Source organism: Halobacillus sp. SY10 (genome assembly GCF_045401165.1).
Lineage (GTDB): Bacteria > Bacillota > Bacilli > Bacillales > Halobacillaceae > Halobacillus > Halobacillus aidingensis.
Genome location: NZ_CP174345.1, coordinates 728,358 through 959,043, shown reverse-complemented (window position 1 = coordinate 959,043; position 230,686 = coordinate 728,358). Strand labels below are relative to the sequence as shown.

The following is a 230,686-nucleotide window of genomic DNA, read 5'->3' as shown; positions in this document are numbered from 1 at the left end:
CCGACTGACGATGGACGACCTCTTCCTTCTCCGCACCACCCCAGTAAAGTCCACCTGTAAAAATTCCCGCTTTCATTTTCACATGACGCCCGAGCTTCAAATTATCCAGAACAGACATATGTTCAAATAAAGCGATATTCTGAAATGCACGTGCAATGCCAAGAGAAGTCCTTTTATACGGTTTCATCCCTAGAATTTCTTTTCCGTTAAAACGGATGGAGCCTGCTGTCGGTTTGTACAGTCCGCTTATACAGTTCAGCATACTCGTCTTCCCTGCTCCATTCGGACCAATCAACGAAAAGATCTCACCCTTTTCCAGGTGATAGGACACATCATCTAAAGCTTTCACACCACCGAACTGCAACGATACATTTTCGACCTCTAGGATAGGCAAAAGTGAGGATCCCCCTTTTTATGTAAGCGTTATCATCGTTATAAAAGTATTATATAACCTAAAGAAGAGAAGTCAACATAGTTTTTGTAATTTTATGAATATTAAGTATATTGTTAGATTATGTAAAACTTCCTTGCATTTGATTTACCAAGGTTGGAATCGGTCCCTAGTTCTACCATCCTTCATACAAAATTTTTCAAATGATTTTACAATCCCCCTCCCCTACTTAATGGCTTCCTTCGTTCTAATTGGAAGAAGAATACAAAAAACTCTTGATTTTTTCTATCTGTCTATATACAATAATAATTGTCGAAAAACATACGGGGCATTAGCTCAGCTGGGAGAGCGCTTCGCTGGCAGCGAAGAGGTCAGCGGTTCGAGCCCGCTATGCTCCACTACTTTGAGCCACCATTTCCACTACATGAAATGGTGGCTTTTTCTATCCTCACTTTTCATAAACAAAAGAACGCTTCTCTTATAAAATATGTCACTGGCTATTGAAATTCACTTTTACCGTCCGATAAATGTATAGGAACGTTGCTGTTAAGGAACAGCAACGATTTTACATAAGAATCGGAGGTACACCATGTTAAGAAAAAGAAAAAAGAGTAAACAAGGATCCTTTTGGAATCGAACCTTGCAGAGGCAGATTTTGATCCCATTCCTCACTTTGATTACCGCCGCTGGCATCATCATTGGTTATGCGAGCTATACATTCGGCGTTTCCATTACGACCGATGAACTGACCGATAATGTGGAGAAACAAATGAACTCATTAAATGATTCATTCGAATTGTTTTTCCAATCTCAAGAAGACATCGTCAATCATTATTCTCAGGAACAAGCATTCATCAATTATGCTTCTGAAGAAGACCGCGTCATCCGGCGTATGGATGACATCCGCTCTTCCAACGAAATCATTAAAAATGCCTATATGGGCGTCGAAGAATCTGGGGAGACAATTACTGATTCCACATTGACTTTACCATCTGAGTTCGACCCTAGAGAACGCCCTTGGTATAAAGATGCGGTCGCAAACGAAGGCGGTCTTATATGGACAGATCCCTATATGGATACAAATACCAACGAAACGATTATGAGTGTAGCCCGCGCGGTTATGGATGGCAATGAAGTGATGGGCGTATTCTCCATCGACCTTAATATGAACTCGCTTCTTAATCTTGTGGAAGGTGTGAAGATCGCAGATACCGGTTACGCAGCGATTTTTGATGAAAGTGGTACATTTCTTTCCCATCCAGATCCAGATCTTGTAGGTACAGATGTTTCTGAGGAAAGCTACTATCTGAACATTATGGAACAAGAGCAACCTTCAGGTGTCATTACATACGAATATGATGGAAGAGATAAGACATTAGGTTACTCGATCAACGAAACGACTGGTTGGATTATCGTCGGAACAGTAGATAAAGCAGAACTCGAAGAAAAAGGAGCCGCAGTTCTTCTACCGATTGCCATCACCGTTTTAGCCATTTTGATCCTATCCGTGATCGTTTCAGTGCTGATAGCTCGTCGGATTCGCCGGCCAATTACTGATTTACAAAAAAATATGAAGCGTGTCGAAGAAGGCGACTTAACGGTTGACCTCATCCAACACAGAGACGATGAAATTGGACAATTGTCAGCTTCCACACACGAAATGAAAGAAAGCATCAAAAGAATCATCGAACAATTGCAAGAAGCAACAGAAGCTGTTTCTGAACAAAGTAGGGGATTGAAACAATCCGCTGATGAAGTTCGCGAAGGAAGTGAACAAATTGCTTCCACAATGGAAGAACTTTCGGCTGGTTCAGAATCACAAGCGCATAGTTCCTCTCGTTTGTCTGAAATGATGGATTCGTTCGTAAACGAAATCAAGGAAGCCCGCCATAATGGAGAGAACGTTGCAGACTCTTCTCAACAAGTTTTATCCATGACGAATGATGGCAGTGAGATGATGCGGCATTCGGTAAATCAGATGCAGAACATCGACCAGATTGTCAAAGATGCCGTTGAAAAAGTACGTGGTCTAGATCAACAATCCCAAGAAATCTCTAAACTTGTACAAGTGATCCAAGATATTGCAGAGCAAACCAATCTACTATCTTTAAACGCTGCTATTGAAGCTGCTCGTGCTGGAGAACATGGAAAAGGCTTTGCCGTGGTCGCAGACGAAGTACGTAAATTAGCCGAGCAGGTAACCAATTCAGTAGAAGATATCACAGGAATTGTCACAGGCATTCAAAATGAGTCAACGAATGTCGTCACAACACTAAAGCATGGATATGAAGAAGTTGATCAAGGTACAAAACAAATGAAGGTAACTGGAGAAACCTTTGATAAGATTGAAGAATCTGTAACAGATATGGTAGCCAAAAGTCGTGAAATATCCGACAAACTTAAGAAAATTTCTGAGGATAGCTATGAAATGAACGCTTCTATTGAAGAGGTGGCCTCTGTTTCACAAGAATCTGCAGCAGGTGTGGAACAAGTGACAGCCGCTGCCCAACAATCCAACAGCTCTGTGGAAGAGGTTTCTCATAGTGCAGATGAATTATCTTCTCTTTCCAAACAATTAAATGAACAAATTCGCCAGTTTAAAGTAAAAGAGTAAACAAAAAATCCTCCCGTGTACCGGGAGGATTTCTTAAATTATGAAGCTTTTGTAGCCTTTGCAGCTTGAGATCCAGATGTCGTCATTAATGTTGCAACAATCAAGACAATAACCGCCACAGGCACAGCAACGACTACACTGTTCACTTCGAACGGCTGCCCTAGTACGATTTCCCATGTCAATGTTGCCACCACACCAGCGATCATGGACGATACACCACCGGCCGCATTGACGCGCTTCCAGAAGAATACGGCCAGTACAGCAGGAGTCAAGCCAGCGCCATAAACTGTATAAGCATACATTTGCACACTTAATACGGTTGGGAAATAACTGATAATTACAAAGGCAAAGACACCCAAGGCCACAATGAATATTCTTGTCATAGCAAGAAGCTTTTTGTCAGAAGCATCTTTATTCACATATTTACCATAAAGGTCATAAGTCAAGTTCGTAGCTGCAGACAGCAAGTAAGAGTTCCCTGTCGTAATGATGAAGGAAGCTGCTGCTGCAAGCAAAATACCACCGATAGCGACCGGCATCGCTACTGTAGTAGCCATCAATGCCATTCCTGGATCGATGTCCGGGAATAAGGAGCGGGAAGCGAAGGCGATTAATGAAATGGATGGTGAAATGACGATCATCGCAATCAGCCAGCCCATTTGCGCACGCTTCGCAGATTTATCTCCTTTGGAAGATGCAAGACGCTGATACATGTTTTGGTCACCAAGTAATAAGAACAAAGAAGGCATCAGATAACCGATCATTTGAATCGTTGTCAAACCACCGGTAGCACTCATGTGGGACTCGGGAACATTAGCGACGATTTCGCTCCATCCGCCTGCAACCATAATGATTGTAGGGACAGTAATGATCAAACCTCCCACCATCAAAAATCCGCTGATGGCGTCCGTTTGAGAAACCGAACGAAGTCCACCGATCATTGCAAGGAAGATGATCATGGCAGCACCAATCATCGTACCTGCTTGAACAGTCATACCTGTTGTCAAATTAAGAATAAATCCAAAGCCTTTCATCTGATAAGAGACGATACCGACATAAGCAAGAATGATAATAACACTCGCAATGTTACGGGATGTACGCCCATATTTCGACTCTAAAATACCGGCAACGGTGAATTTCCCGTGTTCGCGGATTTTAGGTGCGACGACATAAAGAATGATAATACCGACTAACGTTGGGAGCATCATCATCAAAGAAGGAAGAATCCCGTATGAGAAAGCCATAGACGTTTCCCCACCTGAAATACTTCCGCTTCCTGTCCATGTAGCCAGAAGCGTTCCCATCAATACAAAAGGTCCTAGACTTTTACCGGCTAATACGAAATCTTCACTGCCGGCTACTTTTTTCGACATGAATATACCAATGCCGACCATTAATATTCCATAGATTGCTATAAACCATAACAAAGTTGGATCTTGTTGCAGTTCCATAACTACTAAATCATCTCCTGATGTTTTTTGTTGGCTGGTTCTTGTTGAGCTGTTCTAATAAAAACATCGGCCGATGATGTGAAATCGCTCTTTGAACACAACGATAATAAAACTAACATAGATTTTAATTTTGTGAAAATGGCAATTAAAGAAGTGAAAAAGGGCTATTCCATGCATTTTTAGAGGATTCCATTTTTTCACATACCTTTATGAAAGCGATAACCACAACCTTTCCAAGAATTGCTTTATTCTTACGAAATTTCTGTTAAATAAGCAATTATCCGACAGAATTTTGTAGTAAAATTAGTTCTAAATACCTAATTAAAAAACTGGAATACTACGTTATCGAATAGAAAAAAGGATACCCGCCCCCCTTCTACTTTTAAAACCTACTAAATATTTAAATCAGAGAGTTTTGATATTATGAATACTTTTATCAACGACTTAGATGAGTTTCTCAGCACGCCGATCATATAGGTCTCCAGCGCTCCACGGAAGCATTCATTCCCCATCTTCAAGTGCATGAAGATATAAGAAACCCCAAAGTTTAAAAGCGAATAGGGAGTTATAGTTTATTATGTTAAAAAAGCTGGCACCCTTTATAGGTACCAGCTTTTTCATTCTGCTATATTAATGTCATATTAAGGGGTGAAAGCCTTCACACGGTTTTGGATGACATTTTTTAATAATTGTTTCCCTTCCCCTGTACCAATAGACTCCGGATGGAATTGTACCCCTTCAATAGGGAATTCGAGGTGACGGATGCCCATCAATTCCCCTTCGACTGTTGAAGCCGTTACTTCAAAACACTCCGGTAAATCTGAGAGCTCTACGATCAGCGAATGATAGCGCATCGCCTCCATCGGGTTCCTTACCCCTTCGTAAATCCCTTTTCCATCATGGAAAATGCGTGATGATTTTCCGTGCATCAGTTTCTCCGAGCGCACGACACTTCCACCGAACACTTGAGCAATGGCCTGATGACCAAGACAAACACCAAAAATGGGAATGTCTCCTTTAAAACGGTCGATGACTTCCAGGGTCATCGGTGTTTCATCTGGAGAACACGGGCCGGGCGAGAGAAAAATCAAATCCGGGCTCAGCTCTGTAATTTCATCTATCCCTACTTCATCATTTCTCTTCACTATGACTTCTTCTCCAAGCTCTCCAAGATACTGGACGAGATTGTAGGTGAAAGAGTCATAGTGGTCGATCATATAGATCACTCTGCTCCACTCCTCTCAGCCTCTTTCAAACTTACTGAACGAGTGCTCTGATTTCTTTGGTGAAATGTTTGAGAGCTTCGTCCATTCTACCTTTTTCAATATTTTCAAGCTCTGCTTCTATTAAACGAATGATTTTACTTCCAATGATGACGCCGTCTGCGTGATTTCTTACAAGTTGGACATGATCATTCGTTGAGATACCGAATCCGACAGCGACTGGAACTTGACTGTACTGTCTCACTTTTTCAATGAATGCCAAAGCTTCGGCAGACATTTCTTTTCGCTCTCCTGTTACTCCAAGTGAAGAAACACAATATAGAAAACCTTTCGCATGTTCCGCAATCTGCTTGATTCTTTGATCTGAGTTAGGCGCCACAAGGGAAATGAATTCGATACCTTTTTCTTCTGACCGGTTGCGAATTTCCTCACTTTCTTCAAATGGCAAGTCAGGTATAAGAAGCCCCTCTACTCCATTTTCTCCTAAGAGTTGAAAGAATTCCTCATGACCGATTTGAAGGACAGGGTTATAATAAGTGAAAATCACAACTGGAATTTCAAGTCCATGCTCTCTTAACTTCGGAACAAGCTCAATGGCTTTACGTAAAGACATCCCTGACTTCAATGCACGTTGCGCTGCTCGTTGTATGGTCGGTCCGTCCGCAAGTGGATCCGAATAAGGGACGCCCAATTCTAAAACGTCCGCACCTTCTTCCTGCAAACGTAAAGCGAATTGAATCGTCAGCTCCGGACTTGGATCCCCGGCTACAATGAATGGGATAAACAGGTCTTCCGTTTTCTTTAGTTTCCCTTGAAATGATGTCTTCGTCAGCATGTCAAACCTCCTCCTGGAAATGTTCCATTAATGTTGCCATGTCTTTATCTCCACGACCGGAAAGATTGATTAAAATCGTTTCATTTTGGCTCATTTGAGGTGCTTCTTTAAATGCCTGAGCAAGGGCGTGGGCACTTTCAATCGCCGGAATGATTCCCTCCATCTGTGTCAGAAGCTTCAATGCATCAAGCGCTTCTTTATCTGTGATGGCTTCATAGCGTACTTGTTTCGTCTGGAATAAATGAGCATGCTCCGGACCAATTCCAGGGTAGTCGAGACCTGCAGAAATGGAATAAGGTTCGGTAATTTGTCCATTCTCATCTTGCATGAGATAGGTCATCGATCCGTGAATCACACCAGGGGTTCCTTTTGAAAGCGTTGCTGCATGTTCAGGTGTATCCATCCCTTTCCCGGCAGCCTCTACCCCTATCAATTCACTCGTGTCTCCAAGGAATGGATAAAAGATTCCCATAGCGTTGCTTCCACCACCTACACAGGCAAAAATACGATCCGGAAGCTCTTTCTCCACCTCTAAAAACTGGCGTTTAGATTCGTCCCCAATAATCCGCTGAAAATCCCGAACCATACGTGGATATGGATGAGGGCCTACGACAGAACCTATTAAATAGAAGTGGTCTTCACAGTTGGCGACCCAATAGCGAATCGCTTCATTTGTCGCATCCTTGAGAGTTCCGTTTCCACTAGAAACCGAAACGACCTCCGCGCCGAGCAGCTTCATCCGGAAAACGTTCAACTCCTGTCTGCGGATATCTTCTTCTCCCATAAACACGATACACTGAAGTCCAAATTTAGCGGCAACCGTAGCTGATGCGACGCAATGCTGTCCCGCTCCTGTCTCCGCAATAATTTTCTCTTTCCCCATCCTTTTAGCCAGCAAAGCCTGACCAATCGCATTGTTAAGCTTGTGTGCCCCTGTATGATTCAAGTCTTCACGTTTCAAATAAATTTTTGCTCCTCCAAGGTGGCCGGTCAATTTGTCTGCATAAGACAAAGAAGTGGGACGGCCTGCGTACTCTTTTAATACATGATGGTACTCCTCTAAAAAGGCCGGATCCGCCATCGCTTGATCAAGCGCTTCTTCCAGCTCCTGCAACGGCCCCATCAGGGTTTCCGGTACATATTTACCGCCAAAATCACCGTAGCGTCCTTTTAAATCAGGAAATACTTGCAACATTTTGCTCCACCTCTTTCATGATTGCTTGAATTTTTCCAATGTCTTTACCGTCCTCAATTTCAATGCCACTGGATAGGTCGATGCCGTCCGGTCGATAATGCAACAACTCTGTAACGTTTTCTGGTTTAATCCCACCTGCAATCAAGCACGGAACACCCTGGTCAAATGATTCTTTCTGATAGGTCGGCACAGACTCCCAGTCGAAGCGTACCCCGGTTCCACCTGAAACACCATCCACTTTGCTGTCTACAATGTATCCATCAGCAACCCCACGGAACACTTCCATTTGTTTAATGCCATCCGATTGATGGTGAACCACTTTCCAGACCGGCAGACCGAACGCTTCTTTGATTCTCAACAACTGAGATACCGTCTCATTTCCATGCAGTTGAATAACATCTAATGGGACAAAATGAAGAATCTCTTCGATTTCCTCAATCGTGGGCTCGATGAAAACCCCGACGATTTTTTGTCTAGGTCGGATTTTTTTCACCCAGCGTCCGACATATTCCGGTCGGACATATCGTTTTGTTCTCCTGACAAATACGAAACCAAGATGGGATGCTTGGGAGGAAGATGTTTTGGCTACATCTGATAAAGATCTGTTCCCACATAATTTTACAATCGGTTCTTTCATCGAACATTCACTCCTTCCAACAACTGACGGACCGCTTCTTTGATGTCTTTCTGGCGCATAAGAGACTCTCCGACTAGTACACCCTCAGCCCCGTAACCAGCTACTTTCTGTAGATCATCATGGGAAGAGATGCCACTTTCTGAAACCAACAAACACTCCTTGGGTGCAAGTTTCGCCATGCGCTCGGTTTGTGAAAGTTTCGTTTCAAACGTATGGAGATTTCGATTATTGATGCCAAGGATTTTCGGTGTAAACTCATTCAGTACTTTTGTTAATGTTTCTTCACTGTGTACTTCAACAAGTACTTCCAATCCAAGTTCGTAGGCTTGAAGATAAAGTTCATGCAACTTCTCCGCTTCCAATGCTTCGCCGATTAACAGAATAGCATCAGCTCCGATGTACGCACTCTCAGCTACTTGTAATGAGTCGATTATAAAGTCTTTACGTAATACAGGAACATCCACCACTTTTTTGATGTTCGTCAAATAATCACGGTGCCCTTGGAAAAAATGTTGATCGGTAAGAACCGAAATGGCTTGCACACCTGCTGCATTATAGTCATGGGCGATGCGGACAGGATTGAAGTCCTCACGTATGATTCCCTTGGATGGAGATGCTTTTTTCACCTCTGCAATCACACCTGCTGCAAATGGTGCGTTCTTCAGAGATTCATAGAGAGAATGATGAGGGAATGACTGCTCTTCTGGTAAATATAATTTTTCGATTTCTTGTTGTTTTACAGCTAAGATGGTTTCAAGCATACTGACGATTCTCCTTTTCATTAACAATCGATTCATAGTACTTGCTTGTGACGCCTTCACTGATCGCCTTTTGAACAAGGTGCACGCCTTCTTGAAGGTCTGCTGCTTTTCCTGCCACGTAAAGCCCAGCCGCCGCATTCAATGTGACAATGGAAGCAGCACTTTCATTTGAACGACCATACAAGACATCCTTAATGATCCTGGCACTTTCTTCTGTTTTAGAAATACGAATGTCTGACAGATTCCCTAAAGGAAGCCCGAAATCTTCAGGTGAAACAGTAAAACGAGTGATTTCCCCATTTTTCAATTCAACGAGATCGCTTTTCCCTGTGACCGTGATCTCATCCAGCCCATCTCTTCCTGTTGCTAAGAGCACGTGGGTGGAGCCTAGTTTCTTCAGTGTCTCTGCCATTTTCTCTGCATAATTCGTATCATAAATGCCGATTAGCTGCCTTTTTGCATTCGCGGGGTTGGACATAGGTCCGAGTAAATTGAAAATGGTACGAAAGCCAAGCTCCTGCCGTGCAGGTCCTGCATGTTTCATAGCTTTATGGTAAAGAGGCGCAAACATGAATGTCATTCCTTTTTGTGATAGTGCCTGCGCTCCTTGTTCTGGAGTTGTGTCAATCGGAACACCTAACTTCTCCAAAACATCGGCACTTCCACTTTTTGAAGAAACTTTGCGATTCCCGTGCTTCGCGACTTTCACGCCCATGCTCGCAAGAACGATGGAAACAGCTGTTGAAATATTAAAGGTAGAAGCACCATCGCCCCCGGTGCCGCATGTATCTACAATGGACGGATCATTCGTATCCATTTTCGTCATGTTTTCACGCATCGCTCGAACGAAACCGGTCATTTCTTCAACGGTTTCTCCTCGGTAACGCATCACACTGAGCATGCTCATCAACTGGCCCGTTGTCGCTTCACCTTTCATAATCCTATCCATCGTTTCAAAAGCTTCCTGTTCCGTCATTTCCTCTCCTGCGACAACTTTACTTAATGTATCTTTCATCTCGTCTCCACTCCTTCTCCACTCTTCTCAAATATCTTCTCAGCTAATTGAATCGTCTTCTTCAATGCACTCGCCTTGCTCAATGTTTCTTGATACTCTGCTTCAGGGTCAGAATCAGCAACGATCCCTGCCCCTGCCTGGATATATAAATCTTTTCCTGTTCTTGTCATCGTTCGGATGGTAATGCAGGAGTCAATGTTTCCATCAAAGCCTAAATATAAAATCCCTCCACCGTAGAGGTTCCGAGGAGTAGGTTCAAGCTCTCTCAAAATCTGCATGGCTCGGACTTTTGGTGCTCCTGATAATGTTCCAGCCGGGAAGGAGGAAATCAAGGCGTCAATAGGAGAAACACTCTCCTTCAATCGACCGGTCACTTTACTGATGATGTGCATGACTTTCGAAAAACGTCCGATGGTCATATATTCACTTACCTGTACGGTTCCATATTCAGCTACGCGGCCAATATCATTCCGTGCTAGATCCACGAGCATGCGGTGTTCCGCTAACTCTTTCTCATCCTGCAAGAGTTCTTCAGCAAGAGCGTCATCTTCTTCTTTGGTTCGTCCTCTTTTCCTCGTTCCAGCTATGGGATGGATTTCAAGGTTACGGTCACGCACCTCAAGGAGTCGTTCAGGAGAACTTCCGATGACTTCCACTTCATCCATTTTCAAATAAAACATATATGGAGAAGGGTTCACTCTCCGTAACACCCGGTAAAGTTCAAAGCCGCTTCGGTCCGTTACTGTATGAAAACGTTGAGATAATACCGCTTGAAAAATATCTCCGGCATGGATATACTCTTTGATTTTTCCCACATCAGTTTTGAATTTTTCTGGTTCATAATTGCTGTCTAACTGGAAGGATTCATTATCCGTTTCATTTTCAATCAGCATTAAATCAGGAAGTGTGTGGGCCTTCTGCAGCTGGTTTGTAATGGATTTGATCCGCTTTTTCGTTTCAGAATAAATTTCTTCTAGTGGGCGATCCGATTCTTTTCTAGCAAAGGATAGAATCGTCGTTTCTTTTGTCTTATGATGGTAAGCAATTAACGTCTTGCAGAAAAGCAGATGATAATTAGCCAGATTCAACTCATCCGTCATGGCTCTCTCTACAGGCTCATAATCTGAAATGGCATCATAGCTGATATATCCGACCCCTCCTCCTTTAAACGGAAGGTCGATGGGAGGCTGTTTCACATCAAGCTTTGCAAGTACTTTCTCATAAGCAGACTTGAAGTCTTCAGAATACGTGATCTCATTCTGGTCAAAGTCCTTGATTTGGAACTGCTGCTTATCCTCTTTGATTTGAACCATAGGATCAAGACCAAGGAAGGAATAATTCGACCATGGCGATTCAGGATCCTGGCTTTCCAACATGTACACAGCTTCATGATTCAGTGCATGAAACATGTGAATCGGTGTTAACGTATCCGTATAAAACGATTGTGTAATTGGGATGGTCTGATGCTCTTCAGCATCGCTTTGAAATGTTTCAAAAGTGGTCATAAAGGCTCACCTCTCCATTAAAATCATGGAGAATGAGACGTTGAGGGATGAAAACGAGTGGATAGAAAAGGGGTGAAAATTGGCCAGGCAATCCGTCGGCTCCTTACGTCCGAAGATTCCTCGCTCACTCAGCTCAGCTCATCCTATGCCTCAACTCAACTCATTCTCTACTCAACTTGCTTATTTCGACTTTGTAATAAAGCCACTTTTTAAATATCTTTCCAATAGTCTATAAAATTCAGATAATAAAGTCAACCAGTCTGTTCCAATAATTCTTAAGCCATGAATCTCAGTGGAATTCCAAATAAGCTTCGTATTCTTGAAGACTCAGTTTCGAGACTTTTGTAGAGTGGATGGGGCTGCGGGGAATGGCTCGCTTTCCGCGGGAGCGCGGTGAGCACATTCCGTGCAGCCTTAAGGGCAGCCTTGCCTAGTTGAAATAATGAATGACAATTCCTGGCCATGGATACGGGGTCAGGGAAACGACGATTTGCGGTGTTTTGGATCAGTCAGTAGAAAAACACACACGTTCGTGTCTCCATTCGCTTTTCATGCGGACGTTTCCCTGACCCTGTTCCCACACCTTATTCGTGCAGAATCTATGGTTAAAACGACTCTATAACGGCGTGGGTGAGCAGGTCTTTCATTACCGAACTTGGCAGGTTACTACTAGAGCGATTTCGAGAACCTCATATGGTAAAGGGGCGAAGGGAAACGGTGAGACTCCTGTGGGAAGTGCGTGGTAGATGAGACCCCGCAGAGCGTTAGCTCGAGGAGGCTCATCACTCGCCCACGGAAAGCGAACCTTTTCCCGTAGCCCCTAGAATCCCACAAACATCTCGAAATCAAGTCTTCCACAATCCTGCCATATAGTGAAATAACTTCCTTCAGGTCATTTTCAGAGACCTTTAGTAACAATTATGATGAAAAAGAGGAAAATAGAAATTTTTTAATGTTCATTTGAACGAAACAACGAAAACTTACGTCTTATAGTCAGGGAACGAAATGAGGGATGTTTATGGATTCGGATCTCATCAGGAGAGCACAAGATGGTAATGAACAGGCGCTTGCTGAACTCCTAAAAAAACACTATAGCTTCATCGTTAAATATGTATGGAAAATGAGCGGGGATGAACAATTGGCTTATGATGTGACACAGGACGTACTAATCAAGGCTATCCAGAAAATCAACCAGTTTAATCATCGATCCAAGTTTTCTACTTGGCTGATCCAAATGGCTACACACACATACTTGGACTACAAACGAAAGCAAAAAAAGAAAAAGGAACTGGATGAGAAACTGCGAAAAGAATTTCCCCACTCCCCTGTTTCTTTTCCGAGTGATTGGCATGAAGTCCAGGAGGCCTTATGGAAACTTGAGGACGAACATCGAATCCCACTCGTCTTGAAGCATTATTACGGCTATGACTATAAAGATATTGCAAAAATGACCAAGGTGAAAGTAGGGACAGTGAAATCCAGGGTCCATTATGGGCTGGAGAATTTACGAAAGGAGCTGAGAACGGATGACAGATGAAAAGACACCAAAAAAACTGGAAGAAAGGCTTCAGGAAGCAGCCCGGCACACAGAAGAACAAATGGAACTAACTGAACCTTCCCTCTCCTACTTCGAGAATCTTATCGAAGAACAGACAGCCCTCTGGTACCGGCGACTGTGGTTTGAATTGACTTGTTTATGGGGGATGGCGTTCATTTTTATTTCTTTCCTTATTTTCAGCTTTTTCTATGTCCCTCTTTTGTTTGTTTTTGCACAAATCACTTCAATTATCATTTTAATCCGCTACTTCTATAAAGAACGCTATGAAATGGTGGAGATGCGACAATGAAACATTACGGACCTGAAGAAATGCCTATATGGGGATGGCTTCTCGTTGTTCTCATTCTCATGACACAAAGTTCTATTCTTTTTATTAAAGCTAGAAAGATCGGAAAAGCACCATGGTTGTGGGGAATCGTAGGGCTGATTCAATTCCCTGTACCAAGCATCATCTTTTTCATCTTATGGAAAACAGTTTGGAAGAGAAAAAAAACGGTGACGAAATCATAAAATTTTCTAAAGGCAGAACAAAGACCTTATAAGGAGGTGATGTCATGTTACTCACTCAAAATGTTTTGGATATCATTAACGAGAATATAGCGATCATCGCTCCCCTGCTCATCATCCAACTGGTTTTAATGATTACAGCTCTTGTAAGTTTATTTCGTGCAGAGACTACAAATGGCCCAAAATGGATGTGGGCGCTTATCATCTTATTCATCAACACGATCGGCCCCATCGCTTATTTTATTTTCGGAAGGAGTCATGAGTCTTGATTCAACTGAAAAATTTAACGAAAACATTTGATAAACAATATGCAGTGAAGAACATCACATTCAATTTGCCATCAGGGAAATGCGTCGCTTTGCTCGGCCCCAATGGTGCAGGGAAAACCACCACATTAAAAATGATCGCAGGGCTCATGCACCCCACCTCCGGCCAAGTGGAACTCGCGAATGGAGTAAAAGGAGATATTCGCAAATACATCGGTTACTTGCCTCAACATCCGCAGTTTCACAGTTGGATGACTGGTATGGAATTCCTTCACTACGTCGCCCGTCTTTCCCATATCCCTAAGCATGAATCTCAAAAACTAGCGGAACAGTTGCTGGATCGTGTCGGGATCGCGGATGCCAAGAATCGAAAAATATCGAAGTACTCCGGCGGGATGAAGCAAAGACTCGGGATTGCACAAGCCATGATCCACAAGCCGAGCGTTCTCCTGCTTGATGAACCGGTCTCCGCCTTAGATCCAATTGGCCGGAGAGATGTACTAAACTTGATGGAAGAGTTGAAGCAAGAAACTACGTTGCTTTATTCTACACATATCTTAGGTGATGCGGAGGAGGCCAGTGATGAAATCCTCCTCATGCACAAAGGAGCTATTGTAGAATCAGGCTCTCTTCAAGACGTCAAAGAACGACATCAGGTAGATAAGATCACTCTACGTTTTGACGGAAACATGAAAGCATACAAAGAAAAAATGGAGGAGTTCCCATTCGTCACCCATACAGATATCCAAAAGCAAAAGATCCATGTTTATGTACAAAATGTGCCTGAAGCTCGAGATGTTCTTTTAGAGCTTGTATCTAAGGAACAATGGCCGCTTCTTTTCTTTGAAGTAGGACAGACGACACTTGAGGATCTATTCATGAAGGTGGTGAACGAGCATGCAATGGCTGACCATCTATAAAAAGGAATGCCTGGAGTCCGCCAGAAATTACAAGTGGGTTTGGGTTCCTCTTGTCTTTATTCTTTTTTGTATCATGGATCCTTTGACAACTTATTACCTCCCTCAAATACTTGAATCTACCGGAGGGCTCCCCGACGGCGCGACCTTTGATATCCCGACTCCGCCGGCGGCCAATGTATTCATGATGAGCATCTCACAAATCAACACACTCGGTGTGCTCGTCATAGCCCTGATTACGATGGGAACAATCGCCGGAGAACGGAAATCAGGGGTGGCCGAGTTGATCCTAGTAAAGCCGGTATCCTATACCGCCTATGTGACTGCCAAATGGGCAGCCCATGTTACGCTTGTTCTTCTTTCTATTTTCGTCGGCTTAATTGCAAGCTGGTATTATGTTCAACTTCTTTTTGGTGACGTATCTTTCATTCACGCATTGAGTACAGCTGGCTTTTACGGCCTGTATATTATCTTCGTCATCAGCATAAGCCTCTTCATGAACACATGGACGAAAACCCCAGGCCTTGTTTTGTTTTTAACGATTAGTATCATCATGATATTAAATTTGGTCACAAGTGTTTTTTCTCACCTTTTGGAATGGAGTCCAACAAACATTACTTCCTATCTCCCTTCCTTACTAAGAACCGGAGAAGTCGGGCAAGACCTTTGGTTAGCAAGTCTATTTACCATTGTTACGATTGTTCTCCTCCTTTTCGGAGCCATTCAAACACTAAAACGAAAAGAGATTGTATAGCCAAAACATACTAGACCAGGTCATCCAAATTATGGATGACCTGGTCTGGTTATTTTTTAGTAATCAAACGTGTGATTTGTTCTTCTTGGTAATAGGGTATAGACTGTTAGCATCTATTGCATATGAAGTTGTTAAAGGAGAGATTTTCATGAAGCCAACTGCATTGATCACAGGAGCCTCGGGTGGTATTGGATACGAACTTGCCCGTCTATTCGCTAAATCAGGGTATCACTTGATTGTCGTTGCACGATCCGAAGACAAGCTTCACCAGTTAAAAGAGGAACTGGACGGTCATCCGATTACGATCATTCCTCAGGATTTATCAGAACCTGGAGCAGCTGAAGTTGTGTATAGTAAGGTGAAAGAACTCGGCCTCCATGTTACTGTTCTTGTAAATAACGCTGGTTTTGGTTTGAATGGACTTTTTGAGGACCTCCCTCTACTAGACCAACAGAAAATGTTGCACGTGAACATCAATGCCCTAACTGAACTGACTCACCTGTTTTTACCTGAAATCAAAGCGGCTCGCTTCCGCTCCATCCCTAAAGGGGTATTGAATGTAGCAAGCACGGCTGCCTTCCAACCTGGTCCAAAAATGGCCGTGTACTATGCTTCCAAAGCTTACGTCCTTTCTCTTTCAGAAGCCCTTGTCGAGGAGATGAAAGATACAAGTGTGACGGTTACCACCTTATGCCCGGGCGCAACAGACACCAATTTCTTCAAAACAGCGAAAGCAGAGCACACGAAACTTGTAAACAGTACGATGTCTCCTGAATCGGTAGCCAAGTCAGGATTCCTCGGCTTTGTGAAAGGAAAACGTGTGGTTATTCCCGGCGTGATGAACCAGGGATTGGCCTATGCCTCCAAATTCATCCCACGCTCATTCGCAGCGAAATTAGCTCATTATGTCGATAGCTAAGGAGAGGTCATACAAGTTTATTTGCGACCATTCTCTTTTTCTCCTCTACCCCATCCTATATAATAGAAATTACTGGTAAACACTTTTAAGGGGGCTGTACATGAAGAGATTAATCCTATGGTTTTCGTTCTGTCTATGTATCGGTGCCGTCGCAGGAGCTTATTTGTATGTACAAACCCAGGGGGTATCTACAGCTCAGGGTGTCACAGGAACAGTGAATGCGGAAGAACTGAGAGCCTATGAGAAAGATGGAAAAAATCCTTTTGGAGGAGAGATTTCAGGGCCGGAGTTGACAGACAAGGAATACCAGGAATACATTCATGGCATGTCACATCAAAAAGTGAAAGCAGATGAAAAATGGACGTTTTTTGAAATCCACTCCCTTCGCATTTCTTGGCTGCTCGAACATTTGGAAACGAATGACTTGACTCATAAGCATGTCTATAAACAAATTTTAATGAAATGGGCCGATGAGGATTTTTCAAATGCTGTAGCTGACCATAATACGATTTGGGAAATGCAACGTGGCACAATTGGAAAAGCCAAGCGCCTCCTCACTCCTGAGGAAGAAGCCGAATATATAAAAGAAAACAACTGACCCGATATCATCGAGTCAGTTGTTTTTTACATTTCTTCAGCCGATTTCCTGAATCCATAAAAGGAGCGGTACCCTTGATGAGCATAGTAACCCTCGGACTTTGTTGATGCTAACATTTCCACACGTGTACTTGGATAGCATTCGTGAGCGGTTTGAATCAATTTATCCGCAATCCCCTGATTTCTAAAACTTTCTTTCACCAGCAGATCGCATACATACAAAGTGATGGACCCATCTGTCAGTCCTCGGAGGAAACCGACGAGTTCACCATCCACCACCGCAACCAAAGCTGGTTCTGAATTCAGCCAGGAGCATAACGTTTCCTCACCACGTTCCACAAGGCCGCTCCATCCTTCTTCTTCATTTAGTTGCTGGACAGCGTCAAAATCTTTTTCAAGAAACGTACGAATTTGAATAGCTTCCATGTCATCCTACCTTTCACTGTGATTAAGATTTTCCCCTTTGAGCCGTCACCCAGTCTGTTGATTCTATTTTTCTACTCTATTATTACGTTTGATTCCCTTAAACGTTTCAAGTTATATAAGAAAATCTGACTATTTTTCAAATAACCTTTAATGTCTTCCTACATCCGTGTTGGTATACCCAACAATAAATCTAACGGGTGGGATTGAAAACAAATCAGAATTTTTAAGAATCAGATAGAGGAAAGTATGGTAAAATGTGAACGGAAGTTTTTCTTTTTATGTTCAAGGAGTGGAAAACATGTGGAAAAGAATTCTACTGTTCGCGACATTGATCTTTCTCGCCGCTTGTTCCTCGCAAAATTTATCGCTTGAGGATTTGAAAACGGCTTATCCGGAGACGTTCGCTCAGCCGGTAGGTTCCTTATCGGATGAGAAAAAGGAGAAGCTTGGTCTTCCTGAAGATGTCCCTTTCGAAGTCACTCATGTTGAGTCAAATGTGGAAGACGAGAGAGTAGAGGTCCTCTACCAATCGGATGGTTCAGAGAAAGCTGTGGTGCACACCCTGTATGAACCAGGGAACATTCTCCAAGAATCTGAACTGCAGGTCCCATTAAACTCTGGGGCTGTAGCTGGTGTCCAGGAAAAGGAGGACCATATTTTTGTGGAATGGTATGATGGGGATCTCGATGTCATCTATCAGCTCGAATACTTTGGTCCTGAAGAGGAACGTGCAGAAAAAGCAATGAATGTTGCAAACGCTATATAAAATCCTATAATCTTTTATACAAGGATTTCTAAAAAAGAGCTGTCACGTGTATGGTGACGGCTCTTTTGATTAATTTATAGTTTTTCTAGTTTTTTAAAGTTCCGACTGATTGGTCTCGGAGCTTTAAGTCGGTCGAAAAAGATCATATAATTGTTTTTCTTCTCATCGACCTCTTCAATGGAACCTTCACCGAAAACAGGATGCTTGACCCGGGTTCCTTTTTCGAAAAATTCACCAGAAGGCTCTTTCTCAAGACGATGCGAAGCACGTATATATTCTTTTGCCTCTTCAATAAGAGACTCATCCAACTCTCCGACCCGGTCATATAAACGATCTTCGACTTCAAAGATAAATCGGGAAGGGTATTTCTTCTGTCCTCCATTTTGAAAGCCTTCAGATTCAGTCAAATAGAGTTCCCTTTCCGCTCTCGTTACAGCTACATAGGCAAGCCTTCGCTCTTCTTCCAGCCCTCTCTCTTTCCGCTGCCTTAATGCACGGACATTCGGGAGAACACTTTCTGTCATTCCTATAACAAATACATAAGGATACTCAAGGCCCTTCGCTGTATGAATCGTCATGAGTTTGACAGATGCCACCTCGTCAGCCCTGTCGTCGTCTGTGTAGAGGGAGATCATTTGTAAGTATTCATCCAAATAAATGTCTTCCCCAAGCGTTTGTTCATATTGGACAATGGAATGAAGAAGCTCAGCCATATTATCCAATCTCTCCTGGTCACCGTCTTCCCTCCGGTAGGCTTCATAGCCCGTCACCTGCATAGCCTCTTGAAGCAGTTCCGATACTTTTCTCTTGCCTCTAATTTTCTTCAAATACTCGACCGCTTCGATAAAAGTTCGTGCTCCTGTACGCCTCAGCTGATCATGGTCTACATATTTTTTCAAGGTTTCATATAAGGAAAGCCCATCCTCCTCTGCTTTCTCCCTGAGAAAACTCATCCGCTTCTTGCCAATTTGTCGTTTAGGAACATTTATGATGCGACTGAAAGACAAATCATCCTGAAATGCAATCATCCTCAAGTGAGCGAGCGCATCCTTGATTTCTAACCGGTCAAAGAATTTGAAGCCTCCAAATATTTTATATTCAATATTCTCAGCAATAAGTTCCTGTTCTACAAAACGGGATAAGTAATTCGCTCGATATAAAATGGCCACATCGCTCAAGCTCGCCTTCTTTTCTGCCACGACCTGTTTAATCTTACTCACAATCCATTTAGCTTCCTGAATCTCATCTTTTCCATGATAATGAACCACCTTCACACCAGGTGGATTGACAGGAAGCATGTCCTTATCTACCCTGAAATAATTGTTCTGGATCAAAGCATTTCCCAAGGAGAGAATTTCCGGTGTCGAACGGTAATTCTCTTTCAAAAAAATGGTCTGAGCATCAGGGAAGTAACTCTCAAAATCCACCATATACTTAGGATCGGCTCCACGCCATTCATAAATGGTTTGATCAGGATCACCCACAACAAATAAATTCCCCTGTTTTTCAGCAAGCATTTTAACAAGTTCGAATTGTTTCAAACTGCTGTCCTGAAATTCATCGACCTGGATATAATAAAGTCGATCCTTCCATTTTTCCAGTACTTCTTTATTCTGATCAAAAAGAGTAAAGACAAAGTTGAGTAAATCATCAAAATCCAGCCCATACACTCGCTTTTGCTTCTTGAGATATTGTTGAATAATCTGACTGTCAAGATCTCCCGAATCATCCACAGAAGGCATTTCTCCACGTAAAATCATTTGTTGTACATAATGTGTGTTCCCTTTAAGAATTCCAATCTTATCGAGAATCCTTTTGAACGTTTTATCATTCAGTTTTAACCCCATATCTTCAAAGATCTCTCTTAGGAGAATCTTCTGATCTTCCACGTCCAAAATGACAAAATTCTTCGGGTAAAAAAGCCGGTGGATATCTTCACGTAAGACACGGACACAAAAACCGTGGTAGGTGGTTATAAAACCTGTGTCCTGCTCCCCTCCGATCAACTTTTTTACTCGTCGCCTCATTTCATGAGCCGCTTTATTCGTAAAAGTTACAGATAGAATATTTGCCGGATCGATCCCCAGCTCATTCACGATGAAGGCATAGCGGTGAGTTAAGGCACGGGTCTTCCCGGAACCTGCACCGGCGATGACACGGACGTACCCTTCTGTAGATACGACCGCTTCTTGTTGTGATGGATTTAGTCCGTCCAGTAGCTCTTCCATATCGATCACCTTCCAAGAACATTTGTTTGTATTATAGCACATTAGACAGCAGGCAGTCTGTGTTCTTTGCTTGAATGAAAGATGAGGATAATAGAAATCCCCTGAACAGAAAATATGCCTCAGGGGAAATGTGGATGGGGTGGTTTACTGAATCACATCAAAAGATGATAAATAAAGAAGGAACACTAAAAATCGTTACTGTTTTGTGTGGAAATTATCTAAATAAGGATCGTATTCAGGAAAGTCAACCTTCTCGGAATGTGTATTTTCTCAGGGGGAAAAAACGAACGGGAGTGGTAGTTGAGCTTAAAAAGATCATGTTTATGACCTTCTTCAGATAAAATCAGGGCATGTCCCCTTGCTTTCATACATGTCATAGCTAAGGGCGGAATACAGGGTGACTTCAGAATTGCTCTTCTACAACGAAGTGAAAAATGAAAGTCCCCATTTCAATTCCTTCATGCTTCCTTAGGCAGATACTTAGAAATATAATGAAGGCCATGATTCGTAAAACCATAAGGACCGGGCCTGCAGTTCCCATGGAGAGGGTATTTTCCACTTCTATTCGAACCTCGGCTTCAACCCCGTTTCCAAGAAATATTTCGTCGCTTGCTGCACATTCATAAATGTGCGGACCCCATCTAATTGAATATGGTTTTGCGCAAATTGCACCACTACCTGTGGACGCATTCCAGCAAGGACAACTTCAATGCCCAACAACCTAAGACTCATCATAAGGTTTTTCAAAAGGACCGCCCATTCTTCATCAATTGAAGTAATCCCCGAAAACTGGATGGCAAGTCGGCTCACATTCTGTTCCTGACATAAAACAGGTACTCTTGCCAATAAAATATCGCGCTGTTCCTCTCTCAAGATTGGCTGCAATGGTAGGAGGGCATATCCTTTAGCAATGGTTACAATATTCGCTGTCATTTCTTCAATCATATGGATTAATTCTTTCTCTCTCTTTGACTGCTCCGTCATATCGAATATACGGATGAGAACAAAACTCTCCCCTTCATGAGTGAAGCGTTTAGTGTAAAAGTGCAGCACCATGTCCCTTCCCTGCCAATGAAAATCCATACCTTCAAAACCGATGTCTTTTTTCTCTTGGATGGACTTGGAAAGGAGCTTCTTTTCTGGTGCTAAATCCGGATACAGATGATTAAGTTTCTCGCCAACGATCCGTTCTTCCTCTAATTGAAACATCTTTACGTAGGCAGGATTTACGTATGTGATTGTGTATTCTTCATCACTAATCAATACACCTTCATCCAAAAGGTCCATTGCATTCCGTAACAGCATGATTATCCCCCCAGTACAAATCTCTTACTTTTATTATGATGATATACAAAAGAAATGCAAGGTAATTCAACATTATTGTCTAAATATTATGAATAAATAACAATCCCCTTCTATATCTTCAACTTAATGGCAGGATTCTTGAAGACTCAGTTTTGAGATGTTTCGGGGTTCGTTGTTGTGTTGAGCGTCAGGGGTGGTGGGGAAGCAACTCGCTTTCCTGTGGGGTGCGCCGAGCTTCCTCGGACTACGTCCTGCGGGATCTCGCCTATCTCCTTCTCCCACGGGAGTCTCGCAGCTTCCCAACCACCCCATACCATGAAAGTGAGAAACGAACCCATTTACTGTGGGAGGGTGCCTTCCACTATCCTGGTTTATAAGCAAAAAGCACCCTATAACAAGCTTTTCGCATGCAGAATAGTGTGTTTAGGAGTTCATTCCTCTCCAATAACCATGTGCATAAAAGCAGCTAATTCCGAAAGTGGTTTCGAGATAGTTAAATGGCAAAGGGGCGGAGGGGAATGGCGAGACTCCTATCTTAAGTGTGGAGGCGCCTCGATCAGCGGCGTATGGACTGGACTGAGCTGGCGGAGATAAAGGAAACACGAAGAACGTAGGGATTCGATGTTGACTTATCGTACAGAAGCGAGGGAAGTCTCACTAGCCGCTAGGCGCCGGAACCGGATACCTAAGAGGAAAAAAGTGCATGGTGAGACCCCGCAGAGCGAAGCTTGAGGAGGCTCACCGCGCTCCCGCGGAAAGCGAGCTATTCCCCGCAGCCCTCATCCACTCAACAAAAGCCTCGAAACTGAGTCTTCCACAATCTGGAGCTTTTGTAGATGAAAAAGAAGAAGTGCGTCAACGGTTCAGTTTCTGAGCCGCTGACGCACTTCTTCTTAAGCTTTTTCCATTTTGTCACATTTAGATAAAATAGCTACATGTTTAAGGTTACCAATGGAATCGAATTCTATTTCAACATAATCTCCTGGTTTTACAAAGCTAAGCCTTTCTCTGAGTACAGAAAGTTCATTCTTAAATTCGGATTCTTCGACCAAAATCGCATAAGCCCCTTCGTATCGATCCAGTTTATATTGGTTCACCGATTCAATCCCCTTCTGTTTTAGTATCAGGCACCTTGAAAAAAATTATGTGCCATTTCACCATTTCCTTTTATGGTATAAGTCCTCTTATTACAGAGCATTCCCTTCATTAATCATGACTAAACATGTCGAAATTAGAGTTCTAGACAACGTTCATCTGCCGTGGTAAAATGAAACTAACAAACGTTAGTTAGTGAAAGGAGAGAGCTGAATGACAAAAGAAACTATTATTGAAGAGAGTCTCAAGCTCTTTGCCAATTTTGGATATGAGAATACGACCCTTGCCAATATTGCGGAAGCTGTTGGAATAAAGAAGCCTTCTCTTTATAACCATTTTGATAATAAAGAAGATATCTTTCTTCATGTTCTTTATGACGTGGGAGAAAGAGAAAAGAGTCATTTGATGAATCAATCAGGATCCATTCACCAGGACTCAGTGGCTGATCATCTTCATGAGATCTATCGTGTCTACCTGGAACATATGGCTCATTCAACAGAAGGTATGTTTTTCAAGCGTGTAACCTTTTTTCCGCCCGAAGAATTCGCAGATGAAATTAAGAAAGTTTTCTTAATGGTGGAAGACTGTATGACTGAGATTATCCGCCCGGTATTTGAACGTGGGATAGAGAAGGAAATTATCCGCCCTCTTTCTACAAATACGCTGACTTCTGCATTTTATACGTTGATTGACGGTTTGTTTCTGGAAGAAAATTTTTATGACCGGGATGTTTTTGAAAAAAGACAGGAAGCAAGTTGGCAAATCTTCTGGCTTGGCATTAAAAACCCGGAGCATTAGGGAGGTATGAAACGATGGCATGGATTTATTTATTCTTTGGTGCTTTTTTCGAAATCGGATGGGCTGTTGGTTTGAAATTGTCAGAGGGCTTCACGGATCCCCTCTTTTCAACTATTACCGTCATTTGTATAGTTATCAGCTTCACTTTTTTCACCAAAGCATTAAAAGTGATTGATATTGGAACAGGTTATGCGATATTTACAGGGATTGGCGCAGCAGGTACAGCTTTAATCGGGATGATCTTTCTTGGCGACGGAGGCGGTGCTGGGAAAGTCTTTTTTATTGTGCTTCTAATTACAGGCATTATTGGTTTGAAAATGTCTGAGACCACTTCAGAACAGGTACAACAGGAGGGATAAGCATGGCATGGGTATTTTTAATGATGGCTGGAGTAGGAGAAATGACGGCCATGTTTTTCTTGAAGCTGTCGGATGGCTTTCAAAAACGCAAACCGGCGTTCATGGCTATACTTGCAGGTGCAGCGAGCTTCTATTTCCTTTCTTTATCTTTAAAAGATCTTCCAATCGGAACGGCTTATGGGATATGGACAGGAATTGGGTCGGCAGGTACCGTTTTGCTGGGCATCTTTTTCTTTAAAGAAAAAGCGAATCGAAAACGTCTGTTGTTCATTACTTGTATCGTTGCCGGAGTTATCGGTTTAAAAATGGTCTCTTAGACGAAGGATAGGCTTGTAATGTTATTTTCGAAAGCTTACAATGGAATAAGCAACAATCTACAATATTCGACAAAACCTGCTTTTTTCTGTCGTTTGTAGTGATGGAGGAAATATAATGAGAAGAATTTTACTTGCCATTCTTATGATTATTGTCATCGGTTTCAGTTACGTAGGCTATACAAGTATGGATACGGATGCGAATCCTTCCATTCCTAAAGAAACAGAGAGTTATTGAATTTCAATGATTTAAACCCCTTCGCTCCCGCGAAGGGGTTTTGTTTTTGTATAAAAGATGGCGTCCAATGAAAAAGATTATTTCTTAGGAAGATCCACTTCTAAGTCCTCTCCCCATTTCTCTTCTAAATATTGATCGCGCCCTGAGTTCCCACGGTAAAAATCGTATCTTAAAGTATTTTTCTTGTAATAATCTTGATGGTATTCCTCTGCTTTGTAAAACTCTTCTGCTTCCAGGATCGGGGTAACTAATTCATTCTGAAAGCGACCGGAATTTTGGAGTTCTTGTTTGGATTGTTCAGCGCTTTCCCGCTGTTCAGGTGTGTGATAGAAAATGGCGGTCGTATATTGGTACCCTCGATCCACAAACTGACCTTCGTCATCGGTCGGGTTGATTTGTCTCCAGAAGACATCGAGAATCTGTTCATAGGAAATCAGGTCTGGATCGTAATAGACTTGGACAGATTCGATATGGCCCGTTCCCCCGGAAGCTACTTCATCGTAAGAAGGATTTTCTGTTTCCCCTCCCGTATAACCGGATACGACACTATGGACGCCTTTCAGTTTTTCAAATGGAGGCTCCATACACCAAAAGCATCCACCCGAAAGAGTCGCCACCTCGTACCCTTCAGGTATCTCATTTGCTGTCACAGCTTCACTATCATAATTTCGTTTTGTTAAATAGGCATATGCTTCCGGGATGGCAAGAACAGCAACTAATGAAAGTACGGCTATAATCATGACCCATTTCGTCCGCTTCTTCACCCTCTTCACCCCTTTTTGCTGTTTAACTCAGAATAACACGCCTATACGTGCCAATTGAAATTCTAACACTCTCCTTTATTCGTCATCTTCCAGAGTTAAGCCATCGACATGTTTCCGATCCATTACTTTTTTTATCTTCCTATATTCCTTGGATTTGAAAATAATATCAAAATCATAATCCTCTGGGTATAATTCATCGGCTGAAATGTGGAGTTTCAAGCGCTTTTGATTGTATTCTTTCTTTTCCCCTTTGATTTGGACGACGTAATTGCCTAAAGCATCCGGCCCTTTATAGACAATACCCATTTCTTCTTCTGCTGGAATCCACACATTATCCCCCATTTGAAAACCTGCTTTCTCTTTTTTCTGAGCTTTGCGTTTTTGCCTGTACCTATTGATCGCCACTTGCTTGGCATAGGACGGATTTTTCAAAAGCTTATCATCTTTCGTAAAGCTCCCTTTTTGCTTGTATGTGATGTCATAAGCATGATTGAGGATTTCCGGATGCAGTCCTAATTTATAGGCGATATCAAACGCCTGACTTTTCCCAGCTGTTCCTATTTGCAGCTGGTACGTAGGCTTAAGGGTTTCCAAATCGAAGGCCATCGCTCCATTAATGAACCCTTCTTTCTCCATGGCATAGGTTTTCATTTCACTATAGTGAGTGGTCGCCAAAATGGTCGAGCCTTTGTTGGCGAGTTGATCCAGAATCGCAGTCGCTAATCCCATCCCTTCTCCAGGGTCTGTTCCTGAACCGATTTCGTCCAGAAGAAGTAAGGAATGATCATTAGCGTGTTGCAAAATATGAATCAAGTTCGTCAGTCTTGAACTGAAGGTGCTCAAATTCTCTTCAATACTTTGCCCATCTCCAATATCAACAAAAACGTGTTGGAAAAGAGGTAACCTTGTGCCGGGCTGTGCAGAAATCGGCAGACCACATTGGGCCATCAAACAAAACAAGCCGACCGTTTTTAACGTTACCGTCTTCCCTCCTGTATTCGGCCCAGTAATGAGCAGGGCTTGATCATCCACACCCATATGGAGATTCAGCGGAACGGCTTTTTCCCCTAGTAGAGGATGACGACCCTCCTTGACCTCAATTTCCCCTTGTGAAAACGCCGGGGAATAACCATCAATCGCTTTGCTGTATTTCGCTTTAGCAAAAAGAACATCATACTGGTGCATCGTTTCCATAGCGATATTCAATTCATATTCCTTTTCCAGAACAGAGGCAGTTAACGCATAGAGGATCCGTTCCACCTCCTGCTCTTCCTGCATTTTCAAGAGCTGGACCTGCTCTTGAAGGGAAGTCACTTCATTCGGTTCTATGAATAACGTCGCTCCAGAAGAAGATTGGTCAAGGATGACACCTTTCACTTTGGACCTGTTTTCTCTTTTGACAGGAAGGGTCAGACGTCCCCCTTTATCCACTGGCCTAGCTTCTTGGAGAAGAGAGCTATACTTTTTAGCTGAACTTTCCATTCTGGTCTTCATATCACTGTGAGTTTTATCTATTTTCCTTCGAAGCTTTCCCAGCTCTTTCGTTGCAGACTCATCTATTTGCCCATGGCGTATTTTCCCATAAATCTCTTCTTCCAATTGGGATAAATCCGCGATAGAGTCAACATATAAAGAGATGGTCGGCGCAAGAATCTGCTTATCATTCATAAACCTTTTCAATTTTGTACAATGCTCCAGAAAAGAAACAAGGGAACCAAATTGCTGCGGACGGATATAGATTCCTTTGTTCCCTTGATCAATCATAGCCTGAATGTCACCAAGGGTATGAATGGGTACATGACTGTGACTATCTATAATGGCTCTTGCCTCTTTGACTTCCTCATGCATTCTTTCCAACCTCTTTTGGTCATTGGATGGCTGCAGGCTCAGAATCGTTTCTTTCCCTTGATCTGTATGAGCGAAATCACTAACCCTTGTTAAAATAGTGTTCAAGCCTAAACTTTCATATGTTTGTTGATTCAATGTTTTTCCTCCTTATTTCAACTGGTGATCATTTAAATAAAAAAGTCCGCAACAAGCTGAAGATAGCTCGCTGCGGACTCCGTAGGGACACATATAGAATGTAGTTCCACGAATGTACGAAAAAAAAGCTATGACTGAATAAGCCAGTCATAGCTTTTAGGATCGTTTTATCCGGCTATGCTTATGCTTGTTCTTAACTGTTCCAGAAAAAAAGGTATAACAAACCAAGCATGCTTTCGCACACTTTTTTCAGGACGTATCCAGTTCATGGATTAGTTAAGAACAACCACACTCATAAATCATTTCTCCTTCACGGGTTAAAAGTTACATTCGTGAAACCATCACCTGTGTTCCCTAATAATATATGACAGGTACTCCATACTGTCAACTACTGAAAATGGTTCTCAAATGATTGATATCCATAGAATCGGTTCTGGCAGCCAACGATCGTTTCATGATTCTCAAGGCATTTTCATTATCTTCTTTATACTCAGAAGCTGTCCCATCTTCCGGCACCCAAAGGTTGTATTCCCTCATATAGGCATCGTTCGCTGTGAAAATAACGCAGATATCACCAGCAATTCCAGTCAAAATTAGGTTTTTCACTTCTAAATGGTCTAAGAGAATACTTAACTGTGTACCAAAAAATCCCGAATGCTTCGGTTTAATAATAAAATAATCGTCTTCAGCAGGCTCCATTTGTTCCACGACAGGTTTTCCTATTCCTTTTTTACACTCTTCCAACAAATCAGAAGCGTTATCCTGCCAAAGCCCGAAGTTGTCGTTCACATAAATCACCGGTACTCCTTGCTTCTTCACCTCTTTCTTGAAGTTGTGTAAGCGCTCGGCTACAGGGAGACTGTTTTCAAGTAGGTTCTCTCCACCATCAAAGTCCATTTTATTGATCATATCAATGATAATCATTGCTGTATCCTGCTTCATAATTGGACAATCACTCTCCTTCGAACCGCTCAGGACCTGCTGGAATTTGGCGCTTATGTGCGGTTTTCTTGTGAAGTTCTTTCAAATTCTTTTCGTCTTTGGGGTCGATTTTTTCCCCTCTCAAATAAGCATCAATCGTATCATAAGACATTCCCAGTTCTTCCTCATCTGTCTGCCCTTCCCAAAGTTCAGCACTCGGTTTTTTATGAACGATAGAGTCCGTGACCTTAAGCGCCTTGGCCATTTCTCTTACTTCTTCTTTTCTTAAATTGATCAGAGGAACGAGGTCGACTCCTCCATCTCCGTATTTCGTAAAATATCCCGTATAATCTTCCGCTGCATTATCTGTCCCCACGACAAGATAATTATAGTTGTTCCCTACAGCATAAAGCGTACTCATACGGAGACGCGCTTGAAGATTCGCCCCACCAAGCTGTGACTTTTCGTCATTCCAATCACCTTTTTCATTTAACTGGTTCTTAATCGTGTCGTAAGTCGTTTGATAAGTATCGGTCAATTCAATACCGACATAATCAAGATCCGCACCTTCTACGACATCCAGAGCATCGGTTTGGTCTTCAACACCTTGGTTAATCGGTAGGATTACTCCTAAAGAATTTTCAGGGAAGGCACGTTTAATCAAATACGAAACAACTGCGGAATCAATCCCTCCACTGATTCCGACCAAAAGCCCGTCAGCCCCTGCTTCTTTTGTCTTCGTACGCAGCCAATCAGTCAAATACTCGATTCTCTCTTCCATGTTCATAAACTCCCTTCATTTTACAATCTAAAGATTGCTTTCCTTTAAAAGGGAGAACATAAACCTAAAGCTCGCATATAGGATACTTATTACACAAAAGAGTTATTAAAGTATTTGGCAGGATTCTTGAAGACTCTATTTCGAGACTTTTCGGGGTTCGTTTTCCGTGTGGAGCGTCAGGGGTGGTTGGGAAGCCACTCGCTTTCCTGCGGGGATGACGGCAAGCCATTCCCGCGGGAGTCTCGCAGCTTCCCAACCACCCCATTCGATGAATGTGAGAAACGAACCCCATTACTGTGTCGGGGGTCTTCCACTATCCTTGTGTTATATGCATAAAGCGCTACATAACAAGGTTTCCGCACCCAGAATAGAGTGCCTGCAAGTTCGTATCCTCCATTAAATCTGTGCATAAAAGCAGCTTATCCTGGAAGTGGTTTCGAGACACTTATATGGCAAAGGGGCGGAGGGAAACGGTGAGACTCCTATGGGACGTGCGGGACAGGTGAGACCCCGGAAGGCGTAGCGAGGCCACTGAAAAAGTCCTTTTTTATAGAGATATGGAAACGTTTCGTCCGAATGGGAGAAATGTTTCCATATTTTTTGTACACTGAAGACAGAAGACACTACATAAAAGTGAGGGATTTATATTGCTTGAACGCCAGATGACGATGAACGTGAGTGGATATTCGAATTTATATGATTTGATTGTTCCTGAAGATCATTTCCTTCGTCAGGTTAATGGACTTATGGATTTCACTTTCATCTATGAGAATTTAAAAGATAAATACTGTCATGATAACGGACGCAATGCCGTTCATCCGATTCGCATGTTCAAATATTTGTTCCTCAAAACGACCTATCAGTTATCTGACAAAGATCTGGTGGCCCGTGCCCGTGTTGATATGTCATTTAAATACTTCCTTGAACTCGCTCCTGAGGATGACGTCATTGACTCCAGCACATTGGCTCACTTCAGAAAACAGCGGGTGAATGATGACGACTTCCTGGATTTTCTTATAGATAAAACAGTCCAGGTTGCCTATGAAAATAAGGTTCTTCAGTCCTCCACACTTATCGTGGATTCTACTCATACGAAGTCCAAATATAATCATGTGACCCCGCAGGAAGTATTACGTTCCCGTTCCAAGAACCTGCGCAAAGCTGTCTATGCCCATGATGAATCCATGAAAAAGAAAATGCCATCCAAGCCCAAAGAGGATACGGTAGAGGCAGAAATCGAATACACCCAAAAGGTGATGGAGGTCGTTGAAAGTCAATCATCATTAAGTTCTTATCCAAAAGTCCAAGAGTCTCTCAATTTATTGAAAGAAACCGTTGAAGATGATCTCGAACACCTTCAATTATCCCAAGATCCAGATGCCAAAGTTGGTCACAAATCGGCCGACTCCTCATTTTTTGGGTATAAGACACACCTAGGCATGAGTGAAGAAAGAATTATCACAGCCGCAACGACAACAACCGGTGAAAAGAGTGATGGGAAATACCTTCAATCTCTAATTGAAAAGAGTAAAAAATCAGGGATGGACGTGGACACAGTCATCGGGGATGCCGCTTATTCAGAGAAGAAGAATTTGATCTATGCGAACGACCATGAGGTTACTTTAATTTCTAGACTGAACTCTTCCATTACGCACGGAACACGGAAGAAAGACCAAACGTTCGAATTCAATAAGGATGCCGGGATGTATGTTTGTCCAGCTGGCCATATGGCGACCCACAAACGAAAAGACAGCCGAAAAGCGAGCGGAAATAAAAGTGAACGTATTCGGTATTTCTTTGACATCGATCAATGTAAAACCTGCCCTTTAAGAGAAGGGTGTTACCAGGACGGCGCGAAGAGCAAAACCTATACAGTTACGATTCAATCCCACCAACACCAGGAACAGGCCGAATTTCAAGAAACGGAGGCATTTAAAGAACAGGCCAGACAGAGGTACAAAATTGAAGCGAAGAATAGTGAATTGAAGCACCGGCACGGGTATGACATTGCGTCATCTTCGGGCCTCAAAGGCATGGAATTACAAGCCGCAATGGCGATATTCACCGTCAATATAAAGAGAATATTGAAACTGATGGAGAAATAAGAGGGACAAGCCCCTCTCTCCTTTTGAAAAAACAGCGATTTTCGGAAACGAACCCTCCGAAAATCGCTGTTTTTTCTTGAATCATAGAATACACTACAGTTTTTCAGTGGCCTCGGCGTAGCCTGAGGAGGCTCACCGCCCGCCCCATGGAAAGCGAACCTTTTCCCGCAGCCCCTAAACTCACACAAAAGTCTCGAAACTAAGTCTTCCAGAAAAGGGAGCGATAGCTAATATTAAATGATGGGTAGAGGGAAGCTTATAAACAAATGACTTTTCATTTATTCTGATTTAAGCAATAATGTAGGTTAGTGATCCTCTTGAAGGAGTGAAAGAAATGATCGAACAAGAAAAACATGTACTCGTTATTTTCCCGCATCCCGACGATGAAGCTTTCGGAGTTTCCGGGACCATTTCATCTTATATAAAACAAGGGACCCCCCTTACCTATGCGTGTCTCACGCTCGGAGAGATGGGGCGCAACCTTGGAAAACCTACGTTCGCAACGAGAGAGTCCCTGCCTGAAATCAGAAGGAAAGAATTGATTAAAGCTTCGGAAGCGATGGGCATTGAAGACCTTCGCATGATGGGACTGAGAGATAAGACGCTTGAATTTGAAGATGATGGTGAAATGAAAGCTATGGTCCGCCATTTAGTTGATGAACTTCAACCCTCTTTGGTCATCAGTTTTTATCCTGGATTTGCCGTCCATCCCGATCATGAAGCTACTGCGCGGGCAGTAGTAAGGGCTTTGAGGGAAATCGATGAAAAAGATCGACCAAAGTTTCACGCTGTGGCTTTTGCTAATGATACGGAAGAGAACTTAGGCCAGCCTGATGTCATCAATGACATCCGCTCCGTTCAAAACGAAAAATTAGCAGCGATGCGCGCCCATATCTCACAAACCGCACGAATGCTTGAAATGCTCGAAGAGGGCATCAAGGTCAATGACCCCGAAGCATTAAAATGGGTGACAGACGAACGTTTTTACACGTATGATTGGAATAACGACAATGTCGAGTAGAGGGCAGCTTTAAAAAGCTCCCCTCTTTTTTTGTTAAATCATTAAGTATTGTCACAAGATAGTCTAAAATCAAGCAAGAATGTCAAAGCTTTAGATGATATCCTGATTGTAGGTGTTCACTTTCAAAACTCCAATACACAGATAAAGGAGATACCTAATGAAAAAAGTATTCTTATTCATTATTTTATTACTTGTGGTGAGTGCTTGTTCCGCAAACAATAACGAGCAGGATTCCTCATCAGCGGAGGAAAGTAACAAAGCAGCTGAAGTTCCTGAAGTACAAGTAGAATTTGAGCATGAACCACTTCCTGTAAACAAAGAAACGACCATTCAAGCATCTGTCACCCAAGGCGGAGAACCTGTCCCGGATGCAGAATATGTAAAATTCGAAATTTGGAACAGTGAAGATGGACAGGATTCATCTGAAACGTTCGAAGCAAATCATACAGAAAGCGGAGTGTACACGATTACTCATAGCTTTTCTAAAGAAGGTACGTATCAGGTGATTGCTCATACTCAGGTAGATGACCTTCATACGATGCCTCAGAACGAGGTGGCCGTTGGGCAGCAAGCTGAAGCCAGTGGACACGAACATGGAGATAGTAGCGGAAAGTTCATGGTCCACTTGATGACAGAGCAAACCTTTAAAGCTGGAGAAGCTTCGACACTGACTACACATATCAACCACATGGAAGAACCTTTTTCTGAAGCGCTTGTGCGCTACGAAATCAGCTCGGATCAAATGGAAAAACACTTTTATATCGATGCTGAAGAAAAGGAACCCGGGGAGTACACAGCCAATTATACGTTCCCTGAACCTGGTTCCTACACCATCAATATTCATTATGAGAAACCAGCCGAGGACATTCACGGACACCAGAAAGAGAACATCGAAGTTATTCAGTAAATAACAAAAAAGCCCGGAGCATACCGATATGCGCCGGGCTTTTCTATTGAGTCATTATACTTCTGTGTTTTGAAGCTTCTTCTTCTTCGCCATTTTCTCACGTTCGTTCTTGTTCAAGTACTTTTTACGAAGACGAACATTTTCAGGCGTTACTTCACAATATTCATCATCATCAAGATACTCAATGGCTTCTTCTAGCGTCATTTGGCGAGTTTTCTTGATTGTGTTTGTTGTATCTTTGTTCGCTGAACGGATATTGGTCAAGTGTTTCTCTTTCGTAATGTTAACGGTAAGATCGTTCTCACGGTTATGCTCACCGACAATCATTCCTTCGTACACTTCTGTACCAGGTTCAACGAAAATGGTTCCACGGTCTTCAAGGTTCATGATTCCATAAGTGGATGCTTTCCCTTTATCAAGAGAAACCAGAACACCTTCTCGACGTCCGCCGACTTGACCTTTTACAAGTGGCGCATAGCCATCAAAGGTATGGTTCAAAATTCCATAACCGCGTGTCTGCGTCATGAACTCTGTCGAATAACCAATCAAACCACGAGATGGTACGAGGAACTCGAGACGTACTTGGCCATTACCATCGTTGACCATGTCCTGCATTTCACCTTTACGGTAACCAATGGATTCCATAACCGCACCTTGGTATTCTGCAGGTGTATCAATTTGAACACGTTCTACCGGTTCACACGTTTGACCATCGATTTCTTTCAGGATAACTTTCGGCTTGGATAGTTGAAGCTCGTATCCTTCACGACGCATATTTTCCACTAGGATGGAAAGGTGAAGCTCACCACGTCCTGAAACCGTAAAGGCATCTGGTGAATCTGTAGGATCGACACGCAAGCTGACATCTGTCTCAAGCTGTGTCATCAAACGTTCTTCAATTTGACGGGACGTTACATATTTTCCTTCTCGACCAGCAAACGGACTGTTGTTGACAAGGAATGTCATTTGTAGAGTCGGTTCGTCAATACGAGGGATTTCCATCGCATTCTGGTGATCAGGCAGACAGACAGTTTCTCCGACGTTAATATCTTCCAAGCCAGCCAGGGCAATAATATCTCCCGCTTTTGCTTCTTCAATTTCAACACGTTTCAAACCGATGAAACCGAACAACTTGGAAACACGGAAGTTCTTCACTGATCCATCCTTCTTCATCAAGGATACTTGCTGACCTACTTTGATCGAGCCATTGAAGACACGCCCAACTCCGATACGGCCAAGATAATCATTGTAATCAAGCAACGTGACTTGGAATTGTAATGGTTCTTCTTTTGTATCTACAGGAGCTGGGATGTTGTTCATGATCAACTTGAAAATTGGATCCATTGTTTCCTGCTGGTCCTCTGGTTCATCTCCAGAAGTTCCGTTTAATGCAGAAGCATAAACGACAGGGAATTCCAACTGCTCATCATCAGCGCCAAGCTCAATGAACAGATCAAGAACTTCATCGACAACCTCATCCGGGCGAGCATTCGGGCGGTCGATTTTATTCAATACGACAACAGGTGTCAATTTTTGTTCCAATGCTTTTTTCAACACAAAACGTGTTTGAGGCATACAGCCTTCATAAGCATCAACAACAAGAAGTACACCGTCAACCATCTTGAGAATACGTTCCACTTCACCGCCGAAGTCAGCGTGACCCGGGGTATCTAGAATATTTATACGCGCATCATTATAATTGATGGCGGTATTTTTAGCTAAAATCGTGATTCCGCGTTCTTTTTCCAAATCATTAGAGTCCATGGCGCGCTCATCGACATGCTCGTTATCACGGAAAGTTCCGGAATAGTGAAGCATTTGGTCGACCAATGTTGTTTTTCCGTGGTCAACGTGCGCGATGATCGCTATATTACGAATATCATCTCTGTGTTGCATGAAGCACACACCTCTTTCGTATCACAAATTATTCAACCCTTCTATTATAACACAGTTCTATTTCCTAAGATACCAGATTTACCTACTGTTAACATCATAGGCCTAAGTTTATCTTTTTCAAAAGGCCAGAAGCTCCACTGTTACATTCCTACACTTCAAACCTGACCCCCCATTTATTCCCCGGTGTACCGGGTACAACATAGAGGTGATTGCGTAAATGGTACTGGAAAGAGTACAATATAGGGCAGTTCGTACCTGGTACCAATATGTGCGATTAACGCCCTGGGTATTCAGTAATTTAGGAAATTAGGTGTAGAAATGAAGACGAAACGTATGGGGGATTGGCTTGAGGTCATCATCCCTGATCAGTGGGACGGATTTACGGTCGAAAAAATTCTAAAAAAAGAATGGAATGTCCCAAGAAAGTTGATGCATAGTTTCCGTTCCAACAAAGAAGTGACTTTAAACAACGAAAGCCCTCATTGGAAGACAGCTAAAGTCAAAAGTGGTGACATTTTACGTGTCCGGCTTTTCCGACCGCAACCACTTGAAGTGACCCCGACTTATATGGATATTGATGTCATTTACGAAGATGATCATATGCTGGTCGTCAATAAACCCGCAGGTGTGTTCACACATCCGAATACACCGCACGAACATGACACACTTGTAAATGGAGTCGCCTTTTATTTTCAAATGAATGGCATTGAGTCCACGCCAAAATATGTCCACCGCCTGGACCGGGATACGTCGGGGGCCATCCTTTTTGCCAAGCATGATCTTGCTATTGCCATGCTGGGAAAAGAGTTGCAGAAGCGGAAAATTAAAAGAACGTATTTAGCATGGGCTCACGGAAAGCTGAAGCCGCGTCGTGGAAAAATCGAACAACCAATCGGAAAAGACCGTCATCATCCTGTAAGAAGACGCGTCTCACAAGGTGGCCAACATGCAGAAACTCATTACGAAGTTCTTTCATATCATTCCACCCCCGATGCTTCCCTTGTGAAATTACAGTTACAAACCGGCAGAACCCATCAAATCCGCGTTCATCTCAGTCATATCGGACACCCGCTCCTAGGGGACGAAATGTACGGAGGAAAAGGAAGCATCAATTACAAACAGGCTCTTCATGCTGCGAAGCTTACGTTGATTCACCCTTTCACCGAAAAGGAAATCCAGTGTCTTGCGATGCCAACAAAAGATTCACCATTATTTACAGATGAGCAAGTGAGATCCTTAGACCAATCCTCCTCATCATAAGAGAAGCCGCTCCTGTAAGGAGCGGCTTCTTTTCATTTGATTGAATCATAGAGTTCGTCATATTTTGCAGCACAGGATAGATCAAGTTCTGTAAGTCCCTTCGCATTCCAGGAGGTCAGCTTAAGGGTAACCATTTTATAGTCGATGCTGATGAATGGATGGTGCTGGATGTCTTCTGAATACTCCGCAATATGATTGACGAACTGGACGCCCGTCAGAAATTCACCAAACCGGTACCGCTTAACAATGAACTTTCCATCCGTAAGCTTCCAACCGTCTAACTGGGAAACTCGGCGTTCCTTTTCTTCTTGTGGGATCAACTTTTCTTCCATCGTTCACTCCTCCTTTTGATCAAACCAAGTCCATGAATGACTCAAGGTCAGAAAGGCACAACTTCAACGCATGCACCCAGAAATCTTTCTTTTCTAAATCTACATCCAAATGTTTCTTAGCAAGCTCCTCCACGGTCATCCTCCCTGTATCCTGCAGCAAGGCAATATAGCGGTCTTCAAACGTTGGTCCGACTTCAAGGGCTTTCGCGTAGATTCCCATGCTGAACAGATAACCAAAGGTGTATGGGAAGTTATAGAAAGGGACATCTGTAATGTGGAAATGCAACTTGGAAGCCCAGAATGTCGGATCATATTCGTCTAAAGTTTGTACGTAGGCTTCTTTTTGAGCATCTGTCATCAATTCGTTCAGCCTTTCCGTTGAAACGACCCCTAGCTTGCGTTCTTCATAGAAACGCGTTTCAAACAAGAACCTTGCATGGATATTCATGAAAAAGGCTACACTACGCTGAACTTTATCCTCCAAAAGCACAAGTTTTTCAGCTTCCGTAGCGGCCTCTTTAACGGCCGCATCTGCAACAATCATCTCCGCAAACGTCGAGGCCGTTTCAGCAACGTTCATCGCATACCCTTGATTCAACTCAGGTAATTCATCCATCACATGCTGATGATAGGCATGACCAAGTTCATGTGCCAGTGTCGCTACACTGGAAGGACTGCCTGAATACGTCATGAAAATTCTCGTTTCCCCGCTGTCGGGGAAGCTTGTGCAAAACCCACCTGGTTGTTTTCCGGGACGGTCCTCCGCTTCAATCCACCTTTTCTCAAAAGCCATTTCAGCAAAATCCGCCATTTTGGGACTGAACTTCCTGAATTGCTGGATGATAAACTCCGCCCCTTCTTGAAAGCTCATTTTCTGATCGGCCTCTCCAATCGGTGCTTCTACATCGTAAAAGCTCAACTGTTCAAGCCCCAACTTTTCCGCTTTCTTTTTCATATAGGGAACGTAATGCTTTTTGTATTCCGTAATCGTCTCCCACATGGCATCCAACGTCTTCTGGCTCATCCGATTGTAGTCGAGCGGTTCTTTCAATACATTTTCCCAATGGCGGTGCTTATAGGTCTGGAGCCTGAAACCTGACAAGTGATTCAACGTCTCTGTGAACAGATCCGAAACTTCTCCCCATGTCTCCTGTAGTTTATCAAACGCTTCCTTTCTCACCGAACGGTCCGGGTTATCCAATTGATTAGATGCTTGTCCCACAGATAACTTTTCCCCATTCATCTCAATGGATAACTTCGCCACAAGGGCATCGTACATTTGTCCCCATGCATGATAACCATCCACGCCTAAGTCATTGATGAGAGATTCTTTTCCGACTTCTAATTTGTCCTTTGCAAGAGAACGTCTCTCATTCAAAACAAAAGAAATCGTTTTAAAAGGAGCCTGATTCAATAAGGATTTCCAAACATCATCATCCACCTGAACAAACACCTGGTCCATTTCAGTTAATGCATTACCTAAACGTGCACCCAGTTCACTTCTTTTCGATTGCCATATACTCGCTTTTTTATCATGAACATTTTGTGCACTTAAACAGCTTACAAAAGCGCCAAATTCACTTAATTGCTTTGTCACCATTTGCACAATTTCTACAATCTTGTTGAGATCCTCTGTTTGGTCTGTATTTTTGGGAGGTGTAAACATACGAATGAATGCTTCCAAATCATCCATCAGGTGTTCGGTTTTCCTCACATACTCTTTCATCTCTTCCGAATCACTACCTCCTTGGAAAATGGAGTCTAAATCCCAAGTCATTTCATATGTTCCCATTATGACTTCCCCTCTCTTTTATGTAGATTATTCCATCAAGAAAACCTCTTCCATTATATCAGAATTTTCAAACCTCCTCTTATATCGCCTTTTTTCCACTGCCCTCGTATTTTGTCAAATTTGGTTGAAATGTTTTTGATATGTTATTGTAATAAAAATGAAACCTTTCTGACTATTCAATCGTCTTACTAAGTAGAATGTTTTAAAACTAGTCCGCTCCGTTTTTATTACCAGTCATTCGAAAGGGGATCACAATTATGAAAAAAAGAATTGAATACGATGCTACAGAAATCGCAAGTGTTGCAGGAGGATCGACTCTTCTAACCCTCCTCCTCTATCTGACCATCTATATATTATAATCACGCAAAAAGCTCCCTTATTATGGGAGCTTTTTTATTTCCCTTTTCTTCATATAAGCTCCCTTCGAGGAAGCTCGGCGCTCCCCCACAAGAAAGCGAGTAGCTTCCCAGCCACCCCTGCCTCTGAATACGGAAAACAAATCCCTGTTATCTCCAAACTGAGTCTTCAAGAATCCTGCCATATTGTTGAATAACTTTGCTTTATGTTTAAACTTTATGGTTAGTTTTCTAGGGAAATTCTCATTATAATAGAAAATAGTCGATTAAAATAAGGAGGGTTCCTTTTGTTTCAAGACCATCACGGTTATCAGCGAATGCTGCAGCCAGACCAAATCACATTCGGCTTGACCATTCCCATCGAAAACTATGACCAGTCCCCTCCAGAGATGAAGAACCAAATTCAAATGGCACAACTAGCTGAAGATTTAAATTTTCATTCTCTTTGGTTCCAGGACGTGCTATTAGAAGACCCTACATTTGAAGACCCAGCAACAGGGCAGATTTTTGACAGTTTGATTTATTTAACCTACGTGGGGGCCCATACGCAAAGAATCAATTTAGGTACAGCAGCCCTTGTTTTGCCGCTTCGCCATCCGTTAAGGACAGCAAAAGAAGTGGCGAGTATTGAAAAACTTTTCCCTGAAAGACTGATGTTCGGAATTTCATCCGGAGATCGAAGGAAGGACTTTGAAGGGTTGAATATACCCATTATGGAGCGAAGTGAATGGTTCAGGGAAGCATTCCATTTCTTCAATGAAGCGATTTACAATGAATTCCCTGAGGTTCGCTCTTCTTTTGGCACCATGAATCGTTCAAATATCGTACCAAAGCCTGAAAAGCGGATCCCGACTTTTATGACAGGCTATTGTCAACAGACACTGGATTGGGTTGCTGAATATGGAGATGGATGGATGTTTTACCCACAACGTCCAGCTCAACAGAAGGAAACTATCTTTCAGTACAGGGAGAAAGTGAAGCATTTCCATGGCGAATCTGCATTCCGTCCCTTCTTTATGCCACTTCCTTTGCAGCTCGAAGAAAATCCAGATGCTCCTACTGAAAAAATACCTGCCGGATATAAAGTTGGAAGAAATGGGCTGAAAGATCTGATAGAGCAGTATCGTTCCATCGGCGTTAATCATTTAATGTTCGGACTTTCCAAAAACAAAAGACCAGTGAAGGAAGTGGTCCAGGAGCTTGGGGAAGAAGTCCTCCCTCCATTTAAAATAAAATGATAACAAAAGGAAGGAGATATTGATTTGCCTAAACCGGAAATTTTGCTCGTAGGAACTTTTCACATGTCCATGAACCCCGAAATGGTCAATGATCAACAAGAGGAAATTCGCGAAATCGTTCATTCACTAAGAAAATTCAAGCCGACTAAAATCGCCGTTGAAAAACCTTTCTTAATAGAGGAAGAAATGGAGCGTAAATATAAAGCCTTTAGAAATAATACCCTTACGCCCACTTACGATGAAGTCGAACAATTTGCTTTTCGGCTTGCCAATGAAATGGACTTGCCATCCGTTTATCCGATAGACGAAATGGTGGATATGTCCCGGCCGTCACTAAACCAGGTCTTTAAATGGGCCAAAGAACACCAGTCTTCTTTGTTCAAAGAAATCATGGAAATTCAAAACAAACTCAAGTCGATGGAAAACAATAAAACCATAAGGAATATCTTACATTACCTCAATGATCCAGACTATAGTAAAGAGCTTCAGAGGATCTATATGAAGTTGGCACGTGTCGGGGACAGGCAACATCAAGTCGGTGTTCAATGGCTAAAGCAGTGGCATCATCGTGATTTGGCGATATCCGCAAACATCTCAAGAATCGCAGAAAAAGGCGACCGCATCCTCGTTTTCATCGGCGGGGACCACCTTCACCTTCTACAACAATTCTTAACAGATAGCGGAGATTTTAAGGTTTTGTCTGCCAAACCGTACCTACCTCAATAATGTTCATTGCTAATTCAAACAATAAAGAGGTTTTCCCCAATTTGGGAAAACCTCTTTTTTTATTAATCTCGATCTGGTTTATCTTCCAGGGCTTCAAGAGCCGAGCGTTTTTTCTTCTTCTTGCGATTTTTCCAACGTTTAATATGAATCGTACTCGGTTCATAATCATCAGATTCTCGAATATCTGTGTTGGAGGCTTTCATGAACGACCATGCAAGTAAGAACATAATCACAATCAGCGGGAATCCACCGACGATACTTGCTGTCTGCAAAGTATCCAATCCTCCGAGGAACATAAGCGCAAGCGGCATTAAGCACAAGGCGAAGGCCCAGAACAAACGGTTCCAACGTAAAGGTTCTCCTTCCACATTCTTCTGTACGACTGAAGCAAGAATGTAAGAAGAGGAATCGAAAGTCGTTGCAAGGAAAATGATCGCTAGAATGGTAAAGATTAATACCATGAATTTCGCTAACGGAAGTTGGTTGATGATTTCAATAATGGTCGCAGGGGCGCCATTCGCATCCATAAATGCAATAGCATCAAACTGACCTGTTAACTGCATGTACAGACCGAAGTTCCCCATGATCCCGAAGAAAAGCACACAACCGATCGTGCCGTAAACCATTGTTCCAAGTACCATTTGACGGATGGTCCGCCCTCTGGAAATACGTGCAACAAACAAACCGACAAACGGAGCATACACAAGCCACCAAGCCCAGTAAAAAATAGTCCAATACTCTGGGAAGCTTGTTTTTTCAAATTGACCCAAGTTTCCAAACGGCTCCATCCAAGTCGCCATCTTGAAGAAATTATCCGCCAGTATCCCCAACGCGTTGAATGTGGTCTCACTGATGAATCGAGTCGGTCCAAATATGAAGATAAAGGCCAGCAAAAAGATCGACAGCCACAAGTTCACATCACTGAGCACTTTAATCCCTCGTTTAAGCCCTGAATACGAGCTAATCGCGAAGATCAATGTACACAATAACATAATGACTGTTTTAAGACCTAAATTTGCCGGGATACCAGTCAAACTATTAATCCCTTGAGCAATCATTGGTGTACCGAGAGCAAGCGTCGTTCCTGCCCCTCCCAAAAGTCCGAACATGAATAACACATCAATGATGTTTCCAAGAGGACCGTCAACAGAATCACCTAATACAGGTCGGACAGCCTCACTAACTTTAAGTACAGGTTTTTTTCGAACGTAGTAGAAATAAGCAATCGGGAGGGCCGGCAATGTGTAAATCGCCCAAGCGATCGGGCCCCAGTGGAACATTCCATAGGCTGATGCCCATTGGATCGCCTCTTTGGATCCAGGTTCTACGCCAAACGGCGGTCCTTGGTAATAATACGCCCATTCAATAACTGCCCAGTATAAAATACTGGAACCGATCCCGGCGGCAAATAGCATCGCTGCCCACGAGAACGTATTGAACTCAGGCTTTTCCCCTTCATCCCCTAGTTTAATCGATCCATTTTTACTAAAAGCAACATAAACAAGGAAAGCGAAAATAACAAAGCCCATAATCATATAAAGGACACCAAAGTTTTCCGTCATGAACGTATTTGCTTGTGATACAACCTCTTTACCGGCTTCTGGGAAGATGATCAGTGGTAACGTGACACCGAGCAACAACACAAGAGCGCCGATAAACGTTGGCCAATCAATTAATTTTGTTTTCAAATGACATACATCCTTTCCACTTCATGATTTAGTTTGTTCTGCATGAGGTAATTCATTCAACTTTGGGAGGTTATGTACCGGAGAAAAACACGAGCTTCATTCTAACAAGTGTAAATACAGAAGGCAAATGGGGATGTATGGTTTATACCCTATCCAGGAAAAAAGTAACGCGATTTTTGTCGTTGTTTGACAAAAGGAAAGAAAAGATGGAAAGTAAAAAGAAATATATTCTGGAGATGAGGTGGGAGAATCGTGTCTGAACAGAAGAAAAAGTGGGAGGATCGCTTAAATCCTTTATACTTCCCACTCTTCACAGCCATTCCAGTGGAAGGTTGGCTTACACTCAAGCCTTCCCCCTTTTCCGACGTTGATATTACGTTATATATCATCGGTGTGCTCTTTTTAGTTTTTGCAGGAACCGTCGAAACAAACAGTGAAGAAGGAAAACACAGAGCCCTCGGTTACATTTACTTAGTGTCCGCGTTGCTATTCGGGAGTATCGGGCTGTTCAAATGGCTCACTTAATTTTTATATAAAAAACAACCAGGGAAGAATCATAGGAACCAATATGATTATCGTTACAATTAACCAAGCGCTTGGATTATCACTAGTTAGTTGTTTGCGATAAGACATTCCCCACGCTAAAAATAACAAAGCCGTCATCATAATACTTCGTAAATGAAATTCTCCATCTTTATTGTTCATGAAAATATATACAGCACCTTCGGCTACAATCAGAATTCCGACGATGATATTAAAAATATGCGTAAACCATTTATTCATGGATTAGGTACCTCCTTAGCATTCTCTATTATCTTTATCCTTTCCAAGTATATTACAACCTCATCCATAAGGAAAAGAACAAAACAATTCACTCTCTTCTCCCCACTTTATTCAACAAAATGGCAGGTTTGTGGAAGATTCAGTTTCGAGACTCTTGTGTGTGCGTTTAGGGGCTCCGGGAAACAGTTCGCTTTCCATGGGGCGGGCGGTGAGCCTCCTCGGACTTCGTCCTGTGGGGTCTCACCTGTCCCACACGTCCCATAGGAGTCTCACCGTTTCCCTCCGCCCCTTTACCATGTAAGTGTCTCGAAACCGCTACTCGGAAACTCTGATTGTATGCTCAAGTGGATGAGAGCTTGATGTAGAGCGCTTTATACTTCTGAAAGCGGGGTAGTGGAAAGCCATCTAACTTGGTAAAGGGGTTCGTTTCTCACATCCATTGAATGGTGTGGTTGGGAAGCTGCGAGACTCCCGCGGGAATGGATTGGCTGGCGAGACCCCGCAGAGCGAAGCTGATGACGTACAATAGTCTGTGTAAACAAGTTTTAGGCATAAAAAAACAAGGTAGGGTATCCTTAATGTTAATCACCACAAAAAACATTGAAAGGATGTGCCCTACCTATGTCTATAAGTATAGACTACGAAGCATTCATAAAGCAATTAGAACCGATGTTAAAAGAAATGATTAAGGCTCAAGCGGAAGTGTTGATGAGAGAAGAGATGAAAAATTTCTTTGAAGTCGAACACCCTGAGTTGAAGAACAGTAAAAACGGCTCCTATGAACGTATATTGGATACGAGATATGGAAGAATTGATGATCTTTCCGTGCCTCGTGATCGTAATGGGGCGTTCAGAACACAACTCTTCGATCCCTACCAAAGGCGTGAAAAATGGTTAGGGGAAACCATTATTGAGATGTACAGTAAAGGAACAAGTACTCGGGAAATCGGCAGGTTTATCGAAAGAATACTCGGTAACTCCTATTCAGCTGCCACGATTAGTAATATCACAGAAGTTGTCATCGAGGAAATGGAGAAGTGGCATCAGCGCCCTCTTGAAAAGCGGTATTCCGTCCTTTACTTGGATGGGACTTACGTTAAGCTCAGGAGAGGTGACGTAGAAAGTGAAGTTGTGTATGTGGTGGTCGGCATTACAGAGACCGGAATCAAAGAAATCATAAGCTTTCGGGTAGGTGGAAAAGAAAGTTCCAATGGCTGGCGGGAAGTTCTTCTTGATCTCTATAACCGAGGGATCGAAGAAGTCTTATTAGGTGTGTTTGACGGCCTTCCTGGTCTGGAAGAAGCTATGAAGGAAATCTATCCTAAAGCTGATGTTCAACGCTGTGTGGTCCATAAGATCCGTAACACTCTTCACTCTGTCCGCTCAACAGATAAAAAAGAGCTCACCAAAGACTTAAAGGACGTTTATAAATCGGATACGAAAGATGAAGCGCATGAACATTTCCATTCCTTTAAACAAAAATGGGGGAAGAAGTATCCCAAAGTAATTAAAAGTTGGGAAGAAGACCTAGGTGTCTTACTCACTTTTATGGGCTATCCCCGCCTTATTCGAAGAATGATCTATACTACAAACACGATTGAAAGAACCATCAAAGAAGTGAAAAAGCGTACTCATAAAATGAACAGTTTACCAAGTGAAAGAGCCCTAGAGAAAATTGTTTACCTCGTGGCCAGGGACTTCAATGAAAAATGGAGTCAAAGAGGGATAACAGAATTCGTCTCTGTTTCCGGGGAGTTGGATGAAATGTTTGAGGAAAAGTACGGCCCCTCAGCTAACAAGTAAATTTAATGATTAACAAAGGAGCCCCAATTCGATTTACACAGACTTCTTGACACTACCGCGAAGCTCGAGGAGGCTTGCCGTCATCCCCGCCGGAAAGCGAGTAGCTTCCCAGCCACCCCTGGCTCCCATTATGGCAAACGAAACCCGAAAACATCCCGAAACTGAGTCTTCCACAATGGGGAGCTATTGTGGAGGTTGGAGAAATGAAAAAAGCCAGTTGGAACGGCCGTTCCAACTGGCTAGAGTGTTTCGATTAATCCCTTAAGATCCTTAGTCATTTCATACATTGTCCCACTTTCACGAAGGATTTTCCAATAACCTTGGTAGAAATACACTTCCAATAAGGTATTACCTTCGCACGTAAGCTTAAGTGCCCCTTCCACATCTGAGGTTGCAGATGATTCCTGCATAGGCGGGCTGTTCTTCATTTCTTCTAGGAACCTGCGGACTGCCTTTTCCTGCTCCAGTTTGTATGCTTTTCTTTCTGTTTCTAAATCGTAGTAGGTAATCGTGACAGGTCTTTCATATTCACTCCAATGATAGGGTGTAATATCATCTTGGGTGAAGGCTATTGGATTGAAAAAATACCTTTGATCGACGTATATGTAGGTACAAAACACGACAATTATAAGTCCACCAAATATGATTAGTTTTTTTCCCATTCTTCCACCTCTTCACAAGTTCCATCCAAGTGCTTCTACATTTTATACGAATAAAAAGAGGGGAAGGTTTCATTTCACCCAAAATACTTCCTGTTTTTTCAAAAAGAAAAAAGGCGGAATCCGTTTTCCGCCTTTTTCTCTCTTATAGTTTCGGATAACCTAAAACTGTTTTCACTTCTAAATATTCTTCGATACCATAATCGCCCCATTCTCTTCCTATACCTGACTGTTTATATCCACCAAATGGTGCGGCGAAATCTGCTTCCGCATCATTGATTTTCACTCGACCCGCTCGGATGCTGGATGCAACCTTGGCTAGTGTCTGTTCATCTTCACCGAAGACATAACCTGCAAGTCCATATTTAATATCATTAGAAATTTGGATGGCTTCTTCAATCGTGTCATAGGTAAGCACGCAGGTGACTGGACCGAATATCTCTTCTTGTGCGATGACCATATCGTTATTCACATCTGTGAATACTGTAGGTTTGGCATAATAGCCTTTATCTAATCCATCAGGCTTCCCTGTTCCTCCTACCAGAAGAGTGGCTCCTTCTTCTTGTCCTTTTTCAATATAAGATTGAACGGTGTCCCATTGCTTTTGTGAAACCAATGGACCGATATGATTATCTCCTTGTGGATCCCCAACAGGGAATTCAGGGAGCACTTTTTTAATGGCCTCTTCAAAAGAATCTTTCATTGAGGAAGGCACCAATACTCTTGTGGCAGCTGAACAAACCTGCCCACTGTTAGTTGCGATGTGACTGACAGCCGCTCTAGCCGCTTTTTCAACATCAGCGTCTTCAAGCACGACTAACGGAGATTTTCCTCCCAGTTCCAGGGCGACATTAGCAATGCGTTCAGACGCGTTTTGCATAATTTTTTGACCTACAGCACCAGAACCTGTAAATGATACAAAGTCGATATCTGGATGTGAACTGATGCCATCACCGATAACGGAACCTGATCCATTCACTAAGTTGAAAGCACCTTTAGGTACGCCGACCTTATCAAATATTTCAGTTAAAATGATGGCCGCAAAAGGTGTCAATTCTGCTGGTTTCGCAATCACGGGGCTTCCCGCAGCAAAAGCACTGGCGATTTTTGTTGATATTTGGTTTGTCGGAAAATTCCATGGGGTGATCAAGCCACTGACGCCGACTGAATCCTTCATGACCGTATGGCCTCCGCGATCTTCAATGAATGAAAAATCTCTTAATGATTCTGCCGCTTGTGAAAAATGATTATATCCCATCATGTAATGTACGTTTTCTGAGATGGTTTTTGGTGAACCCAACTCTTCCGTAATCGTCTCAATAATTTCTTCTTTCCGGTTCTCATATTCAGCAGCTATGTCTTCTAGCATTTTTATTCTTTCTTCTTTAGAGGTTTGAGAGAAAGATGGAAAAGCATCACGGGCCGCCTGGACCGCTTTATCCAAATCCTCTTTCGTTCCAAGACTAATGGTACCGATCACTTCTTCTGTTGCAGGGTTGATCACGTCTTCTGTTTCATTTCCTGTAGATTCTACCCATTCACCGTTTATATAATGCTTTAAATAGTTACGCATTTTCATTTCTCCTTTATAGAAAGAAAATTTTATTATACTTGCTACATGGAGAATGTATCCGAATTCTCCCATTTCGAAACATGATCCAACTTTCCAAACGGCTTTCACTCGACTATAATGGGAAGAATAAAAAGGAAGGATGAGTGTTGATGACTTCGACCAACCAACAAATTCAACATTACTTAACCAAGAATGAAGATAAAGCCCGCTTGCTCGTCAGTTGTCCCGATAAGCCAGGAATCGTTTCCAGCATCTCAACATTCCTCTACGAACACGGGGCAAACATTGTGGAATCGAATCAATTTACGACAGATCATGAAGAAGGAACCTTTTTCCTACGCATCGTATTTGCTGCAGAAAATATGAAGTCCATAGAAAAAACAATGAAAGCAGACTTCCATTCCCTTGCAGAACAATTCGAAATGACCTGGCGAATGACTTTCCTACACGAATTGAAACGCACGGCTGTTTTTGTATCCAAGGAACTCCATTGCCTGCGTGAGCTCTTATACGAATGGGAGAGCGGTGACCTCGTGACGGACATTTCGCTTGTCATCAGTAACCATGAATCAGCGAGAGAAATTGTCGAGTCTTTTGGCATCCCTTTTTATTACATTCCTGCAAATAAAGAGATTCGAGAAGAGGTAGAAGAGAAACAGTTGGATTTGTTAGAAGAATACAATATCGATTTAATTATCTTAGCCAGGTACATGCAAATCCTCACTCCTAAGTTTGTAGACAGGCATCCATCCAAGATTATTAACATTCACCATTCCTTCTTGCCCGCATTCATTGGTGCCAACCCGCACAAACGGGCCTACAAACGTGGGGTGAAGCTGATTGGTGCCACCTCCCATTATGTTACAGACGACCTTGACGAAGGACCGATCATTGAACAAGATGTTATTAGAGTAGACCATAGGAACAGTGTAAATGATCTAAAGAAGAAAGGACGCCTAATCGAACGCAGTGTCCTAAACAGAGCCGTCAAATGGGCCCTTGAAGATCGTGTCATCGTTCATAAAAATAAAACCATCGTTTTATAATGGTTTACCTAAAAAAGGACCTGACTGGTTACGTCAGGTCCTTTCTTCTGAGAGAGAAATGGATAGGCAAGTCACCTGTTTTCCCACATAAAATGGTATAACCATTTTAAACGGGGGGATAGGAATGATTCACATCGTAAAAACAGGTGAAACGTTAGCACAAATTTCAAGAGATTATCGTACGCCGTTAAGAGATATCCTGGCAGCAAACCAAATCGCAAACCCAAATATGATTTTTCCCGGGCAACAAATCAATATCCCAGGTTTTCCGAACCCAGATACAATTCCTTATAGGATTGATGTATCCACTACCAAAAGACGATTACGTTTATATAACAATGGTTCACTGGAAAAGGAATTTCCGATTGCTGTGGGGCGCATGCTCTCAGCGACTCCTTTCGGAAACTTCTTTATCATTAACAAAGCTCCCAATCCAGGTGGGCCTTATGGAACGATGTGGATGAGTTTATCCAAACAGCATTATGGCATTCATGGGACCAACAATCCTTCCTCTATCGGAAAGGCAGTCTCCAAAGGTTGTATCCGCATGTTTAATAAAGACGTAGAAGAGTTAGCAAGGACCATCCCGTTGGGTACTCCGGTTACCATTCAACCTTAAGTGGAATAAAAAAGGCGATGGATCTCCACCGCCTTTTTCACTCCAACTCCGCTCGACTTGTCACCTTTACTCCTTTTAAAGCTTGTGTAGCAAGTCGATCTGCCTCTCCGTTATCTTTCCTCGAAATCACTTCAAAGAAAGGGGTAATACCCATCTGCTTTAATTTTTCATCAATACGGTCCGCCCAACTATTTAAAGTCTCTTCCATCGTGGGCCATTCATCATTCAGTTGATTGATTACAACTTGAGAGTCTCCTACGAACCGAATGGGAATATGATGAACCCCCATAAAATCCAATTCCTGAATGGCTAAATGTAAGGCCGCATACTCTGCCTCATTATTTGTACCTAACTCATCAACGAGAGCATTCATGCGAAGACGCATAGCTTTCCTATTTTGAGTGTAATAAATGACACAACCAAGGCCTGCCTTACGCTCCTTTATTTCGTAACCGCCATCAAAATAAACGGTAATATCATGAGGTTCTGTTTCCAGATCATCCAAATATTTTTGTAAATCCTTCCGCTTCCATGTTGTATCATAGTCGTCGATAAAGGTAATTGATTTGGCCCGCCCCGTCTTTTCCAAGTCCTCTGTTATTAACAAAGCTTGCCCGATCGTCATCTCTTCTGACCTAAAAAAAGCTTCTGTTTTCTTTGGGGTTTTATATGTAACTTCCAGTCTGATTTTCACCCACACACCACCCTCCTTAAGAGTTTTCCCGTGTCTTTATTATGGTCTAAACATCTAAGATTATTTTAGTCGAGTCGTTTATAAAACCCTGTCGCTCTTCCCTCAAACCCAAAGGAATGATAGATCTCATGAGCCTTCTTTCTTTCTGCTCTATTTCCACTATTCAACATGATCGTTTTAGCCCCTTTAGTGAGAGCCCATTCCCCGGCTTTTTCCATGAGCATTTTCCCTATCCCTTTTCCTTGTTCCGTTTCACGCACAACAAAAGCGATAATCCGTACGTGCGGGTCATCCGTATGGTACGCTTCACTAAATGTCATCCCGATCATGCCAAGCAATTCGTCATTCGCCTCATAGACGAAGGTTTGGTAGTGTTCTTGTGGTAATATACTTTGTAATCTGTTTTTTATCTGTTCTTTACTTGATGGATAACCGAGGGCATCCATTAAAGGAACGAACCCTTCTGCATCTTCAAGCTTTACATTCCTAATCATAAGCCCCTCCTAACTGATCTTACTGAAATTTCCTTTTCAGCATAACAAACCTGAAGGCCTTTCTCGACCTTCAGGTTTGTTATGCTTCCCCTATTTCATAATGTTCTCTTTTTGACGAAGCTCCACTCTTCGTATTTTTCCGGAAGTCGTCTTCGGCAATTCTTGAATGAATTCGACTTTTCGAGGATATTTATAAGGCGCCGTCAATTCCTTCACATGATTTTGAAGATCGGAAACCAACTCGTCGTTTCCTTCAAATCCTTTTTGAAGAACAATGTAGGCCTTTACAATGTTTCCGCGAACTTCATCCGGACTTGCAACGACTGCACATTCTTGAACAGCTTCATGTTTGACAAGCGCATCTTCTACCTCAAACGGCCCGATGGTATAACCGGAACTAATGATGATATCATCACTTCTTCCTTCAAACCAAAAGTAACCTTCTTCGTCCTTTTTTGCTTGATCGCCAGTTACGTAATAGTTTCCTCGACGGGACATCTTCGTACGTTCAGGATCTTTATAGTACTCTTTGAACAAAGCCGGTGTATCGAGGTGAACGGCTATGTCTCCTACCTCACCCGCATCCACAGGCGTACCCATTTCATCGATGATTTCAACCTGATTACCAGGTGTTGGCTGTCCCATCGATCCAGGGCGTACTTCCATATCCTTCATAATTCCAACGAGTAACGTATTTTCTGTCTGGCCGTAACCATCTCGTACTGTTACATTATAATGTTTTTGGAAAGTATCGATGACCTCACGATTTAAAGGTTCCCCTGCCGATACCGCGCTGTGCAAACCATCTAATTTATAATCAGATAAATTGTCTACTTTGGCCATCAAACGATATTCTGTTGGTGTACAACAAAGAACATTCACATCATGCTTATCCATCAAACTTAAATATTTTTTAGGATCAAATTTCCCTTGATAAATCAGGCCTTGAGCCCCTGTTCCGAGTACAGAAAGGAAAGGACTCCATATCCACTTCTGCCATCCGGGTCCCGCTGTCGCCCAAACTGTATCTCCATCTTGAATCGCCAACCATTTATCGGCAGCCGTCTTCAAGTGGGCATACCCCCATCCATGCGTATGAACAACACCTTTCGGGTTACCCGTCGTACCAGATGTATAAGAAAGAAACGCCATATCATCTCTTGAAGTATCCGCGAGGGACAATTCCTCACTGTGGTCATCCATGAGAGAATCAAGATCACGCCATTTTTCTTTCGCCCCACCTACAGAAAAAGTGATTAAATCATCAAATTCATTAACGCCGTGGAATTGGTCTGTATAAGGATAATAGCTGACGACACCACTCACTTCTCCATGTGAAATTCTATACTGTAAATCCTTGGTCCTCAGCATTTCAGAACTTGGAATAACGACAAGTCCTACTTTGAGAGCCGCAATATACACTTGATAAGCTTCAATCAAGCGAGGAATCATGACGAGTACTTTGTCCCCTTGCTTCAACCCTTGCTCGAGGAAAGCGTTTCCAATTTTGTTCGCATTATTCATTAACTCTTCGTATGTAACTTCTTTCTGATCGCCTTGTTCGTTCAACCATAACAAAGCCTTTCTTCCCGTTTCATTTGCGTATTTCTCCATCTCAGAGACGACATTGTACCTTTCAGGAGCAATCAGTTCTTCTCTTTTCATATAGCGGCCTCCTTTTTAATGAGCGACTGTTCAGTTTGTCCATTTCTATTATAGCAATTTTTCTTAATATTTCAAATAATGAATCACAAATAATCATACCACTAACGCTCCCGATTGTGGAAGACTCAGTTTCGAGACTTTTGGTGAGTGGATGGGGGCTGGAATAGCTCGCTTTCCGCGGGAGCGCGGTGAGCACATTCCCCGTAGCCTTAAGGGCAGCCTTACCTAGTTGAAATAATGAATGACAATTCCTGGCCATGGATACGGGGTCAGGGAAACGACGATTTGGAGTGTTTTGGATCAGTCAGTAGAAAAACACACACGTTCGTGTCTCCATTCGCTTTTCATGCGGACGTTTCCCAGACCCTGTTACCACACCTTATTCGTGCAGAATATATGGTTAAAACGACTCTATAACGGCGTGGATGAGCAGGTCTTTCATTACCGAACTTGGCAGGTTACTATTAGAGGGATTTCGAGAGTCTCGTATGGTAAAGGGGCGGAGGGAAACGGTGAGATTCCTGTGGGAAGTGCGTGGTAGATGAGACCCCGCAGAGCGTTAGCTCGAGGAGGCTCATCACTCGCCCACGGAAAGCGAACCTTTTCCCGGAGCCCCTAAATACCCAAAAAGTCTCGAAATCGAGTCTTACACAATCCTGCCAATTAGTTGAATAAAGAGGAGTATTTGGGGGTATGGTACATATACTTGAATTGACAAATTATTTTAAGTTTTCATATAATACGTGTAAGCATAAACAGGGAGTGATCAGCAGTGGAAGCTCGCCCCGTTCGCAGACAGCTTGGCCTTAGCAAGTACCAATTATTTCTCATATCCTCCATTATGGTCGTCGCATTCTTATCTGTATCCATGATTACGAAGAATTTCAATTATACGCTGTCTTCTTTAATCACAGTGGTTGTTATTAACCTCAGTATTTTACTTAGAACTGTACGCCTTCAAAGAAAAAGAGCCTTTAAATCCGGACTGTAAATGTCTGGATTAAAGGCTCTTTTTCTTTTCTTCTATCCTATCTTTTCTCTGGGTTATAGACATATAATTCAAGCTTTCTTCCATATGCTGATCGATCAGCTGGAGCAAGCGTGACAAATCTTTATTTCTTAATGCTTCAAGCAATAATTCATGTTCTTTGAAGCGCTGCTTTTCGTACAGGTCTTCATCTACAAACACATCATACAACATAAGATATACATTGATTTGATTAAGGATTCGTTCAGTAAAGTCAATCAAAAACCTGTTTTTTGTTTTTAACGCAAGGGTCATATGAAATTGCTTGTTCACATCCAGGTACTCCAGAATATTCCGGGTTTCGTAAGTTTTTCTTTCATGTTCAATCCATTCTTCCAAATGTACGAAATCTTCTTCATTCATCTGATCATAAATTTGTTCAAGTGTCATTTTCTCTAAATGGCGCCTCATATCAAAGGCTTGTCTTATTTCTTCAAGCGTCGGTTCAACTACAAAGGCACCGCGATTGGAGTAGATTTTGACTAACCCTTCTTGTTCCAGCTTTTTCATCGCATTCCGGATAGGGGTTCGTGAAACTTGTAATTCTTTTCCGATCATGTTTTCAACAAGCTGAGTCCCTGGTGGTAGTTGACGAAACATAATGTGATTCTTCAAGTATTCGTATACGTCGGCCGTTCTGGATCGGCGCTCATTGAGCGTGTCTGTAAACATACGGTTCTGGATGTTATCCCACCTTTTATGCCAATCGTTTAAAGTTTTCACCGAGAATTTCATTCATCGAGTGAACCGTAATGAAAGCTTGTTCGTCTATCGCTGTCATATATTTTTTCAAACGTGTGTAGTCTTTGCGGCTTAGAATCGTTGTAATGACTTCTTTGTCTTCTTGATTAAAAGCTCCTTTTGCCTGGTGAATGGTAGCCCCTCGTCCGAGCTGATGGACGATGAAATAACGGACTTGTTCACTTTCACGACTGATAATGACGATCTCTTTATTGTCTTCAAATTGTTGCAACATGTAGTCGATAACTAGGCCATTCAAAATGACACCGAAAAACGCGTACATTCCGACGGTTGGTCCGAATAGGAAGATGGACGATGTTGCAATCGCAATATCAGAGAATAAGACACCTTTTCCAACTTCAATGGAAAAGAATTTATTCAGGATCATAGCGAGGATATCTGTTCCGCCGGTAGAGGCTCCCTGATGGAAAACAAGTGCCATTCCTGATGCCGCGATAATTTGGCCGATAATCAATTGGATGAGAAGGTCATCACTTAAAGCTTCCTGCATCGGGAAAAATGCTTCCAGCCCCCATACCATAAAGGACAAAGCAAAACTTGCATAAATGGTCTTGAGACCGAATTGAAAACCTAAGAATATAAAACCAACGATAAAGAGGATGATGTTCAAGATAATCATGATCATTCCTAGTGAAAGATCAGGAATGACTTTATTCAGTACAATTGAAGCACCACTTACTCCTCCTGTGGCAAGATCGTTTGGCGATAGGAAAAAATGTACGTTGATGGCTACCCCGAGCGCACCTAAGTTCATTAATAGAAAAGACCATACTTTTTTCAGCATCAGAAAGCCTCCTTTTTATGTGGGAATAAGTTAGAATTTGTCGAACAAAATTGTAGTACAATCGGGATTATAGAGCCCATAAATACGTTTGTAAACAGCTTTGAGTGTAAAAATATATTTTATTTTTTGTAAGCGATTGAACGTAGAATTTTCTAATAACTATAAGGGTTGAATCGCTGAAATTTCAGAATTTGATGAATCCTGACACATTAAAAAGAATGAAGGTGTCATTTGCAGACAAGGCTTCCGTTAGTCTTTTTGTCGCAAGGGCCTCTCTCCTTCCCTTTAATCACTAATCAAACATAAAAAAATCATCATCCGCTGGGATGATGATTTTTCAAAGATTTCTATTTTGGTAAGGTGACGGTAACCGTTGTACCGGCCCCTTTTTGACTTTCGTATGATATTTCTCCATTCAGGTCTGAGACGATTTTCTTTGTGACCATCACTCCTAGACCGGTTCCTTTTTCTTTGGTTGTAAAGAAAGGTTCACCAATTTTGGCAAGCTCTTGTGGTGTTAATCCAGGTCCATTGTCTCTAACGGAAAGCGTTAGGTTAGAGCTGGACATCTGTATGCTTACACGAACCTCTCCTCCTAGATCCACAGCGTCGATGGCATTTTTGACAAGGTTGATAAGAATTTGATTCAACCGCTTCGGTTCTGTTTCGAATTTGTCTTGTATAGGATCACAATCAAAGAGAAGGTAGATTTGCTTTTCGTTCGCTTCTGGTTCCAACAGCCGCAACACATAGGAAACCAGTTGTTCAGGATCTACCTGTTCAAGCTGAATAGAGGATTTCGGCTTGGATAACATCATGAAGTCCTGGACGATGGCTTCGATGCGATTGACTTCGTCGAGAATAATTTCCTGATAGTTATCCCTCAACTCAGGATTAGCTGCCCCAATCTGGAGAAATCCTTTAATCGCGGTCAAAGGGTTTTTAATTTCATGGGCAATACCGGCCGACATTTGCGTGATCGTGGACAGCTGCTGGGATTTCTCTTTAAGTTCTAACATCTCTTTGTATTCCGTAACATCCTCATGAATACCAAGAACATAAGAATTCCCATAATACTCAACAGGAAAACCTTTCGTACGAATCCATTTCGATTCTTCTTTAGGACCTGAAAGACGATATTCTACTTCACTTTCTTTCTTTGCCATTTCATCTAGAGCAGTTCTTAATGAAGCGCGGTCTGATTCATGAACTTTTTCCATCAACGAATTTGGATCCAGGAAAGCTTCCCGTCGGGAGATTCCGAACATTTCCTGAAAAGCAGGACTGACATAGTGCAGTTCTTTAAAGTCCGGCTGGCTGATCCAGAAGACATCTTTAATATTATTTGCAAGTAATGCAAACCTTTCTTCTGACGCCCTCAATGCTTTTAATTGATTCTTGTATTCTGTTATGTCCTGAAGGAAGACAGTGATCCCCATTTCGGTAGGATGAACTGTAACCTGGACATCTGTATTGGTTTTCTTAAGATATCCTTCAAATTCCACCGTCTCTTGTGTCTCCATGGACCTTAAATACTGTTGAAAGAAATGATAATGTTCACGAATCGGAAAGATATCCCACAACTTCTTAAAATAGTTTTGTAAGAAAGGGACCTCTGTCATCTCTTCCATTTTTGGATTGGCATACGTGACTTCCCAGTTGTGATTGATCAATGCCAGTCCGTGTGGGAATTTATCGACAAGATGCATCATTCGATTTTTCATAGGGGAAGACTCGGTTCCAAACATGTGTATCATATTACGATGGTGTTGATAACCGACAGATTGGTTCAATGACAAAGGGGCTTCTTTCTGCTTATTCGAAGAGAGAGTCATGGGAACAGGACCATCGTTCAGGCCCTTTATACTTTTCAAGGAAAAAGCAATCTGACCATTCGTCAGATGAACCATTTTGCATTGATATTTATACTTGTTGATATCTGTCAACTGGACAGATGATTCCCTATTACCATCTGTCAGGAGATTATGCAAAACCTGTTGAAGGCGTTGCTGTCCTGTGTGACCAAAACTACGGATCCATTGAGAGAACGACATGTCCGACTCTTGCAGTTGAAGTGTTCCTTGCATCTGCTGATTAAGCGTAACCGTTTGTAGACGCAAATCCAGTAAACATGCAGGTGTACCATTCAAACTTAGAACATCCAAAATTTCGCCGCTATGCACTTGGTCAGAATACCTCTCTCTAATTACCAATATTAAGACCTCTTTCCTTTTAGCCGTTCAATATTTTCCAGTACGGTTATCATTATAACGCAAGCCTGAACAATTTTGAATATTTTCAAAACAATTCACCCATTATTTTTCTATTTACTACAAATTATGAGACAGAAGACAAGTTTATGACTATTTTCTTGTTTGTTTTCACCCTTCAATACTTCTCCAGAGCGTTAAGGAAGCATAACTCAAATAAGGCTCCCATTCTTTACTCCACTGCTCCATTTGCTCGTATGTCGGCTTAGTTTCCAAGTCAAAATAAAACTTCAAAGCATTTTGAATACCAATATCGGCTTTTGGAAAAAGGTTCGGTCGACCAACACCGAACATCATCCAGTTTTCTGCTGTCCAAGGCCCGATCCCTCTAACCTTAACCAGTTGCTTCATAATCTCCTCATCTGATTCATTCGCCAATGCTTCCAAATGCAGCTTCCCATCCACAATCAAACGCGATGTATCAATAACATATTCTGCTTTACGCTGACTGAATTGCAATTCTCTCAACGTTTCATAAGGGGTATCGGCTACAGTTTCAGGATCTGGGTAAAACCATACCCCGTCCTTTTTTGTCCCAAGCGTTTCCACGAAACGAGTACTCAACGTATAAGCGAATTTCATATTCAACTGCTGGTGGATGATGACTTTCATCAAACAATCATAGAGATGAAAATCTTTCACAATCGGTGTACCTGGATGTGCTTGAAACATTGTTTTTAAATTTGTATCTAAGAAGTGGTGATGCACTTTTTCTATATCTATATTCCATTGAAATAAATCAGATATGTGGGAGAGCAACGCTTCTTTATCTTCCTCACTGTCACTCGACACTTCAAAAGAAGGATCAGCGGTTGTGCCGAGTCCCTGGACACGGACAATGTGATGATTTCCTCCTAGCTTCACTGGAACATCCACCCAACGCTCTTCTCGGTTTAGCCGGGTTAGAGGATCAAAAGCCCATCGAAGCAATGTGTAATCAAAATCATAAAAAGTGTTTGCTTTAAACTTTTCTTTCCACAAACTGTTTTTCCTCCCTTTTGTCGGACGATTTGTTTATTATTTGTTAAGAATGGGAACTATGCCCTAATATCCTCTTTTACTCATTTCCATCTTCATTCCTTTTCAAACATTGTTCTACATCCACATACATATGTCCACCCTCAATGTTTCCTTTAACTTTTCAGCGTTCATTCAATTTCATATATGCTCCCAATTGTGGAAAACTCAGTTTCGAGACTTTGGTGAGTGGATGGGGGCTGCGGGGATAGCTCGCTTTCCGCGGAGCGCGGTGAGCCTCCTCGGACTGTGTCCTGTGGGGTCTCACCATGCACTTTTTTCCCGCAGGAGTCTCGCCATCCCCTCCGCCCCTTTGCCATATAAGTATCTCGAAACTACTCCCAAAATAAGCAACTTTCGAGCGTAATAGAAGTTGGTGAATTCACTCTTAAAACAAGAGCACTTATATTCTGAAGCTTGCTATACAGTCCCTTTTTAACTAGAAAGCTGTTGATTTGGAAGATGCTCCTACTGTGTTTGTGGGTTCGTTTCTCACCTACAGAATGGGGTGGTTGGAAAGTTGCGAGACTCCCGTGGGAGAAGGAGACAGGCGAGATCCCGCAGGGCGGTAGCCCGAGGAAGCACGGCGCTCCCCCACAGGAAAGCGAGTTGCTTCCCCGCCACCCCTGACGCTCAACATGGCAACGAACCCCGAAAACATCTTGAAACTGAGTCTTCAACAATCCTGCCATATTCTTCAACAACTTATTATCTACATCAAATTTAATTCTTAAATGAATATGAAAAACCACTGCACGGAATGTGCAGTGGTTTGGACTCAGAGTCCCCAAACAGGCGCTGGAACCATCTGTTTGATCATAAGATCATTCAAACTTCCAAAACTGTACCCTCTTTTTCTAAGCTCATCAATAAGTTGAGACAAGGCTTCTGCATTATCTTGAGAGACGGTGTGTAGGAGGATGACGGCACCTGGGTGAATTTGATCGATGACGCTTCTATACGCATATTCCCAGCCCCGTTGTTTGTCTGTCTCCCAGTCCACAAAAGCAAGCGACCAAAACGCATGAGTGTACCCAAAATCTTTTGCCCATTTTAGAGTTTTCTCATTAAAGGTTCCTCGTGGTGGACGGACGAAAGTCATCACTTCCTGATCCGTCAACTCTTTTACAGCCTGGTCTACCCTTTCTAACTCCTGCTTCATTTTCTCTTTCGATACTTTTGTAAAATCAGGATGGCTCCAGGAATGATTCCCAATTAAGTGCCCTTCTTTCGCCATCCGCTTTAATAGTTCTGGTGCACTTTCAATATAATGACCGGTAACAAAAAAAGTGGCCGGTACACCTTTTTCCTTCAATACGTCGAGCACTTGACCTGTGTACCCTTGCTCATAGCCATTATCAAAAGTCAAATAAACAACCGGGTCACCGGAAGGATCTGCATAAAAACCATCATACTTCTCAATCATAGGACCGTATCGACCCACATCAGGGACGGAACCATCTTTCTTCTTACTGAAACCCCAGCCTTCAGCCAATGTCTGGTTGGGCAAAATCAAAAGGAATAACACCAGTAAAACGGCGAATGTTTTTTTCCACATACGTACCACTCACTTTTTTCTTAGTATGTGTGGACACACACTGAATATAAAAAAAGGCAGGTGGGAATATTACCCACATGCCTTTTATAAAAATAGGGACGCCGCCCATCCGAAGATGAACAGTGGAATATTGAAGTGTAAGAATGTCGGAACACAAGTATCCCAAATGTGATTGTGTTTTCCATCTGCATTCAGACCGGAAGTCGGTCCAAGTGTACTATCAGATGCAGGAGAACCAGCATCACCTAAAGCTCCAGCGGTTCCTATTAAAGCAGCAGTTGCCATTGGTGAAAACCCTGCTGACAAACAAATTGGCACGAAAAGTGCAGCTAAAATCGGAATGGTCGCAAAAGAAGATCCTATTCCCATAGTGACGATTAAACCGACAAGTAACAATAAGAATGCGATAAATGCCTGATTGTCACCAAGATATTCGGAACTGACTTCGACAAGAGCTGATACAGACTCAGTTTCTGTCAAAACGTTTGCATAACCTGCAGCCACTAACATGACAAAGGCGATGAAGCCCATCATTCCGATTCCTTCATTCACTACTTTGTCTCCTTTGTGATAAGGGACTACACGGAAGATAAACATAAGGATAATTCCTGCAAGAGCAGCTAAAATAAGGTTCTGCCATACCGCTTGAATCACTAAGGTGACAACGATCGCGACAATGGTCCAAATATGCTGAAGGTTGAATTTAGCCGTTTCCACTTTCTTGACTTCAAACCCTTGTCCTTCTGTAGCCACATCTGGCAAATCACGTTTTTTCCGATACGTAACAAAAATAGCAATGAATAGACCGACAATCATACCTGAACCAGGAATAATCAAAGATTGGGCGATCGAACCAATGCCAAGATCGATTCCACTGCTGCTCATAGAAGATTGAATCGTTTCATGGAAGATGTATCCAAAACCAACCGGCAACATGACATAGGGTGCTTTCAAACCGAAGGTCAACGCTGCCGCTACTGCCCGGCGGTCCAATTTCATTTCATCAAACAACTTCAGTAATGGTGGAATTAAGATAGGAATAAAAGCAATGTGTACAGGGATAACATTTTGGGACAAGCTCGCAACAAATGCGATGACAAGTACCATCATCGTTCGTTTATCCTTCAAAACTCTAAGCAGATATCCAATCAGCAATGAGGTGATCCCTGAATAACTGATGGCTACCGCAAATGCTCCTAACAATATATAACTAAGCGCCACGCTCGCCTGTTCGCCCATACCGCCGACAAGCAGTTCTAATGAACTCACTAAGGTCTCACCATTCATGAGTCCTGCAGTCAGTCCAGCGGCAAGAATGGCGATAATGACATTCACACGTAACAAGCTTAAGATTGTCATTACGAGGACAGAGACAACAACTGCCCATGCCATAAAACATTCTCCTCTCATTCTTTTCATGCATTAACGATTTATCATGATAAAGCACGAACGTAAAAAAATCAACCCTCAAAAAAATTGAGAGTCAATTCTGACGATAACCGTTTATTCCATGTTCTTTTCAAGATCTTCCAACATGGAAATAAGACGATCGATATCTTCAACAGAAGTTTCTTCCGGGTCTAACTTTTCAATACGTCCCATAAAATCCGCCAGGCGCACTTTCAGATCCTCGATCCGTTCTTGTTGTGACATTCCTCTGCACCTCTTTTCTGCAAACTTTCACGTTTTGGCCACGTCCATCATAGTACATGTCACTCGGCCTGTCCACAAAGAAGAAATCCATCCACCACTAATGCTATAATGCTTGATAGAACATATAGGAGGACGAATCCATGTCATTAGCCGAGTTCAATACTTACCTGGAAGAACACGCCGTTATCAGGTTGTTATTAATTGCAGCTATTCTTTTTGTAGTTGTTCTCATTCTCCGTAAAGTCATTCACACGTTCTTCAAGAAAACGGACTTCATTGAAGAAAGAAAAGAAAACACTCTAGAATCCATGCTCAATTCCATCATCAGTTATGTGGCACTCATTGGGTTCATTCTTATCGTTCTTGATGAATTCACTTCGATTGAAAAATTACTTGCCGGAGCCGGAGTCATCGGTATTATTGTAGGTTTTGGTGCACAGAGTCTGATCAAAGACTTCTTTGCCGGCCTGTTCCTTTTATATGAAAAGCAGCTCCATAAAGGTGACTTCATCTCCGTCAACAACACCTTCCACGGGACAGTTGAGGACATTGGCCTCCGGTTCTTAAAGGTACGCCAATGGAGTGGAAAGTTACTCACCATAAGCAATGGTCAGATCAACACGATTGAAAACTATAACTTTGAATATATGCGCGTGATTGAGAAGGTAACGACAAGTTTTCATCAAGATCCGAAACAAGCGTATCAAGTCTTAGAAAAAGCTTGTGAGCGTCTCAATGAGGAATTGCATGAGTACTTGAAGAAAGATTTGACGGATAAGCCTTTTGAGCCTTTCCAAGTGTATGGCATGTCATCTTTGAACCATGAACACCGCGGATATGAATACACAGTTGTTGGTATGGTCAATGACTTAGTCTACTGGACGGCAGCAAAAAAAACGCGCCTCATTCTTGCTGAAGAATTGTTTAAAAACAACATCTTCATGGCAGAACAGCGCGTCGAATTGAATTCATCCGGTCATGAGGACCATCATTTCACTTCAAATGAAAAGCTCACGTGATCTTGGATCGGAATCCATGCTCCGATTCCTTGCCGCGTGACGTTCTTTACGTTCAACGTTTTTTTCGAACCTTTAAGCTGAATGTACACATCACCAAAGGTCACTTCCCCTTTTTCATTGACAGCTGGTGCATAAGCATGCAGAATTCCTACTTTGTTCGTTGGTACACCATAGGTATTGTTTTGCTTTGTGCCTTTACCAATGACGGTGTTGAAGGAAAGTGGAAGTTTCGTATTCTTTTGTGCTTCCAGAAGAATAAGCTTCATCATTTGGTCGCTGTGACTGATTCTTGAAGTTAAACCACCTTTGATCTGCTTTTCCTCTTTCTGGACATAACTTAACTTCTCTGTTTGCTTCCCACCATGGTTGCTGTATTCATTCGTATTGATCTCCTGGTATTCCCAATTGATATTTGTTTCTTTGGATTCGTAAGCAAGCGGCCATCTCCCTAAAAAAATCTCGCCTCTGTAACCAATGGCGAACGGGGATGGTTTCAATGACGTTTCATTCAACATCTCAATCAATTGCGGGTTCTTCACGCGAATATCCGTATCTTCCATCAATTCTTTCGTAATTTCTTCCGCTTCCAACAACTCTTGATCATCCGTCGAATTCGGGTACGTATTGTCTTTGGATATGTTCAGTACATGGTTCGGAATAGCACTTTCTTTTTCTGCCTTCTTATTTTCAGCTGATATAGATCCAGCACTGATGAACATGAAGATCCCAATAAATATGATCAGTCCTAACCATTTTCTTTTCACATCATGGGCCACCTTTCTTTTTTTATATTTTGTGAAAAATGGCCCAGACTATACACAGGGAATCACGAAAGCATCTTGTTCATGACGTGGTTCGCCCTCCCATCAAAAAACTGAATGAATGGTCCGATCAAGACAATAATAATGACGGTACCGATTCCAATCGGCCCTCCTAGTGCTAGAGCAAGCACAAGCGCAAAGACTTCCGTCAACGTTTTTGCCGTTCGTAAACTGAAACCGAATCTCTTCTGTAGAGCAACCATGAACCCATCGATGGGGTTCAGAGAAAATTTCGGTTGTAAGTATAAAGAAACTCCAAAGGCAATAAGGGCAATCCCACCCACCAGCACCGTCAATTGAATCCAAAATGATGCGAGCCCGAAAGTATCAAAAACCGATAACATCCAGAAATCAATGAATTGTCCAATGACAAATATAGTGATAACAGCCAATAAATCCGGTTTTTCTTTCGCAATGATAGCGTTTGTAAAAATCAGCATAGCACCGATAATAATGACCCAGCTCCCCACAGTAAAACCGATGGTCTCAGACAGGCCGACATTCACAGCATCCCACGCACCAGCACCAAGATCTGATTTGATCGTTAGTGTAATCCCAAGGGAAATGATGATTAACCCTATCAGATAAAAGAAAGCTTTAATAAAAATATTCCTCATTCCATCTCTCTCCTCTTTCTTTATATAACGCCAGACATAATTTTTGGCATATCAACATTTATTCAACTATATGACAGTATTCTTGAAGACTCAGTTTGTTTGCGGGGTTCGTTGCCTATATGGATGTCAGGGGTGGTTGGGAAGCAACTCGTCTAGCTCCATCGCCCAGACACTCGCGTCATAAGCAGGGCGATTCCGCATTTGAACACTTTCCTGTGCGGGAGCGCCGAGCTTCCTCGGACTACGTCCTGCGGGATCTCGCCTATCTCCTTCTCCCACGGGAGTCTCGCAGCTTCCCCCCCATTCGATGAGTGTGAAAAACAAACCCACATACACATTAAGAGCATCTTCCAAAATAACTGCGTTCTAGTAAAAAAAGGCTCTATAGCAATCTTCAGAATATAAGTGCTCCTGTTTTAAGAGTGGACTCACCATCTTCCATTACGCTCGCAAGCTCCTTATTTTGAGAGCAGTTTCGAGACACTTATATGATGAAGGGGCGGAGGGAAACGGTGAGACTCCTATGGGACGTGTGGGACAGGTAAGACCCCGGAAGGCGTAGCCTGAGGAGGCTCACCGCCCGCCCCATGGAAAGCGAACTGTTTCCCGGAGCCCCTAAATTCCAACAAACATCTCGAAACTTAGTCTTCAAGAATAAGAAGCTTATGCGCAATAGGATAAAGCACAAAAAAAGAGCGCTTATCCAAATTCAGGATAAGGCTCTTTCATTTTACTTGCTTAGTTGAATGCACTCAAGCGTTTCTTCTACTTCTATACTATTTTGAACCGATTGAACCATGGAACAATTTTTCTGTGAAATATCCAGATTCTTCAACAACTTATCCTGATTTAAATGATACCCTTTAATAACATAATGAAGATAAATTTTTTCGATACGATTGGCTTCATCAGGATTTCTCTCGACCTCGGCCGTCACTTTAATATCCTCATAGTCCGTCCGTTGCTTATCCAGGATCTTTCTAAAAACTCCGATGCTGCAACCTGCAATGGAAGCAACCATAAGCTGATAAGGGCGGAAACCAAACGTCTCATCACCAGAAATATTCATTTGGCCGTACTCAAATGACGTGCGTACACCGTTTTCTTTTAAATAAAAGTCCATGATTCATTCACTCCTTTGACAATATGCTGCGCCTTTAGTTTTATAATAACCGTTTTCAGTAAGGAAATAACCTTCTTATGAGAAAGAAAAACTTGTCCCCTCCTATCGATTTCTTATACGATAAGGAAGTATGAAAAAGGGGGCAGTCAGTTTATGGTATCCAAACAAACACGATTCTGGATTTTAATAGGTCTCGTGACCATTTCAGGATTTTCCCAGGGGATGCTCCTTCCATTGATCGCTGTCATCCTTGAACAGAACGGCATTTCTTCTTCTATCAATGGATTGCATGCAACTGGGCTTTATATAGGAATTTTACTTTCCTCTCCATTCATGGAAAGACCGCTTCAACGAGTCGGTTATAAACCAATGATTATGGCTGGAGGGGCCCTGGTTATAGTGTCTCTTGCCTTATTTCCCTTCTGGCAGGCGCTATGGTTCTGGTTCATTTTAAGAGTCACCATTGGGATTGGTGACCAAATTCTTCACTTTGGAACTCAAACGTGGATCACAGCCACAGCTGAAAAACACAACCGTGGTCGAAGCATCGCTTATTACGGCTTGTTTTTTAGTGTAGGCTTTACACTTGGACCGTTGATGACCAACTTGTTGTCTTTCGGTATCTATGTCCCATTCATCATTTCCTCATTCTTAAGTTTAATGGTCTGGTTATTCATGAGCTGGGTGAGAAATGAAACACCTGAAAAAGACCATACCACAGCCTATGGAACAAGTTCAATCAAAAGGTTTGCCAAAGCCATTCGTATGGCCTGGGTTGCTTTTTTGCCACCACTTGCCTATGGATTTCTAGAAGCGACCCTTCATGGAATCTTCCCTGTATACGGGATGAGGATTGGACATGATGTTAACTTATTATCCTTGATTATTCCGAGTTTTGCTGCTGCAAGTTTATTTTCTCAAATTCCTTTAGGTGCTTTAAGTGATCGGATTGGAAGAAAAAAAGTCATCTTGACCGTGGTAGCCGGGGGAATCATTGCCTTCCTTGCCGCTGCTCTGTTTGAAAACTCCGTGGTCGCTCTTTTCGCCACTTTCGCACTGGGCGGTTTATTCGTCGGTTCTTTGTTCTCTTTAGGCATTTCATTTATGACAGACTTGCTGCCAAAGGACCTTCTTCCTGCGGGTAACATTTTATGCGGAATGGCATTTAGTGTCGGAAGTATTCTAGGACCTTTCTTGTCCGGATTTTTCTTGGACCTTTGGCCGAACCTATCGTTTTTCTACGTCATTGTTACGCTGTTAATCATTGTTTTTGCAGCTACCGTTTCCAAAAAAGATCCAAGTGCTTCAGAACCACAGCACGCTTGATACAATTCTTGATCCTAAAAACTAAAACTTCCACTAAAAGAATATGTATGAAAAAAAGCTGCGGACATCATGTCCGCAGCTTTTGTTTATTCTGATAATGCTTGAGTCAGTACATCAAGGTTTTGTTCCATCAAAGTAAAGTAATCTTCATCGTTATCCACATTATCTTCCGTTAAAACAGACAGGTTGTGGAAACGAAGCGCCTCTGCCCCAATTTCTTTTTGGATCACTTCTGAAACTTTCGGAGTGATGTTCTGCTCGAAGACTACATACTCGAGGTCATTTGACTCGGCGACTTGAACGATATTTTCAAGATCTTTCTGAGAAGGCTCATTTGTCGGACTTAGTCCTGACACAGCAATCTGCTCAATCCCATAAGCCTCTTCCCAGTAACCATAAGCAGCGTGAGAAACGATGACTTTGCTTTTAGTTTTTGATTCTACACGATTATGAAACTCCTGATCTAAATCCATCAATTTCGCTTGTAATTCTTTATGGTTTTCTTCATAAAGCTCTTTCTGTTCTGGATTCATTTTAATCAACTGACTTTTGATTCCTTCTGCCATTTGTGCCGCTCGAACGGGATCCAACCAAACGTGAGGATCCATTTCTCCATGGTCGTGGCCTTCATGATTATCTTCTGCATTGGCAAGTTCATCTGTTTTGTGGGCGTCTTCTTCATTTGCTTGCTCATCTTCTCCGTGGCTGTCCTCTTCATGGGCATGATCCTCTCCCTCCTGAGCATCTTCTCCATGGTTATGAACATGTTCTTTTAGGTCGATATCCCCTGCTGCTTCGAGGATCTCCACACCCTCTGGCTGAATAGATTCAGAAATTTTCTTTGCATAACCTTCTAAACCGGCACCATTGTAAATGAAAAGATCCGCTTCCGCCATTTTCACCATTTCCTTGGTCGTTGGCTCATATGTGTGTGCGTCTGAACCGGGAGGCAGAATGGATTGAACATTTACCGTCTCTCCACCTATTTGTTCAGTAAAAAATTGTAAAGGATAAACCGTTGTATAAACATTTAGCTCCCCATTCTCGTCATTTGCTGTTTCCTTATTCTGTTCGGTTGATGTCTCTTCATTCCCACAAGCTGTAACCACTAGAATGGTAAGTATAAAAGATAATAAGATTGCTAGTTTTTTCATTCGTCGACCTCCTCGTCTTCCAAAAAGATTATATCGTAACCGTTACACTTTGTAAACAGTAACCATTACTTTTTGCCGCACACAAAAAAGATACCCGCGTTAAAAACGCAGGTTCCTTCTCCATCCAGTGCATAGATCAGTGACACTGTGGACATTTACCATAAATTTCGAACTTGTGGTTTTCGACATCATATCCATTGAGGTTCTCATTGATACTATCCATTGGGCAGAACTCGATCGACTTCGTTTTTCCGCATGTAGTGCAAATGAAGTGATGGTGATGGCCATGCGTATCACATCCTAAACGAAAATGCTTTTCGCCTCCAAGCTCTGTAGCTTCTAAAATATCCACGTCTGTCAGCATATAGAGATTTCGATAAATCGTATCGTAACTGACACCCGGGAAATCATTTTGAATCTCTTTTAAAATTTCTTTTGCAGCAATATATTGATCTTGTTTTACAAAAATTTCTAATATGCGTTCACGCTGCTTTGTCCTCTTATATCCCTTCTCCTTCAACTTCTGCAAAGCTGTCTCTACATTCATTATGCTTCACCCTTTATCCATTGTTGAGCTCGTACTCGTTTGTAAAGAATCGACATAATCAAAATTAAAATAGCTGTCACTACAATCGTTCCTCCTGGAGGTACACTGAGATGATAGGACGAAATGAGACCTACCAGAACAGAGGTTTCTCCAAATGCGATCGATAAACCAATCGTTTGCTTGAAGCTTTTTGCAATACGGATCGCTGAGGCCACTGGTAAGGTCATTAAGGCGGAAACAAGTAAAATCCCAACCACCTGCATAGAGGATGCAATCACTAGTGCGACCATGACGATAAACAACAAATGAATCCATCTTCCATTCACACCAGACACAGACGCATGCTCCTCATCAAAGGATAGGACGAAAAGTTCCTTATAAAACAGAATAACGATAAGAATGACAATGGAAGTAATCACCAGTACTGTCCACATACTATCACGGCTGACGGCTGTTACACTTCCGAATAAATAACTAAATAAATCCGTATTAAAACCATCTGCAAGAGAAATGAGAATAACACCAACGCCGATTCCTCCAGAAAGAATAATAGGAATGGCAAGTTCCTCATAGTGTTTATACACTTTTCGAAGCCGCTCAATCAATATCGCTCCGAACACGGAAAAGACCATCCCCATATAAATCGGGTTCCAGTCATTGACGGCGGTCACTCTTTTTTCAAGCAGCAGGCTTGCGGCAATCCCTGTTAACGTGATGTGGGATAAGGCGTCCGCAATCAACGAAAGGCGTCTAACCACAATGAACACTCCTAATAATGGAGCAACAATCCCAATTAAGATCCCTGTTATAGCGGCGTTTTGTAAAAATTCATATTGCAGAAAACTATCAATCATTGTGGTTCACCTCATGATGCTCGTGATTATGGGTCAGCTGCTGGACGGAATGACCATAAAGCTGATTGAGATCCTCTTCACTAAACTCCTTATACTCCTCTGAAGCTCCGTGGAAGTGGACCGTTTTATTCATACAAATGACGTGTGTCGCATGGTCTGTGATCGTCCCAATATCGTGGGTGACCATCAAAAGGGTAATCCCCTGCTCTTGATTCAGTTTACCGAGCAAATCATAAAATTCCGTTACGTGCTTGGCATCTACTCCGACCGTCGGTTCATCTAGGATTAATAACGATGGATCACTTACTAAGGCCCTTGCAATAAACACACGCTGCTGCTGTCCTCCAGATAACTCTCCGATATTGGAGTAGGCGTATTCCTCCATCTCTACAACTCTCAAAGCTTCTAAGGCTTTTTCTTTATGTTTTTTATTGAAAAATTTAAATGCTCCAATTCGGGAGACAAGTCCTGTCTTCACGACTTCAATCACCGTCGCCGGAAAACCAGAATTGAAACTGTTGGCTTTCTGTGAGACAAATCCAATCTCCTGCCAATCCTGATATTGTTTTAAGGTTTGACCGAATAAGTGAATGGAACCCTGATCCGGTTTAACAAGCCCCAGCATCAGTTTAATCAATGTGGATTTCCCTGACCCATTCGGACCGACAAGACCGAGGAACTGGCCAGATTGGATGTCCAGGTTTACGTCTTTGACGACCCATTCTCTATCATATTTAAAAGATACATTTTCTAACTTTACGATTGTTCGATTTTCCATGGTCAATCCCTTTCGAAATAATAATCATTACGAATTAAATTATAATGGATACGTACGTCAAAGTAAAAACGTCTGTTTTCTAGCATTCCCTTTTCAGGATATAAGTTAATTGATAATCATTACGATTTAAACACACAAGGTCCATCATAAAGGATGAACTCTTTCGAATCAAGGCTATTTTTCAATCCTTTTAGTTCTGTACCCGGTACGAACTTTCAACTATGTGTACCTGGTACATTCATCGATCATCTTGGTACCAGGTATGAGCTTACTTACATTTCGCACCCGGTACATGTTCACGTTGGAGTGATGCGAAATATTAGTAAAATAGAAAAAAGCCAGAGCTGACTATACGGCTCTGGCTTCATCGTTTATAGATATCGGTTGTGACGCTTCTCCAAGTAATCTTGAAGCGCAGAAAAAATCATGGTAAGCGGCCAATACACGAGGGCTGCTGTAATATACATCGTCATCGAATCGACCGTTCGTCCTGCTGCAATTTGTGCTTTGTTCAAAATCTCAGGTACTGAGATCATGGCAGCAAGTGATGTAGCTTTCAGTAAATCAAGAAAGACATTCCCAAGCGGCGGGATGGCGATTCGAGTTGCCTGTGGCATGATGATTCTTCTTATCGCCTGCCAATACGTAAATCCCAGCGCGCGGGATGATTCCCATTGACCATTCGGAACACTGTTCAGAGAAGCTCGATTGATTTCTGCAATATAGGCTGCACTGTTTGTTCCGAACCCGATAATCGCAGCTACGGTTGCCGGCATTTTTATTCCTACAACAGGAAGACCGAAATACAAAACGAATAAATACACAAGGATCGGCGTACCCCGCATAAATGAAATATAAAACCGAGCCGGCCATCTAAGCCAGACACGATCCGATCCTCTCGCAAGTGCTAAAAAGAAGCCTAGAACGAGTCCTACCAACATGCCACTTAAAGCGACCAGCAAAGTCAAAGGCACACCTTCAAGAATAAAAGGAAGGTTCGCCCAGGCACGCTCCGCGTTAAATAACTTTTCGATTTGAATTTCGTTTATTTCAATACCTAACATAAGGATCTCCTTACAGTTCTAGACCTTCGATTTCACGGATGTCCGCTTCTGGTTTTTTAGAAGCATCCTTGCCACCGAAGAACTCTTCAGAAAGCTTCGTAAGGGTTCCATCTTCTCGCATCTCTTGGAGAACAGCGTCGATTTCCTCTTTCATTTTGGATGCATCATTCGGCATAACAATGGCTGAGTTCGTCGGATGGAACTTCAAGTCTGGATGTAGTTGAACTTCAATATTAGGCAGTGCTTTTAATGCAAGGGACTGCAAGTAGTAATCATTGATAATGAAATCTGTTCTCCCGCCTTCAACATCGCGTAAATAAACATCATTGGTTACATTACCATAAGTTTTCGTCTCTGCCCCAAAGTGTTCAGCAATTTGGGAGAAGACGGTAGTCGCTCCACCGCCATGTGTTTTTCCTTCGAGGTCTTCCAATTTCTCAATTCCGGATAAGTCAGACTCACGGACAATCATTGTGGAATAAGAATATTTATATGGTTCACTAAACGTAAACTGTTCTTGACGAGCTTTCGTCACTTCCATGTCGTTAATCACTGCATCAATACGGCCACTGTTGATGGCAGAAAGCAGTCCGTCTACTCCATATTCTTCAAATTTTAATTCAAGACCAAGACGGTCCGCTATTTCTCTCATAATTTCTACGTCATATCCAGTCATCTCATCAGAGTCTTCTGGATAATAAGAAGCTGGGAAAAGCGTCCCGGAAGTTCCGACGACAATCTCCCCTTTTTCTTGGATTTCACTCCATTTGCTATCGGAAGCCTCTTCGCTTCCATTGCTATCTGAACTGCTTTCTCCTTCATCACTTGAACCACAAGCAGCGAGGAATCCGGCAAGCATAAGCATAAGTATGAATAAAAGACCTTTGCGCATTCGTTATTTCCACCTTCCATATGTTTATTGCACCTGTCTAATATAGCAACTTGACACCTGTAATATCAACTGCCTTGATTCTTTTTTACCCATTCCATTATTTACACTTGTATTATCACCCTTTCATGATATGATAATAATATGTATTAAATTAAAATTATTATAAATAAACACTCTTGTTCCCCATATTAATTGACTTTGATTCTCAATTAACAAAAGGAGTTGAAAATTGTATGAATCAATCACGAACCTTCCCTTCCTTGAAGTGGTGGAAATTACCATCGTCTTCATCTCTTAAGGAACACGCTGAATTGATCGCAGCCATAAGCAGTGGATTACTTATCTTACTAGCGTGGTATGGTGAACACCATTGGGCGCCTTCTTTTTATGTCAGTTTATATGTGACGGCCTTCCTTATTGGTGGATTTGCTAAAGCGAAAGAAGGATTAGAAGAAACGGTAAAAGAAAAATCACTCAATGTAGAATTGCTCATGATCCTAGCCGCTATAGGCTCTGCTTCGATTGGATACTGGACAGAAGGGGCCATCCTCATCTTCATCTTTGCTCTAAGCGGAGCTCTGGAAACGTACACGATGAACAAAAGCCATAAAGAGATCTCTTCATTGATGCATTTGCAGCCGGAAGAAGCCTTCCTCATTACAAATGCCGGGTATGAATGGGTACCTGTAAAAACACTTCAAATCAGCGATCAAATATTAATTAAACCTGGAGAACGTGTCCCTGCAGATGGAACTATTGTGAAGGGGAGCTCCAGTTTAAACGAAAGTGCCATAACAGGAGAATCCCTTCCTGTAAGCAAAGGAGAAACAGGAGAAGTTTTCGCGGGGACGATGAATATTGACGGTAGTCTTGTGGTCTCGGTCACCAAACCATCGAATGAAACGCTTTTTCATAAAATCATTGCCATGGTTCAAAACGCTCAAAGTGAGAAATCCCCCTCACAATTGTTTATTGAGAGGTTCGAAAGTACGTATGTAAAAATCGTATTAGCCGTCGTAGGCCTGATGTTATTCCTCCCTCACTTTCTATTTGGGTGGACGTGGATGGAGACCATTTACCGGGCGATGATTCTACTTGTTGTAGCATCTCCATGTGCTCTTGTCGCTTCCATTATGCCTGCAACGTTATCAGCCATATCTAAAGGCGCACGCCATGGGATCTTGTTTAAGGGTGGCGTCCACCTCGAACACCTTTCTCATCTAAAAGCAATCGCCTTTGATAAAACAGGCACGCTCACGAAAGGAGAGCCGGAGGTCACTGATTTCCTTCCATTAGAAAATGGCAGGGAACGTTCCATTCTTTCTATCGTTTCTTCCATTGAGAATGAATCCAATCACCCTCTCGCCCAAGCGATTGTAAGTTATGCGAAAAAAAATGACTGTGTTTTTTCTTCGATCGAAAACGTAAAAGATCACAGCGGCATGGGGGTAAGTGGGCATTATAAGAACAAGGAGTGGAAAGTCGGAAAAGCCGATTTCGTCGGAAAAGAAGCAGCAACGGCTTATAAAGATAACTACGCAGAAGTCCTGGCATCAGAAGGGAAGACCGTAATTTTCGTTTCAGAAAATGAAAAAATCGTCGCACTCTTCGCCCTGAAAGATACGGTCCGAAAAGAAGCAAAGGCAGCAATTTCAACCTTAAGAGCGCATGGTATTTACACCATTATGTTGACAGGTGACAATAATCGCACAGCAAAAGCCATTGCTGAAGAAGTGGGAATGGATAACTATATCGCTGAGTGTATGCCTGACCAAAAACTCCAGGAAATCAAAACCTTAAAAGACCATTTCTCTCATGTCGCTATGGTCGGGGATGGAATCAATGATGCGCCGGCGCTTGCAGAAGCTGATGTCGGTGTCGCGATGGGCGAAGGTACAGATGTCGCGTTAGAAACTGCCGATGTGGTCTTAATGAAAAATGACCTCCCGAGGATTGGTGAAGCGATTCAAGTTTCCCAGAAAATGAACAAAATCATCAAACAGAACATTATTTTTTCCATTATCGTGATCATGCTTTTGATTGTGAGCAATTTTTTACAAATTCTTGATCTTCCTTTAGGTGTTATCGGACACGAAGGGAGTACGATTCTTGTGATATTGAATGGGCTCAGACTATTGAAATAAAGAAGAAAGGCGGAACCTTACACGGTCCCGCCTTTCTTTATCTGTTCTACCCCCATGTCTCTTTCGTTCTGCGATGATGACTCATAGCATTGATTTCCCCTCCCAGAATAATGACGACTCCTGAAAGGTATAACCAAATCATCAGCACAATCACTGTACCTAAACTCCCATATGTCGCAGAGAAATTCCCAAGACTACTCACATAAAAAGAAAACAACAAGGAAACTAACTGCCAGCCGAATGTGGCAAACACCGCCCCTGGGACGGTATCACGGTATTTTAACCGTTTATTTGGTGCCATAACGTACAAAAAAGATAATACGATGTAAAAGATGATGGATGAAATCACCCACCTCATCCCATTCCATAACGTCAAAAAGTTTTCAGAAAGTCCAAAGACAGAAAACAGTTGGACGCCGATCGTATGACCGAGAACAGGCAGCAGAAAAGCAATTCCGATAACGAAAACCATTGCCACTGTCAGGACAATCGCGATGATGCGTGATACAAGAAATGAACGATTCTCACTGACGTTATGAGCACGGTTGAATGCTCGCATAATGGCATTGACCCCATTAGATGCAGCCCAAAGGGTGCCTAGTAAACCGATGGATAGCAAACTTCCATTTTCACTGCTTAATAAGGACGAAACATTTTCCGTAATCAAATCAAACGTTTCAGGCGGCGCATAGGTACTGACGAAAGCAAGCACTCGTTCTTCGTCAATATGTAAATATCCGAGCAGTGTAAGCAGGAATATCATAAAAGGAAACAAAGATAGTAGAAAAAAATACGACAATTGAGCTGCCATTCCTCCGACATCATCTTCACCGAAGCGAGTAAACAGCTCTTTGCCAAAATTCTTGATGGTCTTCACGATATTCCCTCACCTCTTGTGATCAAGAAGCTTCTTTTGAATCGTCTACAGCTCTCAGCTGCTCTTTCACTTCTTGATTAATTTCCCCTACTTTATTCAGCATACTCTCCGCCTTATCCAATAATTCCAGAAGATCTTCCACTCCTTTATTTACCTGGGAAGAAAATGCCTCATAATTCACTCTGATCCTGTGGATTGCTTCTGAAGGCTGCTTCACATAACTTTGACACTTGGAACCTGTAGCTCGTGATTTCTCTCCTACATACTGTCTCGTTTCTTTATCCATAAGAGCAGTTATTCCTCCAACCAAAGCTCCTATAAGAACACCTTTCCAAAGTTTACTCTGTCCCATAAACATCCTCCTCAAAGATTATGATCGTTTTTTATTTTCTCTAAAAGTTTAAAACATCCCTCATGGACGAGGTCATACACATATTCAAAATTTCCTGTGAAATATGGGTCAGGCACTTCACTTTCCTTCGAATGAGGAACGAAGTCGAGAAGTTTAGCGACAACTACATCATTTTTTTCTCGAATTCCATTCAAGTCCTGGATGTTTTTATTATCCATCGCAATCAAGTAATCAAATTCATCCCAGTCGGATTCCTTCACTTGCCTTGCACTCATCCCCTCATAAGAGATGCTTTTATCATCAAGGATGGCCCGAGTCCCTTCATGAGGTTCAGCACCAATATGCCAATGGCCAATCCCTGCAGAATCGACGGTTATTTTTTCATCCAATCCTTCTTTTTTCACCAGATCTTTAAAGATTGCTTCTGCCATAGGAGAACGGCAAATGTTACCGAGGCAGACAAATAATACACGAATCATAATTATGTTCCTCCAATGTAGTATTTCTCATCTGTTTATTTTCTATGAAAGCGTCGAAATTCCTGCCCATATAAAACAGTTCACCCAAATATCTTCCCTTTTTATGTCGAAATCAACCGTTCTTTTTCATTTTTGTACTGAAATGACCTTGACATTTGTTCCTAATTTTCGGAATATTTAATATATGGACGAATACTAACTATATGGATAGGGGGAAGATGATGGGTGAAGGTAGTGCACTACACAGTTTTTTAAGTGAATTAAGTGGAATCGTCTGGGGACCGTTCCTCTTAGTTTTATTAGTCGGAACAGGGGTTTATTTAACACTCCGTCTGGGGTTTCTTCAGTTCAAAACGCTCCCCTACGCTCTAAAGCTTGCTTTCAAACCAAGCAAAGAGAAGAAAAAGAATGAAAAGGGGGATATTTCTCATTACCAGGCGCTCACCACAGCTCTTGCGGCAACCATCGGAACAGGAAACATTGCTGGTGTTGCAACGGCCGTTGTCCTAGGGGGGCCAGGCGCCGTTTTCTGGATGTGGGTAACAGCAGTTTTTGGTATGGCGACGAAATATGCCGAAGCTGTCCTAGCCGTTAAATACAGAATTGAAGGAAAAAACGGTGAAATGTCCGGCGGACCGATGTATTATTTGTCCCGCGGTTTGAAAACGAAGTGGCTTGGGCGGCCTCTCGGTTTCTTATTCGCAATCTTCGGTGCGGTCGCTGCATTCGGAATTGGGAACATGGTACAGTCCAACTCTGTTTCTGATGTCATGGAAGGCACGTTCAATGTTTCTCCATGGGTAACGGGAGTTCTGTTGACCCTTTTGGCAGGTTTAGTATTGCTTGGAGGGATTAAAAGTATCGGGAAAGTCACGGCTTTCTTTGTTCCAATCATGGCTATTTTCTATGTCATTGGTGCATTAATTATACTTATACTCAATTACAACATGGTCATCCCGGCATTTGGTACCATCTTCAATGATGCGTTTACCGCAAGTGCCCTTGGAGGCGGTTTACTCGGAACAGTCATTCGTTATGGTGTCGCACGCGGGGTATTCTCAAATGAAGCAGGTCTCGGTTCTGCGCCGATCGCTGCGGCTGCAGCCCGCACCGACTATGCAGGACGACAGGCTCTTGTATCCATGACCCAAGTATTCATTGATACTATTATCGTTTGTACAATGACAGGGTTAACGATCGTCATGGCAGGTCAATATCAAGGCGGGCTGGACGGCGCCGACTTAACTTCTACTTCATTCCAAATTTTCCTTGGTGATGTAGGGGCGTATATTGTAACCATAGGCTTAGTCTTCTTTGCCTTCTCTACCATTGTCGGTTGGTCCTACTATGGAGAAAAATGCTTCGGTTACTTGACGAAACAACGATTCATCGGTGTTTACAAGATAGTATTCGTAGCATTCGTCCTTGTAGGAGCCGTATCCCAACTGAGCACAGTATGGGTTTTCGCTGATGTCATGAATGGCTTAATGGCCTTCCCGAACTTGATCGGACTATTACTCCTATCCGGGGTCGTAGCGGCCGAAACGAACAAGTTCCTGAAAGTCGCCAAGAAAGAAAAACAACAAGAACGCGAACAACGCCAAGCCGGTTAACCTTAGAATCTAATCAACCATTCAAAAAGAGCTTACAGCCACAAATTGTGCTGTAAGCTCTTTTTTTTGATGCCCAACTTCAGAAATACTCCCGATTGTGGAAGACTCAGTTTCGAGATAACCGGGGTTCGTTTGCCGTATTTGGAGTCAGGGGTGGTTGGAGAAACGAACCCCTATACCGAGAAGGAGGAGTTTCTCCCACTCTTCCCTCCTAATCAGGAATAAAGCGATCTGTATCAAGCTTTTACGTTGTGAATGACTGCTGTGGAGGGGGGGATATTATCCACTTCCCTCAATCATACAAGCTGATTTTTCCAGAAGTGGTTTCGAGAATCTTCCATGGCAAAGGGGCGGAGGGGAATGGGGAGACTCCTACTTTAAGTGTGCAGGCGCCTCGATCAGCGGCGTATGGACTGGACTGAGCTGGCGGAGATAAAGGAAACACGAAGAACGGAGTGATTCGATGTTGACTTATCGTACAGAAGCGAGGGAAGTCTCACTAGCCGCTAGGCGCCGAAACCGGATATAGAAGAGGAAAAAAGTGCTTGGTGAGACCCCGCAGGACGGAGCCGGGGAGGCTCAAAAGAATAGAGGAAGTTCGATTAAGTTCGGCACGTCCTGTGCCAACATCGAACGACCCCACTTCGTGTGGGGCCCCGCGGAAAGCGAGTCATTCCCCGCAGCCCCATCCACTCTACAAAAGTCTCGAAACTGAGTCTTAAACAATCCTGCCAGATTATTTAATAAAGGTATGGTCACGCTAAGGGGGTGATGCAGTCTGGGCCTTCGTTTTTTGCGGAGTTCACATAGTCGCTAACTTCATAGGCACGGAGGTCGTTCATGGTCAGTTGTTCAACAAAGCCTTTGGCATCTGACGGTGACCATTTCACTGGTTCAATCCACTGATCCTGCTTTCCTTTCGGCAGTATGACAGGCATCCGGTTGTGGATCGGAGCCATGAACTCATTCGCATCCTGAGTGAGAATCGTGCAGGTGTAAAGAGACTCTTCCTCCCCTTCCCACTGATCCCACAATCCGGCAAAAGCAAAAAGGGAACGGTTTTCCGGTTGAATTCTAACGGGTTGTTTTCCTGATTCAGTTTTCTGCCATTCATAAAAACTATCCGCTACAATCAAGCAGCGCTTTTGACTCATCAGCCTTTTGTAGCTGGGTTTTTCATGAGCTGTTTCACTTCTGGCGTTAATCATTTTATAGCCAATTTTAGGATCTTTGGCCCACGATGGGACAAGCCCCCATTTCATATAACCTGCACGCTTTTGCTTTCCATCATGGATGACCACCAGTACCTTTTGCCCCGGTGCGATGTTGTAACGTGGTTCATAGCCGTCAATTGGTCTTTCTATTCCGTACTCTCTCAATATTTCCGCTTCTTCTGCTAATAGAGTGTATCTTCCGCACATATCATCGCCTCCTTTTGTTACACCGTGAGCCAATGCTAAAAGTAAAAACCCCGGCCGAATTCAAAATCCGAAACGCCGGTCAATCTTGCTTTGATATTGTTTAAATGCCCCTGACTGGTTCAACTTCCTCTTTTCCATCATCATGTCAAAGCGCAGTTTCTTCTCTTTCCATTCTTTTTTATAGTGAGCGGATAACTGAGGATCTGCAATTTCTGTTAGGAGATCTTCAATCTCTACCATCTCTTTTTTTAGAATCATTTCTTCAGGCAGCATGTTGGCATTCTTCAAAATCCGGTAACTGTTTCTAAGTTCTGGAGGCAGATGAGCGAATTCGTCTTTGGGCAGCGGTTTTCCTTTCCCCGGCAAGTTGTCGAAATCCCCTTTTTTCATGGATTGTTTAATCTTTTCTTCAATCAAATGTCCATAATCCATCTTTCTGCCTCCTATCCTTTCTTCGTCCCATAGGCTTTCATTGCATCTAACTCTTTATTTTCGATTGGTTCATGGATCATCTTGATTTCACGTTGGTCCTTCGGTTTTTCAAGGTCTTGATAAACTTTCTCTGAAAGGGTAAGTCCAACACGACTTGCATCTTCGACGGACTGGGAGTATATGACTTTTTTCAGATTAGAAAAATACATGGCTGTGAGACACATCGCACAAGGTTCCCCACTTGCATACATCGTACAATCACTCAAATCAATCGACCCCCGTGCTTGTTGAGCTTTCTTGATCGCTACCAATTCAGCATGAGCACTGACATCTGGTCGTAGATGCAGTTCATTCACACCCTCAGCGATAATTTCTCCGTCACAGACAAGGACAGCTCCGAACGGGTGGCCGCCATCCTCCACATTTTTTAAAGCTAATATTAAGGCCCGTTCTGAAAAAGGATTCATGACCTATTCCCCCCTCACTTTTGTAGACGCTTGTTCAGTGTTTGTTTCAAACCATCGGCTAGTGGTTCAACAGCTACAATCCGTCTAATTTTAGCGGTATTATCTCGATCGTGGTAGCGCACTTCATTGACATCATCCACCGTCACTCCATCGGGGTGGGACTCAATCAAAGTCATGTAATCCCCCGGGGACACTCTTCCCTCCCGTAACACCCTCAAATAAAATCCTGAGAACCCTTTTTCCATGACACGAGCTGGAAAGTCATCGATTCCATGAGTGCGGGCTATGATATAGCATGGTTTCCTCGGCTCAGACACTTGCAGGACTGCGTCTCCGAGCTGAAAAACATCCCCAATACGGACATCCCGTTCATCAATCCCTTCCACAGTCAAATTTTCCCCAAAAGAAGGAAAACTAAATTCTTGGCTGTATTGATCTTCCCAGTGCCTATAGTGCTGGGCTGGATAGAGACAGACGGCTTTATCACGACCGCCATGATTCTTTTTATCTGCTTGTTCATCCCCTTCAAAGTTCAAGTAAGTTAAATGAACAGGACCTTTGACAGGGGTTTTCCGATAGGCACTGTTCAACTCGCCTTTATCTGTTTCATAAGTTTCCGGACGGCCGACATTCAAAGATAAGAGTTTATACTTCACCTAAGGTCCCCTCTTTCCACTGCTTGATCCAGGCTGGAAGGTAATCATAACTCCACGCATCCATCGGGTAATCAACAAAAACATCCTCTCCATTTTCATAAAGCGCCTGTATTAACTCATTGATACTTCCGAAATAAAATTGATAAAGAAATTCATAGCTGAACGGTTCTTTTGGCATATGCTGATCGGCACAAACCTGCGGATCACTATAGTTCAAATACGTACGACAAGGAATCGGCCGCACTTCATAAGCCATACACAATTGAGTCTCTGGATCCAGCATCGGACAAGGCAGATTCAACTTTTTGTATTCCAGCTTCGTCTCTGGTGCTTCATAATCCATGGCCATGGCTACTTGCAATTTATCCTGCTGTTTTTCATAGTAATTTTCCCAATGCGCATAAATCGCTTTTTTTCGATCTCCCGAGAAGTTCTCGATGGAACGAAACAACATTTTCGCTTCCATTTTCGTGATGACAATTGGAAAGTAGCAGCAAAAAGCACACCCCATAAAACAATTCGGCTTCATGGAAGTGAATTCCTCCATCCGCTCGATTTCGTTGTCTACTTCCGTCAGGAGACGCTGAAAACCACTCAATATCACAGTTTCCGTATCCTGTTCACTATCCAATAAATCATCAACAATCCCATCGAAAAAAGAAGGATCGATTTCATACAATTGGTTTATTTTTTCACACCGTTTTATAATCTCTTCATGTTTCAAAAAACTCATAGAAAAACTCCTCTGTATATCGTTAGTCCCATTATACACGGGGGGAGACTTATGACACTACTTTCTCTCCGACCACGAATTTCCTGTTGTTCAACCCCCAAAAAAATCCTATGATATGAGAAGATATATAAATAGATTATTTCACCTTTGGAGGTACGTCTACATGTTATCAAACGCAGAAATCGGTATCGATCTTGGTACTGCTAATATATTGATTTATTCGAAATCAAAAGGAATTTTACTTAACGAACCGTCTGTTGTCGCCTACAACACAGAAACGAAAAACGTGGTAGCTGTAGGAAAAGAAGCAAAAGAAATGGTCGGAAAGACACCGAGAAACATCATCCCTGTCCGCCCGTTGAGAGATGGTGTCATCGCTGATTATGATATGACCGCACAAATGTTGAAGGAGCTTTTGAAAAAAGTATCCAAAAAATCCGGAATCTCCATGCGTAAACCGACCGTCGTTATATGCACACCTTCAGGCTCAACATCTGTAGAACGTCGCGCCATTCACAATGCTGTGAAAAGCTATGGTGCTAAAAATGTGCACTTGATTGAAGAACCAATCGCAGCCGCAATTGGTGCTGACCTTCCAGTCGATGAACCCATTGCTAACGTAGTCGTAGATATCGGTGGCGGAACGAGTGAAGTGGCCATCATTTCCTTCGGTGGTGTCGTATCCTGCAAATCCATCCGTACAGGTGGAGACGTCATGGATGAGGAAATCATCCAGCACGTCCGTAAAGCTTACAACGTATTAATCGGAGAGCGCACAGCCGAGCAAATCAAAATGGAAATTGGCTACGCACTGATCGAGCACCCAGAAGAAACAATGGAAGTAAGAGGTCGCGACATGGTCACAGGTCTTCCAAAAACCATTGAATTGAAGTCCACGGAAGTTCAAGGAGCCCTGAAAGAATCCCTTGAACAACTGCTTGAAACGATTCGTGCAACCCTTGAAGATTGCCCACCGGAACTAAGTGGAGACATCGTAGACCACGGTGTTATCCTTACCGGAGGCGGTTCCTTGCTCAACGGCATGCAAGATTGGCTGTCCAACGAAATTTCCGTACCCGTACACATGGCCCCAAGCCCACTAGAATCCGTAGCCATCGGAACCGGCCGCAGCTTGAAAATGATTCAGAAACTGCAAAAAGCAAGTAAGTAAGTTAGAAATGCGGAAACGCCCTGGGAGTCCCGACAAGCATAAGACGAGGGGCGCAGTGAGGTGATCTTCCCTCACGGAGGCCATCGACTTATGTCTCGAGGGACTGGGCGTTGAAGCTGGACAAACAGAAGTGTGGAACCACCCCGTGAGACTCGACAAGCATAAGACAAGCGGCGCAGTGGAGAGGTCTTCCTCCACGGAGGCGATTGACTTATGTCTCGAGAGTCTGGGTAGTGGAACCGGACAATTCGAAGTGTGGAACCACACTGGGAGGCCCGACAACCATAAACCTAAGTTGCGGGTTCTAATAAAATTCAAAAAATGAAAAACCTCCGGCAATCCCGGGGGTTTTGTTGTTTTCTGCCTTTCTACTACCTTAAAAGTAACAATATTCAAAACGAAAATCCCCTCCCAAGAGAGGAAATAGCATAAGTTGTGTCGAAATACGCAATGAAAGTAGAGATTAATTCACGTTTTTGGTAGAATGTTTCGAAAACCCACGGAGTGGAAAGATGAGGATAAGGACGATTATTCCACTCTTCCATCTATCGCAAAAGATTACGCAATAAGGAGCAGATTCCAATGAAACTATCTTCTTTACTCAAGTGGTTAACAGGTGGGAGTGAAGCATTCTTAGCTATTCCTATAGCAGGCGGAGCGTTCATTTTCAGTAACGGATGGCTGCCACTTTTATTCATGTTTGTTTTCCACTTGATCACACTCGTAGTATCAGCTAAGGATAAGCGTTCCTACGCAGGAAGTATTCTCGGTATGATCACAAGCGCCATAGGAGCAATTCCTATTGTCGGCTGGGTCATGCATACAGTGACTGCCATTGTTCTTTTAATAGATGCTGGACGGTCCACAAGTCTGGATAATAAATCCTGATAACCTATAGTGCAGGGGGAGTAGAGATGTTTACAGTCATATGCCTTTTTCGAGTAAAACAAAAGAATTTGGATGAATTCATAGAATTGAGTAGAAAATCAGGAAATCTCTTAAAATCTCATGGTGCTCTCGATCATAATATTTATTTTTCCAATAAATTGACCGGCAGCCAAGGATCCATGGGATTTTTGAATGTTGTTGATGTGGAGGAAGATGAGGAACTCGTTCTCGGTCAATCCATATTCAATAGCGAAGATCATTATCATGAGATCATGAGAACAGCAGGATTCGACGATATCATCCAATATTTAGATGATCACATTAAAGATGTTGTAGAAACGACCAGAATTATTACTTCAAGCTTTACAACAGAGCGCAGTAAAGAGTTAGAAGCATAATTTCTTCGGAGGTGTCGGAATATGAAAATCGTAGTTTTAGGTGCAGGAGCCCTCGGTGCCTATTTTGGAGCACGCTGGCAGGAAGCTGGTCATGAAGTCATTAACCTTGTCCGCGAAGGAAGAGCCGAGCAGATTGAAAAAAACGGTTTGAAGCTACATAGCGAAATGGGGGATTACGAAGTTCCAGATCCTGTGATTGCGAGGAGCCCAGAGGAAATCGAAAGCCCTGACCTTGTTTTTCTTGCCGTCAAAGGCTACCACCTTCATGGTACATTGGACTGGCTAAAAGCTTTGGTAAATAAAGGAGCAAAAGTGTATCCCGTTTTAAATGGCATGGAACACATCAGTATTTTGCAAAAAGAATTGGGAGAGGAAGCTGTTATCGGTGGACTTTCTTACATCATTGCAACCCTTGATGAAGCTGGTCATGTTGTCCATACGAGTCCATTCCATGACCTTGTATTTGGCCCGCTCCATACTTCTCAGCAAGCCATCTGTGAAGAACTTGCCCTCGCGTGTAACCAGGCGAATATGAATGGAACGTTAAGTACGAATATTTTAGAGGACATGTGGAAGAAATACATGTTTATCACTGCATTTTCCGGGATTACAACAGCTGTTAATCAATCCATTGGTGTTGTACGAAGTTATCCTCAAACATTCCGTATTGCAGAGCGAATCCTTGCAGAAATGAAAGAACTCGCAAATGCTCACAACATTAGTCTGACAGACGAGCAAGTGCAGCAAGCATTTGAACGCTTACGTGGATTCGATCATGAAATGACTTCTTCGATGCATCAAGATCGACGAAAAGGCCTGCCCCTGGAAGTTGAACACCTTCATGGCGGAGCTTTACGCCTAGGCAGCGAAGTCGGATTGAGCATGCCTTATATCGAAACCATCCATGCGATGATCAAACCTTACGAAGAATATCAACAATGAGAAAAAAAGGGTGCTCCAACTCGGGGCACCCTTCTATCTATTCTTCATCTACATACTCGTCTACTTCCGGCCGCTTTCCTCTTTTCAATTCCCTGATCGATAATCCGAAGTCCATTTGCAAGTGAGGATAATCCTTAAAATTTTCCCAGTCGCCTCCCCACTCAAACCCAAGACCTTTAGCTACATCTACAATTTCCAACCAATCCGATCGTCCGTTTCCATTTCCATCGTATTCTGTATCCCAAATGACCCGGCCGTCTTCGTGCTCAAGTGCAAAATCGATAGCAAGACCATAATTATGATAGGACTCACCGCCCCTTGCATAAGTGACGATTTGCCCCTCAGAAGAACGGCCTTGTTTATAGAGCTTATCCTGTCTTTGAACAGAACGGTGACCTTCCGTAATGACGATGTTAATTCCTGCTTCCTGTACCGTTTCGACCAGCTGATCTTTGCGTTTTTCTACCGTCGGGTGAAGGTTCGTGGGCATGGGGACATCTTTTTTATAAAAAACACCTTGAGGAAGTTCCTTTTCTACTTGTGGGACCAAAAAGAAAATTACTAGAGCAACCACGCCAGCAAAAAAGAAAAAGTTCATCAGGTTCGTTAGAATGCGCACTTCCAGCTTCCCTTCTATTCATTTAGTAATTAATTTGAGAATACCACAAGGAGCTTCATAGAGAAATGAATAACTTCCTTTTCATAGTCTCCTATAGTATATTGACAGAAACATCCAATTTGGAGGAAGCCTTATGAAATCCGTCTACTTATTACTATCAAACACAGGTACGATCACAAATCAGGCCATCAAAGCATTCACTGCAGCCCCCTATAACCATGCTTCTCTCTCCCTAGATAAAAACATGAAGCGTTTATATAGTTTCGGAAGGCGTCGACCGACAAACCCTTTTTGGGGCGGATTCGTTCAGGAAGACCTTGTTCAAGGGACCTTCAGCTGGTATCCTTACGCGACTTGTGCGGTTTATGAATTAAAAATGACAAGAAGAAAATATCAAAAGCTCGAGCGTCTTCTTAAAGCGTTCGCTAAAAACTATAAAACTTACTTTTACAATTACTTAGGTCTCTTAGGGGTACCTACAAACCAGCCCATTCATGTAAAATCCAGTTATTTTTGCTCCCAATTCGTAGCTGAAGTACTTAAGCGAGCAGGATCCAATCTTTTTCACAAAACCAGTGCACTTGTCACTCCAGATGATTTCCGCGGCCACGAAGAACTCCAGTTGATTTACGAGGGCCCTCTTTATGAATATCCACATCTCTATTCCAGACCTTATTATCATCCAAAGAAATACAGATCCTTTCCATTCCGGAAGTACATGAAGCAGCAGGTAAGATCGGAAGTGCTGGGGATTCAAGAAGAGAACGGCGAGCTCTACCAGTTTAGGGATGGCTTCATCAAACCTAAAAAAATCTTAATCTCAAAAAAATGGTACAGAATCAGAAAGATCCTGAACCTATAATAAATCCCTCATCTTCCACAATAGCTCCCGTATGTGGAAGACTCAGTTTCGAGATTTTTTCAGGCTTCGTTTGCCATAATGGGAGCCAGGGGCGGGTGGGAAGCTACTCGCTTTCCTGCGGGGATGACGACAAGCCATTCCCCCGGGAGTTTCGCAGCTTCCCAACCCCCCATTCGATGTAGGTGAGAACGAACTCCTTTACCAAGTTAGATGGCTTTCCATTATCCCACTTCTAGAAGCATAAAACGATCTACATCAAGCTCTCATCCTCAAAATGAGCAATGGGGGATCGTTTATATTATCCCATTCACTTGAGCATACAATCAGAGTTTCCGAGAAGCGGTTTCGAGACACTTACATGGTCAAGGGGCTGAGGGAAACGGTGAGACTCCTATGGGACGCGCGGGACAGGTGAGACCCCACAGGACGAAGTCCGAGGAGGCTCACCGCCCGCCCCATGGAAAGCGAACTGTTTCCCGGAGCCCCTAAACACACACAAACATCTCGAAACGGAGTCTTCCACAATTCTGCCATTTACTTGAATGAGTATGAGCAAAAAACACCCCTTGTCCGATGGCATACCGGAATGGGGTGTTTACTTTTTTACTTATTCGAATGTTCCTTTAACCAGAGGTTCTCCATCTCTGACCATTTCCTTGCCTAAAGCAATAACACGGGAGATCTCCAGTGTTTCTGGATCCATCATGACTAAGTCTGCATCTTTCCCTTTTGCAAGTCTGCCTTTCGTATGAAGGCCTAATATAGACGCCGGGTTAAGGGTGATGACCTGCAATGCATCTTCCAGGCTCACCTTCTGCTCGAGCACGGCATCTTGAAAAGCTTCATATAAAGAGGCAACCTTGCCTACTTTTAAACCAATTAAATTACCTTTATCATCGAAATCCGGCAGGCTCCCCTGGGCGTCGGAAGTAAAGGTGATCTGTTCGATTGGGACTCCCTGACTGAGCATTCGTTTCAGGGCTTCACTGCTTTTCACTTCTCCATCCTCTAAAAATTTCGGGATTGTACTTGTTGTAAAATCCACGAAACCTCCCTTTTTAGCATATCGGATGCCCGCTTCAAATAGTTCGGAATTACGGTTGATGTGTGTCGGATAAAATTGTGTTATGGGTAAGTCAGTCGTCTCAATGACTTTCTCTATAAGGTCTAACTTATCTGGACTATCTCCGACATGCACATTCACAATACCTTTTTTACCTGAAAGCATCCCGCCGATCCGCGCCTCGGAAGCGATTTTCGCCATTTCTTCAACCGTAGGCTGAGAAGATCTGTGGTCTGAGATGGCGATTTCTCCAGCTCCGATAATCAGGTCAATCAACAGAATGTCGTCTTCTATGTTGCCTGTCAATGTTTTCACAGGGACTTGATAGGAACCTGTTTGACAAAAGCAGGTGATCCCTTCTTCTCGCAAAGCGCGCGCTTTAGCTAAGAGATTCGTCATGGTCCGTGTCGTCCCGTCCGTACCGATAACACCAACAAGGGTCGTTACGCCGTTTAAAGTTGCATCTGTCAACGTTAATTCGGGTGTGCGGGACCTGAAACTTCCTTCCCCTCCCCCTCCTGTAATATGAACGTGACCATCGATAAATCCAGGAGTCAGCACCTCCCCCTTGGCTTCAATGACCTTCACATGTTCACCAGTCAACTCTATATGGTCTTGGATATCTGCAATTCGTCCATCGGCGATCAGTACATCTTTCTCCCCTAAAAACTCAGGAGCATATACGGTTGCCTGTTTAATTAGAGTGATCAATTCTCATACCTCCTGTGTTCTTTTAATTGAAATTGATGATTACAGCGACAACGATAAAGACTGACGCGAGCCCGAAGAGGATTAACTGGAATTTGAAGATGAAACGGAACCAGTTGGACCAGTCTAGTCGAGCTGCACCCAAGGTCCCCATTAGCGCCGCAGAAGTAGGTACAATAATGTTTGTCAATCCGTCTCCTAATTGGAAAGCAAGGACGGCCACCTGTCTCGTTACACCCGCTATGTCAGCTAACGGAGCCATCAATGGCATCGTCAGAGCCGCCTGACCAGAACCTGATACCACAAAGAAGTTGAAGACCGATTGGAATAAGAACATCAACCATGCAGAAATGACCTCAGGCACTCCTTCAAACAATTGCCCCGCTGAATGAAGAACCGTATTCAGCACAGAGGCTGTCGCTGGGTCGTCTCCTCCTAAAATGATAATGATCCCTTTAGCCATCCCTACAACCAAAGCAGCTGGCAGCAAATCCTTCGCCCCTTGAGCAAACCCTTCTGCGATGTCGTTGACTCGCATATGATTCAGCTTGAAAATGACACCAATGATTCCTGCGACTAGACCAATGGTAAAAAACTGGCTTGCGATTTCCGGAATATAATAAGCGTGTTGAATAACACCCCAGATAATCCAAGCTATACCTAGGACTACGGTCAAAATAACAAGCACGTGCCCGAATTTAAAATTGACTTTCAAATCTTTTTGCTCAAAGTCATCTCTAAAGTACTGGTCGGATTTATAGGCGAGTGACCGAGTCGGATCTTTTTTCACAGAACTTGCATATTTCCATGTATAGAAAGTACCAACGGCCGTAAAGATCAGCCACATGGTAAAACGGAATGGCGTTCCTGAAAGGACAGGTACATCTGAAACCCCTTGTGCAATCGCTACACCAAATGGGTTCATCCAGGATGTCGCAAATCCGATTTGCGTGGCTACATACGTAATCATGATTCCTGTAATGGCATCATAGCCAAGCGCCACCACAAGTGGTACAAGAATCATTGCGAAAGCGATGGCTTCTTCCCCCATCCCGAAGACAGCGCCTCCAAGGGAAAATAGGAAGAACATGATCGGGATAATCAGCACTTCTTTCCCCTTCGTCCGATCGATGACCGACAGAATTCCTTCCTCCACGGCCCTCGTTTTCATAATGATTCCAAAAGCCCCGCCAATAATCAGTATAAAAGCGACGACTCCGACAGCGGATCCCCACTTATCCCCTGACACAAGACCTTCAAAAACATAATTTAATAGACCAGCTCCTCCAAATGGTTCAAATAAACTGGTTCCTTGCTGGGCATTTTCTTCAGCCACCGAAAAGCTATCCGGTACGAGAACCGTCCTCGTTTCTTCTGCTCCTGATTTGTCATACGTCACTTCTTCTGTTTCGAATGTCCCAGCAGGTATTAAGTAAGTTAATAGAGCTGCAAATAGGACAACAAAAAATATGATGACATACGTATGAGGCATCTCAAACTTCTTTTTACGCTTCTTATCCATTTGTTTTCCCCCTTCATGATCCTTCTACTATTCCACATGCAAGTTTCATGCCAAAAAACATTTTCTGAAAATTCCGCCTCCAAAAAGGTCAAACACCTAAAATTGGTTCTATTTGGGTGTTATAATATAAACCAATAAGAACTAAAAAAGGATGATAGGATGAAAAACCAATTAACCTTGTTAACAGGAACAAAAGAAACAAAAGCCACACTACACGAACAATTGGAAGACATTTTGGGGGAATTCATTCATATTAAGAGCTACGCCGTCGATGAATATGTTCCTGAACAAGTGAGCGATGATTTGATCATATTTTCTTCTTATTTAATTGAAAAGGAAGCCGCCCCTTTCATTGCCGCTGGATCCCCATGCAAAACTGCCATTCGTACGATCAATTATCAACACATTGAACGATTATTGGAACTGGAAGAAGGAACCTCCGTTTTATGTGTCAATGACACTTTCGAAATGGCAGAAGAGACGATCGATACATTAAAAAAAATGAGAATGAACCACCTTTCCTTCACTCCTTATTATCCAGGGCAAAAGAATACATATGAGATCTCGACCGCCATTACTCCGGGCGAAGGAACACTTGCGCCTCCTTCGGTAGGAAAAATCATCGATATCGGCGTCCGCCTTATTGATATTACGACATTGATTGAAATTCTCGATCACTTCCATTTAAAAGAAAAGCTTGGTGGAATGATTTCTAACCGATACACCGGGAAAATCATTGAGTTAAGTAAAAAGCTATCAGAAATGAACAAACAAACGGAACTCTTAAACCAACATCTTCAGCAGGTGGTGGATGGAGTAAATGATGGAGTCATGGCAATCGACTCAGACCAAAAGGTCACGGTGTTCAACCCTTTCATTGAAAAATACAGCGGACTGTCGCACAAACACGCCATGGGAAAGCCCGTTCAACTATTGTTTAAAGATCCAAAACTTCTAGAATTCATGACCACCCCACAGGAAGAAGGGATGTACTTTTCTTTAAACGGTTACAACCTTATGATCTATCGCGTTCAATGGGAAGAAAGCGACAATGTGATCTTCATTTTCAAAAACTCAGATGAAACCATCACAATGGAAAAAGCCGCCCGAAAACAATTGTTGAAAACAGGATATATCGCGAAATATACGTTCAAAGATATTATCGGAAACAGCCCAGCGATTCAAAAAGCGAAAACCATCGGATATAAACTTGCGAAAACTCCCCTCCCTGTTTTAATACACGGGGAAAGCGGCACCGGAAAAGAACTGTTCGCCCACGCGATCCACCATGAGTCCGACCGCCTCTATGAACCTTTTCTTGCTGTAAACTTCAGCGCACTTCCCGAAGACTTATTGGAAAGTGAACTGTTCGGTTATGAAGAAGGAGCTTTTACTGGAGCCAAAAAAGGCGGCAAAAAAGGATTGTTTGAACAGGCGGATGGCGGAACCATTTTCCTTGATGAAATCGGAGATATCAGTTTAAAGCTGCAAGCCCGTTTATTGCGTGTGATTCAAGAGATGGAAATTCGTAAGATTGGAGGATCGAAAACCATTCCGATCAACGTAAGGATTATCGCCGCTACGAACAAGGATTTACTTGAACTGATCGATCAAGGAGAATTCAGAGAAGACCTTTACCACAGACTTAAGGTTCTATACGTGTCCGTCCCTCCACTCAGAGAACGAAAAACAGATATTCCTTCCCTTGTGGAACAATTTTTATTAGAGAATCACACCCCAAATAAAGCTCTAGGCAAAGGATTGATTGGGGAATTGATGAGCTATGATTGGTTTGGAAACATTCGCGAATTAAAAAATACGATATCCTATCTTCTTACTGTTTCAGAAGGGGACACCATTACGATCAATGACCTTCCTGGTGAGGATTTTTTCCAAAGACCCACGAAGAAGAATACAAAACAGGAAACGACTAGTCTCGTGGATGCTCAAATGAATAAAAAAGTTTTAAGAATCGTCTTGTCGTTAAATGAATCGATGATTAATGCAAGCCGTAAAAAAATCTTTGAAAAACTTTCTCAAGACGAATCCATCTCTTTATCAGAACAGCAGATTCGTAGAGTGTTGGCAGAGTTAAAAGAGCGAGGATTCGTTACAATCAAACGCGGCCGGGCAGGCACACAGATCACAGAGGCCGGGGCTAATTACATCCGCCAAAATTAATGTTCTCTACTTAAGAGAATGATATAATAGTGTCGAATCGACAAAATCAGGGAGAGAGACGTGACGATGGGACTACAGACTAGAAAATCCAGTAAAACGTTCTATGAATTATTCATGGTCGCTCTTGCCGCCCTTTCTGTCGCCACTATATGGCAGCAAACCGGCTATAACAGTGTGATCGTTTGGACGACATGGTCCATCTTCTTTCTCGACTTCCTTTATCGTTTATATAAAGCTGACAGCAAATGGGGATTCATAAAGAAACACCCCTTCATTGTCATTGCTGCCATTCCCCTTGATGCGATTTTTCAGTTTGCGAGATTTGCTAGAATCATTCATCTCTTGAGGTTGAAGTCCATCACAAAGTATTACACAATGCCCTTCATACGTTTCCTTAAAAGACAGCATCTCTTAACGGTGACTGGAGCCACATTCATTCTTGTATTCCTTTTGATCATTCCCTTAAATTTAATTGAAAATGAATTAGACAGTTATGGAGATGCGTGGCTAAGCGCCATCCTTTCCCTCACCTTCTTCGGGAGGTTTGGATTTGAACCAGAAACGATGGCGGGACATATCATCATCGTCGTCTTCACCATCCTCGGAGTCATCATTCACGGGCTGGTGATCAGCACAACGTTTGATTACTTAATGCAAACTCCACTGATTCAATCCATAAAAAACAAATTCACCGATAAATAAAAAGCCGCCATAATATGGGCGGTTTTTTTCATGACTCACTTGGTTGATCAACGTTTAACTCCTTATTGAAAAAGGAATCATAACCGAGACACCCATTTTTTGGAGGTGAAAGAGATGGCTGATCAAAAACGAAACAAATTATCTGAAAACGACCAAAGTTTTCAAGAAAAATTAAAAAAAGAACGCTTGATTGACGGCATTCCTGATGAAGAAGTAAAAAAAGAAGAACGAGAACAGGATAAAGGAAGAAAATCCAAACAGGATTCGGTTACGGAAGAAGACTACGATGAGGACCTTCGTCCTTAAAAGCGGAAATGAGGTGAAACGTTGACAAGTTTCAAGGCATATAAAGTCGATCAGAGCGAAGAAGGTGTACATGGTTCGGTGCAAAAACTTTCTTTCTCGGACCTGCCTTCAAGCGATGTTCTAATTAAAGTCCATTATTCCAGTATCAACTACAAAGACGGGATGGTTACCCAACCGGATAACCCCCTCGTCAAAAATTATCCGATCATACCAGGCATTGATATGGCGGGAGAAGTGGTTCGTTCCTCTGATGAAAAGTTTAAAGAGGGCGATTACGTGATCGCTACCAGTTATGAAATCGGCGTCAACCATCATGGTGGGTATAGTGAATACGCGAGCATCCCGGCCGAATGGGTCGTCCCTCTTCCAGAAGGATTAACGACAGAAGAAGCGATGATTTACGGCACAGCCGGTTTCACCGCTGCCCTCTCCCTTCACCGATTAGAAGAGAACGGCTTGACTCCTGAGCAGGGACCCGTGCTTGTGACAGGAGCTTCCGGCGGTGTCGGCAGCATCGCAGTTGCTATGCTTGCTAAAAGAGGTTATACCGTGGAAGCGAGCACAGGGAGCCCTGAACATGAAGAATACTTAAAAGACTTAGGCGCTTCTAAAATCATTTCTCGTGAAGAGGTTTATGATGGAAAGCTTCGATCCATAGCAAGCGGACGTTGGGCTGGCGCTGTCGATCCTGTTGGAGGAGAACAGCTTGCCTCCCTTCTTGGTCAATTGAAGTATGGAGGTTCTGCAGCGGTAAGCGGATTAACAGGAGGTACTAAAGTTCCGACACAGGTTTACCCTTTTATTTTACGGGGTATAAGTCTTATTGGTATTGATTCCGTCAATTGCCCAATGAACCTTAGGAAAAAAGTGTGGCATCGCATGGCCAATGACTTAAAAACCAAAGAAGTCTTCGACCGGATTAAAGTCGTTCATACTCTGGACGAAGTTCCTGAAACACTCGAAAATATTCTACAAGGAAAAACACGCGGTCGGTCGATCGTGAAACTTATGAATGGATGGTAGTTTCCCAAAACGTATACTATTGACAACTATAAATATAGAGTTTATAATGTTTTGATAGTGCCTTCAAAAGAAGGTAACTCGGAAAAGAAAAGAGTGATTTGTATGAGACTGGCATTCTGCTACGTTTTGATACAACTTAATCACACTGGATCAGCTTCGGAGCTGTAAGGATGCAATAGAGGTAGGGATTGCGTCGTTTAAGTTGCCAAAAACTACCATGTAGAATTTTTGAACCGCGGCATTAACATGGACAAAGTTCCACAACACTTGTTTTAAAAACAAGTAGGTAAAACTTGATATTTTCCGAAAGTATACAAAGCGAGAAGGACTGCAGTCCTTCTCGCTTTTCCAATTTATATAGGTTTAAAGAGATTCGTTCATGGTAATATAAGCCATAGAAGTATAGAAGGAGGCTTATGAAATGTCCCGGTACTTAGACCGTATTGAACCGGAAGATGTCCGCTTTCTTATGGACTTATCAGAATTCAAAACCATCGTACTGGATATGCTCGGCGAAGCCCGGAATTTGGTAAACATACAGATTAACTACGATTTTCTTGATGAACCTGAAGGAGACACACTCGTCCGTCCGATGGTCCAGCTCAATGAAATCAGTAAGTTCACAGAAGAAGACCGTCATACATTGCTGAAAACCGGATTTTCCATTGATGGCGAGCCTTTCGATAACGGGGACTATGCCATGGAGCAAATCTTCGGTGCGGAGTACACGATTCTTGCGATTACAGAAGATGAAGATGGTGCTTTTTTTACGATTGAAATGCCATATAGAAATTTTGAAAAACAAAAGAGCCATATGTAACCATACTTACTTTTTAAATATCTTTTTAAAAGTCAAAGAGCCCATGTTTTTTATGGGCTCTTTCTTTTTGCAATGGAGCTATTCCTAGGAATGTATGTTTTTCACTCGACCGACTTGACCGTCTTCCAAGCGTACTTTTATTCCGTGAGGGTGGTTCGGGGACTTTGTGAGAATGTCCTTTACTTTCCCGCTGGTCAGCGCACCTGTTCGTTGGTCTTTTTTCAGGACGATATCTACTTCTGCCCCTATTTTAATGTCACTTCTTTTTTGTCCATTCATTTTTGGAACCTCCACATTCAGTCTCCCCCGTATTCTATCACAATTCCCAAATCATTAAGTCTTATTCAACTAAAGCTCCCGATTGTGGAAGACTCAGTTCCGAGACTTTTGGTGAGTGCATAGGGGCTGCGGGGAATAGCTCGCTTTCCGCGGGAGCGCGGTGAGCACATTCCCCGTAGCCTTAAGGGCAGCCTTACCTAGTTGAAATAATGAATGACAATTCCTGGCCATGGATACGGGGTCAGGGAAACGACGATTTGGAGTGTTTTGGATCAGTCAGTAGAAAAACACACACGTTCGTGTCTCCATTCGCTTTTCATGCGGACGTTTCCCAGACCCTGTTCCCACACCTTATTCGTGCAGAATCTATGGTTAAAACGACTCTATAACGACGTGGATGAGCAGGTCTTTCATTACCGAACTTGGCAGGTTACTACTAGAGCGATTTCGAGAACCTCATATCGTAAAGGGGCGGAGGGAAACGGTGAGACTCCTGTGGGAAGTGCGGGGTAGATGAGACCCCGCAGAGCGTTAGCTCGAGGAGGCTCATCACTCGCCCACGGAAAGCGAACCTTTTCCCGAAGCCCCTAAATACCCAAAAAGTCTCGAAATCGAGTCTTCAAGAATCCTGCCATTTAGTTTAATAATACTTTACCTTTATAAAGATGAACATAAAAAAAGCACTCGCTTAAGAGTGCTTTTTTTATGTTTGATTAACTGCTGTAATTAAATTGATTTTGAATTTTACCTTCTTTTGTATGGATGACCGCTTGAGTCCCTTTGTTTTGAGCGATTTCTTTCGCGCGATCAATCGCATCCTGTTTGTTTTCGTACACTTTCGTCGGTTGTTCCGCACCTTCCGCTTTTACTGCCCAACCTTCTTCATGAGAAACTACATGTTCTGCTTGATTTCTACTTTCAGCCACTTTGAATTCCTCCTTGAATAATTATTATATAAGCTATATATCCTGTAACGATAAGTCGTAAACCTAAGATTCTCCATCCATTGACATTTTTTCCTGAATGCTTCCATCTTTTTTGTGAATGACTACTTGTGTGCCTTTGTTTTCAGCTATCTCTTTTGCTCGGTCAATCGCATCCTGCTTTTTGTGAAAAACATCGGATGGTTGTTTTGCATCTTCCGTCTTAACTGCCCAACCTTCTTCATGTGCGACTACATGCTGTCCTTTTTCCAGGAGTTCCGGACGACTCTCTCCCTGCCTTCCTTCTTCATCCCTTGTTTTCAGGTTTCTATCGCTCATTTGCTTCACACGATTGATTTCTTTTTCATCTGCATTTTCATACCATTCTTTCGCCTGCTCTGTAGCAATAGGAATGGCCTGTCCCTCTTTATACCCTTCGTCAATCATGGCGTTCGCTATATCAATCGCTTTTTTCCTAATGGGTGTCTCCAAATTTTTAAAAGAACTTGGATAATCGTCTGTATCCCATGGCATTTTAATCGTCCTCCTCGTTGATTGTTTATCTTTATCATTCCCTTCTACAAAGCGTCATTAAACCAATCGGGGACCTTCGTCGAATTGAAACAAGAGGAAAAATAAGATACGATATTTACGTCGATAAGTTAGAAAAAATGACATACTTTGATATTTTCTTACCAAAATCACACGGTTAATTAGCACAGCGAACGTTTACAACCTTGCATCCGTTATGGTTGCTTGTCATCACTACTTTAAAAATGCATAGGAGGTATTTTCTTGAATATAAGCATTCATCCTCTTGGAGATCAGGCTCTCCTTATTGATTTTGGAGAATCTATAAATGAGGAGACCAATCAACAAGTACGTCAAGCTGCCGCAAAACTAGATGAACAAAAGCCCAAATGGATGATTGAATACATCCCAGCTTTTTCTACTCTAACCATTCTTTATAACCCCTTCTACATAGCTAAACAAATACAAATAAGTCCAAAAGAGATCCTTCCCTATGAATGGGTTCGAACAGAAGTATTCACCTTATTATCCCAATCTTCTTCCTATTATTCTGAGGAGAGAACAATAGAAATACCTGTGTGTTACGGAGGAGAATGGGGGCCGGACCTCTCCTTTGTCGCTTCACACAATAGCATGAGTGAAGAAGAAGTCATAGACACCCACATGAAGGGGAATTACCTTGTTTATATGATAGGATTTGCACCTGGTTTTCCTTATATTGGAGGAATGGATAAAAAAATCGCAGCCCCTCGCCGTGATGATCCAAGGCTCTCTATCCCTTCAGGTTCAGTTGGAATTGCAGGAGAGCAAACAGGAGTATATCCTATCGAAACTCCAGGAGGATGGCAGTTGATCGGCCGAACTCCACTCAAACTTTTTGAACCTGACAAAGATGAACCCTCTCTCCTTCAAGCAGGAGACCGCATTCGTTTTACACGTATTGATAAAGCGGAATATGACCAATTAAAGGAGGGCGGCCAATGATTTCAGTATTAAAATCAGGATTGATGACGACCATTCAAGATACAGGCCGGTATGGCTATCAAAAGGATGGAGTTATTGTCAGTGGCGCCATGGATCCACTGGCCCACCGAATCGCGAACCTTCTCCTCGGCAATTCTGCCGATGCCGCTACAATGGAAATCACGCTCATGGGGCCTGTCCTTGAATTTCAAGAAGATGCCTTCATCGCTATTTGCGGTGGTAACCTTACGCCCATGATTGACGGTGACAGTGTTTCCATGTGGAAACCTTTGTACATAAAAAAAGGAAGTGAGCTTCGTTTCGGCCAACCCAAGAAAGGGTTTAGAACTTACCTTTCCATAGCCGGAGGATTTCAGGTGCGGAAAGTCATGGGAAGCTCGTCTACATATCTGCGCGCAAACATGGGTGGTTTTGATGGACGGACATTAGAAAAAGGAGACCAGCTCCGTTTTGGTCATCTCGACTCTCAACCTCAACATTTGAAAGAACAACTCAAAACTGTGGACAAAGCTCTATCTTTTAAAGAAGCGTCCTGGTTCGTCGGTCCTGAGTTTACCAATTATACAAAAAACGATCAGCCGATCCGAGTCATGCCTGGCCGTGAGTTTGACTTATTCACAGAGCAGAGTAAAGAAGATTTTTTTAACGGGCCATTTCAAATCGATTCGAAATCAGACCGTATGGGCTACCGATTAAACGGCACGGCCTTAAAACTTGAAAATAAGAAAGATATCGTTTCAGAAGCCGTTACATTCGGCACCATTCAAGTGCCTCCAGATGGAAATCCGATCTTACTATTAGCGGACCACCAGACCACGGGTGGTTATCCAAAGATTGGACAAGTGGCTTCCATCGATTTGCCTAGAATCGCACAAATGCGCCCAGGGGAAAGTGTCAGTTTCTCCCCTATTACTCATGAAGAAGCTCAACGCCTGCTTTTAGAAAAAGAAAAAAACTTGAAACAGTTACAAAGAGGAATAGAAACAAAACTACGTTAAGGAGGAGATTCCATGCATATCGTCGATTTGAATTGTGATATGGGAGAAAGTTTCGGTCGCTATACCATTGGCCGCGACGAAGAAATTTTAAAATACGTAACATCCGCGAACATTGCATGCGGATATCACGCAGGAGATCCAACCACAATGAAAAAAACGGTGCAGAGAGCGTTGGAGCATAACGTTGGAATTGGAGCACACCCAGGCCTGCCAGATCTAGCCGGGTTCGGGAGACGACCAATGGATATTTCTGAAGAAGAAGCTTATGATATGGTTGTCTATCAAATCGGAGCTCTCAAAGGATTTGTGGATACGGAAGGTGGCCGATTACAACACGTCAAACCCCACGGTGCTCTGTTTAACATGGCTGCGAAAGATCAACCGTTGGCACGTGCCATTGCCAAAGCTGTTTACGATGTGGACCCAGAACTAGTTCTCTTTGGACTGGCCGGAAGTGAACTCGTGAAATCCGGACATGAACAAGGACTTAAGACTGCAAGCGAAGTATTCTCGGATCGTACCTATCAACAAGATGGATCACTTACTTCACGAAGAGAGCCAAACGCGCTCATCACCAATCACGAGCAAGCGGTTGAACAAGTGATTCGCATGATTAAAGAAAACAAAGTCCGTACCGTACAAGACACGGATATCGATATTGATGTGCACACGATTTGTATCCATGGTGATGGAGAAAGCGCCATCGATTTCGCCAATTATATTACAAAAGCCTTGAAAGAATCAGGAATCACGCTCCAATCCATTGGTGAATTTATCACAAAATAAGCAAACAATAGAAAACATATATCACAATAAACATAGCAAAGGAGCTACTCCATGAAGGAACAATCGACAAGAAGTCTCCTGTTAGGGGCCGCTTTCCTGATGGCAACGTCCGCCATCGGTCCTGGCTTTCTAACACAAACGACTCACTTCACTCAACAACTTGCAGCAAGTTTCGGATTTGTCATCTTAATCTCCATTATTATAGACATCGGGGCCCAACTGAACATATGGCGAATTATTGCCGTATCGGAAAAACCGGCTCAGGACATCGCCAATAACCTACTCCCAGGCCTTGGAGTATTTCTATCTGTACTAATTGTTGCCGGTGGATTAGCCTTTAATATTGGAAATATCGCAGGGGCTGGCCTTGGTACCAATGTACTTTTCGGAATCTCGCCTGAAATGGGGGCATTATTCAGCGGCGTTGTCGCCGTCGCCGTATTCCTCGTGCGTGAAGCTGGGAAAGTCATGGACCGATTCGCACAGATTGCAGGATTTGTCATGATTGCACTAACGATCTTTGTCATGTTCTCTGCCCAACCACCTGTCGGAGAAGCCGTAACGAAAACATTCGTCCCTGATACCATTGATTTTCTGGCTATCATCACGCTCGTCGGTGGAACCGTTGGAGGATATATTACCTTCGCAGGCGGCCACCGTCTTCTAGATGCAGGGGTGAAAGGAAAAGAAGCACTCCCACAAGTCACGAAAAGTTCCGTGTCGGCAATTGGAATTGCTTCCGTCATGAGGATCTTCCTTTTCCTTGCTTCCTTAGGTGTTGTAGCCTCAGGTTTCACACTAAACCCTGAAAACCCACCCGCTTCTGTTTTCCAGGCAGCAGCAGGAAATGTCGGTTACAAAATCTTCGGTGTCATCATGTGGGCCGCTGCCGTAACTTCTGTAGTCGGAGCCGCTTACACCTCCGTTTCATTCATTCGTACATTCAATAAAACAATCAACAAGTATCACAAATGGTTCATTGTCGCGTTTATCGTTATCTCAACCACCGTTTTCGTTTCTGTCGGTGAGCCTGTCAAAGTATTGATCCTTGTTGGCTCGTTAAATGGTTTGATTCTGCCAATTGCACTAGGTGTTATGCTAATTGCGGCATATAAACAAAAAATTGTCGGAGATTACAAACATCCGCTATGGTTGACCATCTTCGGAGTCCTGATCGTCATTGCCATGTCATACATGGGCGTCATGTCGCTCATCCAGGGCATTCCAAAACTATTCGGTTAACCTCCCCAAAGAGCTCAGTCCCACTGAGCTCTTTTTTCATACACAAAAGCTCCCGTTTGTAGAAGACTCAGTTTCGAAACTTTTGGTGAGTGGATGGGGGCTGCGGGGAATAGCTCGCTTTCCGCGGAAGCGCGGTGAGCCGCCTCGGACTGCGTCCTGTGGGGTCTCACCATGCACTTTATTCCCGCAGGAGTCTCGCCATTCCCCTCCGCCCACTTGCCGGAAGAGATTCTCGAAACTACCTTCCAGTAATAGGAGCTTTTATGGTTAAGAATCCTATATCGATGCAGTTTAAGCAGGATTTCACAACAAAACTAGGCATGTTACTATAAGAGGGGTTTCGAGAACCTCATATGGCAAAGGGGCGGAGGGAAACGGTGAGACTCCTGTGGGAAGTGCGTGGTAGATGAGACCCCGCAGAGCGTTAGCTCGAGGAGGCTCATCACTCGCCCACGGAAAGCGAACCTTTTCCCGGAGCCCCTCAACTCCCACAAAAGTCTCGAAATCAAGTCATCCACAATCCTTACATATACTTTAATAAGGGGACTGGTTTTCCAAAGAACCTTTTTGCTCGTGTTTTTAACGGAAGAGGATTACACTGGAAGAAACCTATACATAAGGAGTGGTTTGGTTGAGTAATTTGGATACTTGGAAGCAAGTGGATCAATACTTTATCGATCAGTTAATTCCCGCAGACCCTGTCATGGAGAACGTGCTAAAAGCAAACGAAGAAGCAGAACTCCCATCCATCGACGTGTCTGCCACCCAGGGGAAGATGCTTCAACTTTTCGTGAAAATGAAAGCCGCGAAAAATGTATTGGAAATTGGCACACTCGGTGGATACAGCACCATCTGGATGGCGAAAGCCCTACCTGAAAATGGTCATGTCACTACTCTCGAATTTAATCCGAAGCATGCGGAAGTGGCCACCAGGAATATGGAAATGACAGGAGTAAGGGATAAGGTAGAAGTGATTGTCGGTCCCGCGCTTGATACACTGCCCACATTAGAAGGGCGTGAACCTTTTGATTTTATCTTTATCGATGCGGATAAGAATAATAATCCTCACTATATCAAAGAAGTTCTTAAGTTATCTAAACACGGAACGACAATTTTAGTAGATAATGTCGTCCGGGATGGAAGACTGCTCGACTCAGAAAGCAAGGATAAGAGTATTATGGGCATACGAGAGATGTTCGACTTATTAAATAACCACCCACAACTAGATTCCACAGCCTTTCAGACTGTGGGAAGCAAAGGGTATGACGGTTTTGTCCTTGCGGTCGTAACATAATACACCAGAAGTAAGTGTACCTTACATAAAAGGTACACTTACTTTAATTTGATCCACACCGCTGTCCTGTCATCGATATGGAGTGAATGTTTATTTAGGTGGTCCGTCAATTCATGAACATAGGTTTCCAACCCTACTTCTCGGATTCTATGATACGTCTCTTCGAGGGTAAGTTCCGGATGAAAGAAACCATCAGAAATAAGTAAGAGGCTTCGGATACCTTTTCTATCTATTACTCCCTGATCAAGATAGTCCATCACTTCAGGCATTCCATTAGCAACGGTATAGCCACCTTCCACATTCGCGAGCCGACGATTGTAGCGGAGCTTGTTTATTTGTATATCATAATAACTTTCGGGAGGTATTTCCTCCCCGCCCTCTCTTCTTTCGGCACGTTTTTGCTTCGCTCTTTCGCTAATTCCTTTTACAGAGTCCGTTGTGACGACAGTAAAATTTCCAGCCTCATCCTCTATGAGAAACATAGAGTCTCCAAGTTGAACATAATGAATGTGGTCATCCTTGATTTCAACAACAGACACACATGTGGACCAACGTTCTTCTCCGAGGTCTGTCTTGACAGCATGCCTTTCCATTTCTTCCTTCAGATGAAGGTTCGCTTCTGCTACCGCTTGCCTTAACCCTTCTCCACCCTTTAACCGCTCCATTTTCGTTTTGAAAATTTGTGCGGCAAGGTATGCTCCATTATGGCCTGCTTCATCCTCAAAACAGACGAGGGGGGTAGCCCCATCTAAAACGCCATAAATACCAGCTTGTTCGTTTAGTACCAGGGCATCTTCACATTCCTTTTTTACCGGGCTCTTTTTTTGGATATGCTCTACGGATGTGACGTTCAAGTGACGACCTCCTTTTTCACCCAATCCTCTTTTAACATCCCATAAACCACATGATCCGTATATTCGTCATAAAGCCGAGCTGCTTGACGGATGACACCTTCCTGCTTGAAACCCAAACGCTCCGGCACTCCCCGGCTCTTTTTATTCTCAGATGCCGCTCGGATTTCAATGCGGTTCATCCCCAGTGTTTCAAACGCATAGTCGAACAGAACTCTACAAGAACGTGTAAGCAGTCCCTTCCCTTTGTAATCGGATCCCATCCAGTAGCCGATGCTTGTAACTCTGTTTTTCTCATCAATTTCATGAAAGTCAATCACGCCTGCGATGTTTCCCTTATAAAGAATACAAACGGTCAGACCGTTGTTTTCTGCATAGCGGCGTAAACTCATCTTTATGTAATTCCTTGTATCTTCGACCTCTTTCGTAAAATGGATCCATGGAAGCCATGTCTTTATGTGGTCCCTGGAACGATCTGATAATTCGAACAGCTCTTCCGCATCGCGGTGATCAATCATTTTCAGTGATAATTCTTCATCGATTCTGTGTTCAAACATTGGTCTTCTCCCCTTTTTTATCTGTGGTCACTTGTATTCGACAGAATCCTTGTTTCTTCCTGCAAAAAAAGTACGACAGAACAAGTCTGCCGTACTTTTTATATTTTATGGCTTCAAGACCAGCTTTCCTTTTGTTTTTCTAGCTTGCATGACCTCATGTACATGGGCCGCTTCCTCTAAATCAAACACCCCGCCAACGGTCAACTGCAATTCTCCCGACTTAATCATTTTTAGTAAATGATTCAAGCTTTTCTCAAAAAGGACGGGTTTCTTCATAATCTGCGGTAAAAAAAATCCGATAACCGATAGATTGCGATTCATTAACCCAGAGGGATACATTTGAGCTGGCTCTCCACTGGCTACCCCATAAACAACGACTCTTCCGAATGCTCTCATGCATTTGACGGTCTCGTGAAAGATATCGCCTCCAGCCATTTCAAGTGCCACATCGACGCCTCTACCACCTGTCGCCTCCATTACTTCTTCACGCCAATTTGGACTCGTGTAATTGATCGCATGATCAGCCCCTAAATCACGAGCCAGCTCCAACTTTTCTTCCGAGCTTGCTGTCGCAATCATATTTCCTGCGCCGAAAAGTTTGGCTAGTTGGACGGCGAGAGAACCAACTCCCCCAGCAGCTGCATGGACAAGGACGGTTTCCCCTTTTTCCAGCCTCCCCATTGTTGTGAGTATATGATAAGCGGTTAACCCTTGTAACGGTAAAGCAACAGCCGTTTCATCTGTAACTTCGTTTGGAATGGGAATCAAGGTACTCTCTTTCGCCTTAACATATTCTGCATAACCTCCTGAGCCAATGAGAGTCACTACACGGTCTCCCTTAGAAACACGGCTCACCCCTTCACCAACTTCTTCCACAATCCCGGCTACTTCTGCTCCAGGGATAAAAGGAAGTGGTGTAGGTACTACATACGACCCTTCACGCCTTGCTGTGTCCGCATAGTTCACTCCTATGGCTTGAACCTTGAGAAGAACTTCCCCTTCGTCAAGTTCTGGACGCTCGACATCAACCTTTTCCAATACGGAAGGTCCTCCATATTCTTTGAACTGGATTGCTTTCATTGTTTTCCTCCTCATTTCCCAACGAAGTTAGGTTTTCTCTTTTCCTTGAATGCCTGCACGCCTTCTTTATGGTCCTCCGTTGAAATCATCATAGCCTGTGTCATTCTTTCTTGTTCAAGAATGGCAGCTAAGTCTGAACGGTCGGCCTGGTCCACAATCTTTTTCATCATCCCCATGGCTCGGCCCGGACCTTTGGAAAGAGCAAGGGCATAGTTCATCGCCTCTTCTTCTAAATCAGCCAGTGGAATGACACGATTGACAAGTCCCCATTCGGCTGCTTTTTCGACAGGAATTGGTTCTGCGCGGAACAGCAATTCTTTCGTCCGGTAAGGGCCCAGCAATCTTGATAAAAAGTAATGGCCGCCACCGTCAGCAACAAGTCCGACTTGTGCAAAGCTAAGCACAAATTTGCTTTCTTCCCCTGCCAGAATCTGATCACAGGCAAGGGCGAGGTTGAACCCGGCCCCCGCTGCGTATCCATGCACCACGGCAACTACTGGCTTAGCTAAATCTTTAATTTTTAATATCAATTGATTTAGTTCCCCCACGTGGTCATACAATTGTTTTGCATCAGCCGTCCCCATGGATTTCACATCTCCACCCGCTGAAAAAGATCGTCCAGCGCCTGAAAGGACCACAACTTTCACATCATCATTACGTTCAGCTTCACCGAGGGCTTCCTGCAGCCCGATGATCATTTGATCCGAAAAAGCATTCAAAGCGTCCGGTCTGTTCAGCACACACGATAATACCGGACCTTTTATGTCGACAGTTAAGTGATCATTACCTAATTTCATTCTTGTCATCTCCCTTTTTTATGATACATACTGATCTGCTGCAATCATTCGATCGGCAAGCTGACGGTTCCTTTCCATCGCCCCTTCCCATTGATATTCACTCAATAGCACGGGGATATGACGTAACGTTTGAACACGTTCCTCCCCTTGTAACAGCGCGGACAAGAGCTGCGTGATTGAACGCTGTACGTTCAATGCTGAGTGTTCAATTAACGTATAGGTCATCATTTCTTTCAATGGAAGGCTTGGGTCTTTCGCATGTTCCGCTTTTCTCGTCCTTAAGACTGCGGACTCGACACGATAAATTTCAATAGCAAGATCAGCAAGCTTCATTAATACTTCTTGTTCTTCCTGTATGGCTTTTCCATACATGCGATAAGCTGCTCCTGCACAAACAAGATACAAATCCTTCATAAGCGCGAGAACTTCCAGACATGGGTCAGATCGTTTATATCCACCCTTTTTCAGTGAATATTCTGCTTTTTCCATAAGTGATGCCGCATCAAATTCTTCTTTCGCTGCTTTTTGGAAAAAGGCACCCGGAATCAATAGACGGTTGATTTCATTGGTTCCTTCAAAGATCCGGTTGATTCTTGAATCTCGATAAGCTTGTTCAATCGGATATTCCTTGATGAATCCCGCTCCTCCATGCAGCTGCAAGGCCTCATCTACCACTTCGTCCAGAGTTTCTGATCCGGTGACCTTACAAATCGCAGCTTCGAGCTTATGCTCATTCATCGCTTTAGCCGTGGCCTGTCGATCCTCTGAATCGTAGTGGCCATGAAGAGAAGCTTCTATATGGCCTGCTGTTCGATAAAGCAGAGATTCTGTACCATAGATTTGCGCGGCCATCGTGGCGAGTTTTTCCTTCGTTGCCGGAAATTCTGCAATGCTTCTTTTAAACTGTTTCCGTTCTTTCACATGGGTAATGGCTAACTGAAAACTGTATTTCGCTGCTCCCATTGTGGCAAACCCTAAATTGAAACGCCCTAAATTCAGAACGTTAAGAGCGATCAGATGTCCTTTACCGACATCCCCAAGCAAGTTTTCAACCGGTACCTCACAATCTTCCATCACTACAGAACAAGTCGAAGAACCTTTAATTCCCATTTTCTGTTCTTCTGGTCCGATTGAAAGCCCAGGGAAATCCTTTTCGACAATAAAAGCGGAAAAGTGCTCCCCGTCTACTTTCGCATAGACGATAAACGTATCGGAAAAAGCTGCATTCGTGATATAAATCTTAGTCCCGTTCAATAGATAATTGGTACCTGCTTCATTAAGCACAGCGGTCGTTTTTGCTGATAGGGCGTCTGACCCTGCCTCCGGTTCTGTAAGGCAATACGCCCCTATGTACTCTCCTGATGCGAGTTTAGGCAAATACTTTTCTTTTTGCACCTTTGTACCAAAATAGGTGATCGGTAAAGTAGCAATACACGTGTGGTTCGAATGCGCAACACTATAGCCACTCGCATTCCCCAATGCTTCACCGACGATCCCTTTACTGATCTTATCTAAACCCAGTCCCCCGTAGTTTTCAGGAATACTATGACCGAGCAGTCCTAAATCTCCAGCATGACGCATTTTTTCCGCTACGAAATTGTAATCTCCGTTTTCTATTAGATCTCTATTTGGGTGAATTTCCCGGGTAATAAATTGTCGAGCCGTGGCAGCCATCATCTTATGCTCATCGGTTTGGTCTTCCGGTGTAAACACTGATTCCTCTGAAACCTCCAAAATCAAAAACTCCCCACCTCGAACGTTATGCTGAACTGGTTGCATTTTTACCCTCCTTGATTTGTCCGCTTTCACGGTCATACGTTAGTATAGATTCAAATAAACCTTCCTCAGCAACAAAATCAATTTCTTTAGGATCAAGCCCGGCATTAACCAGTAATCTTCCTATCCTACAGTTCATTAATAATTCCCTTGGAGCACCACTACCTCTATAAAAACCAAGAGCCGTAACAGCTGCATCGGAAAGCCCCCACTTGCCCTTCTTTTGCATGTGATAGACTAAACTGCCGACACCATAAAAGTCTTCGACCGTAAATTTCCCACTTGACCCTGCACAGACGAGCACGACATCTTCTTGTTTATGATGCTCTGCCATATGAACCGCCATCGCTGGATTGTTCAGGAGTGAAGAGGCATATAGAGAAGATGCTAGTCTTGATTGATGTAAGGCGACCGTTCCATTTGTTGTCGTTAAAATCAGGTGTTTATTCTGGATGATCGACTTCAAATAGGTTCTTAGTGGTGGTTCGAACCCATCAATCCTTCTCCCTTTATCTTCTCCAGCCATGACGAAGGGATCTTTGAATTGTTCTGCTTTTTTCCGAGCTTCATCCACGCTGAATACAGGAATGACACTGGCCGCACCATCTGCGATCGCTGCTGTAATGGTCGATGTGGCAAATAAGACATCAAAGACGACGACAACTTTCCCTTTCAGCTCTTCCGGCTGTATGTCTTCTTTCTTAAAGATGACTTGAACTTCCCCCATACTAGAGACCTGCTGTTTCTTCCGCATGACGGATCAAATGATTGACGAAAACGTGCATCCCTGCAAACCTTGGATCTTCGGTTTGTCCATTTTTGTAACGATAATAGATTTGCTGGACGATTCCTGCCAGTTTGAAATAAGCGAAGGTCACATAGAAGTCGATGTCTTCCACGTCACGACCACTCTTTTCAGCGTAACGGTGAATGAATTCATCCCTTGTATAGAACCCTTCCCGAACAGTGAGCGGAGGCTTCCCTAGTCCCGTTTTTAGAAGTTCCGGGTCATCTTGTTGGATCCAATAGCTCATGGCAGCACCAACATCGGCCAGCGGGTCACCGACAGTCGTCATTTCCCAATCAAACAAACCTACCATCTTTGAAGGATCATCTTTACTGAACATGGCATTATTCAGCTTGTAATCATAATGAATGATGGATGCATCTTTGGATATGGGAATATGATCGGCCAACCACTTTTTCAAACGCTCCCCGGAAACCACATCATCAGTTCTCGCTTTCTCATACCTTTTCATCCATCCGTGCACTTGCCTTTCCATAAAACCATCAGGCTTCACCATATCTTTCAATGAAGTATTGCGGTAATCCAGGGAATGAAGTTCTGCCAGCCGGTCGACCATGGTTTCAGACAGTTGCCTTCCTAGTTCCTCCGTCGCGTCCACACCTTCCGGAAAGCTATGGTCAAAAACAAGACCTTCTCTGCGTTCCATGAGAAAAAAAGGTCGGCCAATCAGATTACCAGATTCATAGAGGTAGGGTTGCGGTGCCAAGGGATAGACCGGGTGTAAGGATTGAAGAACCTTGAATTCACGTTCCATGTCATGTGCCTTTGGAGCAACCGTCCCCATGGGAGGACGACGTAAGACCACTTTCCACTCTTCACCGACCGACAGTTCATAAGTCAAGTTGGAATGGCCCGCCCCGAACTGTCTGATTTGCATGTCACCCGAAGGAATTTCTAACTTTTGTCTCAAAAAACGCTCAAGCTTGTTTACATCGAGCTCCTCCCCATGACGGACAGGCCTTGTATCTTGTGTATAAACCATGAAGAACCTCCCTTATTTAGCTACCATTTGATAGGATGACAAGGATTCTTTCATCTCAGATGTCAATGCAACACTTTGCTGTTGTTCAAAATCGAATTGAACAATGACCGACAAGCCTTTGGCCACAAGTTCCCCTGATTCTTTTTCAAACATGTCCTGTTCCAGATGAAAGCTGGAGCGTCCAATTTTCACGACATGGCTGCGAATGATCAGCGTCTGATTAAAATACACCTGCTTGATGAAATCGCACTTCGTCGAAGCAAGGATGAAGTTCCAATCATTACCTACAAGCGCTAAGTCATTAAAAAACTGAATACGGGCATCCTCCATATAGACAAAAAAATTGTTGTTGTTTACATGCCCTAATAAATCGGTTTCACAAAATCTGACGTTCACTTCTATTTCATGCATTCGTCTTCCTCCTCAACTTTTCACGGGGTTTTCATACGTGTAAAAACCCTTCCCTGTTTTACGCCCAAGTTCCCCGGCTTTCATTTTCTCTTCCAAAGTCTTAGATGGGCGGTCTTTAGGATCACCTGTTTCCTGATACTGTTGCTGCATGACATAATACCCGACATCTATCCCTGACAAATCCATCAGTTCAAACGGTCCGATTGGATGGTTCAGCGCTTTTTTTATTATTTTATCGATATCTTCATAATCGGCGTATCCACCTTCATACAAGCTCATCGCTTCTTTTTGGATTGCAAATAAAATACGGTTGGCGATAAATCCCGAGATTTCTTTTTGTAAAAGGACCGCTGTGCGATTCATCTCTTCGCATACCTTCATGGCCACAGTAACCGTCTCTTCTGAGGTATGTTCCCCTTTGACGACTTCCACACAGTCCATGACGAGTGGCGGGAAGAAAAAGTGCATGTTGCACACTTTCTCAGGCCTCGATGTGGCATCAGCAATCAGCGAACTGACGATGGTCGAGGAATTGGTCGCAAAAATCGTATGGGAAGGAGCATACTCATCCAATTTTGCGAACACTTGTCGTTTTACATCCAGCTTTTCAACGACAGCTTCAATGACAAGGTCTGCACTTGCGACGGCTTCCTCCAGTTCTGTTGTGAAATGAAGGCGTGTAAAAGCTTCTTCACGCGCGGCCTTTGAAATTTTTTCTTTTTTTACCCATTTATCCATTATTCCTGCCAATTTCGCCTCTGCCTTTTCCAATGATTCCTGGCTGATGTCCTGCAGCTTCGTTTCATATCCAGCTATTGCGCCAAGCATGGCAATCTGATGCCCCATGCTGCCCGCTCCGACAACCGCTAAATTTTTAATGGTCATTGGTCTCCTCCTCAATTTCTTTAAAAATCAATCGCATATACAAATCTGTCAACGACTTTTCGTCCACTTCTCCATCAGGTTCGTACCAAAAATAGCTCCAGTTCGCCATCCCGAGGACCGCGTAGGACAACATGTCTGCACGCAAGTCTTTCTTGAACTCTCCAGCCTTCATCCCTTCTTCCAACACTTTCTGGATATTCTCTTGAAATTGTTGGCGCTTCGGCAGGATGATGGCTGTTTTCTCTTCACTCAGGTGTCTCATTTCTTGAAAAAAAACAAGTGCACTATGACCGTTCGTGCGAATATTATCGATCAACAACTCTACGATTTGATACAACTGATCACTATGAGAAAGATCCACATTCGTGATAATCTTCTCTTGTCCTTCCAGAAGGTGATCAATAAAAGATTGATGAATGTGAACGAGCACATCTTCTTTGTTTTTGAAATAGTAATAAAATGTCCCTTTCGTCACTCCATTCGCTTCGACGATGTCCTGGATTGAAGTGCCCTGGAACCCCTTTTTACCAAATAACTCTATGATTGTGTCCATCATTTTTTCTTTCATGTCTACCGTCCTAACTCAGCAAAATCGATTAACAGGATGCATGCATGCCACCGTCGACAACGAGAACGTCTCCGGTTACATAATCCGATGCTCGGCATGCCAAAAATAGAGCCGCTCCTTTTAAATCCTCCTCAGAACCGAATCGTCCGAGAGGCGTTCGATCAAGAATGAAATCTCCACCATGTTCAAGCACTCCTTTCGACATTTTCGTCGGGAAAAATCCGGGAGCCAATGCGTTCACCTGGATGTTATGCATTCCCCATTTCAATGCAAGATCCTTAGTAAAAGTGATGACCGCACCTTTACTGGCATTGTAACCGACCGTCTCCATAAACCTCGGATCCGCTCCGCCAAGTCCAGCAACAGAAGCGATGTTGATAATCTTTCCTGAATTCTGCTTGACCATATGCTCGCCAACCTTCTGAGACATTAGGAATGTCCCGGTCACATTGACGTTCATTACCTTTTGAAAAGCTTCGAGTGGCATTTCAAGTGTTGGCGCGCCCCAAGTGGCCCCACTGTTGTTAACAAGAATATCAATCGTCCCGAATTTGGCTATCGCTTCATCTACTACACGGTCAATATCTTCAGGGTTCGTAACATCACACCCAAGCGCAAGCGACTCCACACCACATTCACTTTCCAGCCTGATTGCTGTTTGTTCACACGCCTCTTTTTTACGGGAACAAACAATAATATTCGCCCCTGCTTCCGCAAGACCTTCCGCAATTTGCTCACCAAGGCCACGGCCGCCTCCTGTAACGAGTGCGGTTTTCCCTTTCAAATCAAAAAGATCTTTGACATGCATGATCTCACTCCTCATATTTGGATAATTCAAGTTTAGCGATTTGTCTCCGATGGACCTCATCCGGGCCGTCTGCCAACCTCAATGTTCGGGAGTTCGCCCATTGAGCAGCTAAGGTAAAATCATCACTGACTCCCGCCCCCCCATGAGCCTGAATCGCCCGGTCGATCACTTTCAATGCCATATTCGGGGCGACGACCTTAATCATGGCGATTTCGGTTTTCGCTTCTTTATTTCCGACCGTGTCCATCATATAAGCGGCTTTCAAAGTGAGCAGGCGTGCCTGTTCAAGCTCAATCCGGGAATCGGCGATCCATTCTCTCACGACTCCTTGCTCAGCTAAAGGACGATGAAAAGCTTCTCTTTTTTGAACGCGCTTACATAAATCCTCAAGCGCTCGCTCTGCTGCTCCGATTAACCGCATGCAATGATGAATCCTTCCAGGTCCAAGACGGCCCTGAGCGATGGCAAATCCTTTTCCCTCTCCCCAAATCATGTTTTCCTTCGGTACACGGACATTATGGAAATCAATTTCCGCATGACCATGAGGAGCATGGTCGTACCCAAACACAGGTAACATGCGTTTAACGTTAACGCCCTCTGTATCCAAAGGGACAAGAATCATCGACTGTTGCTCATGACGATTGGCTTCTGGATCCGTTTTGCCCATAAAAATGGCTATTTTACATCTTGGATCTCCTGCACCCGAAGACCACCATTTCCGACCATTAATGACGTAATCGTCTCCATCTCTCCTAATACTAGACTTTATATTCGTAGCATCAGAAGAAGCTACATCCGGCTCGGTCATAGAAAAACACGATCTGATCTCCCCCTTCAAAAGAGGTTCCAACCATTCGTCCTTTTGAGCTTCACTTCCATAGCGGGCAAGCACCTCCATATTACCTGTATCAGGTGCATTGCAATTGAAAACTTCGGGACCAATGAGCGAGCGCCCCATCATTTCACAGAGCGGAGCGTATTCAAGATTCGACAGACCCGCTCCATATGTATCATCAGGTAAAAATAAATTCCAAAGTCCTTCTTCCTTCGCTTTCAATTTCAGCTCTTCCATGATAGGAGGCACTTCCGAAAAACGATCTTTTTGTGCATTTAATTGATCCTCATACACTGACTCATTTGGATAAACATGTTCATCCATAAACCGCTGCAGCTTTTCGAGGTAGCCTTTTACCTTATCGGAATAATCAAAGTTCACCCTTTTTCCCCCTTCTTCACAAAAACATACCAAACGGTTAGTATGTATCCATTTTATACCTACTATTCTGAAAATTCAACAAAAGTGAATGATTATTCATATATCTTGATAGATCGTATTAATTATTAATTCAACTAAAGCTCCCTTTTCTGGAAGACTCAGTTTCGAGACTTTTGTGTGAGTTTAGGGGCTGCGGGAAAAGGTTCGCTTTCCATGGGGCGGGCGGTGAGCCTCCTCAGGCTACGCCTTCCGGGGTCTCACCTGTCCCACACGTCCCATAGGAGTCTCACCGTTTCCCTCCGCCCCTTTGCCATATAAGTGTCTCGAAACCACTTCCAGAATAAGCTGCTTTTATGCACAGATTTAATGGAGGATACGAACTTGCAGGCACTCTATTCTGGGTGCGGAAAGCTTGTTATGTAGCGCTTTATGCATATAACACAAGGATAGTGGAAGTCCCCCTCCCACAGTAAAGGGGTTCGTTTCTCACCTTCATGGAATGGGGTGGTTGGGAAGCTGCGAGACTCCCGCGGGAATGGATTGGCTGGCGAGACCCCACAGTGCGAAGCACGAGGAGGCTTGCCGACATCCCCGCAGGAAAGCGAGTGGCTTCCCAACCACCCCTGACGCTCCACACGGCAAACGAACCCCGAAATCATCTCGAAACTGAGTCTTCAAGAATCCTGCCATTATGCGTAATAAAGAGAAATAAAAAAGATGCCAGTGTACGCTGGCATCAGACCGTAGGGAAATTTTCCATGGCGTGGCAAACCATGAACCTTGAGCTTTGATGAGCTCTCAGTACTATAAGATATGCCTCTATCCTCTCTTTGCCTTGGCGTTCACCTACCATTTTTACAAACTATGAAGATTCTTAGAATAATAGGCACCTATACAAGCACTCACTATGAAAAGCCATAGAATGTAGAGAAAAAACAAAGAAGGAGATGTTTTTATGAGTTGTAAAGGAAAAGATAGCAGCTGCGTACGTGATGTCATTAAAGAAATCATTAAAGCACAAGATGAAGTAGCTGGATTAATGGATAATGGGTGTTGTGATGTCAGCTGTGAGCGTTCCATTCGTGATTTGCTTTCACCTGCTGCCGAAACACCACGTAACACAACTGTCCCTTTCATTTTGTACTGCAAAGACTGCAAGCCATTTATCGGTAGTGGAGTCATTCGTAAGCAACTAGGAATGTCTGATAACACATTTCTTGATTGCTTGAACTCTCCAATCTTCAGAGCAAAAAAATTCACGAACGATGGAAAATGCGTCAAGCTTGAGCTGTTGATCCCTGTAACCATGGGCGGTTCACAGCCTGGTCCATCCGGTGGTGGAAAGCAGGTATGTGATTACTTCCCTGGAAGTTCCATTCGTAATTTGCGTGCGACAGGAGTCTGCATTACTGTAGACCTTGACTGCTTCTGCAGCATCACATGTCTAGAGCCAACGACTCCATTGATGGCAACACGTCAGGAAATGGACGACGCTATGTCTCAATTTGAAGATTAATTAAAAAACGTGCATGGAATCCTATTCCTGCACGTTTTTACATAATGGATACACGAATCGGATAATAAGCGCGCGTGATTTCTCCATCGGCTTCCTCCCACTGAACCCCAATGCGGTAAACCTTTTCAGAGCCATCCAATCCATAGACTTCGAAACTCTTCCCCTCTACAGATTTGGTTGTAACAGAGTTTTTATCCATTTCATCATAGAAGATCATATCTGGATCTACTGTAGAAAAACTAATCGTAATTTCTGAACCTCGTTTCAACTCGTACTCTTTAATTTTCAATTCTTTCTCCAATTGAGAAATGGAACGTTGTTCTTCAGAAACAGAGCAATCTTCCTCTTGTAGGCAAACCACTTTTCCCCTTAAAGGAAGAGATTGTCCTTTTATTTCTAAAGTGATCTCTCCGATGGTTTCTTTCTTCAAAGCTTCTTGTTTATTGTTTCCATTACCAATAAAGAGACTTACACTCGCAATGACCACTAATAGTACGATGATTACACTATATTTCTTCATAAAATTAACCTTTCACCACTGGATTTACACCCCACCATCCGTTTCGTTTTCGAATGGTTACGATCTGACCGATATGATAAGCGTTATGCATGAATAAATTCGACAGAGTCTCTGCCCACATTTCCAGTTTTTCTTGACTGCATGATTGAATCTCTTGTCTGAACATCGTCATGACCACTTGGAAGTCAGCAACTCTTGAATGCCACTCCATTTGTCCGTGATTTTGAAACGTATCATAGTGACGCGGGCGCTCTGCCACCTCCTCACCACGGAATCGGCTTAAATACCGTTCGTTGTAAAAATAAAGATGATGGACGATTTCCGCAATGGAATGAGGTTGGCCTTGCACTTTTTCTACCGCTTGTGGTTCTTCCAATTCTCTTACGGCATAGTTGAAGCAAACGAACCAGCTGTTTTCATCATGAACGGATTTCAACTGCTCCAATAAAACTTCTCTTAAAGCCATTTCACCACCTCCTCGTTTGGATATTCCCTTTTTTAAGAACCTTAAGTCCATCCTATTGGAAAAGAATAGTTATACCATTTATAATGGAAATAACTGATGATCCTCTCAACCCACTCAAATAGAGGCTCATAGAACAGAGAGGAGCTTGCGAATGGAAACGAACCAAGCTTTACATGACTTTCTTTTGCAGAAAGCAGAGGTTTTAACCGAAGATTGGTACAATACGTTAAACCAACATGATGTGTCAGGGGTATATGCTGCCCAGGACAAAGAGATCATCAATCATTTAAAAGCTCAGAATTATGAATTTAACAAATATATGCCCCAACTTTTCATTTTGAATCGCGATCAATTCTTTAACAATATTACTGGATGGATTATTGGAATCGGTCGAGACCCCCATCACCTGGAAACTCCAACACACGAAATCATCAGGGAATTTATGCGCGTTCGTGAACAATATCTGGATTTCTTGGAAGAATTCATCTTCCAACATGGAGCCGCCATCTCCAGGGAGTTGGAAAATGAATGGAAGCGTTTGTTAATTGAAGTCTTTGATGAGATCATTTACAAGGTGACAGAAGAAAAATCCAATCAGTTGAATAAAAAGATTGATCAGCAGCGTACGGTTATTAACGAATTAAGTTCTCCGCTCATTCAGTTATCCAATGAGCGTGCCCTACTCCCACTAGTCGGTAATATTGATACCGAGCGCGCTACAGCGATTTTGGAAAACACACTAAAAAATTGTACGGAAGAAAACATTGATGTCCTTTATATCGATCTATCCGGTGTCTATCTCGTCGACACGATGGTGGCTCATCAGATTTTTCAATTGATTGATAGTTTACAATTAATTGGTGTTTCATCGACCGTAGTCGGTATTCGACCTGAAATTGCTCAGACCGCCGTGCAGCTCGGTGTCGACTTCAGAAATGTCACAACAACCGCTACGCTTTCCCAAGCGATGGCCGGCCAATCATTCTAATCAATAGAACTCCCTCATGAGGGGGTTCTATTTTTCATTTCTTCAATCATTCTCTTCAAGAAAGGAATGGTGTACGTTTCATTCCCCCAACAATCTTCAAGCCACTCCAAATGTTTTTCCATCAAAGCAGCCATTTGAACCACAGCCTTTTCATGATGGTCCAAAGAAATCCATCGATACACGTTCTCCATCTCCTGAACGCTAGAAGAGGAAAGAGCATGCGGAACAGCCTTCAAACCAAGCTGTGCTCGATCCGGTGCGTATCTTTGCAGAAGAACCTTCGCCACATTCAAGCCTATATCATTGGCTACCTTTACAGCCCAAAGATCATTTCCACGGTCAGCCGCTTTCTTATACTGAAGGAAAAAGAAAGCAATATCATCGATCGCATACAAAAAGTCCTTTTTATCCAAATATAGATTTTGATGCGCTTCATGCTTTTCCATGCGTTTCTCTGGATCATAGACAACATGGAAGAAATCTTTATGTATGAGTGTGTCGTCCGTAACCGTAAAAAGATCGACGTGCAGTAAATTTTCATATACAGCAATGATTTGAGGAGCGATAATAAAAATATCATCATAAAAAATAATTCGTTGGTAGCTTTCGAGATGCATTTGTCTATTTTTCAAAAAAGCTTCCTTATCTGCCTCATCGACTAGCACATACAAATCTACATCCGAGTGCTCATCATCCTCCCCTCTCCCCATCGAACCCTTTAAAAACACTGCCTTCACAAGATCATCCTTTTTCAAACTTTCCGTTATCGCTTCAACTGCTTCTCTCTGTCTCATCCAACCCCTCCTAAAAATAAAGATTACACCATCATATAATAGAATGAATTTTTTGTAAAAGGAGTCTGATTATGTCTCGACAAAAAACACTGGAAATTGCAAAGCTCGAATCTCTCTTTAATAGAATTTCCATCCATCATCCCTTCCGAGAAGAAATAGCAAACCATCTAGGGCGCTTGTCTGCTGGGCATTTTGGCGAATCAACAGCGGATCATTACATGAAATACCTGCCTGGAAAAAGCATACAGGACATCAGGCTTCACGATGGTATCCAACCTTTTCAAATTGATGCTCTCCTCCTTTCACAGAAATGCTTGGTCATTCTAGAGGTGAAGAACTACAAAGGAGAGCTCCAATTTGACCTTGATCACAGGAAACTCATTAGAATGACAGAAGGAAAAAGCGAAATATTTCAGGACCCCTTTGTACAAGTAGAACTACAGAAATTCCAGTTGCAGCGCTGGATCCAGAGGTCTGGCTTTCCCTCCATCCCCATCTACTCCTTCATTGTCATCGCTAACTCAAATGCCTCCCTTACATTTCAAGGAGAAGATCGTAACAAAAGAAAAAGAGTCCTTCTAGTGAAACAGCTCCCTACTCATCTGACAGCATTCATGGAAGGTTTCAAAGGAGAGGATGTGTGGTCTGACGATTACTTGAACGAATTCTCAGCACAGATTAAATCAGAGTATACCCCCTACGATTCGGATGTCATGAAACAATATGGGATCTCTAAAGATGAGCTCATTGGGGGAGCCCCTTGTCCCTCGTGCCGCTTACTTGGTATGATTCGCCGTCGTGATCACTGGCTTTGCGGACGGTGTGGATCGAAATCAAAGGATGCGCATTTACATTTGTTGAGAGATCATCAATTGCTGATCGGTGATACTATTACAAATGCAGAATTCAGGAAAATTGCTGGAGTTAAAACAGAATATATTGCAAGAAAGCTTTTGAATGAATGCTGTACTCCTAATTTCGGGCGTACTAGGAATAGAAAATATATCATTAAGCTGTTATTTTAGAATTCGACTTGGTTATTTGAGTATTCTACAAAGATAATTAAGAATTCGACAGCGCTATTTAAGAATTCGACAACGTTAATTAAGTATTCGACACCCTCGCCTCATCTCCTCAGCAAAAAAAGAAGGGAAACCCCTGAGAGTTTCCCTTCCGCTAAAAAGCTTATCGAATTTGGCCGGTACCCTTCATCAAGAACTTCACTGTCGTTAGTGCAGGAAGTCCCATTGGGCCACGGGCATGCAATTTTTGTGTGGAAATACCGATTTCAGCTCCGAAGCCTAGCGCCCCACCGTCCGTGAAACGTGTGGATGCATTGTGATAAAGAGCAGCAGCATCCACAAGTGCAAAGAATGTCTCTGCTGATTCTGCATCTTCTGTCACAATCGCTTCTGAGTGTTTCGTGCCGTACGTTTCGATGTGTGCAATCGCATCGGTTAGATCGTCTACAGCTTTCACGGCGATATCTGTGCTCAAGTATTCGTTCGCCCAGTCTTCTTCACCGGCAAGTACAGAGCCTGGGATGATATCCAGGATATACTCATCGCCGTGCACAGCAATGTTGTTTTCTTTCAATGCAGCGATGAGCGCATCTTTATGCTCACTCAACCACTCTTTGTGGACAACGAGTGTTTCGGCAGCGTTACATACCGCCGGGCGGTCTGTTTTCGCGTTCACGAGAATGTTGATCGCTTTTTCAACGTCTGCATGCTTATCGACATAGATGTGGCAGTTTCCAACACCTGTTTCAAGTACAGGTACTGTTGCGTTCTCAACAACAGCCTGGATCAATTTGCCGCCACCACGTGGGATAAGCACATCGATGTGTTCTTTCATTTTGAAAAGTTCATTTGTTGCTGCGCGGTCTGTGGATGCGATGAATTGTACCGCTTCTTTCGGGATCTTCGTTTCTTCTAGACCACGGTGCATCACTTCAACAATCGCCTGGTTCGAGTTGATTGCAGAAGATCCACCTTTTAGAACAATCGCATTACCGGATTTCAAAGCTAGACCAGTCGCATCAACAGTCACGTTCGGACGAGCTTCGTAAATCATACCGATAACACCTAAAGGTACGGTTACTTTTTCAACTTGCAGGCCATTTTCAAGCGTCCAATCCGTCACCACTTGACCTGTTGGATCTTCTAGTTTGGAAACATCGCGTAACCCTTGGGCAAACTCAGCTACACGCTCTTTAGAAAGGGATAGACGGTCCATAAATGCATCGGTGAAGCCTTTTTCACGACCATTCGCCAAATCTTTCTCGTTGGCCGCTAGAATGGTCTCGTATTCACGTTCAAGTACATCGGCTAAATGATTAAGCGCCTGGTTCTTTTCTTCTTCAGAAAGAATCATCAATTTTTTCGAAGCTTTCTTCGCTTCCATTGCTTGTGCTTCAACGTTCACATTTGTTGTTAGTGTCATCAAAGACCTCCTTGATTAAATTTTAAACACCTACGGGCAGGGCAACATCTAAGTGGCAGACAAAATCTTTACGTTCAATGGCTGCTTGTTCATATGATTCAAGTTCAGGTTCAGTCAGGCTGATCATTTCTTCCATTTCATCTGAAGAATAATTAACAACGCCTAATCCAATTTCGTCTCCGTCCAGGTCGTGAATGCGGACAACGGCACCTTTTTCAAAACGTCCCTTTACATGGTGAACGTTCATCGGTAGAAGACTCTTCTTCATATCAACGATTGATTCTTTCGCGCGATGGTCGATAATGACTTCGCCTTCCGGTCCAGAGTTGAACGCAATCCACTGTTTCTTCTGATCAAGGTTTTCGGCATCTGTCGTTGTTTCGAAATAAGTTCCTGTTGCATTTCCGTATACAGCATCATAAACAATGTTTGGTGTGTTGGCTTTTCCTAAGAAGGAAGAGATGCCGGATGCCATGGAAATCTTAAATGCGTCAATTTTGGATTTCATGCCACCTGTTCCGACTGCACTACCTGGATCACCAGCTGCGGCTTCAATTTCCGGGGTAATTTCGTGGACTTTATCAAGTAGTTTCGCGTCCTCATTTTTTCTAGGGTCTGCATCGTAAAGTCCATCAATGTCGGATAAAATGACCAATTGATCGGCATCGACAAGACCTGCAACTTTAGCAGAAAGAGTGTCGTTATCTCCGAATTTCAAGCGATCGATTGTAATGGTGTCATTTTCATTGACGATTGGAATAATGCCGCGTTCGAGTAGGACATTAATCGTATTACGTGCATTGTTATAGCGGTCTTCATCAGAGAAGTCGCTACGTGTAATGAGAATCTGAGAACCCATATAACCGTGGGATAGGAAAAGATCGGAATAAGATTCCATCAACAATCCTTGGCCAATGGATGCGGCTGCCTGCTTTTCAGGTAAAGAGCTCGGGCGCTCGAGGCAACCGAGTTTACGATAACCTGCAGCTACGGCTCCTGAGGATACGAGTAAAACTTCGTGGCCGTCGTCTTTTAGTTGGACGACTTCATCTACTAATTTTTCTAATTTACGGCGGCTGACTTCTCCGTGCATGCTGGTGAGGGAACTGCTCCCTATTTTAATTACTACCCTTTTTTTATCTTGACTCAACATATCACTCCTGTTTAACATTTTCGCGTCGATTGGCTTCGTTTACTTACTGCCTACAAGTAGTCCTTCAAGTTCTTTGCTTAACTCTTTCGAACGACCGGCTGCTCCTTTAATTGCTTCAGAAATGGCGTAACCTCCACCAGCCTGATCAAGAGCGTTAAGCCCTGCTGCCGTCGTACCGTTCGGTGATGTTACATTTTCACGTAATTCAGTCGGGCTTTCATCGCGTTCCAGCATCATTTTTGCTGCTCCAAGCAATGTTTGAGCTCCGATTTCACGAAGAGTTTCACGATCCATGCCTTCTGCACGGCCTGTTTCTTCAATGTGTTCCATCAAGTAATAAAAGTAAGCTGGTCCGCTTCCCGCTATTCCTGTGAAAACGTCCATTTTATCTTCTTCAATGACGAAAACTTCGCCAATGGATTTCAGTAATTCTTTTGCAACAAGTACATTGTCCATATCCGTAAAACGCCCTGGCGTAATGGCTGTCGCTGATTCGCGAAGCATGCTTGACGTATTCGGCATTACGCGGATGACTTGCTGGCCTTCATTCAATCGTTCTTCCATATAAGATGTTGAGATTCCCGCAAGTACAGAAACAAGTACTTGGTTTGCTGTCAATTTATCTTTCAAATCGGCAAGTACAGCATCAATATCTTTCGGCTTCATCGCCAAAATGAACTGGTCGACTTCTGCAAAGTTCAATTCATCTTTCAATACCGTGCGTACGCCATATTTATAATTGATTGTGTTTAAACGTTCTTGATTACTTCTATTGGTCACGATGATGTTCTCAGCTGGAATATTACCGGATTCCACCATGCCTGAAATCATCGCTTCAGCCATTGAGCCTGCACCTAGAAAAGCAATCGTTTGTTTAATCATATTGGGTTAATCTCTCCCGTTCGCATTTTTTGTTCGCTTTATTTAAGACGTTTTTCATCATAACACTGGGCAAAACTTATTCAAGGGGTTTTTGGCAAGTCGGGTCTATATACGCCAATTAGTTAGTGTAAACGGTTTCACTGCGAGGTATTTCCATTTCATCGCTTCTCATCGCAAATAATCTCGCCTCAGACATATATTTGGGCATTGAATTTTCAAGAAAAGCCGGAGAAAGCAAAATTGAGGGAATTATCAGACTTTATTTTTTTGTATGCAAACAGAAAAAACCACCTGTTGAGGAAATCAACAGATGGTCATTCTTCATTAATGAAATGATTCAGTTTAGCCAGTTGCTGGTTCAGCTCCCCGATTGGAACAAAGCGTGCTTTGCGGAATAGTTCTTTCCCTTCGGAGTAGATCAAAACGGCAGGCACCGTCATGACAGAAAACTCTCCCGCCACTTGTGGAACTTCATCAGCGTTAACATGCCTGGACTCAATGTCAGGATATTCCTTCAACAAGTTTTCCACTTGCGGAAGCAAACCATGGCAGACCGAACATCCCGGCCTCGAAACATAGACAATCGAAAGCGATTTTTCTTGAACAAACGTATTGAGTTCTTCAATGGTGTTTATGGATTCCACTTTTCTCACCTCTGCTCCATTATATCAAGGAATAGATCGAAATGCCTGTATGGAAACTTAATTCAAGCGATCAGGATGAACCTGCTGGTGCTGCTTTGTTTCTACTTCTTTAAATAAATCCTCAGCAGGTGGTTTTGCAGTTGGGATCTGTGTAGCCTGATCGGGATTTAACATCTGTTTTAACGAAAGGATTTGTTGGTACAAATCATCAATATCCTGCTTTGTCGCTGGCCTTTTATGTTCTTTCAATTCATACCCGACCTGCCCGTTTGGTTCCAGGGTCGCCGACTTAAGGTCATCAATGGATGTGATGTTGCTCTGCCTTAACTTCATTTCCAGTTGGTCGACGGTAAAACGTAACTTCTTAATATTCTTCTCGTTCAGCTGTCCGTTTTCAATAATGGAAACAGACCTGCCTGTGAGGAAACGTTCCATAAAATCGAATTTCACCTGGCTGAATTCCATAACCATCAGTGTAAGAACAAGTACTCCCCCCACGCCGAACGTCACCCATATACTTTTCCCCGCGACAGGTTGGATCAATAAGGAACCGATTGCAATCATGATAACCGTCTGTGATAACGTCATCTGAGAAATAGACTTCCGGCCAGCAATACGTAGAATGATTGTTCCTACAATAATAATGAGAACGGCTTTCCAAATCCAATCCATCATCAATCACCTCTATATCGTATGTTCACCTAAATAAACCAGGATATTCGCAAGGAAGGGATTGCAAATGGGAATGCTTTCCGCTATAATCTTTTCAAATATAGAAATTCTAGGAAAAAGAGAGTAGCTACCAGAAACAGAACAGCGACTCAGGGTTGGTGGAAGCCTGAGCAGGATTTCTGTAGTGAAACGGACTTTTGAGAAGCTTTCCTGAATCATGGAGTAGGGAAAAGCCGGGGACGTCCCCGTTAACAACATCGAGTGGCTATACGATAGCTATAAGAGTGGTACCGCGAGCACAAGCCTCGTCTCTTTTTTAGAGACGAGGTTTTTTATTTTATGGAGGTGTCGTTTATGGAAAAACAAATACTTGCCCTGCAAATTGCTCATATCCTTGGGGAGGATTATCAGCGAGATTGGGTGCAGCAACAGATTGAAACTCCTAAGCAGCCAAACCACGGCGACCTGGCTTTTCCTTGTTTTCCGCTGGCAAAGACATTGAAAAAAAGCCCGCATCTGATCGCTGAAGAGATTTCCAGTCATTTAAAACATCCGATATTTAAAGAAGTGCAAACAGTAGGCGGCTATATCAATATCTTTCTTGATCAGAAGTTTGTCGCTGAACACACATTGAAACAATTTTACCAAGATCCAGAAGCCTATGGAGCTCACGAATTCGGAAAAGGAAAAACCGTCGTTCTTGATATGTCAGCTCCGAATATTGCCAAACCTTTTTCCATGGGGCACTTAAGGTCTACAGTCATTGGAAATGCTCTCGCTAACCTTGCACAAAAATGTGGATATGAAACGGTGAAGATCAATTATATCGGAGACTATGGGACACAGTTCGGGAAACTACTTGCCGCTTATCTTAAATGGGGCGAGGAAGAAAGTCTCAAACAGAAGCCGATTAAAGAATTGACCCGCGTGTATGTAAAATTTCACCACGCTTCGAAAGAGGATCCATCCTTGATTGAAGAAGGAAGAGAATGGTTCAAGAAATTGGAGAATAACGATGAAGAGGCTGTTACCTTGTGGAAATGGTTCAAAGCCGTATCTCTGGAAGAGTTTGAAAAGATTTATAAACTCTTAGGCATCACATTCGATTTGGTCCGTGGCGAAGCCTACTACAATGACAAGATGGATGGGACCATCGACATGCTGCGGGAAAAAGGATTGTTGGAAAAATCGGATGGCGCACAAGTCGTCCGCCTCGATGAGGAAGCGTTACCTCCTTGCCTGATTCGAAAAAGTAATGGCACGACCATTTATGCAACGAGAGATTTAACAGCTGCGCTTGATCGCAAGCAGACATATGATTTTGATGAAGCACTCTATGTCGTTGGTCATGAGCAAACCCTTCATTTTCAGCAGATCAAGCATGTATTGAAAAAAGCAGAGTTTTCCTGGGCGGATCAATTAAAACATATCTCCTTTGGAATGATGCTTCAAGATGGCAAGAAAATGTCTACTCGCCAGGGGAAGACCGTTTTACTTGAACAAGCGCTCCAGGAGGCTATTTCACAGGCAGCCAAAAATATAAAAGAAAAGAATCCTGATTTGAAGAATGCTCAAAAGGTCGCGGAACAAGTAGGAGTAGGTGCCGTCATCTTTCACGACCTTAAACACGATCGTCGCAATGATGTGGAATTCTCCTTGGAGGATATGCTTACCTTTGAAGGCCATACGGCTCCATACATCCAATATACCTACGCGCGTACCGTATCTTTGTTAGAAAAAGGGAACTTTGATCACAAACATCCTGTCACAGACGTCCAAGCAGAAGCCGCGTGGCCATTGATTAAAACCATCCGTCTTTTCCCAGAAGTGATTGAGAAGGCATATCAAGAATATGATCCATCCAAGCTTGCGAGACACATCCTAGATGTCGCACGTCATTTCAATAAATTTTACGCCCATACAAAAGTGGTGGGAAGTGAGGAAGAACAAGCGCTTCTATCATTGATTTATGCCGTTAACTATCAATTAAAAGATGGTTTGTCCATCCTCGGGATCCAGGCACCTGAAAATATGTAACATAGAGAACTTTAGCACTTCCACCTTTCTTCTATTATAATAAAAGTAACAAAAGGGAGAGGAGCTCATCCTATGTACCCGATTTATTATGGACTTGCCATTATTGCCTCGGTAGCCGCATTGATAGGCACGATCGTTATAGCTAAAAATGTAAACAAACCCGAAAACACATCTTCACCAGAAGATGACGCCAAGCAGTTGAAAAACGCAGGAAGTGACACAGGGAGCATTCCGTTACTGACGACCATCTACGCCATCACGTTTGTCATTACAGTCATTCTTATGTGGATTTTCATTTTTTAACACGTTTAAGGAGAAGAGGTGCGCCTTTTCTCCTTTTTTGTTTTCACAAAGAAGACTTCACAATAAAATCAGCTTGTCTTTCAGGCTCGACCGTTGCTATGTAGTAATCTTCCGCTTTCCAGTACCGTTCTTTGAATTTGTCGATTTTCTTTCTCGTTTCCTCACTTTCTCTTGAGAATCTTAATTCTCTCGAACACTGTACATAGACCATAAAATCAAAAAAACTTCGCCATTCCTTCCTTTGTAAAAACACGCCTTCCATAATAACTAATGTACTCTCTTTCTCTAGTGCTTCGAATAAGTCTTTCTTTAACGCTTTGACATCCCATTGTAGAAAGTAATATTCGTACCATGGTTCATATCCTGTATGGTACCTCTTCTCTCTTTCCACAACATAATCATCGATATGATACGTTACGACTGGAATAGACTTTTTCTGTAGTTCCTTTTTTATTTTCTCCGTAAACGTCGTTTTTCCTGAACGACTCAAACCATCGATTCCTAATACGAATCTTTCTCCTTCATTTAATAAAGGAATTCTTCGAATGATCTCCTCAACCACCATCTCCTCCCCTCCTTTCACTCATTTTTTCTATTCAAGTATATGGCAGTATACTTGAAGACTCGATTTCGAGACTTTTGTGGGAGTTTAGGGGCTCCGGGAAAAGGTTCGCTTTCCGTGGGCGAGTGATGAGCCTCCTCGTGCTAACGCTCTGCGGGGTCTCATCTACCACGCACTTCCCACAGGAGTCTCACCGTTTCCCTCCGCCCCTTTACCATACGAGATTCTCGAAATCCCTCTAATAGTAACCTGCCAAGTTCGGTAATGAAAGACCTGCTCATCCACGCCGTGATAGAGTCGTTTTAACCATAGATTCTGCACGAATATGGTGTGGGAACAGGGTCTGGGAAACGTCCGCATGAAAAGCGAATGGAGACACGAACGTGTGTGTTTTTCTACTGACTGATCCAAAACACTGCAAATCGTCGTTTCCCTGACCCCGTATCCATGGTCAGGAATTGTCATTCATTATTTCAACTAGGTAAGGCTGCCCTTAATGCTGCGGGGAATGTGCTCACCGCGCTCCCGCGGAAAGCGAGCTATTCCCCGCAGCCCCCATCCACCCAACAAAAGTCTCGAAACTGAGTCTTCCACAATCGGGAGCTTTAATTGAACACTTAGTTCATGAACTTTTGTGTAATACTCCTTCTCGATTTACAGTGGTGATTCCTTTGTCACACGGGGGAGGAAAACTTTTTCTAAGTGAAAATGCACATAAATTTTTCAACACTGACACATACTCTCGATAAATTCATGTTATCTTTCGAGTAGGTCTATGAATATCTTAATAACAGAATGGTCACTAGCTCATTGACGTACAATCCCTTTCTTTTGAAAAATTTAAGGAGTTGGCTAATGTGAACCAATCCCATATGTTTCAAAACCTCACGCATAAAAAAATGAAGTTTGAAGAAGTGTTTTCTCATATTCTAACGTTTATGAAAAGTGAGCCCATCGGGGATTACAAGCTCATGATGGGGACCGATTCCCAAGTTCACCCCTCCCACACCCTATTCATTACCGGTATTGTCATCCAACGAGTTGGAAAAGGAGCCTGGGCCTGTTTCCGCAAAGAAGTGGTACACAGAGAAATGACGACATTGCATGAACGTATTTCCTATGAAACGTCCTTAACGGAGCAAGTGGCTGCCTTATTTACGGAAGAGAAGAAGAATGATCTCATCGAAGTCGTCCTCCCTTATATTTATAAAGGAGCAACGTTTACAATCGAAGGTCACATCGATATCGGGAGTGGAGACCGAAACAGGACAAGAGTCTATGTAAATGAAATGATGGCAAGAATCGAGTCGCTCGGAATGGAAGCGAAGATCAAACCGGATTCCATTGTCGCAAGCAGTTATGCCAATCGATATACAAAGTAATGGAAGGTGATCATGGTTGTATCAAAAAGCCGTTACCTCTTGTGTGTTTGGAATCATGTCCATCTTTCTTCCTCTTATCGGTATCATTCTTGGATGGGTAGGGATACTTTTTGCAAATAAAGCTCTCGGTAAACTTTCCACCGAAGAACCGGGATACCGTTTCGCCTTAGGCGGAAAGGTATGTAGCATCCTTGGGATTTGCCTGCAGTCTTGTATCCTGATATTTGTCCTTGCTGCCTATTTCTTTTTTATGAATCTGAATCTCTTTATGTAAAACAAAAAATACCAAAGCGCCCTCTGGATCCAGAGGGCGCTTTGTTCTTACGTATTTATTTTTTTCAATTCTTCAAGAACGTCAGACGGTTCGGCTCGATCTTTATAATCAGCCTTCGTATAGTCATACAAAATCGTCCCATCTGTATCAATGATATATGTTGCGGAGACAGGCAGGGTCCAAGTTTCGTCGCCATTATGTTTGTCCACTTGCAGCCCTTTGTCTTTATATACCTCTACAAGGTAATCTGGTAATTGGTACACTAAATTGTATTGATTGGCCACTTCATTCCCAACGTCGCTCACCACATGATAGTTCAGTTGATTTTTCTCCTGTGTCGTCAGTGACTGATCGGGGGTTTGTGGACTAATCGCAATCAATTCAGCTCCTTCTCCATGAATCTCATCTAGGATTTGCTGATAGGCTCTCAGTTCCATGTTGCAATAAGGACACCATCCTCCGCGATAAAAAGTAAGGACGACCGGTCCACTTTTTAATTGTTCATAAAGCTCGACCGTTTCCCCCTTCGCGTCAGGCAAGTTGAAGTTTGGCGCTTTCTCTCCTGCTGACAAACCTTCTCCATCATTTGAAGATTCAAGTTCATCAATCGCCTTCTTCATTTTTTCTTGTATTTCATCAGGAGTTGCTTTCTTGAATTTTTCAATGTAATCGTTATAATGCTTTCTCATTTCTGTCTTCATGAAAAAACTCCTTTTCAGCGGATTCACTTTTCATTATATAGGGGTGCGACACTCGAAGAAACTGATTTGCTCTCTCTCGTCATCCATAAGGCAAGACCAACGGCTAATACCCCAGCTGTTAATTTACCAACCAATACTGGGAAAATCATATCCCTTTCTACACTAGCCACGAACGCAAAATGGCTGCCGATGACAAACGCCCCGCTCACCGCAAAGGCAGCATTGACCGTTTTCCCTCGTTCATCCATATCTTTCATCGTCGCTAACATGGGTAAGTGATGTGCCGTAGAAGCGATCAGCCCTGTTAAGGACGTAGCATTCATGCCTAACCTTTCACTCAGTTGTCCTATCCATCTCTCTCCCCGCTGATTGATGAAAGCGACAAGAGGATAAGCACCAGCTAATGTAACGGTAATCCTTCCAACGATGATGATCCCTTCCGATAAAGGAGCCATCCCCGGCAGGACAACGAACCCTGTCAACGTTTCGATAATAATGAGAGCAAGACCTGTAATGATGATGATTTCAATGGTTTTTCCGAAATAAGAAAATAACCGGATCGTTATGTTCGTGAACAACCATAATCCCGCCCCGATACAGCCGGAGAGCAAGATAGCCGGCGTCAAATTACGTAACATCCACGCCGCTTCATATCCTGCCAGTGCACCACCGACAAAGCATCCGATCGGAACCGTAACTAAACCTGCTAAAATTCCCTTTGAAAAGAAAGGCCGATCTTCTTTTTTTACAATCGTAAGCGCAACAGGAATTGTAAAAACAAGCGTCGGTCCCATCATCGTACCGAGGAGTGCCCAGGAAAAAGTGGCCGCTTCCTCTTCCACAGCTAGAGATTCTGCCAAAGGGTAGGCACCCATATCAATAGCAAGCATCATGGATGCAAACATCGAAGGATCCGCCCCGAACCATAAAAACAACGGGCGGATGACAGGGGCCAGCCACTGGGACAGTACGGGTGCTAGGGATATGATCCCTACCATCGAAAGAGCAAGTGGTCCCATCATCATAAACGCTTCGTAAAAACGCCACCCGAGAGATAGCCGGTGATTAAGCACATAATAATCAAGGGCACCCAATACCATGAAAATACACATCACAATTAGAATCGCGTCATTAACCCACAAAAGCCCAGCCCCTTCCTTACATTTTTTAATCAATGTTTACGGGAACTTCTACACAGGGTAGGAGTTCTTCTATAATGGCTTGCTCGTCTTTACACAGTGGACGCTAACATAGCCATTCAATTTTTTTATAAAGGAGAAGAAGAAATGGTACAAGCTCTGTTCATCGTTGCGGTCATTTTCATTGCAGCGAATCTCGTGTACTTTTTCACGAATAAAACATACAGAAAAAGCTACTTCAGCACGGCACTTTTCTTTCAATTATTTTTTGTACTGACAGGTGTATTACTAGGGTTTACGGTCCTCTACTATTTGCTATCTTTAGATGGAGTCATTCTAGTTACTAGTTTATCATCCCGGGAACCTGTCGAACCAACCTTTTTGGACTTGCTTTACTTCAGTGGGGAAACCTTGTTGAGCGTAGGTTATGGTGACATGTTACCTGTGGGGATGGCTCGTTTCTTTGCCTTGCTTGAATCGGGAATCGGCATCCTTCTCCCTACAGCCTATTTCTTAAAAGCCATGGATGCATCCAGGCAAAAAGAAGATTAAGAAGGTTTACCTATATAAAAGGACCCTCGCGAAAGGGTCCTTTCTTATTATCCAATGGAGCATGCGGCAGATCCATGCTTTTGTAAATATTTCTGGTGATGCTCTTCTGCTTCATAAAAAGTTGTGGCCTCTTCTACTTCTGTAACGATCGGGCGTTTGAAAATCCCTTTACCTTCCCATTCTTTAATTTTTTCTTCAGCAATGTACTTCTGGCTTGCATCCGAATAAAAAATGACAGAACGGTATTGGTGACCAACGTCGATTCCCTGCTTGTTGCGGGAAGTCGGATCGTGAGCTTCAAAGAAGATATTTACAAGTTCTGCATAAGTGATTACGGTTGGATCGTAGTTCACTTTCACAGATTCCGCGTGTCCACTCTTGCCCGCTTTGACTTGTTCGTATGTCGGGTTATCCAGATGGCCGCCAATATAACCGACCTTCGTTTCTGTAACCCCTTCGAATTTTTCAAAAAACGCTTCTACTCCCCAAAAACATCCTGCACCGAAAATAGCTGTTGCCATTTAACATCTTTCCTTTCCCTTAACGCAACTTCTATCGAGAGCCTTGACGGTTATGGTGCTTACACGAAAAGACCCCTTTTCTTATCCAGTAAGAAAAGGGGTCGCTAATATCCGCACGATCCTCTCATCTCTTAGAATGTGAATACATTCTACAGGAATTGGCACCGTTCTCGTCAATCCGTAGATTGATTCGATGGTTGCCGGGCATCAAAGGGCCAGTCCCTCCGCCTCTCTGGATAAGAAGTTTCCGTTATTTATTTTTGTTAGTATCCATAGTACTACGTTTTTGTAACGAAGTAAAGGAAAACAGATTAAAAATTTCAAATGATTGTACATCGAGTTTTGTCTTTCTTGATTTCATTGTATTCAGAGCTTAACATGCTCATGCCTGTCTGTAAAAAAATCCGCTTCAGCTCAGTTCTGGCCTGTCGTGTAAACTTCTTCAAACGGCTGAACAATGACGAATCCATCGCCTTCAAACTCCATTTGAATGGACTCCCCGCTTCCGCGTCCAATCAACGTTTTGAAACTGATGTCTGTTCTGAAATTCGGCTCCAAGTGCCCTGACCAGGCCACAGTAGCATGCGGGTCAGTGATTACAGGTTCCCCTGGACGAACTAGCAGCGTCAATGGTTCATAGTGCGAAGTAATCGCGACGCGTCCACTTCCGCTGAGGGTTACATTGAATAAACCACCCGAAACCATCCCGGCCACTTTTTTCATCAGTTTTATATCCCAATCAATGCTCGGCTCAAATGCCAGAAGGTCGTTTCCATTCACTGTGATTGTTTCATTATCCAGGTCAAAAATAGTAATCTTCTTGCCCTGATCGGCAAGGTAAAGACGACCACGGCCAGTAGCCTTCATTAAAGAACTCCCTTCACCAGTCATCGCTTTTTTAAATAAACGACCGACGCCATGCTCAAGGATGCCCTCTCTTTCAAATTTGATGTTCCCATTATAGGAAATCATCGCGCCTGCTTTAGCCCATACTTGATCGAGTAGATTCACCTCAAGGATTCTCGGGGTCTCCAGCTCAAAGTAATCATTCTCGGATTCATCCTGCTTCGTTTTTCTAATAAATTCATCAATGGAGTAGTCACTCATCATCTGTTCCTCCTTAGCGTATTCTATGATTATTTATGCTTTCTCATTGCTTCTATACCACGATGGATCAAAATCGAGGCCTAAAGTTTTCGGATCTTAGTGGCTATGATTTTAATGAGCCTTCGTCATTTATTATTCAATAAAGACGGACAAATCCCTACTGTAAATAAGGATTTTTATTCTCCCTCCAAATGCTTGTCAAACCAATCCAACACCTCAGACGCATACTCTTTGAAATGCAGCCTTAGTCCGTGGCCTCCGCACAATTGGAATAATCTGTATGACCCGGTCATGAAAAATCTTCCTTTTCCTAACTTTACATACGGAAGGGCGTGTGAAAGGTTTCATTTTTGGAGGTGCTAGGGAAAGAAACTTCTATAAGAGTTGTGATAGACTCGATGTAACTTCACTTGAAAGGGAGAATCTGTATGTATGGCTTAGATGAAAAAAGAAATGAACTGCTCCATTTTGTTGAAGAAGTTTCAGAGCAAGAAGCATCCGTCAAGCCTGAAGAAGATCGTTGGTCCATCCTTGAAGTTTTAGAACATTTATACTTAATGGAACAATTAATCGTTTATCAGATTAATCAGGCTCTCAAGCAAGGTGACACACAACAAGCGACAGAAAAACCGATCCATAAGACGACCAACCGCGATTATAAAGTCGAGGCACCAGAGGCCGTTCGCCCGAAAGGCGAGTTCAATACATTGGATGAAGCGAAAGAAGGTTTGAAAAAAACGCGTGAAGCGACGTTATTCCTTATTCACAATAAGGATGAAGAAACTTTGCAAAACCGCGTATTCCCTCACCCCTCTTTTGGAGATATGAACTTGGAACAATGGGTAGAGTTTATCGGTTGGCACGAACTACGCCACCTGGATCAAATGAAAGAAGTAAAAGCCCATATTCATGCGTAATACAAAAATAACCCCCTGAGTTTATAACTCAGGGGGTTACTCATACGACTTATTTTTTAAAATCTTCTGGTTTTACTTCCTCACCATTTTTACCGGTGTAACGAAGCCCCCAGCCTGTCCATGCCGCAATAAACATAACGATCAATAGCAACCAGCCCTGAAAGACGAAGGGAAAGACTTCTCCAGGGCCAACGACAGGTAAGAAGTCGTATTGATCCGCTGCCCCCTGGACCGTAGCCCATGCGAGCAAAACTCCACCACTCCATGGAAAAATGTAGCCAAGTGAAGAGGTGACCGTATCCAGGAAGTTGGCTCTTCGATACGGGTGAATGTTCATTTCTGTTCCTAATTTACGAACAAACGGCGCAGCAGCAATCTCAGCCGCTGTATTAATCGTAATAAATACATTCAAGAAAGCAACGATTCCGAAAATGGAAAGTTCAGCTCGGCGCACCACATTATTGATCAACTTCAAGAAGAAGTTTTTGATGACATCCATGGTACCTGCAACATCCAACAGGTAAGCGGCTGCCAAGATGAATAAAATTAAGATCGCCATATTGAAATAGCCACTGATACCATCGATCAATGCCCCTTCAATGACGGCTTCACCGGCATCGTTTTTATGGATATGCAGGACATCTTTCAAGGAATGACCGGTAAGAAAGATGAACACGGCAGCTGCCAGGATGCCGTATGATAGCGACGTCAAAAGATGATGACCGCTTAAGGCCAAATATAGAACTAATGCAAATGGTGCTAACATGAGAAGCCCTTCAGGAGAAACTTCATTTTGAAGCTGACTGACTACTTGCTGACTGCCCATCTCTCCACCACCGCCAAAAATCACAAATAATATAAGAGCTGGAATGGCTGCAGTGATGGAATATTTAAAGCGTGAACGCACAACTCCAGGTACGTCCGCATCCTGAGTTGTCGCAGAAACAATCGTCGTGTCCGATACAGGCGCTAAATTATCTCCAAAGACAGCTCCACTTAATATGGCTGCAAGAAGAATGACTGGATCCGCCCCTAAAATGACCCCGGCAGGATACATCAGGACACCAAAAGTCGCTACGGTACCATAGCCGGTTCCGACAGCGGTCGAAAATAATCCTGCTAAAAGAAAGGTAATTCCTACGAAAGCTCCTCCCTCAAGCCCGGACTGAAAACCAAACCAAATAAGACCGTCGACTAATCCACCGGCAGACAACATGTTCGCAAACATTCCTGCCCAAAACCAGGCAATGATCGCAACGACTCCTACAGGCTGGGCCATGCCGGAAATTAAACTCTGGGCATAATCCGACCATTTGGATTTACACAAGAATAGACCAAGGCCAATACCAATGACCATGCCCAAGACTAATGCTTGTTCTGTCACAAGCCCTGTGACACTTAATACAATTGCCCATATGATGAAAAACACTAAAGGTATGGTAGCAGTGAAGACGCCTCCGCGAAACTCTAACTTCCGTACGTCTTTTTCTCCTACCGCTTCATCAATGACTTGTTCTTTTTGATGATCTTTATCTGCCACTAGAATTCCCTCCTCTACCAACGTTAACTGTACAATAGTTTATCATCCCATGTGTATAGATGTAATGTCACGAATTTTTTCATAATTTTTGAAAAGTGGTGTATCATCAAGTGAAAAGTAATGAAAGGAGATGGAATATGCTACAATTGATTCCTTTTCAAGAAAAAGATTTCAATACAATATTCGATTGGATTGTTTCCCCAAGATTCCTTATGCAGTGGGGTGGACCGATGTTCAACTTTCCATTAACCCACCAACAACTGATGGATTACAAAGACGCCCAAGACCGCCGAGCTTTCCAAGTGTATGATCCGTCACTGGATACAATCATTGGACACCTCTCCATAGGACGTTTAGATAAAGATCAAAAACAGGGACGAATTGGAAAGGTCATCGTTTCTCCTGAATACAGAGGAAAGGGATATGGACAACAGATGATCCAGCTAATTTCCATGTACGCCTTTCAGCAACTCGATCTAGAAAAAGTGACATTAGGTGTCTTCGACTTTAATACAGGAGCCATCCGCTGTTATGAGAATGCCGGTTTCACTATAGACCGATACTTAAAAAACCACCGCTCTTTCGAAGACGAAATGTGGAGCCTTTATGAAATGAGTCTCAATAAATATACATAAAACCTAAGAGGAGAGAATATCACGCGTTCTCTCCTCTTACTTTTTCATACTCCCCACATTCCTATACACCCCCGCCCGCACGAAACCTCCCATAGACCGTTTTTTATGTAAATGATTGGGTGACCAGGTCATACATATTCTTCCAAATAACACATCTAAGATTTTCATTTTGTGTTTTATGGGGAAAGAATTTAAAATAGAAGAAGTATGTTTATGCATGATTATAAGTTAACGCTTACATGTCTTGGCATTCTTATATTTACCATATTCTTCTGACAGTGGTAATGGGGCAACCGTTGATGGTAACACGGTTCGAAGTGTTTGACTATGCAAATTATTCTGATAACATTATGAAACACATAGGCAATTTTATCTTACTTAAATGATCTGACAGGAAGGTGAAAGTATGACAACTGTAAAAAACACAAACGATCATACAACTCCCTTACGCCGGGACATCCATGCATTAGGGAAAATGCTAGGTGATATTCTCGTCCACCACGGCGGAGAGGAACTACTAAACAAAGTAGAAACGATCCGACAATTAACGAAAGACTTGAGGAAGAGTCCAGATCCCTCAACATATAATCAACTGAAAAATGAGATTCAAAACCTCGAACCACCGATGCGGTCCCAAGTCATCCGCGCATTCTCAATTTATTTCCACCTCGTAAATATCGCTGAACAAAATCATCGTATTCGCCGTCGCCGCGAATACCAATTGCGCGAAGATCATGGCGCTCAACCATTCTCGCTCGAAAGCGCTGTACAGAACTTGAAAAACAATGACTTTTCTAAGGGTGCTATCCAAGAGGTCTTGAATAAGCTTTCTTTGGAATTAATTATTACGGCCCACCCTACAGAAGCTACAAAGCGGACCGTGCTTGAAATCCAGAAGCGTATTGCAACCATCCTTAAAAAGCTTGATCAGCCTCAACTGACAAAGAGCGAACGTGAAAGTTTGCAGGACAGCCTGCAAAATGAAGTCACGGTTCTTTGGCAGACAGACGAATTACGCGAACGGAAACCAACCGTTATGGATGAAGTGCGCAATGGCCTTTATTATTTTGACGAAACCTTATTTGATGTGCTGCCAGATATCCACCAGGAGCTCGAAGCCAGGTTGGAAGATCATTATCCTAATGAAGACTGGAACGTGCCGAACTTCCTTCGTTTTGGTTCTTGGATCGGTGGCGACCGAGACGGTAACCCGAACGTAACACCTGATATCACGTGGCAAACACTTCAAAAACAACGGAAGCTTGTTTTGAAAAAATATGATGCGGTCCTCGTCGAGCTGATGAAACGATTCAGCCATTCGTCAACACAAGTGACTGTCACAGATGAGTTGAAGAACGCGATTGAAAAAGAAGAACCAATGCTTCCAAAAGGTAAGAAATGGCGAGTGGAGCGCGAAATTTACCGACGTAAATTTGCCATTATCCTAGAACGCCTTCGTCAAGTAGGTAAGTCTGATATCGGCTACGATTATGCGGATGAGCTTCTCAATGACTTGCGTCAAATTCGTGACAGTGCCCGAACACACCAGCCGAACAAGCGCGAACTTAAAAAGCTACGCAAACTAATTCGTCAAGTGGAACTATTCGGATTCCACCTCGCAACACTCGATATTCGTAATCATAGTGGCGAACATGAATCAGCAGTCTCAGAACTTCTACAAAAAGTAGGGATTGTCGAGGACTACTCTTCCCTAGAAGAAAAAGACAAGCTTGAAGTGCTCCAAGATGTCTTGAAGGATCCACGTCCGATTTCATTATTGAACGAAGACTACTCCGAAGAGACACAAAAAATGCTGAATGTTTTCCAAATGATCCGCAAAGCTCATAAGGAATTCGGTGAGCGTTCGATTGAAGTCTACTTGATTAGTATGACGGAATCTGCAAGTGATCTTCTTGAAGTCCTTGTATTGGCTAAAGAAGCAGGCATCTATCGTCTGCATGCGGATGGTACAGTGGAAAGCAATATTAACGTTGCCCCACTACTTGAAACCGTCGACGACCTTGTCGCAGGTCCTGACATTTTGAAGACCCTTTTTGAAATGGATGTCTACAGCAAACATCTGGACAAGCATGGAAACCACCAGGAAATTATGCTTGGATATTCTGACGGAAGTAAAGATGGTGGAACACTCACAGCCAACTGGAGACTTTACAAAGCCCAGCAGGAAATTCACGATATGGCTCTTGAATACAATGTTGGATTGAAATTCTTCCATGGTCGTGGTGGATCTCTTGGCCGTGGTGGCGGACCATTGAACCGGAGCCTGCTTTCTCAACCAGTGGAAACTCTTGGCGAAGGCGTGAAAATTACAGAACAAGGAGAGGTCCTCTCTTCTCGTTACTTGCTGAGAGATATCGCATACCGAAGTCTTGAGCAAGGAGCCTCTACCCTTTTAGAGGGAGCCATGAACATTTCTAAAGAGTCCGAACAAGGTCACCATCGGGAAGAACTATGGGAGCAAGCTCTTGAAGACATTTCTGATGTATCCTTGAAAAAATATCAATCGCTCGTATTCGGTGATTCAGACTTCTTGACTTACTTCAACGAAGCGACACCGTTGCAAGAAATCAGTGAACTGAACATCGGTTCACGTCCAATGAAGCGTAAAGACAGTTCCAAATTTGAAAACTTAAGAGCCATCCCATGGGTTTTCGCTTGGACACAAAACCGTCAGCTCATTCCGGCATGGTACGCTGCAGGTACAGGACTTGCCAGTTATGTTGATAATAACGACGATAACCTCGCAGTTCTCAAGCAAATGTATGAGAACTGGCCGTTCTTCCGCTCTACCATCAACAATTTGCAGATGGCCCTGACAAAAGCGGATATTCAGACAGCTAAAGAATATAAAGCCCTTGTCAATGATCAAGAACTTGGGGAACGTATTTTCCAAAACATCGTAGAAGAATACGACCGCACCAAAGACATCTTGCTGCAAATTACAGGGGATGCTGAACTTCTTGATCACCAACCGACAATCAAAGAATCCGTACGACTTCGTAATCCTTATGTGGATCCATTGAACTTCCTTCAAGTGGAACTCATCAAGGAACTACGCCAAGTCGACGATCATGAAGATATCTTGACAGAAGTTCTTCTCACCATCAGCGGAATCGCAGCCGGCCTTCGCAACACAGGCTGATCTATAAATACCAAAACCGAGTATAACCTTCCCAGGTTATACTCGGTTTTTTTTCAACAATATGGCAGGATTGTGTAAGACTCGATTTCGAGACTTTTGTGGGTATTTAGGGGCTCCGGGAAAAGGTTCGCTTTCCGTGGGCGAGTGATGAGCCTCCTCGAGCTAACGCTCTGCGGGGTCTCATCTACCACGCACTTCCTCTTAGATATCCGGTTCCGGCGCCTAGCGGCTAGTGAGACTTCCCTCGCTTCTGTACGATAAGTCAACATCGAATCGCTCCGCTCTTCGTGTTTCCTTTATCTCCGCCAGCTCAGTCCAGTCCATACGCCGCTGACCAAGGCGCCTGCACACTTAAGGTAGGAGTCTCACCGTTTCCCTCCGCCCCTTTACCATATGAGAGAGTCGTTTTAACCATAGATTCTGCACGAATAAGTTGTGGGAACAGGGTCTGGGAAACGTCCGCATGAAAAGCGAATGGAGACACGAACGTGTGTGTTTTTCTACTGACTGATTCCAAAACACTGCAAATCGTCGTTTCCCTGACCCCGTATCCATGGCCAGGAATTGTCATACATTATTTCAACTAGAAAGGCTGCCCTTAAGGCTGCGGGGAATGTGCTCACCGCGCTCCCGCGGCAAGCGAGCTATTCCCCGCAGCCCCCATGCACTCAACAAAAGTCTCGAAACTGAGTCTTCCACAAACGGGAGCTTTAGTGGAGGAACGCTTGAGTTCTTTTAAACAATTGAATTCATATGGAATCCCTCATGTATTTTACAGTTTTGGACAAAGTAAAACAGAAATTAAATAAAGTGAGGGATTCATCATGATCAGTATCCTAATTGGACTCGTATTACTTATGCTTTTGGCTTATCTTGGATGGTCCATCATCTGGATTGCGCCACTCGTATCAGGTATTGTCGCGATTTTAAGTGGAATGGATATCCTTCCCGCTTATACAGATACCTATATGCAGGGATTTGTTGACTTTGCTAAAGACTACTTTCCGATTTTCCTCTTCGGTGCGATTTTCGGAAAGTTGATGGAAGATACGGGAGCTGCACAGTCGGTTGCCCATAAGATTTCGAGCGTAATTGGTAAAAAACGTGCCATTCTCGGAATGCTTTTATCTGCAGCGATTCTTACGTATGGCGGGGTTAGTCTGTTTGTTGTTGTCTTTGCTGTGTATCCATTGGCTGTCGCAATGTTCCGTGAGGCGAATGTTTCCAGAAAGTTGATTCCATCCACGTTCGTACTCGGAGCTTTCACTTTTACAATGACAGCTCTTCCTGGAACACCTCAGATTCAGAATATCATTCCAATCAACACCTTTAAGACAGACACGATGGCAGCTCCAATTCTAGGAATAGTTGCCGCATTGATCATGGCTGTCGGCGGATATTTTTATTTGAAATTCCGTGAAAAACAACTCAACAATAAAGATGAGAAATTTACCGAGCCTGAAGGTGACAACCAAGTTAAAAGTGTGAACGAAGAAGAACTTCCAAATTGGATTCTTTCCACCATTCCACTAATCGCTGTTGTTTTGACGTTGAACGTATTCGACATCAGTATTTTAGCCGCATTGCTCATCGGGATCATTTTAATCATGATCTTTAACTGGCAGGATTATAAGGATTTCATAAAAGCCATCAATGGCGGGGCTTCCGGTTCAGTTATGGCTACCATTAACACAAGTGCGGCAGTCGGATTTGGTACTGTTGTTACGGCTTCACCTGGGTTTGACTCCGTAAAGGATTTGATTTTCAGTATTCCTCTAAGCCCGTTTTTCTCAGAAGCCTTTGCCGTCAGTCTGCTTGCGATGATTACAGGGTCGGCTTCTGGCGGAATGGGAATTGCCCTTGAAGCTCTCGGACAGGAATATTACAATATTGCGGTCGATCAAGGGTTGAGTCTTGAAGCTTTTCACCGTATTACATCGGTAGCATCTGGAGCATCCATTCTCCCTCATAACGGTGCTTTATTGACATTGTTCACCGTTACAGGGCTGACACACAAGGATTCTTACAAGGATGTATTCGTTGTTGGCCTTCTTATTCCGATGGTCGCAACGATTGCGATTATTTTCCTTGCCATGATGGGCATCAATTAACTAACAAAAGCTTCTCTCTTAAGGAGGGAAGCTTTTTGATTTGATGAAGCAAATGAAAAACACGTCCCACAAGGGGACGTGTTTTATTATTATTGAACAGTGTAGCCACCATCGATGACCGCTGCTTGTCCTGTGATGCTTTTCGCTTTTTCACTGACAAGAAAGATTGCATAATCTGCAATTTCCTGGACTTGCAACAATCGTTTTTGTGGTACGAGGGGATAAATAACCTCTTCTAACGCTTTTTCCTTATCGATGTTTCTTGTTTTCGCAAGGTCTTCTAATTGGTTCTGGACAAGTGGCGTATCCACATAACCAGGACAGATTGCGTTCACCGTTACACCGTGGTCCGCTCCTTCTAAAGCAGCTACCTTCGTTAGCCCGATGACCCCGTGCTTGGCACTGTTGTAACCAGCTTTTCCAGCGAAACCGATGAGTCCATTGATGGAAGCCATATTCAAAATACGACCATACCCCTGTTCCTTCATGTGTGGGAACGCGTACTTCGTCCCATAGAATGGTCCTTTCAGCATAATGTCCAGAATCAATCCAAATTTTTCACTAGGGAATTCTTCAATTGGAGCGACATGTTGAATTCCTGCATTATTGACTAGAATATCAATTTTGCCAAACTTACTGACCGTTTCTTCAATTGCATTCTTTACATCTTTTTCTTTTGCTACGTTGGCAACGACCCCTTCGACTGTATGTCCTTGAGATCGTAGCTGTTCAACTGATTTGTTGAGGGTCTCTTCATTGATATCATTAAGCATGACTTTCGCGCCGGCTTTTGCAAATTCTGTAGCGATCTCAAGTCCAATCCCCTGCCCTGAACCAGTAATTAATGCTGATCTTCCTTCAAGCATTGCAACTCCTCCTTAAAATAAACACTCTTCCTTTAATTTTCCCTTTTCTAAGAAAATATGTGCAAAAAAAAACTCAGCCTCATGAAAGGCTGAGTTTTTATACCCTAATAAAGTTTTCCTTGACGGTACATAATCGTGGATAGTTTGGTGACGGAGTGGATGTAACAATTTTGTCTTAGGGGGAACGGATCCCCAAAGAACTGTGGAAGAATCGTATCCATCGTACCTTTCAACTTATCAAAAAGTCTTTCAAAAATCTGATCCTCCGCCATAAACTGTGCTTCTCTCCCCTGAACCCATTCGTAATAAGAAACGATGACACCACCTGCATTTGCTAAGATATCAGGGACAATCAATACACCTTTATCCGCAAGATACCGATCCGCTTCTTCTGTAATTGGCCCGTTTGCGCCTTCTACAATGATCTTCGCTTGAATGTCCTTCATATTATCTTTATGGATTTGATCTTCCAACGCTGCTAAAATCAGAACATCAACATCCATTTCCAGCAAGTCATCCCGCTCTTTAATCTCTGCCACAAGTTCATGCTCGTTCAGTTCTTGTTCTGTTGAAGGCAAATCACCATCATGCTCTTTCGCGAATTTGACAAGACCAGGAATGTCCAGGCCATCTGTGTTATACAGCATGACATTCGCATCGCTCACGGCAACCACACGGTTTTGCAGATGATTGCATTGATACGCTTCAAGGGCAGCGACAGAACCAAGGTTACCAAAGCCCTGAACCGCCATTTTTAACTTTTTATCAGCATGGTCAAGAGCCGTATGAGCAAAAATGTTCTCTGTATCACTCAACCATTTTCTATGTTCATTGACGAAATCATGCATCATGTACCGGAACGTATAATAGACCCCTTTTCCCGTTGACTCTCTTCTTCCGAGCGACCCGCCGTTTACGATGCTTTTTCCTGTAAAACTGTTGCGGTACGGCTCTCCGGGATGAATATTCTTGAATTCTCCCATCATCCAGTCCATTTCCCGTTCCCCTGTACCGACATCCGGAGCTGGAATGTCTTTGTCAGGTCCAAGGATATCATTGAAATATTGCACGTATTTTTTACATATCAAATTGAGTTCTTTTACGCTGTATTCTTTCGGGTTGATGACCACTCCCCCTTTACCTCCGCCAAAAGGAAGTTCATGCAGGGCATTTTTCAAAGTCATTAGTTTTGCTAAATTGGAGACTTCATCTTCATCGACTGATTCATGAAAACGAATCCCGCCTTTATAAGGACCCACGGTATCACTATGTTGTACGCGGAATGACGGAATCCTTACAATCGTTCCATTTTCTGTAGTGATGCGCAGGAAAGATTTGTGGACATGATTCGGGGTCGAAAGCAGGGCCACCAATGAGTTGTAGGCCTGCTCCCGTGTTTGTGCTTTCAAATCCGGGAGAAAATCTTCATCCTCCATGATCGCTTTTAATGACTCTTCGATAATGGTTTGTTGTCTTTGCATAATCCGACAGCCTCCGTTCTAATGAATTGGTCCTATGTGGATTTCCTTATCTAAGTGTCCATTCCCCAAAAAGAAGCTATGAAACGTTTTCAGCAAAGAAAAAAGCCCCCTGCTCTAGGGGACTTTTCCATTAACCTAATATATTGTAACCCGAATCTACATAAACAATTTCTCCTGTCACTCCTCGGGATAAATGACTCATCATGGCCAGCGTCATATCTCCGACTTCTTCCTGAGTGACGTTCTTTTTCAGTGGAGCAGTTTCTTCAATTTTGTGTAAGATTTCATTGAAGCTTGGAACCCCTTTTGCTGCAAGTGTACGTACCGCACCAGCCGAAATGGCATTGACTCTGATTTGATTTTTCCCTAAATCGGATGCCAAATAACGGACAGTGGCTTCTAAGGATGCTTTCGCTACCCCCATGACGTTGTAACCTTCGACGACACGTTCAGCCCCAAGATAACTCATGGCAATCATCGATCCGCCTTCCGTCATATAAGGTTGACTTGCTTTCGCTACTGCAATAAGTGAATAAGCGCTTGTATCCTGCGCAAAAGCGAATCCGTCACGGGAAGTTTCAACAAAATCCCCTTTCAAATCCTCCGCATGTGCAAAAGCGATGGAATGACAGACCCCATGAATGACTCCGACTTTCTCACCGATCTCTGCAAATGCCTGCTGAATACTTTCATCACTGTTCACATCACATTGAACGATGGCTTTCGCATCTAAACCACCGTCTGCAAGCAGCTTTTCGAGCTTTTTATAACTTCTTTCTTTTCGATATGTAAAAATAACGTTGGCTCCTGCCTGATAAAGGGATTTAGCCACACCCCAGGCAAGGCTTCTCTGGTTCGCCACACCCATGACGACGATGTTTTTATCTTTCATTTGTAAAATATCTTCCATAGTAACCTCCAACATGTGTTTTTTTAGTTATACCTTATTCCAAAGAGAGTTGTCTACTTTTCCTTCAATTCTACATGAGAAAATCTTCCACCCAGTGTCTCGAATCGTCCCCCTGGCTGAATTCTTAAAGGTTCATGAAATAAAGGTCCACCATATACGAATGTGTGAAACTCTCCGTTTTCACCGCACGGGTCAATTTCAGGAGACATGGTATGCAAAAACTGCTGATCATAGAGAACCCCAGGTACCCTTTCATCCAACTTCTCTGTATCCACAGTAGTGATCACTGCCTGAAATCCCTTTTCAATGATCTCTGCCGCCACCTTATGTGAACCTATTGCCCATAAAGGATAGACGCCTGCCATTTCATTCTTCTTTAATAAATCGTCACGAAACGATCGAATATCTTCCAAAAAAAGATCAGCATAAACCACTTTGTGGATTTCTCTGTCCTTACAGCTTTGAAAGAACCGCTTCATGACCTCATCGTAAACCTCATTAGACGCTTTTTCCGCGATCGGAACGATTCTAATTGGCAGACCAAGCGCATCGGCTTGCTTCATAAGCAGGTGCTCACTGACTTCATGGACAGGTAACCGCAGAGACTGTTCAGAAACGGTTGAAAAAAGACCCTCGACCTTGTACTTCTCATCGTCCATCACCTTTTGCAAGGCAAGGGCAGAATCCTTGCCACCACTCCAAGAGACTATAACTTTCTCAGGCATCTTCCTCACCACTCCCTATTAACAATGTAAATGCAGTGCCATGTGGATCAGGTTCTCACTTCTCCCGTTTTTTCGAATGTAATCTTGAAAGCAGCCTTCCTTTTGAAAACCGAGAGACTCATAAAGGTGAATGGCTCGGGCATTGGATTCCAATACGTTCAACCGGATAATATCAATTCTTTCGGTTCGCCGGCATTGTTCTATCATTGTTGTCACGAGCTTCCGCCCAATTCCCTTGTTCCTTACGCCCCTTTTTACACTAACACCGAATGTGCCTTGGTGTCTTGTGGAAGAAAGAGCGCCCAGATCAAAGTTTAAAAAGCCGACAACATCACCGTCCATCTCAGCGATCAGAAAAAACTCAGGTTCTTCATACCGGCTGATCCATGCTTTTTCTTTTTCCAAGGAGTCATGGAACTCAGAAAGGTGTTTCAACCCATAGCCTTCGGTTAATATTTCCTTAGCAATCGCCATCGTATAGGTCGCATCTTCTGGTTCCCCCTTACGAATCACACATCTCTTCGGGATCATTTCTTCCCACTCCAATAGGCGCCATCCTCCATGTGAGCAAAAGGAATATCGGTATCAACTTCCCCATCAATTTTTTCTTCTTCAAGGTCGTCTCCATTCAACCATCGGGAAAAATCAAATTCCACCGGTTCTCGATCCCCACCTAAAGCAAACCAGGCTTTGTTTTCTTTTGGTAAGTATCCAGACGTGTGAATTGTCCCGGCCCAATTGCTGTACAGCTTAGAAAATACGCCACGATCTGTATCATTCATTAACCGGAAGGCATCATAGGCATCTTTAATATTTTTACGATTCGATTGGATCGCATCCATGCGTTTCATAGAATCCACAAGATGATTTCGATTTTCCTTTTTTAAAATTTCAAAATGATTCGTACAAACGTCCGCCTCTCTTACCTCCACTCCCCGCGGAGAGGCTTCCACTACATACGTCACATTGCTTTTATCGAATACGGTGTAACTGAATGAATGGCGATGAGGAATCTCACGCAGCATTTGAACAGCTTCGGTTACGTTCGCGCAAGATTCAAGCACAAGACGACCAATCATACAGCAAATAAACCCATCTCCAGGGCGCTTGCGGTGCATAAAGTTATAGCCCATCACAAGCCCTTTTTCATTCATCCCATCCATACGTCCGGTAATACGCTGCGTCGGTCCTATAATGCTGTACCCTTGGTCGGTCGGTTGAAAAAGACTATACCGTCCCTCATATGTCTTCGGCATGTAATCATAATTCCGAATGAAATAGCCTTCACCGGTCATAATCGAACATCCACTCCGTTTATAGTCGATGCGATATCCACCAAACTCCATCATCACTCTTTCCATCGGCCATTCCAGCGCATCCCTCAAGCCAAGAAGCTCATCCCATACGCCTGGAGCGAAACGTGTGATCGCTTCCTTCACTTCCTGTTCTTCTACAATAAAACGAGGCTTCCTCACCCGCCATTGTTTTTCTCTATTCTTCACTGTCCACGAATCTCTCAGCAGTTGTCCTTGATAAAACCCAAAATCATAATGCGTGCCTCTAAATTGCAAAAGATCGCTATGTATTTTTTTCATCATCGTTTCCTTTCTAACCATTTCTGCCTTCAATGTACCAGATTCCACTTCAAAATTGAACTCTCCCCTACTGTTATTAAACATAATGGGAGGATTGTGTAAGGCTCAGTTTCGAGATATTTGTTGAGTAGATTGGGGCTGCGGGGAATGACTCGCTTTCCGCGGGAGCGCGTTGAGCCTCCTCGAGCTTCGCTCTGCGGGGTCTCACCAAGCACTTTTTTCCTCTTCTATATCCGGTTTCGGCGCCTATCGGCTAGTGAGACTTCCCTCGCTTCTGTACGATAAGTCAACATCGAATCACTCCGTTCTTCGTGTTTCCTTTATCTCCGCCAGCTCAGTCCAGTCCATACGCCGCTGATCGAGGCGCCATCACACTTAAGGTAGGAGTCTCATTCCCCTCCGCCCTTTGCCATATTAGTGTCTCGAAATCACTTCTGGAAACAGCTCATTTCCGATTTGATGGAGGTGAGTCGTTTAAGCACCTGGCTCAGGTACTTAAATCCCATCTACTTGATATAGAGCGCTTTCTTCGTATAGCACTGGGATAGTAGAAGACCGTCCTTCTGGGCGAAGCGGTTCGTTTCTCACCTACATCGAATGGGGTGGTTGGGAAGCTGCGAGACTCCCGTGGGAGAAAGGAGACAGGCGAGATCCCGCAGGACGCAGTCCGAGGAAGCTCGGCGCTCCCCCACAGAGGAAAGCGAGTAGCTTCCTGACCACCCCTGACGCTCAATATGGAAAACGAACCCCGGTTATCTCGAAACTGAATCTTCCACAAAAGGGAGCTTATGTGAAAGAATTGGTTGGGGATTGATACATTTAGACTTTTAAATATTTTTGGAGAGGGAATCGAATAATAAGGAAAGATGAGAGAATTTGCTTAATCATTCTAGTTTTTCACCAGTAATTTTGGTACTCTAAAGGTTGTAACAATCAGAAAGCGTTTTCGAATAGGGGATTAAGGAAAAGGTGGTGGAACAAAGATGAAAGAAGTCGTTATTTTGGGGGGCGGCTACGGCGGTATGAACACTTTGCACGGGTTGCTCGATCAAATCCCAGAAGATGTACATATCACTGTCGTCGACAGGAATCCTTACCATTCATTAAAAACTGAATTTTACACTATAGCAGCAGGAACGGAGTCTGACCGTCATGCTCGCGTTGATTTCCCGAAGCACGAGCAAGTCACTTATGTCTTCGATGAAGTGGAGAAAATCGACACAGAAAACGAGACCATCATCATAAAAGGCGGAGAAAAAAGTCTTCCCTACGATTACTTATTAATTGGTCTCGGCTGTGAGGATAACTATCACGGCATCGAAGGAGCGCGAGAATTCACCGAAAGTGTGCAGACGTTCTCTAAAGCAAGAAGTGCAGGCTTTTCTATTAACAACCTTGGGGCCTACGGAAAGGTGACCGTTGTCGGAGCTGGACTAAGTGGGATCGAGGTCGCTTCAGAAGTCCGGGAAAGCAGGCCGGACTTGAACATTCGCTTGTTGGACCGTGGCGAAACGGTATTGAAAGCCTTCGATTCCAAAATTCAAGATTATGTGGAGAAGTGGTTTAAGGATAATGAGGTTGAAGTCATCCACGGGGCAAACGTTGAATACGTTGAAAAAGATGGCGTATGCAACAATGGTGTTTGTTATTTGAACGATGTGACTGTATGGACCGCAGGGGTTCGTCCAAACTTCCTTGTCAGAGAGCTTCCTTTTGAAAAAGATGACCAGGAAAAAGTCATCGTCAATGATTTTTACCAAGTGCCTACCCATCAAAATGTCTATGTTGTAGGTGATTGTGCATCTTCTGAACACTCTCCTAGTGCACAGCTTGCCGGTCAGCAAGGAGAGAAGGTAGCTGATGTACTTAATGCCGTACTTAGAGACCGCGTACCTGAACGTCCTTCTGAGGTGAAGCTAAAAGGTGCTCTCGGCTCTCTTGGGAAAAATGACGGATTTGGCAACATGCTTCAAAAACCGATGACAGGTGTCCTTCCTCGTCTTGCTAAATCAGGGGTTCTCTGGTTAAGCAAACGCCACTAAAAAAGATCGATCACATAAATGTGATCGATCTTTTTGTTATACGAGTGACTTTTGTAAAAGACCTCCGAGATATTTTGCCAGCTCAAGCATCCCATAAGTTCCTGCTTTTGCTTCAGCATCCGAATTGTAGTTTGTATTCGTGTTCACATCATAGGTGTAAAAACGACCTTCTTTATCCTGAATCGCTTCAATTCCAGCTACGGCAATATTGTTTTCCCGTAAGAACCTTTCGTAATCATCAACGATGGACGGTCGATAATTTTCGAGAACTTCAAACTTCGCTTTTGGTGTTTGTGGTTCCACATCCGTCGGGCAATACAAATCTTCAATCGAGCACGCGTCTGCCGGGCAAAGTTCAAAACCTTCAGACGTATCGACCTTCACCCCATAAACAAACGTTCCGCCTACGAATTCATGCCGGACAATATAAGGCTCTGGAGCTTCAATATATTGTTGAATCAATGTAATCCCATCAACTGGTTCCTCAAAAGAGTCACTATCCAAGTATTCACGCAACGCTTCCGTAGAATGGAAAAGCTGAACTCCCTGCCCTTTTCCAGCACGGTTGTGTTTCGTTATGAACGATCCCATTTCCAACTGCCGCGCAGCATCCAGAATATTCTCTTTTCCTACAGCAGTAATCGTCTTCGGTGTGCGAATGCCAGCTTGGTTTAAAGCCATATATTGATTGACCTTACTGACTTCAAGCCTTAAAGCCCGGCTGCCATTTACTATGGTGCGATCATGGCGTTCGAGCCAAGCAAGGACAGCTTCAGTAAACTCAGGTGCGTAACGGTGATTCCTTGTATGAGAAGAAGCACTGATGCGGTTGTAAAAAATCCCTTCCGGAGGCTCGCTTGTCAAATCCAGCGTCCCCTTATCTAAATGCCAGAGCTCATAAGGAAGATCGAACTCTTCTAAACGCTCCGTCAAATGATCGGTCCATTCATCGTTCTCATGGAGAATATAAATTTTGCTCATCGAACCGACTCCTTTCCATTTCTTCTTGTTACTTATCATCATATCACAAAAAACCGATAAGGTTACTAGGAATAAGCTCATTACAAGGAAATACCAAATCCCATAAACGCTCCCGTTTGTGGAAAACTCAGTTTCGAGACTTTGGTGAGTGGATGGGGGCTGCGGGGGATAGCTCGCTTTCCGCGGGAGCGCGGTGAGCCTCCTCGGACTGCGTCCTGTGGGGTCTCACCATGCACTTTTTTCCCGCAGGAGTCTCGCCATCCCCCTCCGCCCCTTTGCCATATAAGTGTCTCGAAAATACTCCCAAAATAAGCAGCTTTCGAGCGTAATAGAAGTTGGTGAATTCACTCTTAAAACAGGAGCACTTGTATTCTGAAGATTTCTATAGAGCCCTTTTCAACTAGAAATCTGTATTTTTGGAAGATGCTCCTACTCTGTATGTGGGTTCGTTTCTCACCTACATCGAATGGGGTGGTTGAGAAGCTGCGAGACTCCCGTGGGAGAAGGAGACAGGCGAGATCCCTTAGTGCGGCAGCCCGCCCGAGGAGCTCGGCGCTCCCCCACAGGAAAGCGAGTTGCTTCCCAGCCACCCCCACCGCTCAATACGGCAAACGAAACCCGAAACATCTCGAAATCAAGTCTTCAAGAAACCTGCCATTATCTTTAATAAGATGGAAAATAATAAAAAGTCGCTTAGCCTTGGGGCTAAGCGACTTTTGTATTATCCTGCTTTTGAGGTGATGACCGTATCTTCTTTTCTCACTTTCTGTTTGATCACTTGCCATACGAACCATGTTACCACAACAAGCCAGATGATGGACCCTAAGATCATGGACGTGGAATACTCCAAACCAAACCCTTCAGGAGCGTAGAAAATATAAGAGCTTACTACAGCTGTCATGAACAGGGCGGGAACACTGCAGATCCAGTGAAACTTGTTATTCTTCAACAAGTACATAGCTCCTGTCCAAAGCATAACTGTTGCTACAACTTGGTTGGACCAACCTACATATCTCCAGAGAAAGCTGTAATCCATTTGGGTTAACAGGAACGTTGGAATCGTAACCGGAATTGCAAATAGTAGCGGTGTCCATTTTCCTTCGAATTTCTTTTTACTGACCTGACTAGCAAAATCAACAAGCATCATACGTGAAGATCGCAACGCTGTATCTCCCGTAGTGATTGGCAGGATAATGACACCAAGAACGGCAAGAATTCCACCTAGCGTACCAAGTGTGGTACTGCTGATTTCATTAATGACTCCTGCTGGTCCTCCCTCTGCTAGTGCCGTTTGAAGACCTCCTGTGTTACCGAAGAATGTCATACCGGCAGCTGCCCAAATTAAGGCGATAATTCCTTCTGCGATCATGGCACCATAGAACACTTTTCTTCCTTCACTCTCTTTTTTCAACGTTCGAGCAAGGATCGGGCTTTGGGTACTGTGAAACCCAGAGATAGCTCCGCATGAGATCGTCACCATCAGCATTGGCCAGATCGGTAGTTCATCTGGATGAAGATTGCTGACTGTTAAATTTGGAATTGGATGATCAAAGAAAAACATCCCTACCCCAATTGATACAGCCATAAAAATTAAAATTGCCCCAAATATCGGGTACACTTTACCAATAATTTTGTTGATGGGTAGAAGTGTCGCAATGAGAAAATATGCAAATATGATTAAAACAGATGTAAAAAATCCTAGTGGGGTGATTTCTGCCATCAATTGAGCCGGTCCTGCAGTAAAGGCTGCAGCTACTAAGATCATAAGGCCAATAGATAAAAGATTGATCACCGAGCGGGCCGGACGGCCTAGGTATTTCCCTACAAGTGTCGGGTATTGGGCGCCGTCATGACGAAGGGAAAGCATCCCTGAGAAGTAATCATGAACAGCTCCTGCGAAAATAGAACCAACAACGATCCAGATAAATGCCACAGGGCCGTATAAAGCTCCCATCACTGCTCCGAATATAGGTCCAAGCCCAGCGATATTTAATAGCTGGATAAGACTCGCTTTCCACCAGCTCATCGGCACATAGTCAAAACCATCGTTCTTTTCATATGCAGGTGTATTTTTTTGATCATTAATCCCGAAAATTCGTTCAACCACCTTTGCATAAAAAAGATATCCGACGACAAGTAAAACGATAGATGCGATAAATGTGATCATCGCTGAGCCTCCTTTCAAATTTGAATGTAAGAAGTATTCTAGCGCTGATTTTGTCGAATCACAACCCATTTTCTGAATATTTATATTTTTATCTTTTTTTTCTTAAAAATAAAGCGATTCCAAGAGTATTCACTATTGTTATTTCTCTACAGTCTTTTATAAGTCTGAAACCGAAAATTAAACATAAAAAACCTCCTGCGCAACTCGCAGGAGGTCCATGATTGTTATGTAACCTGCCACCCTATAGAAATGGTTAAGTTTCCCGCAGTCGTTTCGATTGCTAGGGTGGCATTGATATTAAGATACCATAGTGGCTGTAGGGATTCAAGCACACATGGCCCTATGTACTTTTAATCTAATTTAATTGGAACATTGGTATTTTCTTTGTTCACTAAAACGATTCAATAGGTCATCTAGCTCTTGTGAAATTCTCAATAGTTCATCATCCGTAGGGTTATTGTTATAGATTTCATACATGCGCGTTCTTAATTCTTCTATTTGTTGTTCTAACCGTACTTTATAAGGCATAATTTCATCTCCTTCACTCGTACCTTACCCTAAATAAACGAATCTAAACTACTATTTTAAAATAATTTTAAAACATAATAATTCTTCTGATTATTTAACTACGCTATAAGTATTATATCGGACAAAAATATTTCGAAATAAGTCTTTCTTGTCATTTTCTAGTTGTTCTACGGTGGTTCTTTAGATATATTGTCGATATTTCCCGGGTAATGATTCTATTTCTCTATCACAAAAATCGTGATAGGATGAATGAAAACCTACATAAAGGAGTGGCAGTCATGTTTAAAGCTGTTTCAACGAATCAAGCACCAAGTGCGATTGGTCCATATTCTCAGGCCACAGACCTTGGACATATCATTTTTATTTCTGGGCAAATCCCTCTGGATCCGGAGACGATGGAATTTGTCTCTAACGATATTAAAGAACAAACACACAGAGTGATGAAAAACATTCGTGCGATACTTGAAGAGGTAGACCTCTCTTTCAATAATGTTGCGAAAATGAACATCTACTTAGACTCGATGGATGATTTTGCTGTAGTCAATGATGTGTATGCAAGTTATTTGAGTGAGCCTTATCCTGCTCGCGCAGCTGTAGAAGTCAGCAAACTTCCTAAAGGTGCAAAAGTGGAAATAGAAGCCATTGCTACGCGAGATTAAGTCTATATTCATAATATTCGAAAATCATAATGTTTTTCTGTCCACATTCTTCTAAAAGAAGCAGAGCTGAAATGGCTCTGCTTCTTTTATTTCATTTCACTAATCTTCATCTTTAACATCCGGATCCTCCGGGAGAGGTTCGCTCAGGTATTCCTGAATCATTTTCCGGTAGTTTTCCATCTGTTCCAGATGGTTGTGGAATTGATTTTTATTGATCAGATACTGCCGCCCATCATAAATGGTCTTAATTTTATGATTCAAGATCAACTGCCGGACATAGTCTTCAGGAAGCTCAAGGAATTCTGCTGTTTCTTTAACTGTTAGATACATGATCCGTCACCTTTCTTTCCCTTGCATTATACCATTTCTTTTTTTACGGAAAGTTTCTTTTTCTACAATTGTGGGAAATACATTAAAAACTATTCTAGCGAAATGAGAGGGATACTATGGCTTCTACGATAACAACAAACAAAAACAAGCGATCAGAAGCAAGCGAAGAAATCAAACCATGGGTGCGGAGATTCGGAAGGACCGGTTTCATGGCCAAGGGGATTGTTTATGCTCTTATCGGAGTATTGACCCTGATGGCCGCTCTTGGAGTCGGAGGGAAAACAACCGGAACGACAGGGATGTTCCGCTCTCTTGCCGGCGTCGCTTTTGGAGAAATATTACTTTGGATTATTGGCATCGGTTTGATCGGATATATCTCCTGGCTCGCGATAAAAGCCATCATGGACCCCAACAATGAAGGAACAGATGGGAAAGGGTTGATTACTCGACTTGGTTACATTGTAGGTGCCATTATTTATGGTTCCCTGGCTTTCAATGCAATTAAATTTGCCCTCAATGCTGGTTCCGGCAGTGGAAATTCAGAACAGACGCTTTCAGCTAAACTCTTGTCTCAGCCTTTTGGCCAATGGCTTGTCGGGATTGTTGGAGCTATTGTCATAGGATATGGTATTTATGAAATTTATCAAGGTAGTACAGGACGCTTTATGAAAAAGATGAATACAGCGGAAATGGACCGCCATAAAAGGAATGTGGCAGAAAAATCAGGTAAATTCGGATTATCAGCAAGAGGAATTGTACTTGCCCTCATCGGATTCTTTTTCATTCAAACCGCCTTGTCCGCAAATCCTGATGAAGCCAAAGGTCTGGACGGAGCACTTTCTGAAATTGCCCAGCAGCCTTACGGACAAGTCTTACTAGGTATTGCCGCCATTGGATTGATTTTATATGGTATCTACCAAATGGTACGTGGACGATATGCTCGTATGAATTTCGGAAAAAAATAATTTCCATCAAAAAAAGCCTTTCCTCCAGTGAGGAAAGGCTTTCGACTTTTGTCGCGAATATACCGACGACCACATTCGTCGTTTAGCTTTTATAAAAAGCATGTACTTCGTCTTACACAAACAGCTCATCGCTCATTTAATATACCATGATTCTTCCTGAATAGCAAACCAAGGCGTTCATTCGTCTTCTTGTGCTATACTAGGGCTACAAAAATACCTCAGGAGGAACTTATGCTTACATTTGAAGAAAAACTGAACATCATTGAAGAGTTTCCTGAACTTGAAAAGAAAGAGATCTCCCTTGGAAGAGTGAATTTCCATTATGAAGAAAGCGTGTATGATAAAAAAATTGTTGTTTACCGGCTCCACCCGAATGGCAACGGATTTGTTTATGCAGGTGAAATGGATGACTATGCTACGGACGACAAAGGGATGGTCAATATTAAGGAGATGAGCGCCGATGAACTCCGCACGTTAATCCGGGAGGCGATCGAATCTTTGTCCCTCTCCCCTGCCGAGAAAAATCCAGTGATGGAGGAATGGCTGAACGACAACGATCAGTCGCTTGTTCTTATGCGTGAAGAAGATGGTTTTCATGTGTACGCTGAAGAACAGTTGGAAGGTACGTTCAATTCCTATGAAGAAGCCGTTAACTTCCTGGAGCAAGAAGGCTTCAGCCGTCTTTAATATACCAAGAGCCGTTTTATACGGCTCTTTTTTTTAAAGTACAGTACTGTCACACCTCGCCCATTCTGCATAAAGTATTGAAAAAAGGTGGCTTTTTTCATGTACACGTATCCCTATTTCTACAGGCAGCAACAGCCCTCAGCAACTTCGAACATCCTCTCCTATGCCAAAGGGGATGTGAATGGGGACTTCATCGAAGACCAAGTTTTTCTAGTCGGAGAAAAAACACCGGATAGTCCGTATATCACGAACATTACTCTGGTCATTCAGGATGGACAAACGAACCTTTTCTATAATGTCCCATTAAAAACGAACATGGGATATCAACCGCGTCTTTTTCTTGGGGACTTCACAGGTAACGGAGTAGATGACATCTTGATTAGCATGGATTCTGGTGGGAGCGGCGGTTTTGGATACTACTATTTGTTTTCATTTATAAACAACCAACCACAGGTCCTTTTTGACTATGAAACGTTCGATGAAGCTTATGAATATGAAGTCAATTATCAAAATCAGTATAAAGTTGAAGTTCTAAACAAAACACTCGGTCTTTCTTTTCTCATCGACCTCAGCAACAGGGACTCTGAGTATCTATCAGAAATTTATAATGAGGACGGAACATTAGAAGCACCGCTACAAGGTTCCGTATCTGGTTTGAACACCCTTTACCCCATCGATTTTGACGGAGATGGGGTTTATGAATTGTTCGTTTTTCAACGAATTATCGGCCAATATAATGCGGATGGATTAGGATTGGTTCAAACCCCGCTTACGTGGAAAGGCAATGACCTTGTCCCCTTCTTTGATAATCAATATGTGGCTGTCCTAGGAATGAGTACAGATGCTTAACAAGCAATATCTTTTCTAATCCTGACATGCTTCTTATCCTTTGGGGTACCAGGTACGTTGATTCTATCCTACTGTACCTGGTACAACATTCACTACATTCAACCGGTTTGGTACCAGGTATATGATAGGCTTTAATTGGAACCTGGTACCTTTTCATTTCTTTATCCACGGAAAATTCTGATGAAAATCTCCCAATAATCGTTATACTAGGATAAAATGGGGTATAAGAAAAACTAACGTTAATGGAAGGAGAACGATATGGATCGATTAAATGAACGTTTAGCCCAATATTTTAATGATAACCAAACCACATTAGTAAACGAATTACTCCCAAAAACCTTGGACAAGCTGCAAATCAACTATACAGATCAAGATCTGAATTATCATTTTGAAATGCTTCGTCTACTTCTTGACCGCGTAGCTAAAAGCCTCTTGCAGCACCCAGATGAAACAAATGCTGCCGCCATCGGCTACGATACCGAAAATTACCTTTATTCAAAAGGAGTCCTTTTGAAACAGACCGTGGACGTCCTAAGCGTATTCCGTCTTTCTCTTATGAAGCATATGCGGAGTTCGAACTTGATTCAAGAGGCCGATATAGAAGAAGGCTTCGTTGTAGCAGAAGAAGTAGTCACAGCATTTGACGCAGCTATTCGAGCGACGACAGACAGTTATAACAAAACCAAAGAAAGAGAACATGAAGAAATGGAGAAGCATTTGAATGCTGTCTCTACCCCCGTCGTCCTCATCGATGAATTTCAAGCTGTTCTTCCATTGGTTGGGGAATTTTCCACGGAACGTTTCGATGTGGTGAAAGATCACACGTTACATAAAGTCAAAGAGCATGGATTACGGCTTTTATTCATTGATTTTTCAGGGATCGCTACGTTCGATGAAGTTTTCATTAATGACTTGTTCAACTTAACAAAAACCATTAAACTGCTGGGAACAAGAACGGTGCTGACCGGAATTCGTACAGAGATGGCCATTGCGGCGATCCAGTCTGAAATGAATTTTGAGGAACTGGAGACCTTCAATGATCTCAAGCAGGCACTGATTACAATTAATGATAACCAGTAAGGAGTTGGACCGATGATTCGTGTAGCTTTATTAAGCAAGTGGCACGTACATGCCGTGGATTATGCAAGAGAAGCTTCTGAAAACCCCAATATTAGCATCTCGAAAGTTTGGGATGAAGATGTGGAGCGGGGCCAAGTGTGGGCCAAGGAACTCGAGGTACCTTTCGATGATCAACTCGAACGCGTGCTTTCAGACCCTGAAATCGATGGTGTCATTGTCACAAGTCCAACAAATCTTCATAAGGAAATCATCATGGCAGCTGCCAATCACGGAAAGCATATTTATACAGAAAAAGTCCTCTCTTTCAGTAGAAAGGACGATGAAGAAATTTTCTCTAGTTTGGAGAATACCGGCGTTAAATTTATGATTTCTTTACCTAGATTGACTTCTCGTTATTATCTATATGCCCAAAAGATTATCGATGACGGGGTGCTCGGGACCGTAAATATGATCCGTTGCCGTGTTGCACATAATGGAGCCGTACCAAATGAAGACCATCCGAATGGGTGGCTTCCTGAACGCTTTTTTGACAAGGACCAATGCGGAGGCGGGACGTTGATCGACCTCGGTGCCCACCCGATTTATTTGGCGAACCGCCTTGCCGGAAAACCTACGGCCGTATCTGCCCATCTGCATTCGCTCATGGGCCGAGGTGTAGATGACCACTCTGTCGCCACCGTAGAGTATGAATCTGGTATTCTTGCGATGTTGGAAGCGAGTTTTGTCTCAACGGGAAGTCCTTTTCAGCTCGAGATTTATGGGACGGACGGGACACTTATGGTTGAGGGAAATGAAGCGCGAATTAAAAGCAGCACCCATGGGATGAATGAATGGACGTATCCTGACCTCCCAACGGCAATCCATTCCCCTCTCCAACAATGGGTGGACGACATCCTCCATCAAGAGAAACCGACCATTAAGAAAGAAGATGCCCTTCAGTTGACCGCTGTCAACGAAGCAGCCGCTCTTTCACACAAACATGAAAAAAGAATCACGATCAAATAAAAATGCCTGCCCATCATTGCCGTGATGGACAGGCTTTATTTAAGCTCTTTTTTCAATGTAACCAATGGCCTTATTTTACCTCTGAACCATTCTTCTGTGACTTCCCCTGTGGGTACAAATCCGTTCTTTTCAAAAAAACGCAGGCTCCCTTTGTTATCCTCGTACACTTCTGCAAAAACGTTCTCCATACCAAAAAGAATATGAATCTCTTCCAAGAATAATTGAAGCGCCTCCGTTCCTACACCACAATTCCTCTTTTCTGCGATGACCATTCCGATAAAATCTCTTTCTGGGGTGCGGAACAATTCTAACTTACCAATTAAGCGACCATCCAGAACCACAGCTTTCATAAATAGATTCGGTTTTTCACCATTGAAGTAGGCTTCATACGCTTTTAAAAATTGTTCATATGTACGCGGGACATCCACACCTGTTTGAACTTGTAATTTTTCATCCATTTCCCACTCATGCAACACTTCGACGTCACTGCTGTTAATGTCCTCGATGGAAACTTCCATAAATCAATCTCCTCTTTAAAAATAGACCTTAATTATAAATTCAGTACCAGACGGAACGCCTGGTACTGTAAATATTCCCTATCCTATTATTTTGAACCCATTAATTTCGAACCGTAAACCTTGGAAATCGAAACAGGATAGCCAGAACACCTGAAAGAGCAAGCAGAATCGGATAAAAACAGTATGGGACAATACTGACTGGCGATATACTTGCCACCCCTGCTACGGACAAGATTTGAGCGCCATACGGAAGCAAGCCTTGAACAGAACTTGAGAAGATGTCCAAAAGGCTCGCTGACCTTTTAGAGTCAATCTCAAACCGTTCTGAGATTTGTTTAGCAAGCGGACCAGCTGTCATGATGGAGATCGTATTATTGGCAGTAGATACGTTCACGGCGCTTACCAATCCTGCGATACTGAATTCTCCACCTCTATTCGAATGAGCACCACGACTAATTTTGCGAAGCAGAAAATCAATGCCTCCATTTTGCCGAATCAGTTCAACAAGTCCTCCTAGCAGGATAACAAGTAAGGCCAATTCCTGCATACCGGCAAAACCTTCTCCTATCAGGGTCACGAATTCCATTCCTGAAAATTCTCCCATAAAGAGGCCGATCAAGCCTGCAAAGCCGATGCCTCCCATAAGGACATAGATGACATTGATGCCCATAATAGCAAAAATAAGAACTCCTAGGTACGGCAACACTTTTACGATGTTAAACGGATGTTCATCCTGAAGCGTAGACGCTGCATCCATTGTGAGAACACCAAAAATAATAGCCGTCACAATCGCAGCCGGAAGAACGATAAAGAAGTTTGCTTTAAATTTGTCCTTCATTTCTGTCCCTTGTGTACGGACAGCGGCAATTGTCGTATCAGAAATAATGGATAGATTATCTCCAAACATCGCTCCACTGACGATTGCTCCCATTGTCAGGGCGGCTGCGACATCTGTCTGCTCTGCAATGCCCATTCCAACAGGGGCCAGAGCAACAATCGTCCCCACAGAGGTCCCCATGGAGATGGAAATGAAACAAGCGATGATAAACAAACCGACAATGAGCAAGTTCCCTGGCAATATACTCAAACCTAAGTTGACAGTTGAATCAACAGCTCCCATCCCTTCAGCGACCGTAGAAAAAGCACCGGCCAATAAGAAGATGATCACCATCAAAATAATGTTGGAGTGACCTCCGCCTTCCGTCAATTGTTGTAATTTCGTTTGGAAAGCTGTTTTTCTATTCATGAAAAGGGCAACAAGAATCGCGGCGAAAACAGCCACCAATACAGGCATTTTATAGAAGTCACCGGTCAGTATTCCAGACCCGATGAACAACAGGATGAATACCCCGAAAGGAATCAGCGCCCATCCGTTCCCCTTATTCAACTCTTTCTTTTCCATAAAAATCCTCCTTAGTCAGGATTCGTTCATAAGGTCTAGTAAGAAGCAAAGTGACCTTAATAAGCTCTTTCATACTCTACAACACACGAAGATGAGATATCAAGTTCTAAGAAGTGTTCTGGCCAAATGGAAAAAATAGGTCCAGAGACGTAAATGAAATACGCCCAAAGCTAAAGGTGAAAATTATCTAAGTCGCCTATGCTTAGAATGTGCAGGAACTATTTGTAAAATTTTTATCTGAATGAAAAATTTCCCTCATGTTTACATGAGTTCAGGATATAATTAATTTCGTGTCACGATAAGGAGGAGAAGGATATGAGAGTACTGAAGTTTATTTTGCAAAGGAAAATCTTAATTGGACTTGTAACGATGCTCATCCTCATCATAGGTGGTTATGCCATGTTGAACATGGACGAAGAGCTTCTGCCACCTCTTTCTATGGATAGCGGATACATCAATGTTGATGCTGGCAGCCAACCGGCAGCAGAAGTCGAACGTACGATTACAACCCCCCTCGAGAGGCAGCTGGAAAGTATAAAGGAAGTGGAAGAAATTCGGTCCACTTCTTTTGACGGACGAAGTTCCATTCAAATGATCTTTGAACGCGGGGAGGGTCCCGAGGCCATAAAAGAGGCAGAAGCCATAACCAATCAAGTCACATCTTCCCTTGCTGTGGATCGGGTAGAGGCTGGGCAGTATGGGACGACTCAAAGCTATCAATTCTTTCTAGATCTTTCAGGTGGAGAAATGGAAGAAATGAGTGAGTTTGCTACAAATACGCTCGAGCCAAGACTCGAAGAGCTCCCTGAAGTACGCGATGTTGACCTCATGGGCATTCAAGAAAATGAAATGGTCGTCCAATTTAACCAGCAGGAGTTAACAAATAGAGGGTTACAAGTGGATCAAATCATTCCCCTTTTACAACAAGCGGATGAGGAGGTTACTTTAGGTGAATTATCTAAAGAAGAGAACACTCCATCCCTCCGGTGGAAATCATCGATTGAACAAGTCAGTGACTTAGAAAACATCAGCATTCCTACCCAAGCAGGATTCATCCCACTTCAAGAAATCGCTACAGTGACACTACGACCTCAAGAGCAATCATCCTTTGTATGGAAAAATGGCGCGAAAGATTTTCTTTTTATCCAAGTCGGAGGATCCGATAACTTCACCGACATTGAAACGGCCTCTGCTGTAAGGGAAGAAATAAAATCAATGGAAGACGAAGGTCTCTTTGAGCGTTTTCAAATAAACGAAGTCGTCGCTCAAGCCGACTATGTAGAAGAGTCCATTAGTGGCGTGACAAGCAACATCCTCGTCGGAGGTTTGATTGCCATTGCCATCCTGTTCATTTTCCTACGAAACTTAAGAGCCACTTTTATCATCAGTATATCCATTCCTACTTCTATTCTGCTTACACTTGCTTCCATGTGGATGCTCGATTACAGCTTGAACATGCTGACACTCATCGGCCTTGGGCTTGGAATCGGGATGATGGTCGACTCTTCTATTGTCATTTTGGAGTCCATTTACAATAAGAAAGAAAGCGGAATGAAGGGGATGGAAGCCGTTACTTCGGGTATAAAAGAAGTCGCTACCGCTGTTCTTGCTTCCATGATGACAACGATTGTCGTTTTCCTCCCTATTGGTCTCCTTGGAGGAGAAATGGGGCAATTCATGATTGTTTTGTCGATTGTCGTTGCTATTACTTTAATCAGTTCTGTCATCATTTCTTTTACGTTAATTCCATCTCTGGCAGAGAAATTTATGAAGCTGAGCAATAAGAAACAGATCAGGCATGAAGGACCTATTCTAAAGTTCTATGATCGACTGGTTTCCTGGATCGTTAGAAAAAAACGTCACAGTCTTGGCGTACTTCTTCTTTTTGTGACATTGTTCGCAGGATCCCTTTTCCTAATTACGAAAATTCCAATGACTATTATGCCAGATGTTTTCAATCGCTATGCTGAATTGATGATTGATGTGGAGGAAGGATTGTCCCAAGAAGATAAACAAGAACTCGTGATGGCGGTCCACGAAGAATTGGAGAAGATTGATGATGTCGAATCAGATTATGTCATGGATAACGGTGGGATGCTATACACCATTATCAACATGACGAAAGAAGACGACATTACCACAGAGCAAAAAGAAGTGAATGAACAGATTTTCAAATCCCTTCGTTCTTTAGAAGAAAAGTACCCAATCAATCAAGTATCTAGTGTGATGGATGGAGGCGGCGGGAGTCCTGTCCAAGTCCAAATAAAAGGAGAATCTTTCGAAGAATTACGAGCAATATCTCAGGATTTCAAAGAAAATTTAGAAGAAATCGATGGAATTGTGGCCAGCCAAACTTCCATCGATCGAACTGCAGAAGAAGAGCTCATTCAATTGGACCAGAAAGCACTTGAGGATGCAGGCTTGAATGAATGGCAGGTACGTCAGACGATTCAGCAAGCATTCCTTGAACAGCCGATCAGTGAGCTTACTATTGATGAGAAAGATGTACCACTACTCGTGAAATGGGAAGAACCGACAACATCTAAAGAGTCCTTGCTTGGTATCACGATTCCTACAACAGACGGAGAACAACCCCTTTCAAAATTCCTAACCCTTGAGACAGTCGATACACCGAATGAAATCAATCATGTAGATGGAGAACGATATATTTCAGTGACTGCTGATTTTGAAGAGCGCGATCTTGGATCCATCAACCGTGACGTTCAAGAGCTTATCGATGAATTTGTTACACCTACTGGATATAATGTGACGCTTGCGGGTGATTTAGAGGCCCAACAAGAAGCTATACAGGAAATGCTTCTCATTTTGGGTATTGCTATTTTCCTTGTCTATCTCGTTATGGCCGTCCAGTTCAACCACCTGTTCCACCCACTCATCGTCATGTCCGTCATTCCAATGACAGTGGTCGGTGTCATCCTTGGTTTATTCCTAACTCAAAGAGAACTTAGCGTCATGTCTGCCATGGGCATTGTTATGCTGATCGGAATCGTCCTGAACAATGCAATTCTTTTCATTACGAGAACGAATCAGCTAAGAAAACTTGGATGGGACGTAGAAACCTCCCTCACCCAATCCGGAAAAGACCGATTGCGCCCGATTTTCATGACCAGTCTGACCACAGCAGGCGGAATGTTGCCTCTTGCTCTTGCCACCGGATCTGCAGGCAACTACCAAGCACCGATGGCTACAGTCATTATATCCGGGCTTCTTTTTGCAACATTCATTACTTTGTTACTGATTCCGGCCATCTATCGCTTATTCACAAGATCAAGAAAAAATAAAACAAAGATCAACGCTTACCCAAAAGAATCAGCTATGTAATAACCCCCAAAAACAAGAAAGGATGAGCGAAACTTATCCATGTAATGACCTCCCCTATTGTAAATAAATGAGGCGCAGCTGAATTTTCAGCTGCGCCTTTTTATTACCTAATCCTACTAGGAATGATCCAATTCATGATTCAAGCTGCAGGAACCCCACATCATCAAAACCATCCCTTTTCTATTTCTAAAAGAATAAGAGATGAGCGAGTAGTGCTGCAATCGGTAGAGTAATGACCGTACGCTGCAGGAAAATTACAAAAAGCTCAAAGAAGTTGATCGGAATTTTCGACTTAATTAAAAGGATGCCGATCTCAGACATGTAAATGAGCTGCGTCAGTGACATGACCCCAATTATGAAACGGGTCAGTTCTGAATCAATTCCGCTTCCAACCACAGCGGGTAGGAACATATCTGCGAATCCAACAATCATCGCCGGTGCGGCCTCTGCAGCTTCTGGTATCTGCAGCAGATTCAAAAACGGAATGAACGGGTAGGAAAGCCATGTGAATACTGGTGTGAATTCCGCAATAACGAGCGCGATGGTTCCAAGTGCCATTACGAGCGGGATCAAGCCGAACCAAATATCCGCCACATTGAACATTCCTTTTCTCACGATGGATCCAGCGCTTTTCACTTGATCCGCTTTGGCTACCGCCTGGTCGAGACCGAATTTGAACGTGGATGTCCCTTCTGGCACGATTTCATCAATCTGTTTCCCTACCGGCTCGTGATACGTTTCTTTTTTCAAGGAAAGCGGCGGAATTCTCGGGCAGATAACAGCGGCTACCACCCCACAAACCACGACCGTGAAATAAAAGGATACAAACATATGGTCAATCGATAAAAACTTCGCAATCACAAGACTGAACGCAATCGATGCAATCGAAAAGTTACTCGCAACGACTGCCGCTTCACGTTTGGAATAGTAACCATTTTCATACTGCTGGGTGGTCAACAGCACACCTACTGTCCCACTCCCCATCCACGAAGCCATCGCATCTACAGATGAACGACCAGGCAGCTTGAACAGTGGATGCATCACTTTTCTTACGACCGTGCCAATCAAGTCCATCAAACCGAACTCTAGCAACAGCGGCATAAATAAACTGGCAAATAGAAACCAGACCATAAGTACAGGAATTAAATCATAGAGAACAACGCTCCCTGTCAGTTCAGAACCGATAAAGGAAGGGCCCGCCTCGAGGAGCGTCAGGATAGCAAAAGCTGCTCCAAGGAAACGCAAGACCATCCAGAACGGTCCAACATCAAAAACATTTGCAATGAATGGATGGTTTCTTATTTTGCTGTTCGCGACTTTGACCCCGACACTCCCTATCGCAGAAAGCGAGATCACAATGGTCATGAACAAAGGAATCCAAGGGCCGATCGTCGCTTGAAGCCCATCTGCCATCAAACCGAGTCCGATCGTCACCCGTCCATCGACAGAGATAGGGACGAGGAATAGTAGAACCCCGACCAAAGATGGTAGAAAAAATTTCATCCATTGCTTCGTTGTATAGGATGTAGATGTTTGAATACTGCTTACTTTTGATTGTTGAATAGCCATGATTCGTCCTCCTCCGTCATTTTTATGCATAATAAAGTATAAATAAACAGTGCATGATAGTTAGTAACTATACATTTTCATGCATGAAAATTCAATAGTTTTTATGAAGTTTTTTAAGACGGTTTATCCAGGTAAAGAAAAAGGAATAAAGAAGACTACGAGATTGCTAGTAAAGGAGGCGTTACATAATGACGGTCAAAGTGCCGAAAGACAAGACGATCGACAATACACTCGCTATTTTTAAAGACGGGTACAACTTCATACCAAAGCGGGTTCAAAATCACCATTTGGATGTGTACGAAACGAGAGTTCTAGGAGAAAAGGTGGCCCTTCTCAGCGGAATCGAGGGGGCAAAACTGTTTTACGACACCAGTCGTATGAACCGGAAAAATGCTCTCCCTAAGAGAGTGTTGAAAACTTTATTTGGTGAAGATGCCATACAGACGATGGATGGGGATGCACACACTCATCGCAAATTATTATTCATGTCATTGATGACTCCTGATGCCCTGCAGGAACTGTATGAAATCACGACGAAAAACTGGGCACGTTTCACAAAAAAGTGGAGCAGCATGAAAAAGGTGACGCTTTACGACGAGTCTAGGGAACTACTTTGCCGGACAGCGTGTGAATGGGCCGGCATCCCATTAGAAGAAAAAGAAGTGAAGAAAAGAACGAGAGATTTGAGTAACATGATCGATGGATTCAGTGCGGTCGGTCCGAAGCACATTGAAAGCCGGAGAGCACGCAAACGGTCGGAGGACTGGATGGAAGATCTAATATTACAAGTCCGGCAAGGGAAACTTGAAGCAGAAAAAGGAAAAGCCATTCACGAAATGGCTGTGCATAAAGATTTAGAGGGCCAACCCTTAGACGCAAGAATGGCGGCAATTGAGGTGCTGAATGTGATTCGTCCACTTGTAGCCATTTCTAAATTCATCGCATTCGGTGGTGTTGCCCTTCATGAATATCCAGAAACTCAAACGCGCGTCTCTCTAGATGATGAATATTTATTTCGATTTGCACAGGAAGTCCGTCGTTATTTCCCTTTCGTTCCTTTTCTCGGAGCGAGGGTCGACCATGATTTCACATGGCAGCAATACTCGTTTAAGAAAGATCAACTTGTCCTGATCGATATTTATGGAATTAACCATGATCCTAAAATTTGGGAGAATCCGGATCAATTCAATCCTGAGAGATTCATCGACTGGGATGGAGGGTTGTTCGACTTGATTCCTCAAGGCGGAGGCGGATATTATAAAGGACATCGTTGTCCAGGAGAATGGCCGACCATTGAAGTATTGCAAGCCAGTTTCCGATACATGACCAAACACTTGGGTTATGATGTACCAAAACAAGACTACAGCTACAGTTTGAAAAAGATGCCCTCCCTTCCGAAGAGCGGTTTTATTATAAGCAATGTCCACTTCAAAAATTGACTATTAAAAGCTAAAAAACGTCCAGGAATAAATCCTGGACGTTTTTCTATTCAGGGATGATAGAGTCGGTAAAAATCATACCCGTGTTTCAGCAATACTTTCAATACGGAATAAGTAGGTACAGCGATAATCATTCCGACCACCCCATACAATGGTGCCGCCACAACAAGTAACAGAATGACCGTTAACGGATGGATATCCAAGCGTTCTCCAAAGACCAAGGGGGCAACCAAATTCCCCTCTAATTGTTGGACAACAATGAACGTGATAATCACATAAATAGCCATCGAAGGTTCCTGCATGAGAGCGACTACTATCGCCGGGATCGCACCAATGACAGGTCCGACAAATGGGATGACACACGTTAACATCACAAAGATCCCTAGTATCAAAGCATAATCAAGCCCGATGATGACGTAACCGATATACGTCAGCACACCATCCACAGCAGCAATTGTCGCTTGTCCGATAATGTAAGAAGAAACCGTATAGTCTAAATCTTTGAGCACCTTTTCCCCGCGTGGTTTATGTTTCTCAGGCAAGGCCCTTTTTAAGAAAGGAATCAGTTTGTGACCATCTTTTAAAAAGAAAAACAAAACGAACGGCACGATAATCAAGACGGTAGTCGCCCCCGCGATGGTCGAGAAAACACTCATCATGTGTTCCCCGATCTGTTGAGTCAATCCACCGAAGTATTCCGTTACTCGCTGCTTAATGGAAACTACGGACACCATGCCCATATCGTTTTGCTCAAGCTTTTGTCCTGCCTCTTCGGCTGTCTGTTTAATTTTTTCAGGTAAATTCGATATGTCCGTAATCTGTTTTTTTATGGTATCTGCTAAAAAACGGATGCCCCCATAAATGAGTACCCCGATCAGTGCAAAAACAAGCAGGATGGCAACAGGCAGAGGTAAAAACTTCGATTTTGCCATAAAATGCACGGCAGGTCGCAAAATATAAAAAAGGAACCCAGCAATTAGCATTGGATAAAATAAAGTTCCAAAGATCGTCTTGACGGGATTCAAGAGCTCTAGTTTTTCTAAGAAATAATACAGGATGAGTATAAGTATAGCTGCTGTGATGTACTTAAAGAATGAATGTCTGATCCACATGTTCCTTCACCGTCCTTTTACACCATTCATTCACTAAATGGACGGATCGTAAACTATTGATCCGAATTCACGACCAAAAATCCACCATTTCATTATAGCTCCCGTTTGTGGAAGACTCAGTTTCGAGATGTTTTCGGTGTTCGTTGCCGTATTGGGCGTCAGGGGTGGTTGGGAAGCTACTCGCTTTCCTGTGGGGGAGTGGCGAGCTTCCTCGGGCTACCGCCCTGTGGGATCTCGCCTATCTCCTTTCTCCCACGGGAGTCTCGCAGCTTCCCAACCCCCCCATTCGATGTATGTGAGTAACGACCCCCTTTACCAAGTTGGATTGTCTTCCACCCTCCCACTTTAAGAAGTATAAAGTGCTCTACATCAAGCTTTCATGCTCGAAATGATCACTGGGTATCGTTTATATTATCCCATTCACTTGAGCATACAAGCAGAGTTTCTGAGAAGTGGTTTCGAGACACTTACATGGTAAAGAGGCGGAGGGGAATGGGGAGACTCCTGTGGGAAAAAAGTGCATGGTGAGACCCCGCAGGACGCAGTCCGAGGAGGCTCACCGCGCTCCCACGGAAAGCGACTCATTCCCCGCAGCCTCATCCACTCAACAAAAGTCTCGAAATTGAGTCTTCCACAATCCTGCCAATTAGTTGAATAAGCAGCCTAACTAGTTTCACTTCCTATGTAAAAAAGACGTGCCTGCTGGCAAGTCTTTTTAGGAATCGTGTTGTATGATGTACCGTAATCCTGCATACGTATTTTTGAATGTTTTAAGCCCTTTGTCAAAGTACCGGAACGAAAGAGCAAGCTTTGGCGTCATCCCTACCACAAGACATTCGGTTCCTACCAATTGCAACGATTGATTCAGTTGCCTTAAGTGTCTGCTGAACTGGTCATTGAATTTATGGATTCCACTCAAGTCAATCAAGGCGTATTGAATATCACCTTCTGTACATTCTTTCAGGAGAGAAGAAATGAGATGATCCACTCTTTTTTCATCCAAATCACCAATAAGCGGAACAGCTACTGCATGGTCCCAAACTTTTAAAATAGGCATCGAAAGCGACTCAATGAGATGGTCCTTTCGCTCCTCTTCCTCAGCCTTCGTCGTTACATCCATTAACATGATGGTATAGTAGCTTGTTTCCCCCTCGTTATTTTTCATTGGGGTAATTACCGTATCTGCGACGAATTTATTCTTAATATTAATTCTCACTTGATGTTTCTCAGTCAGCCTCTTCATTCGCTCCCGTTGTCTTTCCGGGTTGGTATGAAACTTGTCCATATTCTCTCCAATTAAATCATCCGCGCGCTCGTATCCGAATAACGGAGCAATTTTCGTGAAAAGATTTTTGGCCTCATCATTCATCCACACCAGATCATAATTGAGATCTGCAAGCAAGATGCTCTCTCCTATGCTATTCAGCGCATCTGTCATCGTTAGATCTGAAGTCATCAAAGCCATCCATGTTCCCACCTATCCAATTATTTTTTCTTTATTATAATATCAATTCCTTCCCAGAGGTAGAGGTGAAAAAAGTCGAGTTTGTTCATGTCATAAAACATAACAACACCATTATTTTATGTTAGATTTTCTAACACATTAAGTGACACACCAAAAATTTTCCGCTATTCTATATTCATCAGATAAGAATAGGAGGAGATCATGGTCCTTATTCCAACCCGGCGATTTGTTGTGCCAAAGAATGAAATATTTCACACATACGGGAGTGAACCTTAATGAAAAACCATTTGAGGACGGCCGTTGAAAGTATGAAAGAACATTACATTCAAAAACTTATTGATGCAGGGATGTATCAAGCCTCTGATGAAATGCTCCAGTCGCTAACATTAACGGAGCTCGAAGCTCTCGCTTCAAGGGTCGAACGACCATAAGGAGGTGCAACATCGAGGAGGAGAAGTGATGTCATCTTACAAGCACAAAAAAGTCATTTCGATTGGTACGGTCAACGAACTCACAGGCCTCTCCCTCAGGCAAATACGTTATTATGAGGAGCGGAAATTGATTTATCCCGAACGTACCAAGAGAGGAACACGCAAGTATTCTTTTTCTGATGTTGAAACCCTCTTGCAAATTGCTGACAAACGAGAGGAAGGTGTACAAACGTACGAGATCCGAAAAGATTTACAGTCTTCCAACAAAGGGAAGGTGATGGAACGGATGCTTCGCGGGCAGTTGAATGCCCATTTTCGAATGAATAAATGAATTCACTTACAGGCAGCCCGGACACCCCTAGGTCCAGGGCTTTTTTTTGCACACTTTAAATATCTCGACATAAAATATCTTGACTTCAAAATAAATAGAGCGTATAGTTTTATTTAGAATTCAAACTATTTTATTTCAAAGGAGAATGTAAAATGACAAATTTAACGTTGGATCAAGTCCACAGCAGCTTGAATTTCCAAATTAAACATATGATGGTATCAAAGGCGAAGGGTGAATTTGAAACGTTCGACGTGGAATTTTCCGGTGATTTGAATAACCTACCATCTGCCCAAGTGACCGTTACCATTCCGGTAACTTCCATCAATACAGGAAACGAACAACGCGATGGCCACCTTCGTTCCGGCGACTTTTTCGAAGCCGATCAATATCCAAACCTCGTGTTCCGTAGCACTTCCATTAAGAAAGTATCGGATGATGAATTCGAAGTGACCGGTGACTTCACCATTAAAGGGGTGACTCAACAGGAAACTTTCACGGTTGAATATAACGGGACGTCGAAGAGCCCGATGGATGGCAGCACGATTGCAGGTTTCGATGTGAGTGGAAAAATAGATCGTGAAGCATATGGGTTAACCTATAATGCGACTCTTGAAACTGGCGGTGTGCTGTTAGGGAAAGATGTTAAATTTGAAGGGAACTTTGAGTTTGTTGTAGGAGAATAAATTTACACCATCAAAAAAAGCTGAGTCTAACTACAGACTCAGCTTTCTTCATTCTAATGGGATTTTAATTTCTTTTTCCAACCAATGAGGGTAGGAGGAGAAATCGATCCGGATGGGACCTTTCACTGCTTCATCAAAGAATGTATGAACTGTTTTCGGTCCTTCCACAAGTGAGTGCACTTGTTGACTTGATGGATGAAGAGTGTCCCCTTTCTCATCCTTTACGCTTGAGAATCCAATATTTTGCGAGACTTCTTCATCAAATTTCATTTCAAAAGCGGAAGTGGATGCTTCAGTCAGTTCAGCGATTTCTCCAGGTTGATAGAGAATTTTCTCCGACTCAAGGTCAATCTCCATATACTCTTTTTCCTGATCTGCAACCATCACTTTTGAAAAAGTAAGAGCTAAAGATTCCGGTTGTTCAAAATAATTACTCTGTATATAAAACGTCATCTCATTATTTTCCGGTCCACCGGATGCAGTAACTCCGTTGTTGATCCCGGACCAAACCTCTCCATTTTCTCCTTTTAACTCCAGGTCTTCGATTGATAGAAGTTCGGTTTCATTTTCTGGATGTTCTCTCACTTTAATGGCTGTTCTTAGTGGGTGGATCGTCACATTTTCAATAACGAATTGTTCTCCTTCTATGGATACCGTTTCTTCTAAGGTGTACTCTTTTGATTGTGCATCATTTTTGGCCGTGAAACTCACAGCGAATTCCTCTTTTACAAAAGAACCGTCGATGATCCCACTTCCTGAGATGGATAAATGGAAGTTCTCTATCCCGCCCATTCCCTCTTGCGTATAAACCTCCATCATTTGCATGTCCTTGTTTTCTTCTAACTCCCTGCCGTTATAGGAAACAGACTTTGGTGGCAGCTCTTCACCGGCTCCAGTCGTTAACTTCGGAGTACCTAACCTAAGGTTTCTATGTTCCCCGACAGCTTCCAAAGTGTAAAAAATCACCATTCCGTAGTCATCCCGAATCACACCTTCCAGGGAGAGTGTCAAATCACCCTTTTCTTCAGTGATCCCTAGAGGCTGAAAGTGATCGGCATCAATGGCAGCTTGCTTACTCTTATCTCCTTGAATAAGTTGAACAATATTTTCCATACCGGGGACTTGGGAGACTTTTTCAGCAAAAGCCGACGAAACACGAACCCCGCCAAATAGAAGAAAAAGAGCCGCCACAGCGGTAAGAACGGGCCAAGCAAATTTCCTTAACCGTCGTGTCGGACGCTTCGTTGCCTGATGAAAACCAAGGTCTACCGCTTCGTCTAACTGTTCATCTTCGGTATGTACCTGGTCATACATTTCTTTCCAATTAGTCAATTCTCTATCAAGCTTGCTCATGTTGCTCCTCCTCTCCCAGTTCTTGTTTTAGCTTAGCCAGCGCTGTATAAAGGCGTGTCTTCAACGTATTTTCTTTTACATTCATAATCTTGGATAACTCTCGGAACGTAATGCCATGAAAATACTTTAAATAAACAAGCTCCTGCTCTTTAGGTTGAAGAGAAGAAATGGCCTCTTCCAAAGCAATCCTTTCTGTTTCATCTCTTCGTTCTTGGACAGGGTCAACATACTCTCGGGTATGAATGCGTTTCTTGTGTGTAAGGAGATCTTGGCAATAGTGGATCGTGATACGAACGAGCCAAGTCTTCGCGTACAGAGGTTTCCTCAATTGATGGCGCTTCTGGTAAGCACGAGCGGTCACTTCCTGCAAGGCCTCTCTTGCATCTTCTTTATTTTTCAAAAAAGCGAGCGCCGTTTTATAGATGTCCGTTTTATAGTTCTTCATCATGATGAGAAAGGATTCATCATCGCCGTTGATTGCTTTTTCTATGATGGAAACTTCCAAAGAGTCCCCTCCCTTTTCTTTTTCTATCTATTAGACACAGTATTTCAAAAAAAGTTTGGATTTTTTGTGAGAATTTTTTTGTTTAAGTCACTTTGATTTCAAGTTAGGTCACTATTAACGCAGATAGGGCACTTTAAGTCTGAGATTAGTCACTTTCCCCTGACTCCTTGCCGCAGATATGAAAAATCCGCCCACGAAGATGGACGGTTACATCTCAAAATATAGAGGATAATGCAGGCGGCAGCCTTCATTGAATTCATGCTCACACACGGGACATCGGGGCGAATTCATATATTCATGAATGGTCAACTCGTGGTTGCAGCTGCCACAAAGAATAGCGAGCTCATCCCACAAGCGCTTCGGCCAACGCGACGGTTCATGGTCCGCCAGTTCCTGGTGGCAGGAATAACAAGCATAATATTCTCCACAACAATGGAAGCGGATGGCGATAATATCGACCTCACTGTGATAATGGGCACAGCGTGTCTGATTATCCACCTGATTTCCTTTTACGAGAGGTGTCTTCCCCATTCTACTCTCTCCTTTAAATATCTCTTTCTATCAATCACACATATCTCTATCTTCCTCATCGAAAGTATGACCTTTTCCCTCGATTATAACATGGACAATTACCAAAAAAAGGTGTACCAGGTCATCCAGAATCTGGATGACCTGGTACCTCATTCGTCTTTATAGAGTGGTAGGAAGATAAATAGAATTATGAGCAGAAGAGTGACACTCAATACTCCTGTCCATTGGTAGCTTTCCCAGAGTGTTCCGATGGCTGTACTGCCGATGGCTACTCCTAAGTAATAGCTGATCAAGTAGAAACCTGACGCTCCACTCTTATGGTGGGTGGCGGATTTGCTGACAAGGGCAGCGGCCATGGAATGAGCGACAAAGAATCCCATGCAAATGAGAGACAGTCCTACGAGCACAAACGTTCCAGATGGAAGCGCAGTTAGAGCCGCACCAACGATGAGTATGGTCACACCAGTGAACATCACTTTTTTCAAACCAATCACATCAGAAACTCGGCCGGCAAGTGGAGGCGCGAGTACTCCGAAAACATAAGCAAAGTATGTAAAGGCAATCCATTTTAAGGACCAGTTGAACGGATCACCCTGTAAATGAAAAGGGATATAAGTCCAAATCGCGGTAAAGACGATTTGAAGCAGCACCCCCATCATGAACAAGACGAGCATCGAACGGCTTTTCAAGTGGACAAGCATCCCTTTCAAATCATCACTGATGGCCTGATCTGTTTTTTCGAAGAAGCGCTCTTTTGGAAAAAGGACTAAAAATAGAAGAGCAGATAGCAGTCCGAAGGCCGCAAAGATATATAACGTCGACTGCCAGTTAAACATATCCGTCACGTAACCACCTACGACTCTTCCTCCCATTCCTCCCAAGGCATTGCTGGAAATATATAAGGTCATAGCCAGACCCAAGTGTTTATGAGCGACCTCTGCTCCTAAATATCCCATCGCCGCTGCAGGGATGCCAGCTAAAAAGAACCCCTGGATAAATCTCACTACAACCATCCACCCGAATGTCGGAGTGAACGGTAAAAGGATGAGGGTTCCTGCTGTTATAAACAAGGAAACTTTCATGACAGCAGCACGGCCATATCGATCGGCAGAAAACCCAAGAATGAATAGACCGACGACCATGGCGATGACACATGCTGACATGAGTAAACTGGATTCCGTTGCCGACACTTGGAATTGGTCTGTGAACACAGGGAGCAATGGTTGAAAAACGTACAACGTTGAGAATATAGATAAGGAAGCCAACATTAAGGCAATGGTGACGCGCCAAAATTCACTTTGTCTTGGCGTATAGGGTTGTCTGTTTTTTTGTACGGCTTCCATATCCATCATCCTCTGTTATGAGTTAAAACGGTCGGGAAATGTTGTTAGATCGATGCCCCAAACGAATGGCAGGTAGAAATAAATAGCGATTGTGATCAAAATGACGGCTGCAATATTCAGCCAAAGACCGGCTTTGGCCATGTCTGGAATTCTCAAATAGCCACTCCCGAAAACGACGGCGTTGGGTGGGGTTGCAACAGGCAGCATGAAAGCACAGCTTGCCGCTACACCCGCTGCAATCATCAGGCTGTATGGGTGTACCGAGATAGCACTGGCTAAAGAAGCCATAATCGGAAACATCATCGTCGCTGTAGCTGTATTGGATGTAATTTCCGTTAAGAAGATGACTAGTGCTGCAACGATGACAACGATCAAAATCAGACTGACGCCCTCTAAAATCGTTAGCTGCGTCCCAATCCATTCGGCAAGCCCTGTTTCCTGAAATCCTGCGGCAATAGCAAGACCCGCACCAAACAGAAGCAGGATTCCCCACGGGAGTCCTTTCGCTGTGTCCCAATCCAGAAGGTAATCCCCTCTCTTATTTTTTGAAGGAATGAGAAAAAGAAGAATCGCAGCACTCATCGCGATCATCGTATCATTGATATTTTCATTGATGTGTACGAGGAAAAATGATCGGGAAATCCACGCCACCGCTGTCACAGCGAACACGGTCATGACGATTTTTTCTTCTACACTCATGACCCCGAGCGCACGTCTCTCTTCCCCGATGACTTTTCTGCCACCAGGCAGTTCTTTAATTTTCATAGGGAAAGCAATTTTTACTAAATAGAACCATGCGAGCGCTAAAAAAAGAATCGTAAGCGGAACACCGAACGCCATCCAGCCAGCAAAGCTGATCTCGATTCCGTAGGTTTGTTCAACAACAGCTTTGAAAATCGTGTTGGGAGGTGTTCCGATTAGTGTTGCAAGTCCACCAATGGAAGCACTATAGGCGACTCCAAGCATGACAGCTTTTCCGAAATTGAAATTGTCGTGATCGACCGTTTCCCCTTTTTTCTTCAACTGCTCAGAAGCTTGGTAGATGACCGCCATGCCGATCGGGACCATCATCATTGCCGTCGCTGTATTGGAAATCCACATCGACAATGTCCCCGTTGCGACCATGAAACCAAGCACGATTTGTTCTGTGCTTGTCCCTACGGATGCGATGATGAACAAGGCCATCCGCTTATGCAAGTTCCACTTTTGCATCGCAAGGGCAATGAGGAAACCACCCATGAACAGGAATATCGTATTATCCCCATAGGAGGAAGCCGTCGTCCCACCGCCCAGCCCTCCAGTCAGAGGAAAAAGAATCAGCGGCAGAAGGGATGTCGCAGGAATCGGAATCGCTTCTGTGATCCACCATGTGGCAATCCAAATGGTACTCGCCAAAACAGCGACAGCACTTTGCGATAGTCCATCGGCTTCTAAAAATAGAAGTGTAAGCGCAAACAAAATTGGTCCTAGAAAAAGCCCTACTTTCTGGCGCGTATCAAAGGATGGGCCAGGGTCATGCCCTTCCGTCTTTTGGTTCGTCTGCGTCACCGTCGAAGATCCGCCGCCATTTCCCGTTACTGTAAACCTCAATAAATTCTTCGCCTCGTAGTGCATCGTCCAAAGGCGACTCCACGCCCCACTTAACATTGATTGTGCACCCATGCTAATTACCTCACTTTCTATTTGTCAAATATGTATGAATATTTACAAATTTTATCATAAAATACCCCTTCTTGTAACAAATTTGCATCCACTTAAGACCGATGACTCAACAACTACCGCTTACTGGAAAAAATATACACACCAGGTCATCCATATTATGGATGACCTGGTGTGTAAAATTATCCCATATCTTATGTTACTTCTTATAAAGGAGGTAGTGCTTTCTTACTTTGTTAAAGTCTTTGAGCTCATCTTCCCAACGATTTTTCATGTCTTCGACGGATTCACCGTTTTCAATCGCTTCGCGAATCCATCCATTACCGACTAAAAGATCGAAGAAGGAAACGCCTGCTGAGTTTTCTGCACGGAACTCGAAGTCTTCTGGATACATGTCATGAATGGTCTTCACGAGATAGACGCCGGTTTCAACAGCATTGAACTCTTCACGGTCGATCACATGGATCTGCACCCCATGCGTCAATTCCCCTGCATGCTTCGAGAAGGATGGTGTAAAGGATGCTGCTCTGAACCTTACCCCTGGTAAGTTGTAGGCGTTCATCTCTGCCGCCAGATCTGTACTATTGATGAAAGGCGCCCCAATCAATTCGAATGGTTTCGTCGTTCCGCGGCCTTCCGACACATTCGTCCCTTCAATCAAAGCCGCTCCTGGATAAACAAAAGCCGTATCCACGGTCGGCATGTTCGGTGAAGGTGCAACGAATTCAAGATCTGTCTCGTCATAGTCCATGCCACGTTTCCATCCTTGCATTTCCACAACCGTTAAGTCCGCACCTATTTCAAATTCCTCATTGAACAACTTCGCAAGCTCTCCGACCGTCATTCCATGGCGAAGTGGGATCGGGTAGTTTCCGACGAAAGACTTGTAATCTTCATCTAGCACAGGCCCTTCTACCTTTTCTCCACCCAGTGGATTCGGGCGGTCAAGCACGATGAATGGAATGTTATTTTCTTGAGCCGCTTCCATCGCATAAGCCATCGTGTAGATGTACGTGTAAAAACGTGTGCCTACATCCTGGATATCAAACAATAACACATCGATGTCTTCTAACATTTCCGGGGTCGGTTTGCGTGTCTTCCCATAAAGACTGTACACAGGAACTCCTGTTTTTTCATCAATATAAAAATCCACATACTCTCCAGCCTGAGCACTGCCTCTCACCCCATGTTCCGGGCCATACAACGCGGTAAGGTTGACATCCTCATCGTTGTGTAACAGATCTACGATGCTGTTCAAGTTTTGATCAACTCCGGTCGGGTTTGTAATCAGCCCCACATTCTTGCCTTCAATCAATTCTTTTTCTTCATCTAAAAGAACTTCCACTCCAAGCTTGAAAGGTTCTCCTTTTTTATCGTGCCCTTTGTGTTTCCCAGGGTTGCCATTATGATCAGCGAAAACGACCGAGAACGTCGACCATGTCATGATTAAAATGACACCAAGCATCAACCATTTTTTCAAAATAATCCTCTCCCTTTTGATTATGATGAAGAAGGGCGTGAAGCCCCTCTACCTGAAAATAGTCCTATTCTAGTAGCTCAACCCCGTACCATATTCAAACAATACGCCACCATCTGTACCTGGAATCGTCACAGGCAGTTGTCCAGTTGGATTGTTTGCACCGAAAATGGTAGCGGCCGTCGCTTCAAAGCTTGCATCTCTGAATCCGTACTGTGCGATGTAAGCATCCACTCCTGGATAAGCCATAACGTCATAAGGGTTTCGGATTCCGACGCCGATCACTTCTGTATCTGTGCTCGCCATCACATCCTGCATCAACTGCATTTGAGGATGGTTCGCCGAACGAGAATATACGTTGTACGTGTACGTTCCGAAAATGACTTTGTCCGCTTCAGCTACCGTCTGTTTTTGCTCAGCTGTCAATTCACTTTTATCTGTGCTGATCAAGGTCGTATTTGAATGGTGGGCAGATACTGCATCCGCAAGGTCGCCAATGAATGTGTCTCCGACCACCACTACCTGTTCATCACCTGATGCGTCTAAAGGCAGAACCCCATCATTTTTCACAAGCGTAATCGAACGCTCAGCCGCTTCTTTTTCAACAGCTTTATGTGCCTCTGATCCGACAACTTTTTCCGCTTCTGCGATTTTTTCATCAATCGGCTGCGGCGTTTCTTCTTTAATGATCCCTCGGTTCAACTTCAATGTAAGGATCCGTTCCACAGAATCTTCAATCGTAGCCATTGGAATCTCCCCAGACTCTACAGCCTCATAGACCCCTGCAGCCACTTCCTCGAGACCTACAGGCATGAGCGCAATGTCTGTTCCGGCATTGATCGCACGAATAACGGCATCGACCGGTCCGAAATGGTCAGCAATTGCTTTCATATTCAAAGCGTCCGTGACGACGACTCCATCATAATTCATCTCCTCACGCATCAGCCCTGTAAGTACCTTCTTAGAAAGCGTAGCTGGAAGTGCAATTTCAGTACCATCTTTCTGGGAAATCACTTTTGTATCATCAATTTTAGGGAACGTGATATGTGCGGTCATAATCGCATCGATCCCAGCATCCATCGCCTGTTGGAACGGATACAGTTCAACTTCCTTCAGACGCTCCAGATCATACGGAACTTCAGGAAGTCCAAGGTGGGAATCTGTCGCCGTATCCCCATGTCCCGGGAAGTGTTTCGCCGTCGCAGCTACTCCGTGCTGTTGCAGGCCTTTCGTATAAGCTACCCCCATTTTTCCGACGAGCTCTGGATTTTCACCAAAAGAACGAACGCCGATGACAGGGTTATCAGGATTATTGTTCACATCCATGACGGGGGCAAAGTTCATGTTGATGCCGAGGGATTCAAGTTCAGCTCCGATCACTGAACCTACATTTTCAGCAATTTCTTCCGAACGAGTCGCACCTAAGGCCATATTTCCAGGCATGTCCGTTCCTGATTGAAGACGTGTCACAATTCCGCCTTCCTGGTCGATCGTCATAAGCAGTCCGTATTTTTCAGAAGCCGCTTGATAATCGGAGACAAGCTTCGCTGTTTGTTCCGTTGTCACAACGTTTTCACGAAATAAAATGACTCCTCCAAGATGATACTTCTGCACCATCTCCTCAATTTCAGGAAGCATTTCCGTAACGTTCTCTCCTTCCCACTTCCTGAAGTCAGGCATGAGCATCTGACCAACTTTTTCCTCCATCGTCATGTTGGTAAGTGCATGTTGAACGAGGTCATAGCGATCACCGTCCTGCTTTTTAATGGTCGGTTTGAAATTCGGTTTCCCTTTTGTTGAGCGGTCCGGTTTAAAATCAAGCGCAATCCGATCTTCGAAATCGCCATTCGATACCGTTACCCACGCTCGTCCCGGCTGCCCTGTAAAAGTGACTGTACCGTCATCCTCGACAGTGGCAACGTTTGAATTTTCCGATTTCCAAACGAGTCCTTCATTCACCTTTGTGAAATGTCCGTCTTCATACACGTTCAGTGCGGAAAGAGTAAACTCATTCCCTTCCATCGTTGCATCTGCCTGCGGTACATTCTCAAAGATGATTACATCCGATAATCCGTCATCTTCGGCAGCTTCCACCTTTGTACCCATCAACCACGACGGCAGCATCATGCCAATGGTCAGTGTAAAGATCAACATCCATTTGCCCGCCATTCTCATTCGCCATTCCTCCTTGATTTATCTATTTGTAAAAGGTGCCTTCCTATCCAAAAAGACCCTTTTGCAAAACATTTTTCTAAAACAAGTGCCCTCAAAAAGTCGGTTCAGGAGAAATATTGTTGTAAACGTTTACATTTTGTAATAAAAGCGTAACGGAAATAGATATAGTCGTCTATACCACTTAAGGCCCTAATCGTTCTCTTTCTCCCCATTTTCCAAACCTTTCCTACTATTCCAATCGACTCATTTTAAAATATTATGTCAGATTATTTTAAAATGAGCGTAAAAAAAGTACATAAAAAGAGGCACCCAATTCAGGTGCCCTTCCCTCTTAAGAGGCGTTTTTTAATTCTCTTTTTCCTTTTTCAACAGTGAATTTCGGATATCTGAGAGCAATGGCTAAAAGCCCGGCCACGGCTGTAAGCATCGGATAAATGCAAAACGGAACAATCGCGACAGGAGAAATGCTCGCCACACCCGCTACCGCCAGGATTTGTCCACCATAAGGAATGATTCCTTGAACGGAACTGGCAAAGATATCGAGAATACTTGCTGAGCGCCGTCCTTCAATCCCATATTCATCAGAAATTTGTTTTGCCAGCGGCCCTGCTGTAATGATGGAAATCGTATTGTTCGCTGTAGAAAAGTTGACGGCCGTCACAATCCCTGCGATGCCAAGCTCCCCACCGCGATTGGAGTTCACTTTCCTGCTGACTGTCTGTAATAAAAATTCGATGCCTCCATTTGCCCGGATCAATTCTACAAGTCCGCCCAGCAAAATCGCAATCATGGCAAGTGTCTGCATATTCGTAAATCCATCTCCTACGAGGGTAACGAATTCCATGCCGGAAAATTTACCGAGCAAAAGTCCGACTCCTCCGGCAAAAACAATCCCTCCAATAAGAACAAATATAACGTTCACCCCAGCAACCGCGAATCCAAGGACACCTAAATAGGGCAGGATTTCCACAATGTTGTACGTGTAGTTCTCCGACAGACTAGCTGAGGCATTTGCCGTCATCACACCAAAGATCACAGCTGTAACAATGGCTGCGGGAAGAACGATGAAGAAATTCGCTTTGAACTTCTCTTTCATTTCCGTCCCCTGTGTCCGTACAGCAGCAATGGTCGTATCCGAAATGACAGAAAGGTTGTCCCCGAACATCGCACCACTGACAATCGCCCCCATCACCAAGGCAAGTCCGATGTCTGTCTGCTCTGCTACACCCACACCAATGGGGGCAAGAGCCACAACCGTACCCGTAGATGTTCCCATGGAAATCGAGATGAAGCAGCCGATGACAAATAGTCCGACGACCATCCAACCGCCCGGCAGGTAGGTTAAGCCGAGATTGACAGTCGATTCAACCGCGCCCATTCCGGATGCCACGGCAGCAAAAGCCCCCGCAAGCAGGAAAATGATGACCATTAAGATGATGTTCGGGTGTCCTCCCCCTTTCGTCAGTTGGGATATTTTTGTTTGGAAATCCGTTTTACGGTTCATGGCTAACGCGGCGAGAATCGCTACGAACAGGGCGACAAGTACAGGCATTTTATAAAAATCCCCTGTGATGATTCCTGATCCAATGAAAAGTAAAATAAAGATCGCAAATGGGATAAGTGCGAAAGCGTTGCTCAATGGTTTTGTCATGATTTGACCTCCTTTTATATAACTCATCAGAATAGTTGGTTTTATCCCGAGAAAAGTTCCTGATCCACAAGAAGGCCGCAAACAAAAAAGAGCCTTCTCACATAAGAAGGCTCTTGAATCGTATCCGTTCATTCCTTCTTATCTCTCAAGTGATCATCACTTGCTGGAATTAGCACCGGCCAACCGATGTTGGTGGTTGCTGAAGCTTCACAGGACCAGTTCCTCTGCTTCTCTTGATAAGAATTATTCAATTGAGTTAATGGTTACTTTACAATAAAAACCATCCGATGACAAGTGTTTTTTCAGAAAAAGTGTTATCGATCATAACGCCCGATGACTTCCATCGCTTCTTCAGACAAAGAGGTGTCGATTGCATCATTGAAATCAATATCTCCACTGATGGCGCCGTTCGCGTCATACATCTCGAATTGTTTCTTAATATCATCGATAAACATTTCCCCGTTCGGGTCGAGCCCGGTTACGCCTACTTTTTTCCACACGTCAGCGTCTTTCAATGCCGTATGCTTAGTCATGATATCAATCACTTCATCAAGGCCTTCATCGTGAAGGAATGCATCATTATAATCACGAACACCCTTCAGGTAGGCCGCCATAAAGCGTACGGATACGTCGGTTTCTTTTTCGATAAAATCAGGTGATCCAAGCACCATTGCTATTTGTGCATCTGGAGCGAAATCTGTGGCGTCACCGAAACGAACGTGCAGATCCTGCGCTTCCCCCTGGGTGATCAGTGGTTCGATTTGAAGAGCGGCATCTATCGACTTGTTGCCCATCGCAGCAAGCATGTTCCCAAAGTCAGACATGAGGACGAATTCTACATCGTCTTCGGTCAGTCCCGCGTGTTCAAGCATGCGCTGGAAGATATAATCATCCACGGCGTTTCTCGACGAGACAGCAATCCGCTTGCCTTTCAAGTCGCTATAATCTTTGATTTCATCCTGTAGATCTTCACGAATGACAAAGCTGAAATATGAGCTACCATCAAAATAGTGACCTTTATCGGCAATAATTTTCACATCAATGCCCTGGGCAATGGCATTGAAAAAGGAAGCCGTGGAAACGCCACCGGCAATGTCCACTTCACCCGCTGCCAAGGCTGGAAGCATGTCGTCACTGTTGGCGAACGTTGTGAACTTGATATCTATGTTGTAATCATCAAAATAGCCTTTTTCCTCAGCGATATAAAACCCGGCTCCTGAGGCAGCTCCATCTTCGGCAATGACAACCGTCGTCTTCTTGTCTAATGGAGCAAAGTCACCGTCAGGATTTTCAACACTGCCCGTGTCTTCCCCATTCTCACCAGAAGCACAGCCGAACAACACAAAGATGATGAACAAAAAAGAAAACAGATGACATACTTTTTTCACCATGGGATTCCAATCCCCTTTCTTTCACTATTTACGCGAACGCTGGACTTCATCCTGAAGATGATTCCAAATCTCCACAAAATGTTCCGCCATCAAAGGATCCGCCCGTACTTGCTCCATATTCCTCGGCCTCGGCAGATCGATCCGCTTCTCATCAATGATGGTGCCGGGCTGAGAGCTCATTAACAGGATCCGATCGCTAAGTAGGAGCGCTTCATCTATGCTATGGGTGATAAATAAGACCGTTTTCTTCGTCTCCGACCAAATATTCAATAGTTCTTCCTGCAAAATGAATTTATTCTGCTCATCCAATGCGGCAAAGGGTTCATCCATGAGGAGAATTTCCGGATCGTTCGCAAACGCTCTCGCGATGCTGACGCGCTGCTTCATCCCGCCGGACAGCTCCTTCGGATAGAGCTTGGCGAATTTATCGAGCCCCACCTTATTCAAGTAATAGGAGGTCCGCTCCTTGATCACGTCTGCAGGCAAATGTCTCATCTTCAATCCAAAACTGACATTGCCTTCAACGGTCAACCACGGGATGACCCCGCGTTCCTGAAAAACCATCGACTGCAGCGGGCGTTCTTTTTTGCTCTTCGCAATTGAAAAAGATCCCCCGCTCGGCTTTTCTAAATCAGCCAGAATCCTTAGTAACGTCGTCTTCCCACAACCACTTGGTCCGACAAGACAGACAAACTCCCCATCCGCAATATCAAGCGAGATCCCTTCAAGTGCTGTCACTCGGCTCTCTTTTTTGTAAAAAACTTTCGTTAAATCCTTAATCGATATTTTAGCCTCCATCCCCTGTCGCTCCTTTCATCAGTTAGCGCCATGGCAGCAGTTTGGCTTGCAGTCCCCGGAGAATGATCGAGAACAAATAGCCGAAGAACGAAATGAGCACAAGCCCGACAAACATCTCTTTCAATAAAAAGGCTTTATACGACGTCCAGATCAAATACCCAATACCTGAGTTGGCTCCCATCATTTCCGCCGCGACAATCGTCAGAAGCGCAATCGCCTGCCCCATCTGAATCCCTTCAAGCATGACGGGCAGCGAACCCGGTAAAGCGATTTTGAAGAAAAACTGCTTCGAATCCGCTCCATAATTTTTCGCAACATCCAAATAAATGCGGTCGATGTTCACAACACCCGCTACCGTATTAATGACGACAGGGAAAAACACACTCCCCGCAATCGTCACCACTTTAGAAACTTCTCCGACACCGAATAAAATGATGATAATAGGCAAAAGCGCAAGCGTCGGAATCGGCATTAACGCCATGATAAGAGGCGACAGGAAATGCCGGATCGGACCGTAAAGCCCCATGAGAAGACCAATCACAATAGCCGGTATGACTCCGAGCAAAAAGCCTGCGAAAATACGAAACAAAGAAATCCCGATATGATGGAACAGCTCTCCGCTCATCCCCATCGCCCAGAACGTTCCGACGATTTCTGTCGGTGGCGGGAAGAACCGGGCATCTATCAATCCCGTTCGTGATAAAAACTCCCACAGCAATACAATGAAGATCGGCGATGATATGGTCAGTATCTGCTTCACACGATGCTGCATCTGTCGCTTTTTCCATTCTTGTTTTTCCATTTGTAAAGGGTCGATCAAAGATTCCCTTCGGCCATCTTTCATACTCACCACCTCTACAGCTAATTTATGTGCTTACGCCCAATTGTGTGAAATCGACTCATTTTATTTATCTAGAAAAGCATAAAAAAAACGCCATCCAGGCGTCTTTTTTACTCCTTCTCTTCATTTGTTTCCTCAAGATTTGTCGACAGTTCTTCCAATTTCTTTTCTAATACTTTCATGAAGGCGACCTTTCCTTCCTGATTTCCAGCGGGTGAAATCTCTTCTCCAAAGATATACCTCATGTGTTCCTCCATTTGAGAGAAAAACTCCCCTTCTCCAATCTGTTCTAAATAGGGAGGAGACTGAAAAGCATCCAACTCTTTTTTCAATGCTTCGTTCTCTTTTCTCTGCTTTTCTGACTCACTATTAAGCTTATTTATTTGCGTACGCATGCGTTTAGTTTCCGCTAGATTAGCAGAAAGGGATTTTTGTAACCTTTTCACTTCTTTCTTGGCGGTAAAACACTCTTCTTTCCATTTATTCACTTCTTTATCGGCAGCCTTTTTCTCATTCAGCCTTTCCTTTTCGAACTGCGCTTTTTCTTTCTGATAGGTGTTTGTAATTCTGAATAATCGTCTCCCGCTTTAACGAGTGATTCTTTCACACCTTCTAATTCTTTCATAAATGCTTGTGCACGCTGAGCTAGTTCATCATTCTTCCTTTCTAACGCTTCCTTACTCTCCTTCCAATTTTCCGCTGCTTTTGAAGGCTTTTGGTTGGCCTCTTCCAATTGGTTACTTGTTGCTTCACATTCCTGTTGGGCTCTCTTTTTCCTCTGCAGCTCTTTAAGTCTCGCGGTCCGCTCATTATTGAAATTATTTTGTAGAAAAGAAAAATCTTGTTGTCCTTGGATGATCATTTCTTTTTTCTGCTCAAGGTCCTCGTTTAACTGTGCACATTCATTCTCCAATTTCTTAACTTCATTTGAATAGCTTTTCTCGGTATCTGCTAATTTTTCTTTTAATGTTGTCTCTTCCGCTTCCGTTCTAGCTTCCGTTACTATTTGTAGTTTTTGCTGTATTTCCGCATAGCTTCTTTGTAACATGGAAAGATCTTTATGAGATTGGAAAAGTCTTCTTTTTCTTTATTGCTCCACTCGATGGCTCAATTTTGCCAATCATTGATCTCACTCTTGTATTTTTCCTCTTGTTCCTCATAACGCTTAACTTGTTCCTCAAATCCTTGAATCCTCCGTGTTAATTCTCTATTTAAGACAGATTCTTCTTTATTCCATTGCTCCATGGTCTCTTGTAATTCTTGGTTCTCTACTTTTAAGGCGGAGTTGGACAAATACAAGAAAAAGGTGAAGGATTATCAAGATAACTATCATTACTCCCAAATAGAGAACATTATGGTGGGATTGCTTATGATCTATATAAGAAAGGAGAAGAAGCATGAGAAGCAGAAAGCATCAAGAAGCTTTAAGACAAAGAACACTACAACAAAAAACCAAGACGAATACCACTCAAACAGCAAGAAAATGAACTCGTAAAAGAGCAGGCGGCTGTGGATGCGTCAAGAAAAAGAAATAAGTCATAAAAAAGAATGGAAGCTAACCTTCCATCCTTTTTTTATGATGAATCCACTTTTGTATAAGCATTCTGATCACCAACTACATCCAGTCCTTCTGGAACACGAATATAAAGAGCGGTTCCGTTCCAATGCGAAACCGTTGTATCTCCCCACATCGATCCATTCTCTTTATCAAACAATCGGAAAGGAAACTCAGAACCAAACATTTTGTATTTCAGGTTCAATTTCTCCCCTGGATAAATAGAAAGTGTCGTCATATCCATACTCACTGCGGGCATGTACTTTTCTTCCACTTCATACCCATTGATCATCAGCGGTGTCTGATAGTAGAAAGCCTCCACGGTCTCTGTTAGGTCATCCGTACGCTCTACAAAAATGTTGATCCCGTTCACGTCATTTTCTAATACTTGAAGAATCAATTGTTCTTTATCAAAAGGAAACGACCATTCATGGATGCGCCATTTTTCTATTTCATCTAACTTCCCCTCTTGAACTGCTTCATAGAATTTCTGAGACTTTTGTTCTTCTTTCTCCTCATTCTCTTGTCCTTTCAGTTCTATACTCCCAAGTGGAATCGCAAGAAAAACAACCGTAGATCCGACTAACAGGACAGAGTAACTGATGAGCATCCAGAGTCCTGCCTTCCCTCTCCCAAAACCGAACCGGGAACTTTTTTTTATGAGAAGGCTCAAAGCAATGATGGTCGCAAGCAATATTATAATCGGCATGAAAGCTATCACAATCATTGCTTCACCTCCAAACGATTGGAAACGAGGACAGACAATACATAGAAAATTGTGGTGGCAGAAAGCGTCTTAAGAATGAACAGCCACGGATTGTTTTCTTCAAAAAAGAATTCAAAGAAATACACCTGAATTTGAAATCCGCCTCGCGATAATAAAATCATCAAACCTACCACGACTACCGGCATTACAATGACGAGCATTTTATTCAACTGAACAATCATTCCAGCCAAATAGCCTAAGCTGCTGAACAGAAAAACGATGAGAATGGTCGCAAACATCCCAAGCAGCCATGCACTCACATTACCTACTCCCTGGGTAAGAAGCATTTCTTCTCCAGGCAATATAAAATAGGCAAACAGTTTCAAAGCAAAACTGGACAACAAAGCGGTCAGCGCACCAATCACACAAATCATAAACAGAAAAGCGATGGTTGAGAGTGTACTCGTCTTCCTGTTCGTAACAAATGCGAAATCATCTTCTCGATACGCTTTCGTCGTTAAAAGAAAAGCCGTCAAAAAGCCCCAAAAAATTGTGAAACCAACAACGATGTCTGCGGTGTAATAGGTGATGTTCACATCGTAGCCTGTTCTCCCGCTGCCCATCGAACCGGATCCGTTCAAAGAAAACAAGAGCCCGAGGAGCTGGATGACTACAAGAGATGTAAATACGCCTGTATAAGCCTTCCACTTATAGCCGATCTGCTTTGACGACTTCAGACGTCTGCACTTCGATCAAAGACATCATCCACACTCCCCTTTCCATGCTGATATTCAGTCAGGTAGATACATAGATCATTCGCTTTGACTGGCGTAACTTGAACTCCTGCCTCCTGCATGCGCTGATATTCCTTTTCTGTAAGATCGTTTTTTATTACCACATAGCACGTATCGAACGCCTGCTCTTTTATCCATAGAATCTCTTTTTCTATTAGAAATGAGTCCACCACATCTTTCTTTCCAGTGAGGCCCAGTCCATATTCCTTCAAGTCATCCATCGACATTTGCAGCGCTAAAGAACCTTCATGAATCAGGAGCACCTCTTCAAACAGATCTTCCATTTCTTCTAAGTGATGAGTGGATAATAGGATTGTTCTAGGATGTGCCAAGTAATCCTTCAGCAACGCACGATAAAAGTCTTTTCGGACTGCTGCATCCATTCCTGTCGTTGGTTCATCAAAAATCGTCAGCGGCGATCTTGAAGCAAGGCCGACTATCATGTTGAACGTACTTTCCTTTCCTTTAGATAGTTCGTTTTGATGCTGCCTCGGATCGAACTCGAAATAATCGAACAATCTTAGTGCTAAATTATGATCCCAATGGTGGTAAAAACGCTTGCCCTCTTCAAGAATCTCTTTCAAAGTGAGCGCCGTCGGAAAGTTCATGGCATCATCGATATAAATCGTATTCGCAGACACAAACAAATTATTGAACGGTCTTCTCCCATAAATTTCAATAACTCCTGACTTTTCCTTCAATAACCCTGCGATGATCTTCAGCAGTGTCGTTTTCCCTGCTCCATTCCTGCCGATTACTCCAACAATTTTATTTTCTTCGATAGAAAAAGAAAGATCGTTCAACGCGTTTTTCCGGTAAAAACATTTATTCAAATCCTTACATTTGATCGCCTTCATCCTTGTTCCCCTTTCCAAGCATTCCTGATGAGCTTTATGGTGTCTTCTTCTGAAAGCTCCAGTCTTCCGGCTTCCGTGACAAGGTCATTGACCAAGTTTTTCAGCGTCTGATTTTTTCGCTTATTGATAATGATCTGCTTTGCATGGGTCGAGACAAACTTCCCGAGTCCTCGTTTGTCATAAAGGGTCCCTTCTTCTGCAAGCTTTGTCAGACCTTTGGCAGCTGTTGCCGGGTTGATGTTATATAGATCGGCCAGTTGATATTGCGAATACACCTTGTCGTCTACTTGGAAATTCCCATGCAGGATTTCGCTTTCCAGCCATTCCGCAATTTGAATATAAATAGGTTTCATGCCGTCGGTATCGAGAATCAATGTATCGCCTTCTCTCTAAATGGGTGCATTAGTGTTGTAATGTAGTATATGACTATTTCTAACTTTTGACAAGGAAAAAATTACACTTGGGCCTTGATATTTTCTTCTCACTCATAGACACTTAATATGAATGTTGTAAGCGATTACATATTTAGGAGGTTGTTTAGGATGCTTCGAGGAATCACAAACTTTTTCGACCGGATGGTGCAGCGTTTCTTGCCAGATGCGTTTTTGTTCGCCATCATTCTCACACTCGTCGTTTTTGGATTAGGAATTTTTTTCACAAGCAGCTCACCAGGGCAGATGGTGCAATTTTGGGGAGATGGCTTTTGGAACCTTCTCGCATTCGCCATGCAAATGTCATTGATCGTTGTCACAGGATACATACTTGCCAATACTCCTTTAGTCAAAGCCGCTTTATCAAAAATAAGTACGCTTGCGAAAACTCCGGGACAGGCTATTTTATTAGTTACTTTCGTAGCTGGAGTCGCTTGTGTGATCAACTATGGATTCGGACTTGTAGCCGGAGCACTCCTTGCCGTCCATGTAGCGAGACGTGTGCCGAATGTGGATTATCGCTTATTGATGGCCAGTGCTTATAGTGGATTCATTCTTTGGCACGGGGGGTTTTCAGGATCCATTCCTTTAACCATTGCGACAGAAGACCATTTTCTAGCTGATTCAATCGGTTCCATCGCTATTACGGATACACTGTTCAGCAGCATGAATATTTTCATCATCGTGACTTTACTTCTCTCTCTTCCTCTGCTTAACTTATGGTTGTTAAAATCCAGTGGTGACCTAAGTAAAAACAATCTCGACTTCTTAGAAAACGAAGATAAGGCCGAGAAGCAAATGGCCGCCACAACAGCCGACCTGACCCCGGCTGAACGGATGGAAAACAGCAAGATCATCTCTTACTTAATTGGAGCGCTTGGACTGGCGTTCATCGTCTATCACTTTATTAGGAACGGGTTTGACCTCAATATTAATATTGTGAACTTTATCTTCTTATTCCTCGGCATCCTTTTTCACCAGACACCAAGAAGGTTTTTGAACAGCGTAAATGATGGAGTGAAAAATGCCGGCGGGATCATCATTCAATTCCCTTTCTATGCAGGAATCATGGGCATGATGGTCGCTTCTGGTTTATCTGAGCAAATGTCGAACTGGTTTGTGAGCATTTCAACAGAATTCACGTTTCCCGTGCTCGCCTTTATCAGTGCCGGCATCGTCAACTTCTTCGTCCCTTCCGGAGGCGGACAGTGGGCCGTTCAGGCTCCGATTATGATCCCAGCTGCTATGGATCTTGGCGTAAGCACAGCCAAAACCGCGATGGCTGTGGCCTGGGGGGATGCATGGACAAACATGATCCAGCCATTTTGGGCCTTGCCGCTTCTAGCCATTGCCGGGTTGAAAGTCAAAGACATCATGGGCTTCTGTGTCATCATCCTGTTTTGGAGTTTTATTCCTATTTCCATTGCTCTTCTATTTTTCAATTAAACTTCTTATCGTTTCATGAAATTCGTGCACACAAAAGGTCCCCATCCACTAAATTGGATAGGGACCTCTCTTTTTATGCCCATTTTTGTACATCGACACACAACTGCTGGTAAGCCTTTGATTCATCCATCATTTGTTTATCCGCATACACTTTCGAAAGCCACCTTAATGGTTCTGGTGTACTCGGTTTCAGCTCCATTTCCATTTGGAAGCATTCGATGGATTTCTCAAGCTGCTGGAATCCATAGTACAGTTCACCGAGCTCCTGCATACAATCAAGGTCTTCACGAATTTCATTCATCCGCTCCACTTTCCTCATGAGCGAGCTCTTCTTGGTAAACGACATGAGAGAATCATGGACTTGTTCCAGCTCCATCGTTTCAAGCAATCTGATAATAAATGCATCCAAAAGCGCTCGGGTTTGTTCCGGATGCTGGGCTGTAAGTCGTTTCATGAAAGAAAGAAGGTTGTCAGGAGTCTCGTCGAACCGCTTTCTTTCAAGTAAGACCTCCACCTGGTTGAATTGTTCCTCATTCAGCTGGAGCTCCCGTTCTGTGTAGAGACGTGCCACTCCCATTACATTTTCATTCGCTACATAGTGTTGGAAAAGGTCTTCAGTTACTGGTTGGAAGGATGGAATAGCCTGAGACATTTGCTCAAGTATGAAGGTTCGGCTATCGCAATCGAAGTGCCGGGAGAGAGAGGCTCGATACGATTGGTAGCTTTCTGGGGTCGGTTGGTTGTAAAAATGAGATAGCTGACGAGAGGACGCTTCAATCCAACGATCTTCTTTTTCCAAAAGACGTTGGTGGTCTTCAAATGACGTACACGCTTCCTTAAACAAAGGGTCACGTTCCAAGAGCGTGTGCGATTGTTCTAAGTATAGATTGGCAAGCTTGCGATAAGAGAGGTCATTGGCCATCTCCTTCACGAATCGGTTATTTGGTGCAAAGTCACGCATCACCCGGATCACACGATAAGCTCCGGACATGTTCCCTTCACGACGGTATTGATAAAAGAGTGATTTCATATCTTGGAATAGTTGTTTTTTAGGAATGAATGATTCAAAAAAGGTGAGGACTTTCGCTTGTTCCTGCCTGGAATACGGACGTGCGATTTTCTTTTTCAGCTGAGGATAGCTGATTTTCTGAAGAGGGGCATTCGATTCAATTAAAGCTTGTAAAAATGGATGCTGGGATTCATAAACCGTTCCTTCCTTGAATGCACGAGCCACATAGGAATGGATCTTAAGCCGTGTCGTCCTGACGGCAGTTAGATATTTTTGCTTATAAAAGAAAAGCATATGACATTCGGATTGATCATCAAAAGTTTCAACGAGTTGCATTTGCTCGTAAAAGACAACACGGGATGGAACGAGCACTAAATTGTCTTTTTGTTGCTTTACATGAATGGTTGTTGGGTTCATCAACATCCGCCTCCCTCTTTTCTCCACTATACCACACCGAACGTTCTTGTTTAAAATAAGTCTCTATGTAGAAAAAGCTTCTTCAGCTGTTCGCTGAGAGACTGAAACCTGTCAGGAAGGAAGATTGGCCATAAGGTCGGAGCTGTAAAAAAACGTAAGTATGCTATTAATATCACTCTAATCTTTGTAAAACGGCTGTCACACTCGTAAAAAACAGACCTTTCTTAAAAGTCTGTCAACCCAGGTAAACTAGTAAAATATCTACATAAAGGATTTTTATTCCAAAAAGGCCTCGTACAATAATTTTTAAAATCCTTGAGATTAAAGGAAGCATGCTTCACCTTCAAATCTATCAATCCCCTTTTATAATCTTATGGAAATATCAACCTCCTATATTACAAAAGTTCAGTGGTACGATAGAGTCGTTCCAAAAAAACAAAGGTTTCAAGGAGGAATTTTCAACATGATGAAAAAATCATTGATTGTATCAGGAGCGCTTGCTCTATCCTTACTAGCATCACCAGCTACTTCCCTTGCATCTACAGGTGAAGTGAAGCAAGACGTACAAGTAGAAACGAAGACCATTCAAATAGATTCCGGTCAATTGAATGACTGGATCAGTAAAAATGAAGATGCGTTGAAGAATAATAACCTTCAACAAGTAGATTTCCAATCTTTCTTTGATCAGTTCGCACAAAAATATCAACAAGCACCAGCAGAGCAACCGAAACAAGAACAGCCAAAAGCAGAAACACCTGAAAAGGAAGAACCTAAACAGGAAGAGCCTAAACAAGAAGCACCTGCTCCACAACCTGAAGCTGAACAAGCTCCAGCACCAGAGCAGCCTGCTGAAGAAGAAGTGCAAAAAGAAGAAAACACACAAGAAGAAGCAACATCTGAAGTGTCTGCTTTTGAAAAGCAAGTCGTTGAATTGACGAACCAGGAACGTGAAAAACAAGGACTAGCTCCACTGAAACTAGACACTGAGCTAAGTGCCGTCGCTAAAGACAAGTCTCTGGATATGCAGCAAAACAACTACTTTTCTCACAACAGCCCGAACTACGGTTCTCCATTTGACATGATGAAGTCATATGGCATTGACTACCGTACAGCTGGCGAGAACATTGCCATGGGACAAACGACTCCAGAAGAAGTTGTCCAGGGCTGGATGAATAGTCAAGGTCACCGTGAAAACATCATGAACCCTGACTTCACTCACATTGGTGTAGGTCATGCGGAAGATGGTAACTACTGGACACAAATGTTCATCGGTAAATAATAGAATGATAGGCAGTTGCCACCGGGACTCCCGGTGGCTTTTTTTGTACTTTTCTTCTGCTTTTTGCGCGGTTCGACTGCTTTTTGGCGCGACTCGTACCCTCTTTGGCGCGACTCGTACCCTCTTTGGCGCGACTCGTACCCTCTTTGGCGCGACTCGTACCCTCTTTGGCGCGACTCGTACCCTCTTTGGCGCGACTCGTACCCTCTTTGGCGCGACTCGTACCCTCTTTGGCGCGACTCGTACCCTCTTTGGCGCGACTCGTACCCTCTTTGGCGCGACTCGTACCCTCTTTGGCGCGACTCGTACCCTCTTTGGCGCGACTCGTACCCTCTTTGGCGCGACTCGTACCCTCTTTGGCGCGAAAGGTCATCCTCAAATCGGATGACCTTTCGCTTCATATCGTCCAGAAATTCAGCCCCTAATAGATTAGGCTATATCTTTAAATCAGTAGGCAAATTTCACGAAATTGTGAACGAATGACTTTTTTTCTTTTTTATTTGTCCAAAACCCATTGCAATTAGTCTGAATATTCCATAAAATCAATCATAATTTAACTATATCAAATTAGAAGGAAGTGTTCTTTTGAATACAAAAACGGTGAGTCATCTTTACAACGTCTGCCCCCTTTGCCACGGAACCGGAACTTATAAAGAATATGACGACAGTAAGGCGAACATGATCATGGATCACTATAGCCGCGTAAATCATGCGAGTGAAAAGACGGCTTGGAAAATGGCGGTTGAAGAAACGAGTTACAGCACGGAATGTGGACGTTGTCATGGTAATGGTCATGTACTCAATGACGAAGGTGAAGAAATGTATCGAGCTTTAAAGCAATTTGCATAAAAAAATGGATCATCTCTTTGAAGAGATGATCCATTTTTTAATTAATCTTCCAAATATGGGATCACCTCTTCATCTCTTACAATCGAGGGCAAAAAATTTCTTTCTAAATAACCTCCGTAAAATAGTTACTCATTATCCTACTCCCATTTCATTTATTATTCCACGGTGTATCATTATGGAAGTTTATAGAAATTATTAAGGATGGGTAGCCTAAATGTGTCATCGATGAGCACTTACTTTGAAACTGAGATAGTTTGAGAGTACGCTTAAGGATGACTACATCAGGAAAGGTGGATTCTCTCATGTTATTTGACTCTTATCATTTAGATAGTAAACAACTAAACAACCGTTATGTCGTAGCACCGATGACCCGGATCAGTGCCGAAGCAGACGGCCGTGCGAATGACCGCATGAAAAAATATTATCAGCGTTTTGCCAAAGGTGGCTTCGGTACCATCATTACGGAAGGCATCTATCCAGACACGACCTTCAGCCAGGGATACAACAATCAACCGGGGATTGCGACGGATATCCAGGCAGATGCATGGAAACCGGTCGTGAATGCTGTTCACGAAGAAGGAAGCATCATCATCGCGCAGCTCATGCATGCCGGTGGACAAAGCCAGGGCAATGCCTACACGGACGAAACCATCGCCCCTTCTGCCATTCCTCCAAAAGGGGAACAACTGGGATTTTATGGAGGGTCAGGTACATTCCAGACGCCACGTGCGATGGATGACCAGGACTTTTTAGAGGTGAAAAAGGATTTTGTTGCGGCTGCCCGCCGCGCGAAGGAAGCTGGTTTTGATGGAGTGGAAATACACGGAGCCAACGGCTATCTACTGGATCAGTTCTTAACCGATTATTTGAACAAGCGTGAAGATGAGTACGGGGGATCCGTTGAGAACCGCCTGCGTTTTGTGTTGGAAGTCGTAGATGAAATACTCACAGAAGTAGGAGAAGACTTTATTATCGGGATTCGCATTTCTCAAGGTAAAGTCGCCGACCAAACACACAAATGGGCCGGTGGTGAAAAAGAAGCCGAGCAGATCTTCGGTGCACTAGGAAAGACTGGAGTCGATTACATCCACGTCACAGACGGGGATGCAACAGCCCCTTCCTTCGGTGAAGGTTCCAAGACGCTTGCCGGCGCAGCGAAGACATATGGTGGAATCACAGTCATCGCCAACGGCCAGCTCCAGGAGCAGGAACGTGCCGAAAGTCTTCTCGAATCAGGACAAGCTGATCTTGTCTCCATAGGTACCGGAGCACTTGCCAATCCTGATTTACCGAACAAAGTGAGGGACAAGGTTGAACTGAATGCCTTCGATTTTGAAAAGATTTTGCTACCACAGGCCGAAGTGAAAGACCACGAACTTGATGCACCAATAAAAGAATAAATATAACAAAAGACCCGGTCCCCTTTGATTAGAGTGACCGGATCTTTCCTATTTTTCAACTTCAAAATCATTTAATAATCTGCACTTTTCGCACCATACGCCCTTCAATTTCCAACACTTTGAACGTTAGATTGTCTTGTTCCAATACATCCCCTTCGTCAGGGAAATCATTGAATTCCTTGATCAGATACCCCGCAAGAACATCTTCCTCTTCCGGAATTTCTGTATCAAAGATGGAATTCAAGCGACGTAAAGTGATTTTACCATCACAAATCAATTCTGTTTCTGAAATCTTTTCAATGATTGAATCACTCTCTACATCCATTTCATCTTCGATTTCCAAACCGATCATTGCTTCAATGACATCTTCATGGGTAAGAACACCCTCGGTTCCCCCATACTCATCCAAGACAATCGCCATGTGCTTCTTCTCTTTCGTCATTTTCCTAAACACCCATTCAATCTTATGAAACTCATAGACAACCAGCGGATCTTTGTACGTATAGTCTATAAACGGCTTTTCAGGTTCCATCGCCCATGAAATCAAATATTTCGAGTGGAAAACACCGATGATATCATCAATATCCTCCCCATAGACAGGGTAACGGGTGAATGGATGTTGCACGACCATGTCACGGACTTCCTCGAAGGCAGCTTCCTGATCAATGGCAATCATATCGACACGCGGTGTTTTCAGAACATCTTTTACATTCAAATTATAAAAATCAAGCACACCTTTGATTCGGTGGGATTCCGCTTCATTGAACGTCCCCTCGGAATCTGCAATGTCCACCATCGTGCGAAGTTCTTCTTTTGAAATGGAAGATTCATTTGTCTGTCCTTTTGATAAAGCATTGGTTATAAATCCTGTTAATCGGTTCAGGACAATAGTAATGGGTTTGAAAATGATTACAAAGAAACGAATGACTGGGTAAACAGTCAAAGCGATGCGATCCGGGAACGCAGCAGCCACCGATTTCGGGATGACCTCCGAGAAAATAATAATGGTTATCGTCAGTATGGCAGAAGCCAGCCCCACACTGAACCCATATTTAATAGCTAGTGTAGTCACAAGCGTTGGCAACAGAATATTAGCGATATTATTTCCAATTAAAATAGTAGTGATGAACTCACTGGGATGTGAGAGTAAATCTAGTAATTTACCTGCTTTTTTATCGTCTTTCTTTGCTCTCGATTGGAGCTTCATTTTGTTAGCTGCCGTAAGAGCCGTTTCACTTCCTGAGAAGAAAAGCGATACGAACAGCAAAAAGATGATCGCAATGATCACGGGGCTATTCCTCCTTGAATGATGGACACAAATATTAAGGAAAAGGGATAGAAGATGGCCTCCCCCTCCTTTTTCACGTTACACATAAAAAAAGATACACACGAAACGTACGTAGCACCTATTGTACACTACTTCCTTTTCCCTTAGAAGAAATATGAAAACTACACCCTTTGCTAAACCAAAATATGTAAGACCTGGTCACCCATATTATGGGTGACCAGGTCTTACATTATATTCCAATCAAGCACATAAAAAACCAGACCTTCAAAAGGTCTGGTTTTTGTGCGTTCATTATAGGTTAACTGTAACTTCTGCATCTTCACGAAGGCTATCAACCAGCTTTTGAGTGGCTTGTCCTTCTTTTTGACGAGTCAATTGCTGTTCAATCGTTGGTTTTGCTTCTTCATAAGATGGTACTTCTTGTTCCGTATCCATGCTTTCTTGCTGCTCTTTCATTTTGTCATATGCTTCTTTGATTTCTTCCTCTGAAGGTTTCACATCTCCAGCTTCTTCAGCAATCAACTTGTCAATTTTAACTTGTGTCTGAATTTGAGAGCGTACTTCTTTCTCACTCATTCCCTGTTCTTCAAGCGCAGCGAGAAATTCGTCAGCAGAACCGACTTGCTGTTGCTTTGCCAATTCCTCAAGCGTCTGGTTTACCTCTTTCTCTGAAACTGTGAATTCACGGTTATCCGCTTCCTGCATCAACAGCTCTTGTCCAACCAGGCTTTCGGCTACTTGCTTCTTCAATTGATCCTGATCAAGTTCTTGACCTGTCATTTGAGACTGCATCGCTGCTTGTTGGAACTGACCTTTATAAGTCGTTTCAAACTCTTCTTTTTTAATTTCTGTACCATTTACACTAGCGACAACTTCCGGTACACCTTCAAGGTCCGGCTCAGGTGCTTCCGGTTGTTCCCCGGATTCTGCTTGTTCTGTTTTCTCTTCTTTTTCTTTTTCCTTATTATCAGAAGCGCCTTCTTCATCGTTACCGCAGGCTGCTAGTAAGGAAACGAACGCTACAAATAGTAAACTTAATAACCACTTTTTATTCAATGTCATTTCTCCTTTATTCATCGTTGTGTTAGCCATTGTAACACGGAACGACCGTCTGTAAACACACCCATATCGGTGGTAACAACTCCCCTGCCACAGAAAAGTTGTTCAGAACACTGTCATGACAAGGCTTCTTCAAGGAATATTTTGTCTTTCTTACAAATGTGGAAAATTTGTGGAAAGTAAGAAAGGGTTTTCATCAGCGGATCACCGGTATACTTACTCCTTTAAGCCAATCTCGAATAAACGGGGCCTGATGTGGGTTCAGAAGATTTTCATGGATCTCCTCAGCATGAAAGAAAGCCTGCCTCTTACTCTCGTGGTTCGTCGTCAGTTTCCCCTCATAGGAGCTGCTGCGAAAGACGATCTGCACACTGAACACTCGGTCTCCATTCTCATAAGTAGCAAAACCACTTTCACCTGAATAAATGCCGTATAAATCCATCGATATCATGTTCAGCCCGGTTTCTTCCTTGACTTCCCTTTTGACGGCTGAGTCGAAGGTCTCTCCAATTTCAAGAAGCCCACCCGGAATCCCCCACACGCCACGATCCGCACGTTTTTGCAGGAGAATGCGCCCATGATCATCCTCAATGATTGCCCCACAACCGACTGTCAGCAATGTTTCATGGCCGATCATTTGCCGCATCGTCTGAATATAGTCATTCATTTGATGTACCCCTTTCCCTCTTTTTAGCATATAGCAGATGGAGAATCGGATTGAACTGATGAACTTCCACATCATATCCGTGATCTTCCCACCATTTGATCAAGCGTGAACGATCAGCATAGTACTCATCTTCAATCGCCTCCACCGCTTCTTCGTTTCCTGATTCTTGATAGCTCTCCAGGACACTTTTTCTGTCTGACTCATCTCTGAACATTAAATCGGCAATGACTACTCGCCCGTGGTCACCCAGGATCCGGTCAAACTCTGCAAGAGCAAGATCCTTATCCTCATTTGTTAAATGATGAAGCGCATAGCTCGAGACGACGAAATCCGCTTCTTTATCGTTTAAGGGAAGAGAAAGAAAATGACCAAGGCGTGTTTCCGCTTGAGGGTGTTTCTCTGCACATATCTTCAACATCTCTTTCGACTGATCAACAGCAATAATAGGAAGGCCCTGCCGCAAAAATAGCCCGGTCAAGTTCCCTGTACCTGCCCCGATATCTACCCCTCTCTCCCCAGATGATGCATTCACCCATGCATGAGCCATCGTAAGAGCCTCGTCATAATGCTCATGAACATTGAAGCGATACCCCGTTGTTTTGATGTTGTCGTCGTAATCTTTCGCTTGTTCATCAAAATTCCAGCGATCGCGCCAGTTGGTCCGCTTCTCTTTTAAAACTTTCAATTCACGTGCCATGTTCATCATTTGTTCCTCCTTTCCTGCCTTCCCACTCATATCCACCATACGGTCTACCGTTGCCACCATATCTCTGATCTGCAGCATCTCTTCATAAAGCAATGAACGCTGGGTATGTAAATAATCGGTGAAATCATCATTCTGCTCCAATGCCTTCTTAACTTCCTTCGTAGATAACCCGACCTCTCTCAAAGCCAGAATGGTACGCAAATCCCGGACATCTTCTTCTGTGTATATACGGTATCCATTGCTCGCTTTTTCCGGTGCAATCAATCCTTTTTCTTCGTAAAATCGAATGGTTCTTGTTGTTGTTTCTAACTTCTTTGCTACTTCCGTAATCTTCATGAAGGAATCCCCCTTTTCAAACCCCACTATAAAGGGTAACGTTACGTAAAGGTAAAGTGTATTTTCAAAAATCTTCCCTTAGAAATGATACTCACTCAAAAACGACTAATAATCTAGTTCTCTTGTTCATAAGCTTTTAAAGGTTAAGTGAGAGAGTTTCATAATTTTCGGATAGTAGTTGAAAATCACTGTGAGCTTTTATAGTATAATGGTAACAAACAGTTTCATAGCTTTGATTTCCTTAGAGGAGTGAGCAAATGTTAAAAGAATCTGACTTTCCAACAGAAGAATTAAGAGACCAATGGATCAAGGTACGGAATAAGAAACTGGAGGAAATGGCCCAGTTCATCCAAAGATACTTCCATCTCACAAAAGTCAGAGAAAACCCGGGCAGTTATGAAGTTCAGGGGTATTTCTATCAACCTGGATTTGGTGAAGTACGCATGGCGTTCGAATTCAGTTACGAGAACGTCGCCAAGTTCACGGACTTATTTGATGAGCCCATTGAAAATAAGTAATAAAAAAAGACCCATATCCTGGGTCTTTTTTTCTACCCCAAAAATCAAAGAGTTAAAGAAACGCTACCTATTCTTGAAGACTCAGTTTCGAGACTTTTGGTGAGTGGATGGGGGCTGCGGGGAATAGCTCGCTTTCCGCGGGAGCGCGGTGAGCCTCCTCGGACTGCGTCCTGTGGGGTCTCACCATGCACTTTTTTCCCGCAGGAGTCTCGCCATTCCCCTCCGCCCCTTTGCCATATAAGTACCTCAAAACCACATCCGGAATAAGCTGCTATTATGCCCATGGTAATTGGAAGGGAATGAACTCCTAAGGACGCTATTCTGCACACGAAAAGCTTGTTATAGAGCGCTTTATGCTAATAACACCAGGATAGTGGAAGGCACCCTCTCACAGTGAAGGAGTTCGTTTCCTCCTGCATCGAATGGGGTGGTTGGGAAGCTGCGAGACTCCCGTGGGAGAAGGAGATAGGCGAGATCCCGCAGGACGTAGTCCGAGGAAGCTCGGCGCTCCCCCACAGGAAAGCGAGTTGCTTCCCAGCCACCCCCACCGCTCAATACGGCAAACGAAACCCGAAACATCTCGAAATCAAGTCTTCAAGAGACCTGCCATATTCTTTAATAACAAAGCTATGTGCTTATTACATAGCCATTGATCGAGTTAAAAGAGCACTCACTTCTGTTTTGCTTAACGGCTTACTGAAGAAATACCCTTGATATTCCACACATCCGCGGCTGCGGAGGTAATCCAGCTGAGCTTCTGTTTCCACCCCTTCGGCAATGACACTTAACCCGAGCCGATCCGCTAATTGAATCACCGTGTCTACAACAGCTCGGTCCTTTTCATTCTCATGAATGGTCTGAATAAAGGAACGATCCACTTTCAATGTATCCAACGGAAAGTCCTTCAAGTAACTAAGTGATGAAAATCCTGTCCCAAAATCGTCCAATGCGAGTTGAATCCCCATCTTTTTCATCCGGTGCATCACCGGCAGTGCCTGTACGGAATCCTGTACAATACTTTCAGTAAGCTCGATCTCCAGATGTTCAGGTGCTACCTCCGTCTGTCTAAGAACACTCTCGACGGTAGAAATGATGGTTGGATCCATGAACTGAATTGCTGATAAATTGACACTGATTCTTTCCAGGTCATGTCCTTCATCCATCCATTGACGAAATTGTCGACAAGCTTCGAGCAAGATTTTTTCTCCGAGAGGGACGATCAATTTCGTCTCTTCGGCGAGGGGAATAAATTCATCAGGACTTATAAAGCCAAGATCCGGGTGGTTCCAGCGAGCCAGGGCTTCAAAGCCAATAATTTTTCCAGAAAAAACGTCCAGTTGGGGCTGGTAATACACATCAATGCCTTCCTGTTCGACGGCTTTTCTGAGCCCATTTTCCAGTTGGAGTTTCCGAGTGATGTGCTGATCCATTTCTTCTGTATAAAAGCAGTACTGGCTTCCCCCATTCTGTTTCGCTTGATACATCGACGTGTCGGCACGTTTGATCAGCAAATCGGGTGTGGTGCCATCATTTGGGTAGAGGCTGATACCAATAGAACCTGAGATGTATAGATCCCTATCTTCTATTGTAAAAGAAGCAGCAACTTCATCTATAATCGACTCAGCGATCTTTCTTGTGTCTTTCGCACTTGTATCAGGAAGAACGATAATAAATTCATCCCCGCTCTGTCTGGCTAGGTAATCACCTGCAGACAATCGGGATTTGACACGTTCAGCTCCTTCATTCAACAATAAATCACCCATCCGGTGTCCATAGACATCATTGATCTGCTTGAACCGGTCAAAATCCAAGAACATGACAGCCAGGCTTTCGTGCTCCTGAATAAATCCTGTCAAATGTTCATAAAGAGCCCGGCGGTTAGGTAAATGAGTGAGGTCATCTTTATAGACCAGTTCTCGAATACGTTCTTCATTTTTTACCCGTTCCGTAATATCACGGATGATGCCTGTAAAATAGGTCCTTCCTTCGTCTTCCACTGTTGATAAGGAAAGTTCCACAGGAAAAGTGGATCCATCTTTATGTAAGCCTTCAAGTTCTACGCTTTTCCCGATTACATGGGCATTCTTTGTACGATTAAACCTTTCAATGCCTTGTTGATGTGCATTCCGATATTGTTCGGGCATCACTTTCGTTAAAGGCTCACCGATCATTTCGTCTGCCATATAGCCGAACGTACGCTCAGCTGATTTGTTCCAGGCCAATACAACCCCTTTTTCATCGGCTGTTACGACGGCATCATTAGCAGATTCCAGGATGGACCGGTACATTTGGTTGGCCACATCCAGACGTGTATTTGTCGTTTCCATTTCCGTATCAAACTTGATCAATACAATCAAAAAGCCGATCGTTAAAAGGGCGCCTCCCGCAATCATCCATCCAAGCATAGTCGGCTCCACTACGGGACCGCTGGTCAGAGAGGGACTGCTTCCATCCATATAAAAGGCAGCGGACTCCATTCCTGTGTAATGCATGCCTGAGATAGCCATCCCCATAAATATAGAACTTCCCCATACTTTAAGCTGCCCCTTCTTGTCATCGACCTTCCCTTTTTGTGCATACAAGGAAAAAAGGCGTAACCCTACAAAGGAAACAGCTAGTGCAATGCCTCCGGACACTGCCACCAGCCATGGATTGTATTCTATAAAGGCGTTCATCTTCATGGCATCCATCCCGATGTAATGCATGGACACGATGCTCAAAGCAATGAGCACCGCTCCCGTAAACCGCCACACCTTCTTATCCAATCCTTTACTAATAATAAAAAAGGCGGTGAAACTGGATGCAACAGCAGCTAAGATGCTTAATACAACTAAAGCAACGTCGTACACTACAGGCATTCCCATGTCATAAGCAAGCATGGCAATAAAATGCATCGACCAGATGCCGCCACCGAAAGTAAGGCTCCCTAGTGTCAACCATTTATATCTTGTACGATGAACGGAGGCCATCCGGTTCACAATTTGTAAGGCTGTATAAGAAGACAAGATGGACACGACTACCGATAAAAGCACCAACCATCCGTTATACTCACCGACCACTTCCATTGCTTCCACCTCCATCCTTTTTTCGACACCGTTATTTTTCTCCCATTATACATCAACCCGTATGAATCCAATAGAAAAAAAGCCTGACCAATCGGCCCATTGGTCAGGCTTCTTTCCTATTCTTGAATGGTCTTATTTGCGTACACCGTGGGAGTTGTCTCTGCCTGCGCAACGAGGACAGGCCACCAAAATGGCGCCCCGCGCCAACCATGTTCTTTTTTTCCTTCCTGACGAAGCATGATTAATGCCGGGTATTGTTGAGCAACTTTCCTTGCCACTGTCAGTTCCCCAGTTCCTTTACCTGGGGTATCAGGAGAGTTTTCGAACTTTCCATCCTGTTTGAAGCGACTGATCTGCCTGTTCGTTTTTGTAAGCAGCCAGACAAAAGCATCTTCCTGTGCCTCAGAACTCAAGTAATCAAGGATTCCTTCATATTCATCGAGATGAAAATCACGGCCTGTTTCCATTTCAAGCGTCTCATGGACGAGACGGAGTATTTCCTTAGCACTCGTTACTGGAATAAGATAGGCACCCTCTTTGGTGGCAAGAGCACTGTTTATAGCTTTTTTGACAAGCTGATCGATCTTGCGTATCGTCTTTTCGATATGCGTTTTATACCCTGTTTGGAAACCGACAGGCAGCATCCGCTTGTGTGGTTTAATCATCGTAAGGCTTGATAAGAGAATTTTGTTAGGGTTACAAGGCATAATCGTATCATTGAGAGCTCTTTGAATAAAAACAACGCCTTTATAGTGCCCGCCGCGTTCGAAGGCGTTCCTCAGTTCTCTGTCGAACTCATGGATCCGTTTCATGACGCTGTAGATCTTTTGTGTCGTGTAAAAACGGGTCACGGCAAGATCAGCAGCGGGTCTTGCTCCATACATACGGGAGTGTTGTAAAACCGTATCCTGCTGAAAGGATTTCGGGTTCCTTCCATAGAAAAAGCCGATCAGATTGTGAATCGTTACTCCCCGGTCAAGGATTTGCCCGCCAATAAAAATGTTCATTGGAGCTCGAAGCTTCAACTCCCCCTTATGATCAAGCAGCTCGGTGACGTCTTTTTCCGAATTGACGACACTACTGACGATATATTCTTCATCCAAAGAATGACGGACTTCTTCATACACATCTTCAAAAGAAGGAGCCGGGGTCTTTTTCAATGTCTTCACCGAACGGATAAGGTCATCATAAGAGTCACGCACCAGTTTATGGAACTCCTCCGAATCCGAACGGGCAGCCTCAATAAGTAACGTTTCAAACCCCTGGATTAATTCCGCCTGCCAGGCATGCGCATTTTTCCCACGTTCGGTGTGGATGATAAAGGAATACTTTTGTTCCCTCCGCCCTTTCATCCGTTGCTGAAAACGACGGATGCTCGAGCCTACTATAAAGTTCACAACCGCCTTCCGGATGTTCGTAATATTTTTCTGACTCAACAACCGGTCCATTTTCACACGGCGGCCATCCATCTTCTTCATAACCTCAAGCTCTTTTTCCTCCACTTCATGATAAAGGTAAGAAGCAAGGTGACCATCCTTCTCACTTTTGTCAAAATAGACATCGCCACCGATATAACGGTCGTGAACAGGCACAAGCTCTGTGAACGCCGGGCGGATCGGTTCGAACACTTTCCCTTCATGGACCTTCATTTCTTCCGGCTGTAAATAGAGGGAATAAGGGGTCGCGGTTACTTGTAAAAAGGCTGGGCGGTCGAGCGTTTTTCTAAGGTTATTGATTTTTGATGCAATCACCCGCATCTGTTTGACGTTTTGTTCCCGCTTGTATTCATATGCGACACTTGCGAAGTCGGCTTCATCATCAATGAAAAGCACACGTTTAGTTTGAAGGGATGGATATTTTTCCATCACCGCTTGTTGAAGACGGTCGAGATTGTGCGTCTCCTTTTTCACGATCAGTGCCAGTTTTTGAGATAATTCATACTTTCGGAGATTATCAGGCATGTTCATAATATCAAAAACCTGCAGGGCATCCTGTTCGATTGCCCCTTCGAACTCTTCGTGAAGGCGGGCATACGTCTGTTTGACGAGCGCATTCGTCCCTTTCGTCAAAAGGATCACCATATCAAAACCATGATCATAGGCGAGACCCATCACCCCGATGAATGTGCGCGTCTTTCCCGATTGAATTTTGCCAAGCAGCATCCCCGGGCGGTGCTCGGTCGTGTCTGTATCTTGAAGTTTCGCCATCGTCCGCAGCATACACTCTCGAACAGGCTGTTTATATTGATTCTTTTTATTTAAATACTTGAAAAAGGCTCCATCCGTTTTCAAGTGTTGGAATGTTGCTGTCATTGTATCTTCTCCCTTTTACAAAACACGCTTATTATACATGATTGTGGAACATGAAAAAAGCAAGGAAACCTGGAAAAGGTCTCCTTGCTTACTTTTCTTTTTCCACAGGGTCTTCTAACTCTTCGAGATCCACTTGACCATCAAAAAGTTTGAGGAGTCTTGCTTTCGCCTGTTCTTTCACATGTTCATCAATATGGGAAATCACTTGATAGACAGCATAAATGATGACCGCACTATCATCCGTAAAACCAACGACCGGAATGAAGTCCGGGATCACATCCACGGGGAGAATCAAATACCCTAATGCCCCCGCAATCGTCAATTTTGCCTTCTTCGGAGTATCAGGGCTTTTGAAGGCATAATACAACAGCAAACTATAATAGACGATTTTCGTCCCGATTCGACTGCTGTACGTACGAAGCTTTTCTCCATACTCTTTCTCTGAAAAATAAGCACGTCCCCGTTCCACCGCTTTGCGAGGGTCCAGGTTTTTCAAACGGTCCTGATAGGTCTTTTGTTTTGTCATAGGCACCTTCCTTTTTTCAGTACTATACTTTTGACGAAAATCACTTATTCTAAACTCATTTAATCTATGATTCGTTTTATTTCCTGGGAAATCGACGCTCTGGAAGGTAACCCTCGGCATCCTCCGGTTATGTTCATTGTAGAAGAAACACTAGTTTTGTCGAATGCGCGAATAAAGCTTACAGTTTTTGGCCTACTCTGATACTTTAAGAGTAACAGTGTCAAAGTTTCCTATACTTATATTTTCACTGACAAAGGAGAGGTTCGAAATGGATCTAGATCAACTTGAATTGAATGCGACTGTAGATGAGACGGTTAAAACAAAACCGTATTATACGGCTTTAGTCGGCTGGAGTGTGCAGGCTATAGAGGCTGCAGCTCGCATGAACCGTCCATTCGTCGTTGTCGGACCTGCAGATTTTGAAACGTATGCAGCAAAGCACGAGATTCCGTTTGTAGGATGGGACTTTAATAAGCTCAATGAAAGCTCTGATCACCTGTATAAGCAGTTGAAGGACATGGGTGTCGAACTTGCTGTTCCTTTATATGAAGAATGTGTGGAATGGGCTGGTGCTCTAAACGCTCGTTTCCGTGAAGATCCTCGCGTATTCAACCGTTCTTTATTGCTTCGCGACAAAGGGATGATGAAGCGGAAAGCTCAAATTTCCGGCATCAAAGTCGGCGTTTTTGAAGAGGCCCACGAGAAGGATGACGTCCAGCGTTTCTTGAAACGCGTCAACCAAGCTTTGTTGAAACTAGAAGGAGACCACCTCGATCCGATTCACGTCAAACCCTTGGATAAGGCAGGCTCTGTCGGTCATTTGGCGATCTATAACAATGAAGATATTGAACGAATTCAGGATACGGATTTCCCACTATTGATGGAAAGTCACCTTGACGGACAGGAATTCTCGTGTGAAGCGTTCATCCATAAAGGTAAAGTGCGCTTCCTCAATATTACGGAATATGTGAAGCTTGGCTATTCCAACTTCGTTCCGGCTTCCCCAAGCTTAGAGGAAAAGCGCCCACTGATTGAACGTGCGGTTCAACAACTGGTCGACGCTTTCGAAATCGAGTACGGCGTCATCCACCCCGAATACTTTATCACCCAGGATGGAACGCTTCACTTTGGAGAAGTGGCTGCCCGCGTACCTGGAGGTCATATTTTCGAGTTGATTGAGCGCGCTTATGGATTCAGCGCCTATGAAGCCCAAATCCTTTGCAGTGATCCGAATACAACAGAAGAAGAAATCCGCGAATTTTTCCCTGATCCTTATGATTATCAAAACTACGCCGGGTGCCTAATGGTTCACCCGAACGTGGATTATGTGGAAGATTTGAAGATTCCTGAAGAGCTTGAAGACCACCCGTACTTTGAGAAGCACGATATGTTTACCCCTCCTCAAGGAAAAGTAGCCGAACGCGTCGGCTTCGGAAACCATTATGGAACGATCTTTTTCTATGGCCGTGACAGTGAAGAAATGACCGATTTGCTGAAGACATACGAGCAATACAATTTCTACGTATAAGCGCAAGCGATAGAGAAAGGAGAGGTTTTATGCCTCAAACGACGAGTGCCCTTGTCGAACGTTTCATCTATGCTTTAGACGAATTAAATAAAGCTCCATCCTTCGCCAAATCAAAGTACCAGACCGATGTCTATCAGGAGGCGAATCGCCTCATTGAAGCAGAGGATGGCTTTGAAAATTTATATCAACATGCTGGCCGATTAGAAGAAGCGGGTGTATTTCAAGATGGGCCATGGGAAGCAGCGGAAAAACTCCAGCCTCCCCTTGTAGCAGGTTCTTTGAAAGCGAAGGGGCTGCCTATGATCATCGAAGTCCTCAGCGAACTGCGTATGCTCGCCTTAGCTAAAGGACAAGCAACAAACCCTAATGTTTCGCCTAAAATGGCTGAAGAGTTTTTGAATGAAGTGATGGTCCTGAACCTGAATCTGCTGTTCCCGGATGCCAGTGAAAGTTCCAGGATCGAAAAGCATGAGAATGATGAAAAAGCAGGAAGACTGTTTCAATTCCTATCTACTCATCTTTCCTCAAGCGCTCTGATCCAAACGCTCATTAATGAAATCAAACGTCTCACAGCCCAACGCCCGATCATGGTGAAGCGAATTGTATCCATGATCAAAATGGCGAAGGAAATGCTGGATCAAGATTCGGATGAGCAAGGGAAGACAGAACTGAAACAATTTATCGCAGCCATTGAAGGACCTTCTAAACTGAGTGCTCAGTTCAATGACGTCCATGCGTACCGTTCACAATTGAAAACACTCACACGTACAGACCTTATTTCTGAAAGTGTCGCACTCGCTCAATCCATGCGTGAAACGGGACTTGTCGCTCCACATCATGCTACATTGATTCGATTTTTGAGTAAAAGAAACCCTGCGCTTCTCGCTTATGCGTTGAACTTAAACAGCAAAGGCAGCGCAAACCTCGAGGAGAATCGTGAACTTGTCATCCAGCTGATCCGGGCTTCGATCTTCCCGGCGACACGCCAGGCGATTTACGGCCTGTCGATGTTACTTGAGCGCGGGGTGCTGTCCCACTCCCCTGTTGCGCCAGGATTAAGGCGTCTGGTGGAGCTTGATATCCGTCCGGATGTACGTAATGCTCTGTATTCGACAACGAATACAGGCGAAGGGGTCACAGCAAACAGCATCCTCGTCGCGGGCACGATTCAAGTGCTCGGTCAGCCGCTCGGCGTTGGTCAAGGGTTCAACCCGACCTGTCAAGCAGCCCGTGGCATCAGCTTATGGGCCCAGCACGCCCCAGGCTTCTTGCTGGAAATCATTCCACGAGCTGCGCGTGATGGCGATTTGGACTTCACATTCGAAGGAACACCGATTCATTCCAAAGAGCTAACAGGCGGACTTGCTCCGGACCTTGATAAAGAGCTCGATCCTGTATCCCTAGTCCTCGTGCCACACCTGGACAAGATCTACAGTGAAATGATGACACGTGTTGCTTTACGAGGAGAAGACGGACACCGCTGGGTCAACCCGGCTTTTTATGGGAACTGGGTGCAGAAAGGATTCAGCTCCGTGTTCGATCCGATCACCGGATACGTGCTGGATTATCCTGGATTCGTCAAACTTTTCTACGCCACACATCATACGGAATACAATGATGATTATGAATTGATCTATCCAAACCCTGTCGGCATTTTTATTACGAACGTGCACGGCAAACTGCTCGGTCTCCACGCCGTTTCGATTACGAGAATCGCGAAAGACCCGAGTGGCGAGGAGAGAATTTACTTTTATAACCCGAACAATGACGGCTCTCAAAACTGGGGACAGAATATTGAACCAAGCGTCATCGGAAATGGCGAAATGGAAGGCGAAAGCTCCTTACCATTCCATGAATTTGTTTCAAGGTTATACGCTTTTCACTACAACCCTTACGAGCAGGGGGATGCTTACGCAGTGGAAAATTCCATCGTCGATGGCATCCGTCAGCTTGCTCAGGAAAGCTGGGGGAAAGATTATACGTGGGTGTAAAATTAGAAAGAAGCCAGACTCTTTACGAGAGTCTGGCTTTGTTTTGTTCATTGAGGTATGGCGGGGAAAGGTTTATTAGTAGCCTGTGCTCTTTTATTAGCAACTTCAGGTAATATATTAGCAGCCTCTGTTTTTTCAGTCGCTTTTAACCTTTTATCGGTCACTTTTCTAGATTTATCAGTGGGTTTAGCATATTTATCAGTGACTTTTACACTTTTATCAGTGACTTCCCGAAATATATCCGTATTTCACTAATATAAAAAAAGACTTCCGAACGAGTCGGAAGTCTTTTTGTCTTACTTATTTTTGAACGTTAGCCGCTTGTGGGCCACGGTCGCCTTCAACGATTTCGAAAGAAACTTGTTCGTTCTCTTCTAGAGTTTTGAATCCTTCGCCTTGAATAGCAGAGAAGTGTACGAATACGTCGTCTTGACCTTCTACTTCAATAAATCCGAAACCTTTTTCTGCGTTGAACCATTTAACTGTACCTTGTAACATGTTGTTACCTCCTGCGTGGATGACGATCCACATTGTATTACTATAATTGCTCTGCCTATTCATTCAAGACGAAAGTCACTTTCACGTTCCTTTAGCTTTCATTCCTAACCGAACAAGAATAATTAACTTTATTATATACCCATATCCAAGCCGCGTCAACCATCGCACAAAATTATTTTTCATCCAATAGCAGAACGGTTTTTTTCCCAAAATACACGCGCAGCAGCTGCTCAAGCTTCACTCCGGGATATTTAACCTGCAATTTCTCTTCAAAATTCTTTAAAGAAAGTTTTCTTTGTAACTCCAAAGCGTACACACTCGTATCCATAAAGTCAGCAAGAGCAACGAGCTCTTCATGTGAAAGCGGAGCGGTGTAAATGGTTCCTGCCGTCTCCCCTATTCTTTCATACCGTACCCGAAAAGCCTCAAGAACTTTTGCAAAAGGGCCCCTTTCAAAATGCTTCACGGCTACGAATACATTTTTCTTTCTCATCGTTCCATCTCCCCACACCTTGATCTACATGTTATATAGGTATGGTTTCTGTTAGAAAAATGTCCAGCATTTCGGCTGTTCCGGATGTTGAAAAAGGTCCACGGCACGTCCCTCGCTGACAGCTGCACCACTTCTCAACAAACTCGAAAGTGATACACAGCCCATCATCAGAGAAGAGAAATTGGCGATATCAATTTCAATGGTCACTTCGGCCTCTTCACCTGTTGGCTGCGGCTTTCCATTCGTAAACTGCCAGACCGATTCGTGCGTTTCATTCAAAAAAGAGTCTTTCACTTTCCAGCCAACCCTAACCGTATCCGTTCCGAAGCAGACCTCTCCTATTTTTTCAAGAAATGCAGGAATATCCAATATGCGATACATCAATCCCCGGCCTTCTTCACTGACTTTATGATAAATCGAAAAGATGAGTTGTTCATCAACATGGACGGGGTCATTCAGTGAATAAGCAAATTCCTGGTCAAACGTCGGGAAATAGATGGAGCGCACCTGATCTTTTTGATTATGTAGATATCGAATAAGCGAGCGATAGGCTTTTGTAGACGTGTGGAAGAAACTTTTCACATGCAAATCGTTTTGTAAAAAGTGGCCGCCCTCTTTGAATTCAAGCGTCACGTACCCTGTCAGCTTGCCCTCTTCCCTCACCCCGAATGTGTGAAGCTCTTCTTTTTCGAGGAAAGCGAAGCCGTACGTAGGAATAGCCGTGGCCCCATGATTGTCTTCTGCCCATGTGTCATAACAGGCTTTCACTTCATCTTGATCATCGGCATTCAACACTTCGACCTTCTCACCTTCATAGTAAGTTGGAAGCTGCGAGGGATGAAAATGGTAGGTCGACAACCGCGGTCCTAATCCAAATCCCATTCGCTTATAAAACGAAGGCTGGAACGGGTACAAGTGGGCGATGATTTGTCCTTTATCTCTAGCTTCTGCTAGGAATTGCTGAATGATCCGCTTCGCATGCCCTTGTTTTTTGTATGGAAGATCGACCGCTACGGTCCCAATTCCACCAGCTTTCACTTGCTGCCCATATACATTCATAACGTGGTCATAAGCGATATATCCACCAACAAGCTGTTCTTTTTCATAAAGACCGATCGTGTGAATGTCATCCTTCTGAGCCATTTTTCGCCTGTGTTCCGTGTACCTTTCCTGCTCTTCTCGAGTATTTAATTTCATCCCTGGGTAACAGCGTCGCGATAAGTCTGTAAATGCTGTGAAATCTTCTACTTTTTTAAAATCCATTCCATTTCCTCCTTCATAAACAATTCTGTACATCAAGTCTAGCATTTACCAAATATTTCATCTATTCTATTATATAGAACCTGTCCTTAAGTCCGAGGACATAAGAATCACAAAACCTTTTAGGCAGGTGATGAAAATGGAAGGCTCTATCCCATGGACGAAGTTAAACCATACATACGCTCAAGCTTTACACACGATTATCCCAAAGGTTATCGAAGATCATTTGCTGGATATGAGTCATATAAAAGAATTCAGAAGTTATGTAGAACACTATCCTGACTATTCCAGCCACTTATCCCAAACACTGCACAGGTCCTGCGACGCCCTCTTCCTACCAGAAAAAGAGTATGAAAGGTATATAGAGAAAGACTATGAAGAAGGGGTCGACGTAGGGATTGCTTTTGCTAAACGCAACTACTTCACGATTGATCTGATGCTCCACCTGACTCATAGTACTCGAATGTGCAGCATACAAAGAGTCCTAAAAGCGATCAAAGATGTGGAAACGATTATCGATTCCTCGCCAATTATTGAGCGCTTTTTTGACATTACGAATAAGAGGCAGAATTCGTTTTTTAAAGGGTACATAAATGAGCAAAACAAAAAGCTGAAGCATCAAAGCATAAGAGATCCACTAACATCATTGTATAACCGTAGGTATTTTTACCCGTATGTAAAAGAAGAACTGGTAAGGGCTCAGAAAGAAGGCTTTCCTATCACTCTGGTCCTTGTTGACTTTAATAACTTTAAAGAGATCAATGATCGTCGAGGTCATCAAGAAGGTGATCGTGTGTTGAAAAGATTCGCCAGATGTCTTTCTAACATCCACGAAGGTTTTGACGGCGCTTTCCGATTCGGAGGGGATGAATTTGTCCTTGTCCTGTCTGGGTGCAGTGAAGATACCGCAGAAAAATTAGCCCAGAACCTTAATGAAACGATTAAGCAGATCGAAAAAGGCGCATCCATTTCCTATGGCTTGATCCAACTTCCAGCTGACTCTTTTATTGAAGGTTTAAATTTAGATATGTATCTCAATCTGGCTGACAAGCGAATGTATGAAAATAAACAGTACACCAAAAAAATAAAGACTCCTGAATAAACAGGAGTCTTTTTATCATACAGCAGGAGGGCCGAATTTTCCTTTGCGGAAGTCGTCATATGCCTGTTTGATTTCTTCCATTGAATTCATGACGAATGGTCCGTGCGGGACAATTTCTTCCCTAATCGGTGCCCCAGAATAGACAAGCACCTTCGTTCGGCGCTTCTTGGAGACAAGCTTTAACTCGCTGGTTCCTTCCCCTTTTTCATTAAAAGAAAGTGTACCGACCCCATGCTTTTTCAAATTCACATTATTTTCACCTGCTACAACATCACCTGCGAGGACGTATAGGAATGCATTGTGGTTTTCAGGTAAATCAAGGGTGAATGATGCGCCTTCTGATAGGGTGATTTCGCTGAGCGTAATGGGAACAATGGAGTTCAGTGGTCCTTCCACTCCGGCCACATTCCCAGAAAACACTTTCACCTCTCCCCCGTCAAAAGGAACGACAGGAGCTTCTTCTCCATATACATTTTGGTAAATGGTCTCGGAGTTCTTCTTGTCTTTAGGAAGGTTCAACCATAGCTGGAGGGTATGCGCGACATCATCTTCCACTCCGTCTTCCGCATGCCTTGCCGCCCAGCCTGCATTCATGTACTGCACGTCACCAGGCTCAAGAATATCGCGGCCGCCTGCATTATCAATGTGTTCCAAACGTCCATCGACGACATACGTGACGGTCTGGAATCCACGGTGCGGGTGATCCGGAAATGTTCCTTTTTTGAACCAATCCTCGGCCATCAGGATGAATGGATCGAAATCGCGCCACCTATCCGCGGGCAAGACCCATCCTTTTTGAATCGCAGGAAATCCCATCTCTTGATATTCCACATACCAGTGATCTTTCACTTCTCTTTGAAAGTTTGCCACGTCAACCATCCTTTCAATTAGTTGCTACATCTACTATCTGATTAAAAATAGGGCTCCTCACCCTTCAATATTGTTTTGCATTTTCGTAAGGAGCCGATCCAATTCTTGCAGTTCTTCTTTTGAAATCCCTTCCGTCACAGCGTCATTGAAGGCTTCTGCGACAGGTACGACTTGTTCTTTCAACTCCCGTCCTTCTTCCGTCAAATAAAGTTCCAAAGAACGTCTGTCTTCTGTACAAAAGTTCCGCTTGATGAACCCTTTTTTCTCAAGGTTCGAAGCCATCCGGGCAATGTTCGTCTTATCTTTTTTCAAATGATGAGCAAGCTGATTTTGCGTCATGCCGTCCTTTTCCCAAAGCAACATCATAATCAAGTTCTGCTCGGGGGCAAGGTTGTAAGGCTGCAGCTGTGCTTTCACATAGCTCGTCAACTTTAAATCCGTTTGGTGAAGCTTGATGCTAATATAATCTTGAAAACTTAAATTCATATGCAATCTCCCTAAATAGTTGCTATACATACTATTATAATCAGACCAAAGTCCTCTGTCAAAAGCTCTGACCATAGATTACCAGAACATAACTGCTGGAGCTATGCTAAACTTTTAGAGAATAAACGAAAGGAAGTCACAGTTATGGAAATCACCCCCTATACGTCTGCAGGACCACTAAGGATCAACATGAGGAAAGAAGAAGTTAGAGAAGTCATGAATGAACCACCTATCGAGTTCGTTCGTGATGAAGATGAACCAACTTCCGACCACTTCGTGAAGTCTGGGATATTCGCCTATTACAAAGAAGATGAAGAAACAAACAACGCATATAAATTTACAGCTCCCGCCGAGGTCACCTGCAAAGGGACTTCATTCCTAAATATGAGGGAGAGGAAAGCGAAGAAACTCTTTAAGAAGCTTGATCCGGATTTTGTCGACTTTGAGGAAACTTTTATTTCCCTTGAGCACGGGATAAGTTTGTTCTTCATGGATCATAAGGTCGAAACCGTCCTCGTCTTTGAACGAAACTACTATGATGATCTGTTTGAAGAACTAAAAAAGTTGGATGAGATATAATGGGCCAGGGCTGAACCCTGGCCGTTTTGTTGTTCGGTCATTGTTAAACATTCGAGTTATTTTGTCATTCGGTCGAGTTAAGGCACTTTGATTTCGCGTTAAGGCACTTTTAACTTGGGTTAAGGAGCTTTCCACTTGAGTTAGGGCGCTTTTTACCTTTTCAGCTATGACGCAATTCGCTCAAGTCCCGCAGAATGTCCGGTAAGGTTGGTCAGATGGTTCAGGTAATTCTGCATAGGCTTCCTGCTCTTCAGAGTAAGCGTAAGGATCCGCCAAAACAGAAAGCAGTTGTTTCACAACACTGAAATCTCCCTCTTCCACCGCGGCTTCAAGTGCTTCTTCCACCCGGTGGTTACGCGGAATAATGGAAGGATTGGATTTTTTCATTAATTCGTGGACATCCGCTTCACTGCTCTCCTGACGCTCCAAACGCGCCTGCCACTGCTTGTACCAGTTGGTAAACGCCGGCTTTCCATAGAGGACTGTTTCATTTGGCCGGCCGAGAGTTAGTGCACGGAAGGTGTTGGTATAATCCGCTTCATTCTTCTCCATAATCTCCAATAAATCTTCAATTAAAGGTTGGTCCTGAGCTTCCTCTGTCACCATTCCCAATTTTGCCCGCATCCCGTTGAGCCAATAAGTGTGATAGTACTTTTCATACTTGGCATGCGCTTCCTGGGCCATTTCCACAGCCTTCTCCTGATTTTCATGGAATAGCGGTATAAGAGTTTCTGCAAAACGAGCCAGATTCCAGGCTCCAATCGGGGGTTGGTTCATATAGGCGTAGCGGCCCTGGCGATCAATCGAACTGAAAACAGTTTTTGGATTATAGGTGTCCATAAACGCACACGGACCGTAGTCGATCGTTTCTCCACTGATGGTCATATTATCTGTATTCATCACGCCGTGAATAAACCCGATGAGCTGCCACTGTGCAATCAGGGACGCCTGCCTTTCAATCACTTTTTCGAAAAAGGACAAGTAAGGCTGCTCTGAATCAAGAATTTCAGGGTCATGGTGCTTGATTGCATAATCGGCTAGGGCCTTCAGCTGGTCGTGGTCCTGGAGACCGGCCGCATATTGGAATGTCCCGATACGTAAATGACTGGATGCGACTCGGGTCAGTACAGCACCAGGAAGAAGATCTTCCCTCTGCACATACTCCCCTGTCGTCACAATAGCGAGACTACGGTTTGTCGGGATCCCTAATCCATGCATCGCTTCACTAATGATGTATTCCCGTAGCATTGGACCGAGCGTCGCCCGTCCGTCACCCCCACGGGAAAAAGGCGTACGTCCAGATCCTTTCAACTGGATATCGAAGCGATCATCCTCAGGCGTCACCTGTTCGCCAAGCAATACCGCTCTTCCGTCGCCCAGCATCGTAAATTGACCAAACTGGTGGCCGGCATAAGCTTGCGCGATCGGTTCCGCTCCTTCCGGTACTGCATTACCTCCAAAAACAGCGGGATCCGGTTCTGTATTTAAGCCCAGCTTTTCTGCGAGCGCCTCATTATAGAGAACGAGTTCAGGCTTCTCGACTTCAGAAGGGCTCGTTTTTGTATAAAAAGAATCCGGGAGCTTTGTATAACTCTGCTTCAGATTCCATCCTTTTTGTAAATTCATAAAAATCTCCTTTATCGCTTCAGTCGTTGCCTCTACCATATCATAAGTGTTCCCCCGTTTTCTTTCACTTAGGCATGGATAACTGGAAAGCCCGCCCCTCGATCCGGGGCGGGCTTTCTCACATTAGCTTTTCAATTCTAGGAAAAACACGGCAGCCATTCTCATAAAACACATCTTCCACATGCTTCGATGGGATAAAAGCACCGATAAATTCTGCGTAATCCTTGATCGGAACGAGCGGCCAATCAGAACCGAAAAGCAACTTCTCGTAGTGATCACAATAGGTCAACGCATGGCGGACATGGTCGAAATGATTATCTACAAGCCTGGCATCCAGTTCTTTTTTCGTTCCAACGAGCCAGCCGGATAAATCGGCAAACATGTTCCGGTTTTTATAAACGACTTCCGCTCCTGTCAGTACCCAAGGATCCCCAAGATGAGCCATGACAAAGTTGACGTCCCTCCTCGCTACTGCAACTTCATCTAATGTTAGCGGATGAGAATACTTTAATAATCCTCGTTCTGAATACGTATCTCCTGTATGAAAAACAACAGGCACCTCGTACGCAGCCGCAAGGTCATACACAGGCTGATAGATGTCATCATAGGCGTAAAACGGATAGTAGCCGAGATAAATTTTAATACCAACGGTCTCGGGTTCTTGAAGCTCCGTTTCTAATCGGTCCAGTGCGTCCTGATCCAAGCAGAAAGGATTAATCCCCGGACACACCCCCAATCCAGGTGGCAAAGTCTCAGCCAAATCAAGCCCCATGGGGGTCTGCACTTGGCGGTCCGGAAAGCCTTCCTTCCCTTCAGTCACGCCCATCCCAATGGCAAAAGCAATATCACCATCTTTCATCTCTTTGCGAAGTCCTTCTTTTGTATAAACGACACGGGATAAGTCCTTTCCCGTGTCTTTAAAACTTTGGATGCTGGAAAAATGGATATGGGCATCAATGATTTTCATCTTATATCCCCTTGAAAGAAATCCGGTGGAACGGGTGCTGCTTCCATGGTTCCTCATGTTCACCTATAACAAAAAATGTTGGCCGAACAGCAGCTACCTTTTGTGATGAAGCGGACCACTCGTGAACAGATTCCACGAGGAAAACGTCCTGGTTCATATACATTTCCGCCTGCTTCCGGGTTTGGGAGTGGATCATCATCAGGTGATCCTTTTTTCCATCCGAACCGATGACAACAGATGGGCCGGATTCGAGCTCATACTCCTCCACCCCAGCGTAATACGTATGGAAAACCCCTTCCGTCGGGATTCGAGCATAGCATGAGGATAAGTTTTCATCCGGTTTCAAAAAGGCTTCCAGCGCTATTTTCTCAGCAGCAAAAGTACGAGGAGCTCCCTGCTCGATTGCTGCATAAACGGCTACGACCGGCACTTCAGGTAATGTCAGGGCATATTGTTTCAAGGTTACACCTTTCATCTTTTCATGTTCATGGAAGGTTGTAGCCATACAAATTCCCGTCCAATGATTGCCGTTCTGATCTTCCTTCGACACGGATTCCACTTTCGTTTCTTCTTTCATCATCGAAAAAGGACTCACACCATCCATGACATAGCGCAGTCCTCCACCCCATGGGTTCCACCAGCTTCTCGGACCTGCTTCTGGATACTGGTGATGAAGGAACTCGCGCCCTTGATGACAGAGGGAGTAGATCCCAGGAAAATAAGAAGGCGAGGCTGTAAACGTCAATACACCGTTATCGACCGTCCAGCGATCTTCTGCTTGGCTGACATTCACCTTTTGATCTCCCTGGACGAGCTGACAAGTCATGAAATCAGCGTTTCTCCCTTCAGAACGGAAGGTGCCAGTTAAAGTAGTGAAACCAGGACGCTCGTGGACGATCGGCACATCAATGGCGGTCACACCATCCTCACGCTTCACTTCTTTCCTATACGAATTTGCGTCATTTTCGATCGTCAACGTTCCATACACATGCGGAGTCAGTAAAGACCGGAACGAATGCGTCACTTCATCCCCTGTTTTTGAGACAAACCCTTCTTTCGGTACCATCTCAAACACAGGCTTATCCGGAAGTGGATCCACCTCCCCTAAGACCATTTCACGCCAGTCGGACCAATGAGTGGTAACATTCACACCAATCTGGATCGGTCCGCGACAGATCTTTTGTCCTGAAGGAAGCTGGTCGAGGGGGTACTCAAAAGCGAAGCGCCAGTCATCTTTCCTCCCCGTTGCTTCTTTCGGCCACGCGATCCCGAACGTATCGCCAGCACGGTTTGTCGTATAAAGCCATCGTTCTGAAAGATCTTTATCACGCAAGTATTCCGTGTAAGGGATCAACGCTTCCGTACCAATCACCACGCCGTCTTTTTCAGGGAGAGCGAGTGCTTTATATTTTGGAAAAACTGGCTGCAGCAAATGAAGATTTTTGTAATCATTACCCCCGTTATTGATTAGCTCCTGATGGATCTCAACAAGCCCGTCGCCATAGATTTTGTAATAACTGTTCAACACAATCCCCGGGAAGGCCTCAGACTCAAGGGAGGTTTTCACTACAAAAGCTTCCGCCAGCTCAATATACTCGACCGACGTCGCCATCTTTTTCGAAAATTCCTCCCTGAACGGATGGCCAAGCTTTGGAGTCATAAGAAGAAGAGGCTCTTCTTTCGATCTGACCGACCCTACAGACACCATATGATTTCTTTTCTCGATACGCACATAATAAGGACCATTGTAGCCATACCATTCCGTATCGGTATCTCCACCAAATTTCCCACCGAATCCCGGAAAAGCAAGCGCGATCTTTGTACGGAAGGAAAAAGCACGGCCATCCTCTGTACGTCCATCGACTTCCACTTCCTCATTCAAAAATCCATTCATCAACAATTCAACAGAAACCGGAATGGTGGCGCGCCCTTTGCCTTCCACCTCGACCTCCACCGATGATTCACACCACTCGACTACTTTTTGGTGAGGGCACTTGATCGTCCATACTGTTTTTTCTTCCATACGGCTTTCCACATCCAAATAAAGCGTGCCCTTTTGCCGCGGGCGCCAATATTTTTGAACCGTACGGACATCCACCTTCCCTGCTTGGAGAGGAAAAACACCCGTTCTCAATGGAAGGCGTTTGCCATTGATCGTGATATCCGCTCCGATGACAGGGTGGGTTTTCCATGGGCTTGGCTCTTGGTCCGGTACTTGAACTTGGACGCTGGATGAAGTACTCCATTCGGACTCTACCATTGTCTCTTCATTCAAATCTTCGTTTACAAGTGATGAGGAATTTCCAGACAATGATACTTTGAGACCCTCGCTCGTAAAATTCTCTACCCGATAGATTACAGGGTAATCTTTGTTTTCCAAAAGTTTAAAATCAGGCACTTCCATCTCTACCCGCCAGTCATTCGTTTCAATGAAAGAGATGCCACGCCCAGTACGTTCGAACTGAACCCGCACAAACTCGTCTCCTGCTTCCCAGCGATATTCATAAAAAGTGAAACCTTTTTCTTTCCTTCCATCAGGCTTGATTTCAATCGGCCTCACACTTGTCGAGTACCAATCATGCTTATCAAAAAAAGGTCTCAACGCTTCAATTTGAAGCACCTGTGGCATGAAGTTCATCAGATGAGTCGCATCATCCCGATCCTCCCAGAAAAAGCCGCACTTTTTATAAAGCGGCACCGCCTTCGTATTTCCCGGCCATGTAAAAAGATCAAGACGCGGCCAACCATATTCGACCGTTTGATCTATGGCTTGAAGCAGCAATTTTTTTCCGATCTTCAACCCCTGATATCCTGGATGCACATTCAAAAGCGGAATATAAAGAGCTCCTGTATCTTCCTTATACTCCGAAAGTCCACAATAACCGACAACTTCCTCGTCAACTACAGCAAGAAACAAATGAAGATTCGTAGATTCCGCTTCCTTTTCCACGACGTCCTCTGCCGTCGTGACAACCGCATCACCGCCCCAGTTATCACGGCTCTCATTCCACATTTTCGCTACCCCTGCTGCATACTTTTCTTCATACTCTACAATGCTCACACGCTCTATTGTCTTCATAGCATTTCCTCCAACGTATGTAATGGAAAATACTTGCTCACTCACAGTTTATGAGTTTATGACTAGGAAGTAAAGAATATTCAAACAAATCTATATCGCGCAACGACCTAACGCTGGGTAATACCGCCCTAACTCAAGGGAATAGCGACCTAACGCTGAAAATTAACGTCCTATCAAGATACATGAAAATTCCTCAAAAAAAAAGCCAGGCAGAATCGCCTGACTTTACTTTCGTATCCGATTCAAAAACTGCTGGGTACGCGGTTCTTTCGTATGTTGGAAAATCTGTTCAGGAGTCCCCTCTTCGACAACTTTTCCCTGATCCATGAAAATGACCCGGTCGGCCACTTCTTCCGCAAAGCTCATTTCATGGGTAACAACGACCATCGTCATCCCTTCTTCCGCAAGTTCTTTCATGACATCAAGGACATCACCGACGAGCTCAGGGTCAAGAGCTGAAGTGGGTTCATCGAACAAAATGACTTCCACTCCTGTCGCGAGAGCACGGGCAATGCCGACGCGCTGTTGCTGTCCTCCTGAGAGTTGATGAGGATAAGCGTCAAGCTTCTCACCAAGGCCGACCTTCGTCAAGATATCCTTCGCTCGTTCACATGCTTTCACTTTGGATATCTTTTGGACGGTCACAGGACCTTCCATCACATTTTCCAGTGCGGTGAAATGTGGAAAAAGGTTATGGCTCTGAAAGACCATTCCGGTTTGTTTTCTGAATTCGACGACCTGCTTTTTCTTCAGTGGTTTGGAAAAATCCATCGATTGCTTACCAATGGTAATTTCCCCTTCTTCCGGCGTTTCCAGAATGTTTAATGTGCGGAGCAGCGTTGTTTTCCCAGAACCCGAGGGGCCGATCACAACGACCACTTCCCCGCGCGCGACATCCATATGAATGTTTTTCAGTACGTGCAAATCTCCAAAGTATTTATTGAGGTCTTTGACAGTAATCATAGCAGCAGCCTCCTATTTTGCGACATATTGATCCAGCCTGTTCTCTACACGATCCTGTACGAAGGAAAGACCGATACAAATGATCCAGTAAATCACCGCGGCTTCCGTATAGACAAGCAGAAAATGATAGTTCGTAGCCGCGATTTCCTGTGCTTTACGGAACATTTCCGTGTACGTAATCGTCGATGCCAACGATGTATCTTTAATCAAGCCGATGAAGGAATTCGATAATGGCGGAATCGATACTCTCGTCGCTTGAGGCAGAACGACACGGCGTAACGCCTGCAAGTTCGTCATACCGATCGAGTGAGAGGCTTCCCACTGTCCTTTAGGTATCGACAAAATGGCCGCACGAATAATCTCAGAATTGTAAGCTCCCATATTCAACGAAAAACCGATGATGGCAGAATACAACGGGTTGATCGTCACTCCAACAGACGGGAGCCCGAAAAAGATGATAAACAATTGCACAAGCAAAGGTGTACCGCGAATGATCGACACATAAACGCGTGCTATCCATTGAAGGACTTTCATGTTGGAAAGCCTCATAAGAGCTGTAATCACAGCTAAAACCAAACCGATGGCAAAGGTAATCAGCGTCAGCGGAATTGTATAGTAGAAAGCCCCTTTCACCAAAGGGAGAAAAGAGCTCACAATAATATCGATATACTTTTCCATTTCAGGGTCTGTAAAGATATTACTTAGATACATCTTCACCAAACCACTTCTCGGAAATTTCAAGGTATGTGCCATCGTCCTTCATTTCTTGAAGCGCTTCATTGACTGCTTTCACAAGATCTTCATTACCTTGACGGAAAAGCAGTCCACTTTGAGAAGCATCATCCTGACGTGCAGCGATCTTGACTGGTGCCTCCTCACGGTTGTTCAAATAGTCAAGTACAGACAAACGGTCGTTGACAGTCGCCTCCACACGTTTGGTGGCAAGCAGCTGCATTGATTCATTGAATCCCTCAACACTAGTAATTTCTGCTCCATTTTCACGGGCAATGTCCGCGTAATTACTTGTCATCGATTGGGCAGCATTCACACCTTCCAAATCTTCAAAGCTTCCAATGGATTCGTTATCTTTGTGGGTGACAATGACCGCTGAAGACTGGATGTAAGGATTAGAAAAAGAGTATTCTTCCTGGCGTTCTTCTGTAATTCCAACCTGGTTGGCAACCATATCAAAACGTTCCGCATTGAGACCAGCGAACATGGAATCCCACTTCGTTTCATTAAACACAGGCTTGACTCCAAGACGATCGGCCACTTCCCGTGCAATCTCTACGTCAAAACCAGTCAATTTATCATTTTCATCGTGGAAAGTGTACGGACGATACGTTCCTTCTGTACCGATCACCAATTCTCCACTTTCTTGAATTTGTTCAAGCAAGGTCTGCTCAGACTCGCCAGACTCATTCCCTTCATCTGAAGAAGTCTGATCATTTTCTTCACTGCTCCCGCAAGCAGCGAGAACCACCACTAAAAAACCTATAAATAAAAGCAAAAAGTAATTTTTCATCTCCGGAACCTCCTTAAAACCAAGTAATTTTATATGTTTTATTGCTTTTATGATGTTAAAGGATAAAGGGAGGGTTGTCAACATCGAAATCTTGACATAAAAAAAGGTATGACAATTCATTATTTCTAATTACCCAGACATAAAAAAAACCCGACAAACAAATGTCAGGTTTCATTTCTCTAATGTTTAATGGTTTGTGGCGGCTCCTCCATCCACCCATGCTTAATCATGATCTTAGCTCCCTCATGGGCATACTCAAAAACATCCTTCATAAAAACGGTCAATTTCACAGGTAGGTCATTCCGTAAACTGAAAGCTGTCCCTAGAGAGTTCCCGCCCAGTGAAAAACTACAAAACAAGCTGACACAATACATCATGAGCTTATCTGAAAACGGAGGTATTTTGGAAGTCGTAAAATTCCCTCCTGCTGTTGAGGGAACTGGAAGGTCATTTTGTAAAAACACTTCACTCATTTCCTTGACCACACCCTTAGCTAACTCCCCACCTTTGTGAAAATAATTGCTTATCTCTTGGTGAGTGGCGCTTTGGGCAAATCCAAAAATCATCTGCATCCCCGTTACATTGGATTCGATCGAATGGTGGATATGGGCGATTTCGACTGTGTTCAGCGCCCGTTTTCCTTTTATAGGATTGAACATGCTTATATAATTTGTCCCTTTCGCATGCTCCACCTGCTTTTGCACGGCTACATAAGGAGATTTTGGAAGATAACCTTTGGTCAATAAAAATTGCGTACAATCGTCATAGCATTTTTGAGTAATCTGGGTCAGCTCCTGATACAACAACGTGACATCCGGACGATAAGACATGGATAAATTCAGTGTGTGCATCCCCATGGTAATTTCTTCCACCAAACGCAAGAACATAATGTCAAAACCATTATCGAAAAGCTTCGGGACACCTTTATTCACATCTTCTTTTGTAAAACCGATGGGAACAGGCAAATCTTCCGCCCGATACATGGATTCGATTTTTCCTACATACGGCTGCATAGTTGATCTTAAATTCGTCATAATTTGTTTCGCTTCAGGATCGTCCGCTTTTTCAATGAAATATTCAAGCATCGTAAGAATCATTGTCTTCTGCTGATAAGTCATCCATAAAATTCCGATTTCAGATGAGGATAAACGAGGGCTTTCCGGCATTTTGAACTCCTCCAATTTGGATTGCATTCAGTCATTCACTGCAATATCCGTGCTTTTTCCTTAGTCTTTTCAAACTGGTCTAATTCATTCATGCATAAAGGTAAAAAGTAAGACATAAGGAGAGGATTGTTGGAGAAATTAAGAAGGAACCATAAGGAGGATGATGATTATGAGTAAAAATAGTGAAAGCAGGAAGAAAAACAACCCTAAAGGCAGAGACCGCGGATCTGCTAATCAGAAGCTGCAGGCAGCTCTCGAGGGACGCAACAAAGAAGACGATCATTTATCCGCAGCGTATATGAACAACAATACGGCAGCTGTTGATGTGAACGAAGAACAATAAGAACAAATGCTTAGGACGTTGGAGCTGGATGTCGCTCCACAGGGCAATATGTCCACAGTTACAGCTCAAAATGCTATCACTTCCTAGACCCAAGGAAAAGGCCTGCCCATCAACGGGCAGGCCTTTATTTATCATCACTTTTGGTTTTGTTTACGTGCAAGCATTTCTTTCACCTGATTGTAGGAAAGACCTGATTGTCCATTTCTCCGTTTCACTTCACTCACATTCGTGCCAGAGCTTGCAAACACATCTTTTCCAGGATTGTTCGATATGTTCATTCGAATCACCTCCTGGTCTTACTTTTCGCTCTTTTGGCTTGCTTTATCCTTCGAGCTTTGCAGAAAAATATCCGAGAGCTGCTCCAAGAATAGCCCCGCCAAGCACTTCAATCGGCTGATGACCGAGAAGCTCCTTCAATTCTTTATCACGCTCAACAAATTCAGAGCTCGGAAAATCACCGGAAATCGCGGCAAAGTTATCTTCGAGATCATTGACCAATTGCGCGATTTCACCTGTATGACGCCTGATTCCTTGTGCATCATACATAACGATCACACCGAAGATCGCTGCGAGAGCTGTTTCCGTATGACGTGATCCCTTGTTGGCAGCGATATAAGTCGCAAGCGCCGAAACTCCAGCCGAGTGGGAGCTCGGCATTCCACCTGTTGTCGCTACCTGCTTCACATCCCATTCTCCAGACACCTTTTTATGAGTAATAATTTTTAAGGCTTGTGCAATTCCAATTGCCGATAGGGCTGTAATGACCCCTCGATTCATCTTATCCATTTTTGACCCTCCAGTTCATCAACATCTATATATGTTCATACCCTTTGTGTTTGGTTTTATTCAGAAGAATGTAAGAATCATACGTACTCACTTCCGAGAATAAGGTGCTATAATAGATATAAATGACTACTTGGGAGGGGGGGCCTTTGAGAACGGTACAAAGCTCTGTAGAAGAGTCGCAAACCCTGGACCTTGTCATCCTTCAAATGGAAGAACGTTTGAAAACATTGGAAGAACACAAGGATTTCAACAGCGTCTTTCAACGGGTTTATCTTTTAATGACGAAAGAAATGCAAAAAAGGCTGGCTGCTGACTTCTTTACCGATCCTATTTGGATGGAACGCTTGCTGATCCACTTTGCTGACCGTTATTTCCAAGCCATGGACAATCTCCAATCAGAAAAAGAAAATTCGAGATGCTGGACACTTGCCTTTCGTATGGCCGAACAAAAACAAACGTTTGTTTTGCAGGATGCCCTTCTCGGCATCAATGCCCACATCAACTACGACCTTCCCTTAGCCCTTCACCACATCATTTCAAAAGAAAAAATATGGCCGGACTCCCGTCTTATGCTGCACCGCCGGAAAGATCACGAACGAATCAATGATGTTCTCGCTGAGCTTGTAGACATCGTCCAGGATGAACTTTCCGCTCATTATGCCCGCTTCATTAAATGGATGGACCGACTGCTGCGACGGCACGACGAAAAACTTTCCTCGTTTTTCCTTAGCCACTGCAGGACGAATGTATGGTACAACACCGAACTTCTCCTGAACACGACAAGCCTTGAACAATTCAAGAAAGAGCAACAGCGCATCGACCAGGAAGCGTATCGAATCGGTCTTGAAATCGCCACCTTCCACTCCCGCCGCTTTTCTTTTACGAAGCATTTTGTTCCCTTATCAAGAAAACACAAATGGTTTTAATCAAAAAAGCTGACAGGCTCCTCTTCCGCCTGTCAGCCTTATTCATGATTAAAAGGTATTATAAATTTCATCACATTCGCCCGCCACAGGCTCATAAAAACAGTGAGATTTATATCTTCCAACCTGACTCTGACCGTACCACGTGGGTGGGCAGTCTCCGTCCGGTCTGAAGTACCATAAACTGTACTTCGCCGGCCAGGTCCTATATCCCTTCACGTTTCTCCGTGCCAAACGTTTTTCACTTTCCCGTGCTCTTTGGTAGTACATGCCATGTTGCAAGGCTTCAAATGCTTTCGGTTGATTGATCACCTCTGGCAATGTACTCACCCCTTTAAAATCTGAACAATTCGCTCTTGCGCGATTCACGGTCACAGCCCCTACATGTAACATCCCCTGCTTCCCTTCACCGACAGCCTCCGCTCGCAGCAATCGTGCCAACATGTCAATATGTTTGCTTGGAGCTTTAATAACAGCCATGTGATCGCCCCCTTTTTGCTCGCTCTTTTATATCTATTCATAAAAAGGGTGAGCATGAAAAAAAAGACGGGATTATGACAACCTTTGTCTCCTCCGTTGATGCCATAGCGTCACTTCAAGGGAAGTAAGACAAATGAGAAGCCAGGCTATCCCAAACAAATACCCTGCAACGACGTCTGTAAAGAAATGCACCCCTAAATAAACACGACTGATACCGATAAGCATTGCGATGAGGGACAAAACAATATTGATCCCCCATTTCCACCTTGGTTCAAGTTTACTGATTGCGAAAAGGTAGATGATGAAACCATAAAAAACGAGCGCGCCTGATGCGTGACCACTCGGAAAACTGGATGTCGCGCCGTGATAATCTCCCTTGAACTCAGGTCTGGCGCGACTGGAGAATGACTTTAATCCTGCCGTAAGACCACTGACGCCACCCATAGCCAAAATGAAATAAACACCGACCCATCGACTAAATGGCGAAAAGAACAGCAAATAGACAGCCAGTATAAGTGAAACAATGACCATAAAGATTACGGACCCTGCCTTAGAGATAGCTTTTGCCAGCGGCTCTGCTCCTCCAAAGGAAGTTGCCCGCACTAGATCGAAAGCCTGCTGATCAATGGCGAATTTTTCTTTCTGTAAAATGCTGTGGGTCAAATCAATAAAATAATAAATGCTGATTCCAAGTGAAAGGAATCCAACCAGAATAAGTAATACAGATGTGACGGATAAATCCGAAATTTTCGTTCCAGAAAATAGCATACCTACTTCACCTTCTTTTTCTTTCGTGATAAACCATTCCCCTACCTGGTGTAAATAAACGGCTCACCACTGAATTACTCTAGTTTCCCCCATACTTAGAAGGAATAATATAAGGTGGAGGATTTCAGATATGCACTATGTCACTCCTGTCTTGAGTCGCCGGTGGTGGGATGAAAGAAGAAAAGTGTAAGTCCGCCTTTGAGAGGGCATGAGTCGCGCTTTGGTAAGCTGTATCGCGCGTTGGAGGGCTGTATCGCGCGTTGGAATGCCGGGTCGCGCGTTGGAATGCTGGGTCGCGCGCTGGAATGCTGGGTCGCGCGTTGGAGGACTGAGTCGCGCGCTGGAATGCTGGGTCGCGCGCTGGAATGCTGGGTCGCGCGTTGGAGGACTGGGTCGCGCGTTGGAGGGCTGGGTCGCGCGCTGGAGGGCTGAGTCGCGCGCTGGAGGGCTGAGTCGCGCGCTGGAATGCTGAGTCGCGCGCTGGAGGACTGAGTCGCGCGCTGGAATGCTGGGTCGCGCGTTGGAGGACTGAGTCGCGCGCTGGAATGCTGGGTCGCGCGTTGGAATGCTGAGTCGCGCGCTGGAATGCTGAGTCGCGCGCTGGAAGTCAGAATTGCGCTCTTAGGAAGCAGGATATAAAAAAGGAACTCCCTAAAAAGGAAGTCCCCCTTACATTATTCTCCATCGTAGTTACTCTCAGGTAATGTATCCCAGAACGAAGGATCAGCAGATTCAAGCGAACCATCCGCCAGAGCCTCCAGTGTAGCTGTCATGGCTGTCACCGCTTGCTGGATCAAATATCCATTACTCTTCTGGCCAAGGACATAATCTTCACGATAATGGTCGGCCATTCCTCTCATTTCAAATAATAGGGTGGAGATGCCATATTCAGCAGCCAGTCCATTACGGCTGATCGTCTGTGCCGTTCCACCAGGATATTTGGAAAGAAGACCATAACCTTTGGATTCAACGGCGTTGTAGACGACAGCTCCCAATTTCTTCGACTGTTCACGAACCTCTGGATCCACCTCTGAATTTGTCGGATATAAAATAGAACCAGATACCAGCTCACCTGTATCCCCAAGCGTCACCTGTGTTCCCTGGTGATGCAAGTCGATCATATAATCAGGACTGTATTTTTGCAGCACTTCTTCATGCAACGCCTTCGTTTCAGGCTGCTCGCGATCGACGTGGTCACGGTTCAAGTCTACCCCGTTCGCATTATAGCGTGTGTGCGTTCCTGACACGTAATCATCCAAAGAGAAGTTCACATCCCCTTCCGCTCCATCTACATTCAACCTTGGAGCAATGAGAACATTCACGTTTTCAAGAATGTTTTTCACGTTCTTCCCATTCGAAGTCAAATGTTTGATGACTTGCAATGCGCCTTCTGTCGTCAGCGTTTCATTCCCATGCTGCTGGGTGAGAAACAGGACGGTCGGCTTGTCTTCATCCATGGCGCCAATCTTCGCTAAATATAAATCTCTTCCTTTTACGGACTGCCCATAGACTTCAAGCTCAAGTGCTTCTGAACGCTGATCAAGCTTATGTAAGAAATCAGCCATCTCTTCATAAGAATGCAGGCGTTCATTTTTGATGGTTTCATTTCCATTGTAGTTCGGTCCATTCGCTCCGTTGTCTCCAGCCAGAACGGTTCCACTTCCCGGAATCAATCCACCTGTTGTCAAAAGTGCACCTGTTACAGCTACCGTCAATAATTTCTTTTTCATCAAATGCCTCCCAATTTATAGGTTATTTACCAAATACTTCATTCCTTCAGCAAAAACCTGCTTGAGCAGACAAAATGAACAAAAGTGACTAACCGTTTTTATCTGGATCTCCAATATGTATACATTCCGAACTAGGACCTCCCACCTCCTTTGCAAGAAAAAAAGAATCAGCTCCCTGAGGGAAGACTGACTCTTCATTGCCTATTCTTCATAAGGAATGTCATTTTCTTCGCACCATTCCCTTGCGATCTCCGCATACCAATCTGACTTATACTTGTACCAATCCTCCAACAAGCCGTGATATTCTACATGCTTCCGGAAGCGGCGGAAAGCACCACGTCCACGGATGGCATTCAGCACCTGTGTCCTGACTTGTTCGTCTTTAATAGAATAAGAGAAACTCTCGATGATTTCGTAGTCATGAATATCCCACTTAGAAGGCAGTTCCACGAATCTCTCTTTATTTTGGACGACCATTTTCGCGATCTCCCAGTCCTCCTCCAGCCAATCTATCCGCGCCTCATAAGGCTCGCCCATTTCGGCATCATCATACATTCCTGGAGGAAAACGAACGACTTCATACGTTTCCCGATCAAAAAATGCCATATATTCTTCCATGATCATCTCTAACTCATCAGCAACCTTCCTCAGTTTGACTGTCACTGTTTATCCTCCTCTTCGCACAATGGGCTACTTTAGCGATCCACAACATTTCTTATATTTTTTGCCACTGCCACAGGGACAAGGTTCGTTTCGTCCGATCTTTCTCTCTTGTTTAAAAGGGACGACCTTCTCACTGGTTTCTACTTCCGAGGAAGCCTGCTTATGACGAGAGAGCTCAACTGGTTTGTGACCTTTCAACATCCACATCCGGGTATGGTTGTTGGCGTAGACGAAAGTGTCCGCTACTTGCTGCATCACCTGGCGATTAGGGATTTCAAACGCTTCCTGGAATTCTTCCAACAGTTCATTGATGTCCACCCCTTCTTTCAGAAGCTCTCCAAACATATACGCCTGATCGAGGATTTCCTCCTCATCTAGATCATAAGAGTTTCGAATCAGCTCCATAAAAGGCTGCATGGCTTCCGACGGATCCGTCGCCCCTGCTCTTAGTAACTGTTCCTTTGAAAAAGGATAATAGGGAATTTCAGGCCGAGATTCGTGCTGGGTCATGAGCTCTTTCTTTTCTTCGAAATCTAGACCAGCGTGGAAAAATCCTCCAGAAATAGTACTCACTTCATAATAAGAACAAAGCCGCATCACTTCAAAATAACGCTGGATGTCTACTTCCCTTCCGCTAAGTCGCTCCAACGCTGAAATAACCGCCCCGTCTGTGATATACCCATAATAATGGAGCATGCCTTTGGTCAAACGAATCCACTCTGTATTTTCACGGACTTGCTGCTGAAGCTTTTGCCCGTCTGCTTCACGGAACGCCGATCTTAATTCTTTCGGAAACACCCATACCCGTTTTCCATCATTTCTCGCAGGAAACACCCAGCCGCGCTCGACCATTTTTCTCGCAGTAGAAAAAGGAACGTCTTTTCCACTGACATGCGCTTCCCCTGCAGCAAGCTTTTTTACCAGTTCATAGCCTCCTTCATTCATATAGGATAGAGTCCGGTGCAAATGTACGGGAAGCAGTTCCTTAAAGTGGGCGATTAAATCTGCTTTATTCAGCGAACTTAACCCTTTAAAGCCGAAATTCTTTCTTATCTCATCCAGTTCTGTTTTCGTCCGTTGTTCCAATACACCCTCAAGATCATCGAGATCAGAGGGATGATTCCAAAATTTCTGTTCCTGCATTCGTTGTCTTTCCTTTTCACGCTTTTGGCTTTCCTTCAAGTTCTTTAACAACTGGCTTTTATTCATAAATGGTACCTCCAAGGACACTCGTATTCTCTGTCCATTCTAACATGTCAGATGCCTATGCTCAGAGACTGCTCGAGAGATCATGATCAATGGGCTGCTTCCAATGTTTTCTCATACTTTTTTCACAACATTCCGTTCGCTATATGTTATCCTTGTATCCACTACGAATGATAGCTAGAGCTGGACAATGTTATAGATTTGGAAATCTTTCATTCTATTATGAACAACACAGCTGTTATATAGACACATGAATGAAACATCGGAGGAGCTAACATGAACATTTTGATTACAGGAGCTACAGGCTTTTTAGGAAAACAACTAGCATTGAAATTGCTGAACGACAACCATAACGTCTATGCCCTAGTAAGAAGTCTGCGTAAAGCGGAAAACCTTAAGGAGGACATTCCTGCAGATGCCAAGGGAAAGCTCCACGTCATCGAAGGCGACCTGTCTCTTAAAAACGCTGGAGTCAGTGAAGAGCAACTCCTTCGTTTGCGAGACCAGATTGACACGGTTTATCACAGCGCTGCCTTCCTTTCTTTTGATGAAAATGAACGTGATAAAACCTTCAAAGTCAATGTGGACGGTACAGAGAATGTGCTTCATCTTGCGCAGGACATTCATGCTGCAAACTTTTATTATGTAAGCACAGCATACACGCTTGGAATGAAACGTCAGGCTTCAGAGCAGTTACACGAAAAGGAGCAGACGTTTGTGAATGCTTATGAAGAAAGCAAATGTCACGCCGAACACCTTGTTCTAGGCTACGATCATACGTTAAATATCAAAATTTTCCGTCCCTCCATTATTATCGGAGATTCGAAAACTGGAGAAGCAGACACGAGTTTCGCATTATATGGAGTCATTCGCGGCCTTGAAATTCTTAAGAAACGAACAGAACGGAAAAAGGAGCTGCAGGACCAAACGTTTAAGTTCTTATGTACAGGTGAGACCAGTCAAAACTTCGTCCCTGTCGACTATGTGGTGGATGTACTCACTGCCGCTCTTAATATGGATCATCCCAAAGCCATCTATCACATTACGAATCCTCATCCGCCGACCAATCGTTTGTTATTTGAAATGATCAAGGAAAATCTTGATTTTCATAATATCGAGATGGTCCCGTCCGATTACGAGGGGGAATTAACGAAGGAAGAGCAAGTATTCAATGCTCCGATGAGCGTATTCCGTCCTTATTGGAATAAAAACATTTCTTTTGACGACAGTAACACACAGGAACTTCTGAATAAGAACGGAATGTCTCGTCTGGTTATGGACAAAGCGATGATCGAACGCATCCTTTACGGAAACAAGACAACAGTCAAAACATAAACAAGAAGAGAAAAACGCAGAGGAGATCTATTATCCTCTGCGTTTTATAATGGTAAAGGCTTTTTGAGAGACTATTGAAACGGTGGAATCCAAATACTTGTGTTCACTGAGTATGCCTATGCTTTGACGTTCAGAAAATGGTTGGATACACTCTCTGCAAACTGCGAACACGCATTCAGGTCTTCTTCTGCATCTGGATTCATATCAATTTTCAACCCTTCTGCAATAAGATCCGCACCCGCTTCTTTCAATTGATCTTCCAACAGATGGACAGCTTCACAGAAACGAGGGTACACGGGATCACCGGACCCGAACACGGCTGCTGATATGCCTGTTAAATCAACATCAGCCAGCTCATCATAAAAATCCTCTACTTCATAGGGTAAATCCCCATCGTTCCATGTATAGGAGCCAATAAGTAAACCATCATATTCTAATAGCGAAGAGACTTCTATGTCTTCTAACTCGCGCATTTCCACCTCATGGTCACAGTCTAAATGAGACTTTAAAAGGTCAGCTATATCCTCTGTATTTCCAGACATACTGGCAAAGCCAATCAGGATCTTCGTCATGACTTACTCCCTTCTGATACAGCTTCATGCGTATATAAATGTTTCATCTGTTTATATGCTTTCGTATACATTTGGAATAAAACTTCATCTCGAACATGTAGAGCCTGATCAATTTTGTATGCTTGGTAATTCATTTGCAACTCTACATCCAACCAAGTCATCAACATCCGTTTTTGATAAAGTTCATCTATAAAACGTGCAGACATGTTGAAAGGCTCTTCCCCTTCTCTCTGGACGCTGACGTTCCACCCGTGGCTTTCTATATAAAAAGGATCGTTCAACACATATAAGCGCTGGCCTATTCCAAAGCGAATCGTTTTGTGACAGCCACAACCTGCATTTCTCCTTTCATATCGGAAAGGTTTAATGACATATAAACAATGTCCCATGGTTGGCTTCACTCCCTTTGTAAGTATATAAATATATTAATTGATAACGATTATCATTGTCAATTGTTATTTGATTTTCTTTGAGCAGCTGTTTTATGTATATGGTGTTGAGGAGAACGGTTCACTCTTTTGTCGATTACTCCAGTCACATGCGAGACAAGGAGGAATCAACAAAGGAATGTCGAAACTTGTTAAATGACAAAAAAAGGAATGGAGTTTTGTACATGTTAAAATTCCCGCAACCCGATGTTGAACAATTCTTTCAAACGTATGGAATAGAGACATTTGCCGTAAGTGCGGATGAATCTCAGCTTGTCTTCAGTACAAATTTGAATGGCAAATACAATCTATGGGCGATGGATCTTCCGAATACTTTCCCCTATCCACTAACGTTCCACAATCAAAGCTGTGAGCACGTCACCTACGGACCTAAAGAGAAATTCATGATTGCTGTTGTGGATAAAGATGGCGATGAAAATGGACAAATTTATGCCATACCGCCTGAAGGAGGCCCTCTCCAACCTGTACGTAAAAAAGATGGTGCCCGCCACATCTACCCCTTTTTATCAAAAGACGGAAAGCAGTTGTACTATACGTCAACAAAGGATGACGAAACGTACATGAAAGGCTATCGCTTTAACTTGGAAACTGAAGAGGAAGAAGTCATCGTTCACGGTGAAGGTGGGATGACGGTTCTGGTCGACAAGAGCCCGGAGGAAAAGAGCTTCCTCTATATGAAGGCTTTTTCGAATACATACCAGTTGTATTATGTAAAAACAGGAGAGGAAGACCTTCTTCTTACCCCTTCACCTGAGCCTCAGCACACGGTATCCGAAGCGATTTTCGTTTCCGAACAGGAAATCTACTTGCTCACCAATTACGAAAGTGACTTTTCCTACCTCGCGCGCTTCAACCTTGAAACGAAGTCTTTTGAAAAAGTCGTGCACGCAGAGGCGGAAGATTTAAAGCAAATGAAGTATGATCAAACGACCGATTCCCTTTATATCATCAGTGAAAAAGGTGTACG

Annotated in this window: 224 protein-coding genes, 1 tRNA gene, 2 riboswitches and 1 other annotated feature (2 of these 228 only partly in view); of the genes, 80 read left to right on the top strand and 145 right to left on the bottom strand. The window is 43.5% G+C overall.

Annotation, left to right across the window (positions count from 1 at the left end; translation table 11 throughout):
* Window positions 1–394, bottom strand: the 5' portion of a protein-coding gene (locus ACJA3J_RS04820; RefSeq protein ID WP_115824041.1) for an ABC transporter ATP-binding protein. The gene continues 380 nt to the left of window position 1, outside the view; 394 of the gene's 774 nt are visible here — the first part of the coding sequence; the start codon lies at window positions 392–394; the stop codon falls past the left edge of the window.
* A gap of 322 nt (window positions 395–716) precedes the next feature.
* On the opposite strand from ACJA3J_RS04820, the gene ACJA3J_RS04815 reads away from it, so the two are divergent.
* Together ACJA3J_RS04815 and ACJA3J_RS04810 are read left to right on the top strand one after the other, a co-directional pair.
* Window positions 717–789, top strand: a tRNA-Ala gene (locus ACJA3J_RS04815).
* 191 nt (window positions 790–980) lie between these two features.
* A complete protein-coding gene (locus ACJA3J_RS04810) occupies window positions 981–3,005 on the top strand; it encodes a methyl-accepting chemotaxis protein (protein WP_089653893.1) in 2,025 nt (674 codons plus the stop codon).
* 38 nt (window positions 3,006–3,043) lie between these two features.
* Here the strand turns inward: ACJA3J_RS04810 and ACJA3J_RS04805 are convergent, their stop codons facing one another.
* The 8 genes from ACJA3J_RS04805 to trpE form a co-directional block, all read right to left on the bottom strand.
* A complete protein-coding gene (locus tag ACJA3J_RS04805; protein WP_115893327.1) occupies window positions 3,044–4,456 on the bottom strand; it encodes a sodium:solute symporter in 1,413 nt (470 codons plus the stop codon).
* Between the two features lie 641 nt (window positions 4,457–5,097).
* Window positions 5,098–5,682, bottom strand: a complete 585-nt coding sequence (locus ACJA3J_RS04800; RefSeq protein WP_406945670.1) for an anthranilate synthase component II — start codon at window positions 5,680–5,682, stop codon at window positions 5,098–5,100.
* 31 nt (window positions 5,683–5,713) lie between these two features.
* Window positions 5,714–6,514, bottom strand: a complete 801-nt coding sequence (trpA, locus tag ACJA3J_RS04795) for a tryptophan synthase subunit alpha (protein WP_406945669.1) — start codon at window positions 6,512–6,514, stop codon at window positions 5,714–5,716.
* A 1-nt stretch (window position 6,515) separates the two neighbouring features.
* Window positions 6,516–7,706 carry a tryptophan synthase subunit beta gene (gene trpB / locus ACJA3J_RS04790; protein WP_406946272.1) on the bottom strand — a complete coding sequence of 397 codons (1,191 nt, stop codon included), beginning with the start codon at window positions 7,704–7,706 and terminating at the stop codon, window positions 6,516–6,518.
* Window positions 7,690–8,346 (bottom strand): phosphoribosylanthranilate isomerase, encoded by a 657-nt coding sequence (locus tag ACJA3J_RS04785; RefSeq protein ID WP_115893326.1) that lies wholly within the window; start codon window positions 8,344–8,346, stop codon window positions 7,690–7,692. Before ACJA3J_RS04785 ends, trpB begins: the two co-directional genes overlap by 17 nt.
* On the bottom strand, window positions 8,343–9,107 hold the full coding sequence (gene trpC / locus ACJA3J_RS04780) for an indole-3-glycerol phosphate synthase TrpC (RefSeq protein ID WP_089653898.1): 765 nt from the start codon (window positions 9,105–9,107) through the stop codon (window positions 8,343–8,345). Before trpC ends, ACJA3J_RS04785 begins: the two co-directional genes overlap by 4 nt.
* Entirely contained in the window at window positions 9,100–10,122 is a 1,023-nt protein-coding gene (trpD, locus tag ACJA3J_RS04775) for an anthranilate phosphoribosyltransferase (RefSeq protein WP_089653899.1), read from the bottom strand. Before trpD ends, trpC begins: the two co-directional genes overlap by 8 nt.
* Window positions 10,119–11,627, bottom strand: coding sequence for an anthranilate synthase component I (gene trpE / locus ACJA3J_RS04770; protein WP_089653900.1), 1,509 nt, complete (start codon window positions 11,625–11,627; stop codon window positions 10,119–10,121). Before trpE ends, trpD begins: the two co-directional genes overlap by 4 nt.
* Window positions 11,628–12,645: 1,018 nt before the next feature.
* Here trpE and sigY point away from each other — a divergent pair.
* The 8 genes from sigY to ACJA3J_RS04730 all read left to right on the top strand — a co-directional run bounded on the left by sigY (window position 12,646) and on the right by ACJA3J_RS04730 (window position 17,146).
* Window positions 12,646–13,164, top strand: coding sequence for an RNA polymerase sigma factor SigY (sigY, locus tag ACJA3J_RS04765; protein ID WP_089653901.1), 519 nt, complete (start codon window positions 12,646–12,648; stop codon window positions 13,162–13,164).
* Window positions 13,154–13,474, top strand: coding sequence for a DUF5345 family protein (locus ACJA3J_RS04760; protein ID WP_089653902.1), 321 nt, complete (start codon window positions 13,154–13,156; stop codon window positions 13,472–13,474). The genes sigY and ACJA3J_RS04760 overlap by 11 nt, the downstream gene beginning before the upstream one ends.
* Window positions 13,471–13,695, top strand: coding sequence for a sigma-Y antisigma factor component (locus ACJA3J_RS04755; RefSeq protein WP_089653903.1), 225 nt, complete (start codon window positions 13,471–13,473; stop codon window positions 13,693–13,695). Before ACJA3J_RS04760 ends, ACJA3J_RS04755 begins: the two co-directional genes overlap by 4 nt.
* 44 nt (window positions 13,696–13,739) lie before the next feature.
* A complete protein-coding gene (locus tag ACJA3J_RS04750) occupies window positions 13,740–13,961 on the top strand; it encodes a PLD nuclease N-terminal domain-containing protein (protein WP_089653904.1) in 222 nt (73 codons plus the stop codon).
* Window positions 13,958–14,878: an ABC transporter ATP-binding protein gene (locus ACJA3J_RS04745; RefSeq protein WP_089653905.1), complete on the top strand. Its 921-nt coding sequence runs from the start codon at window positions 13,958–13,960 to the stop codon at window positions 14,876–14,878. The genes ACJA3J_RS04750 and ACJA3J_RS04745 overlap by 4 nt, the downstream gene beginning before the upstream one ends.
* Entirely contained in the window at window positions 14,856–15,629 is a 774-nt protein-coding gene (locus tag ACJA3J_RS04740; protein WP_089653906.1) for an ABC transporter permease, read from the top strand. The genes ACJA3J_RS04745 and ACJA3J_RS04740 overlap by 23 nt, the downstream gene beginning before the upstream one ends.
* Window positions 15,630–15,777: 148 nt before the next feature.
* Complete coding sequence (locus ACJA3J_RS04735) at window positions 15,778–16,548, top strand: SDR family oxidoreductase (protein WP_089653907.1); 771 nt, start codon at window positions 15,778–15,780, stop codon at window positions 16,546–16,548.
* A gap of 100 nt (window positions 16,549–16,648) precedes the next feature.
* Window positions 16,649–17,146, top strand: coding sequence for a DUF6241 domain-containing protein (locus tag ACJA3J_RS04730; protein ID WP_089653908.1), 498 nt, complete (start codon window positions 16,649–16,651; stop codon window positions 17,144–17,146).
* Between the two features lie 26 nt (window positions 17,147–17,172).
* Here ACJA3J_RS04730 and ACJA3J_RS04725 read toward each other — a convergent pair whose 3' ends face one another.
* A complete protein-coding gene (locus ACJA3J_RS04725; protein WP_089653909.1) occupies window positions 17,173–17,571 on the bottom strand; it encodes a GNAT family N-acetyltransferase in 399 nt (132 codons plus the stop codon).
* 298 nt (window positions 17,572–17,869) lie between these two features.
* Between ACJA3J_RS04725 and ACJA3J_RS04720 the strand changes: the two genes are divergently transcribed.
* Window positions 17,870–18,337, top strand: coding sequence for a hypothetical protein (locus ACJA3J_RS04720; RefSeq protein ID WP_089653910.1), 468 nt, complete (start codon window positions 17,870–17,872; stop codon window positions 18,335–18,337).
* Between the two features lie 74 nt (window positions 18,338–18,411).
* Here ACJA3J_RS04720 and ACJA3J_RS04715 read toward each other — a convergent pair whose 3' ends face one another.
* The 3 genes from ACJA3J_RS04715 to ACJA3J_RS04705 all read right to left on the bottom strand — a co-directional run bounded on the left by ACJA3J_RS04715 (window position 18,412) and on the right by ACJA3J_RS04705 (window position 22,967).
* A complete protein-coding gene (locus ACJA3J_RS04715; protein ID WP_089653911.1) occupies window positions 18,412–20,565 on the bottom strand; it encodes an ATP-dependent helicase in 2,154 nt (717 codons plus the stop codon).
* 561 nt (window positions 20,566–21,126) lie between these two features.
* Entirely contained in the window at window positions 21,127–21,870 is a 744-nt protein-coding gene (locus tag ACJA3J_RS04710; RefSeq protein WP_089653913.1) for a PAS domain-containing protein, read from the bottom strand.
* Between the two features lie 893 nt (window positions 21,871–22,763).
* Complete coding sequence (locus ACJA3J_RS04705) at window positions 22,764–22,967, bottom strand: hypothetical protein (RefSeq protein ID WP_089653914.1); 204 nt, start codon at window positions 22,965–22,967, stop codon at window positions 22,764–22,766.
* A 211-nt stretch (window positions 22,968–23,178) separates the two neighbouring features.
* Here ACJA3J_RS04705 and ACJA3J_RS04700 point away from each other — a divergent pair, with 211 nt between their 5' ends.
* The 3 genes from ACJA3J_RS04700 to ACJA3J_RS04690 are packed head-to-tail and all read left to right on the top strand — an operon-like array spanning window position 23,179 to window position 24,439.
* Window positions 23,179–23,763, top strand: coding sequence for a TetR/AcrR family transcriptional regulator (locus ACJA3J_RS04700; RefSeq protein WP_089653915.1), 585 nt, complete (start codon window positions 23,179–23,181; stop codon window positions 23,761–23,763).
* Between the two features lie 14 nt (window positions 23,764–23,777).
* Complete coding sequence (locus ACJA3J_RS04695) at window positions 23,778–24,122, top strand: multidrug efflux SMR transporter (RefSeq protein ID WP_089653916.1); 345 nt, start codon at window positions 23,778–23,780, stop codon at window positions 24,120–24,122.
* A 2-nt stretch (window positions 24,123–24,124) separates the two neighbouring features.
* On the top strand, window positions 24,125–24,439 hold the full coding sequence (locus ACJA3J_RS04690; protein WP_089653917.1) for a multidrug efflux SMR transporter: 315 nt from the start codon (window positions 24,125–24,127) through the stop codon (window positions 24,437–24,439).
* Between the two features lie 312 nt (window positions 24,440–24,751).
* Here the strand turns inward: ACJA3J_RS04690 and msrA (ACJA3J_RS04685) are convergent, their stop codons facing one another.
* The 4 genes from msrA (ACJA3J_RS04685) to nadE all read right to left on the bottom strand — a co-directional run bounded on the left by msrA (ACJA3J_RS04685) (window position 24,752) and on the right by nadE (window position 29,123).
* A complete protein-coding gene (gene msrA / locus ACJA3J_RS04685; protein ID WP_244157234.1) occupies window positions 24,752–25,438 on the bottom strand; it encodes a peptide-methionine (S)-S-oxide reductase MsrA in 687 nt (228 codons plus the stop codon).
* Window positions 25,439–25,513: 75 nt separating this feature from the next.
* Window positions 25,514–27,421 (bottom strand): endonuclease MutS2, encoded by a 1,908-nt coding sequence (locus ACJA3J_RS04680; protein ID WP_406945667.1) that lies wholly within the window; start codon window positions 27,419–27,421, stop codon window positions 25,514–25,516.
* 384 nt (window positions 27,422–27,805) lie between these two features.
* Window positions 27,806–28,345 carry a cysteine hydrolase family protein gene (locus ACJA3J_RS04675; RefSeq protein WP_406945666.1) on the bottom strand — a complete coding sequence of 180 codons (540 nt, stop codon included), beginning with the start codon at window positions 28,343–28,345 and terminating at the stop codon, window positions 27,806–27,808.
* A 28-nt stretch (window positions 28,346–28,373) separates the two neighbouring features.
* On the bottom strand, window positions 28,374–29,123 hold the full coding sequence (gene nadE, locus ACJA3J_RS04670; protein ID WP_089653920.1) for an NAD(+) synthase: 750 nt from the start codon (window positions 29,121–29,123) through the stop codon (window positions 28,374–28,376).
* A 647-nt stretch (window positions 29,124–29,770) separates the two neighbouring features.
* Here nadE and ACJA3J_RS04665 point away from each other — a divergent pair.
* From ACJA3J_RS04665 to ACJA3J_RS04655, 3 genes are all read left to right on the top strand, one after another.
* Window positions 29,771–31,228 (top strand): IS1182 family transposase, encoded by a 1,458-nt coding sequence (locus ACJA3J_RS04665; protein WP_143015251.1) that lies wholly within the window; start codon window positions 29,771–29,773, stop codon window positions 31,226–31,228.
* 334 nt (window positions 31,229–31,562) lie between these two features.
* The gene (gene bshB2 / locus ACJA3J_RS04660) at window positions 31,563–32,249 is read left to right on the top strand and encodes a bacillithiol biosynthesis deacetylase BshB2 (RefSeq protein WP_208599197.1); all 687 of its coding nucleotides are present in this window, start codon (window positions 31,563–31,565) and stop codon (window positions 32,247–32,249) included.
* 157 nt (window positions 32,250–32,406) lie between these two features.
* Complete coding sequence (locus ACJA3J_RS04655; RefSeq protein ID WP_089654917.1) at window positions 32,407–33,156, top strand: FixH family protein; 750 nt, start codon at window positions 32,407–32,409, stop codon at window positions 33,154–33,156.
* 54 nt (window positions 33,157–33,210) lie between these two features.
* Here the strand turns inward: ACJA3J_RS04655 and typA are convergent, their stop codons facing one another.
* Window positions 33,211–35,052 (bottom strand): translational GTPase TypA, encoded by a 1,842-nt coding sequence (gene typA, locus ACJA3J_RS04650; RefSeq protein WP_089654916.1) that lies wholly within the window; start codon window positions 35,050–35,052, stop codon window positions 33,211–33,213.
* A 318-nt stretch (window positions 35,053–35,370) separates the two neighbouring features.
* Here typA and ACJA3J_RS04645 point away from each other — a divergent pair, with 318 nt between their 5' ends.
* Window positions 35,371–36,312 (top strand): RluA family pseudouridine synthase, encoded by a 942-nt coding sequence (locus tag ACJA3J_RS04645; protein WP_089654915.1) that lies wholly within the window; start codon window positions 35,371–35,373, stop codon window positions 36,310–36,312.
* Between the two features lie 32 nt (window positions 36,313–36,344).
* Here the strand turns inward: ACJA3J_RS04645 and ACJA3J_RS04640 are convergent, their stop codons facing one another.
* Together ACJA3J_RS04640 and ACJA3J_RS04635 are read right to left on the bottom strand one after the other, a co-directional pair.
* Window positions 36,345–36,644, bottom strand: coding sequence for a 4a-hydroxytetrahydrobiopterin dehydratase (locus ACJA3J_RS04640; RefSeq protein ID WP_089654914.1), 300 nt, complete (start codon window positions 36,642–36,644; stop codon window positions 36,345–36,347).
* Between the two features lie 19 nt (window positions 36,645–36,663).
* Window positions 36,664–38,436, bottom strand: a complete 1,773-nt coding sequence (locus ACJA3J_RS04635) for a M3 family oligoendopeptidase (RefSeq protein ID WP_406945665.1) — start codon at window positions 38,434–38,436, stop codon at window positions 36,664–36,666.
* Window positions 38,437–39,109: 673 nt separating this feature from the next.
* Between ACJA3J_RS04635 and ACJA3J_RS04630 the strand changes: the two genes are divergently transcribed.
* Together ACJA3J_RS04630 and ACJA3J_RS04625 are read left to right on the top strand one after the other, a co-directional pair.
* Entirely contained in the window at window positions 39,110–40,030 is a 921-nt protein-coding gene (locus ACJA3J_RS04630) for a TIGR03571 family LLM class oxidoreductase (RefSeq protein WP_089654919.1), read from the top strand.
* A 24-nt stretch (window positions 40,031–40,054) separates the two neighbouring features.
* Entirely contained in the window at window positions 40,055–40,756 is a 702-nt protein-coding gene (locus tag ACJA3J_RS04625) for a DUF5694 domain-containing protein (protein WP_089654912.1), read from the top strand.
* Window positions 40,757–40,818: 62 nt separating this feature from the next.
* Here ACJA3J_RS04625 and ACJA3J_RS04620 read toward each other — a convergent pair whose 3' ends face one another.
* Window positions 40,819–42,444, bottom strand: a complete 1,626-nt coding sequence (locus tag ACJA3J_RS04620; protein WP_406945664.1) for a BCCT family transporter — start codon at window positions 42,442–42,444, stop codon at window positions 40,819–40,821.
* Window positions 42,445–42,696: 252 nt separating this feature from the next.
* Between ACJA3J_RS04620 and ACJA3J_RS04615 the strand changes: the two genes are divergently transcribed.
* The gene (locus tag ACJA3J_RS04615; protein ID WP_089654909.1) at window positions 42,697–42,969 is read left to right on the top strand and encodes a hypothetical protein; all 273 of its coding nucleotides are present in this window, start codon (window positions 42,697–42,699) and stop codon (window positions 42,967–42,969) included.
* Window positions 42,970–42,972: 3 nt separating this feature from the next.
* Here the strand turns inward: ACJA3J_RS04615 and ACJA3J_RS04610 are convergent, their stop codons facing one another.
* Window positions 42,973–43,227: a hypothetical protein gene (locus tag ACJA3J_RS04610; protein WP_089654908.1), complete on the bottom strand. Its 255-nt coding sequence runs from the start codon at window positions 43,225–43,227 to the stop codon at window positions 42,973–42,975.
* Between the two features lie 621 nt (window positions 43,228–43,848).
* Between ACJA3J_RS04610 and ACJA3J_RS04605 the strand changes: the two genes are divergently transcribed.
* On the top strand, window positions 43,849–45,030 hold the full coding sequence (locus ACJA3J_RS04605; RefSeq protein ID WP_406945071.1) for an IS256 family transposase: 1,182 nt from the start codon (window positions 43,849–43,851) through the stop codon (window positions 45,028–45,030).
* 239 nt (window positions 45,031–45,269) lie between these two features.
* On the opposite strand, the gene ACJA3J_RS04600 is transcribed toward ACJA3J_RS04605, so the two are convergent.
* Window positions 45,270–45,692 (bottom strand): hypothetical protein, encoded by a 423-nt coding sequence (locus ACJA3J_RS04600; RefSeq protein ID WP_089654907.1) that lies wholly within the window; start codon window positions 45,690–45,692, stop codon window positions 45,270–45,272.
* Window positions 45,693–45,834: 142 nt separating this feature from the next.
* Window positions 45,835–47,262, bottom strand: coding sequence for an aldehyde dehydrogenase family protein (locus tag ACJA3J_RS04595; protein ID WP_115893587.1), 1,428 nt, complete (start codon window positions 47,260–47,262; stop codon window positions 45,835–45,837).
* Between the two features lie 149 nt (window positions 47,263–47,411).
* Here ACJA3J_RS04595 and purU point away from each other — a divergent pair, with 149 nt between their 5' ends.
* Window positions 47,412–48,308 carry a formyltetrahydrofolate deformylase gene (gene purU, locus ACJA3J_RS04590; protein WP_089654905.1) on the top strand — a complete coding sequence of 299 codons (897 nt, stop codon included), beginning with the start codon at window positions 47,412–47,414 and terminating at the stop codon, window positions 48,306–48,308.
* A gap of 124 nt (window positions 48,309–48,432) precedes the next feature.
* Window positions 48,433–48,927 carry a L,D-transpeptidase family protein gene (locus ACJA3J_RS04585; protein ID WP_089654904.1) on the top strand — a complete coding sequence of 165 codons (495 nt, stop codon included), beginning with the start codon at window positions 48,433–48,435 and terminating at the stop codon, window positions 48,925–48,927.
* A 37-nt stretch (window positions 48,928–48,964) separates the two neighbouring features.
* Here the strand turns inward: ACJA3J_RS04585 and ACJA3J_RS04580 are convergent, their stop codons facing one another.
* From ACJA3J_RS04580 to mbcS, 3 genes are all read right to left on the bottom strand, one after another.
* Window positions 48,965–49,621: a reverse transcriptase-like protein gene (locus ACJA3J_RS04580; RefSeq protein WP_406945663.1), complete on the bottom strand. Its 657-nt coding sequence runs from the start codon at window positions 49,619–49,621 to the stop codon at window positions 48,965–48,967.
* Between the two features lie 65 nt (window positions 49,622–49,686).
* Window positions 49,687–50,115, bottom strand: coding sequence for a GNAT family N-acetyltransferase (locus tag ACJA3J_RS04575; protein ID WP_406945662.1), 429 nt, complete (start codon window positions 50,113–50,115; stop codon window positions 49,687–49,689).
* Between the two features lie 90 nt (window positions 50,116–50,205).
* The gene (mbcS, locus tag ACJA3J_RS04570) at window positions 50,206–51,780 is read right to left on the bottom strand and encodes an acyl-CoA synthetase MbcS (RefSeq protein ID WP_406945661.1); all 1,575 of its coding nucleotides are present in this window, start codon (window positions 51,778–51,780) and stop codon (window positions 50,206–50,208) included.
* 772 nt (window positions 51,781–52,552) lie between these two features.
* Here mbcS and ACJA3J_RS04565 point away from each other — a divergent pair.
* Window positions 52,553–52,771, top strand: a complete 219-nt coding sequence (locus ACJA3J_RS04565; protein WP_406945660.1) for a hypothetical protein — start codon at window positions 52,553–52,555, stop codon at window positions 52,769–52,771.
* 9 nt (window positions 52,772–52,780) lie between these two features.
* Here ACJA3J_RS04565 and ACJA3J_RS04560 read toward each other — a convergent pair whose 3' ends face one another.
* The 7 genes from ACJA3J_RS04560 to ACJA3J_RS04530 all read right to left on the bottom strand — a co-directional run bounded on the left by ACJA3J_RS04560 (window position 52,781) and on the right by ACJA3J_RS04530 (window position 60,851).
* A complete protein-coding gene (locus tag ACJA3J_RS04560) occupies window positions 52,781–53,530 on the bottom strand; it encodes a GntR family transcriptional regulator (protein ID WP_167356022.1) in 750 nt (249 codons plus the stop codon).
* Window positions 53,505–54,353 carry a YitT family protein gene (locus tag ACJA3J_RS04555; RefSeq protein ID WP_089651707.1) on the bottom strand — a complete coding sequence of 283 codons (849 nt, stop codon included), beginning with the start codon at window positions 54,351–54,353 and terminating at the stop codon, window positions 53,505–53,507. Before ACJA3J_RS04555 ends, ACJA3J_RS04560 begins: the two co-directional genes overlap by 26 nt.
* A 347-nt stretch (window positions 54,354–54,700) precedes the next feature.
* Window positions 54,701–56,566 carry an ATP-binding protein gene (locus ACJA3J_RS04550; RefSeq protein ID WP_406945659.1) on the bottom strand — a complete coding sequence of 622 codons (1,866 nt, stop codon included), beginning with the start codon at window positions 56,564–56,566 and terminating at the stop codon, window positions 54,701–54,703.
* Window positions 56,567–56,734: 168 nt separating this feature from the next.
* Window positions 56,735–57,604: a DNA-3-methyladenine glycosylase gene (locus ACJA3J_RS04545; RefSeq protein ID WP_089651706.1), complete on the bottom strand. Its 870-nt coding sequence runs from the start codon at window positions 57,602–57,604 to the stop codon at window positions 56,735–56,737.
* Window positions 57,605–58,418: 814 nt separating this feature from the next.
* A complete protein-coding gene (gene pdaA, locus ACJA3J_RS04540; RefSeq protein ID WP_406945658.1) occupies window positions 58,419–59,198 on the bottom strand; it encodes a delta-lactam-biosynthetic de-N-acetylase in 780 nt (259 codons plus the stop codon).
* A gap of 84 nt (window positions 59,199–59,282) precedes the next feature.
* Complete coding sequence (locus ACJA3J_RS04535) at window positions 59,283–60,590, bottom strand: Na+/H+ antiporter family protein (protein WP_089651704.1); 1,308 nt, start codon at window positions 60,588–60,590, stop codon at window positions 59,283–59,285.
* Window positions 60,591–60,701: 111 nt separating this feature from the next.
* The gene (locus ACJA3J_RS04530; protein ID WP_167356021.1) at window positions 60,702–60,851 is read right to left on the bottom strand and encodes an SE1561 family protein; all 150 of its coding nucleotides are present in this window, start codon (window positions 60,849–60,851) and stop codon (window positions 60,702–60,704) included.
* 140 nt (window positions 60,852–60,991) lie between these two features.
* Here ACJA3J_RS04530 and ACJA3J_RS04525 point away from each other — a divergent pair, with 140 nt between their 5' ends.
* Window positions 60,992–61,870 carry a mechanosensitive ion channel family protein gene (locus ACJA3J_RS04525; protein WP_406945657.1) on the top strand — a complete coding sequence of 293 codons (879 nt, stop codon included), beginning with the start codon at window positions 60,992–60,994 and terminating at the stop codon, window positions 61,868–61,870.
* On the opposite strand, the gene ACJA3J_RS04520 is transcribed toward ACJA3J_RS04525, so the two are convergent.
* The 3 genes from ACJA3J_RS04520 to ACJA3J_RS04510 all read right to left on the bottom strand — a co-directional run bounded on the left by ACJA3J_RS04520 (window position 61,840) and on the right by ACJA3J_RS04510 (window position 64,431).
* Window positions 61,840–62,634: a YfkD family protein gene (locus ACJA3J_RS04520; RefSeq protein WP_406945656.1), complete on the bottom strand. Its 795-nt coding sequence runs from the start codon at window positions 62,632–62,634 to the stop codon at window positions 61,840–61,842. The two genes, ACJA3J_RS04525 and ACJA3J_RS04520, sit on opposite strands and share 31 nt — an antisense overlap.
* A gap of 62 nt (window positions 62,635–62,696) precedes the next feature.
* On the bottom strand, window positions 62,697–63,308 hold the full coding sequence (locus ACJA3J_RS04515) for a YczE/YyaS/YitT family protein (protein ID WP_406945655.1): 612 nt from the start codon (window positions 63,306–63,308) through the stop codon (window positions 62,697–62,699).
* A 730-nt stretch (window positions 63,309–64,038) separates the two neighbouring features.
* Window positions 64,039–64,431, bottom strand: a complete 393-nt coding sequence (locus ACJA3J_RS04510) for an OsmC family protein (RefSeq protein ID WP_089651700.1) — start codon at window positions 64,429–64,431, stop codon at window positions 64,039–64,041.
* A gap of 153 nt (window positions 64,432–64,584) precedes the next feature.
* Between ACJA3J_RS04510 and ACJA3J_RS04505 the strand changes: the two genes are divergently transcribed.
* Window positions 64,585–65,757, top strand: coding sequence for an MFS transporter (locus ACJA3J_RS04505; protein ID WP_406945654.1), 1,173 nt, complete (start codon window positions 64,585–64,587; stop codon window positions 65,755–65,757).
* 86 nt (window positions 65,758–65,843) lie between these two features.
* Here ACJA3J_RS04505 and ACJA3J_RS04500 read toward each other — a convergent pair whose 3' ends face one another.
* From ACJA3J_RS04500 to ACJA3J_RS04475, 6 genes are all read right to left on the bottom strand, one after another.
* The gene (locus tag ACJA3J_RS04500) at window positions 65,844–66,911 is read right to left on the bottom strand and encodes a metal ABC transporter solute-binding protein, Zn/Mn family (protein WP_406945653.1); all 1,068 of its coding nucleotides are present in this window, start codon (window positions 66,909–66,911) and stop codon (window positions 65,844–65,846) included.
* Window positions 66,912–67,047: 136 nt separating this feature from the next.
* Entirely contained in the window at window positions 67,048–67,458 is a 411-nt protein-coding gene (locus tag ACJA3J_RS04495) for a Fur family transcriptional regulator (protein ID WP_089651697.1), read from the bottom strand.
* A complete protein-coding gene (locus ACJA3J_RS04490) occupies window positions 67,458–68,312 on the bottom strand; it encodes a metal ABC transporter permease (protein WP_089651696.1) in 855 nt (284 codons plus the stop codon). The genes ACJA3J_RS04495 and ACJA3J_RS04490 overlap by 1 nt, the downstream gene beginning before the upstream one ends.
* Window positions 68,305–69,090, bottom strand: coding sequence for a metal ABC transporter ATP-binding protein (locus ACJA3J_RS04485; RefSeq protein WP_089651695.1), 786 nt, complete (start codon window positions 69,088–69,090; stop codon window positions 68,305–68,307). Before ACJA3J_RS04485 ends, ACJA3J_RS04490 begins: the two co-directional genes overlap by 8 nt.
* A 371-nt stretch (window positions 69,091–69,461) precedes the next feature.
* On the bottom strand, window positions 69,462–70,154 hold the full coding sequence (locus ACJA3J_RS04480; RefSeq protein WP_089651694.1) for an amino acid ABC transporter permease: 693 nt from the start codon (window positions 70,152–70,154) through the stop codon (window positions 69,462–69,464).
* A 10-nt stretch (window positions 70,155–70,164) separates the two neighbouring features.
* Window positions 70,165–71,046 carry a transporter substrate-binding domain-containing protein gene (locus tag ACJA3J_RS04475; protein WP_089651693.1) on the bottom strand — a complete coding sequence of 294 codons (882 nt, stop codon included), beginning with the start codon at window positions 71,044–71,046 and terminating at the stop codon, window positions 70,165–70,167.
* Between the two features lie 233 nt (window positions 71,047–71,279).
* Between ACJA3J_RS04475 and ACJA3J_RS04470 the strand changes: the two genes are divergently transcribed.
* Window positions 71,280–73,190 (top strand): heavy metal translocating P-type ATPase, encoded by a 1,911-nt coding sequence (locus ACJA3J_RS04470; RefSeq protein ID WP_406945652.1) that lies wholly within the window; start codon window positions 71,280–71,282, stop codon window positions 73,188–73,190.
* Window positions 73,191–73,236: 46 nt separating this feature from the next.
* On the opposite strand, the gene ACJA3J_RS04465 is transcribed toward ACJA3J_RS04470, so the two are convergent.
* Genes ACJA3J_RS04465 through ACJA3J_RS04455 form a run of 3 tightly spaced genes read right to left on the bottom strand, consistent with a single transcriptional unit; the run spans window position 73,237 to window position 74,898 of the window.
* On the bottom strand, window positions 73,237–74,067 hold the full coding sequence (locus ACJA3J_RS04465) for a YihY/virulence factor BrkB family protein (protein WP_089651691.1): 831 nt from the start codon (window positions 74,065–74,067) through the stop codon (window positions 73,237–73,239).
* A 22-nt stretch (window positions 74,068–74,089) separates the two neighbouring features.
* Entirely contained in the window at window positions 74,090–74,419 is a 330-nt protein-coding gene (locus tag ACJA3J_RS04460) for a YtxH domain-containing protein (RefSeq protein WP_089651690.1), read from the bottom strand.
* Window positions 74,420–74,430: 11 nt separating this feature from the next.
* Window positions 74,431–74,898, bottom strand: a complete 468-nt coding sequence (locus ACJA3J_RS04455) for a low molecular weight protein-tyrosine-phosphatase (RefSeq protein WP_089651689.1) — start codon at window positions 74,896–74,898, stop codon at window positions 74,431–74,433.
* 221 nt (window positions 74,899–75,119) lie between these two features.
* On the opposite strand from ACJA3J_RS04455, the gene ACJA3J_RS04450 reads away from it, so the two are divergent.
* A complete protein-coding gene (locus ACJA3J_RS04450; protein WP_089651688.1) occupies window positions 75,120–76,511 on the top strand; it encodes a sodium:alanine symporter family protein in 1,392 nt (463 codons plus the stop codon).
* Window positions 76,512–77,266: 755 nt separating this feature from the next.
* Here ACJA3J_RS04450 and ACJA3J_RS04445 read toward each other — a convergent pair.
* From ACJA3J_RS04445 to ACJA3J_RS04425, 5 genes are read right to left on the bottom strand one after another with little or no spacing between them, the layout of a single operon-like run.
* Window positions 77,267–77,932 (bottom strand): SOS response-associated peptidase, encoded by a 666-nt coding sequence (locus ACJA3J_RS04445; protein ID WP_406945651.1) that lies wholly within the window; start codon window positions 77,930–77,932, stop codon window positions 77,267–77,269.
* Between the two features lie 60 nt (window positions 77,933–77,992).
* A complete protein-coding gene (locus ACJA3J_RS04440) occupies window positions 77,993–78,364 on the bottom strand; it encodes a DUF1992 domain-containing protein (protein WP_089651685.1) in 372 nt (123 codons plus the stop codon).
* Window positions 78,365–78,375: 11 nt separating this feature from the next.
* Complete coding sequence (locus ACJA3J_RS04435) at window positions 78,376–78,831, bottom strand: nucleoside deaminase (protein ID WP_406945650.1); 456 nt, start codon at window positions 78,829–78,831, stop codon at window positions 78,376–78,378.
* A gap of 14 nt (window positions 78,832–78,845) precedes the next feature.
* A complete protein-coding gene (locus tag ACJA3J_RS04430) occupies window positions 78,846–79,487 on the bottom strand; it encodes an MOSC domain-containing protein (protein WP_406945649.1) in 642 nt (213 codons plus the stop codon).
* A complete protein-coding gene (locus tag ACJA3J_RS04425) occupies window positions 79,477–80,220 on the bottom strand; it encodes a YkgJ family cysteine cluster protein (RefSeq protein ID WP_406945648.1) in 744 nt (247 codons plus the stop codon). The genes ACJA3J_RS04430 and ACJA3J_RS04425 overlap by 11 nt, the downstream gene beginning before the upstream one ends.
* Window positions 80,221–80,383: 163 nt before the next feature.
* Here ACJA3J_RS04425 and mreBH point away from each other — a divergent pair, with 163 nt between their 5' ends.
* From mreBH to ACJA3J_RS04405, 4 genes are all read left to right on the top strand, one after another.
* Entirely contained in the window at window positions 80,384–81,391 is a 1,008-nt protein-coding gene (gene mreBH, locus ACJA3J_RS04420; RefSeq protein WP_089651681.1) for a rod-share determining protein MreBH, read from the top strand.
* Window positions 81,392–81,973: 582 nt separating this feature from the next.
* Window positions 81,974–82,279 carry a hypothetical protein gene (locus ACJA3J_RS04415; protein WP_089651680.1) on the top strand — a complete coding sequence of 102 codons (306 nt, stop codon included), beginning with the start codon at window positions 81,974–81,976 and terminating at the stop codon, window positions 82,277–82,279.
* Window positions 82,280–82,305: 26 nt separating this feature from the next.
* Window positions 82,306–82,677 carry a DUF1428 family protein gene (locus tag ACJA3J_RS04410; protein WP_089651679.1) on the top strand — a complete coding sequence of 124 codons (372 nt, stop codon included), beginning with the start codon at window positions 82,306–82,308 and terminating at the stop codon, window positions 82,675–82,677.
* Between the two features lie 21 nt (window positions 82,678–82,698).
* Window positions 82,699–83,619, top strand: coding sequence for a ketopantoate reductase family protein (locus ACJA3J_RS04405; RefSeq protein WP_406945647.1), 921 nt, complete (start codon window positions 82,699–82,701; stop codon window positions 83,617–83,619).
* A gap of 37 nt (window positions 83,620–83,656) precedes the next feature.
* Here the strand turns inward: ACJA3J_RS04405 and ACJA3J_RS04400 are convergent, their stop codons facing one another.
* Window positions 83,657–84,217 (bottom strand): M15 family metallopeptidase, encoded by a 561-nt coding sequence (locus tag ACJA3J_RS04400; protein WP_406946271.1) that lies wholly within the window; start codon window positions 84,215–84,217, stop codon window positions 83,657–83,659.
* Between the two features lie 154 nt (window positions 84,218–84,371).
* On the opposite strand from ACJA3J_RS04400, the gene ACJA3J_RS04395 reads away from it, so the two are divergent.
* Entirely contained in the window at window positions 84,372–85,100 is a 729-nt protein-coding gene (locus ACJA3J_RS04395; protein WP_309545154.1) for a hypothetical protein, read from the top strand.
* Window positions 85,101–85,707: 607 nt separating this feature from the next.
* Here the strand turns inward: ACJA3J_RS04395 and iadA are convergent.
* Complete coding sequence (iadA, locus tag ACJA3J_RS04390) at window positions 85,708–86,874, bottom strand: beta-aspartyl-peptidase (RefSeq protein WP_115893571.1); 1,167 nt, start codon at window positions 86,872–86,874, stop codon at window positions 85,708–85,710.
* A gap of 22 nt (window positions 86,875–86,896) precedes the next feature.
* Window positions 86,897–88,393, bottom strand: a complete 1,497-nt coding sequence (gene yfcC / locus ACJA3J_RS04385) for a putative basic amino acid antiporter YfcC (protein ID WP_406945646.1) — start codon at window positions 88,391–88,393, stop codon at window positions 86,897–86,899.
* A 159-nt stretch (window positions 88,394–88,552) separates the two neighbouring features.
* Between yfcC and ACJA3J_RS04380 the strand changes: the two genes are divergently transcribed.
* The 5 genes from ACJA3J_RS04380 to ACJA3J_RS04360 all read left to right on the top strand — a co-directional run bounded on the left by ACJA3J_RS04380 (window position 88,553) and on the right by ACJA3J_RS04360 (window position 93,425).
* On the top strand, window positions 88,553–90,574 hold the full coding sequence (locus ACJA3J_RS04380) for a sigma-54 interaction domain-containing protein (RefSeq protein WP_406945645.1): 2,022 nt from the start codon (window positions 88,553–88,555) through the stop codon (window positions 90,572–90,574).
* Between the two features lie 66 nt (window positions 90,575–90,640).
* Window positions 90,641–91,276 (top strand): hypothetical protein, encoded by a 636-nt coding sequence (locus tag ACJA3J_RS04375; protein ID WP_406945644.1) that lies wholly within the window; start codon window positions 90,641–90,643, stop codon window positions 91,274–91,276.
* A 114-nt stretch (window positions 91,277–91,390) separates the two neighbouring features.
* Window positions 91,391–91,582: a hypothetical protein gene (locus ACJA3J_RS04370; RefSeq protein WP_406945643.1), complete on the top strand. Its 192-nt coding sequence runs from the start codon at window positions 91,391–91,393 to the stop codon at window positions 91,580–91,582.
* Between the two features lie 21 nt (window positions 91,583–91,603).
* Complete coding sequence (locus tag ACJA3J_RS04365; RefSeq protein ID WP_406945642.1) at window positions 91,604–92,605, top strand: acryloyl-CoA reductase; 1,002 nt, start codon at window positions 91,604–91,606, stop codon at window positions 92,603–92,605.
* 421 nt (window positions 92,606–93,026) lie between these two features.
* Complete coding sequence (locus tag ACJA3J_RS04360; protein WP_115824249.1) at window positions 93,027–93,425, top strand: hypothetical protein; 399 nt, start codon at window positions 93,027–93,029, stop codon at window positions 93,423–93,425.
* Window positions 93,426–93,509: 84 nt separating this feature from the next.
* Here ACJA3J_RS04360 and ACJA3J_RS04355 read toward each other — a convergent pair whose 3' ends face one another.
* The 3 genes from ACJA3J_RS04355 to ACJA3J_RS04345 all read right to left on the bottom strand — a co-directional run bounded on the left by ACJA3J_RS04355 (window position 93,510) and on the right by ACJA3J_RS04345 (window position 95,161).
* Window positions 93,510–93,704 (bottom strand): YwbE family protein, encoded by a 195-nt coding sequence (locus ACJA3J_RS04355; protein WP_089651673.1) that lies wholly within the window; start codon window positions 93,702–93,704, stop codon window positions 93,510–93,512.
* 713 nt (window positions 93,705–94,417) lie between these two features.
* Window positions 94,418–94,630, bottom strand: coding sequence for a DUF2188 domain-containing protein (locus ACJA3J_RS04350; protein WP_089653273.1), 213 nt, complete (start codon window positions 94,628–94,630; stop codon window positions 94,418–94,420).
* Window positions 94,631–94,693: 63 nt separating this feature from the next.
* The gene (locus ACJA3J_RS04345) at window positions 94,694–95,161 is read right to left on the bottom strand and encodes a DUF2188 domain-containing protein (protein WP_406945641.1); all 468 of its coding nucleotides are present in this window, start codon (window positions 95,159–95,161) and stop codon (window positions 94,694–94,696) included.
* Between the two features lie 261 nt (window positions 95,162–95,422).
* On the opposite strand from ACJA3J_RS04345, the gene pxpB reads away from it, so the two are divergent.
* From pxpB to ACJA3J_RS04320, 5 genes are all read left to right on the top strand, one after another.
* Window positions 95,423–96,142 (top strand): 5-oxoprolinase subunit PxpB, encoded by a 720-nt coding sequence (pxpB, locus tag ACJA3J_RS04340; protein ID WP_406945640.1) that lies wholly within the window; start codon window positions 95,423–95,425, stop codon window positions 96,140–96,142.
* Complete coding sequence (locus ACJA3J_RS04335; RefSeq protein ID WP_406945639.1) at window positions 96,139–97,140, top strand: biotin-dependent carboxyltransferase family protein; 1,002 nt, start codon at window positions 96,139–96,141, stop codon at window positions 97,138–97,140. The genes pxpB and ACJA3J_RS04335 overlap by 4 nt, the downstream gene beginning before the upstream one ends.
* Before the next feature lie 12 nt (window positions 97,141–97,152).
* Window positions 97,153–97,926, top strand: coding sequence for a LamB/YcsF family protein (locus ACJA3J_RS04330; RefSeq protein ID WP_406945638.1), 774 nt, complete (start codon window positions 97,153–97,155; stop codon window positions 97,924–97,926).
* A gap of 51 nt (window positions 97,927–97,977) precedes the next feature.
* On the top strand, window positions 97,978–99,168 hold the full coding sequence (locus ACJA3J_RS04325) for an NRAMP family divalent metal transporter (RefSeq protein ID WP_115893849.1): 1,191 nt from the start codon (window positions 97,978–97,980) through the stop codon (window positions 99,166–99,168).
* A gap of 631 nt (window positions 99,169–99,799) precedes the next feature.
* Window positions 99,800–100,462: an O-methyltransferase gene (locus tag ACJA3J_RS04320; protein WP_089653289.1), complete on the top strand. Its 663-nt coding sequence runs from the start codon at window positions 99,800–99,802 to the stop codon at window positions 100,460–100,462.
* 38 nt (window positions 100,463–100,500) lie between these two features.
* Here ACJA3J_RS04320 and ACJA3J_RS04315 read toward each other — a convergent pair whose 3' ends face one another.
* The 12 genes from ACJA3J_RS04315 to ACJA3J_RS04260 all read right to left on the bottom strand — a co-directional run bounded on the left by ACJA3J_RS04315 (window position 100,501) and on the right by ACJA3J_RS04260 (window position 111,201).
* Window positions 100,501–101,316: a protein phosphatase 2C domain-containing protein gene (locus ACJA3J_RS04315; protein WP_406945637.1), complete on the bottom strand. Its 816-nt coding sequence runs from the start codon at window positions 101,314–101,316 to the stop codon at window positions 100,501–100,503.
* A complete protein-coding gene (locus ACJA3J_RS04310; protein ID WP_115893846.1) occupies window positions 101,313–101,870 on the bottom strand; it encodes a GNAT family N-acetyltransferase in 558 nt (185 codons plus the stop codon). The genes ACJA3J_RS04315 and ACJA3J_RS04310 overlap by 4 nt, the downstream gene beginning before the upstream one ends.
* 105 nt (window positions 101,871–101,975) lie before the next feature.
* The gene (locus tag ACJA3J_RS04305) at window positions 101,976–102,950 is read right to left on the bottom strand and encodes a zinc-binding alcohol dehydrogenase family protein (protein ID WP_406945636.1); all 975 of its coding nucleotides are present in this window, start codon (window positions 102,948–102,950) and stop codon (window positions 101,976–101,978) included.
* Between the two features lie 11 nt (window positions 102,951–102,961).
* Complete coding sequence (locus ACJA3J_RS04300) at window positions 102,962–103,747, bottom strand: enoyl-CoA hydratase/isomerase family protein (RefSeq protein WP_406945635.1); 786 nt, start codon at window positions 103,745–103,747, stop codon at window positions 102,962–102,964.
* Between the two features lie 18 nt (window positions 103,748–103,765).
* The gene (locus tag ACJA3J_RS04295) at window positions 103,766–105,526 is read right to left on the bottom strand and encodes an acyl-CoA dehydrogenase family protein (RefSeq protein ID WP_406945634.1); all 1,761 of its coding nucleotides are present in this window, start codon (window positions 105,524–105,526) and stop codon (window positions 103,766–103,768) included.
* Window positions 105,507–106,250 (bottom strand): 2-phosphosulfolactate phosphatase, encoded by a 744-nt coding sequence (locus tag ACJA3J_RS04290; RefSeq protein ID WP_406945633.1) that lies wholly within the window; start codon window positions 106,248–106,250, stop codon window positions 105,507–105,509. The genes ACJA3J_RS04295 and ACJA3J_RS04290 overlap by 20 nt, the downstream gene beginning before the upstream one ends.
* Before the next feature lies 1 nt (window position 106,251).
* Complete coding sequence (locus ACJA3J_RS04285; RefSeq protein WP_406945632.1) at window positions 106,252–107,313, bottom strand: phosphotransferase family protein; 1,062 nt, start codon at window positions 107,311–107,313, stop codon at window positions 106,252–106,254.
* Window positions 107,314–107,325: 12 nt separating this feature from the next.
* Window positions 107,326–107,724, bottom strand: coding sequence for a thioesterase family protein (locus tag ACJA3J_RS04280; RefSeq protein WP_089653312.1), 399 nt, complete (start codon window positions 107,722–107,724; stop codon window positions 107,326–107,328).
* Window positions 107,725–107,736: 12 nt separating this feature from the next.
* On the bottom strand, window positions 107,737–108,609 hold the full coding sequence (locus ACJA3J_RS04275) for a 3-hydroxyacyl-CoA dehydrogenase family protein (protein WP_406945631.1): 873 nt from the start codon (window positions 108,607–108,609) through the stop codon (window positions 107,737–107,739).
* Window positions 108,599–109,177 (bottom strand): TetR/AcrR family transcriptional regulator, encoded by a 579-nt coding sequence (locus ACJA3J_RS04270; protein WP_406945630.1) that lies wholly within the window; start codon window positions 109,175–109,177, stop codon window positions 108,599–108,601. Before ACJA3J_RS04270 ends, ACJA3J_RS04275 begins: the two co-directional genes overlap by 11 nt.
* A 28-nt stretch (window positions 109,178–109,205) precedes the next feature.
* Window positions 109,206–109,985: an SDR family oxidoreductase gene (locus ACJA3J_RS04265; protein WP_089653320.1), complete on the bottom strand. Its 780-nt coding sequence runs from the start codon at window positions 109,983–109,985 to the stop codon at window positions 109,206–109,208.
* Between the two features lie 4 nt (window positions 109,986–109,989).
* Entirely contained in the window at window positions 109,990–111,201 is a 1,212-nt protein-coding gene (locus tag ACJA3J_RS04260; RefSeq protein WP_406945629.1) for an acyl-CoA dehydrogenase, read from the bottom strand.
* Between the two features lie 955 nt (window positions 111,202–112,156).
* Between ACJA3J_RS04260 and ACJA3J_RS04255 the strand changes: the two genes are divergently transcribed.
* A complete protein-coding gene (locus tag ACJA3J_RS04255; protein WP_089653324.1) occupies window positions 112,157–112,717 on the top strand; it encodes a CotY/CotZ family spore coat protein in 561 nt (186 codons plus the stop codon).
* 37 nt (window positions 112,718–112,754) lie between these two features.
* Here ACJA3J_RS04255 and ACJA3J_RS04250 read toward each other — a convergent pair whose 3' ends face one another.
* On the bottom strand, window positions 112,755–113,237 hold the full coding sequence (locus tag ACJA3J_RS04250) for a hypothetical protein (protein WP_406945628.1): 483 nt from the start codon (window positions 113,235–113,237) through the stop codon (window positions 112,755–112,757).
* Between the two features lie 4 nt (window positions 113,238–113,241).
* Window positions 113,242–113,703, bottom strand: a complete 462-nt coding sequence (locus tag ACJA3J_RS04245; RefSeq protein ID WP_089653327.1) for a DinB family protein — start codon at window positions 113,701–113,703, stop codon at window positions 113,242–113,244.
* Between the two features lie 151 nt (window positions 113,704–113,854).
* On the opposite strand from ACJA3J_RS04245, the gene ACJA3J_RS04240 reads away from it, so the two are divergent.
* Entirely contained in the window at window positions 113,855–114,691 is an 837-nt protein-coding gene (locus tag ACJA3J_RS04240; protein WP_406945627.1) for an STAS domain-containing protein, read from the top strand.
* Between the two features lie 14 nt (window positions 114,692–114,705).
* Here ACJA3J_RS04240 and ACJA3J_RS04235 read toward each other — a convergent pair whose 3' ends face one another.
* Window positions 114,706–115,485 (bottom strand): nucleotidyltransferase domain-containing protein, encoded by a 780-nt coding sequence (locus tag ACJA3J_RS04235; RefSeq protein WP_406945626.1) that lies wholly within the window; start codon window positions 115,483–115,485, stop codon window positions 114,706–114,708.
* A gap of 71 nt (window positions 115,486–115,556) precedes the next feature.
* Between ACJA3J_RS04235 and ACJA3J_RS04230 the strand changes: the two genes are divergently transcribed.
* A complete protein-coding gene (locus tag ACJA3J_RS04230) occupies window positions 115,557–116,510 on the top strand; it encodes a nuclease-related domain-containing protein (protein ID WP_406945625.1) in 954 nt (317 codons plus the stop codon).
* A 160-nt stretch (window positions 116,511–116,670) separates the two neighbouring features.
* Here the strand turns inward: ACJA3J_RS04230 and ACJA3J_RS04225 are convergent, their stop codons facing one another.
* The 5 genes from ACJA3J_RS04225 to ACJA3J_RS04205 form a co-directional block, all read right to left on the bottom strand.
* A complete protein-coding gene (locus ACJA3J_RS04225) occupies window positions 116,671–117,930 on the bottom strand; it encodes a glutamate-5-semialdehyde dehydrogenase (RefSeq protein WP_115893836.1) in 1,260 nt (419 codons plus the stop codon).
* 22 nt (window positions 117,931–117,952) lie between these two features.
* Window positions 117,953–119,083 (bottom strand): glutamate 5-kinase, encoded by a 1,131-nt coding sequence (proB, locus tag ACJA3J_RS04220; RefSeq protein ID WP_089653338.1) that lies wholly within the window; start codon window positions 119,081–119,083, stop codon window positions 117,953–117,955.
* A 39-nt stretch (window positions 119,084–119,122) separates the two neighbouring features.
* Complete coding sequence (gene proC / locus ACJA3J_RS04215) at window positions 119,123–119,965, bottom strand: pyrroline-5-carboxylate reductase (protein ID WP_089653340.1); 843 nt, start codon at window positions 119,963–119,965, stop codon at window positions 119,123–119,125.
* Window positions 119,966–120,279: 314 nt separating this feature from the next.
* Entirely contained in the window at window positions 120,280–120,609 is a 330-nt protein-coding gene (locus ACJA3J_RS04210; RefSeq protein ID WP_089653343.1) for a thioredoxin family protein, read from the bottom strand.
* Window positions 120,610–120,666: 57 nt separating this feature from the next.
* Complete coding sequence (locus tag ACJA3J_RS04205) at window positions 120,667–121,281, bottom strand: DUF421 domain-containing protein (RefSeq protein WP_406945624.1); 615 nt, start codon at window positions 121,279–121,281, stop codon at window positions 120,667–120,669.
* 102 nt (window positions 121,282–121,383) lie between these two features.
* Window positions 121,384–121,597, top strand: a binding site (T-box leader).
* A 38-nt stretch (window positions 121,598–121,635) separates the two neighbouring features.
* On the opposite strand from ACJA3J_RS04205, the gene argS reads away from it, so the two are divergent.
* Complete coding sequence (gene argS / locus ACJA3J_RS04200) at window positions 121,636–123,318, top strand: arginine--tRNA ligase (protein WP_406945623.1); 1,683 nt, start codon at window positions 121,636–121,638, stop codon at window positions 123,316–123,318.
* 72 nt (window positions 123,319–123,390) lie between these two features.
* Entirely contained in the window at window positions 123,391–123,621 is a 231-nt protein-coding gene (locus tag ACJA3J_RS04195) for a hypothetical protein (protein ID WP_089653353.1), read from the top strand.
* Between the two features lie 43 nt (window positions 123,622–123,664).
* Here the strand turns inward: ACJA3J_RS04195 and ACJA3J_RS04190 are convergent, their stop codons facing one another.
* Window positions 123,665–124,186, bottom strand: a complete 522-nt coding sequence (locus tag ACJA3J_RS04190) for an AAA family ATPase (RefSeq protein ID WP_089653356.1) — start codon at window positions 124,184–124,186, stop codon at window positions 123,665–123,667.
* 869 nt (window positions 124,187–125,055) lie between these two features.
* Here ACJA3J_RS04190 and ACJA3J_RS04185 point away from each other — a divergent pair.
* On the top strand, window positions 125,056–125,565 hold the full coding sequence (locus tag ACJA3J_RS04185; protein WP_089653524.1) for a ribonuclease H-like YkuK family protein: 510 nt from the start codon (window positions 125,056–125,058) through the stop codon (window positions 125,563–125,565).
* 321 nt (window positions 125,566–125,886) lie between these two features.
* On the opposite strand, the gene ACJA3J_RS04180 is transcribed toward ACJA3J_RS04185, so the two are convergent.
* On the bottom strand, window positions 125,887–126,540 hold the full coding sequence (locus ACJA3J_RS04180; RefSeq protein ID WP_089653360.1) for a peroxiredoxin-like family protein: 654 nt from the start codon (window positions 126,538–126,540) through the stop codon (window positions 125,887–125,889).
* 23 nt (window positions 126,541–126,563) lie between these two features.
* Window positions 126,564–127,682: an ethanolamine utilization protein EutH gene (gene eutH, locus ACJA3J_RS04175; RefSeq protein ID WP_089653363.1), complete on the bottom strand. Its 1,119-nt coding sequence runs from the start codon at window positions 127,680–127,682 to the stop codon at window positions 126,564–126,566.
* Window positions 127,683–127,826: 144 nt separating this feature from the next.
* On the opposite strand from eutH, the gene ACJA3J_RS04170 reads away from it, so the two are divergent.
* Entirely contained in the window at window positions 127,827–128,231 is a 405-nt protein-coding gene (locus ACJA3J_RS04170; protein ID WP_089653527.1) for an ion channel, read from the top strand.
* A gap of 47 nt (window positions 128,232–128,278) precedes the next feature.
* On the opposite strand, the gene msrA (ACJA3J_RS04165) is transcribed toward ACJA3J_RS04170, so the two are convergent.
* Both msrA (ACJA3J_RS04165) and ACJA3J_RS04160 read right to left on the bottom strand, forming a co-directional pair.
* Entirely contained in the window at window positions 128,279–128,752 is a 474-nt protein-coding gene (gene msrA / locus ACJA3J_RS04165; protein ID WP_089653366.1) for a peptide-methionine (S)-S-oxide reductase MsrA, read from the bottom strand.
* A gap of 121 nt (window positions 128,753–128,873) precedes the next feature.
* Window positions 128,874–128,995: riboswitch (SAM riboswitch) on the bottom strand.
* A 171-nt stretch (window positions 128,996–129,166) separates the two neighbouring features.
* On the bottom strand, window positions 129,167–129,859 hold the full coding sequence (locus tag ACJA3J_RS04160) for an AIM24 family protein (RefSeq protein ID WP_089653369.1): 693 nt from the start codon (window positions 129,857–129,859) through the stop codon (window positions 129,167–129,169).
* Window positions 129,860–130,287: 428 nt separating this feature from the next.
* On the opposite strand from ACJA3J_RS04160, the gene ACJA3J_RS04155 reads away from it, so the two are divergent.
* Complete coding sequence (locus ACJA3J_RS04155; protein ID WP_115894805.1) at window positions 130,288–130,776, top strand: DinB family protein; 489 nt, start codon at window positions 130,288–130,290, stop codon at window positions 130,774–130,776.
* Window positions 130,777–130,825: 49 nt separating this feature from the next.
* On the opposite strand, the gene ACJA3J_RS04150 is transcribed toward ACJA3J_RS04155, so the two are convergent.
* A complete protein-coding gene (locus tag ACJA3J_RS04150) occupies window positions 130,826–132,316 on the bottom strand; it encodes a Na+/H+ antiporter NhaC family protein (RefSeq protein WP_115894806.1) in 1,491 nt (496 codons plus the stop codon).
* Window positions 132,317–132,453: 137 nt separating this feature from the next.
* On the opposite strand from ACJA3J_RS04150, the gene ACJA3J_RS04145 reads away from it, so the two are divergent.
* The 3 genes from ACJA3J_RS04145 to ACJA3J_RS04135 all read left to right on the top strand — a co-directional run bounded on the left by ACJA3J_RS04145 (window position 132,454) and on the right by ACJA3J_RS04135 (window position 138,225).
* Complete coding sequence (locus tag ACJA3J_RS04145; protein ID WP_406945622.1) at window positions 132,454–132,951, top strand: GNAT family N-acetyltransferase; 498 nt, start codon at window positions 132,454–132,456, stop codon at window positions 132,949–132,951.
* Window positions 132,952–133,357: 406 nt separating this feature from the next.
* On the top strand, window positions 133,358–136,114 hold the full coding sequence (gene ppc, locus ACJA3J_RS04140; RefSeq protein WP_406945621.1) for a phosphoenolpyruvate carboxylase: 2,757 nt from the start codon (window positions 133,358–133,360) through the stop codon (window positions 136,112–136,114).
* A gap of 824 nt (window positions 136,115–136,938) precedes the next feature.
* Window positions 136,939–138,225 (top strand): GntP family permease, encoded by a 1,287-nt coding sequence (locus tag ACJA3J_RS04135; RefSeq protein ID WP_181898532.1) that lies wholly within the window; start codon window positions 136,939–136,941, stop codon window positions 138,223–138,225.
* An 89-nt stretch (window positions 138,226–138,314) separates the two neighbouring features.
* On the opposite strand, the gene ACJA3J_RS04130 is transcribed toward ACJA3J_RS04135, so the two are convergent.
* The 6 genes from ACJA3J_RS04130 to ACJA3J_RS04105 all read right to left on the bottom strand — a co-directional run bounded on the left by ACJA3J_RS04130 (window position 138,315) and on the right by ACJA3J_RS04105 (window position 143,802).
* A complete protein-coding gene (locus ACJA3J_RS04130; RefSeq protein WP_406945620.1) occupies window positions 138,315–139,091 on the bottom strand; it encodes a 3-hydroxybutyrate dehydrogenase in 777 nt (258 codons plus the stop codon).
* A 104-nt stretch (window positions 139,092–139,195) separates the two neighbouring features.
* Window positions 139,196–140,572: a Glu/Leu/Phe/Val family dehydrogenase gene (locus ACJA3J_RS04125; protein ID WP_406945619.1), complete on the bottom strand. Its 1,377-nt coding sequence runs from the start codon at window positions 140,570–140,572 to the stop codon at window positions 139,196–139,198.
* A gap of 130 nt (window positions 140,573–140,702) precedes the next feature.
* Window positions 140,703–141,482, bottom strand: coding sequence for an enoyl-ACP reductase FabI (gene fabI / locus ACJA3J_RS04120; RefSeq protein WP_089653389.1), 780 nt, complete (start codon window positions 141,480–141,482; stop codon window positions 140,703–140,705).
* Between the two features lie 53 nt (window positions 141,483–141,535).
* On the bottom strand, window positions 141,536–142,207 hold the full coding sequence (locus ACJA3J_RS04115; protein ID WP_406945618.1) for a hypothetical protein: 672 nt from the start codon (window positions 142,205–142,207) through the stop codon (window positions 141,536–141,538).
* A gap of 18 nt (window positions 142,208–142,225) precedes the next feature.
* Window positions 142,226–142,738, bottom strand: a complete 513-nt coding sequence (locus ACJA3J_RS04110) for an N-acetyltransferase family protein (protein ID WP_406945617.1) — start codon at window positions 142,736–142,738, stop codon at window positions 142,226–142,228.
* Complete coding sequence (locus ACJA3J_RS04105) at window positions 142,735–143,802, bottom strand: C45 family autoproteolytic acyltransferase/hydolase (protein WP_406946270.1); 1,068 nt, start codon at window positions 143,800–143,802, stop codon at window positions 142,735–142,737. The genes ACJA3J_RS04110 and ACJA3J_RS04105 overlap by 4 nt, the downstream gene beginning before the upstream one ends.
* Window positions 143,803–144,785: 983 nt before the next feature.
* On the opposite strand from ACJA3J_RS04105, the gene ACJA3J_RS04100 reads away from it, so the two are divergent.
* Window positions 144,786–145,844, top strand: coding sequence for an NAD(P)/FAD-dependent oxidoreductase (locus tag ACJA3J_RS04100; RefSeq protein WP_089653399.1), 1,059 nt, complete (start codon window positions 144,786–144,788; stop codon window positions 145,842–145,844).
* Between the two features lie 36 nt (window positions 145,845–145,880).
* Here ACJA3J_RS04100 and ACJA3J_RS04095 read toward each other — a convergent pair whose 3' ends face one another.
* From ACJA3J_RS04095 to ACJA3J_RS04085, 3 genes are all read right to left on the bottom strand, one after another.
* Window positions 145,881–146,825, bottom strand: coding sequence for a RimK family alpha-L-glutamate ligase (locus ACJA3J_RS04095; protein WP_406945616.1), 945 nt, complete (start codon window positions 146,823–146,825; stop codon window positions 145,881–145,883).
* Window positions 146,826–147,546: 721 nt separating this feature from the next.
* Entirely contained in the window at window positions 147,547–148,992 is a 1,446-nt protein-coding gene (locus ACJA3J_RS04090; RefSeq protein ID WP_089653408.1) for a carbon starvation protein A, read from the bottom strand.
* Between the two features lie 360 nt (window positions 148,993–149,352).
* Complete coding sequence (locus ACJA3J_RS04085) at window positions 149,353–149,520, bottom strand: aspartyl-phosphate phosphatase Spo0E family protein (protein WP_089653410.1); 168 nt, start codon at window positions 149,518–149,520, stop codon at window positions 149,353–149,355.
* Window positions 149,521–149,798: 278 nt separating this feature from the next.
* Between ACJA3J_RS04085 and ACJA3J_RS04080 the strand changes: the two genes are divergently transcribed.
* Window positions 149,799–150,179 carry a RidA family protein gene (locus ACJA3J_RS04080; protein WP_089653413.1) on the top strand — a complete coding sequence of 127 codons (381 nt, stop codon included), beginning with the start codon at window positions 149,799–149,801 and terminating at the stop codon, window positions 150,177–150,179.
* A 99-nt stretch (window positions 150,180–150,278) separates the two neighbouring features.
* Here the strand turns inward: ACJA3J_RS04080 and ACJA3J_RS04075 are convergent, their stop codons facing one another.
* Window positions 150,279–150,509, bottom strand: a complete 231-nt coding sequence (locus ACJA3J_RS04075) for an excisionase family DNA-binding protein (RefSeq protein WP_115893172.1) — start codon at window positions 150,507–150,509, stop codon at window positions 150,279–150,281.
* A gap of 116 nt (window positions 150,510–150,625) precedes the next feature.
* On the opposite strand from ACJA3J_RS04075, the gene ACJA3J_RS04070 reads away from it, so the two are divergent.
* The 5 genes from ACJA3J_RS04070 to ACJA3J_RS04050 all read left to right on the top strand — a co-directional run bounded on the left by ACJA3J_RS04070 (window position 150,626) and on the right by ACJA3J_RS04050 (window position 155,095).
* On the top strand, window positions 150,626–151,474 hold the full coding sequence (locus ACJA3J_RS04070) for a DUF1206 domain-containing protein (protein ID WP_089653418.1): 849 nt from the start codon (window positions 150,626–150,628) through the stop codon (window positions 151,472–151,474).
* A 231-nt stretch (window positions 151,475–151,705) separates the two neighbouring features.
* A complete protein-coding gene (locus tag ACJA3J_RS04065) occupies window positions 151,706–152,161 on the top strand; it encodes a hypothetical protein (protein WP_115893170.1) in 456 nt (151 codons plus the stop codon).
* 99 nt (window positions 152,162–152,260) lie between these two features.
* Window positions 152,261–153,010: a VCBS repeat-containing protein gene (locus tag ACJA3J_RS04060; protein WP_406945615.1), complete on the top strand. Its 750-nt coding sequence runs from the start codon at window positions 152,261–152,263 to the stop codon at window positions 153,008–153,010.
* Between the two features lie 258 nt (window positions 153,011–153,268).
* Window positions 153,269–154,090: an STAS domain-containing protein gene (locus ACJA3J_RS04055; RefSeq protein ID WP_115893168.1), complete on the top strand. Its 822-nt coding sequence runs from the start codon at window positions 153,269–153,271 to the stop codon at window positions 154,088–154,090.
* Window positions 154,091–154,102: 12 nt separating this feature from the next.
* Window positions 154,103–155,095, top strand: coding sequence for a Gfo/Idh/MocA family protein (locus ACJA3J_RS04050; RefSeq protein ID WP_406945614.1), 993 nt, complete (start codon window positions 154,103–154,105; stop codon window positions 155,093–155,095).
* 35 nt (window positions 155,096–155,130) lie between these two features.
* Here ACJA3J_RS04050 and ACJA3J_RS04045 read toward each other — a convergent pair whose 3' ends face one another.
* Together ACJA3J_RS04045 and ACJA3J_RS04040 are read right to left on the bottom strand one after the other, a co-directional pair.
* Window positions 155,131–155,613 carry a GNAT family N-acetyltransferase gene (locus tag ACJA3J_RS04045; protein ID WP_406945613.1) on the bottom strand — a complete coding sequence of 161 codons (483 nt, stop codon included), beginning with the start codon at window positions 155,611–155,613 and terminating at the stop codon, window positions 155,131–155,133.
* A gap of 100 nt (window positions 155,614–155,713) precedes the next feature.
* Complete coding sequence (locus ACJA3J_RS04040; RefSeq protein ID WP_115893165.1) at window positions 155,714–157,015, bottom strand: Na+/H+ antiporter NhaC family protein; 1,302 nt, start codon at window positions 157,013–157,015, stop codon at window positions 155,714–155,716.
* Between the two features lie 315 nt (window positions 157,016–157,330).
* Here ACJA3J_RS04040 and ACJA3J_RS04035 point away from each other — a divergent pair, with 315 nt between their 5' ends.
* Complete coding sequence (locus ACJA3J_RS04035; protein WP_406945612.1) at window positions 157,331–160,357, top strand: efflux RND transporter permease subunit; 3,027 nt, start codon at window positions 157,331–157,333, stop codon at window positions 160,355–160,357.
* A 186-nt stretch (window positions 160,358–160,543) separates the two neighbouring features.
* On the opposite strand, the gene ACJA3J_RS04030 is transcribed toward ACJA3J_RS04035, so the two are convergent.
* Window positions 160,544–161,926, bottom strand: a complete 1,383-nt coding sequence (locus ACJA3J_RS04030) for a YjiH family protein (protein ID WP_406945611.1) — start codon at window positions 161,924–161,926, stop codon at window positions 160,544–160,546.
* A 188-nt stretch (window positions 161,927–162,114) separates the two neighbouring features.
* Between ACJA3J_RS04030 and ACJA3J_RS04025 the strand changes: the two genes are divergently transcribed.
* A complete protein-coding gene (locus ACJA3J_RS04025; RefSeq protein WP_406945610.1) occupies window positions 162,115–163,365 on the top strand; it encodes a cytochrome P450 in 1,251 nt (416 codons plus the stop codon).
* Between the two features lie 50 nt (window positions 163,366–163,415).
* Here the strand turns inward: ACJA3J_RS04025 and ACJA3J_RS04020 are convergent, their stop codons facing one another.
* Together ACJA3J_RS04020 and ACJA3J_RS04015 are read right to left on the bottom strand one after the other, a co-directional pair.
* Complete coding sequence (locus ACJA3J_RS04020) at window positions 163,416–164,477, bottom strand: AI-2E family transporter (RefSeq protein WP_406945609.1); 1,062 nt, start codon at window positions 164,475–164,477, stop codon at window positions 163,416–163,418.
* 715 nt (window positions 164,478–165,192) lie between these two features.
* The gene (locus ACJA3J_RS04015) at window positions 165,193–165,942 is read right to left on the bottom strand and encodes an STAS domain-containing protein (protein WP_406945608.1); all 750 of its coding nucleotides are present in this window, start codon (window positions 165,940–165,942) and stop codon (window positions 165,193–165,195) included.
* A gap of 275 nt (window positions 165,943–166,217) precedes the next feature.
* On the opposite strand from ACJA3J_RS04015, the gene ACJA3J_RS04010 reads away from it, so the two are divergent.
* From ACJA3J_RS04010 to ACJA3J_RS04000, 3 genes are all read left to right on the top strand, one after another.
* Window positions 166,218–166,373: a Fur-regulated basic protein FbpA gene (locus ACJA3J_RS04010; RefSeq protein ID WP_089653454.1), complete on the top strand. Its 156-nt coding sequence runs from the start codon at window positions 166,218–166,220 to the stop codon at window positions 166,371–166,373.
* Between the two features lie 28 nt (window positions 166,374–166,401).
* Window positions 166,402–166,704, top strand: a complete 303-nt coding sequence (locus ACJA3J_RS04005) for a MerR family transcriptional regulator (protein WP_089653456.1) — start codon at window positions 166,402–166,404, stop codon at window positions 166,702–166,704.
* Between the two features lie 152 nt (window positions 166,705–166,856).
* Window positions 166,857–167,387: a YceI family protein gene (locus ACJA3J_RS04000; RefSeq protein WP_089653457.1), complete on the top strand. Its 531-nt coding sequence runs from the start codon at window positions 166,857–166,859 to the stop codon at window positions 167,385–167,387.
* A 48-nt stretch (window positions 167,388–167,435) separates the two neighbouring features.
* Here ACJA3J_RS04000 and ACJA3J_RS03995 read toward each other — a convergent pair whose 3' ends face one another.
* The 17 genes from ACJA3J_RS03995 to ACJA3J_RS03915 form a co-directional block, all read right to left on the bottom strand.
* Window positions 167,436–168,740 (bottom strand): DUF4179 domain-containing protein, encoded by a 1,305-nt coding sequence (locus ACJA3J_RS03995; protein ID WP_406945607.1) that lies wholly within the window; start codon window positions 168,738–168,740, stop codon window positions 167,436–167,438.
* Window positions 168,727–169,245 carry a sigma-70 family RNA polymerase sigma factor gene (locus ACJA3J_RS03990; RefSeq protein ID WP_406945606.1) on the bottom strand — a complete coding sequence of 173 codons (519 nt, stop codon included), beginning with the start codon at window positions 169,243–169,245 and terminating at the stop codon, window positions 168,727–168,729. The genes ACJA3J_RS03995 and ACJA3J_RS03990 overlap by 14 nt, the downstream gene beginning before the upstream one ends.
* 207 nt (window positions 169,246–169,452) lie before the next feature.
* A complete protein-coding gene (locus ACJA3J_RS03985) occupies window positions 169,453–169,776 on the bottom strand; it encodes a CHY zinc finger protein (protein ID WP_406945605.1) in 324 nt (107 codons plus the stop codon).
* Between the two features lie 149 nt (window positions 169,777–169,925).
* The gene (locus ACJA3J_RS03980) at window positions 169,926–171,119 is read right to left on the bottom strand and encodes an MFS transporter (protein WP_406945604.1); all 1,194 of its coding nucleotides are present in this window, start codon (window positions 171,117–171,119) and stop codon (window positions 169,926–169,928) included.
* Between the two features lie 15 nt (window positions 171,120–171,134).
* Entirely contained in the window at window positions 171,135–172,766 is a 1,632-nt protein-coding gene (locus tag ACJA3J_RS03975; RefSeq protein ID WP_406946269.1) for an SLC13 family permease, read from the bottom strand.
* Between the two features lie 211 nt (window positions 172,767–172,977).
* Window positions 172,978–174,258 carry an exo-beta-N-acetylmuramidase NamZ domain-containing protein gene (locus tag ACJA3J_RS03970; protein ID WP_406945603.1) on the bottom strand — a complete coding sequence of 427 codons (1,281 nt, stop codon included), beginning with the start codon at window positions 174,256–174,258 and terminating at the stop codon, window positions 172,978–172,980.
* 69 nt (window positions 174,259–174,327) lie between these two features.
* Complete coding sequence (locus tag ACJA3J_RS03965; RefSeq protein WP_406945602.1) at window positions 174,328–176,430, bottom strand: glycoside hydrolase family 3 N-terminal domain-containing protein; 2,103 nt, start codon at window positions 176,428–176,430, stop codon at window positions 174,328–174,330.
* Window positions 176,431–176,761: 331 nt separating this feature from the next.
* Window positions 176,762–178,081 carry a Na+/H+ antiporter NhaC family protein gene (locus ACJA3J_RS03960; protein ID WP_406945601.1) on the bottom strand — a complete coding sequence of 440 codons (1,320 nt, stop codon included), beginning with the start codon at window positions 178,079–178,081 and terminating at the stop codon, window positions 176,762–176,764.
* Between the two features lie 135 nt (window positions 178,082–178,216).
* Window positions 178,217–178,324: riboswitch (SAM riboswitch) on the bottom strand.
* Window positions 178,325–178,395: 71 nt separating this feature from the next.
* Window positions 178,396–179,472 (bottom strand): ABC transporter substrate-binding protein, encoded by a 1,077-nt coding sequence (locus ACJA3J_RS03955; protein WP_406945600.1) that lies wholly within the window; start codon window positions 179,470–179,472, stop codon window positions 178,396–178,398.
* A gap of 24 nt (window positions 179,473–179,496) precedes the next feature.
* On the bottom strand, window positions 179,497–180,270 hold the full coding sequence (locus tag ACJA3J_RS03950) for an ABC transporter ATP-binding protein (protein ID WP_406945599.1): 774 nt from the start codon (window positions 180,268–180,270) through the stop codon (window positions 179,497–179,499).
* Window positions 180,271–180,292: 22 nt separating this feature from the next.
* Complete coding sequence (locus tag ACJA3J_RS03945) at window positions 180,293–181,114, bottom strand: ABC transporter permease (RefSeq protein ID WP_406945598.1); 822 nt, start codon at window positions 181,112–181,114, stop codon at window positions 180,293–180,295.
* A gap of 107 nt (window positions 181,115–181,221) precedes the next feature.
* Window positions 181,222–181,599 carry a hypothetical protein gene (locus ACJA3J_RS03940; protein ID WP_406945597.1) on the bottom strand — a complete coding sequence of 126 codons (378 nt, stop codon included), beginning with the start codon at window positions 181,597–181,599 and terminating at the stop codon, window positions 181,222–181,224.
* A 26-nt stretch (window positions 181,600–181,625) separates the two neighbouring features.
* Window positions 181,626–182,159, bottom strand: coding sequence for a hypothetical protein (locus ACJA3J_RS03935; RefSeq protein ID WP_406945596.1), 534 nt, complete (start codon window positions 182,157–182,159; stop codon window positions 181,626–181,628).
* Window positions 182,160–182,685: 526 nt separating this feature from the next.
* The gene (locus ACJA3J_RS03930) at window positions 182,686–183,393 is read right to left on the bottom strand and encodes a hypothetical protein (RefSeq protein WP_406945595.1); all 708 of its coding nucleotides are present in this window, start codon (window positions 183,391–183,393) and stop codon (window positions 182,686–182,688) included.
* Window positions 183,390–183,968, bottom strand: coding sequence for a hypothetical protein (locus tag ACJA3J_RS03925; RefSeq protein WP_406945594.1), 579 nt, complete (start codon window positions 183,966–183,968; stop codon window positions 183,390–183,392). Before ACJA3J_RS03925 ends, ACJA3J_RS03930 begins: the two co-directional genes overlap by 4 nt.
* 137 nt (window positions 183,969–184,105) lie before the next feature.
* Entirely contained in the window at window positions 184,106–185,023 is a 918-nt protein-coding gene (locus ACJA3J_RS03920) for an ATP-binding cassette domain-containing protein (RefSeq protein ID WP_406945593.1), read from the bottom strand.
* Window positions 185,020–185,397 carry a GntR family transcriptional regulator gene (locus ACJA3J_RS03915; RefSeq protein ID WP_406945592.1) on the bottom strand — a complete coding sequence of 126 codons (378 nt, stop codon included), beginning with the start codon at window positions 185,395–185,397 and terminating at the stop codon, window positions 185,020–185,022. The genes ACJA3J_RS03920 and ACJA3J_RS03915 overlap by 4 nt, the downstream gene beginning before the upstream one ends.
* Window positions 185,398–185,565: 168 nt before the next feature.
* Here ACJA3J_RS03915 and ACJA3J_RS03910 point away from each other — a divergent pair, with 168 nt between their 5' ends.
* Window positions 185,566–186,900 carry a short-chain fatty acid transporter gene (locus ACJA3J_RS03910; protein ID WP_406945591.1) on the top strand — a complete coding sequence of 445 codons (1,335 nt, stop codon included), beginning with the start codon at window positions 185,566–185,568 and terminating at the stop codon, window positions 186,898–186,900.
* A gap of 73 nt (window positions 186,901–186,973) precedes the next feature.
* Here the strand turns inward: ACJA3J_RS03910 and ACJA3J_RS03905 are convergent, their stop codons facing one another.
* Entirely contained in the window at window positions 186,974–188,326 is a 1,353-nt protein-coding gene (locus tag ACJA3J_RS03905; protein WP_406945590.1) for a hypothetical protein, read from the bottom strand.
* A gap of 466 nt (window positions 188,327–188,792) precedes the next feature.
* Between ACJA3J_RS03905 and ACJA3J_RS03900 the strand changes: the two genes are divergently transcribed.
* Complete coding sequence (locus ACJA3J_RS03900; RefSeq protein ID WP_406946268.1) at window positions 188,793–189,605, top strand: CAP domain-containing protein; 813 nt, start codon at window positions 188,793–188,795, stop codon at window positions 189,603–189,605.
* On the opposite strand, the gene ACJA3J_RS03895 is transcribed toward ACJA3J_RS03900, so the two are convergent.
* Complete coding sequence (locus ACJA3J_RS03895) at window positions 189,592–189,978, bottom strand: hypothetical protein (RefSeq protein WP_406945589.1); 387 nt, start codon at window positions 189,976–189,978, stop codon at window positions 189,592–189,594. The two genes, ACJA3J_RS03900 and ACJA3J_RS03895, sit on opposite strands and share 14 nt — an antisense overlap.
* A 212-nt stretch (window positions 189,979–190,190) precedes the next feature.
* On the opposite strand from ACJA3J_RS03895, the gene ACJA3J_RS03890 reads away from it, so the two are divergent.
* Window positions 190,191–190,454: a hypothetical protein gene (locus ACJA3J_RS03890; RefSeq protein WP_089651428.1), complete on the top strand. Its 264-nt coding sequence runs from the start codon at window positions 190,191–190,193 to the stop codon at window positions 190,452–190,454.
* A 302-nt stretch (window positions 190,455–190,756) separates the two neighbouring features.
* Complete coding sequence (locus tag ACJA3J_RS03885) at window positions 190,757–191,854, top strand: NADH:flavin oxidoreductase (protein WP_406945588.1); 1,098 nt, start codon at window positions 190,757–190,759, stop codon at window positions 191,852–191,854.
* 67 nt (window positions 191,855–191,921) lie between these two features.
* Here the strand turns inward: ACJA3J_RS03885 and ACJA3J_RS03880 are convergent, their stop codons facing one another.
* The 4 genes from ACJA3J_RS03880 to ACJA3J_RS03865 all read right to left on the bottom strand — a co-directional run bounded on the left by ACJA3J_RS03880 (window position 191,922) and on the right by ACJA3J_RS03865 (window position 195,910).
* Window positions 191,922–193,142: a hemolysin family protein gene (locus ACJA3J_RS03880; RefSeq protein WP_406945587.1), complete on the bottom strand. Its 1,221-nt coding sequence runs from the start codon at window positions 193,140–193,142 to the stop codon at window positions 191,922–191,924.
* Between the two features lie 291 nt (window positions 193,143–193,433).
* On the bottom strand, window positions 193,434–194,204 hold the full coding sequence (locus ACJA3J_RS03875) for a SurA N-terminal domain-containing protein (RefSeq protein WP_406946267.1): 771 nt from the start codon (window positions 194,202–194,204) through the stop codon (window positions 193,434–193,436).
* Window positions 194,205–194,397: 193 nt separating this feature from the next.
* The gene (locus ACJA3J_RS03870; RefSeq protein WP_406945586.1) at window positions 194,398–194,868 is read right to left on the bottom strand and encodes an NUDIX hydrolase; all 471 of its coding nucleotides are present in this window, start codon (window positions 194,866–194,868) and stop codon (window positions 194,398–194,400) included.
* Window positions 194,861–195,910 carry a MerR family transcriptional regulator gene (locus tag ACJA3J_RS03865; RefSeq protein ID WP_406945585.1) on the bottom strand — a complete coding sequence of 350 codons (1,050 nt, stop codon included), beginning with the start codon at window positions 195,908–195,910 and terminating at the stop codon, window positions 194,861–194,863. The genes ACJA3J_RS03870 and ACJA3J_RS03865 overlap by 8 nt, the downstream gene beginning before the upstream one ends.
* 257 nt (window positions 195,911–196,167) lie before the next feature.
* Here ACJA3J_RS03865 and ACJA3J_RS03860 point away from each other — a divergent pair, with 257 nt between their 5' ends.
* On the top strand, window positions 196,168–196,428 hold the full coding sequence (locus tag ACJA3J_RS03860) for a hypothetical protein (protein ID WP_089651434.1): 261 nt from the start codon (window positions 196,168–196,170) through the stop codon (window positions 196,426–196,428).
* A 638-nt stretch (window positions 196,429–197,066) separates the two neighbouring features.
* Here the strand turns inward: ACJA3J_RS03860 and ACJA3J_RS03855 are convergent.
* From ACJA3J_RS03855 to ACJA3J_RS03845, 3 genes are all read right to left on the bottom strand, one after another.
* Entirely contained in the window at window positions 197,067–199,493 is a 2,427-nt protein-coding gene (locus ACJA3J_RS03855; RefSeq protein WP_406945584.1) for an EAL domain-containing protein, read from the bottom strand.
* Window positions 199,494–199,609: 116 nt separating this feature from the next.
* A complete protein-coding gene (locus ACJA3J_RS03850; protein ID WP_406945583.1) occupies window positions 199,610–201,805 on the bottom strand; it encodes a Z1 domain-containing protein in 2,196 nt (731 codons plus the stop codon).
* A gap of 88 nt (window positions 201,806–201,893) precedes the next feature.
* A complete protein-coding gene (locus tag ACJA3J_RS03845) occupies window positions 201,894–202,331 on the bottom strand; it encodes a YkvA family protein (protein ID WP_406945582.1) in 438 nt (145 codons plus the stop codon).
* Between the two features lie 268 nt (window positions 202,332–202,599).
* Between ACJA3J_RS03845 and ACJA3J_RS03840 the strand changes: the two genes are divergently transcribed.
* Complete coding sequence (locus tag ACJA3J_RS03840) at window positions 202,600–203,859, top strand: acetyl-CoA carboxylase biotin carboxylase subunit family protein (protein ID WP_406945581.1); 1,260 nt, start codon at window positions 202,600–202,602, stop codon at window positions 203,857–203,859.
* A 29-nt stretch (window positions 203,860–203,888) separates the two neighbouring features.
* Entirely contained in the window at window positions 203,889–205,850 is a 1,962-nt protein-coding gene (locus ACJA3J_RS03835) for a hypothetical protein (protein ID WP_406945580.1), read from the top strand.
* A 300-nt stretch (window positions 205,851–206,150) separates the two neighbouring features.
* Here ACJA3J_RS03835 and ACJA3J_RS03830 read toward each other — a convergent pair whose 3' ends face one another.
* From ACJA3J_RS03830 to eis, 3 genes are all read right to left on the bottom strand, one after another.
* Window positions 206,151–206,348, bottom strand: coding sequence for a cold-shock protein (locus ACJA3J_RS03830; RefSeq protein ID WP_089651440.1), 198 nt, complete (start codon window positions 206,346–206,348; stop codon window positions 206,151–206,153).
* Between the two features lie 172 nt (window positions 206,349–206,520).
* Window positions 206,521–206,841 carry a hypothetical protein gene (locus ACJA3J_RS03825; RefSeq protein ID WP_406945579.1) on the bottom strand — a complete coding sequence of 107 codons (321 nt, stop codon included), beginning with the start codon at window positions 206,839–206,841 and terminating at the stop codon, window positions 206,521–206,523.
* Window positions 206,842–206,892: 51 nt separating this feature from the next.
* Window positions 206,893–208,104 (bottom strand): enhanced intracellular survival protein Eis, encoded by a 1,212-nt coding sequence (gene eis, locus ACJA3J_RS03820; RefSeq protein WP_406945578.1) that lies wholly within the window; start codon window positions 208,102–208,104, stop codon window positions 206,893–206,895.
* A 136-nt stretch (window positions 208,105–208,240) separates the two neighbouring features.
* Between eis and ACJA3J_RS03815 the strand changes: the two genes are divergently transcribed.
* Window positions 208,241–209,203 carry a GGDEF domain-containing protein gene (locus ACJA3J_RS03815; RefSeq protein WP_406945577.1) on the top strand — a complete coding sequence of 321 codons (963 nt, stop codon included), beginning with the start codon at window positions 208,241–208,243 and terminating at the stop codon, window positions 209,201–209,203.
* Window positions 209,204–209,218: 15 nt separating this feature from the next.
* Here the strand turns inward: ACJA3J_RS03815 and ACJA3J_RS03810 are convergent, their stop codons facing one another.
* Together ACJA3J_RS03810 and ACJA3J_RS03805 are read right to left on the bottom strand one after the other, a co-directional pair.
* Entirely contained in the window at window positions 209,219–210,082 is an 864-nt protein-coding gene (locus ACJA3J_RS03810) for a pirin family protein (RefSeq protein WP_406945576.1), read from the bottom strand.
* Window positions 210,083–210,130: 48 nt separating this feature from the next.
* Window positions 210,131–210,559: a MarR family winged helix-turn-helix transcriptional regulator gene (locus tag ACJA3J_RS03805; protein ID WP_089651445.1), complete on the bottom strand. Its 429-nt coding sequence runs from the start codon at window positions 210,557–210,559 to the stop codon at window positions 210,131–210,133.
* A gap of 144 nt (window positions 210,560–210,703) precedes the next feature.
* Between ACJA3J_RS03805 and ACJA3J_RS03800 the strand changes: the two genes are divergently transcribed.
* A complete protein-coding gene (locus tag ACJA3J_RS03800; protein WP_406945575.1) occupies window positions 210,704–211,138 on the top strand; it encodes a hypothetical protein in 435 nt (144 codons plus the stop codon).
* 180 nt (window positions 211,139–211,318) lie between these two features.
* Here ACJA3J_RS03800 and ACJA3J_RS03795 read toward each other — a convergent pair whose 3' ends face one another.
* The 7 genes from ACJA3J_RS03795 to ACJA3J_RS03765 form a co-directional block, all read right to left on the bottom strand.
* Window positions 211,319–212,764 carry a protein adenylyltransferase SelO gene (locus tag ACJA3J_RS03795; RefSeq protein ID WP_406945574.1) on the bottom strand — a complete coding sequence of 482 codons (1,446 nt, stop codon included), beginning with the start codon at window positions 212,762–212,764 and terminating at the stop codon, window positions 211,319–211,321.
* A gap of 118 nt (window positions 212,765–212,882) precedes the next feature.
* Complete coding sequence (locus ACJA3J_RS03790; RefSeq protein WP_406945573.1) at window positions 212,883–213,731, bottom strand: amidohydrolase family protein; 849 nt, start codon at window positions 213,729–213,731, stop codon at window positions 212,883–212,885.
* Window position 213,732: 1 nt separating this feature from the next.
* The gene (locus ACJA3J_RS03785) at window positions 213,733–216,810 is read right to left on the bottom strand and encodes a GNAT family N-acetyltransferase (protein WP_406945572.1); all 3,078 of its coding nucleotides are present in this window, start codon (window positions 216,808–216,810) and stop codon (window positions 213,733–213,735) included.
* A gap of 225 nt (window positions 216,811–217,035) precedes the next feature.
* Window positions 217,036–217,773 (bottom strand): amino acid ABC transporter ATP-binding protein, encoded by a 738-nt coding sequence (locus tag ACJA3J_RS03780; RefSeq protein WP_406945571.1) that lies wholly within the window; start codon window positions 217,771–217,773, stop codon window positions 217,036–217,038.
* Window positions 217,774–217,785: 12 nt separating this feature from the next.
* Complete coding sequence (locus ACJA3J_RS03775) at window positions 217,786–218,484, bottom strand: amino acid ABC transporter permease (RefSeq protein ID WP_089651450.1); 699 nt, start codon at window positions 218,482–218,484, stop codon at window positions 217,786–217,788.
* Window positions 218,471–219,298 carry an amino acid ABC transporter substrate-binding protein gene (locus ACJA3J_RS03770; protein ID WP_406945570.1) on the bottom strand — a complete coding sequence of 276 codons (828 nt, stop codon included), beginning with the start codon at window positions 219,296–219,298 and terminating at the stop codon, window positions 218,471–218,473. Before ACJA3J_RS03770 ends, ACJA3J_RS03775 begins: the two co-directional genes overlap by 14 nt.
* 179 nt (window positions 219,299–219,477) lie before the next feature.
* The gene (locus tag ACJA3J_RS03765) at window positions 219,478–220,464 is read right to left on the bottom strand and encodes a DUF3231 family protein (RefSeq protein ID WP_406945569.1); all 987 of its coding nucleotides are present in this window, start codon (window positions 220,462–220,464) and stop codon (window positions 219,478–219,480) included.
* Window positions 220,465–220,633: 169 nt separating this feature from the next.
* Here ACJA3J_RS03765 and ACJA3J_RS03760 point away from each other — a divergent pair, with 169 nt between their 5' ends.
* Window positions 220,634–220,807: a hypothetical protein gene (locus ACJA3J_RS03760; protein ID WP_160916167.1), complete on the top strand. Its 174-nt coding sequence runs from the start codon at window positions 220,634–220,636 to the stop codon at window positions 220,805–220,807.
* 134 nt (window positions 220,808–220,941) lie between these two features.
* On the opposite strand, the gene ACJA3J_RS03755 is transcribed toward ACJA3J_RS03760, so the two are convergent.
* On the bottom strand, window positions 220,942–221,085 hold the full coding sequence (locus tag ACJA3J_RS03755; RefSeq protein WP_167356013.1) for a hypothetical protein: 144 nt from the start codon (window positions 221,083–221,085) through the stop codon (window positions 220,942–220,944).
* A gap of 43 nt (window positions 221,086–221,128) precedes the next feature.
* Entirely contained in the window at window positions 221,129–221,593 is a 465-nt protein-coding gene (locus tag ACJA3J_RS03750) for a divergent PAP2 family protein (RefSeq protein ID WP_089651453.1), read from the bottom strand.
* A gap of 146 nt (window positions 221,594–221,739) precedes the next feature.
* On the opposite strand from ACJA3J_RS03750, the gene ACJA3J_RS03745 reads away from it, so the two are divergent.
* Window positions 221,740–222,519 (top strand): DUF5995 family protein, encoded by a 780-nt coding sequence (locus ACJA3J_RS03745; protein WP_406945568.1) that lies wholly within the window; start codon window positions 221,740–221,742, stop codon window positions 222,517–222,519.
* A 48-nt stretch (window positions 222,520–222,567) separates the two neighbouring features.
* Here the strand turns inward: ACJA3J_RS03745 and ACJA3J_RS03740 are convergent, their stop codons facing one another.
* The 5 genes from ACJA3J_RS03740 to ACJA3J_RS03720 all read right to left on the bottom strand — a co-directional run bounded on the left by ACJA3J_RS03740 (window position 222,568) and on the right by ACJA3J_RS03720 (window position 227,366).
* Window positions 222,568–222,996 carry a cell wall hydrolase gene (locus tag ACJA3J_RS03740; protein ID WP_089651455.1) on the bottom strand — a complete coding sequence of 143 codons (429 nt, stop codon included), beginning with the start codon at window positions 222,994–222,996 and terminating at the stop codon, window positions 222,568–222,570.
* Window positions 222,997–223,068: 72 nt separating this feature from the next.
* The gene (locus tag ACJA3J_RS03735) at window positions 223,069–223,764 is read right to left on the bottom strand and encodes a phosphatase PAP2 family protein (RefSeq protein WP_089651456.1); all 696 of its coding nucleotides are present in this window, start codon (window positions 223,762–223,764) and stop codon (window positions 223,069–223,071) included.
* A 674-nt stretch (window positions 223,765–224,438) separates the two neighbouring features.
* Window positions 224,439–225,494 (bottom strand): M14 family metallopeptidase, encoded by a 1,056-nt coding sequence (locus tag ACJA3J_RS03730; RefSeq protein ID WP_406945567.1) that lies wholly within the window; start codon window positions 225,492–225,494, stop codon window positions 224,439–224,441.
* Between the two features lie 201 nt (window positions 225,495–225,695).
* Window positions 225,696–226,157: a UPF0158 family protein gene (locus ACJA3J_RS03725; RefSeq protein ID WP_406945566.1), complete on the bottom strand. Its 462-nt coding sequence runs from the start codon at window positions 226,155–226,157 to the stop codon at window positions 225,696–225,698.
* A 27-nt stretch (window positions 226,158–226,184) separates the two neighbouring features.
* A complete protein-coding gene (locus ACJA3J_RS03720; protein ID WP_406945565.1) occupies window positions 226,185–227,366 on the bottom strand; it encodes an SEC-C metal-binding domain-containing protein in 1,182 nt (393 codons plus the stop codon).
* Between the two features lie 273 nt (window positions 227,367–227,639).
* On the opposite strand from ACJA3J_RS03720, the gene ACJA3J_RS03715 reads away from it, so the two are divergent.
* Window positions 227,640–228,698, top strand: coding sequence for an SDR family NAD(P)-dependent oxidoreductase (locus ACJA3J_RS03715; protein WP_406945564.1), 1,059 nt, complete (start codon window positions 227,640–227,642; stop codon window positions 228,696–228,698).
* A gap of 116 nt (window positions 228,699–228,814) precedes the next feature.
* On the opposite strand, the gene ACJA3J_RS03710 is transcribed toward ACJA3J_RS03715, so the two are convergent.
* Together ACJA3J_RS03710 and ACJA3J_RS03705 are read right to left on the bottom strand one after the other, a co-directional pair.
* Window positions 228,815–229,270 carry a flavodoxin gene (locus ACJA3J_RS03710; RefSeq protein WP_115893122.1) on the bottom strand — a complete coding sequence of 152 codons (456 nt, stop codon included), beginning with the start codon at window positions 229,268–229,270 and terminating at the stop codon, window positions 228,815–228,817.
* The gene (locus ACJA3J_RS03705) at window positions 229,267–229,659 is read right to left on the bottom strand and encodes a hypothetical protein (RefSeq protein WP_406945563.1); all 393 of its coding nucleotides are present in this window, start codon (window positions 229,657–229,659) and stop codon (window positions 229,267–229,269) included. Before ACJA3J_RS03705 ends, ACJA3J_RS03710 begins: the two co-directional genes overlap by 4 nt.
* 224 nt (window positions 229,660–229,883) lie before the next feature.
* Between ACJA3J_RS03705 and ACJA3J_RS03700 the strand changes: the two genes are divergently transcribed.
* A protein-coding gene (locus ACJA3J_RS03700) for a S9 family peptidase (RefSeq protein ID WP_406945562.1) crosses the window boundary here: on the top strand, window positions 229,884–230,686 show its 5' end (the start). 982 nt of this gene lie beyond the right edge of the window; only the first 803 of its 1,785 coding nucleotides appear in the window; it begins with the start codon at window positions 229,884–229,886; the stop codon falls past the right edge of the window.

Bases quoted from the DNA above. Each gene is read 5' to 3' on its own strand.
- ACJA3J_RS04445 (WP_406945651.1), bottom strand. From the start codon at position 77,932: ATGTGCGGAAGATACACTCTATTAGCAGAAGAAGCGGAAATATTGAGA.
- ACJA3J_RS04425 (WP_406945648.1), bottom strand. From the start codon at position 80,220: ATGAGTTTTTTGAAACATGAAGAGATTATAAAACGGTGTGAAAAAATA.
- ACJA3J_RS04600 (WP_089654907.1), bottom strand. From the start codon at position 45,692: ATGGGAAAAAAACTAATCATATTTGGTGGACTTATAATTGTCGTGTTT.
- ACJA3J_RS04755 (WP_089653903.1), top strand. From the start codon at position 13,471: ATGAAACATTACGGACCTGAAGAAATGCCTATATGGGGATGGCTTCTC.
- ACJA3J_RS04470 (WP_406945652.1), top strand. From the start codon at position 71,280: ATGAATCAATCACGAACCTTCCCTTCCTTGAAGTGGTGGAAATTACCA.
- ACJA3J_RS04575 (WP_406945662.1), bottom strand. From the start codon at position 50,115: ATGATTAGGAATGTAAAGCTTGAAGATGCAGAAGGGTTCGTTCCTTTA.
- ACJA3J_RS04295 (WP_406945634.1), bottom strand. From the start codon at position 105,526: ATGCAACCAGTTCAGCATAACGTTCGAGGTGGGGAGTTTTTGATTTTG.
- ACJA3J_RS04310 (WP_115893846.1), bottom strand. From the start codon at position 101,870: ATGTTTGAACACAGAATCGATGAAGAATTATCACTGAAAATGATTGAT.
- ACJA3J_RS04095 (WP_406945616.1), bottom strand. From the start codon at position 146,825: ATGAGCAAAATTTATATTCTCCATGAGAACGATGAATGGACCGATCAT.
- ACJA3J_RS04125 (WP_406945619.1), bottom strand. From the start codon at position 140,572: ATGCAAAGACAACAAACCATTATCGAAGAGTCATTAAAAGCGATCATG.
- trpE (WP_089653900.1), bottom strand. From the start codon at position 11,627: ATGACCACTTTTGAAACATTTCAAAGCGATGCTGAAGAGCATCAGACC.
- ACJA3J_RS03875 (WP_406946267.1), bottom strand. From the start codon at position 194,204: ATGACATTGAATAAAAAGTGGTTATTAAGTTTACTATTTGTAGCGTTC.
- ACJA3J_RS04690 (WP_089653917.1), top strand. From the start codon at position 24,125: ATGGCATGGGTATTTTTAATGATGGCTGGAGTAGGAGAAATGACGGCC.
- ACJA3J_RS04070 (WP_089653418.1), top strand. From the start codon at position 150,626: ATGGCTTCTACGATAACAACAAACAAAAACAAGCGATCAGAAGCAAGC.
- ACJA3J_RS04250 (WP_406945628.1), bottom strand. From the start codon at position 113,237: ATGAAGAAATATAGTGTAATCATCGTACTATTAGTGGTCATTGCGAGT.
- ACJA3J_RS04245 (WP_089653327.1), bottom strand. From the start codon at position 113,703: ATGGCTTTAAGAGAAGTTTTATTGGAGCAGTTGAAATCCGTTCATGAT.
- ACJA3J_RS04525 (WP_406945657.1), top strand. From the start codon at position 60,992: ATGTCATTAGCCGAGTTCAATACTTACCTGGAAGAACACGCCGTTATC.
- ACJA3J_RS04715 (WP_089653911.1), bottom strand. From the start codon at position 20,565: ATGGAAGAGCTACTGGACGGACTAAATCCATCACAACAAGAAGCGGTC.
- ACJA3J_RS03945 (WP_406945598.1), bottom strand. From the start codon at position 181,114: ATGAAAGATGGCCGAAGGGAATCTTTGATCGACCCTTTACAAATGGAA.
- ACJA3J_RS04160 (WP_089653369.1), bottom strand. From the start codon at position 129,859: ATGAGTGACTACTCCATTGATGAATTTATTAGAAAAACGAAGCAGGAT.
- ACJA3J_RS04640 (WP_089654914.1), bottom strand. From the start codon at position 36,644: ATGGAAGAAAAGTTGATCCCACAAGAAGAAAAGGAACGCCGAGTTTCC.
- ppc (WP_406945621.1), top strand. From the start codon at position 133,358: ATGACAACTGTAAAAAACACAAACGATCATACAACTCCCTTACGCCGG.
- ACJA3J_RS03930 (WP_406945595.1), bottom strand. From the start codon at position 183,393: ATGATTGTGATAGCTTTCATGCCGATTATAATATTGCTTGCGACCATC.
- ACJA3J_RS04230 (WP_406945625.1), top strand. From the start codon at position 115,557: ATGTCTCGACAAAAAACACTGGAAATTGCAAAGCTCGAATCTCTCTTT.
- ACJA3J_RS03905 (WP_406945590.1), bottom strand. From the start codon at position 188,326: ATGAACCCAACAACCATTCATGTAAAGCAACAAAAAGACAATTTAGTG.
- ACJA3J_RS04270 (WP_406945630.1), bottom strand. From the start codon at position 109,177: ATGAAAGAAAAAATGATGGACACAATCATAGAGTTATTTGGTAAAAAG.
- ACJA3J_RS04495 (WP_089651697.1), bottom strand. From the start codon at position 67,458: ATGAATGTAGAGACAGCTTTGCAGAAGTTGAAGGAGAAGGGATATAAG.
- ACJA3J_RS04700 (WP_089653915.1), top strand. From the start codon at position 23,179: ATGACAAAAGAAACTATTATTGAAGAGAGTCTCAAGCTCTTTGCCAAT.
- ACJA3J_RS04645 (WP_089654915.1), top strand. From the start codon at position 35,371: ATGAAGACGAAACGTATGGGGGATTGGCTTGAGGTCATCATCCCTGAT.
- sigY (WP_089653901.1), top strand. From the start codon at position 12,646: ATGGATTCGGATCTCATCAGGAGAGCACAAGATGGTAATGAACAGGCG.
- ACJA3J_RS03785 (WP_406945572.1), bottom strand. From the start codon at position 216,810: ATGAAGACAATAGAGCGTGTGAGCATTGTAGAGTATGAAGAAAAGTAT.
- ACJA3J_RS03710 (WP_115893122.1), bottom strand. From the start codon at position 229,270: ATGACGAAGATCCTGATTGGCTTTGCCAGTATGTCTGGAAATACAGAG.
- fabI (WP_089653389.1), bottom strand. From the start codon at position 141,482: ATGGAAGATATTTTACAAATGAAAGATAAAAACATCGTCGTCATGGGT.
- ACJA3J_RS04005 (WP_089653456.1), top strand. From the start codon at position 166,402: ATGTCATCTTACAAGCACAAAAAAGTCATTTCGATTGGTACGGTCAAC.
- ACJA3J_RS04460 (WP_089651690.1), bottom strand. From the start codon at position 74,419: ATGGGACAGAGTAAACTTTGGAAAGGTGTTCTTATAGGAGCTTTGGTT.
- ACJA3J_RS03780 (WP_406945571.1), bottom strand. From the start codon at position 217,773: ATGATTACTGTCAAAGACCTCAATAAATACTTTGGAGATTTGCACGTA.
- ACJA3J_RS04020 (WP_406945609.1), bottom strand. From the start codon at position 164,477: ATGTGGATCAGACATTCATTCTTTAAGTACATCACAGCAGCTATACTT.
- eis (WP_406945578.1), bottom strand. From the start codon at position 208,104: ATGGATTTTAAAAAAGTAGAAGATTTCACAGCATTTACAGACTTATCG.
- ACJA3J_RS04485 (WP_089651695.1), bottom strand. From the start codon at position 69,090: ATGGAAAATCGAACAATCGTAAAGTTAGAAAATGTATCTTTTAAATAT.
- ACJA3J_RS03755 (WP_167356013.1), bottom strand. From the start codon at position 221,085: ATGAACATATCGAACAATCCTGGAAAAGATGTGTTTGCAAGCTCTGGC.
- ACJA3J_RS04740 (WP_089653906.1), top strand. From the start codon at position 14,856: ATGCAATGGCTGACCATCTATAAAAAGGAATGCCTGGAGTCCGCCAGA.
- ACJA3J_RS04015 (WP_406945608.1), bottom strand. From the start codon at position 165,942: ATGGCTTTGATGACTTCAGATCTAACGATGACAGATGCGCTGAATAGC.
- ACJA3J_RS04290 (WP_406945633.1), bottom strand. From the start codon at position 106,250: ATGGGGGAAGTTCAAGTCATCTTTAAGAAAGAAGACATACAGCCGGAA.
- ACJA3J_RS04455 (WP_089651689.1), bottom strand. From the start codon at position 74,898: ATGATTCGTGTATTATTTGTCTGCCTCGGTAACATTTGCCGTTCTCCT.
- mreBH (WP_089651681.1), top strand. From the start codon at position 80,384: ATGTTATCAAACGCAGAAATCGGTATCGATCTTGGTACTGCTAATATA.
- ACJA3J_RS04675 (WP_406945666.1), bottom strand. From the start codon at position 28,345: ATGATTATCATTGATATGATCAATAAAATGGACTTTGATGGTGGAGAG.
- ACJA3J_RS04500 (WP_406945653.1), bottom strand. From the start codon at position 66,911: ATGAAAAAACTAGCAATCTTATTATCTTTTATACTTACCATTCTAGTG.
- typA (WP_089654916.1), bottom strand. From the start codon at position 35,052: ATGCAACACAGAGATGATATTCGTAATATAGCGATCATCGCGCACGTT.
- ACJA3J_RS03995 (WP_406945607.1), bottom strand. From the start codon at position 168,740: ATGAGCAAGCTTGATAGAGAATTGACTAATTGGAAAGAAATGTATGAC.
- ACJA3J_RS04720 (WP_089653910.1), top strand. From the start codon at position 17,870: ATGTGGAAAAGAATTCTACTGTTCGCGACATTGATCTTTCTCGCCGCT.
- ACJA3J_RS04000 (WP_089653457.1), top strand. From the start codon at position 166,857: ATGACAAATTTAACGTTGGATCAAGTCCACAGCAGCTTGAATTTCCAA.
- ACJA3J_RS03855 (WP_406945584.1), bottom strand. From the start codon at position 199,493: ATGGAAGTGGTCGGTGAGTATAACGGATGGTTGGTGCTTTTATCGGTA.
- argS (WP_406945623.1), top strand. From the start codon at position 121,636: ATGGAAAAACAAATACTTGCCCTGCAAATTGCTCATATCCTTGGGGAG.
- ACJA3J_RS03800 (WP_406945575.1), top strand. From the start codon at position 210,704: ATGGAAATCACCCCCTATACGTCTGCAGGACCACTAAGGATCAACATG.
- ACJA3J_RS04595 (WP_115893587.1), bottom strand. From the start codon at position 47,262: ATGCGTAACTATTTAAAGCATTATATAAACGGTGAATGGGTAGAATCT.
- ACJA3J_RS04240 (WP_406945627.1), top strand. From the start codon at position 113,855: ATGGAAACGAACCAAGCTTTACATGACTTTCTTTTGCAGAAAGCAGAG.
- ACJA3J_RS04045 (WP_406945613.1), bottom strand. From the start codon at position 155,613: ATGGAAGTTTCCATCGAGGACATTAACAGCAGTGACGTCGAAGTGTTG.
- ACJA3J_RS04025 (WP_406945610.1), top strand. From the start codon at position 162,115: ATGACGGTCAAAGTGCCGAAAGACAAGACGATCGACAATACACTCGCT.
- ACJA3J_RS03975 (WP_406946269.1), bottom strand. From the start codon at position 172,766: ATGTTAAGTGGGGCGTGGAGTCGCCTTTGGACGATGCACTACGAGGCG.
- ACJA3J_RS04695 (WP_089653916.1), top strand. From the start codon at position 23,778: ATGGCATGGATTTATTTATTCTTTGGTGCTTTTTTCGAAATCGGATGG.
- ACJA3J_RS04195 (WP_089653353.1), top strand. From the start codon at position 123,391: ATGTACCCGATTTATTATGGACTTGCCATTATTGCCTCGGTAGCCGCA.
- ACJA3J_RS03750 (WP_089651453.1), bottom strand. From the start codon at position 221,593: ATGGATAAGATGAATCGAGGGGTCATTACAGCCCTATCGGCAATTGGA.
- ACJA3J_RS04050 (WP_406945614.1), top strand. From the start codon at position 154,103: ATGATTCGTGTAGCTTTATTAAGCAAGTGGCACGTACATGCCGTGGAT.
- ACJA3J_RS04345 (WP_406945641.1), bottom strand. From the start codon at position 95,161: ATGCCATGGGATACAGACGATTATCCAAGTTCTTTTAAAAATTTGGAG.
- ACJA3J_RS04655 (WP_089654917.1), top strand. From the start codon at position 32,407: ATGAAAAAAGTATTCTTATTCATTATTTTATTACTTGTGGTGAGTGCT.
- ACJA3J_RS04785 (WP_115893326.1), bottom strand. From the start codon at position 8,346: ATGAAAGAACCGATTGTAAAATTATGTGGGAACAGATCTTTATCAGAT.
- ACJA3J_RS04370 (WP_406945643.1), top strand. From the start codon at position 91,391: ATGGCTGATCAAAAACGAAACAAATTATCTGAAAACGACCAAAGTTTT.
- ACJA3J_RS04730 (WP_089653908.1), top strand. From the start codon at position 16,649: ATGAAGAGATTAATCCTATGGTTTTCGTTCTGTCTATGTATCGGTGCC.
- ACJA3J_RS04115 (WP_406945618.1), bottom strand. From the start codon at position 142,207: ATGCCTGAGAAAGTTATAGTCTCTTGGAGTGGTGGCAAGGATTCTGCC.
- mbcS (WP_406945661.1), bottom strand. From the start codon at position 51,780: ATGAAAAGAGAAGAACTGATTGCTCCTGAAAGGTACAATGTCGTCTCT.
- ACJA3J_RS04080 (WP_089653413.1), top strand. From the start codon at position 149,799: ATGTTTAAAGCTGTTTCAACGAATCAAGCACCAAGTGCGATTGGTCCA.
- ACJA3J_RS04395 (WP_309545154.1), top strand. From the start codon at position 84,372: ATGAAATCCGTCTACTTATTACTATCAAACACAGGTACGATCACAAAT.
- ACJA3J_RS04810 (WP_089653893.1), top strand. From the start codon at position 981: ATGTTAAGAAAAAGAAAAAAGAGTAAACAAGGATCCTTTTGGAATCGA.
- ACJA3J_RS04480 (WP_089651694.1), bottom strand. From the start codon at position 70,154: ATGTTAGGTATTGAAATAAACGAAATTCAAATCGAAAAGTTATTTAAC.
- ACJA3J_RS04530 (WP_167356021.1), bottom strand. From the start codon at position 60,851: ATGTCACAACAAGAACGGATCGAGGATCTGAAAGTGCGCCTGGCGGAT.
- ACJA3J_RS04255 (WP_089653324.1), top strand. From the start codon at position 112,157: ATGAGTTGTAAAGGAAAAGATAGCAGCTGCGTACGTGATGTCATTAAA.
- ACJA3J_RS04110 (WP_406945617.1), bottom strand. From the start codon at position 142,738: ATGATCCCGAAGAGATGTGTGATTCGTAAGGGGGAACCAGAAGATGCG.
- ACJA3J_RS04180 (WP_089653360.1), bottom strand. From the start codon at position 126,540: ATGAAGACAGAAATGAGAAAGCATTATAACGATTACATTGAAAAATTC.
- ACJA3J_RS04205 (WP_406945624.1), bottom strand. From the start codon at position 121,281: ATGGATTGGATTTGGAAAGCCGTTCTCATTATTATTGTAGGAACAATC.
- bshB2 (WP_208599197.1), top strand. From the start codon at position 31,563: ATGATCGAACAAGAAAAACATGTACTCGTTATTTTCCCGCATCCCGAC.
- ACJA3J_RS04135 (WP_181898532.1), top strand. From the start codon at position 136,939: ATGATCAGTATCCTAATTGGACTCGTATTACTTATGCTTTTGGCTTAT.
- ACJA3J_RS04355 (WP_089651673.1), bottom strand. From the start codon at position 93,704: ATGAATGGACAAAAAAGAAGTGACATTAAAATAGGGGCAGAAGTAGAT.
- ACJA3J_RS04145 (WP_406945622.1), top strand. From the start codon at position 132,454: ATGCTACAATTGATTCCTTTTCAAGAAAAAGATTTCAATACAATATTC.
- ACJA3J_RS04405 (WP_406945647.1), top strand. From the start codon at position 82,699: ATGAAAATCGTAGTTTTAGGTGCAGGAGCCCTCGGTGCCTATTTTGGA.
- ACJA3J_RS03810 (WP_406945576.1), bottom strand. From the start codon at position 210,082: ATGGTTGACGTGGCAAACTTTCAAAGAGAAGTGAAAGATCACTGGTAT.
- ACJA3J_RS03825 (WP_406945579.1), bottom strand. From the start codon at position 206,841: ATGAGAAAGAAAAATGTATTCGTAGCCGTGAAGCATTTTGAAAGGGGC.
- ACJA3J_RS04505 (WP_406945654.1), top strand. From the start codon at position 64,585: ATGGTATCCAAACAAACACGATTCTGGATTTTAATAGGTCTCGTGACC.
- ACJA3J_RS04435 (WP_406945650.1), bottom strand. From the start codon at position 78,831: ATGAATCCTTTTTCAGAACGGGCCTTAATATTAGCTTTAAAAAATGTG.
- ACJA3J_RS04300 (WP_406945635.1), bottom strand. From the start codon at position 103,747: ATGAAATTAGGTAATGATCACTTAACTGTCGACATAAAAGGTCCGGTA.
- ACJA3J_RS03935 (WP_406945596.1), bottom strand. From the start codon at position 182,159: ATGTTACAAAGAAGCTATGCGGAAATACAGCAAAAACTACAAATAGTA.
- ACJA3J_RS03960 (WP_406945601.1), bottom strand. From the start codon at position 178,081: ATGACAAAACCATTGAGCAACGCTTTCGCACTTATCCCATTTGCGATC.
- purU (WP_089654905.1), top strand. From the start codon at position 47,412: ATGACTTCGACCAACCAACAAATTCAACATTACTTAACCAAGAATGAA.
- proC (WP_089653340.1), bottom strand. From the start codon at position 119,965: ATGATTAAACAAACGATTGCTTTTCTAGGTGCAGGCTCAATGGCTGAA.
- ACJA3J_RS03910 (WP_406945591.1), top strand. From the start codon at position 185,566: ATGCTTCGAGGAATCACAAACTTTTTCGACCGGATGGTGCAGCGTTTC.
- ACJA3J_RS03760 (WP_160916167.1), top strand. From the start codon at position 220,634: ATGAGTAAAAATAGTGAAAGCAGGAAGAAAAACAACCCTAAAGGCAGA.
- ACJA3J_RS04170 (WP_089653527.1), top strand. From the start codon at position 127,827: ATGGTACAAGCTCTGTTCATCGTTGCGGTCATTTTCATTGCAGCGAAT.
- ACJA3J_RS04585 (WP_089654904.1), top strand. From the start codon at position 48,433: ATGATTCACATCGTAAAAACAGGTGAAACGTTAGCACAAATTTCAAGA.
- ACJA3J_RS04265 (WP_089653320.1), bottom strand. From the start codon at position 109,985: ATGCATGTCAAAGATCTTTTTGATTTGAAAGGGAAAACCGCACTCGTT.
- ACJA3J_RS04635 (WP_406945665.1), bottom strand. From the start codon at position 38,436: ATGGGAACATATGAAATGACTTGGGATTTAGACTCCATTTTCCAAGGA.
- ACJA3J_RS03765 (WP_406945569.1), bottom strand. From the start codon at position 220,464: ATGCCGGAAAGCCCTCGTTTATCCTCATCTGAAATCGGAATTTTATGG.
- ACJA3J_RS03980 (WP_406945604.1), bottom strand. From the start codon at position 171,119: ATGGAAGCCGTACAAAAAAACAGACAACCCTATACGCCAAGACAAAGT.
- ACJA3J_RS04100 (WP_089653399.1), top strand. From the start codon at position 144,786: ATGAAAGAAGTCGTTATTTTGGGGGGCGGCTACGGCGGTATGAACACT.
- ACJA3J_RS03715 (WP_406945564.1), top strand. From the start codon at position 227,640: ATGAACATTTTGATTACAGGAGCTACAGGCTTTTTAGGAAAACAACTA.
- ACJA3J_RS04030 (WP_406945611.1), bottom strand. From the start codon at position 161,926: ATGGCTATTCAACAATCAAAAGTAAGCAGTATTCAAACATCTACATCC.
- ACJA3J_RS04065 (WP_115893170.1), top strand. From the start codon at position 151,706: ATGCTTACATTTGAAGAAAAACTGAACATCATTGAAGAGTTTCCTGAA.
- ACJA3J_RS04610 (WP_089654908.1), bottom strand. From the start codon at position 43,227: ATGAATAAATGGTTTACGCATATTTTTAATATCATCGTCGGAATTCTG.
- ACJA3J_RS04475 (WP_089651693.1), bottom strand. From the start codon at position 71,046: ATGCGCAAAGGTCTTTTATTCATACTTATGCTTATGCTTGCCGGATTC.
- ACJA3J_RS04510 (WP_089651700.1), bottom strand. From the start codon at position 64,431: ATGGACTTTTATTTAAAAGAAAACGGTGTACGCACGTCATTTGAGTAC.
- ACJA3J_RS03885 (WP_406945588.1), top strand. From the start codon at position 190,757: ATGTTATTTGACTCTTATCATTTAGATAGTAAACAACTAAACAACCGT.
- ACJA3J_RS04450 (WP_089651688.1), top strand. From the start codon at position 75,120: ATGGGTGAAGGTAGTGCACTACACAGTTTTTTAAGTGAATTAAGTGGA.
- ACJA3J_RS03870 (WP_406945586.1), bottom strand. From the start codon at position 194,868: ATGAATGACTATATTCAGACGATGCGGCAAATGATCGGCCATGAAACA.
- ACJA3J_RS03840 (WP_406945581.1), top strand. From the start codon at position 202,600: ATGGATCTAGATCAACTTGAATTGAATGCGACTGTAGATGAGACGGTT.
- proB (WP_089653338.1), bottom strand. From the start codon at position 119,083: ATGTTGAGTCAAGATAAAAAAAGGGTAGTAATTAAAATAGGGAGCAGT.
- ACJA3J_RS04010 (WP_089653454.1), top strand. From the start codon at position 166,218: ATGAAAAACCATTTGAGGACGGCCGTTGAAAGTATGAAAGAACATTAC.
- ACJA3J_RS03845 (WP_406945582.1), bottom strand. From the start codon at position 202,331: ATGACAAAACAAAAGACCTATCAGGACCGTTTGAAAAACCTGGACCCT.
- yfcC (WP_406945646.1), bottom strand. From the start codon at position 88,393: ATGGATAAGAAGCGTAAAAAGAAGTTTGAGATGCCTCATACGTATGTC.
- ACJA3J_RS03985 (WP_406945605.1), bottom strand. From the start codon at position 169,776: ATGGGGAAGACACCTCTCGTAAAAGGAAATCAGGTGGATAATCAGACA.
- ACJA3J_RS04035 (WP_406945612.1), top strand. From the start codon at position 157,331: ATGAGAGTACTGAAGTTTATTTTGCAAAGGAAAATCTTAATTGGACTT.
- ACJA3J_RS04105 (WP_406946270.1), bottom strand. From the start codon at position 143,802: ATGAAAAAAATACATAGCGATCTTTTGCAATTTAGAGGCACGCATTAT.
- ACJA3J_RS03795 (WP_406945574.1), bottom strand. From the start codon at position 212,764: ATGAATTTACAAAAAGGATGGAATCTGAAGCAGAGTTATACAAAGCTC.
- ACJA3J_RS04055 (WP_115893168.1), top strand. From the start codon at position 153,269: ATGGATCGATTAAATGAACGTTTAGCCCAATATTTTAATGATAACCAA.
- ACJA3J_RS04085 (WP_089653410.1), bottom strand. From the start codon at position 149,520: ATGCCTTATAAAGTACGGTTAGAACAACAAATAGAAGAATTAAGAACG.
- pdaA (WP_406945658.1), bottom strand. From the start codon at position 59,198: ATGTGGAAAAAAACATTCGCCGTTTTACTGGTGTTATTCCTTTTGATT.
- ACJA3J_RS04515 (WP_406945655.1), bottom strand. From the start codon at position 63,308: ATGAGGAATATTTTTATTAAAGCTTTCTTTTATCTGATAGGGTTAATC.
- ACJA3J_RS04040 (WP_115893165.1), bottom strand. From the start codon at position 157,015: ATGGAAAAGAAAGAGTTGAATAAGGGGAACGGATGGGCGCTGATTCCT.
- ACJA3J_RS03950 (WP_406945599.1), bottom strand. From the start codon at position 180,270: ATGGAGGCTAAAATATCGATTAAGGATTTAACGAAAGTTTTTTACAAA.
- ACJA3J_RS04710 (WP_089653913.1), bottom strand. From the start codon at position 21,870: ATGCTGTTACGGAATGCAATGGACCTTTTGGATGAAGGTGTATTGATT.
- trpD (WP_089653899.1), bottom strand. From the start codon at position 10,122: ATGAAAGATACATTAAGTAAAGTTGTCGCAGGAGAGGAAATGACGGAA.
- ACJA3J_RS04325 (WP_115893849.1), top strand. From the start codon at position 97,978: ATGAAGGAACAATCGACAAGAAGTCTCCTGTTAGGGGCCGCTTTCCTG.
- ACJA3J_RS03730 (WP_406945567.1), bottom strand. From the start codon at position 225,494: ATGAAAAAGAAATTATTGACGGTAGCTGTAACAGGTGCACTTTTGACA.
- ACJA3J_RS04305 (WP_406945636.1), bottom strand. From the start codon at position 102,950: ATGAAAGCAATCCAGTTCAAAGAATATGGAGGACCTTCCGTATTGGAA.
- ACJA3J_RS04155 (WP_115894805.1), top strand. From the start codon at position 130,288: ATGTATGGCTTAGATGAAAAAAGAAATGAACTGCTCCATTTTGTTGAA.
- ACJA3J_RS03900 (WP_406946268.1), top strand. From the start codon at position 188,793: ATGAAAAAATCATTGATTGTATCAGGAGCGCTTGCTCTATCCTTACTA.
- ACJA3J_RS04410 (WP_089651679.1), top strand. From the start codon at position 82,306: ATGTTTACAGTCATATGCCTTTTTCGAGTAAAACAAAAGAATTTGGAT.
- ACJA3J_RS04805 (WP_115893327.1), bottom strand. From the start codon at position 4,456: ATGGAACTGCAACAAGATCCAACTTTGTTATGGTTTATAGCAATCTAT.
- ACJA3J_RS03735 (WP_089651456.1), bottom strand. From the start codon at position 223,764: ATGCTATTTTCTGGAACGAAAATTTCGGATTTATCCGTCACATCTGTA.
- ACJA3J_RS04555 (WP_089651707.1), bottom strand. From the start codon at position 54,353: ATGCTGAAAAAAGTATGGTCTTTTCTATTAATGAACTTAGGTGCGCTC.
- ACJA3J_RS04760 (WP_089653902.1), top strand. From the start codon at position 13,154: ATGACAGATGAAAAGACACCAAAAAAACTGGAAGAAAGGCTTCAGGAA.
- ACJA3J_RS04535 (WP_089651704.1), bottom strand. From the start codon at position 60,590: ATGGCATGGGCAGTTGTTGTCTCTGTCCTCGTAATGACAATCTTAAGC.
- msrA (WP_089653366.1), bottom strand. From the start codon at position 128,752: ATGGCAACAGCTATTTTCGGTGCAGGATGTTTTTGGGGAGTAGAAGCG.
- ACJA3J_RS04285 (WP_406945632.1), bottom strand. From the start codon at position 107,313: ATGGTTTATACACAAGATACAAGGCCTGTCCGTCATGGGGAGGAGCTC.
- ACJA3J_RS04440 (WP_089651685.1), bottom strand. From the start codon at position 78,364: ATGGATTATGGACATTTGATTGAAGAAAAGATTAAACAATCCATGAAA.
- nadE (WP_089653920.1), bottom strand. From the start codon at position 29,123: ATGGAAGAGAGAATCGAGTATTTGACTGATTGGCTGCGTACGAAGACA.
- ACJA3J_RS04280 (WP_089653312.1), bottom strand. From the start codon at position 107,724: ATGCATGAAATAGAAGTGAACGTCAGATTTTGTGAAACCGATTTATTA.
- ACJA3J_RS03850 (WP_406945583.1), bottom strand. From the start codon at position 201,805: ATGACAGCAACATTCCAACACTTGAAAACGGATGGAGCCTTTTTCAAG.
- ACJA3J_RS03775 (WP_089651450.1), bottom strand. From the start codon at position 218,484: ATGTATCTAAGTAATATCTTTACAGACCCTGAAATGGAAAAGTATATC.
- trpA (WP_406945669.1), bottom strand. From the start codon at position 6,514: ATGCTGACGAAGACATCATTTCAAGGGAAACTAAAGAAAACGGAAGAC.
- ACJA3J_RS03720 (WP_406945565.1), bottom strand. From the start codon at position 227,366: ATGAATAAAAGCCAGTTGTTAAAGAACTTGAAGGAAAGCCAAAAGCGT.
- ACJA3J_RS04185 (WP_089653524.1), top strand. From the start codon at position 125,056: ATGTTTCAAAACCTCACGCATAAAAAAATGAAGTTTGAAGAAGTGTTT.
- ACJA3J_RS04380 (WP_406945645.1), top strand. From the start codon at position 88,553: ATGAAAAACCAATTAACCTTGTTAACAGGAACAAAAGAAACAAAAGCC.
- trpC (WP_089653898.1), bottom strand. From the start codon at position 9,107: ATGCTTGAAACCATCTTAGCTGTAAAACAACAAGAAATCGAAAAATTA.
- ACJA3J_RS04090 (WP_089653408.1), bottom strand. From the start codon at position 148,992: ATGATCACATTTATCGCATCTATCGTTTTACTTGTCGTCGGATATCTT.
- ACJA3J_RS04225 (WP_115893836.1), bottom strand. From the start codon at position 117,930: ATGACACTAACAACAAATGTGAACGTTGAAGCACAAGCAATGGAAGCG.
- ACJA3J_RS04235 (WP_406945626.1), bottom strand. From the start codon at position 115,485: ATGAGACAGAGAGAAGCAGTTGAAGCGATAACGGAAAGTTTGAAAAAG.
- ACJA3J_RS03740 (WP_089651455.1), bottom strand. From the start codon at position 222,996: ATGGCTGTTATTAAAGCTCCAAGCAAACATATTGACATGTTGGCACGA.
- ACJA3J_RS03955 (WP_406945600.1), bottom strand. From the start codon at position 179,472: ATGGTGAAAAAAGTATGTCATCTGTTTTCTTTTTTGTTCATCATCTTT.
- ACJA3J_RS04490 (WP_089651696.1), bottom strand. From the start codon at position 68,312: ATGATTGATAGTTTTCTGCAATATGAATTTTTACAAAACGCCGCTATA.
- ACJA3J_RS04605 (WP_406945071.1), top strand. From the start codon at position 43,849: ATGTCTATAAGTATAGACTACGAAGCATTCATAAAGCAATTAGAACCG.
- ACJA3J_RS04750 (WP_089653904.1), top strand. From the start codon at position 13,740: ATGTTACTCACTCAAAATGTTTTGGATATCATTAACGAGAATATAGCG.
- ACJA3J_RS04415 (WP_089651680.1), top strand. From the start codon at position 81,974: ATGAAACTATCTTCTTTACTCAAGTGGTTAACAGGTGGGAGTGAAGCA.
- ACJA3J_RS04330 (WP_406945638.1), top strand. From the start codon at position 97,153: ATGCATATCGTCGATTTGAATTGTGATATGGGAGAAAGTTTCGGTCGC.
- ACJA3J_RS03835 (WP_406945580.1), top strand. From the start codon at position 203,889: ATGCCTCAAACGACGAGTGCCCTTGTCGAACGTTTCATCTATGCTTTA.
- ACJA3J_RS04630 (WP_089654919.1), top strand. From the start codon at position 39,110: ATGCTGCAGCCAGACCAAATCACATTCGGCTTGACCATTCCCATCGAA.
- ACJA3J_RS04075 (WP_115893172.1), bottom strand. From the start codon at position 150,509: ATGTATCTAACAGTTAAAGAAACAGCAGAATTCCTTGAGCTTCCTGAA.
- ACJA3J_RS04375 (WP_406945644.1), top strand. From the start codon at position 90,641: ATGGGACTACAGACTAGAAAATCCAGTAAAACGTTCTATGAATTATTC.
- ACJA3J_RS03805 (WP_089651445.1), bottom strand. From the start codon at position 210,559: ATGAATTTAAGTTTTCAAGATTATATTAGCATCAAGCTTCACCAAACG.
- ACJA3J_RS03860 (WP_089651434.1), top strand. From the start codon at position 196,168: ATGTTAAAAGAATCTGACTTTCCAACAGAAGAATTAAGAGACCAATGG.
- ACJA3J_RS04735 (WP_089653907.1), top strand. From the start codon at position 15,778: ATGAAGCCAACTGCATTGATCACAGGAGCCTCGGGTGGTATTGGATAC.
- ACJA3J_RS03830 (WP_089651440.1), bottom strand. From the start codon at position 206,348: ATGTTACAAGGTACAGTTAAATGGTTCAACGCAGAAAAAGGTTTCGGA.
- ACJA3J_RS03705 (WP_406945563.1), bottom strand. From the start codon at position 229,659: ATGGGACATTGTTTATATGTCATTAAACCTTTCCGATATGAAAGGAGA.
- ACJA3J_RS03865 (WP_406945585.1), bottom strand. From the start codon at position 195,910: ATGAAGATTACGGAAGTAGCAAAGAAGTTAGAAACAACAACAAGAACC.
- ACJA3J_RS04130 (WP_406945620.1), bottom strand. From the start codon at position 139,091: ATGCTTGAAGGAAGATCAGCATTAATTACTGGTTCAGGGCAGGGGATT.
- ACJA3J_RS03770 (WP_406945570.1), bottom strand. From the start codon at position 219,298: ATGAAAAATTACTTTTTGCTTTTATTTATAGGTTTTTTAGTGGTGGTT.
- ACJA3J_RS04190 (WP_089653356.1), bottom strand. From the start codon at position 124,186: ATGGTGGTTGAGGAGATCATTCGAAGAATTCCTTTATTAAATGAAGGA.
- ACJA3J_RS03965 (WP_406945602.1), bottom strand. From the start codon at position 176,430: ATGAGAATGGCGGGCAAATGGATGTTGATCTTTACACTGACCATTGGC.
- ACJA3J_RS04335 (WP_406945639.1), top strand. From the start codon at position 96,139: ATGATTTCAGTATTAAAATCAGGATTGATGACGACCATTCAAGATACA.
- ACJA3J_RS04060 (WP_406945615.1), top strand. From the start codon at position 152,261: ATGTACACGTATCCCTATTTCTACAGGCAGCAACAGCCCTCAGCAACT.
- ACJA3J_RS04400 (WP_406946271.1), bottom strand. From the start codon at position 84,217: ATGAACTTTTTCTTTTTTGCTGGCGTGGTTGCTCTAGTAATTTTCTTT.
- ACJA3J_RS04360 (WP_115824249.1), top strand. From the start codon at position 93,027: ATGTCCCGGTACTTAGACCGTATTGAACCGGAAGATGTCCGCTTTCTT.
- ACJA3J_RS03790 (WP_406945573.1), bottom strand. From the start codon at position 213,731: ATGAAAATCATTGATGCCCATATCCATTTTTCCAGCATCCAAAGTTTT.
- ACJA3J_RS03815 (WP_406945577.1), top strand. From the start codon at position 208,241: ATGGAAGGCTCTATCCCATGGACGAAGTTAAACCATACATACGCTCAA.
- ACJA3J_RS03920 (WP_406945593.1), bottom strand. From the start codon at position 185,023: ATGAAGGCGATCAAATGTAAGGATTTGAATAAATGTTTTTACCGGAAA.
- ACJA3J_RS03895 (WP_406945589.1), bottom strand. From the start codon at position 189,978: ATGACCTTTCGCGCCAAAGAGGGTACGAGTCGCGCCAAAGAGGGTACG.
- ACJA3J_RS04275 (WP_406945631.1), bottom strand. From the start codon at position 108,609: ATGACCATTAAAAATTTAGCGGTTGTCGGAGCGGGCAGCATGGGGCAT.
- ACJA3J_RS04725 (WP_089653909.1), bottom strand. From the start codon at position 17,571: ATGGAAGCTATTCAAATTCGTACGTTTCTTGAAAAAGATTTTGACGCT.